At 43.1% G+C, this 176,956-nt stretch carries 135 protein-coding genes and 1 riboswitch (1 of these 136 running past the window's edge); of the genes, 35 read left to right on the top strand and 100 right to left on the bottom strand.

The window, feature by feature from the left end; genetic code table 11:
• From AC1DO4_RS12090 to AC1DO4_RS12120, 7 genes are all read right to left on the bottom strand, one after another.
• Nucleotides 1–272: the beginning of a hypothetical protein gene (locus tag AC1DO4_RS12090; protein ID WP_477416065.1), read on the bottom strand. It extends 466 nt beyond the left edge of the window; only the first 272 of its 738 coding nucleotides appear in the window; it begins with the start codon at nt 270–272; its stop codon lies off the left edge, out of view.
• Nucleotides 269–661: a GntR family transcriptional regulator gene (locus tag AC1DO4_RS12095; RefSeq protein WP_477416067.1), complete on the bottom strand. Its 393-nt coding sequence runs from the start codon at nt 659–661 to the stop codon at nt 269–271. Before AC1DO4_RS12095 ends, AC1DO4_RS12090 begins: the two co-directional genes overlap by 4 nt.
• 12 nt (nt 662–673) lie before the next feature.
• A complete protein-coding gene (locus tag AC1DO4_RS12100) occupies nt 674–1,462 on the bottom strand; it encodes a hypothetical protein (protein ID WP_477416069.1) in 789 nt (262 codons plus the stop codon).
• The gene (locus tag AC1DO4_RS12105) at nt 1,455–2,300 is read right to left on the bottom strand and encodes an ABC transporter ATP-binding protein (protein ID WP_477416071.1); all 846 of its coding nucleotides are present in this window, start codon (nt 2,298–2,300) and stop codon (nt 1,455–1,457) included. Before AC1DO4_RS12105 ends, AC1DO4_RS12100 begins: the two co-directional genes overlap by 8 nt.
• A gap of 391 nt (nt 2,301–2,691) precedes the next feature.
• Nucleotides 2,692–3,297, bottom strand: a complete 606-nt coding sequence (locus AC1DO4_RS12110; RefSeq protein WP_477416073.1) for a DJ-1/PfpI family protein — start codon at nt 3,295–3,297, stop codon at nt 2,692–2,694.
• A 40-nt stretch (nt 3,298–3,337) separates the two neighbouring features.
• Entirely contained in the window at nt 3,338–3,502 is a 165-nt protein-coding gene (locus tag AC1DO4_RS12115; protein ID WP_477416075.1) for a hypothetical protein, read from the bottom strand.
• 125 nt (nt 3,503–3,627) lie between these two features.
• Nucleotides 3,628–5,001, bottom strand: a complete 1,374-nt coding sequence (locus AC1DO4_RS12120) for an OmpA family protein (protein ID WP_477416077.1) — start codon at nt 4,999–5,001, stop codon at nt 3,628–3,630.
• A gap of 425 nt (nt 5,002–5,426) precedes the next feature.
• Here AC1DO4_RS12120 and AC1DO4_RS12125 point away from each other — a divergent pair, with 425 nt between their 5' ends.
• A complete protein-coding gene (locus AC1DO4_RS12125; protein ID WP_477416079.1) occupies nt 5,427–9,512 on the top strand; it encodes a hybrid sensor histidine kinase/response regulator in 4,086 nt (1,361 codons plus the stop codon).
• A 90-nt stretch (nt 9,513–9,602) separates the two neighbouring features.
• Here AC1DO4_RS12125 and AC1DO4_RS12130 read toward each other — a convergent pair whose 3' ends face one another.
• On the bottom strand, nt 9,603–11,198 hold the full coding sequence (locus AC1DO4_RS12130) for a tetratricopeptide repeat protein (protein WP_477416081.1): 1,596 nt from the start codon (nt 11,196–11,198) through the stop codon (nt 9,603–9,605).
• Nucleotides 11,199–11,484: 286 nt separating this feature from the next.
• Between AC1DO4_RS12130 and AC1DO4_RS12135 the strand changes: the two genes are divergently transcribed.
• The gene (locus tag AC1DO4_RS12135) at nt 11,485–11,943 is read left to right on the top strand and encodes a DUF1569 domain-containing protein (protein ID WP_477416083.1); all 459 of its coding nucleotides are present in this window, start codon (nt 11,485–11,487) and stop codon (nt 11,941–11,943) included.
• Nucleotides 11,944–12,432: 489 nt separating this feature from the next.
• Nucleotides 12,433–12,954, top strand: a complete 522-nt coding sequence (locus AC1DO4_RS12140; RefSeq protein ID WP_477416085.1) for a YceI family protein — start codon at nt 12,433–12,435, stop codon at nt 12,952–12,954.
• 620 nt (nt 12,955–13,574) lie between these two features.
• On the opposite strand, the gene AC1DO4_RS12145 is transcribed toward AC1DO4_RS12140, so the two are convergent.
• The gene (locus AC1DO4_RS12145) at nt 13,575–14,117 is read right to left on the bottom strand and encodes a hypothetical protein (RefSeq protein ID WP_477416087.1); all 543 of its coding nucleotides are present in this window, start codon (nt 14,115–14,117) and stop codon (nt 13,575–13,577) included.
• Between the two features lie 261 nt (nt 14,118–14,378).
• Here AC1DO4_RS12145 and AC1DO4_RS12150 point away from each other — a divergent pair, with 261 nt between their 5' ends.
• From AC1DO4_RS12150 to AC1DO4_RS12195, 10 genes are all read left to right on the top strand, one after another.
• Complete coding sequence (locus AC1DO4_RS12150; RefSeq protein WP_477416089.1) at nt 14,379–15,218, top strand: phosphatidylinositol-specific phospholipase C/glycerophosphodiester phosphodiesterase family protein; 840 nt, start codon at nt 14,379–14,381, stop codon at nt 15,216–15,218.
• A 146-nt stretch (nt 15,219–15,364) separates the two neighbouring features.
• A complete protein-coding gene (locus AC1DO4_RS12155; protein WP_477416091.1) occupies nt 15,365–16,429 on the top strand; it encodes a hypothetical protein in 1,065 nt (354 codons plus the stop codon).
• 14 nt (nt 16,430–16,443) lie between these two features.
• Nucleotides 16,444–17,280: a cytidylyltransferase domain-containing protein gene (locus AC1DO4_RS12160; protein WP_477416093.1), complete on the top strand. Its 837-nt coding sequence runs from the start codon at nt 16,444–16,446 to the stop codon at nt 17,278–17,280.
• Between the two features lie 10 nt (nt 17,281–17,290).
• Nucleotides 17,291–18,148: a transketolase gene (locus AC1DO4_RS12165; RefSeq protein ID WP_477402290.1), complete on the top strand. Its 858-nt coding sequence runs from the start codon at nt 17,291–17,293 to the stop codon at nt 18,146–18,148.
• A gap of 1 nt (nt 18,149) precedes the next feature.
• Nucleotides 18,150–19,088, top strand: coding sequence for a transketolase family protein (locus AC1DO4_RS12170; protein WP_477416095.1), 939 nt, complete (start codon nt 18,150–18,152; stop codon nt 19,086–19,088).
• Between the two features lie 13 nt (nt 19,089–19,101).
• Entirely contained in the window at nt 19,102–20,448 is a 1,347-nt protein-coding gene (locus AC1DO4_RS12175; RefSeq protein WP_477416097.1) for an aminotransferase class III-fold pyridoxal phosphate-dependent enzyme, read from the top strand.
• Complete coding sequence (locus AC1DO4_RS12180) at nt 20,448–21,254, top strand: SDR family oxidoreductase (RefSeq protein WP_477416099.1); 807 nt, start codon at nt 20,448–20,450, stop codon at nt 21,252–21,254. Before AC1DO4_RS12175 ends, AC1DO4_RS12180 begins: the two co-directional genes overlap by 1 nt.
• Before the next feature lie 13 nt (nt 21,255–21,267).
• On the top strand, nt 21,268–22,704 hold the full coding sequence (locus AC1DO4_RS12185; RefSeq protein ID WP_477416101.1) for an N-acetylneuraminate synthase family protein: 1,437 nt from the start codon (nt 21,268–21,270) through the stop codon (nt 22,702–22,704).
• Between the two features lie 2 nt (nt 22,705–22,706).
• A complete protein-coding gene (locus AC1DO4_RS12190; RefSeq protein ID WP_477416103.1) occupies nt 22,707–23,657 on the top strand; it encodes a sterol desaturase family protein in 951 nt (316 codons plus the stop codon).
• An 11-nt stretch (nt 23,658–23,668) separates the two neighbouring features.
• Nucleotides 23,669–24,046, top strand: a complete 378-nt coding sequence (locus AC1DO4_RS12195; RefSeq protein WP_477416105.1) for a DMT family transporter — start codon at nt 23,669–23,671, stop codon at nt 24,044–24,046.
• A gap of 165 nt (nt 24,047–24,211) precedes the next feature.
• Here the strand turns inward: AC1DO4_RS12195 and AC1DO4_RS12200 are convergent, their stop codons facing one another.
• The 7 genes from AC1DO4_RS12200 to AC1DO4_RS12230 all read right to left on the bottom strand — a co-directional run bounded on the left by AC1DO4_RS12200 (nt 24,212) and on the right by AC1DO4_RS12230 (nt 35,275).
• Nucleotides 24,212–25,672, bottom strand: coding sequence for a rubredoxin (locus AC1DO4_RS12200; protein ID WP_477416107.1), 1,461 nt, complete (start codon nt 25,670–25,672; stop codon nt 24,212–24,214).
• Between the two features lie 4 nt (nt 25,673–25,676).
• Nucleotides 25,677–29,195, bottom strand: coding sequence for a molybdopterin-dependent oxidoreductase (locus AC1DO4_RS12205; protein WP_477416109.1), 3,519 nt, complete (start codon nt 29,193–29,195; stop codon nt 25,677–25,679).
• 115 nt (nt 29,196–29,310) lie between these two features.
• Entirely contained in the window at nt 29,311–30,612 is a 1,302-nt protein-coding gene (locus AC1DO4_RS12210; RefSeq protein ID WP_477402304.1) for an MFS transporter, read from the bottom strand.
• Nucleotides 30,613–30,646: 34 nt separating this feature from the next.
• Entirely contained in the window at nt 30,647–31,525 is an 879-nt protein-coding gene (locus tag AC1DO4_RS12215) for an ABC transporter ATP-binding protein (RefSeq protein ID WP_477416111.1), read from the bottom strand.
• A 33-nt stretch (nt 31,526–31,558) separates the two neighbouring features.
• The gene (locus tag AC1DO4_RS12220; protein WP_477416113.1) at nt 31,559–32,344 is read right to left on the bottom strand and encodes an ABC transporter permease; all 786 of its coding nucleotides are present in this window, start codon (nt 32,342–32,344) and stop codon (nt 31,559–31,561) included.
• Nucleotides 32,345–32,421: 77 nt separating this feature from the next.
• Entirely contained in the window at nt 32,422–33,639 is a 1,218-nt protein-coding gene (locus AC1DO4_RS12225) for a CmpA/NrtA family ABC transporter substrate-binding protein (protein WP_477416115.1), read from the bottom strand.
• Nucleotides 33,640–33,667: 28 nt separating this feature from the next.
• On the bottom strand, nt 33,668–35,275 hold the full coding sequence (locus AC1DO4_RS12230) for an alginate export family protein (protein ID WP_477416117.1): 1,608 nt from the start codon (nt 35,273–35,275) through the stop codon (nt 33,668–33,670).
• Between the two features lie 440 nt (nt 35,276–35,715).
• Here AC1DO4_RS12230 and AC1DO4_RS12235 point away from each other — a divergent pair, with 440 nt between their 5' ends.
• Nucleotides 35,716–36,411 carry a Crp/Fnr family transcriptional regulator gene (locus AC1DO4_RS12235; RefSeq protein ID WP_477416119.1) on the top strand — a complete coding sequence of 232 codons (696 nt, stop codon included), beginning with the start codon at nt 35,716–35,718 and terminating at the stop codon, nt 36,409–36,411.
• Nucleotides 36,412–36,518: 107 nt separating this feature from the next.
• Here the strand turns inward: AC1DO4_RS12235 and nirD are convergent, their stop codons facing one another.
• Together nirD and nirB are read right to left on the bottom strand one after the other, a co-directional pair.
• Nucleotides 36,519–36,869, bottom strand: coding sequence for a nitrite reductase small subunit NirD (gene nirD, locus AC1DO4_RS12240; RefSeq protein ID WP_477406928.1), 351 nt, complete (start codon nt 36,867–36,869; stop codon nt 36,519–36,521).
• An 85-nt stretch (nt 36,870–36,954) separates the two neighbouring features.
• Nucleotides 36,955–39,450: a nitrite reductase large subunit NirB gene (nirB, locus tag AC1DO4_RS12245; protein ID WP_477416121.1), complete on the bottom strand. Its 2,496-nt coding sequence runs from the start codon at nt 39,448–39,450 to the stop codon at nt 36,955–36,957.
• Between the two features lie 288 nt (nt 39,451–39,738).
• Here nirB and cobA point away from each other — a divergent pair, with 288 nt between their 5' ends.
• Complete coding sequence (cobA, locus tag AC1DO4_RS12250) at nt 39,739–40,467, top strand: uroporphyrinogen-III C-methyltransferase (RefSeq protein WP_477416123.1); 729 nt, start codon at nt 39,739–39,741, stop codon at nt 40,465–40,467.
• Nucleotides 40,468–40,475: 8 nt separating this feature from the next.
• Nucleotides 40,476–40,832 (top strand): DUF7009 family protein, encoded by a 357-nt coding sequence (locus AC1DO4_RS12255; RefSeq protein WP_477416125.1) that lies wholly within the window; start codon nt 40,476–40,478, stop codon nt 40,830–40,832.
• A gap of 33 nt (nt 40,833–40,865) precedes the next feature.
• On the opposite strand, the gene AC1DO4_RS12260 is transcribed toward AC1DO4_RS12255, so the two are convergent.
• From AC1DO4_RS12260 to AC1DO4_RS12325, 14 genes are all read right to left on the bottom strand, one after another.
• On the bottom strand, nt 40,866–41,279 hold the full coding sequence (locus AC1DO4_RS12260; protein ID WP_477406920.1) for a nuclear transport factor 2 family protein: 414 nt from the start codon (nt 41,277–41,279) through the stop codon (nt 40,866–40,868).
• An 82-nt stretch (nt 41,280–41,361) separates the two neighbouring features.
• A complete protein-coding gene (locus AC1DO4_RS12265) occupies nt 41,362–43,008 on the bottom strand; it encodes a hypothetical protein (protein WP_477416127.1) in 1,647 nt (548 codons plus the stop codon).
• Between the two features lies 1 nt (nt 43,009).
• Nucleotides 43,010–45,880 carry an endo-acting ulvan lysase-like protein gene (locus AC1DO4_RS12270; protein ID WP_477416129.1) on the bottom strand — a complete coding sequence of 957 codons (2,871 nt, stop codon included), beginning with the start codon at nt 45,878–45,880 and terminating at the stop codon, nt 43,010–43,012.
• Between the two features lie 127 nt (nt 45,881–46,007).
• Nucleotides 46,008–47,693: a glycoside hydrolase family 43 protein gene (locus tag AC1DO4_RS12275; RefSeq protein ID WP_477416131.1), complete on the bottom strand. Its 1,686-nt coding sequence runs from the start codon at nt 47,691–47,693 to the stop codon at nt 46,008–46,010.
• Between the two features lie 9 nt (nt 47,694–47,702).
• Nucleotides 47,703–48,797 (bottom strand): serine hydrolase domain-containing protein, encoded by a 1,095-nt coding sequence (locus tag AC1DO4_RS12280; protein ID WP_477416133.1) that lies wholly within the window; start codon nt 48,795–48,797, stop codon nt 47,703–47,705.
• Complete coding sequence (gene fucP, locus AC1DO4_RS12285) at nt 48,797–50,026, bottom strand: L-fucose:H+ symporter permease (RefSeq protein ID WP_477416135.1); 1,230 nt, start codon at nt 50,024–50,026, stop codon at nt 48,797–48,799. The genes AC1DO4_RS12280 and fucP overlap by 1 nt, the downstream gene beginning before the upstream one ends.
• A 131-nt stretch (nt 50,027–50,157) precedes the next feature.
• Nucleotides 50,158–52,065: a glycoside hydrolase family 97 protein gene (locus tag AC1DO4_RS12290; RefSeq protein ID WP_477416137.1), complete on the bottom strand. Its 1,908-nt coding sequence runs from the start codon at nt 52,063–52,065 to the stop codon at nt 50,158–50,160.
• A 22-nt stretch (nt 52,066–52,087) separates the two neighbouring features.
• Nucleotides 52,088–53,302: a glycoside hydrolase family 88 protein gene (locus AC1DO4_RS12295; protein WP_477416139.1), complete on the bottom strand. Its 1,215-nt coding sequence runs from the start codon at nt 53,300–53,302 to the stop codon at nt 52,088–52,090.
• Between the two features lie 300 nt (nt 53,303–53,602).
• Nucleotides 53,603–54,637, bottom strand: a complete 1,035-nt coding sequence (locus AC1DO4_RS12300; protein WP_477416141.1) for a LacI family DNA-binding transcriptional regulator — start codon at nt 54,635–54,637, stop codon at nt 53,603–53,605.
• A 38-nt stretch (nt 54,638–54,675) separates the two neighbouring features.
• On the bottom strand, nt 54,676–55,476 hold the full coding sequence (locus AC1DO4_RS12305; protein ID WP_477416143.1) for a DUF4350 domain-containing protein: 801 nt from the start codon (nt 55,474–55,476) through the stop codon (nt 54,676–54,678).
• Between the two features lie 682 nt (nt 55,477–56,158).
• The gene (locus AC1DO4_RS12310) at nt 56,159–57,196 is read right to left on the bottom strand and encodes a LacI family DNA-binding transcriptional regulator (RefSeq protein WP_477416145.1); all 1,038 of its coding nucleotides are present in this window, start codon (nt 57,194–57,196) and stop codon (nt 56,159–56,161) included.
• A gap of 114 nt (nt 57,197–57,310) precedes the next feature.
• Nucleotides 57,311–58,126 (bottom strand): SDR family oxidoreductase, encoded by an 816-nt coding sequence (locus tag AC1DO4_RS12315; protein ID WP_477416147.1) that lies wholly within the window; start codon nt 58,124–58,126, stop codon nt 57,311–57,313.
• A gap of 38 nt (nt 58,127–58,164) precedes the next feature.
• Nucleotides 58,165–58,995 (bottom strand): 5-dehydro-4-deoxy-D-glucuronate isomerase, encoded by an 831-nt coding sequence (gene kduI / locus AC1DO4_RS12320; protein ID WP_477416149.1) that lies wholly within the window; start codon nt 58,993–58,995, stop codon nt 58,165–58,167.
• A gap of 360 nt (nt 58,996–59,355) precedes the next feature.
• Nucleotides 59,356–60,516, bottom strand: coding sequence for a DUF1015 family protein (locus AC1DO4_RS12325; RefSeq protein ID WP_477416151.1), 1,161 nt, complete (start codon nt 60,514–60,516; stop codon nt 59,356–59,358).
• Between the two features lie 333 nt (nt 60,517–60,849).
• Here AC1DO4_RS12325 and AC1DO4_RS12330 point away from each other — a divergent pair, with 333 nt between their 5' ends.
• Complete coding sequence (locus AC1DO4_RS12330) at nt 60,850–63,876, top strand: glycosyl hydrolase 115 family protein (RefSeq protein ID WP_477416153.1); 3,027 nt, start codon at nt 60,850–60,852, stop codon at nt 63,874–63,876.
• A gap of 280 nt (nt 63,877–64,156) precedes the next feature.
• Here the strand turns inward: AC1DO4_RS12330 and AC1DO4_RS12335 are convergent, their stop codons facing one another.
• On the bottom strand, nt 64,157–64,288 hold the full coding sequence (locus AC1DO4_RS12335) for a hypothetical protein (protein WP_477416155.1): 132 nt from the start codon (nt 64,286–64,288) through the stop codon (nt 64,157–64,159).
• A 97-nt stretch (nt 64,289–64,385) separates the two neighbouring features.
• A complete protein-coding gene (locus AC1DO4_RS12340; protein WP_295713909.1) occupies nt 64,386–64,865 on the bottom strand; it encodes a Dps family protein in 480 nt (159 codons plus the stop codon).
• A gap of 258 nt (nt 64,866–65,123) precedes the next feature.
• Here AC1DO4_RS12340 and AC1DO4_RS12345 point away from each other — a divergent pair, with 258 nt between their 5' ends.
• Genes AC1DO4_RS12345 through AC1DO4_RS12355 form a run of 3 tightly spaced genes read left to right on the top strand, consistent with a single transcriptional unit; the run spans nt 65,124 to nt 67,584 of the window.
• Nucleotides 65,124–65,888, top strand: a complete 765-nt coding sequence (locus AC1DO4_RS12345; RefSeq protein WP_477416157.1) for a DUF4905 domain-containing protein — start codon at nt 65,124–65,126, stop codon at nt 65,886–65,888.
• Between the two features lie 21 nt (nt 65,889–65,909).
• Nucleotides 65,910–66,959, top strand: a complete 1,050-nt coding sequence (locus AC1DO4_RS12350; protein ID WP_477416159.1) for a DPBB and LysM peptidoglycan-binding domain-containing protein — start codon at nt 65,910–65,912, stop codon at nt 66,957–66,959.
• A complete protein-coding gene (locus AC1DO4_RS12355; protein ID WP_477416161.1) occupies nt 66,952–67,584 on the top strand; it encodes a uridine kinase family protein in 633 nt (210 codons plus the stop codon). The genes AC1DO4_RS12350 and AC1DO4_RS12355 overlap by 8 nt, the downstream gene beginning before the upstream one ends.
• A gap of 88 nt (nt 67,585–67,672) precedes the next feature.
• On the opposite strand, the gene AC1DO4_RS12360 is transcribed toward AC1DO4_RS12355, so the two are convergent.
• From AC1DO4_RS12360 to AC1DO4_RS12370, 3 genes are all read right to left on the bottom strand, one after another.
• Entirely contained in the window at nt 67,673–68,008 is a 336-nt protein-coding gene (locus AC1DO4_RS12360) for a superinfection immunity protein (RefSeq protein WP_477416163.1), read from the bottom strand.
• A 94-nt stretch (nt 68,009–68,102) separates the two neighbouring features.
• On the bottom strand, nt 68,103–68,759 hold the full coding sequence (locus AC1DO4_RS12365) for a 3-oxoacid CoA-transferase subunit B (RefSeq protein ID WP_477416165.1): 657 nt from the start codon (nt 68,757–68,759) through the stop codon (nt 68,103–68,105).
• Nucleotides 68,760–69,022: 263 nt separating this feature from the next.
• Complete coding sequence (locus AC1DO4_RS12370; RefSeq protein WP_477416167.1) at nt 69,023–69,721, bottom strand: CoA transferase subunit A; 699 nt, start codon at nt 69,719–69,721, stop codon at nt 69,023–69,025.
• Between the two features lie 187 nt (nt 69,722–69,908).
• Between AC1DO4_RS12370 and AC1DO4_RS12375 the strand changes: the two genes are divergently transcribed.
• Nucleotides 69,909–70,391: a hypothetical protein gene (locus AC1DO4_RS12375; RefSeq protein WP_477416169.1), complete on the top strand. Its 483-nt coding sequence runs from the start codon at nt 69,909–69,911 to the stop codon at nt 70,389–70,391.
• A 69-nt stretch (nt 70,392–70,460) separates the two neighbouring features.
• Here the strand turns inward: AC1DO4_RS12375 and AC1DO4_RS12380 are convergent, their stop codons facing one another.
• The 4 genes from AC1DO4_RS12380 to AC1DO4_RS12395 form a co-directional block, all read right to left on the bottom strand.
• On the bottom strand, nt 70,461–71,546 hold the full coding sequence (locus AC1DO4_RS12380; RefSeq protein WP_477416171.1) for an SGNH/GDSL hydrolase family protein: 1,086 nt from the start codon (nt 71,544–71,546) through the stop codon (nt 70,461–70,463).
• Nucleotides 71,547–71,727: 181 nt separating this feature from the next.
• Complete coding sequence (locus AC1DO4_RS12385) at nt 71,728–72,090, bottom strand: VOC family protein (protein WP_477400994.1); 363 nt, start codon at nt 72,088–72,090, stop codon at nt 71,728–71,730.
• A gap of 14 nt (nt 72,091–72,104) precedes the next feature.
• On the bottom strand, nt 72,105–74,471 hold the full coding sequence (locus AC1DO4_RS12390; RefSeq protein WP_477416173.1) for an endonuclease MutS2: 2,367 nt from the start codon (nt 74,469–74,471) through the stop codon (nt 72,105–72,107).
• The gene (locus tag AC1DO4_RS12395) at nt 74,452–74,997 is read right to left on the bottom strand and encodes a DUF4296 domain-containing protein (protein WP_477416175.1); all 546 of its coding nucleotides are present in this window, start codon (nt 74,995–74,997) and stop codon (nt 74,452–74,454) included. Before AC1DO4_RS12395 ends, AC1DO4_RS12390 begins: the two co-directional genes overlap by 20 nt.
• A gap of 43 nt (nt 74,998–75,040) precedes the next feature.
• Here AC1DO4_RS12395 and AC1DO4_RS12400 point away from each other — a divergent pair, with 43 nt between their 5' ends.
• The 4 genes from AC1DO4_RS12400 to AC1DO4_RS12415 all read left to right on the top strand — a co-directional run bounded on the left by AC1DO4_RS12400 (nt 75,041) and on the right by AC1DO4_RS12415 (nt 78,818).
• Nucleotides 75,041–75,730, top strand: coding sequence for a YggS family pyridoxal phosphate-dependent enzyme (locus tag AC1DO4_RS12400; RefSeq protein WP_477416177.1), 690 nt, complete (start codon nt 75,041–75,043; stop codon nt 75,728–75,730).
• A 173-nt stretch (nt 75,731–75,903) separates the two neighbouring features.
• Nucleotides 75,904–76,323 (top strand): N-acetyltransferase family protein, encoded by a 420-nt coding sequence (locus tag AC1DO4_RS12405; protein WP_477416314.1) that lies wholly within the window; start codon nt 75,904–75,906, stop codon nt 76,321–76,323.
• 431 nt (nt 76,324–76,754) lie between these two features.
• Nucleotides 76,755–77,561 (top strand): DUF3298 and DUF4163 domain-containing protein, encoded by an 807-nt coding sequence (locus AC1DO4_RS12410; RefSeq protein ID WP_477416179.1) that lies wholly within the window; start codon nt 76,755–76,757, stop codon nt 77,559–77,561.
• Entirely contained in the window at nt 77,562–78,818 is a 1,257-nt protein-coding gene (locus tag AC1DO4_RS12415) for an aspartate kinase (RefSeq protein ID WP_477416181.1), read from the top strand.
• A gap of 97 nt (nt 78,819–78,915) precedes the next feature.
• Here the strand turns inward: AC1DO4_RS12415 and aqpZ are convergent, their stop codons facing one another.
• Both aqpZ and AC1DO4_RS12425 read right to left on the bottom strand, forming a co-directional pair.
• The gene (gene aqpZ / locus AC1DO4_RS12420; protein ID WP_477416183.1) at nt 78,916–79,635 is read right to left on the bottom strand and encodes an aquaporin Z; all 720 of its coding nucleotides are present in this window, start codon (nt 79,633–79,635) and stop codon (nt 78,916–78,918) included.
• A 364-nt stretch (nt 79,636–79,999) separates the two neighbouring features.
• Nucleotides 80,000–80,473 (bottom strand): DUF4920 domain-containing protein, encoded by a 474-nt coding sequence (locus AC1DO4_RS12425; RefSeq protein WP_477416185.1) that lies wholly within the window; start codon nt 80,471–80,473, stop codon nt 80,000–80,002.
• Between the two features lie 125 nt (nt 80,474–80,598).
• Between AC1DO4_RS12425 and AC1DO4_RS12430 the strand changes: the two genes are divergently transcribed.
• Nucleotides 80,599–81,450, top strand: a complete 852-nt coding sequence (locus AC1DO4_RS12430; RefSeq protein WP_477416187.1) for a YitT family protein — start codon at nt 80,599–80,601, stop codon at nt 81,448–81,450.
• 11 nt (nt 81,451–81,461) lie between these two features.
• Entirely contained in the window at nt 81,462–81,890 is a 429-nt protein-coding gene (locus AC1DO4_RS12435; protein WP_477416189.1) for a VOC family protein, read from the top strand.
• Here the strand turns inward: AC1DO4_RS12435 and AC1DO4_RS12440 are convergent, their stop codons facing one another.
• From AC1DO4_RS12440 to metE, 5 genes are all read right to left on the bottom strand, one after another.
• A complete protein-coding gene (locus tag AC1DO4_RS12440; RefSeq protein ID WP_477416191.1) occupies nt 81,891–82,664 on the bottom strand; it encodes an SGNH/GDSL hydrolase family protein in 774 nt (257 codons plus the stop codon). It lies immediately after the preceding gene.
• A 56-nt stretch (nt 82,665–82,720) separates the two neighbouring features.
• Nucleotides 82,721–85,189: a glycoside hydrolase family 95 protein gene (locus AC1DO4_RS12445; protein WP_477416193.1), complete on the bottom strand. Its 2,469-nt coding sequence runs from the start codon at nt 85,187–85,189 to the stop codon at nt 82,721–82,723.
• 96 nt (nt 85,190–85,285) lie between these two features.
• The gene (locus AC1DO4_RS12450; protein WP_477416195.1) at nt 85,286–85,672 is read right to left on the bottom strand and encodes an acyl-CoA thioesterase; all 387 of its coding nucleotides are present in this window, start codon (nt 85,670–85,672) and stop codon (nt 85,286–85,288) included.
• A gap of 140 nt (nt 85,673–85,812) precedes the next feature.
• Nucleotides 85,813–86,817, bottom strand: coding sequence for a beta-ketoacyl-ACP synthase III (locus tag AC1DO4_RS12455; protein ID WP_477416197.1), 1,005 nt, complete (start codon nt 86,815–86,817; stop codon nt 85,813–85,815).
• 57 nt (nt 86,818–86,874) lie between these two features.
• Complete coding sequence (metE, locus tag AC1DO4_RS12460; RefSeq protein ID WP_477416316.1) at nt 86,875–89,181, bottom strand: 5-methyltetrahydropteroyltriglutamate--homocysteine S-methyltransferase; 2,307 nt, start codon at nt 89,179–89,181, stop codon at nt 86,875–86,877.
• Between the two features lie 169 nt (nt 89,182–89,350).
• A riboswitch (cobalamin riboswitch) is annotated at nt 89,351–89,552 on the bottom strand.
• A 300-nt stretch (nt 89,553–89,852) separates the two neighbouring features.
• Between metE and AC1DO4_RS12465 the strand changes: the two genes are divergently transcribed.
• The 3 genes from AC1DO4_RS12465 to AC1DO4_RS12475 all read left to right on the top strand — a co-directional run bounded on the left by AC1DO4_RS12465 (nt 89,853) and on the right by AC1DO4_RS12475 (nt 91,895).
• Nucleotides 89,853–90,596: a dioxygenase family protein gene (locus AC1DO4_RS12465; protein WP_477416199.1), complete on the top strand. Its 744-nt coding sequence runs from the start codon at nt 89,853–89,855 to the stop codon at nt 90,594–90,596.
• An 83-nt stretch (nt 90,597–90,679) separates the two neighbouring features.
• Entirely contained in the window at nt 90,680–91,192 is a 513-nt protein-coding gene (locus AC1DO4_RS12470) for a hypothetical protein (RefSeq protein ID WP_477416201.1), read from the top strand.
• A gap of 1 nt (nt 91,193) precedes the next feature.
• A complete protein-coding gene (locus AC1DO4_RS12475; RefSeq protein ID WP_477416203.1) occupies nt 91,194–91,895 on the top strand; it encodes a pirin family protein in 702 nt (233 codons plus the stop codon).
• Between the two features lie 62 nt (nt 91,896–91,957).
• Here AC1DO4_RS12475 and tatA read toward each other — a convergent pair whose 3' ends face one another.
• The 3 genes from tatA to AC1DO4_RS12490 all read right to left on the bottom strand — a co-directional run bounded on the left by tatA (nt 91,958) and on the right by AC1DO4_RS12490 (nt 94,163).
• Entirely contained in the window at nt 91,958–92,116 is a 159-nt protein-coding gene (gene tatA / locus AC1DO4_RS12480; RefSeq protein WP_477400970.1) for a twin-arginine translocase TatA/TatE family subunit, read from the bottom strand.
• Nucleotides 92,117–92,430: 314 nt separating this feature from the next.
• Nucleotides 92,431–93,696, bottom strand: coding sequence for an MFS transporter (locus tag AC1DO4_RS12485; RefSeq protein ID WP_477416205.1), 1,266 nt, complete (start codon nt 93,694–93,696; stop codon nt 92,431–92,433).
• A gap of 29 nt (nt 93,697–93,725) precedes the next feature.
• Nucleotides 93,726–94,163: a MarR family winged helix-turn-helix transcriptional regulator gene (locus AC1DO4_RS12490; protein ID WP_477400967.1), complete on the bottom strand. Its 438-nt coding sequence runs from the start codon at nt 94,161–94,163 to the stop codon at nt 93,726–93,728.
• Nucleotides 94,164–94,374: 211 nt separating this feature from the next.
• On the opposite strand from AC1DO4_RS12490, the gene AC1DO4_RS12495 reads away from it, so the two are divergent.
• On the top strand, nt 94,375–94,767 hold the full coding sequence (locus tag AC1DO4_RS12495; protein ID WP_477416207.1) for a group III truncated hemoglobin: 393 nt from the start codon (nt 94,375–94,377) through the stop codon (nt 94,765–94,767).
• A 49-nt stretch (nt 94,768–94,816) separates the two neighbouring features.
• Complete coding sequence (locus tag AC1DO4_RS12500) at nt 94,817–95,692, top strand: glycoside hydrolase family 25 protein (RefSeq protein ID WP_477416209.1); 876 nt, start codon at nt 94,817–94,819, stop codon at nt 95,690–95,692.
• Between the two features lie 253 nt (nt 95,693–95,945).
• Here AC1DO4_RS12500 and AC1DO4_RS12505 read toward each other — a convergent pair whose 3' ends face one another.
• The 14 genes from AC1DO4_RS12505 to AC1DO4_RS12570 all read right to left on the bottom strand — a co-directional run bounded on the left by AC1DO4_RS12505 (nt 95,946) and on the right by AC1DO4_RS12570 (nt 121,786).
• On the bottom strand, nt 95,946–96,617 hold the full coding sequence (locus AC1DO4_RS12505) for a basic secretory protein-like protein (protein WP_477416211.1): 672 nt from the start codon (nt 96,615–96,617) through the stop codon (nt 95,946–95,948).
• 30 nt (nt 96,618–96,647) lie between these two features.
• Nucleotides 96,648–97,679 carry a LacI family DNA-binding transcriptional regulator gene (locus tag AC1DO4_RS12510; protein WP_477416213.1) on the bottom strand — a complete coding sequence of 344 codons (1,032 nt, stop codon included), beginning with the start codon at nt 97,677–97,679 and terminating at the stop codon, nt 96,648–96,650.
• A 286-nt stretch (nt 97,680–97,965) separates the two neighbouring features.
• Nucleotides 97,966–99,057 carry a phosphatidylinositol-specific phospholipase C1-like protein gene (locus tag AC1DO4_RS12515; protein ID WP_477416215.1) on the bottom strand — a complete coding sequence of 364 codons (1,092 nt, stop codon included), beginning with the start codon at nt 99,055–99,057 and terminating at the stop codon, nt 97,966–97,968.
• A gap of 84 nt (nt 99,058–99,141) precedes the next feature.
• Nucleotides 99,142–100,728 (bottom strand): RagB/SusD family nutrient uptake outer membrane protein, encoded by a 1,587-nt coding sequence (locus AC1DO4_RS12520; RefSeq protein ID WP_477416217.1) that lies wholly within the window; start codon nt 100,726–100,728, stop codon nt 99,142–99,144.
• Nucleotides 100,729–100,751: 23 nt separating this feature from the next.
• Entirely contained in the window at nt 100,752–103,748 is a 2,997-nt protein-coding gene (locus tag AC1DO4_RS12525) for a SusC/RagA family TonB-linked outer membrane protein (RefSeq protein WP_477416219.1), read from the bottom strand.
• Between the two features lie 629 nt (nt 103,749–104,377).
• Nucleotides 104,378–105,022: an alpha/beta hydrolase gene (locus AC1DO4_RS12530; RefSeq protein ID WP_477416221.1), complete on the bottom strand. Its 645-nt coding sequence runs from the start codon at nt 105,020–105,022 to the stop codon at nt 104,378–104,380.
• A 2-nt stretch (nt 105,023–105,024) separates the two neighbouring features.
• Entirely contained in the window at nt 105,025–105,960 is a 936-nt protein-coding gene (locus AC1DO4_RS12535) for a ring-cleaving dioxygenase (RefSeq protein ID WP_477416223.1), read from the bottom strand.
• A 168-nt stretch (nt 105,961–106,128) separates the two neighbouring features.
• On the bottom strand, nt 106,129–106,611 hold the full coding sequence (locus AC1DO4_RS12540) for a hypothetical protein (protein WP_477416225.1): 483 nt from the start codon (nt 106,609–106,611) through the stop codon (nt 106,129–106,131).
• 324 nt (nt 106,612–106,935) lie between these two features.
• Nucleotides 106,936–109,041 (bottom strand): discoidin domain-containing protein, encoded by a 2,106-nt coding sequence (locus AC1DO4_RS12545; protein WP_477416227.1) that lies wholly within the window; start codon nt 109,039–109,041, stop codon nt 106,936–106,938.
• 29 nt (nt 109,042–109,070) lie between these two features.
• Nucleotides 109,071–111,362 (bottom strand): GH92 family glycosyl hydrolase, encoded by a 2,292-nt coding sequence (locus AC1DO4_RS12550; RefSeq protein ID WP_477416229.1) that lies wholly within the window; start codon nt 111,360–111,362, stop codon nt 109,071–109,073.
• A gap of 18 nt (nt 111,363–111,380) precedes the next feature.
• Complete coding sequence (lacZ, locus tag AC1DO4_RS12555) at nt 111,381–114,569, bottom strand: beta-galactosidase, LacZ type (protein WP_477416231.1); 3,189 nt, start codon at nt 114,567–114,569, stop codon at nt 111,381–111,383.
• Nucleotides 114,570–114,726: 157 nt separating this feature from the next.
• A complete protein-coding gene (locus AC1DO4_RS12560; RefSeq protein ID WP_477416233.1) occupies nt 114,727–116,343 on the bottom strand; it encodes a GxGYxYP domain-containing protein in 1,617 nt (538 codons plus the stop codon).
• Nucleotides 116,343–118,370 (bottom strand): hypothetical protein, encoded by a 2,028-nt coding sequence (locus tag AC1DO4_RS12565; RefSeq protein WP_477416235.1) that lies wholly within the window; start codon nt 118,368–118,370, stop codon nt 116,343–116,345. The genes AC1DO4_RS12560 and AC1DO4_RS12565 overlap by 1 nt, the downstream gene beginning before the upstream one ends.
• An 86-nt stretch (nt 118,371–118,456) precedes the next feature.
• Nucleotides 118,457–121,786 carry a VCBS repeat-containing protein gene (locus AC1DO4_RS12570; protein ID WP_477416237.1) on the bottom strand — a complete coding sequence of 1,110 codons (3,330 nt, stop codon included), beginning with the start codon at nt 121,784–121,786 and terminating at the stop codon, nt 118,457–118,459.
• Between AC1DO4_RS12570 and AC1DO4_RS12575 the strand changes: the two genes are divergently transcribed.
• Nucleotides 121,777–121,965, top strand: a complete 189-nt coding sequence (locus tag AC1DO4_RS12575) for a hypothetical protein (protein ID WP_477416239.1) — start codon at nt 121,777–121,779, stop codon at nt 121,963–121,965. The two genes, AC1DO4_RS12570 and AC1DO4_RS12575, sit on opposite strands and share 10 nt — an antisense overlap.
• Before the next feature lie 55 nt (nt 121,966–122,020).
• Here AC1DO4_RS12575 and AC1DO4_RS12580 read toward each other — a convergent pair whose 3' ends face one another.
• The 4 genes from AC1DO4_RS12580 to AC1DO4_RS12595 form a co-directional block, all read right to left on the bottom strand.
• The gene (locus tag AC1DO4_RS12580; protein ID WP_477416241.1) at nt 122,021–122,995 is read right to left on the bottom strand and encodes a BT_3987 domain-containing protein; all 975 of its coding nucleotides are present in this window, start codon (nt 122,993–122,995) and stop codon (nt 122,021–122,023) included.
• A 104-nt stretch (nt 122,996–123,099) separates the two neighbouring features.
• Nucleotides 123,100–124,863 (bottom strand): RagB/SusD family nutrient uptake outer membrane protein, encoded by a 1,764-nt coding sequence (locus AC1DO4_RS12585; protein WP_477416243.1) that lies wholly within the window; start codon nt 124,861–124,863, stop codon nt 123,100–123,102.
• Nucleotides 124,864–124,891: 28 nt separating this feature from the next.
• Nucleotides 124,892–128,242 carry a TonB-dependent receptor gene (locus AC1DO4_RS12590; RefSeq protein ID WP_477416245.1) on the bottom strand — a complete coding sequence of 1,117 codons (3,351 nt, stop codon included), beginning with the start codon at nt 128,240–128,242 and terminating at the stop codon, nt 124,892–124,894.
• Between the two features lie 208 nt (nt 128,243–128,450).
• Nucleotides 128,451–129,611, bottom strand: a complete 1,161-nt coding sequence (locus tag AC1DO4_RS12595) for a FecR family protein (RefSeq protein WP_477416247.1) — start codon at nt 129,609–129,611, stop codon at nt 128,451–128,453.
• Nucleotides 129,612–129,793: 182 nt separating this feature from the next.
• Here AC1DO4_RS12595 and AC1DO4_RS12600 point away from each other — a divergent pair, with 182 nt between their 5' ends.
• A complete protein-coding gene (locus tag AC1DO4_RS12600; RefSeq protein WP_477416249.1) occupies nt 129,794–130,384 on the top strand; it encodes an RNA polymerase sigma-70 factor in 591 nt (196 codons plus the stop codon).
• A gap of 39 nt (nt 130,385–130,423) precedes the next feature.
• Here the strand turns inward: AC1DO4_RS12600 and AC1DO4_RS12605 are convergent, their stop codons facing one another.
• The 19 genes from AC1DO4_RS12605 to rhaM all read right to left on the bottom strand — a co-directional run bounded on the left by AC1DO4_RS12605 (nt 130,424) and on the right by rhaM (nt 161,323).
• Nucleotides 130,424–131,602 (bottom strand): formylglycine-generating enzyme family protein, encoded by a 1,179-nt coding sequence (locus AC1DO4_RS12605; RefSeq protein ID WP_477416251.1) that lies wholly within the window; start codon nt 131,600–131,602, stop codon nt 130,424–130,426.
• 46 nt (nt 131,603–131,648) lie between these two features.
• Nucleotides 131,649–133,274 (bottom strand): arylsulfatase, encoded by a 1,626-nt coding sequence (locus AC1DO4_RS12610; protein WP_477416253.1) that lies wholly within the window; start codon nt 133,272–133,274, stop codon nt 131,649–131,651.
• Nucleotides 133,275–133,341: 67 nt separating this feature from the next.
• Nucleotides 133,342–133,611, bottom strand: coding sequence for a hypothetical protein (locus AC1DO4_RS12615; RefSeq protein ID WP_477416255.1), 270 nt, complete (start codon nt 133,609–133,611; stop codon nt 133,342–133,344).
• 609 nt (nt 133,612–134,220) lie between these two features.
• Nucleotides 134,221–135,828 (bottom strand): arylsulfatase, encoded by a 1,608-nt coding sequence (locus tag AC1DO4_RS12620; RefSeq protein WP_477416257.1) that lies wholly within the window; start codon nt 135,826–135,828, stop codon nt 134,221–134,223.
• A gap of 388 nt (nt 135,829–136,216) precedes the next feature.
• On the bottom strand, nt 136,217–137,149 hold the full coding sequence (locus tag AC1DO4_RS12625) for a glycoside hydrolase family 43 protein (RefSeq protein ID WP_477416259.1): 933 nt from the start codon (nt 137,147–137,149) through the stop codon (nt 136,217–136,219).
• Between the two features lie 36 nt (nt 137,150–137,185).
• Nucleotides 137,186–139,648, bottom strand: coding sequence for a glycoside hydrolase family 31 protein (locus AC1DO4_RS12630; protein ID WP_477416261.1), 2,463 nt, complete (start codon nt 139,646–139,648; stop codon nt 137,186–137,188).
• Nucleotides 139,648–140,793 carry a glycoside hydrolase family 88/105 protein gene (locus AC1DO4_RS12635; RefSeq protein ID WP_477416263.1) on the bottom strand — a complete coding sequence of 382 codons (1,146 nt, stop codon included), beginning with the start codon at nt 140,791–140,793 and terminating at the stop codon, nt 139,648–139,650. Before AC1DO4_RS12635 ends, AC1DO4_RS12630 begins: the two co-directional genes overlap by 1 nt.
• 59 nt (nt 140,794–140,852) lie before the next feature.
• The gene (locus AC1DO4_RS12640; protein ID WP_477416265.1) at nt 140,853–142,994 is read right to left on the bottom strand and encodes a hypothetical protein; all 2,142 of its coding nucleotides are present in this window, start codon (nt 142,992–142,994) and stop codon (nt 140,853–140,855) included.
• 10 nt (nt 142,995–143,004) lie between these two features.
• Nucleotides 143,005–144,075 (bottom strand): glycoside hydrolase family protein, encoded by a 1,071-nt coding sequence (locus AC1DO4_RS12645; RefSeq protein ID WP_477416267.1) that lies wholly within the window; start codon nt 144,073–144,075, stop codon nt 143,005–143,007.
• A 31-nt stretch (nt 144,076–144,106) separates the two neighbouring features.
• Nucleotides 144,107–144,913, bottom strand: a complete 807-nt coding sequence (locus tag AC1DO4_RS12650; RefSeq protein ID WP_477416269.1) for a rhamnogalacturonan acetylesterase — start codon at nt 144,911–144,913, stop codon at nt 144,107–144,109.
• Between the two features lie 13 nt (nt 144,914–144,926).
• Nucleotides 144,927–145,697 carry a rhamnogalacturonan acetylesterase gene (locus AC1DO4_RS12655; protein ID WP_477416271.1) on the bottom strand — a complete coding sequence of 257 codons (771 nt, stop codon included), beginning with the start codon at nt 145,695–145,697 and terminating at the stop codon, nt 144,927–144,929.
• A gap of 9 nt (nt 145,698–145,706) precedes the next feature.
• Nucleotides 145,707–148,637, bottom strand: a complete 2,931-nt coding sequence (locus AC1DO4_RS12660; RefSeq protein ID WP_477416273.1) for an exo-beta-1,4-galactosidase — start codon at nt 148,635–148,637, stop codon at nt 145,707–145,709.
• Nucleotides 148,624–150,033 carry a glycoside hydrolase family 28 protein gene (locus AC1DO4_RS12665; protein ID WP_477416275.1) on the bottom strand — a complete coding sequence of 470 codons (1,410 nt, stop codon included), beginning with the start codon at nt 150,031–150,033 and terminating at the stop codon, nt 148,624–148,626. The genes AC1DO4_RS12660 and AC1DO4_RS12665 overlap by 14 nt, the downstream gene beginning before the upstream one ends.
• A 98-nt stretch (nt 150,034–150,131) precedes the next feature.
• Nucleotides 150,132–151,652: a RagB/SusD family nutrient uptake outer membrane protein gene (locus AC1DO4_RS12670; RefSeq protein WP_477416277.1), complete on the bottom strand. Its 1,521-nt coding sequence runs from the start codon at nt 151,650–151,652 to the stop codon at nt 150,132–150,134.
• A gap of 20 nt (nt 151,653–151,672) precedes the next feature.
• Complete coding sequence (locus AC1DO4_RS12675; protein ID WP_477416279.1) at nt 151,673–154,888, bottom strand: SusC/RagA family TonB-linked outer membrane protein; 3,216 nt, start codon at nt 154,886–154,888, stop codon at nt 151,673–151,675.
• Nucleotides 154,889–155,057: 169 nt separating this feature from the next.
• Nucleotides 155,058–157,916 carry a glycosyl hydrolase gene (locus tag AC1DO4_RS12680; RefSeq protein WP_477416281.1) on the bottom strand — a complete coding sequence of 953 codons (2,859 nt, stop codon included), beginning with the start codon at nt 157,914–157,916 and terminating at the stop codon, nt 155,058–155,060.
• Between the two features lie 10 nt (nt 157,917–157,926).
• Nucleotides 157,927–159,156 (bottom strand): oligogalacturonate lyase family protein, encoded by a 1,230-nt coding sequence (locus AC1DO4_RS12685; protein WP_477416283.1) that lies wholly within the window; start codon nt 159,154–159,156, stop codon nt 157,927–157,929.
• A gap of 15 nt (nt 159,157–159,171) precedes the next feature.
• On the bottom strand, nt 159,172–160,518 hold the full coding sequence (locus tag AC1DO4_RS12690; protein ID WP_477416285.1) for a rhamnogalacturonan acetylesterase: 1,347 nt from the start codon (nt 160,516–160,518) through the stop codon (nt 159,172–159,174).
• A 490-nt stretch (nt 160,519–161,008) separates the two neighbouring features.
• Nucleotides 161,009–161,323 (bottom strand): L-rhamnose mutarotase, encoded by a 315-nt coding sequence (rhaM, locus tag AC1DO4_RS12695; RefSeq protein WP_477416287.1) that lies wholly within the window; start codon nt 161,321–161,323, stop codon nt 161,009–161,011.
• A 223-nt stretch (nt 161,324–161,546) separates the two neighbouring features.
• Here rhaM and AC1DO4_RS12700 point away from each other — a divergent pair, with 223 nt between their 5' ends.
• Nucleotides 161,547–162,578: a GntR family transcriptional regulator gene (locus tag AC1DO4_RS12700; RefSeq protein WP_477416289.1), complete on the top strand. Its 1,032-nt coding sequence runs from the start codon at nt 161,547–161,549 to the stop codon at nt 162,576–162,578.
• A 126-nt stretch (nt 162,579–162,704) separates the two neighbouring features.
• Here the strand turns inward: AC1DO4_RS12700 and AC1DO4_RS12705 are convergent, their stop codons facing one another.
• The 12 genes from AC1DO4_RS12705 to AC1DO4_RS12760 all read right to left on the bottom strand — a co-directional run.
• Nucleotides 162,705–164,288: an arylsulfatase gene (locus AC1DO4_RS12705; RefSeq protein WP_477416291.1), complete on the bottom strand. Its 1,584-nt coding sequence runs from the start codon at nt 164,286–164,288 to the stop codon at nt 162,705–162,707.
• A 9-nt stretch (nt 164,289–164,297) separates the two neighbouring features.
• The gene (locus AC1DO4_RS12710) at nt 164,298–165,029 is read right to left on the bottom strand and encodes a thioredoxin domain-containing protein (protein ID WP_477416293.1); all 732 of its coding nucleotides are present in this window, start codon (nt 165,027–165,029) and stop codon (nt 164,298–164,300) included.
• 4 nt (nt 165,030–165,033) lie between these two features.
• Nucleotides 165,034–166,905: an arylsulfatase gene (locus tag AC1DO4_RS12715; RefSeq protein WP_477416295.1), complete on the bottom strand. Its 1,872-nt coding sequence runs from the start codon at nt 166,903–166,905 to the stop codon at nt 165,034–165,036.
• Between the two features lie 18 nt (nt 166,906–166,923).
• Nucleotides 166,924–168,807: an arylsulfatase gene (locus AC1DO4_RS12720; RefSeq protein WP_477416298.1), complete on the bottom strand. Its 1,884-nt coding sequence runs from the start codon at nt 168,805–168,807 to the stop codon at nt 166,924–166,926.
• Nucleotides 168,808–168,819: 12 nt separating this feature from the next.
• A complete protein-coding gene (locus AC1DO4_RS12725) occupies nt 168,820–169,239 on the bottom strand; it encodes a rhodanese-like domain-containing protein (RefSeq protein ID WP_477416300.1) in 420 nt (139 codons plus the stop codon).
• A gap of 85 nt (nt 169,240–169,324) precedes the next feature.
• A complete protein-coding gene (locus AC1DO4_RS12730; protein ID WP_477416302.1) occupies nt 169,325–170,881 on the bottom strand; it encodes a RagB/SusD family nutrient uptake outer membrane protein in 1,557 nt (518 codons plus the stop codon).
• Nucleotides 170,882–170,906: 25 nt separating this feature from the next.
• On the bottom strand, nt 170,907–173,996 hold the full coding sequence (locus tag AC1DO4_RS12735; RefSeq protein WP_477416304.1) for a SusC/RagA family TonB-linked outer membrane protein: 3,090 nt from the start codon (nt 173,994–173,996) through the stop codon (nt 170,907–170,909).
• Nucleotides 173,993–174,169 (bottom strand): hypothetical protein, encoded by a 177-nt coding sequence (locus AC1DO4_RS12740; RefSeq protein WP_477416306.1) that lies wholly within the window; start codon nt 174,167–174,169, stop codon nt 173,993–173,995. Before AC1DO4_RS12740 ends, AC1DO4_RS12735 begins: the two co-directional genes overlap by 4 nt.
• A 349-nt stretch (nt 174,170–174,518) precedes the next feature.
• A complete protein-coding gene (locus AC1DO4_RS12745; RefSeq protein WP_477416308.1) occupies nt 174,519–175,484 on the bottom strand; it encodes a sterol desaturase family protein in 966 nt (321 codons plus the stop codon).
• Entirely contained in the window at nt 175,477–175,677 is a 201-nt protein-coding gene (locus AC1DO4_RS12750) for a hypothetical protein (protein WP_477400673.1), read from the bottom strand. Before AC1DO4_RS12750 ends, AC1DO4_RS12745 begins: the two co-directional genes overlap by 8 nt.
• Nucleotides 175,674–175,847, bottom strand: coding sequence for a hypothetical protein (locus AC1DO4_RS12755; RefSeq protein ID WP_477416310.1), 174 nt, complete (start codon nt 175,845–175,847; stop codon nt 175,674–175,676). Before AC1DO4_RS12755 ends, AC1DO4_RS12750 begins: the two co-directional genes overlap by 4 nt.
• A 722-nt stretch (nt 175,848–176,569) precedes the next feature.
• The coding region (locus tag AC1DO4_RS12760; protein ID WP_477416312.1) for a glycoside hydrolase family 97 C-terminal domain-containing protein at nt 176,570–176,956 on the bottom strand (387 nt) is incomplete at its 5' end.

Genomic DNA, 176,956 nt, shown 5'->3' on the forward strand with positions numbered 1-176,956 from the left:
AAACGCTCACCTGTTTGTTTAATAGTTGTATATCCACGGGCGTCCGGGTCCATTTTTACGCTAAACGGCCCCTGTACCAGTTTTACATTGGCTATTTGCGATGCATTAATATCAAGCGTATTAAAGTTTTTAAATTTAAGAGGGATGTAATAGGAATATACATCTTTATACCTGCCGGTATTAAATTCCTTTTTCAACAAATAATCATATCCCAGTATACACAGCACCAGGAACACTAAAGCAGCTATAAATATTTTTGAACTCGTCTTCATTTGTTTGGGTCTGTTTTTGGTTGATTAATGTCCGATATGTATTTTTCATACATCGCCTCTATATCCTTAATATCAATATCCAGCAGGTAAATATTCCTGAAAAAATCGGGCATTTGTTGCTGTATGAAACGCTCCTTACGGTAAGCTTTAACCTTTTGAGGCCCGTCGGCAGCTACAAACAATCCTAATCCCCTTTTATTGATCACTACTTCCTGCGCCTGCAGAAACTCGTACGACCGGATAACGGTGTTAGGGTTAACTTCCAGTTCAACGGCCAGGTCTCTTGTTGAGGGGATCTTTTGCTCTGGCAGCCACTTACCTAATAATATATTTTCGCTCACATAGGCTGCTATCTGCAGGTATATGGCATCCTTATCTTTAAACTCCATAATTGATCAGCATCATACCTGTGTTTCTTTTAAGCGGAAATAAGCAGCAATCCAAAAAATAAAGGCCATTCCAATAAATACTACCGCCCCTATCCACACAAAATTTGAAACATTAACAGAATACATGATTCCTTTTTCCATAAACCCTAAATTGGCAAAGGGCATTACCTGTATTAGATCCCTGTTCAGCAGCTGGCGCATCAGGATATTGTTACCAATGATCAAAATACCTATTGTTAAAAAAAACAATAGCGCTGTTTTTACAAAATGCATTTTTTTAAAATATATAGCACCGCAAAAAGCAACAGCGTGCAACAAACTATACAGGGTAAGCACCACAAAAAACACACTGGTACCTAAACCATTCACATTTTGAAACAGCTGGAATACCTCTTGCTGCTCCCCCGGAAAATGCCTGATATTCAATAAAAACAACATCACCAGGTAAAAGGCGGCAATAACCAATACCAGGAATACCACGAAAGAATAAAGCCAGGCCACCAGGTATTTTTCAAAATGTGAGGCAGGCAGCGTTAGGCTTACTATGGCTTTTTCATTATTGCTTATATCGGCAAATATGGTACTGGTAAATACCGTGCCTCCAAACAATATCACCCATATCAGCAGCAATAACTGCAGGTTTACTTCCATACGTACGTCCATCAGGAAAACCATAAAGGTGCCGCCAAGTATCAATACCCCCATCAGCACCATTAGCGACATGAGGTAGCCTTTATAATGCTCTGTAGTGAATTTCATAAACAGCATACCAAAACGCTTAAGTTTAAAAGTATTATTCATTGCCTGGTGCTTTTAAGGTTTGTAAAACAGGTTGATTACCACTGATGATGGCATTAAAAAGTATTTCCAAATCTACTTTGCTGTAATCGCCGGTGGTATTTTTGAGGATGGCATTTTTACCGCGTGGCCCGTTTTCCTGGTACAAAACTGGTAGCCCCTCTGTATCATGAAAACTACCGAAGGTTATTTTTTCAACCACATCATCAACAGACTGGTTGATCAGGATCTCGCCGTTATGTAAAATAAGCAAGGTATCTATCAGGCTATCGAGGTCGCGCACCTGGTGGGTGGATATTACAATACAACGCTCTTCTGTTAATACCGAAGCGATGAGTTTTCTGAACTGGATTTTGGATGGGATATCCAGCCCGTTGGTAGGCTCATCCATAATGATAAGACTGGTGTTGGTAGCCAGGCCAAAAGCTATCATAGCCTTTTTACGCTGCCCATAGGATTGCTTATCCATAACAGCATCAATATCCACATCCAAAACGTTTAAATATTGATAAAAATCGGCTTTGCTAAAGTTGGGATAAAAATATGCCGTGTTGGCCACAAACTGGGCAGGAGTAAGATCGGGCACAAACAGCTCCTCGGCCAGGAAATAAATATCTTCTAACACGGTAACCGGTCTGCCCGAAACGTTGATACCATTAAACAGGCAGCTGCCCTTCACCGGGAAAGCAAGGCCCGCTATATTTTTTAACAAGGTTGATTTACCTGCCCCGTTTTTTCCTAACAGGCCATAAATGTGGCCCTTAGCCAGCCTAAGGTTAAGCCCCTTAAAAAGCGGCTTGCCTTTTTGATAACCGAAATGAAGATTTTGAATTTCTATCATAAACAAGTGCTATAGTTAGATAGTGCACTACAAATGTACGTAACTTTATTTTTAAATTCCAAATGATTGGTAAATTTTTTTATGGGCGGTATTAACCAACCTGCAAACCGGGCCGGTTGATAATAGCTACCAGACATGGGCAGAAGGAAAGAGTGGGAAATTAATCAAAAAAGACATCTGCAATAACCTGATGCTGCGCTATTGCCATAAGCCCGCCAATAATGCCCAGGTTGATTCTGATAATTTTCGGCAGTTTATGAAAAAAGATTTATGGGGGATTATCATGGCTTAAAACAGGTGTGCAGGTGTTCCACCGGGATCAATCTGATAAGAATTCAATTGCTCTATTTTGACAGACTGGCGTAACTTGTCGATATAAAATGCAAGGGACCTAAACGGTAGGGAGATTTTTATAAAAGGGGTCCTCGTGCTTATTTTCCTGCCAGGTAAATTCAATTTGATTGGCTACGTCACGGGCAAATTCCAATCCTTTCAAATCGGCTAAAAATCCAAGCGTCATATCCATCCCGGCGCTTACGCCCGATGATGTGTAGTATTTATCATCTGTGGTCCACCGGGCTTTTTTTATCCAGTTTACGTTTGGTCCCTGTGCCATAGCCCAGTTTAAGGCCCTTTTATTTGAGGTGGCCTGCCTGCCATCTAACAACCCGGTTTTTGCCAATAAGGCACTCCCGGTACAAACAGTGAGCACAAAATTACTCGCCTGCGAAATTTGTTTTATGGTTTCGATAAATAAAGGGTTATCAACTTCCTTCCTTGTTCCGTACCCGCCCGGGATAAGGAAAATATCTGTGCCGTTTTTAATGCTATTAATGTTCTGGCTGTCCACGGCCACACCATGATTGTTTTTTACCATCCCGCCCGTTAGCGAATAAAATTCGACGTCGAAGTGGTCTTTTAGTCTGCCAAATAGCTCAACCGGACCAAACACATCAAGTGTTTCAAAATCTTCAAAAAGCAGTACTGCTACTATCATGGAGCCAATTTAATATCTCTTCATCAAAAACAGCCACAATTTATTTACTGATATATGGTTTATGAGATATTGAAGCCTTATTCATGGTTTGCTGTACCTTAAACAAGCGGGTAGCCATTTCAAAACGTTCTTTATAGCTTCGCTTTAAACCTTCTTTTAAAAGGGCTAATTCGGTTTCGTTAAATATTTGCTTCGCTTTTTCCATTTATTAGCTTTACCATATCAAATTTACATTTTTTCACACAATACTATATCCCAAACGCAAAAAGCCCTCCCGGCTTAACCGGGGAGGGCTCATAATATAACCTGCGTTTGCAGGATAATTTGCTATTAATATAAAGTAAACTCAACCCTGCGGTTGGCCTGGCGGCCGGCAGCAGTTTTGTTGGTGGCAATTGGCTGTGTTTCGCCATAACCGGTAGCTTCAATACGTGATGCATTTGCACCTTTACTTACCAGGTAAGCTTTGATTGATTCGGCACGATCTTTTGATAAACGCATGTTCAACTCGTCTGATCCTGTGTTATCTGTATGTCCGGCTAACTTCAGGCTGAAGTTTTTGTCAACCAATAATTGGGCAACCCTATCAAGGCTTGGCAATGAGTGAGCACGGATGGTAGCTTTACCCAAATCAAATTCAAGATTTTTGATTGCATCCTTAACAACTTTTTTATCTTCTTCGGTAACGTAAACAACCGGTTTTGCAAGCGGGCAGCCAGAACCATCTACCTTTGTGCCGGCAGGTGTATTGGGACATTTGTCGTTTACATCCACCACGCCGTCGCCGTCGCTATCAGTAGTTAATTTAGCAAGGTTTGCGTTTGTAGTGTTCAGGTCATTTCTTAATTCGTCGTTTTTAGCTTTTTCTGCATCAATTTGTTTTTGCAAAGCAGTTTTGGTTTGTTCATTTTCCCATAAGTACTCGGTGCGCATAGATGATACCGGGTTATGGGTTGCCATTTGCGGTTTCTTTTTACTACCCAAAGCAAACTCTAAACCAATGTGGGCATACGAGAATCTGTCATTCGTAGTTCCATATTTGTAGCCATCAAAATTATCAGAATTTACAAAGTTAACCTGGTAACCTAAATCAAGATTTATACCCGGTGCAAGGTCGAATTTTAAGCCAAGACCTACCGGAATAAACACCTCGTTAATTGAGCCGTTGCCAGTAGTTTTATAATTAGTTTGCTGACCACCTGCCGGGGTAATTTTAGGTGTATAATTCATGTTTCCGGCACCTACTGTTAAATACGGCTGAATAAATGGTTTTTCATGACGCCAGTTAATATTGGCCAATGTAATATTGGCACTTAAACTTGCCGACCAGTTAATGTTAGTTTCGTACTGTGAGTAAGTAGCATCGCCCAGTGCATTAGGCTGGCCGCTGGTACCTTTAACTTTACCGCGCAGGAAATCGGCCTGCAGGCCAAAAGAGGGCAATATTTGTTTTTTAATATAAGCGCCATAACCTATTTGCTCCTGCGGATGGCTAAAATCCTGCCTGTTGTTACTACCAAAAATGGTAAATGGGGTTAATAATCCGCCATTAACACCTATTGACCAGGTACGCAACTGATCGCCACCTGAAAAGGGCTTAACATAGTCTTTTGCAGCTGAAGTATCGGGAGTTTGTGCGAATAATCTACCGCCTACCATAATTCCCGTAAGGAGTAGTGTGGCTTTTTTTAAATTTGTTTTCATATATTACGTTTAATTACAAGTTTACTTTTCAGTAAATCATAACAACATGTTTTCAATAGTAATGCCGTGGGAAATTATTCCGGATCTCCGGGATATATTAATCACCTAAATCACAACAAACCAAACAATTGACTAAGTCGGTAAAAATTTATTTAACTTTTTGTACAAAAGGGTTAATGGGTCAAAAACAGTACAATTCTGTATCATGGGTAATACTAAATGAGCCTAATAACTGTTTAATCCTTAAAGAACCTAATTAATAATAACCACGCACACAATCCATTATAATTTTACTGTTTCGGCAGTATTTTAAACTACGTTCCATGCCCAGGTTGTTTTATTACTGTAAACTAATTATTTGCACCTTATTTTTAATTTGCACTATAATTCCGTTTGGGTATGCACAAAACGAAAATCTTAAGTTTTTGCATATAGGGACTTCCGAAGGCCTGTCACAGATCAATGTCAACCGCATTTTCCAGGATAGCCGGGGATTTATGTGGATAGCAACCCGCAATGGTTTAAACCGGTACGATGGTTACCGCTTTATAACTTACAGGTACAATGATAAAGACAGCACATCCTTAAGCCACAACACAATAACCGATATTGCCGAAGATAACAATGGCAATATGTGGCTCGCTACATCAAGCGGCTTAAACATGTACCAAAGAAGCACCGGCCGCTTTACCAGGTATTTACATAACGATCAAAACCCTAAAAGCCTCAGCAATAACATTATTAACCGGATACTTTTTGATAATGGCAGCTTGTGGATAGCCACCCAAAACGGCGGGCTCGACCATTATGACCTGAAACATAATACATTTGAACATCATCAGCATTCAGATAAAGATGCCGGCAGCATTGGCGACAATAACGTGCGTACCGTTTATAAAGATTCTCAACACAATTTATGGGTAGGAACCGGGAATGGGGGATTAAACCTTTATAACAGTAAAAGCAATACATTTTCAAAATTCCTGTACTACAACCCGGTAACAAAAACAACCCAGGGCAAAACCGTTGTGTGCATTTTTGAGGATAAATTTCATAAGCTATGGTTAGGTACACAGGTTGACGGCCTTTTTTTGTTTGACCGTACTACTAAAACGTTTAAGGCTTTTCAGCATGACAAGAATGATGCAAGCAGTATTTCAACCAATACCGTTTACAGCTTAAATAACGATGAGGAAGGAAACCTATGGGTTGGCACCGAAAATGGCGGTTTATGTGTTTTAAATAGAGGGTCGGATAAATTCAGGATCTATCAACATGATGAAGTTGATAATAACAGTATCAACGGTAATTCGGTATATGCTATTTGCAAAGACCGCTCGGGAAATATGTGGGTTGGCACGTTTGGCGGTGGTATTAATCTATCAAAAAAAACCTCTGCAAGCTTCAACTTGTACCGGCACAACAGCCGCCAGGAAAGCCTATCCAATAATTATGTACTTGATTTGGCCGAAGACAAAGATCATAAAATATGGATAGGAACCGACGGAGGTGGTTTAAACAAATTTGACCCCGTTAATAATACATTTACCAGTTACAAAAAACAACCTGATGGTAAAAACAGTATTACAGGCAATTATGTGCTTACTGTAAAACCCGACTACGAAGGCAAACTATGGATAGGCACCTGGGCAGATGGCTTAAGCATATTTGACCCTAAAACCCAGATTTTCACCAATTTTAAGTATGATCCGGCCAAGCCGCAGGGAATTGGCGGTAACAATATTTATTACCTTTTACATACCCGCGATAAAAAGACATGGCTAAGCACTTTTAGGGACGGGCTGGATTGTTATGATGAAAAAACAAAAATATTTACCCATTATAAGTTTAATGCTAATGACCCTAAAAGTTTAAGCAGCGACAGGCCTTACGTAATGTTTGAAGATAGCAAAAACAACCTCTGGATTGGAACATCTGACGGTGGTTTAGACTTGCTTGATCGCAAAACCGGGACCTTTAAGCGCTTTATGCATGATGAAAAAACAAACAGCATCAGTAATGACGGGATAGCTGATATTTGGGAAGATACAAAGGGCAGGCTATGGCTGGCTACACTATCTGGCCTTGATCTTTTTGATCCGGTAAAAAATCATTTCACAACTTTTACAAAAAAGGACGGTCTGCCCAGTGACATTATTTATGCTATAAGAGAAGACGATGCCGGCAAACTCTGGATAAGCAGCAATGGAGGGGTATCAAAGTTAGATCCTGAAAATAAAACTTTTTACAATTACACCGTTGAGGATGGCCTGCAAGGCGATGAATATAAACCGCATTCGGCACTAAAAGCGCATGACGGGAAGATCTATTTTGGCGGTATTAACGGGTTTAATGAATTTACTCCCAAAAACGTATTAAAACAGCCTGGGTTTGCACCATTAGTTATTACGTCCTTTTTGCTATTTAATAAACCGCTCACCATTGCCGCGAGCCCGCTGGACCCATCACCTTTAAAAAATGATATAGCTGATACCCGGAAACTTACACTCTCCTATAAACAATCTGTTTTTTCTTTTGAGTTTGCCGCATTGGATTATGCATTGGCCGACAGAAAACAATATGCTTATTATTTAGATGGCTTTGATAAAGAGTGGAATTATATAGGCAGCCATAATTCGGCCTTATATACCAATCTTTCGCCGGGCACCTACCATGTATGGTTAAAATACAGGAATAGCCAGGGTTTTTGGTCGCCGGTAACCACACCGCTGCAAATTACCATTGTGCCCCCGTTTTGGTTAACCTGGTGGTTTGTGTTGCTGGTTGTTTTATTGGTTGTGGCTGCTATTTATGGCCTGTTTAAATACCGGATGCGTACTATAAGGCGGCAAAAAGAACAGCTTGAACTGTTGGTGAAAGAACGTACAGAAAATATTACCCAGCTCACTATTGAAGAAAGAAGATCGCGGGAAGCGGCAGAAAAAGCGCGTGAGGAAGCCGAAAATGCCAACATGGCCAAAAGCATATTTTTGGCCACCATGAGCCATGAAATTCGCACACCGATGAACGGGGTTATAGGTATGGCTACGTTATTGGCCAATACCGATCTTACAGAAGAGCAGGCTGAGTATACCGAAACCATTAAACACTCTGGCGATGCGCTGCTAACGGTGATCAATGATATTCTTGATTTTTCCAAGATCGAATCGGGTAATATGGAGCTGGAAGAGCATGATTTTAATATAAGGGATTGCGTGGAAAGTGTTCTTGATCTTTTTGCCGAAAAAGCATCAAAACTTAATATCGACCTTATTTACCAGATAGAACCCGGCGTACCTGAGCACATCATTGCCGATTCGATGCGCTTACGACAGATTTTAATAAATTTGGTAGGTAATGCCATAAAGTTTACCCACAAGGGCGAAATATTTATTGGTGTAAAACAAAAAGCTTTAAACAATGGTGAACTCGACTTGTTGTTCACCGTTCGCGACACAGGGATTGGCATCCCCGAAGATAAACTATCCCGGCTTTTTAAAGCATTTTCACAGGTAGACTCCAGCACAACCCGCAAATATGGCGGTACCGGCCTTGGTTTGGTTATCAGCGAAAAACTAATTTATTTAATGGGCGGCGAAATTAAGGTAGCGAGTGAGGTAGGTGCCGGTACATCTTTTAGTTTTAATATTAAAACAAGGGTTGGTATAAAAACCGCTCCAGCCCATGTTAATCTGGATGTAGCGGGACTGGAAAATAAACAAATATTAGTTGTTGATGATAACGCTACCAACCGCAGCATCATGGAAACCCAGCTAAGGCATTGGAAATTTATCCCCCTGGTTGCCCAATCTGGCGCCGAGGCCTTAACAATTTTATCTGCTAACAAGCAGGTTGAACTGGTGATTACCGATATGAATATGCCCAAAATGGATGGTGCCGACCTGGCTCGTAAAATAAAAGCCATTTACCCGTTGATGCCGCTTATTTTACTTAGTTCGGTTGATAGGCAAAGCAAACGTGAGCCTAACTTGTTTAATGCAATACTTACAAAGCCCGCAAAGCATAGTGTTTTGTTGAAACATATTATCGACCAGTTAAAAAACGATAAAAACAGCCTTACAGAACATAAATTTAAAAAAGAGCATTTATCAGCGGACCTGGCAACCCAGTACCCTTTAAACATTTTGATTGCCGAGGATAATTTGATCAATCAAAAAGTAGCCAAACAAATTCTTCAAAAAATGGGGTATCAGCCAGATATTGTCATAAACGGCCTCCAGGTTTTGGACGCAGTGGCAGTAAAGAAGTATGATATCATCCTGATGGACATGCAAATGCCCGAAATGGATGGCCTGGAAGCTACCCGTTGCATCAGGAAACAACTAACCGGCCAGCCAATTATTGTTGCCATGACCGCCAATGCTATGGTTGAAGACAAAGACAGCTGCTTACAGGCAGGCATGGACGATTACATGAGCAAACCCATGAAACTTACCGAGATCATAAGCATTCTGGAAAAATATGGGAAGCGGGTTAATGCCCAGGTATAGGAAAGACATTCCGCGGGAATAACTAATTCTTATTCATAATGATGATAATTTGAGCGGCATAGGAATTGATTTTTAATAACAATTTTTGAGTTAGGGTGTCTCCTTAAAGATGTCTCGTATAATTGTTGAAGCCTGTTCTACGCTTATTTTCTTTTTAATAAGATCTTTAAGATCGGTAACTGCACCGCCGGTCATTTCGTAGTTTTTTTCTTTACATAAGGTATAAAAGTTGAAATACAGCTCCTTTGCTTTTTCATAGTCGCCCTTACATAAAGTGGCCAAGGCAATGTTAAACATTGCGTAAGTAGCTTTTTCATTATATTTAAGAGCCTTGTATGAAAACTTAATGCAGTCGTCAAATTTTCCCACACAATAGTATCCCCAACCAAGATTACCTAAAGCAGTATCATAGGTACTATCAATACTAATGGCTTTTTTACAAGCCTCGATACCCAATTCATACTTACCAATTTTGTTATAACATAAATCGAGGCTAACATATGCGTACTTATAATCGGGGTCAATGCGCAATGCCTTTTGGTGATAATAGACAGATTTATCATATTGTTCTTTTTTGTAATAGCAATCACCAATCCTTTCATTCAGGTAAGCGTTCTTCTTTTTAAGGTTCGCCGCTTTTTCAAAATCCGCCAGCGCGGTATCAACCTTCTCCCAATAATAATAGGCGTCGCCCCTATCTTCATAATTATCGGCATTATCTGGCTGTAATTTAATGGCCTGCGTATACCATTCAACGGCGGTAGGGTAATCATCATTTGCATAATATATATCCCCTTTAAGATTATAGCCATCACCATCATCGGGGTATTGCCTGTTATTTAGGTTAGCATAATATAAAGCACTATCGGGCATATCAATTGCCTTATAACAACGGGCCAGGTAGTAATTTGTGAAAAGGTATTGCGGCTTTAATTTTTCTATTCTTCTATAAACATAAGCTGCGTCCCGGTATTTATCAAGATCATACAGGGCCGAACTTTTATTATAAAACGCATCTACATAATTAGGAAAAAGTTTAATCGCCTCTTCTTCAATAGTTATCTCCTTTTCGGGTTGCCGCATACGTCCGTAACACTGTCCTTTTAAGTTATAGGCAAAAGCGTAGGTGGGCGATATCACAAGTGCTTTATCACAATAACTAATACTTTCTGCGTATTTTCCCCTGTCGTAAAGTAACTGTGCTTTTAGTATATTATATGCAAGCAATTCCGGCTGTTGTTTAAGCAAATCATTAAGCAAAGTTTCAAGTTTTCCCTCATGATCTTCATTGGATTGCACTAACACCCTTAACCTCTTTACAAATAGCGTGTTTGGAGCCGATTTAAAATATACTGCCATATTCAGCGGCGTAGGGCCGCTCTTTTCAGTGAATACTATCCTGAAAAATTGTTGCCCCAGTTTTTTTTCTCCGGGCAATAGCTTACCATTATCCAATAACTCCGCAATGTTATAAAGCTCCTGTTCTACAAAATTAGTTACACGTTCTATTTTTATAAGTGTCCTTGCCTTCTGTAATCCCGAAAAGATAAGATGTACTCCCTTGTCAATGCTGTCTGCACGTATTGCTAAGGCCCCTTCATCAATATCGTTTATAAAACCAAACTGGTTAAAATTTGCGGTACTGGTTACGGTTCCAATTTTTCTTGACGTGGTATCTAAGGGCATTGCAACACTTGATCTCAAAAATGAAAACAAGACAAATAAGAGTAATAAGATTCGGAAATGATAAGGCATCCGGTAAATATAATAAGTGAAAATGAAGTGTTAAAATTAATATTGCTACTATTTACCGTATTGCCGGCATTTTTCACATCAAAACTCAGCCGTTGTTTAAATATATTTTTTATCATAATTAATTCATCCTCCCAAAAACGCACAATCTTTTGCCCTATATTGAATCTCCGGATCGTCATAGCGTTTTAATTCAATAAATTTGTAAAAAATAACCGCTATGGCCTTACCTAACATCTTCACCAAACCAGTTGCTGATGGTATTATTCAAAGAATTAATAACCTCAAGCCAACAACCACTCCGCAATGGGGAAAAATGACCGTAGCACAAATGCTGGCGCATTGCTGTGTATCCTACGAGATGACTTATGAAGATAAGCACCCCAAACCCAATGGGTTTATGAAGCTTATACTTAAACTGCTTGTAAAAAATAAGGTAGTAAGCGAAATACCCTATAAACATAATGGCCCTACCGCCCCGGCATTTATCATCACAACCGAAAAAGATTTTGAAACAGAAAAAGACCGGCTGATAGCTTACATCAAAAAAACACAGCAACTGGGCGAAAAAGAATTCGATGGCCGGATGTCGCACTCTTTTGGGCCTTTAAGTAGAACAGAATGGAACAATATGTTTTATAAACACCTTGACCATCACCTTAGCCAGTTTGGATATTAATCGTTTCAAGCCGATAAAAACACAAAGTTTTCTAAGCTCCGTTGGGAGCTCAAAACGGGCACTTTTAATACACCGTTGATGTACCGTTGATACATCCTCATATCACCCTTTTTGGCACCTTTCACACACTTTCGAATACCTTATGGCACCCGCCCAACAATTATTAATACACTAATAATAAGTAAGTTATAACACTATAACGAATTTTAGTCTTCTTTATTCTAAACCAAACAGGGCAATTATCTTATAGAGGTAATTGCCCTGTTTGCTTACATACAAATTTACAAAAAATTCAAAAAACAAACAAGCAAAAAATCCATTTCACACCCTAATTTCCATAAAAGCAAACCAGGGGGTTTCGGTTTAATTGCAGCCAAATACTATAAGTTTAGCCGGTAAGGCAACCCCATGAATATGGCAAACGTATTTTATGTAGATACCTCTTAATTATAATGAGGTTATAACGATAACATTAAAAAATAAATCTCTATGAAAAAGATCACCTTCCCCCTGATTGCATTGTTTATAATCAGCATTTCGGCATTTGCTATTACGCTAACTACCTACAAAGTTAAAACTCCCTACGAAGTAAAATTTTCGGGTGGTAAGATCCATGGCATATTTGAAACACTAAGGGCCAATATCCAGTTTGACAAGACTAACCCCGAGCAATCAAAAATTTCTGCGAGTATTGATGCTGAAAGCCTTGCAACCGGTTTTTTTCTAAAAAACAGCCACGCCAGGGCCGCGATAGATGCTGATACTTATCCAACCATTACATTTGTATCTACCTCGGTTACTAAAAGTGGCAGTGCTTTCCAGGCTACCGGTAATCTGAAGCTGAAAGGTGTTACAAAACCAGTCACCATCCATTTCACATTTGATGAAAAAGGCAATGAGGGTGTTTTTAAAGGCAGCTTTAAAATAGCACCCAAAGAATTTACCATCACCCGCAGTGGTACGCCCGATGAACTTACCATTAGCCTTACTGTGCCGGTTACCAAAGCCTGATCTTAACCTTAGATAAAATACTGTAAAAGAGCTTATGAGCGATAAAAAAAGGGCAAATGATGCAATGATCATTTGCCCTTTTTAAGTTTAACTCGATATTGTTTTGGCATTGTGGAGGGCTTCCCACGCTGCGCTTATCATCACGTGTTTGTAAATTACTGATTATCAGGACTATTTTTTAATATAATTTATGTCATTGCGAGGCACCACCAGCCGAGCTGGGAAAAAACAGTAATGACATGTATGGATACCACAATCACCTCGTGATCGTCATTGCGAGGAGGTACGACGAAGATAACCGACCGCAGGGAGCTCATGAATACCTATAAAAACAAAAACACAACATAAATAATCCCCAAAATGCAGATCGGATTTGCACAGCTACTCTGTAAATCGGGGATTGCTTCGTTCCTCGCAATGACGGGTAAGAGGTTTACGTGTAAAAAAAATACACACTGATAATCAATAATTTACAATCCATGTCATTGCAAGAAACGAAGCAATCGCATACTAGTTTATCCATTTTAAAACAGCTTCTCATATTTAAAAAAACCTATAAATTAAAAAAGGGCAAATGATACAATGATCATTTGCCCTTTTTAAGTTTAAAAGGATTTGTTTTATAATCCAATACCATAAGCTAAGCGCAGGCCAACCAAACCTGTATGATAATCTTTCATATAAAAGTCTTCGTACCTAACACCAATATCCCAGTGTTTGGTGGCATACCCTACTCCTCCGGAGAGGTCACGCCTGTGAAATGGCGCCCAGCCCTGGCCATCTTCTAATTTTTCCCACGCAAGTCCGCCTTCTGCAGCAACATATATGTTTGGCATAAAAAATTCCTTTACACCAATTTTAATTGGGATCTCCCCGTAGCTGCCGTACCTTTTATTGGTGGCCGGGTTTATTTTAGGGAAAAAGTGATAGCCACCGGTTGTAAATGTAAGGGCAAAATTGTTGCTAACACCATATTGCAAACGGCCGGTAGCGCCTAAGGTAAAAGTTGAGCCTAAACGTGAAACACCTGTAGGTATACCAACTTCGGCACCTAAACCTAAATTAAATTGGTTTTTGGCCGTAGTTTGCGCTTTTAAATTTGTTGTAAAAAATATAGCTGAAGCAATGAATGAAACAGCTATTAATTTTGATGTAAATTTCATTTGTGTGGTTTTAGTAATTAATCGTTTATAGATATTACAGTCTCTTTCACAAATACGTTGCCTCTGGTATCAATTTTTTTTTATCCGCATTACAGCCGGTGGCGGGCATTGCATAAAATAAGTATTAACAAAACATTAAAAAAAGGCATATACCACTTAGCTGCAGGAAAAGTTTACCTGAATTATAAAACTTAACATCACAATAAGCTAATAATTAAAGAACATTAGACAGGTATCTTCGGGCAAACAAAAAAATGATCGATGCGAACAGCAATTTTTTGCCCTAAGCACCTTAAATTCTTGTTCCTCATTCTGCTGATCCACCTCGGTTGTAACTCCTACTCTCAAAATTTAACGCTTGCAAACGGCTTCGCCCATAATGATTACTGGCATAAACGGCCTTTGTATGATGCCCTGGACAACGGATTTACCCATATTGAAGCTGATATATATTTAAGAAGGAACAAACTTATTGTAGCGCACATCCTACCCTTTTTTAAAAAGCAAAAAACACTGGAGCGCCTTTATTTTAAACCACTGCTGGAATGCATTGAGGGTAACAATAAAGAAATTAAATGCCCGGCCTACCCGCTTACATTAATGATCGACATAAAATCGGATGCCGGCAAAACTTACCAGGCGCTTGAAATTCTACTTAAAAAATACCGGTCAATATTATCAGGATATGATAACGGGGTTTATACGCAAAGGCAGGTAACCATAGTTATTACCGGTCATAAACCCTATGAAATAATTAAATCTCAACAAAACCGGCTGGTATTTATTGATGAGGACCTGATGCAGTTAAAGCAGGATACCATTTCAAAAAATTTATATCAAACTGCAAGCTGCAAGTATTCCAGCGTATTGAAATGGGATGGTAAAGGCAGCTTTTCCATAATTGAAAAACAACGCCTTTGCAATTTGGTGCATTTGGCACACAAATTTGGTAAAAAGGTAAGGCTCTGGGCCTCACCCGAAAATGAAGCCGTATGGAAGGAGCTTTTGGATTCTGGTGTAGACCTCATTAACACCGATAAACTGGTCGAGCTTAAAAACTTCCTGCTTGCCGGTCCTAAAAGCTATGCCAATGTTGATTAATGCTCAATTGTTAAAAAAAATACTCACCTAAGTTATCTCTTAATAATTTGATAACGCTGGCTTCTCTTTATTTAAAACTGGCCGGGTTACTTTTATCAAATTATAAAGCTTTGCAACAGCAACCCAATATAATTGAAAGAGAAGGAATGAAGAAAATATTATTCATTACAGGTTCAATTAACCAAACAACGCAGATGCACCAGATTGCAAATGAGTTGCCCGGATATGATTGCTGGTTTAGCCAGTTGTTTACAGACAATGTACCGCTTAAATACCTGTTAAGCAAAACCCCAATATTTAACGGCACTGTGCTCTCGCGCAAATTCAGGCTAAAGTCTGAAAGATACCTGTATCAAAACTCGCTGCAAATTGATTTCGGGGCCCAAAAAAATCAATACGACCTGGTAGTTTATTGTACAGATATGATCATTCCTAAACGGATGAGGCAATACAAAACCATTTGGGTACAAGAAGGCATGATTGACCGGTATACAACATGGAGTAAAATAGTACGCACACTTAGGTTACCATCTACCTTTTGCGGCAATACCTCCTTAAACGGCGCATCAAATATCTGCGATGTTTACTGCGCTGCCTCCGAAGGTTACAAACAACAATTTACCGGTAAAGGTACGGAGCACGGTAAAATAGTGGTCACCGGCATTCCAAATTATGATAACCAGCAACAACACCTTGATAATGATTTCCCACATCATAATTATGTATTGGTAGCCACTACCGATATGCGGGAAACCTTTCGCCTGGAAAACAGGGTGGCATTTATAAAAAAAGCGGTAAAAATAGCCAAGGGAAGGCAACTGTTGTTTAAACTCCACCCCAACGAAAATTTTAAAAGAGCCGAAAAAGAGATCATCAGCAATACGCCAAAGGGGACCCTGGTATACAAGCAGGGCAACACCAGCCATATGATAGCCAATTGCTGCGAGCTGATAACGCAGTACTCCACTGTAGTATACACGGGCATAGCTTTAGGCAAGAAGGTACACTCCTGGTTTAATATTAATGAGCTTAAAAGGCTTGCCCCGGTACAAAATGGAGGCACATCTGCCAAAACAATTGCAACGCTGTGCCGCAGTTATTTAAACCACAGGGGCGATAAAAAAAGTTTTGATCCGCAATTGGCCCTGGCCGAATACCATGATAGCGTATCGTTGCCCGAGCTAAGCGATGAACTAATAGCAAACTGGTAATAAAATTTAATACCATGACAGAAAAAATTGTAATTATAGTACAGGCCCGCATGGCATCAAGCCGTTTACCCGGCAAAGTAATGTTGCCAATATTAGGCAAAAGCCTGCTGGCCAGGATGATTGAGCGGCTAAAAATGATTCAGCACAAGGCTGATATCATAATTGCCACATCAGAAAACCAGGAAGACGACATTATAGTAAAGGAAGCTTCGGATATGAATATTCCTTATTACCGCGGAAGCCTGGGCAATGTGCTTGACAGGCATTACCAGGCGGCGAAACTGTTTAAGGCCGATATTGTACTTAAAATACCTTCCGATTGCCCGTTAATTGATCCGCGCATTATTGATTATGTACTGGAATACTTTTTTGCCAGCAGGGGCAGGTATGATTATGTGARCAATTTGCACCCGGCTACCTGGCCCGATGGAAACGATGTGGAAGTAATGACCATGGCCTGCTTAAAACAGGCCTGGGAAAACGCGGGCAGACCAATGGAGCTGGAGCATACCACGCCTTATATCTGGGAAAACCCGCTGATATTCAACGTAGGTAATGTAACCTGGCCAACCGGCATGGATTTCTCCATGTCGTACCGGTTTACCATTGATTACCCCGAGGATTATTATTTTATTGAAAAGGTATTTAGCGAGCTATATCCCATATGTAACCAATTCTCCTGCCAGGATATCCTTAACCTGCTTAACCGCAAACCGGAGATCTATCAGCTTAATGAACAATACGCCGGTGTAAACTGGTACAGGCATCATTTGGATGAATTAAAAACCGTAATACCCGCGCAAACTAAAAAAGCGCCAAAAGAAAATTTACAGGAATTACAACAAAACTAAAATATCACGAGTGGGAAATATAAATCAGCAGGAGCTTAAGGCTATCGCCTTAAAAGTAAGGGAGCATATTGTTCGCATGTCTACAGATGGCGGTTGTTTTACAGGAGCATCGTTATCGGCGGTCGATCTGATCGTTTACTTATATACCAGTTTTTTAAACATCAATAAGCACAATCTTACCCACCCCGACCGCGATTACCTGTTCCTTTCAAAAGGCCATGATGTGCCAGCCTTGTACGGCACCTTTGCCGAGCTGGGCCTGCTTGAAAAAGAGCGCCTTAAAAATCACCTTTCCATTAACGACCATATTTACTGGCACCCCAATACACAGATCCCCGGTATCGAATTTCATTCGGGTTCTTTAGGGCATTTACCATCGGTAGCTATAGGCGTTGCTATGGACCTAAAAATAAGCGGCAGTAATAACAGGGTTGTTTGCATTTTGGGCGATGGCGAACTCAACGAGGGCACTTGCTGGGAGGCGGTTTTGGTTGCGAATGCTTATAAGCTTGATAACCTGCTTTTTGTGGTTGACCGTAACCAGTTTCAGGCCAATGTACGTACGGAAGACCTGATACCGCTGGAACCGCTTGCCGACAAATTTGAGGCTTTTGGGGCTGCTGTAAAACGGATAGACGGACATGACTTCGATGCCCTGCACCAGGCATTCAGCGCTTACCCGTTCCAGGCAGGTAAACTCAATGTAGTTATTGCCGATACGGTAAGGGGGAAAGGATTACCAAGCATTGAGGAAAGAGCCGATCGATGGTTCTGCAATTTTTCTGCCGGTGAAATTGACCAGCTATTGCTTGAACTGCATGGCGAACATGGTACCCTATTAACATCCGAAACTTTAGTAGTAAGATAATATGACCTACGAAGAATTATTAACAGAGATGGCCGTAGCCAATGAACAGGTCATCGTTATGACGGCAGAAAACCGTGCGCTGGTGCGCAACCTGCCGGGTATATTGGGCAATCGTTTTATTGATACCGGTATTACCGAGCAAACCATGATAGGCGCTGCGGCTGGCCTTGCATTACGCGGCAGAATACCTGTTATACATGCCCTGGCAGCGTTTTTAACCATGCGCGCTTTTGAGTTTGTGCGTACCGATGTTGGTATAGCCAACCTGCCGGTTAAACTGAGCGGCTTTATTCCGGGCTTTTTATCTGATGGTAATGGCCCCACCCACCAGGCTATTGAGGATATATCCATCATGCGCGGGATTCCTAATGTAACTGTATTTGCCCCGGCAGATGAGGATGACCTGGTAAAAATGCTGCCGCAGATCTGGCAGTCAAAGCAGCCTGCTTATACACGCATCAATACCCGTAAAACCGGGTTCAATCATGAACCTTTTATTGCAGGCAAAGCAGAGGTTGTAGCCCAGGGCACCGATATTACCATTTTAACATACGGTTTGTTATTTGAGCAGGCGCTTATTGCAGTTGATATGCTGCAAAGTGAAGGTTTATCTGTTGGACTGATCAACATGCGCAGCCTTAAACCGGTTGATGAACAAGCTATTTTAAAAGTATCGGCCCAAAGCAAGCTTGTGGTAACGCTCGAAGATCATTTTTTAACAGGTGGTTTATACACCATAGTGGCCGAAGTATTATTAAAACACCAAACCACCGCAAATGTATTGCCCATCGCTTTAAACCAAAAGTGGTTTAAGCCCGCATTGCTGCCCGATGTTTTGCAGCATGAAGGTTTTACAGGCAAACAAATTGCCGAGAGGATACTGGGTTATAAAACTACCCATCATCAGCCACAAATTTTAACACCCGAGTTTTCAGAATAAAAACAGCATTCAAATGGCTAACAAAATAGCATTTAACAATAATTTTCCCGATATCAGCGAGTCTGATAATATATATAACCGCGCTTTAAATGCACAAAAGCCGGTTACGCAAACATTAGCTAAAGGACCAGGCCAATTTACCAAAGGCGTGGCCCCCAAATATATTGTAAAAGGCAAAGGCTCGCATGTGTGGGATGTCGATGGCAACGAATATATCGACCTTAATTCGGCCATTGGCCCTATATCTTTAGGCTACGCCTACCCCGCGGTTGACGACGCCATCCGCAGGCAACTGAACGATGGTATTACGTTTTCACTGATGCACCCTTTGGAGGTTGAACTTGCAGAACTGGTACAGGAAGTTGTCCCTAATGCCGAAGCCGTAAAGATTTCAAAAACCGGGGCTGATGTATGCTCGGCTGCCATACGCGTTGCCCGTGCTTTTACCGGCAGGGATAAAATATTTTGCTGCGGCTACCATGGCTGGCATGATTGGTATATAGGCATTACCAGCCGTAACGCAGGTGTACCAGAAGCTATTCAGGATTTAACCTACACTTTTGAATATAACGATATTGAATCGGTAAAAGCAGCACTGGATGAAACCGTTGCAGCCGTAATCCTTGAGCCTTTTATTTTTGAAGCTCCAAAGCCGGGTTATTTACAGGAACTGGCCCGGGTATGCAAAGCAAACGGTACCCTGCTGATATTTGACGAAATGTGGACAGGTTTCCGCGTAGCCCTTGGCGGCGCCCAGGAATACTTTGATGTTAAGGCAGATCTGGCTGTATTTTCAAAAGCCTGCGCAAATGGGATGCCTATAGCTTTATTAACCGGGCGTGCCGATGTAATGGAGCTTTTTAACTCCGAAGTATTTAGCTATACCACTTTTGGCGGCGAAGCCTTATCACTAGCCGCCTGTATAGCAACCATAAATGAATTACGCGACAAAAACGTGCCGCAATACCTTAATGAAAATGGCGCCTTGTTAAAAGATGGTTATAACCTTATAGCCATTGAAAACGGGATGGATAAATACACCCGTTGCGTTGGCTACAACTGCCGCAGCATGGTAACTTTTACCCCTGAAGCAGGTAACGCACTGGAAGTAAAAACCCTGATGCAACAGGAAATGATAAAACGCGGTGTGCTTTGGGCAGGTTTCCATAATATGTGCTACAGCCATACCTCCGAAGATATCGATTACATTTTGTTAGCATACCGCGATGTATTGCCCTTAATAAAAGAAGCAATTGAAAGCGGAGATATCAAAAATTACTTAAAGGGCGAGGTACTGGAGGCTGTTTTCCGCAAGGTAAGCAACTACAACATTAAACCTAAAAGCATCATAGCGGACTAATGATGAACCTTTTTTCATTACATCAAAAAACCGCGGTAGTTACCGGCGCGCTTGGGCTTATTGGCAAAAAGCATTGCGAAGCGCTGGCAGCAGCAGGCGCCAACGTAATAGTTGCGGATATTAATATTGAAGAAGCGCAGCAATTTGCAGAGCAATTGGGTGTTAACCATTTAGGGTTAGGGGTAGATGTTACCAGCAAGCAATCGCTGATAGATGCGCTTAATACCATCCTGGATAAATACGATTCGCTTGATATACTGGTGAACAACGCGGCCATCAACGATAAGTTTGAAAACCCTGCCATGGCCAAAGAGCTATCGGCCTTTGAAAACTATCCCCTGGAAGCTTTTCAGCGATCATTGAATGTAAATATAACCGGGGTGTTTTTAAGCTCGCAGATACTGGGCACACACATGGCATTGCAGGGCAGCGGCAGCATCATCAATATTGCTTCAACTTATGGCATGGTTGGTCCGGACCAATCCATATACCGCAACTCAAAAGGCGAGCAAACTTTTTACAAATCGGCTGCCTACCCTGTAACCAAGGGTGCTATAATAAACTTTACCCGCTTTTTGGCCGCCTACTGGGGCCATACCGGGGTACGGGTTAACACTTTATCGCCAGGCGGGGTCGAGAACGGACAAACAGAAGATTTTGTAGGCAATTACTCGGCAAAAACATTATTGGGCCGTATGGCCAAAGCATCAGATTACCAGGGCGCACTTGTATTTCTTGCCAGTGAGGCATCGGCTTACATGACGGGCGCTAACCTGGTGGTAGATGGAGGATGGACAGCAATTTAATTCACACATAATTATGAATGAGATTTTAAAACAAAAAGCGGCAGGCATCAAACTTCTGCTAACCGACAACGATGGGGTATTAACAGATGCCGGTGTTTATTATAACACTGATGGCGAACTGCTAAAAAAATTCAACATGCGCGATGGCATGGGTGTGGAACGCTTGCGGAGATTAGCCGGCGTAGATACCGGTATCATCACCGGCGAACACTCGCCTTCCCTGATTAAAAGGGCTGCCAAATTGCAGATTGCCGAACTTCATTTAGGCATTAAGGACAAGGCTGCCGTTTTAAAAGAAATCTGCAGCCGTTTTAACTTATCATTAAACGAAGTTGCCTACATAGGCGATGACTATAATGACCTGGAAGTTATAAAGCTTGCCGGCTTAACCGCCTGCCCTGCAGATGCTTTACCATTGGTTAAAGCACAAGCTGATTTTGTAAGTTCATTAAACGGCGGCGAAGGCTGTTTCCGCGAATTTGCAGAGTTTATTATCGAATCAAAAAGCACCACTGCTACGCCGGGTACCCGCAATGGCACTATTACTTTGCAAAATGGCCGGGTAATTGGCAAAGGCCAGCCAAGCTATATTATTGCCGAAATTGGTATTAACCATAACGGATCACTTGAAACCTGCAAAAAACTGATTGATGAGGCTGTTGCAGCTAAAGCCGACGCGGTTAAGTTTCAGAAACGCACACCCGAAATTTGTGTACCAAAAGACCAATGGGAAATAATGCGCGATACCCCCTGGGGCCGCATCACTTATATAGATTACAAGCGCAAAACTGAGTTTGGTATTGCCGAATATGCCACTATCGATCACTATTGCAAAAAACTTGGTATCGATTGGTTTGTTTCTGCATGGGATGTTCCATCGGTTGATTTTATGGAAAGGTTTGATACTATATTGTACAAACTGGCATCGGCTTCGTTAACAGATTTTGATTTGATACAACGCATCCTGGAAACGGGTAAGCCTTTAATGCTGTCCACAGGCATGTCAACCATGAAAGAGATTGAAGCAACCATGGCCTTTGTAAATGCGTTTGATGAAAACTACCCATTGTTCATTGCGCATTCAACCTCTGCCTATCCATGTAACCCTCATGAGCTTAACCTTAAAATGATCCAAACGCTGGAAGCCAAATATCCGGGCATCCCAATTGGTTATTCTGGTCATGAAACCGGGCTGGCAACTACTGTAGCTGCGGTAAGCCTGGGCGCTACTTTTATTGAGCGTCATTTTACACTTGACCGTGCCATGTGGGGATCAGATCATGCCGCATCTGTTGAGCCGCAGGGTTTACAACGTTTGGTACGCGACATCAGGGACGTAGAAACCGCTACCGGCGATGGCCATAAAAGGGTTTATGAATCTGAACTGGCGCCCATGAAAAGGTTAAGGGTAAACATTAGCGATGAGTATAAAGAAAAGCCTTTAGTTTAGTAATGCCACCGGGAAACGTACTTACCATAACATCAATTATCCTTGCCTGCTGGGTTGTTTTCATCATAGCATGGGAGCGGATTTCGCCCTATCGAAAAGGTTTAGCCTTTTTTAGGGAAGGTTTTTGGGTTGACCTGGTATGGTACACGCTGATACAGAGCTATTTTTTGAAGATCCTGATTTTCGATTATATCATTGTGCCCCTTCAAAGGCATTTTGATCTGTCGCATCTGCAACTCATCAATCATTGGCCGTTGGCTTTGCAGGTATTGTTTTTTGTGGTTACACATGATCTTTATATCTACCTGTTCCATCGCTTTCAGCATTCCAGTAAGTTTTTCTGGCGCATCCATGAAGCGCACCATTCTGGTAAAGAGGTTGATTTTTTAGCCGGATCACGGTCGCATATCATGGAGATCGTCATTAACCAAACAATCGAGTTTGCTCCTATTATACTTTTAGGAGCAAACCCGGTTGTTGTACCTATAAAAGCATTGATAGATGCCATGTTCGGGATGTTCATCCATGCCAATGTTAAGGTAAAAATGGGTAAATTTAAATATATCCTGAACTCGCCCGAATTGCATTTATGGCACCATGCCAACTACCAGGAAGTTTTCCATGCCAATTTTTCAACCAAGTTTTCGGTATGGGACTACTTGTTTGGCACAGTGTACGATCCAGGTCATGCGCCTGGCAATAAGCCGGAAAACTGGGGACTTTATTATGATTATCCTAAAGATTACTTTTTACAGCATGCCTTTTCGGTAAAGCGTTTTGATGAAAAAAGCTTGTTGAAATATCCATGGTTTAAATGGTATTATACTTTAAGATCAAGGATTATGGATCATTTTAAAAAATCATTACCTGTAAAATCCCAGGAACCTAAAATTCATTTTCGGCCTTCGATATCAATAAAACAAATACCCGAAGAAGATAAAATATTACAATAAAACTTAAAAATTTGGCCTGGATATACCTCATCATAGCCGCTGCCTTTGAAGCCGCCTGGACATTCTCACTTAAGCTGATGAAATTCAGCGATCTGAAAGCATTACGGTGGAACTCGGCCCTCAGCATACAACAGGGCTTACCGGTATGGCTGCCCTTTGCGGGATATGTTCTTTTTGGTATTGGCAATATCTACTTCTTTTCGTTAGCCATAAAACTGGTGTCCCCAGCCGTTGCCTATGCCGTTTGGACAGCCATAACTTTGATATTAATAAAGGCATGCGAAATGACTTTATTTGATCAGAAACTATCATGGCAGGAGTTTTTCTGTATGCTACTGATCATGACCGGTATTATGGGATTAAATTTTTATGGAAGAGAAATAAAATAATCAGCAGAGGCTGTTTAAAAATGTTTTATTAATGTTTTTATACTTTCCAGGTGTAAAGGCCTGTCAGTCTGAGCCTGTCGAAGACTCGTGCGGAGAGGCCTTTGCCCGCTATGCTTCGACAGGCTCAGCATGACAACGCTTTAGTAACGCCATTCTCTCTTTCTTCTAAGATTTTAGCTGGTATTTATCACCTGCCACTTCCTTAAAATCCTCTTTACCTGCACCGCATGTTGGGCATTCATAATTTTTTAAAGCGGCAAATGGTGTACCGGGCGAAATTCCGCTTTGTTCATCGCCGTAAGCCTCATCGTAAATGGTAAAGCAATTGATGCATTGATGAACATAGGTTTCGCTTATAAGCTCCACATCCTCTTTAATAACAGCTACAGGAGCCTGCCGGGCGGTACTTTGCATTTCATAAAATGCATCACAAAGCGCTATAAGGTGCCTGCTCAGGTCGGCCTTTGATACGTTCTGTTTATAAGTGATAAATTCGCGGGTATTATGATTAAAATCCCGGGTATGCACAATATCAAATTTCTCAGGCTTACGCTCACGGATCACGATGGAAGCGTAGATACCCGATTGTGGCGTCCTTTTAATGGCAAAGCTTAAGCGGTAAGTACGCAGGTCAGCCTCTTCAAACTCGCGAACCAATTGCTGCTTAAGTTCAAGACACTGGCGGCACAGGTCCTCTACCTGCCAGTTGAGCTCGTTTGAGGCATGCCTGATGTTAACCCGGTGTTTATTTAGCAGGTTGCCCCATAAAGGCCGGTGTTTGGCCTCAATATTTTTTACCAATAATGATTTCCAGGGACTGATGTACAGCTGTCCTACCCTGGTTTGCATACAAAGGTTGCAGATCTCCTTTAAAAACTCAATATCAAATAGCTCGTTGCGCCTGTATATACCCAACCAGTGTTTATCCCCCTGTTTATTAAAACCCTCGTAATAGGGCAAATGAAATTCTGGGATTTGCAATGGCTGCTCTATTGGCTGTATAACAAACTGGTTGCCTGCCGTAACAAGCTGATGTAACAAATCCGGGTTAGGCACCTCGGCCTGGTTATAAAATAATTGCTTGTTGGCAAAAATCACGTCCTGTATTACTTTGCTTATCGCCGGGATATCATCCGAGTAGATCAGTACGGGCCAGCAATACAGGATATTGGTTTTTGGAAACCTTACATACAAATACCAGTAATTACTCACCGGCGATGCGATAAAATTAAGGTTCCCGGTAAAAAACGGGACAAAAGTTTGATTGATATCAACCAAATTTATTTTAAGCAATGGCCTGTGATCAAACAGGTCGAAAATATCTTTATAAACCCCCTCTTTAAGCCAGTTCTCCTGGTTAAAAATACCATCTGCAATGTACGAGCTGGTGATGTTAGGATTAATATCGGCATCAATTTCATAGTCGATACCTGCACCCAGCATATCAAACTCCAGGTCTTCTAAATATTCCGGATCGGTTTCAAAATACAGTTGCTGCCTGTTACCAAAACGAACATGCGTTGCACCAGCATTTTGCGCAATGATGAGCATCTCGTAAAAATCGCCCGCAGATGCTACCCCTCCCGGTAAGTTTATCTTAATCAGTTGTTTGTTAGCGTCCTTCATCTTTTTAAGCATTCATTAATTGTTGCTGTAAAACCTCCTCCAGCAAACGTTTAACCTCGGGCCGGCATGAGCCGCAACCTGTACCTGCACCTGTTGAATTGCAAACGTCGGCCAGCTGGGTACAACCCGAAGCTACTTTATTGCGGATATTATCGGCCCCAACATTATTGCAGCTGCATACCAGTTTACCTAAAACAGGTTCGGCGGTTTTACCGCTGCGTAATAGTTTAAGGCGCTTGTCGCTCAGCTCGGTTTTGTTGGCTATCAGTTCCTTAAATTCCTGGAACTCGCCCTTATCACCTATTAAAATGGTGCCCACCAGCCTATCCTGGTGAATAATACATTTTTTGTAATAGCGTTTGGCCTTATCAATAAATACTATTTCTTCAAAATCCTTATCATCCGGGCATTCAGATAGGCCTATGCTGCACAGGTCAAACCCATGAATCTTGATGATGTTCATGAACAGGCTGCCTTTATAATAGCTGGCTATATCGCCGTTCATGTAACCGGCTACCACGGCGGCCTGCTGTTCTGCCGCGGCAGTTATACCGTACAGGGTACCATTAAACTCGGCAATTTCGCCAATGGCGTATATAGATGGATCACTGGTGAGCAGGCGTTCGTTCACCAGCACACCGCGTTTGCAATCCAATCCGCTCTCTTTGGCAATTTCCAAATTGGGCGTTGTGCCAATAGCCAGGATCATGGCATCGCAATCAATTTTACGACCACTTTTTAAGCCGATACCGGTTAATTTAGACCGGCCATAAAACAGCTGTACCTCATCATCATAAAAAATATCGCAACCCTGGTCGGCCATTTCCTCGTGCAGCAAACGGCTTCCCAACTCATCCAGCTGGCGGTTCAAAAACCTTGATGTACGCTGAATAATGGTGATGGTGATGCCCATTTCGCGCAGGGAAGCAGCCATTTCAAGGCCCAGCAATCCTCCCCCAACAATAACCACATGGCCGTTTTTAGGCATGTGTTTTTTAAAGTTATCAGCATCGTTGCGACTGCGCATACTAAAAATACCCTGCAATGCAGGTACATTTTTAGGTATAGCTGCCCTGCTGCCGGTAGCCAGTAATAAAACATCATAATAGGTTTTTACACCCCTGCTATCCAGCACATATTTATTGGCACGGTCAATCTTCTCTATGCTTACACCGCGCAACAAGCGAATCTTAAATTCTGGTTCCTCCTCGTCGGTCATTTTTACCAGCTGTTCCCAGCTTTGCTCGCCGCTAATGTAATCGGGCAGCATTACGCGGTTATAAAACGGGTAATCCTCCTTGCTAAAAATGGTGATCTCATCATCCTTGTTCAGTTCCCGGTATGAACGAACAAAGCCATGCGCACCCGCTCCCGCACCCACAACTACTATCCGCTGAAAAGGCTTCTTATATTTTTGAACGCTTACCGCGCAGTATTTAAAATCGGGTTCTTTTGATATCGGGTCAAGTATATCATTGGTAACATTATTAACCCGGTGCATATCGTTATTTAAAATTTTTCCCCAGTGCATCGGCACAAAAACAACACCTTGCTTTATTTCGGGGGAAATTTTGGCTTTAACCTGCACCTCGCCCCTCCGGGATTTGATGATGGTAACATCGCCGTCCTGTATATTTAACGCAACAGCATCCAGCGGGTTTATCTCCATAAACGATTGCTTAATATGCTGGTTAAGCTTGTTCACCTTCCCGGTTTTGCTCATGGTATGCCACTGATCGCGGATGCGGCCGGTAGTAAGGATAAAAGGATAATCATCATTGGGCATTTCGCTGGTAAGCTTATCGGGCACAGCACTGATAAGCGCATTGCCGCTTTGGGTATAAAATTGCTTATCAGTAAATAAACGTTGAGTGCCCACAACAGCATTTCGTTTTTTATAAGGCCATTGTACCGATCCCTGTTGCTTGATGATATCATAGCTCAACCCGCTGATATCTATATTGGTTTTAGCGGTGAGTTTGGCATGTTCGGCATAAATTTCGGCAGCATTTTTAAAATCAAAGCCTTTGTAACCCATCTTTTGAGCAAACTTGCAAATGATCTCGCTGTCGGGCATTGCCTCACCGGGGGCATCCAATACTTTATTGAGGTAACTGATGCGCCGCTCGGAATTGGTCATGGTGCCTTCTTTTTCGGCCCAGGCAGCAGCAGGTAGTATCACATCGGCATAAGCCAGGGTTTCCGGCTTATTGCTGATTTCCTGCACTACTACAAACTTCGCTTTTTTCAAAGCTTCCTCGGCCAGGCGCACATTAGGCAAACTGGTTAGCGGGTTGGTGCACATAATCCAGATGGCCTTTAAGCGTCCATCATTCAGGGCCTCAAACATTTCGGTGGCCGTTAGGCCTGGCTTTGCGGCTATTTCCGTTCCGCCCCAAAACTTTTGTACCTCGGCACGGTGCAGTGGATTTGCCAAATTGCGATGGGCCGGCAACAGGTTGGCCAAACCGCCTACTTCGCGCCCGCCCATAGCATTTGGCTGCCCGGTTAATGATAGCGGGCCCGAGCCCGGCTTACCAATATGACCGGTTATTAAATTGAGGTTTATAAGACTTAAATTTTTGTTTACCCCTATCGAGCTTTGGTTAAGCCCCATCGTCCACATTGAGATAAATCCTTTGGCTTCGCCAATGTATTTTGCCGCAAGGCGAATGTCGTTTTCATTTAGCCCGCAAATCTCAGCAGATTCAGCAAGGGTCCTTTCAAATACAAGCTGGCTGTATTGCTCAAAGCCATCGGCATGGTTGGTTATAAAATCAATATCGATGTCGCCATTTTCTATCAAGATCCTGCCAATAGCATGATTAAGCGTAATATCAGTACCGGGATTTATTTGCAGGTGCAAATCGGCAATGCTGCAGGTATCAGTAGCCCGGGGATCAACCACTATAATTTTAACATCGGGATTTGCTGCTTTGTGGGCCTCAACCCTTCGCCATAAAATAGGATGGCACCATGCCGGGTTGGCGCCGGTAACATAAAAGCAATCGGCCAGTTCAATATCGTCATAACAAACCGGTACACTATCTTCTCCCAGCGCTACTTTGTAAGCCACTACTGCGCTGCTCATACACAGGCGCGAATTGGTATCAATATTATTACTGCCTATAAAACCCTTCATCAGCTTGTTTACCACGTAATACTCCTCGGTAAGGCATTGCCCTGAAGCATAAAACGCCACCGACTCCGGTCCGTATTTGTTGATGAAAGTTTTAAAAACGGCGGCTGTACGCTCCAGTGCATCATCCCAGCTTACCCTTTGCATGGGCATGCTTTTGTTATAGCGCATTTGCGGATACAATAGCCTGTCGGTTTTATCATTGGCAGTATAGTGCAGGTTAAGCCCTTTACTACATAGCATCCCCTTATTTACAGGATAATCTTTATCCCCCTCTAAAGTGATGCTGCCATTTTTCTCTTTATTAATAACAACGCCGCAACCTACCCCGCAGTAGCAGCAGGTACTTTTCAATGTATTAACAGAGCGTTTATTTATCGACATCTTTTTTAGTGCTGAAAGCAGAAGGCTTAAGGCCAAAGGCTTTAAGCGATTCTGCTTTTATTTGTAAATGAAGCTAAAAAAGCTTTTGGCCTTTAGCTTTCTGCTTTTAGCTTAATTAAGCTACCGCTACAAGCGGCTCTTCAACTTCTTTTGATACTATTTGTTTTTGGAAACGGGTGATCAATACAATTACAGATACTACCATAACACCAACGCCGATGTAGGTAAACGCCTGCACATAAGTAATGGTAGATGATTTGAATAAAAAGCCAAACAGCATACCACCCAGGTTACCACCCGCACCAACTATACCGCTCACCATACCTACATTTTTACTGTTAATAAATGGCACAATACCATAAGTAGCACCATTTGACATTTTAAGGAACAGAGCGAATGAAAGCATAGAAATAATAGCAGCAGTAAGGTTGCCAGAGTTGGCAAACAAAATAAGCCCTGCACCTTCTAATAACAATACACCCGCAAGCAATAAGCCCTTACCGCGCATGCCGAATTTACCGCCAACCTTATCAGATACGATACCACCCAACGCACGGGCAAAAATGTTCATGAAGCCAAAAATACCAGCCCAAAAACCAGCAGAGCTTTGCGACAAATGAAACGTATCAACAAAGTGCAGCGAGGCTACGTTATCAAACGTGATTTCCATTCCAAAGCACATGGCGTATGATAAGGTTAAGGCCCAAACGCGCCAGTCGGCCAAAATAGACCAATCCGTTTTTGAAGAACTGGTTTTAGTATGCCCTATTTCGTCATAGTTACCGTTGGGCGTATCCTTGGTATATTTATTATATATAAATGCCATAATCAGCATCAATACGCCCGGTACTATCATGGCGTAACGCCATGCTTCGGCTTTGGTAAAACCTGCACCAACAATGGCTGCAAATATTAACGGCATTACCATATTAGTTATACCACCACCCAGGTTACCCCAGCCACCTGTTACGGCATTGGCTGTACCCTTTATATTAGGTGCAAACATCATAGATGTATGAAACTGTGTAATCACAAATGACGAACCTATTACGCCAATAGCAAGGCGGAACAACAGGAACGAAGTGTAATCATGCGCCAAACCCACTAAAAAAACGGGCAATGAACCTATAAGCAATAATCTTACTGCAGTTTTGCGTGGTCCCCAGGTATCACAAAGCTTACCAATAATAAGGCGTGCTATAATAGTAGCAGCTACAGATGCTATAATGGTATTACCTACCTGCCCTTTGCTTAAGTGCAGTTCGGCACGGATGGTTGGCATCAAAGGGGCCAGGCCAAACCAGCCAAAAAAGCACACAAAAAACATGAGCCAGGTGGTGTGGAAGGTGCGCATTTGCACGCCCTTTAATGAAAATATATTCAGTTTAGTAAGTTGTTTTGCTGTTGTGTTATTCATGCTATCGTTTTTTATTTTGTGGGATGGTATATTATTAGTCTTCATCATCTATAGAGAACTTTTCAATCAATAAATTCAATAAGCGGTCGTGAATTTCCATATACATGGGGTCGTGTACTATAAATTTTTTATTACGCGGCCTTGCCAACGGAACATCCACAATTTCTTTTATTGTAGCTGCAGGGCCATTATTCATAACCACTACCTTATCTGCCAAAAAAATCGCCTCTTCAATGTCATGCGTAACCATCACAATGGTTTTTTCGCGATGATCAAGGTTCCATAGTTTCAGGAGCTCAACATGCATTGCACTTTTGGTTAAGGCATCAAGCGCACCAAAAGGCTCATCAAGCAATAATATTTTTGGATTAATAGCAAAAGCGCGGGCTATAGCCACCCGTTGCTTCATTCCTCCCGAGAGCTGACCAGGCAATTTATCCTTATGCTCCCAAAGATTTACCATCCTTAAATTAGATTCTACTAATTTAACCCGCTCTGCCGCGGACAATTCTTTTAGGGCGGCGCCAACCGCTACCTCAATATTTTTATAAACTGTAAGCCACGGAAGCAGGGAATAATTTTGAAATACAATTCCTCTATCGGGTCCGGGCGAGTTTACTTTTTTACCATTTGCATATACCTCGCCGCTTGTAGGTTTAACCATGCCGCTTATGGTGCTCATAAGAGTTGATTTACCACAGCCGGAATGGCCTATCAGTGCAACTATTTCGCCTTTTCTTACTGTCAGATCAATTTCCTTAACAGCGGTATATATTCCTTTAGGCGTTTTAAAACTAACTGTTACATTATTTACCTGGATGCTTACCGGCGCATTAGCGCCTTGTTCCAAAATAATTTCGGCAGTTGCAGTAATGTCATCCGCAGGTGGTGCAATTATTGACACGTTACTCATAAAATTAAATTTTTAATAAATGATGATTAATTTTTAAACCGCGTACGAGAATTTTTGCTGTAACCAGGTAAAACACCTATCCAGCAATGAGCCTACTACTCCTATTATAATAATAGCTACTAAAATTTTTGCTACGCTGCCCCCGTTAAATCCCTCTTCCCAAACAAAGTTGCCCAGGCCAATTCCTCCCGAAAGCATTTCGCCGGCAACAATTACCATCCAGGCAATACCGATAGATAACCTTAGGCCGGTAATAATATGAGGCAAACTAAATGGCAATAATATTTTGGTAACGTATTTCCACTTTGAAAAACCGAAGGCCTTGCTCACATTTTTATGATCCTGCGGAATATGCGAAGCGCCGAAAGCCGCATTGATTAAAGTGGGCCACAAACAGCATATAAAAATCATGAAAATGCTGGCCTTTGGCGAGTCCTGGAAAATGGCCAGTCCTAATGGAAACCAGGCCAAGGGCGAAACAGGTTTTAAAATTTGCACCATTGGGTTAATAACCCGCATAGCTATTTTGCTGCTCCCCATAATTAAGCCAATGGGTATTGCAAATAAACTGCCCAAACCAAAACCAATGCTTACCCGGCTAAGCGAGCTCAGCAGTTTGGTGCCTATCCCTTTCTGGTCGGCATCGTTTTGAAATGGGTGCTGTATTACCTCCTTAAAAACAGTCCAGGTAGCCGATGGTGCAGGAATCTCGTTTTTAGTGAGCTTAGCTATTAAAGCCCATATACCGCCCATAATGATCATGCCTGCCAGGAAATAGACTACCGACATGGCCGTTTTTACTGAAAATAATTGCTTCATATCATTTTAATGTTTTGGTAAACCTGCCGGGCCATATAAGCCTGGCAGGCTTTTTCCATGTTAATTAACTATTCAACCTATTTTTTTGAACCGGCTATATATGGTGCCGGGTTTTTCGGATCAAAAAATATAGTTTCCAGGTTTGTTTTAAAAGGTTTCATATCCTCCTGCACAGGTACTCCCATGCTTTTGGCAACCTCGCTATATAAATCATCCATGATTAATTTTTGCGCTACCGCAGAATAATCCGGCGCAGTGCTGATCATCCCAAAACGCATGTACTGGGCCATAAACCAAATACCGTATGATAGTTTTGGCGTATTTACCGCGCCATTGTTGTAAAACAACATGTAATCATCCTTGTATTTTTGAACGCCCAAGTCGCAGCCAATTTCTGTTGAACCCATTAACCGGGCCTCAATAACCTGTACCGGAGCATTCACATAATTTGGCTTGCTAAGTAACAGCGCGGCTTTTTTGCGGTTGCTCATTACATCAAGCCATTTACAGGCTTCAATAATGGCTTTCATTACATTTTTAAGATCTTCTTTATCGGTTTCGGCAAAAGCCTTGTTGGCTACCAGCGCTTTTTCGGGATGGTTTTTCCAGATGTCCTGGCTGGATATTTGGGTAAACCCAATTCCCTGTGTTGCAGCAACGCCATTCCAGGGTTCGCCTACGCTAAAGCCTTCCATATTATCCACTTTCATGTTGGCTACCATTTGCGGCGGCGGGATGGTAATAATACCCACCGATTTAGAATTTACACCGCAGGCTGCCAGCCAGTTGCGCAGCCATATATCATGCGTGCCGCCCGGAAACGTCATGGCAAAGGTTACTTCCTTACGGGCCTTTACAGCTTTAATGGCGCCGGCCACTTTTTTAAGATCCCTGAAACCAACCAATCCGCAAAAATCTTTCGACAAGGTTATAGCCTGGCCATTATTACTAAGGATCATGGCTATCTTCATTTCGGACCCGGCTTTACCGCCAATACCTGTGTACACCGAAAATGGCATAGAGAAAAGACAATGCGCGGCATCCAGCTCGCCATTTAATATTTTATCGCGGATTACCGCCCATGATGCTTCTTTTGATAGTTGCACATCAACACCATATTTGGCAAAAAAGCCCATTTCTTTTGCAATTACCAGCGGGGCACAGTCTGTTAACGGGATAAAACCCAGCTTAACTACTTTTTTGGGTGGGTTGGCAGCAGCGCCGCTTATCATAAGTAAAGCGCACAAACACCATGATAGTATGGGCTTGTAATATTTTTGTATATATATATTCATTGCAGGCATTTTAAGTTTTATGATTTAGTTATTGTTTGATAGCTACCGGTTTACTGTAAAAAAAGTCGGGTGTAAATTTCAACATTACATAAGCCCAGGTACCTGTTTTATTAAAGGTTGCGGCAGTAGCATCGTTTACGGCTTGTGCTTTAGCAAACGGCATACTGTCTGTAGCCTTCATCAACGAGTAAGCCAATTCAATATTGGTAAACTTGTTCATGTTATAGCTTAACTGCAGATCGGCCTCTTTACCCAGGTTTCTTTTAATAATTGTGCCATCTGCTTTTTTCATATCCTGGTTCAGTGAAAAGGAATGCAGATCCAGACCTAATGCAAAGGTGTTGGCCGTATATTTAAATTTAACATAAGGGTTACTTAAACCGCCTTTAGGCGATCCGGTGCCTGCATAAAAATAATCCATATAGCCCCAAAACTTGTGAGGTGTGCCATACAACGGATCAAATGAGTTGTTTTTACCTAAGGCTATATCGGAAGTTTTAGTACCCGAAAGCACATCATAACCAGGGGTTATGCTAAAGAGGTCTTTTTGATAAGTTGCAGCGATAGTATAATGAAACGCGCTCATCTTTTTACCATCCCTGTCGTTACCCGATTGGCGGTAGTAGGCACCCTGTATAGCTATTTTGCCAAAGCCCGAGGCATTGCCAATAGTGGGGTTAAGCATTAAACCATAGGTATAACGTTTGTTAATCCCATAGTCATAAGTATCGGTGGCGCTGCTTGGCACAAAACGCCTGCCGTAAACATATCCGGCGGTTGCGCTGCCTACTGAATCGAGGCGGTATTTACCAAAATTATCATTCAACAATAATATAGAAAGCTTAGTTTGATTAAACTTTTTACTGATATACAAACTGGTGAACGATTTGTAGTTTTGTGTTGCACCATTAGTACCGGCTGGGTTACTATATAAAGGTGTACCTGTTTTTGAACTGTTGTTTGCTGCGCTTCCTGCTGCAGTTAACGGAACAATACCAGCCGGAAGCGGTACCAGCGTACCTAAACTATTTTTAATGTATGCAGGTAAATTACCTGGTAAATAATTGGTGTTGGTTACACCATTGGCATCGGTGTTTTGATTATAAGCAAAGCCAAGATCAACCTGCCAGCCGTGGTGCACGGCTTTTAATAATGCCATATCATGCTGGCGTGCCTGTTGTAGCCAATCGAGGTTACCAATAAGCCGCGAATCATCATAAATTAATTCCTGCCGTCCTATTTTAAAGGTAAGCAGATCTAATAACTTAAACCGTACGTTGGTATCGGCTTTATTGGCCAGGGTTAACTCGGCCCAGCCTTCATGTAACATAAGGCGGTTGCCATCAGCCGCCGATATGGTTGAAGCATCAGCTCCCCATACTCTTATATCCTGCACACTTACTCCAAATGTTAAAAGATCCCATTTATAACCAAAATTTAAACGGGTGCGCTGCGAAATAAAGTCGGCACTTTTTGCGCCCTTTGGTACAAGGTTGCCATAGCCGTCACGGGCTTCTCCCCGTATCCGTAATTGCCCTGCCAGGCTGAACTGAGCCCTTACTGTGTTAAATTGAAAACTGCCTAAAATTAAAAATACGGCAAATACTATGAATTTATAGCGTACATTTTTATACATTTGAATTGGTTTTTTATTTGTTAAAGCGATTAAAAACTGTTTGGCCCTGCCTGGGAATGCGACCTCCCGACAGGGCTTTTTTATTATATTTTTTTTGTTTTCACATAGGCGACATCGTTTTTTTTAATAATTCTGAATTTAATTTAATAAATATATCGTATTTAATGAATAAATGCAAATATTTGCAGCGCAAAGTTAATTTTTATGATTAAAATCATGTAATTATTGATTTTTTATCAAAATTTTAAATTTCATGGGTTTAAAAATTACGAAAATATGTTTTTGATAATTTTTTACTTGGCAAAAATTGAAAAATTGGCAATTAAATTCGATAAAAATCAATATTTATCAACTTAAACTACTTAAACACTTCAAAATTTACCAAACAACTCAATTTTTATCGCTATTTTTAATAAAAAACAAGAGAAATTACTTACTAAATGAAAAAGAACATTCAATGCGACAACCAAACTTGTACTTTATGCAAAAGCTGTATAAAAGAATGGTTGCCAGCCATTGCCGCAAACAGAAAAAACTTCAAAGTTAAGAAAGGACAGGTTATTTTTAGCGAAGGCGACCCGGTTACCGGAATCTATTTTGTGTACCAGGGAAATGTGAAAGTTCACAAAAAATGGGGCTCAGATAAGGAACTCATCATCCGTTTTGCCAACAAAGGAGCCATTTTTGGGCACAGGGTGTTAGGAAAACACGCAACTCATTACCCTATTTCGGCAACAGCGCTTGAAAATGGTATTATATGTTACGTTGATATGGAATTTTTTGAGGCAACTTTAAAAGTAAACCCTCAATATACCTACCAACTGATGTTATTTTTTGCCGATGAATTACAGGAAGCAGAAAAAAAGATGCGCAACCTGGCACATATGCCTGTTAAAGGCCGCGTTGCCCATGCTTTGGTATCACTAAAAGATCAGTTTGGCATTAACGAAGATGGCCATATTGATATTGAGCTTACCCGCCAGGACCTGGCCTCTTATGCCGGTGCAACTTATGAAACAGTTTTCAGGGTGGTGAACGAGCTGACCCAGGAAGAAATCATCAGCACCAACGGCAAAAAGATCAGCATTGTTAACCAGGAAAAATTATTTGTTTTAACACAGGATACCAATCAGTAGCATACGCAAACCCAGGGACGGGTTGCACGTTTGCGTATAAAAAAAACAGGCGTTGACTCTATTGGAGTCCCGCCTGTTTTAATCTTAATTATTTGTAGGTATTTGCCTTAAGCGATACCCACAAATACCTTACCGTCTGCAACTTTTACAGGATAGGTTTTAATAACCAGTTCCTCTTCGCCAATACATTCGCCAGTAAGTAATGAGAATGCTTTTTTATGAAAAGGACAAGCTACTTTTGGCTCGCAACTTTCGCCGGCACTGCCTATCATTCCCCGCGAAATAGCCATTTGCTGTTTATGCGGACAAAGATTTTGAGTTGCATACCACTCACCCCTGCGGGTAAAATTAAAAATAGCTATCTGCTCATCGCCATGCTTTACGCACGATCCGCCATTTTCGGGCACATCATCTACATAACATGCCAGTATCCATTGTGTTGCTATTGTTGTTTCCATTGTGTTATATTTTTATCAGCCCAGCACGTCCTTTCTAAAACATGCCGCCTTCTTTTTTTGACTTTTTGAATTTTAACTTAAAAACCTACCACTCTTTAGCCCGCACCTGCTCGCGCATTGGTTCAAACTGTGCATGTGGATCTTTTTCTTCGGGAGCGTTTATAAAGTGGGCAAAACGTTTGCGCATTCCAGGACTTTCAATCACCTCTTTCCACTCGCAGTGATAGGTATCTACCAGCGCCTGCATTTCTTCTTCCAGTTGTTCGGCCAGACCAAGACTATCGTTTACAATCACATTTTTAAGATAGCTCATTCCGCCATCCAACTTGTTAAGCCAGGTTGCAGTACGGGTTAGCGGGTCAGCGGTTTTGATATAAAACATCAGGAACCTATCAAGGTATTTGATACAGGTTGCACTATCAATATCGGTAGCCAGCAATTGGGCATGTTGTGGTTTAGATCCACCATTACCGCATATGTAAAGGTTCCAGCCCTTTTCGGTAGCTATAATTCCAAAATCTTTTGACTGTGCTTCGGCACATTCACGTACGCAGCCACTTACGCCACCTTTAAGTTTGTGCGGCGCACGGATACCTTTATACCTATCTTCAATCTCAATAGCGAAAGTTACACTATCATGCAAACCAAACCGGCACCAGGTACTGCCTACGCAACTTTTTACGGTACGCAAAGCTTTGCCATAAGCATGACCGCTTTCGAAACCAGCATCTATCAGCTCTTCCCATATCAATGGCAGATCGCTCAAATGCGCCCCGAACATATCAATACGCTGCCCTCCGGTTATTTTGGTATAAAGCCCGTATCTTTTAGCTACCTGCCCAATCACAATTAATTTATCCGGAGTTATCTCGCCACCAGGTATGCGCGGCACTACAGAATAAGTACCGCCTTTTTGAATATTTGCTAAAAACCTGTCGTTACTATCCTGTATAACTTCCTGTTTTACTATTACATCATTCCAAAGGCTTGATAATATACTGGCAACAACAGGCTTGCAAACTTCACAGCCATCGCCTTTACCATAATGATCAAGCACCAGGTCGTAATTTTTCAGTCCGTTTATTTTTACAAGATCAAAAAGCTCCTGCCTTGAATAATCAAAATGCTCACAGATCACATTTTTAATATACTGCCCGTTGGCCTTCATGGTTCCTGCAATCAGGTCTTTTACCATTGGCACACAGCCACCGCAGCCGGTACCGGCTTTGGTGCATTTTTTCATCCCATCAATACCGGTAACGCCACCTTCATTTACCGCCGAGCAGATTGCCGATTTGGTTACCGCCTCGCACGAGCAGATAAGCGCATCATCGGGCAGGCTCATTACACCGGCTCCCTCACTTGCAGCGCCACCTCTTGACCCCAGGATAAGATCCTCAGGATCGGGAGGAAGAACGATTTTATTATTTACCGTTTGCAGCAACATATTATAGGCATCAGCATCACCTATTAATATACCACCCAAAAGCTGTTTACCATCATTGGAGATATTAATACGTTTGTAAATACCCTTGTGCGTATCTTCAAACAAAATGGTACGACAATCCGGCTCAGTTATAAAAGCATCACCAAAGCTGGCTACATCAACACCAATCAGCTTTAGTTTGGTGCTCATATCGTATCCGTAGAAAGATTTATCCACCTCGGTTAAATGAGCAGCCACAATATCAGCCATCTCATAACCGGGCGCAACCAAACCGTATATCATTCCTTCATACAAAGCACATTCGCCAATGGCATAAATGCTTGCATCGCTGGTTTGCATTTTTTCGTTCACAATGATACCACCACGGGTGCCAACATGTAAACCGGCAAGTTTTGCCAGCTCATCGCGCGGACGGATACCGGCAGAAATTACCAGCATATCAACCGCAAGCTGACTATCATCATTAAAGCGAAGTGACTCGATCTTTTTTTCGCCAACAATAGCAGCGGTACTTTTATTTAAATGAATATGCAAACCCAGCTGGCTAAGCTTCAACTGCAGCATACTGCTACCGGCCGAATCTATTTGCCTTGGCATTAACCGCGGGGCAAATTCAATTACATGTGTTTCTTCAATACCCAGGTCAATCAGGGCTTTGGCAGCTTCAAGTCCAAGCAACCCGCCACCCATTACCGCTCCGCATTTTGCATTAGCGGCACAGGCTTTTATCAACTCAAGATCTTCAATAGTACGGTAAACAAATACCCCCTCTTTTTCGATCCCCGGAATATCGGGCACAAAAGCAGATGAACCGGTAGCTAAAACCAGGTAATCATATTTTAAGGTAACACCTTTTAATGAGTGGATTGTTTTTTCGGTACGGTTGATCTCCTGGATAGGATCGTCAAGATGAAGCGCGATGTTATTATCGGCATACCACGATAAAGTGGAAAGCGACAGATCATCGGCAGTTTTGCCATTAAAATATTCGCTCAGGTGCACCCTGTCATAAGCGTGACGGGGCTCTTCGCCAAAAACAATTATTTGGAACTGGGTTGATCTGGCTAAAAGTTTTTCACAAAACTTGTAACCCACCATACCGTTGCCAACAACAATGATGGTTGGTTTTGACATATCGAAATTTTTTAAATGTTAAAGCAATTTTCAAACCTAAATGCATCCAATTACGACCTTGATTACATTTACACTACAATTATAACTCAAAAAAACGTCAAATAAAAATTTAAATTCATTTTTTTATTAAATAAATCATGTTTATTGACATTTTAATTCATAATTTAGAGGTATTAATATATTTTACATCATCAATAAAGATTATTTTATTGATAAATTTAAGACTTTGGCAAAATCACTCAAATAAAATCAGTCATTATCTGATTTTTTAGCCACAAATTTGAAAATATGCAAAATAAAATACAAAAACCCGAACTATTTGTGATTGGAGCCGGTCCGGGGGACCCAGAATTGATAACAATGAAGGGATATAAGCTACTTCAACAAGCAAAAGTTATTTTATATGATAACCTTGCTAATAAAGAATTGCTGGATATAAGCCCGGAGGATTGCGAAAAGGTATATGTTGGCAAACAACCTTACGGCGATTATACTCCACAGGAAACCATTCATGAGCTTATAAAACATTACGCTTTTACCAAAGGCAGCGTGGTACGGTTAAAAGGTGGCGATCCGTTTATATTTGGCAGGGGGTTTGAAGAGATCATTTACGCCCGCGCGCATGGTATTACAACGCATTATATACCGGGCATTACCAGTATGCAGGCATCGGGTTGTGAGGATATCCCGCTCACCCATCGTTCGGTAAGTGAAAGTGTATGGATGGTTACCGGCACAAAAAAGGACGGACGGCTATCTGCCGACCTTAACCTGGCGATGCAAAGCAACGCTACCGTAGTTATATATATGGGTATGAAAAAGCTGGAAGAAATTGCAGCAGCTTATATAGCTGCAGGCCGTGGCGATACCCCCGCAGCTATTATACAGCATGCATCGCTGCCAAAACAAAAATCGGCAAAGGGGGTGGTTAAAGACCTGGTAACAATTGCTGCAGAACACCAACTTACGTACCCGGCCATCATTATTATTGGCGATGTAGTTAATGTTAAAAATTAAGAATTGATATGAAGATCAGGATAAAAGGAAACTCCCTGCGGTACAGACTTACCAAAACCGATGTTGAACAATTTGACAGGGATGGGTATATTGAGGAAACAACCACTTTTGGTACACACGTATTTAAATATGCACTACAACGGTCCATTACCGAAGTTTTAACAGCAAGCTTTAATAACAATACCATAACCATGTACATGCCGGCGGCAATGGCCAACAATTGGACGGGTTCTGATCGTGTTGGGTGTGAAAGCAACAGCAGCTCTTTATATCTGCTGGTTGAAAAAGATTTTAAGTGTTTGGATAATGTAGCTGAAGACCAGAGCGACAATTACCCAAACCCACTGGCATTTCAAGTCAGATAACCCCGAATTGGAAAAGCCCTGATCAATTGCGGATCAGGGAACTTTAACGGCTTGCCGGGCCAGTAAATGCCATCCGGATTTGTTTTTTACCCATACCAGCAATATTCCAATTTTAACCGTACCCGGGCCTTTACCTGCATCATTGGTAGCGGCAGATAAAATATGCCTTACTATGGCCGTATTCCCTGATATGGTGATTTTTTGGTCAGACAGATCGATGGTAACAAAGTCTGAAGCGCCGCTGGTTATACTATGTATAAATTCATTTTTAGTTTGCAACATTCCACCCGAATGACCATAACTGAGGCTATCTGCTGTTAATTCATCCAATGCCAGACTGTCGGCATCAACCATGGCTTTACGCAGACTTTCTACTGCTGTTGCAACCTCTTTAACTGATTTTTTTGACTGGGCCTTTACCAGCTCCGGCGTTACGCTGTTTATCATAATCAAGCAAAACAAAAATTTAATTCCTGAACTAATTTTCATGACTTTATAATTGGTTAATTGCATATTTTTTAACAATATATCATTTTTTGATCAAAAACGTTTGCACTACCGGCACCGCCGTTTGCAGTTTTGGCTCATTGCTGTTACCATACTGCCAGGCTACTACCGTAACCTTTACAGGGAAACGGCTACGTGGCGGGATTGCTGTAAGGTTTACCCTGTTCCCGGTTATTTCAGCAGGGCCGTCCTGGATATAAAAGTACACAGGAACGCAGGCATCTGAGACAGCTTGCAGCATTATATTTTTAGCTCCGGATGCCTGATCTGGAATTGGAGAAAATGTAATATGTTGTTCTTTTCCTTGTGTATTACGCGGGGGCACTACCATTTGCGATTGTTGTACAGCAGGTTTATATTCTGCATCACCGGGATGGGTAGCTGCAAACCATAATTCGTAACTGTGCGGATTTTCCCAGTATCCTAATTGAGGATGCAACCGGAAAGTGGTATCATTAAGCTTAATAACCGGGCCGGTTATCCGGTCGATGCGGATGGATTTGCCTGATAACGGATGACCAATTTTACTACCAACAGGCATATCTGCCCAAACGGGTAACCTGGGGCTACCGCCTGGTACGGTATCATAAAACGCTGCCTTTAATTTAAAGGTGATACCATCGGGTTCGGGCTCAAATTTAAGATTAACCTGCTGGTGGGTATTCCGCTGTTCAACCATTTTACCATGCTGAACATAACCTATCAGTTGCGGCTTTTGGTTGCGGGGTTTAGCTTCATAGTTTACAGTTGCTTTAGCAGTCTCTTCATCAAAATACCAGAAAGCCTGCCCCTGATCGCCTTTATATTCATTTACCCGGGCAGGTTTGGCCACGGGCAATTGGTTGTAGCGCCATTTATCAGCCAGCCAACCCTGTTTTGTGGGGTCAATTTTTATCAAAACAGGAGCCTCGCCCACCGGGGTATTTTTAGGTAACCGGTATTGAACTGCCTTTTTTATGTAAAAAGCTATGTATGCAATCTTTTCTTCGGTGGCGGCAAAATGCCCCTGGGCCGGACTGGCCAGCATGCTCAGCGGCATCAAAGGATGCTCCCGGCGTTCTTTCAACCCTTCATCCGACCATGTATTTGCCGCCTCGTACTCTCCCATAGTTTCCAAACATGGTATATAATCAATATTTTGATCCTTGCTCCAGATATCCGGTAAAAACTGGTTGCGTACATAAGGCCATTGCCCGCTTACGGAGATACAAACCAGTGTACGCCCGGGGTTCCAGGCGGCAAAATAGTATGGAACGCTTGCCATGGCGGAGTGGCCCATAGGTATTACCGGCGCTAATTTTAGTTCATCGTAGCCCGATGCTAATGCCAGATCGTCCATTATTTTGTTGAACTGTTCCCCGGCGCCTTCGTTAAATAAAAACTTTCCGTTAAATGCCGGGCTTACCCATATCTCGGCAATGCCCAGCTTACCCATTTTTGCCCTGAAATTTTCACTTTCCAGTATAGATTGTTCCTCCATGTTATTCTGTGCAAAAACAACAGCCTTTACACTTTCACACTTCGGCGGAATCCATAAAAACGCCCTTGCCTGCCCCGGGTTTTCCTTAGCATCCCTTACCCGTACAGACCATTGCCATACCTGGCCTTTAACCGAAGGAACGAAAAGAGCAATCAATATTAAAACTATGATATACCTGGCTGTTTTCACATTATTCGGGCTTAATAGCTATTTTAGTTAAGGGGATTACCGGCATATCAAACTTAACGCTATGTTGGTTTCCGGTTATTACCTTTTTGCCGGTTATGGTTACAGGCTTACCGCTAATACTATAATTCAGGACAACGTTCTTTCCGGGGGCATAATCATCCGGAACTGTTAAAACAACTTCCTGGTCGGCTGTAAAATAAAGCTGGTTATTGTTGAAACTTAATGCGGCTGAGGACGGGACATTTGATTGTAAACCATAACCACCTTTTTGCAAACTATAACCATTACCTAAAAACAGGAATTCGTTTTTTGCTGCTTTTAGCCTCACCACACTGTACATGCCCTTAAAACTTATATCCTTATAGGTAGTTGTCGCGGTACCCGCATCTGCCATAATATAGTCGCTTATTCCATTTTTGCTTTCAACCCGCAAGCCGGTAAACGTGCTATCTGCACCAGCGGCAGTAAAAGAAGATATCTTATTAATGGTGCTTCCTGCTACTCCCGCCGATGGCTCATATATTGCCGCAAATGGCTTGTTCCAGGCTTCGCCGTTTTGGCGCACTACAACAGTTGGCAATGGCATATTGGCAATACTATCCGGTATCATCTCATTACCGCGCCATGAGCGGGATGGCGGGGCTTTAACGCTGAATATTTCCCTGCCGGGGTAACCTTTCATCCACATATTCATAGCCACCGGCTGTCTGCCCGATATTTGCAGGTCAAATTTGGCCTTAAAATCATTTGAGGAGGTGATAGATTTTTTATCCCACCAATAATCATAGCCCATTAGTTCCACATTCGCAAAGGTGAGTTTATCCGTAGTTTTCAGCTCTAAGCCCTGGCCCAAACTATCTGACAGGGTAACCTGCTGACCCAGGTTATGATAAATATAATCATGGTATTTATCTCCGCCAAGTTTCTTCTTTGAGCGAAAAATATCAACGTAGTAGCCGGAGCTATCTCCTGTCCGTATAATACTCATCAGCCTGTTTTGATCGGCATTTGTTTCCGGTTCCAGGAAGCTTACATCAGAAAATGTTACATCAGGGAAATAACCATCAACCCTCCCCGACTGCGGGTAACAGGCCATTAATTGCAAGGGGTGATTACTCTTCATGGTTGGGTACGATGAAATACCATCAACCACTACGGTGTTATGCGCCGGAAACTGGGAATAATATTCGGCATAGTCCGTTTGGAAATAACTACCGCCTATACCGCCTTCGGGAGCCATTATAAGCCCTTTTCCATAAAGCTCCATGGCGATGCCGTTGGCGTGCGCATGATTGCCTGATGAGCCCGCCTGCGATATCATTAACCCGTTATTTACATCCAAACCATTACGCAACACCATCCAGCTTACATTAGGCGACCAAAATGTGGCGGTTAAGTAATCGCCGGGTTTACCGGCGGGTATTTTTTCGGAAAGGGTTAAAGGCGGGCTGGCAAACAACGCGTTAAAGCCGCCTCGTTTGGGAGCTTCCTTTTGCGTGTTTTCAACGCCTATTTGCTGAATGGTTTTCAGCATCCTGGTATAAGTGGCCTCCTGCCCTGTTTTATGATATAACCGCGCATTCCTGATCATATCTTCAATGCCGCGGGTGGGTAAATGACCATAGTGAGTATCGCCAAAACCAACAATATAACCATTGGGATAAAGGTACTGCGCCTGCGCCAATACTGCTTTTGGTAAAACAGGCATCTGTGGTAAGAAATCAATTTTTAAAGTGCGGTCAAAAAAGCCAACAAAACCCGTAAAATCACCCAGAACGTTAACAGAGTAGCCAGGGCACTCGGACCAGATTGCAGTATTAGGGTCATACCCTTTTCTTAACAAATCCATAAGCGCCCATTGGCGGGTATTGGTTTTATTAAGTACCTGGTCAAGGTAGTACTGGCAGCCTTTCCCATCGGTATACTGATCATTATCATCAAGTACCAGGGCTATATTGGCTACAAACCGGGCTTCAATCAAATCCCAGTTATTAAACGGGACGCCATTTTTAACGATGATATCGGCCCATTTTTTTAAAGCGCCCGCGTATAGTGTTTTTTTATCATTATGCTTTTTATCGATGTAATTATATAACAAGTCATAACATGCGGTAAGCGGTTCAACTATATCCTCATGAATTACTTCAAATGCAGATAAACCCACCAGCGTTTGATCGTGTCCGCGGTTTAAGTCTACTGGTTCGTTACGGTAATAAATGCCGGTTACGTAAGTATTGAAAATATCATAGGCAAACCTGGCATACTTTTCATCGCCGGTGTACCAGTATATCATAGCAGCATCGCGGGCTTTATTCATGATATCAATGTTGATAGATTCAATAATACGGCCGGTTTTTGATTGATCTACCCATTCCCATGGTTTACCAGGAGCTGTTTTATTTTGAAGGTAAATTTTACCATCCTGATCCATATATGGCTTAATATCGTCCAAAGCCGGGTGCGAATATGCTGTTGCCACATCCCTTGTACCCGTAAAACGAACTGTAGGTACAGGCGCTTTTCCCGATGCATAAGCATAAACGCCGTTCTTGATGTAAACATCGGTTGAGTGTTCCTTCCAGTACATTTGAAGGCGGGAAACTATCCATGTGCTATCAGTTTGATGGCGGATAACATAGGGCTTCACTCCGTTATCAATACTTTGGTAAGTGGTTTTAGCCCAAGCTTCTTTTTCAATCAGTTTTTTCAGCTGATCTTTCCCTGTCCGTGCATCAGTAACCAGCCCTGGACGGAATGGACTGATATGAGCAGGTATTGCTATATTTTGAGCCCGAAGGTGAGCAGGGCTGAGTATTACAGCCCACAGCATAACCATACTAAAAAAACCTATTTTAATACTTTTCAATCGCATATCTTTAGTCACTTATTATAACCTTGAATTGACGTTAGCCTTTAGTCGAAAGTCTTAAGTTCGAAGTCAAAAAGAATAAATCCGACTTACAACTTACGACTTAGTGCTATTGACTTAACACAGTTTCCTATTTTGCATCTACCCTGAACCAATCAAAATCGGCATATCCGCCTAAACGTACACCAGGGTTGCTTGTACAAAACAGCCCAACCTTTGCCCCTATCCATTTATCCTGCTTAGCATAAAAATCCTGACCTATTGATTTAAAATTTAGACCGTCCTCGCTGTAACTGAAAGCACAGCGTGCACCGGGGGCTATCACGCTTACCTTTAAATACGCAACGGATGTGCTTATTCTTTTTTCGTCGATTATTTCTTCGGCACCGCCGTTCAGCGCGTTTTTGCAGATCACCTGGCTTATTTTATATCCTTTTTCATCTTTGGCGATGGATAAATAGGCATAATCATTACCCGTAATTATCAATCCTGCTTTTTTACCCTGCCAAACATCCCACTCAACTTTATAATCAACTTTGGTAACAGCAGTAAAATTTGGAGCCGGGAATTTTTGCAGCAGTAAATTTGGAACCGGCCAAAGGTTAACAGCGTCCTTATCATGCGGAATAGCAAACAATCTTAAATAACCACTTCCGGGTATTTGGGCGCTCCACTGTAGTTTGGGGTTGGCATGCCATTGCCATTGCAAACCTGGTGATTCGCTGTTAAACTCGTCACTTTCTGCCGGCGTTTCTATAGGATATACTTTACCAACGTCGGGCTTTTTAAAGGTGAGCACAGGTTCTCCTTTACCATCCCCATCTATATCATTCCCTATTACGGGCCAGTCATTCACCCATTTTACAGGCTCCAGGTAAACTATACGTCCGTAAGGACCTTTATCCTGAAAATGAATAAACCAGGGCTGCCCGGTTTGGGTTTCTACCAATGCCCCCTGATGCGGCCCGTTTACATCGGTTTTACCCTGATCCAGAACTACTTTATTTTCATACGGGCCATAAATGCTTTTCGCCCTTAATACCAGCTGCCAGCCGGTTGCTACCCCACCAGCAGGGGCAAAAATGTAGTAATAACCGTTTTGCTTATATAATTTAGGGCCTTCAATAGTATGGTTTTTACCATGCCCGTCAAAAACATGTTTACCCTCATCGGTAACTTTGGTTCCATCAGCATCCATTTTAAAAATAGTGATCAGACTGTTTACGCCCGCGCGACTACCTGCCCAGGCAACAGCGAGGTAAGCTTTGTCGTTATCATCCCATAACGGTGCAGGGTCTATGATCCCTTTTCCGGGTAAAACCAACACTGGTTTTTCCCAATCACCTGCCGGGTTTTTAGTTTTGATCATGAAAACACCGTAATCGGGATCGGGGTAGTAAATATAAAATTCATCATTATGATGCCTTATGCAGGGTGCCCAAACACCTTTACCATGCTGCGGTAGATCATATACAGCCTCGGGTTCCTGTTTTTTTAAGGCGTAGTTGATCACTTTCCAGTTTACCAGGTCTTTAGAGTGTAAAATGGGTAAGCCCGGCGTACAGTTAAAACTCGATGCAACCATATAATAATCGCTCCCAACCCTGATAGCATCCGGGTCCGAATAATCGGCATATAAAATGGGGTTCTTGTATTTTCCATTACCGAGGTCGGCAACCCACACTTTTGATAGAGCGGCGTTTTGCGCGCAGGCTAATGATGACAATACGGATAATATTATGATTAAAACCGGCATTTTATATATGCCGGCATTTCCAACATTCAGATCAAACTTAATTTTTGTGCAGCTCTGCATATTTCTGAATTACTTAGCGTTACGGGCCAACATATCCCTGACCATTAAAGGCAAAACCGGGCTGGCATAAAAAGAATTAAAACCATTTTTCATTTGAAAAACACGGGCCAGGAAAAAGCCATATACCTTGTTTTTTTTATCGATCCAGGGATACGCTCCGGCCCAGCTTGGGCTGCTAATCAGTGTTGCCTTACCATTGGTGTCAACTTCTTCACGCCATTCTCCTAAACCGTAAATATCATTACGATTGCTGCCACGGGTTTTCATGATATATTGTTCGGTAAACGGCGCACCATGTACCTGGTCTGCCTGCATTTGTTCAATACCCTTTACAGACAATATTCTTTTGCCATTATACTCGCCATTATTCATAATCATGCTCAAAAAATTTCCATAATCACCAAGACTGGTTCTTGCGCCGCCACCCAGCATAGGGCTTTGCCCGCCAACATCGCTAACCGGGGTAAAATGTGTGGCTGCCATGTGCAAAGGGATGGCTATATTTTCCTGGAAAATGGTTTCCCAATCTTTACCCGTTGCCAGCTCGGCCATCCGGCCGGCCACCTGCATGGCCAGGCCGCCATATTTAAATTTGGTTCCGGACAGGGTATCTGCAGGCAGATCAACTATATGTGCAACCGATTCCTTTAATGTTTGATAATTATCGGCATGATTACCTGGCGGCTGATAATCAGGATAACCCGCTGTATGCGATAAAAGCTGGCGCAATGTTGCCTGGCCTTTAACATCTTTAAACTCCGGCAGCCATTTACTTACTTTATCATCCCATGAAAGCTCTCCCTGGTCAACAACTGCAGCTATGGTTGCAGCGGCAAGCCATTTCCCTGCAGAAGCAATATATGCTACCGATGCAGGGGTATAATCACCAAAATATTTTTCATGGATAGGTTGATTGTCCTTCGCAATAAGGATAGATGCTCCCTTATAGTAACCACTATCTATCCAGCCGTTGATCTTACTATCGATAACAGAGAAATCATAGGCTGTTTTTTTTGTGTGAGATTGCGCGGATACGGTAACTGCATTCGCCAATAAACAGCAAAGCAACAAATTACCCATAAAATACCTTCTCAATGACCTCATTAGTGTTTAACCTTGTAATACTTTGAAGCAAACAGGAAAATAACCACGTAGCAAATAATGGGTAAATAATATGCCTTTGCCACATCATGATTGGCAACCTGCCCCATAATGAACGGGAAGAACGCGCCACCAACTACGCCCATTGATATAAAGGATGAGGCCTGCTGGGTATGGCTCCCTAAATTTTTTAAGCCAAGACTGAAAATGGTTGGGAACATAATGCTGAAAAAGAAGTTGATCATCATTAAAGCAATGTAGGAGGGCCAGCCAAAACCCTGTGCAACAATTAAACACATAATGATATTACAGATAGCGAAAATGGCAAGCAATTTATTTGGTGCTATAAACCGCATCAGATAAGTGCCAACAATACGGCCCGCAGCCATCATAGCCATAAATATACTCATGTAGTTTACCGCGGTCTGGCTACTCAGTTTCATTACTTCATGCCCGTAATTAATAAAAAAAGCCCAGGTACCGCCTTGTGCGGCGACATTAAAAAACTGGGCAGCTACCGCCCATACAAAATGTTTGTGCTCATATAGTTTTTTATTGGGTTCAATATCTATGTTAGTCGCATCAGGGTCTGTTGCTACCTTGGTATGCGGATCGATCAATACGGGGATTCTTAAAAACAGGAAAGCGACTGCTATCAATATAATTACACATCCTATACCGATGTATAATGATTTTACCGATGTAAAATCCGTACTATGCTCGGTTGTTGAGCGGAAAAGAAAATAAGAGCCGATAGCAGGCCCAATAATGGTACCTACCGCGTTGAAGGATTGTGAAAAATTAAGGCGCTGATCACTGGTACGCTGATCACCAAGGGCGGCTGCAAAGGGGTGTGCCACAGTTTCAAGCGTTGCCATACCACATCCCAAAACAAACAAAGCAACCCTGAAAAAGTTAAATGAGGCGGCATTGGCAGCAGGCACAAATAAAAATGTGCCGGCGGCAAATAATAATAAGCCAAGCAGCACACCTGGTTTATAGCCAAACTTCTTTAAAAAATATCCGGCAGGGACACTCATAATAAAATATGCCCCAAAAACAGAAAACTGAATGAGACCCGATTGCGATTTGGAAAGGCTGAGCACATTTTGAAAATGCTTATTGAGTACATCGCTCATGGATAGTAGTAAACCCCACATTAAAAATAATGAGGTGACAAAAATCAAGGGGACGATGAATCTCTTCTCGGTAAATGCGGGTTTTGAGGTCATAAAATATTGGTTTGATTAAAACAATGATTGTATTTAGATTTAAGCATAGGTAAAAACACAGCGGTAGCTTTGGTTATATTATCGCAAATTACCAACACTTCTGTACATACAAATTGAATAGACATCGCGTATTAATTAATTTGTTCAAGACTGATAGCCTCGCCGCCCGAAGGCAACAGGCTGATATTTAAAACCGTTTTGCTTGTAACCGTTTGCATACTCACCTTAACATGGGTTGCTGTATTAACCGATGAATCATCGCTGTATATTTTGGCTTTATATTTTTTGCCTGGTTCAAGAAACTTCAATTCAAGCTTAACCTGGCGTGCATCATTGTTGGTGATGGTACCCACAAACCAATCAGTTCCCCTACGCCTGGCGGTAGTAATGTACTGGCCGGGCGTACCCTGTATCACTTTTGTTTCATCCCAGGTGGTTGGTATTTTGTCCCAAAACTCCAACTCTGGTTCGTTATGTTCTGCCGATGGCTTATCATACCAATACAGCGTTTGCAACGGACTGTAATAAATGGCGGCCAGCGCCAGCTGGTGGGCATGCGTGGTTTTTATACGTTTATCAAAATAGCATATGGTGTAATCGGCAGCGCCGGCAATGTAGCGGGTAAATGGTAAAATGGTATTGTGGGTTGCATCCGGCATTTCTTCGTTACCACGAATGCCCTCTGCCGATACCAGGTTTGGCCAGGTGCGTTGTTCGCCGGTAGGTCGCCAATCATCGTGTATATTAACCATGATGTTGCTGGCGGCAGCCTGTTGAATGGCCTTTTCCACCCAGGTTGTCCACCGGTGCGAGCCAACCTGTACAAAACCAAACTTTACGCCTTTTACACCCCATTTATTATAAACAGCAAACAGGCTATCGCTTTGTGCATACAATGCCTGCTGGTTTACATACAACCAGATGCCTACGCCTTTTTCCTTACCGTATTGGATAATGCCGGGCAGGTCAAAATCAGGAATGGCAACTTTTGTTGCATCGGAACTAAAACTAAAGGCCGGCCCATACCATTTCCAGTCGAATAGAATATATTGCAGGTGATGTTTTACCGCAAAATCTATATTTGTTTTGGCATCGGCTGTGCTTTGGCTCATTACCCGCATAATTTTGCCGGGTTTTATCCAACTGCTATTGGTTATTTTACCGGGTTCATTAAGGTTTAGCAACATATAATTATGCTCAACCAGGTCGCCAGGTTTTTCGGCTATCATGATAGCGCGCCATGGAGTACCAACCGGCGATACCAGCTGTGCGCTACCAAACATGGATGTTACCAATGTTGAAGTTTTGCTGTCGCTTAGCTTAAACTTAGTACGTGCATAATCCACCAGCTGTGCTTCGCCAAGGGCGACAAAAAGGCCGTTGGGAAGCTCAAGTGTTAACGGGCGTTCGCTTTCGCCGGGCCAGTTAGTTAGGGGCAATTTTAAGCAGGGAGCCTGGGCCCAGTTGGCAAACCAGGCTTGTGTACCTTGCGGCAAACTGAATTCAGTATTTTCGGCTGTGATATTATAATATGTTCCTTTGGGGTTTTCGGGTAAATAGTAACGGATGGCCGCCCCCTCGTTATAAACCCGTACCTGTACCTGCAGCACATAATCAGGGTTATCGTCCTTTACCAGGGTAATATCGGTTTCGTTGTAAAGGTCTCTCACCTGGCTAACTTCACCTAAAACCGGCAACCAGGTTGTATCATGGGTGGAGGTTTTAATACTTTTTATTTCGAGGTTTTCGCACCAGTTTTTATGTTGATCAACCTTTAGCGCCATGGCTTTCTCTGATAATTGGTTATCCATCTGTATATCCAGCGCAGATTCGGTTATAACGGGCTTATCTTTAAAATTTACCAGGTAATACATAGTGCGTTTGCCCGTGTTATTTTTTTGATAAAAACTGAATGTTATATTTTTATCGGGCGATTGAATTGTAATTTCGGATCCTTTTATAATATCCTGGCAATACCCTAACGAGGCACACCACGTTGTAAGAAAGCACAATACTGTTAGCCTGGCTGTAATTATCATCTTATATAAATAAATTGGCTTGTTAGTTTTTAAGTTTACCTTTTTGTAAATTTTCAAGTCTCAGCAATGCCTCAATGTAGTAATAATCAGCGTAAATGATAGAGGCATCAATTTCAGTTCCGTTGGGTTTATGCCCTGTTGAATGTAACAGGAAAGCCGGGTTAGTACCCCTGCTTTGATAACTTGCTGATGAAAGTGCCACCAGCATTTTTTCGGCATAGTGCCTGTATAATTTGGCCTTCGCTTTATCTTTTACAAACGTGGAAAGCTCAAGCAGCCCCGAAGCAGTAACGGCCGCGGCGGATGCATCTTTAGGTGCGTTTGGAATATCAGGTGCATTAAAATCCCAGTAAGGGATCAAATCTGCAGGTAATTTCTTTAAGTACACATCTGCAACCTTTTGTGCAAAATCCAAAAACTCAGCTTTATGGGTTTCGCGGTAGCACATGGTAAAGCCGTAAATAGCCCATGACTGGCCCCGGGCCCACATGCTGCTATCGGCGTATCCCTGGTGTGTAATTCCTTTAATTTTTTTGCCGTTTACGGTATCGTAAACTACTACATGATAAGCTGAATAATCTGGCCTGAAATGATTATGCATGGTGGTTTCCGCATGTTTAACCGCAATATTATACAGGTGATGGCTACCTCCGTTTTTTGAAGCCCAGAATAACAATTCCAGGTTTATCATATTATCAATAATGGTATTGTGTGGCCAGCCCATCTTTTTTACCATAGCCGGCCATGATAATATAGTGCCCACTTTAGGATTAAAAAGGGTAGCCAGCGAATCGGCCGATTCAAGGATCACCTTTTTGTATGCCGGATTTTTGGTAAGGCGATAGCCGTTGCCAAAGCTATTGTTGATCTGGAAACCCAGGTCGTGATCAAAACCACTGTGGTTGGAGAGGGGCGTTAATTCGCGCGTATATTTATCGGCAGCAACTTTCCATTTTGCATCATGTGTCCCCTGGTATAAATACCATAGCACCCCCGGCCAAAAACCGCTGCACCAATCATGGTAACTTACAAATTTCCAGGCAGTATTGTCGTTTGCAATATTGCGTGGCAAATTTGCCGCCGAATCGGCAGAGACCTCTTTTAATGTTTTAGCTGCCTGCTTTGCACAGTACAAGATCTCTTTTCCGGGCGAAAACCTGCTTTGGGCAAATGCTAAACCGGCAAATGACCAAATCAGTATACTTAAACCTGCCTTTTTTAAATTATTATTAATCATTTTTTTTAATCAATACTGTTCTTTTTCGCATTTCATATACCTGGTTATTTAGGCAGGAGATATTGGGATTTAGTTTTTACTACCGGCATTTAAAGCATCAGTAAATACACTTCCTGGTGTCAATTGGCAATTCAAACATAATGCAATCTAAAACGTTTTAAGTTGGTTTTAATCATAAATATTTACTCCAACGTTGTAGTTTATTAAGGGGACACTTAAGTCGGGAATAATCGATATCAGATCAAGAAAAAGAGTAGAAAAAACGAGAAAAAGATTAGAAAAATCGAGAAAAATGCAGGCTCAAATAAAAACCTTATTTTGATCAGTAGTAGAACTCCGGATATGCAGAATTGCGGGAACAACGATTTGCTTTTTTGCCCGTTCCTCAACTTTGTTATCAATTTGTTCAAGCAGTAAGTTCACCAGCTCCTCGGACATTTTGGCCACCGGTTGAGCTACGGCGGTTATGCCAGGAGTAAACAATTTAAAAACCTCATGGTCATCAAATGAAACCACCCCTATATCCCGCGGGACAGACATGCCCATCTCCTTAAGTACCTCCAGGCCTTTAAGGGTAAGGTAACTTGTGCCAAAAAATAAAGCATCTATCTGCGGGTTGCTTTTTATCAGCGCCGCTATTTCATGAACGGCATCCTGTTCAACTTTGGCGTAAACTATTTTTGTAACGCAGGGAGCCAGGCCGCTTTCCTGTAAGGCATCCAGGTAACCCGTTAACCGGTCGGACATTTGGGTTTGATCCGATTCAAGGGTTATAAAGGCAATGTTCTTGTATTGCTGATCTATCAGCAGTTTAACGGCCTGGTATGTACTATTCAGGTTATCAATAACAACCTGGTCTGTTTCAATGGTTTTGTAATAACGGTCGAACAAAACCAGTGGGATATTGTCACTTAAAAGGCTCTTTATATCGCTTTCAAGTCCGCCGGAGGGAGCAATTATAAAGCCATCAACGTGACGGTCTTTAAACAGGCCGATAAGCTCGCGGGTTTTGTCCTGGTCATTTTTGGTACTGCCATAAATTATTTTGTAACCACGCAGATTAGCAAGCTCTTCAACAAAACCCGCTATGGATGAAAAAAAGGGGTCGGCAATATTTTCAATCAGCAAACAAATGATCTTGGTTTTGCCCGTTCGTAAACTTTTCGCCAACAGGTTTGGCTTATACCCTATTTCGTCTACATATTTCAGTACTTTTTCGGTTAGTACCGCGCTTAACCCGACATCCTTTGATTTTCCGTTTAAGACGAGAGAAACCGTTGTAATAGAGATGTTTAAATGCGACGCAATATCTTTTATTGAAACCTTTTTTTTCATTTAATTGAAATTACGCGATACATGCTAACCAAAGCTTATCATTGTTTTTTGCCGGCCGGAACCTGCTTTAAAAGCCAGGCCGAAATATCATTGGCTGCCTTATCATTCTCATATCCGGCAGGTAAACGCCCGTTTGTGTATTCATTGTAAAGCCATGGATCGCCAATGGCTAATACCGTTCCTTTACCAAACTTAGCCCTGGCAATTATTGTTTGCCCGTTTTTAGTTAAAGCCGCTTCTGCGGGGGATTGGGTGCTAATGGAACAAACATCCTTCATAAATATTTTTTGCGCCGTTTTAAATAACGGATTACCGGTGGTATTAATGGCGCCATCTTCAAAGTGGTTATCATCAATCACATGATTTTGAAGATCGTTATTAAAATGCATCCCAAATTTTGCGGCCAGCAGGTTAAAATGAGGCAGCTCTACATTTGCGCTGTCGTTAGCCAGCATTACCAGCACACCACCGCCTTTTACCCATGAGGCCACGGCTTCGGCATCTGCCTGGGTTATATAATTGGGTTTAGGACTTTCTTTTTTCGTATCCGGATCAACAATAATATATATGGCCGTTCCTTTTAAATTGGCTTTGGTTGGCGCGGTAACCAGGGAATCTAAAGTTGCGCCGTATTTTTTAAATGCATCGCCCCAAATGGAATAACCTGTATTTTGTTTTTCTTCCCACAGGTAATGGAAACGCTGCGGTTGCCCGGCAACCGTATGAACCTCGCGGTTATAGTAATAATCCAGTTTAACAACCTGTGACTTTGCTTCATATACTCCCTGGCCTAACAGCAGTATACATATCAACCTTTTTGCAAGCATCCTGTAATTCATATATAATTAAAGCGTTATCGTTGTTTATTAATACTATTATAATTGGTTACCAAATGTATTGCCGAATGCTCTTTTTTATGCCATAAGGGCAAAAATTATTTACTACATCGATTGAGTGCAAAATAAGCAGCATGCCATAGTAAGCGTATGAACCTTGAATTTAGGTTAGCCTTAAGTTCGAAGTCAAAAAAATAAATTCGGCTTATAGCTTATCAGTTAGAAGCCTGTTTAAAAATAAAAAAACAGACCGTCATTGCGAGGCACGAAGCAATCCCCGACTACACAGATCGAATTTGCAAAGCTACCCTGTAAGGCGGGGATTGCTTCGTGCTACCCATGACGTATTCGACTGTCAAGGTGTAAAGGCCTGTCAGTCTGAGTAATCTTTATTTGGTTCCAAATAATCGCATTGAAAATGACATTTTTTCAATGCTGATAATCAGTAAGTTATAGACTTGTCATTGGCAGCCTGTCGAAGACTCGTGCGGAGAGGCCTTTGCCCGCTATGCTTCGACAGGCTCAGCATGACAGCCCTTTTAGCAACGTCATTTCCCCTTCAGAGTTTCGCAAAATTTTACCACTTATAATGACGCGTGGATATGTGCTTCATTAGAAGTATAATAACATTAATAAATTAAATTTAAACAGCTTCTTAGTACTGCAGGCTTAACAATAGCAGGCGCTATTGGTTAACCGGGGTTGATGAATTGCGTATAAAAACCTGGGTAGGCAATACAACCGTTTCAAACTCGGTTACCGGCCTTTTGCTTTCAATCAGGTTAATCAGCATTTCGGTGGCCTTTTTGCCCATTTCATAACCTGGCTGGTAAACCGTGCTTAATGAAGGATTTAAAACATCGGCTAATTGTGTATTGGTAAAACCAAGCAGGGCAATGTCTTCGGGGATTCTAAACTCCAGTTTATGCAAAAGCGATAAAGTTGTTGTGGTGATCCTGTCCGAGGCTGTAAAAATAGCATCCGGACGATCTGGTGAAAGTAAAAGTTCGTTAAGCGCTTTTTCTATTTCACCAAGATCTTTACCGCCATGAAGGCAATATTTTATATGCCGCTCATTTGGTTTAATATTGTTTTGCTCCAATGCCAACAGGTAACCTTTCAACCTTTCGGCTGTGATTGACACATTTACAGAACTTGTTATATGTGCTATTTTTCTGTATCCGGCTTTAATTAAGGCATTTGTTGCCTCATAGGCCCCCATAAAATTGTCGGCAATAACTTTATGGGTTTCAATTTCGTCGCTCACCCTGTCGAAAAAAACAATAGGTAAGCCCTTCTCGTGCAGCTTTTTTAGATGCGCTACATCCTTGGTTTCTGTGGATAGGGATATCAGCAGCCCATCAATAGAGCGATAGATTAAATGGTTCACATTCAACATTTCAAGCTCATAGGATTCATGGGTTTGGGTAATAAATACGTTATAGCCTTTGCTGTGCGCAATAAATTCTATGCCATTAATAACCTGCGAAAAAAAATGGTTATCAATGGTAGATACAACTATTCCTAAGGATTTGCTGTTTCCCTGCTTTAAACTCTGGGCCATGGGGTTAGGCTGGTAATTGAGCCTTTTAGCACATTCCAGGACCAGTTTTTTGGTTTTCTCCCCTATTTCATGACTATCCTTTAGCGCTTTAGATACAGCTGAAGTAGAAATCCCTAATTCCTTAGCAATATCTTTTATCGTAACTACCCCGAAATTCATACTTTATAAAATTTACCCAGTTATTTAGCTACAGCCAATAAACTAATCTGTAGTAAACATAAGTAAATTAATGAAAATATAAATTCAGTATTAACCAGGAATTAAGCAAACTGGTTAAACGCCGCCAAAAATCGAAAAACCGCCATCTACACAGATCATAGATCCGGTAACAAATTTTGATGCATCGCTTAACAGCCATACCAAAGCACCAATTAATTCATCGGGATGGCCAAAACGCTTAAAGGGGGTTTGTTTAATTACCAGTTGCCCTCTTTCTGTATATCCACCCTCGGGTTTGGTTAGCAGGTTACGGTTTTGCTCGGTAAGAAAAAAGCCCGGCGCCAACGCATTCATCCTGATGGCATCGCCATAACGGTTAGCCAGCTCCACCGCAAACCATTGATTATAACAATCAACCGCCGCCTTACCAATATTGTAGCCCAATACCTTGGTAATAGCCCGTTTGGAGTTCATAGACGAAATGTTGACGATGCTGCCTTTACCGGTTTGCGCTATGGCCTCGCCAAATACCTGTGTGGGGATAATGGTGCCCCAGGTGTTCAAATCCATCACGGTTTTCATACCGGCGATGTTCATTTTAAAAATATCTTCGTCGGGTTGTAAAACGCCTTGCGGCATATTGCCCCCTGCCCCATTCACCAGGCCATCCAAACGACCGAAGGTATCCAGCAGTTTGGTTTTAGCCGTCTGCAATTCTGCTTCGTTTAAAACATCGGCAGCTAAAGCAACTGCTTTCCCACCATTTTTATTAATAGCCGCTGCGCGTTCTTCGGCTATTTCGGCGTTTCTGCCTAATATACCTACTGCACCACCTGCTTCCACAATACCATTTATAAACGAGTTGCCTAATATGCCTGTACCGCCTGTAACTACAATTACTTTACCGGCCAATGAGAAGTTATTTTCCAATGTATTTGAATCTTTTTAATTTTAGTTAAAGATAATTATTATCTGATGTCGGGAATGGCAATCGGGTCCATATCGGTATAGTCGAGGTTTTCGCCGGCCATGCCCCAAATAAAGCTGTAGCTTGCCGTACCGCTGCCCGAATGGATACTCCAGGGTGGTGATACCACCGCATCGTAGTTATTCATGGTGATATGCCGGGTTTCCTGTCCCTCGCCCATATAATGAAAAATCTTTTGTCCTTGTGGTACGTCAAAATAAAAATAGGCTTCCATACGGCGGTCATGTACATGCGACGGCATGGTGTTCCATACACTGCCATCATGCAAAATGGTTAAGCCCATTACCAGCTGGCAGCTTTTTGTGCCTTCCAGGTGAATATATTTATTGATGGTACGATGGTTGGCTGTTGATGCCGAACCAAGCGTAACCTTTACCGCATCGGCCTGGGTTAACAGCGTTGTTGGATATTGGGCATGTGCCGGTGCCGAAAGCATATAGAATACAGCAGGTTCGGCCGCGTTTTTACTGGCAAAATGAACTCTTTTAGTACCCTTGCCAATGTACAGGCAATCCAGTTTTTTAAGGTCGAAAGATTGGCCGTCGGCTATTACCACACCATCGCCGGCAACATTAATGATGCCTATTTCCCGGCGTTCCAAAAAATATTCAGCCCTAAGGTTGGGGTAGTTCGGCAGCAATAGTTGGGTATTTACAGGGTTGGCAAAACCAACTATCATCCTGTCGTAATGGGTATAGGTACAATTGATCTCGCCGGGCTGTACCTGATTATCTATAAGGAAACGCTCGCGGATAAGCGCGGTTTGATAACTTTTAAAATCTTCGGGATGTACACTTTGTAATACTTTCAAGGTGATATGTTTTTATTTAAATCTTTGCAATTCTACAACCCAAACTACTAATTAAAAAGATATAGCAAGCATATTTTTACTTCATCGTTGTAGTTAATAAGCAAACATGCATAGGATAAAACTTCAAAAACCGTCCGTGAAACACTCATTCAGCCTTCATTGCGAGGCACCCACCAGCCTCTGGCTGGAAAAAACAGTAATGACATGTACGGATACCACAATCACCTCGTGATCGTCATTGCGAGGAGGTACGACGAAGCAATCCCCAAAATACAGATCGGATTTGCACAGTTACTCTGTAGGTCGGGGATTGCTTCGTACCTCGCAATGACGATCTATTTATCTATTTTTAAACAGCCTCTAACTCCTCAGCGCCATTACCAACCCATACGGTGCTTTGGGTGTCATCCAGGTTGATTTGGGCGGCAACCTATCACCCCGCGTTGCTGCTTCCATCACCTGGTCAATTGTTAACGGATAAACCGTAAAGCCAACGGCGTCTACGTTCGCCTCGCAAAAATCCACCAGTTTATCAAGTCCGCCCGGGCCGCCGGCATAATGTAAACGTCCGTCGGTCATGGGATCAACAATCCCAAAAACCGGCGCCAAAATATACTGCTGCAATAATATTACTCCAGGCCCCTGCCGTTTAGCAAACAAATGGTACCAACGCCCACCCGCCAGCATCCCCATCCGACCCGGTGTACCCGGCGCGTAAGGCAGGTTATCTGCAGAAAGCTCAACTACGAAATCCTTTTCCAAACAAAACAATAATTCTTCTAAAGATAAAGCCAGCCGGGGCAGCACCATCCTATGAAAAGGTGCCACTTCAAACTGGTCGGCAGCCATCAGCAGCGAACTGATATACCGGTCGTTCGTACTTGCTGCCGCCGCTATCCGATGATGGCCATCAGCAATAAATGCATGTTCAACTTCCGAAAACAGCAAGGTGAGCAAATGTAATGTCTCTGCATCCTGAACCCGCCATAACAAATGGCTCGCCCCCTTATAACTCAACTTATCAGGAGATGCGTTAGCTTTAACCGCAGCAATCAAACGGCCAATTGCCCCATCCGGCGGGTAAGCCAGCAACACCGGCTGGCCTTCCAACCCCACTGCCAACCTGTATTCGCGGTGTCGCAACACCTTTTCTGCCAGCGTAAGCTCATGTGCCAGCACACTTCCTTCCCGGTAACTATCCAGCGCCATTAAAGTCCAAACCCCGGTTGATGCCTTTCCATCACGCCAAACCTCGTAGATATACATACAAGGCTCCACATCCTGCAGCAGCAGCTTATTAGCCAACAGATCCTGAAATACCTCCTTTATTTCGGAATAAACGCTATCCAGAGCACCCGCGTCCAGGTCGCTTTTCCTCGAGCCACTCTCCAGTAACAACTTCAAAGCAGGCACAACGGCACCCACCAGGTGCTCGCCCGACATATCAATCCCCGTAAAAAGGAACTGCTCCGCGTAAAAAGGATGCGGCCTCACTGCACGAAAAGGACTAATCCCAATCATATCATCACTTTTTCAAATACTGTAAATTATTAAAAGCTGTTTAAATTTATTAATGTTTTATACTTCTAATGAAGCGCATATCCATGCGTCATTGCGAGGTCTATTTATTTTTAAACAGTCTCTAATAACTTAACCAAATCTATATATTTATTGTTGTAATAAACACCAAAAAAAAGCCGGCATCACCGGCAGTTTCCGCAAAACAATCCTCAATTACAATTATTATCAGTATGGCACAGGATGGTATTAAATAATTTATTCTTTAATATTGACGCTGCAATCTAAATTATTCAAAAGGATACAGCTTCCTTTTCAGCAATAACTAACAACCAATTGGAAAATTTGAAAGAAACCAGTTTGCGGCTTCCTGATGGGGGTCAAAAAGCTTTTGATCACTCTTTTAAAAAACACTACGCTTCGTTAGGTAATACCTGTAGCACTCCTCCCAAATACTTAAAATTTCTTTTTATTGCCTTTATGGTATTAGCTGGGGCAAATAAAACTTTAGCTGTGCAATTTGACTTGGTAACGCCGCAAAATAAGGTCGTTATTTATTATGATAAAAATGAGTGCCGGTTAGATTCCATTGTGGCCGGCCTCCTGGCATCAGATATTGAACGCGTAAGTGGCTATAAGCCGGCAGTATCTGCAGATATTTCAAAAGCGCGTGGTAATATCATCGTAATCGGCAGCATCAACTCAAAACTGATAGCGGGTTTAAACACCGGCGCAATGGCCGCCAGTTTAAAAGGTAAATGGGAGAGTTATGGATTGAAGCGTATTGCGGCCCCGTTTGGCAATGTAAAAAATGCATTGATTATAACCGGCAGCGATTTTAGAGGAACGGCTTACGGCGTGTTCGATATTTCTGCACGCATCGGGGTTACACCCTGGTATTGGTGGGCCGACGCCACGCCGGCAAAAAAGAAAGCCCTGGCTCTAAACATTCCCGATTTTATTTCGGCAGCGCCATCTGTAAAATTCAGGGGAATATTTATCAATGATGAAGACTGGGGGCTGCAGCCCTGGGCAGCCAAAACGCTGGAACCCGAAACCGGCGATATCGGCCCAAAAACTTATGCTAAAGTGTTTGAGCTGCTGTTGCGGCTGAAAGCCAATTTGATATGGCCGGCCATGCACCCCTGCACAAAAGCTTTTTATCATTATCCAGGTAACATCCGGGTAGCGGGTGATTACCAGATCATTATAGGATCATCACATGCCGAGCCTATGCTGCGGAATAACGTGGGCGAGTGGAACGAAAAAACCATGGGTGCATTCAATTATATCACCAATAAACAAAAGGTAGCTGATTACTGGGAATCACGCATAAAAGAGAGCAGCCACATTAACGGCATGTATACTATTGGGATGCGTGGGGTGCACGATAGTGGTATAGAAGGCGTAAAAAACCTTGCCGAAACAGTACCCCTGCTTGAACGTATTTTTGCCGACCAGCGCGATATGCTGAAAAAATATATCGACCCCGATATTACCAGGGTGCCGCAGGTTTTTACCGCTTATAAAGAGGTATTGGATGTGTATGATGCCGGCCTGAAAGTACCCGATGATGTTACCCTGGTTTGGCCCGACGATAACTACGGCTATATACAAAGGCTAAACGACGGGAAGGAAAGCAGGCGCGCGGGAGGATCAGGGGTGTATTACCATGTATCCTACTGGGGTCGTCCGCATGATTATACCTGGCTATGCTCTACCAGTCCGGGATTGATCCGGGAGGAAATGACCAAAGCTTATGAGCTGAACAACCGCAACCTTTGGGTGGTAAATGCAGGTGATATTAAGCCGGCCGAGTACGACATCCAGCTTTTTATGGATATGGCCTATCATATCCGGCCATTTTATAGTAATGCCTATACTAAAGCACATTTAAAGAACTGGATAAGTAACAACATGGGAACAATTAACGCCGCTGCCATCACCGATGTGCTGTGGAGATATTATCAGCTGGCCTTTGAGCGCAAACCAGAGTTTATGGGCTGGAGCCAGACTGAACCCACTACACCGGTTAGCTTTACCGCTTACAACCATCCATATTACGGAGACCAGGCACAAAGGCGGATTGACGATTACGAGCAATTAGTGCAAGCCGCAAAAAAAATAAGAACGGGCGTAAGCGCCGATAAGCTGGATTGCTTTTATCAGCTGGTATACTACCCGGTAGTTGCTGCTTCGTTAATCAATAAGAAATTTTTGTATCGCGATAAAGCCTACCAGTATGCACAGCAAGGCAGGTTGAGCGCATCGCATTATGACTCGCTTGCGAAAGTTGCTTACCAGGACATCATCAGCGAAACTGATTATTATAATACTAAACTGGCGGGAGGTAAATGGGCGTACATGATGTCTATGCACCCACGTGACCTGCCGGTTTACCAGGCGCCCCAATTAAATTATAAAATAACCAAACGCGCCGAAAGATGGCTGGCTCTGCCAGAGGGCGCTGCCGATACCGCAGGTGCAGTTACCAACCTTTCACTTCCTGAATTTAACAGCACCGGCCAAAAGCACTTCATCGATGTGTTTTTAACCCAGGATGCACCGGTAAAATATGTTGTTAACACCTCTGCATCATGGATTAGGGTTTCGCGGCGGGCGGGCAGCCTGTTGGCAACGGGCGGCAAGAGCCAGAGCCGTTTATGGGTATCTGTAGACCTGGCCAAAGCGCCTGCAGCGAGGGAATTAAACGGTACTATAACCATTCAGGGTGCAAATAAGTCCGTCAGCATAGCCGTAAAAGCAGGTAAACAAAATCTGCCTGCACTTAAAGGCTACAATGGTTTTATTGAAAACAACGGCTACGTTTCTATTTACGCTAAAAATTACCACGATAAGACAGACAAGGGAGCCGACCATTGGGGAGAGGTGAGCGGCCTGGGGGCCACGGAAATAAGCATGGAAGCTTTACCTTTACGGATGAGCCCTTCGGCAAAAGAAGATCTATCTGACGCCGGTATCAAGCAAAAACCGGTTCTATCTTATAACTTTTACACGTTCAGCGTTTCGCCGGCCGGGGTTAATATCTACACCATACCTACCTATCCCTTAAACCGGAATTTTGAGATGCGCTACGCGGTTAGCATAGATGACGGCCCGGCCACAGTTTTAAACTTTAAAACATTCGGCCGCAGCGAGGAATGGAAACAGGCTGTATTAAGCAATTCGATTATGCGCAATGTTAAAACGCCATCGCTACCTGCGGGCAGGCACGTACTGCACGTGTACCTTATCGATCCGGGGGTGATACTGGATAGGATACTGATAGATCTCGGCGGTCTCAGGCCGCTATATGGTCTGATACCCGAAACTAAAACAAGGTTATTGCAATCTACTAAATAGCAGGCTTTACAAATAAGCAATACCTTGGGGGCCAGGGTAAGTAGCTGATTTTATGTACCAAATCTCCAACAGGTTAGAAACAAAAAAAGCGAACAAAAAGACTAAAATTCATCTTTTGTTCGCCCGGGGTTTTCCTACATGGACTCGAACCACGATTGTCTGAACCAGAATCAGAAGTGCTACCATTACACCATAGGAAAAAACATTGTAACAACACCTCGCATGCTGTTACAATGCAAATATAGCACGTAAAGCTTTATTTAACAAAAAATAGTTTCTGCTACCTTTCCCATTTTATGCCTTTTATGCCTGCCTGGTGCAGGCGTTCGGTAAGTTGTCCAACGTGATGCTGCAGATGGCGGATGTTATATAAATGTAATTGCAGCCGGTTCATCGGGAAATCCAAAAGCATTTTTAAAGCAGCTTAATGACGGTCGTTTATTCATTTATTTTACTAAAAAAGCCGCCTGTAAAACAAGCGGCTTCCTAATTTTATAAGCTGGTACTGTTTAATCCTCGTTTACAAACGAGCGCAGCATCCAGGTATTTTTTTCGTTAAACTGCATAAAGCGGTTTACCATATCGTTGGTACCATCGTCGCCTGCTTCGGCGGTAATGTCCAGTATTTCTCTTTCTTTAGCAATTAAAGCAGCCAGGTCTTCAATAATGGCCTTAACCATCAGGGTATCTTTTAAACCTATTGTTTGTATTTCTTTAATCTGCGATGTTGTTATATAATCTTTAAAAGTGCTATAAGGTGGCTTACCTAACGACAGGATCCGCTCGGCCAGCTCATCAATAGTAAGCAACGCGGCAGTGTACAACTCTTCAAACTTAATGTGCAGGGTAAAAAAGCTTGGGCCCTTAACATTCCAATGGCAGCCACGCAGTTTTTGATAATGAATATGGTAGTTGGCCAACAGGTCGTTAAGATGGTCAACAACAGGTTTTACTTTTACTTCTTCTAAGCTTATTTCTTCGGCGTTCATATGAATAGTGATTTTAGTTTTTTTAACACAGGATTGATAGCATTGTTTGGTCAGGGAAATCGCTTTTTAAATTAAATTAAAACTTTCACCATAGCGATGGGTTTCAAACCCATCGCTATTTGCCAATATGCCGTGCTAAACAGTTCCATTTAATAGATTTTTCCGGCGATTGACCCTTTAAATATTTCAAAAGCGATTTCCCTGATTGTTTGGTAAAATTAAACAGTTTGAATATAATAAATCATATTTGTAAACTTTATGACAAAGCTGCTACCATTCATTCAACACCAATGCAAATACGCCATATGGCGCATGGAAATTGATGAAATAAGCAATATTATATTCCTGGAAGTACGCAGCAGCGAAGATAAAAAAGTGACCTTCACCTCGATAGACCTCACCAGCGAAGCCGTGAACTTTACAGACCTCAGCACACCCGAAAGATGGCTCACCGGCATCGAGGCGGCTTTTAATGGCGTACTGCTCATCCACAATTATCAATCAGAAAACGGGCCTTCGCATAAAGGCCTGGTGGCCATTGATGGTGTTAACGGACAAACACGATGGAGCAATTATACCCTGGCTTTTGACCGCCTTACGGTAAACGGACCGGTAGTTTACAACGCACAAATTCAGCCTAAGAAATTATTGCTGGCCGATATAAAAACCGGGACTGCTTTAAGGGCTTATCAGCCTATTATTGATACAGAATTGGATAACCATATTGTAAGCGCGCAAATACTCCCTGCCAAATTTTTAAAACATGTTGTTTTGCCCGCAGATCCTTTCGGAAATACGGTACATTACATGGAGCACAATAATTATAGAATTGTATCTTTGCACACATTTTTGGCCGAACAAATGGAGCAGCATCTTTATATTTTTAATGATGAAAACGCTGTTGTTTACCACGATTTGTTGCAAACCAATATACAAAAATTGCAACCCGAGGCGTTTGTAGTACATAAGAATAAACTGATCTACCTTAAAAACAGGTCAGCGTTAATAGTTTTAAATTTATAAAACACTGTATTGTAACTTATTATGAAATTAAAGATCCTTTTATTGATCGCCCCCTTACTAACATTTTCTATATCGCTTTTTGCAAATACCGCTGTTGATTCTATCGGCGTTGAAAACCAGAACGGCAAAAAAGTTATTATTCACAAACTTGATCCAAAAGACAACTATTACTCTATTGGCAGGCGCTACAATGTAAGCCCCAAAACCATTATACAGTTTAATAACAATGCCCCGCTAAGAATTGGAAGTACTATTAAGGTGCCCACCGAGCAGCCATTTGCCGAAACAACCGCGCAAACAGCGGCACCTGTACAACAAACCAAACCGACCGTTCAACCGCCAGTTGTACAGCAAAAACCACAGGTACAACCGCCTGTTACCAAGCCACAGGTACAACAACCCGTAACACAACAACCGGTAACACAGCAACCGGTTGCCCAACAGGCATCACCTGTGGTACAACAACCCGTAACCACTACACCAAAACCAACTACACCTGCTCCTCAGCAAACTGCTGAGGTTAATCAGGATAATGTTCAGCAGTATAAAGTATCGGCCGGAGAAACGTTATTTTCAATAGCCAAGCGCTTTAATACTTCGGTTGAAGATATCAGGAATCTTAACAGCTTAAGCACCGATGATCTTAAACCCAACCAGATCATTAAAGTGCGCAGCGGCATGCCTCCCGAAGACAGGACAGTAGCCAAGCAGGATGCGCTAAAAACCGATTCATCAACCATGGCTATTGATAGCGCTGATGCCAAATTTAAAGCCAACCGTTTTGGTTTGTATGAAAAAAACGAAAAGGGTGTAGCTACATGGAATGATGATACCAGCCTTGACCCTAAAAAAGAATTGGTTTTACACCGTACTGCTCCTATTGGTACCGTTATTAAAATCACTAACCCCATGAACAACCATACCACCTATGCAAAAGTAGTTGGCAGGTTTACCGATAACGAAGTCAACAAAAATGTGCTTATTGTAATGACCAAGAACACTGCCGATGCTTTAGGTGCTTTGGATAAACGTATAAATGTAACCATCAGCTACGGCAGCCCTAATGAATAAACCTTATATTATTGGAATTGCCGGTGGAAGTGGCTCTGGCAAAACCTTTTTTTTGAAGTGTTTCCTGGAGCATTTTACACCCGATGAGGTATGCCTGGTATCACAGGATGATTATTATATCCCTGTGGCCCATAACATGACCAAAGAGGAGAACAAACTGTATAACTTTGATTTGCCGGATACCATTGATCATCAGCATTTCCAGGAGGATATCAGTAAGCTTTTAAATAAGGAAGCCATTTTTAAGCACGAATATACTTTTAATAACCCCGACGCCATTCCCAGGGTACTTGAAATTAAACCCGCACCTATTTTAATAGTAGAAGGCCTGTTCATTCTGCATTTTAAGGAGATCTCTGAACTGCTGGATATGAAGGTATTTATTGATGCCGATGAAGATATAGCCCTCCAGCGCCGCCTTAAGCGCGACCTGATAGAACGGGGTTATTCGCATGACGATGTGATGTATAAATGGCTGAACCATGTAGTACCCGCATATAAAGAATACTTATTGCCCTACAAGGATGAATGTGACCAGATAATCACCAATAACAACCATGTTGCCGATGATATTATAAGTGTAACAGAGGAGATATCTGCAAAATTGAGAACGAAGTTATTTTGATTTGAAAATTTGGTAATTTGAAGATTTGAAAATGCTTTTCTGCTTTAATTTTCAAATCGGCACATATTCAAATTTTCAAATTCATTAATTAATTACCTATAATTTTCCGGGTTTGGTCATAGTAGTCGGCTTTGGTAATTACACCGGCGTTAAACAGGTTTTGTAGTTTGAGCAATTCAGCTTCTACTTTAGGGCAGCAATCAGATGTACCTAACCTATAACTTTTTAAAGGGTCTTTTACCGTTTTAAGTCCCCATATCAGCGACACTATCCAACCGATGATGGTCCATCCCAAAAAGATGTTGAGTAACAATACCGACCTGTAATTACATTTTTCGCAAGCTAATATCGACGGCAGAAAATATATGGGTGTTGCAATTACTAAAAATATAAAAAGCAGTATTAGTTCGGGAAGACCTATCATATAATTTAATTAAACTAAGAACTTATACGCAATATAACAATTAAATGACGCATATATTATAAAAAAAACATCAGAATTTTCATTTTTTTTGATATTAGAGCGTAATCTCTGGTATTTCTCCTTCCACAATCAGCTTCCCGGATGTTGCCTTTATTATTTCCTCTACGGTTACGCCGGGAGCGCGTTCCAATAGTTTAAAGCCACCTTCGGGCAACACATCAAAAACGCCCAGTTCAGTCACAATTTTTTTTACGCAATGAACACCTGTTAAAGGCAAACTACATTGAGCCAGTAGTTTGGACTCCCCTGCTTTGTTTACGTGCTGCATAGCTACAATGATGTTTTCGGCCGATGCCACCAGGTCCATTGCGCCGCCCATACCTTTTACCATTTTACCTGGAATTTTCCAGTTGGCTATATCGCCATTTTCGGATACCTCCATTGCGCCCAGGATGGTGAGGTTAACCTTCCGCGCCCTGATCATCCCAAAACTCATGGCCGAATCAAAAGTGGCCGATCCGGGCAGCATGGTGATGGTTTGCTTACCCGCGTTGATCAAATCCGCATCTTCCTCACCTTCAAAAGGGAATGGCCCCATCCCCAGTAAACCATTTTCTGATTGTAATACCACATCCATGGTCTCGGGTATGTAATTGGCCACCAGTGTAGGGATCCCTATCCCCAGGTTAACATAATAGCCATCTTTTATTTCTTTAGCAATCCGTTTTGCTATTCCTTGTTTGTCTAACATCTACTTGATTTGAAAATTTGATGATTTGAAAATTTCTCAACCCGTCATTGCGAGGTACGAAGCAATCCCCGACTTACAGGGTAGCTGTGCAAATCCGCTTTGTATTTTGGGGATTGCTTCGTCGTACCGCCTCGCAATGACGATCACGAGGTGATTGTGGTACCTATACATGTCATTATTGTTTTTTCAAGCCCGGCTGGTCGGTACTCGCAATGACGGGCATTTATGGTTTCTTTTATCCTTGTTCCTTCATCCTTCAATCCTTATTCCTTTGATCTCACTGTCCTGTGCTCTATCCTTTTCTCATAATCTTTCCCCTGGAAAATCCGGTGTACGTAAATTCCGGGGGTGTGGATATGATCTGGCTCTAACTCACCCGGCTCAACAAGTTCCTCTACTTCGGCTATGGTTATTTTACCGGCCATGGCCATTACAGGGTTAAAGTTGCGTGCGGTTGATTTGTAAACAAGATTGCCCATGGTATCTCCCTTCCAGGCCTTAACAATAGCGAAATCGGCATCAAAGGCCATTTCCATCAGGTAGTCCTTGCCATTAAAATTACGCACTTCTTTACCTATAGCCACTTCGGTACCTACCCCGGCCGGTGTAAAAACAGCGGGCATGCCATAACCGGCAGCCATACAACGGGTAGCCAGGGTACCTTGCGGTATCAGGTCTACCTCAAGCTCGCCGCTCAGCAACTGGCGTTCAAATTCGGCGTTTTCGCCTACGTAGGATGAGATCATTTTTTTTACCTGCCTTTGCTTCAGCATCAGGCCGATGCCAAAATCATCAACCCCGGCATTGTTGGATATACAGGTGAGTTGCTTTACCCCTTTTTTAACAAGAGCTGCTATACAATTCTCGGGCAAACCGCACAAACCAAAGCCACCCAGCATCAGGGTCATGCCATCCTCAATATCGCGGATGGCCTCGTCGGCACCACTAACTACTTTATTCATGTTCAATAATTGGTTACTCAAAACTACTAATAAGAAAGATAAAAGTTGGAAGGATAAAAGATAAAAGACGAATTGAGTATTGGCTTTTTTAATGCAGTTGAGTTCGGTCTATTCTTTAAATAAACTAAATATTCTAAAACAATTGGAAAAATAAGGTATTATATTGTATATCAACTTATAAAAACCTATGGTACTAAACGACAAAGGGTTTTTGGATGAAGATAAAAACCATTCGGAACCACAGGAAAACAACGAGCCCAATGCTTACCGCGTAGACGATGATAATTTAACGGAGGACGACCTGCAACATGGCTTCCCTGCATCAAAAAACGATATGAAAAAACAGGATGCCCCCGGAATGGAAGGCCATGGCATGGGCGGGCAAAACTTTGAAGAGAACAGCCTCACTCCTTCTGGCGATGATGAGGCAAATCCATTGCTAAACATCGCGTATATCAATGCTCATTTTAAACAAACCCAACCGGTTGAAGAGCACCTGGAGAATAGCCATTTTAAAGATCCGGACCAGCCGGATCAATCAAACTATGACGCCGCTGCAATTGCGTTAGCAAACAGACGACCTGATGAAGGCAGCGATGGCACTACAAACATCTGCCGGCAACCTTACAAGGAAAGCCCTGCCGATAATGATGGCAATAATAATGGGTGAAAAATTGGGATAAGACAATGGGATAAGCAGATAAAAATTCTGTCCTTCTTGTATAATCCTTAAATCGTGTTACCACTTCACCGTTTTATCCATGAAAGCTATCAGATCATCGGCCATAACCTGTTGCTCTTTAGCGCTTGGGTGGCCGCCGGTATTTTTGTAGGGGATCATATGGGTATAAATAGCTTTATCATTTAAGCCGGCAACAGCCTTTTCAATATATCCCGGCCAGGGCGATCCTTCTTTGGTGGCATCCATACTCCCTAGGATACAAAGAATCTGCGCTTTGGGATATTTTTTACGGATATTTTTTACCATTTCGCGATAGGCTTTCACAATTTGCTCTTCCTCTGGCTTTTTTGTACCAAAACGTTCTTTAAACTGTGGGTTATCGGGCAGTTTCACTATCCACGAATCATTTTGAAACAGGTTGATCACTACCACATCCGGCGTGTACCTGGTAAAATCCCATAAACTCGTCGGATCGGTTGGGTCTAAACGGTTATACATCTCTGGCATAATGAGCGGGAACCAGCTTACCAGTACGCCTATGCCACTTTTAGCGGTGCAAACATACGAGGCATCATAATGGCGCGCGGTTATGGCTGCATAGCTTATATAACCATTTTCATAAGGTGCGCTCCCCCTATCCTGCCCGGTGGTATCCTCTACGGCGTAACCGCAGGTAATGGAGTTACCAAAAAATTCGATCTTACGTTTTTTAACCGGCGGCGCAGCCAATACAGAAGCACCTTTATCTAATGCAAACTGGTAAAAAGTGGTTTTACCCATCTCCCATTCGGTACGTTTAAATATCTCCAGGCTATGCGGACCGGCAGGTAATCCCTGGGCCAGCGTATAGGTTTTCTTTACATTTTCAAGGTGAATTGTACTGCTTACTTTACCATCCAATACAACGGTAAAATAATTATCACCGCGTTCGTCTTGTAAAATAACAGATGCCCCGGTGCCATCAAAATTAATCTTCGCTGACGAACCTGTCCAGTAAAATTCGGCAGCCTCATCGGTCATGTTGATACGGCCGGTATAGCGGATGTGTGCATCCTTACTTTTGAGTACTAAACTTTGGGCGGTACAGGTAGAAAACGCTCCTGCAGAAAGCAGGAACAAAACAACAATGTATAATTTACGCATTTTAAAAACGGGTTTATCCCTCTAAATTTATGAAACTTAATACCACAAAACAAATCACCTGTAACATCCCCGCGAACCACCCATAACATCCTTGCCGACTACCAATGATATCCCTCCGAACCACCTATAACAATCCTCAAATAGCTAATGACACCTCAGCGAAATGACCAATGACTAATGACTAATCAACCGGTGTACCGAATTGCAGCAGGTAACCATTATAATCGTAAACAGCAAATTCGCGCATGCCATAATTAAAGGTTTTGATAGGATAGCAAACTACGGCGTGGTCTTTTAGCTCTTTCCAGATCTCATCAACCTTGTCTGTACGGATGTACAACGACCCGGTGAATTTTGGCATACCAAATGGCTCATGTTCATTTGGCAAAGCAAACATAAGCTCCACATCATCGCGACTTACGGTTGCCCAGCCCCAGTTATCATCATATCCCACACAGGTAAAACCAAAGCTGTTAATATAAAAATCAACACTTTCCCTAACCTGCCGGGTATATAACATTGGCGTAATGCTTTTTAAAGCCATATGAAAATATTTTTTTATTTTAAATATACATAAGTTATTCCATCTCCGCCTCTATCGGCATGCTCATCCTCCATGCGGTCAACCTGATCGTACTTTTTAAGGTATTGCCTTATCATTTTGCGTAAAATCCCATCACCCTTGCCATGAATTATCTTCAGGCTATTAAAACCCATCATCAGGGCGCGGTCAAACAGCTTTTCAATGGCGTGCAGGGCATCTTCGGTACGCTGGCCGCGTACATCAATCTCCGGACTAAAATTAGCAAAGTCGCTGGTATGCGAATTCATGGTGCGCCTCACCTCTTTAGGCACTGATGATTTGCTCACTTTTTCCACTCGCTTCTTTTTGGCCACCGTACGCAAATCACCAATGGCAATTACCACGTTATCCTTTATCAGTTCAATCACCTGGCCTGTGGTTTCAGAATCAATTAGTTTTACCCAATCGCCGGGCTTCAGTTCCTCTTCAACAGTTGCCGGGTTTGGTTTTGCAGGCTCAACTTTAACGGTATTCTTTTTAAGTTCTATATTCAGGTTCTCGCGCAGGTTGCGGGTGGTTTCCTTATCGGCATTGCTGCTTTTTATTTCGGATATGGTATTTTCAACCAGCTTATTGGCATTCAGGATTATATTTTTAGCCTGGTCTTTTGCATCCCTTATTAACGCTTTTTTATTTTCTTCAAGATAGCTTTTCAGCTTTTCATTCTCGGCCTGCAGCTCGCTTACGCGGCGTTGCTGTTTATCCAGCTTTTGTTTGGTCTCAAATATCTCGCGTTTTTCGCGTTCAAGGTCAACCAGCAGGGTATCAACCTTTTTCTGTCCCTCGCTTATTTTGTTTTTGGCAAGGTTAAGCACATTTGCGGGCAAGCCAATCTTTTGGGCTATCTCAAAGGCGTATGAGCTGCCGGGCTTACCAACCTCAAGCCGGTAAAGCGGCTTCATCTCCACATTGTTAAACAGCATCGATGCATTCTCAATCCCTTCGGTATTGCTGGCAAATATTTTAAGGTTGGAGTAGTGGGTGGTTACCATACCCTTCACCTTTTTATGGTTGAGCGATTCCAGCACAGCTTCGGCAATCGGGCCGCCAAATTGCGGGTCGGTACCGGTACCAAACTCATCTATCAGCACCAGGGTTTTACCATTAGCCTGCTCCACAAAATTTTTCATTTTAGATAGATGGGCGCTGTAAGTGCTCAGGTCACTTTCAATTGACTGGTCATCGCCAATATCAACAAACAACTGCTTAAACACACCTACCACGCTGGCTTCGGCTGCGGGGATCAATAAGCCCGCCTGTACCATCATTTGCAACAGGCCAACCGTTTTCATACAAACAGATTTACCACCCGCGTTGGGACCCGATACTACAATAATACGGGTACCCTCATCAATTTGTACATTTAGCGGCACAACTACTTTTTGCTCCTTTTTAAAGTTGAGGAACAGCAACGGATGCCGGGCATTAAATAATTTAAGCCTGGGCTCGTTCACCACTTGCGGCATTTCGCCCTCTACATCAATGGCAAACAAGGCCTTGGCGCGCACAAAATCAAGTTTGGTTAACAGGCTGTGGTATGATAATAATAACGGCGCATAAGGCCGCAATTCGGTTGTTAAGGCGGTTAATATTTTTACTATCTCGCGGCGACGTTCAAATTCAAGGTCGCGCACACGATTATTAAGGGTAAACACCTCTTCGGGCTCCATGTAAACCGTTTGGCCCGATGCAGACTCATCATGAATAAAGCCTTTGAGCTTGCGCTTGTTTTCGGCCAGCAACGGGATACACAATCTGCCATCTCGTACAGTTAGCGAGCCATCCGCCGTCCACCCGCTGGATGAGGCATTTTTAAAAATCTGGTCAATCTTTTTACGTGCTTCCTGCTCGGCTTTGGCAATGCCCGATGTTATTTCTAACAGATCGCGGGATGCATTAGGCCTTATTTTTCCCTTGGCATCAATAACTAAATCTATCTTTTTAAGAATGGCTTTTTCTATAGGCAGGTGCTCAAACAGCGCCTCCAGGTTGGGGTATAATCCTTCGCGTTCGCTAAAATAAGCAATAACGGCAAACACCGTTTGCAGCGAGGCCTGCACCTGGTAAAATTCCTCCTCGCTTAAAAAAACACCCTCAATACGGGCTTTATTGGCGAGCGACTTGATATCGAAAAAATGATGAATAGGCAGGGCGGCATCATTTACCAGGATATTTTTAAACTCGTTTGCCTGGCTTAAAAATTTGGCTATCTGGTCAAAATTGCTCATCACCTGGATCTTATCGACCATTTGCCGGCCCATATCACTCAGGCAATGTGCTTTTATTAATTCCTTAACTTCGGTAAACCCAAGCTTATCAACACTATTTAATGGGTACAGCATTAGGTTTTGGTCTATGTTTTAACTTTTTAAAAGAATCTATTTTTAATAGGATCCGCTGTTTTGCTTTTGCGTCTTTAACTGAATCGGCCTTTTGAATAGCAGTTTTTGGTTTTAGATTCGCTTTCCTGGCAGAATCGCTCTTTAATGAATCGGCTTTGCGAACGGCAGCGTTCTTTTGGGTTTGAACCCGGTTTACCGAATCGCTAAGGGCTTTAATCTGCAGATCAACCTTATCATATATGGCCATTAACTTATCAGGCTCTTCGCTGTAATAATCCATACTTTTCCTGAACTGTGCCGAATCGGTACCGAATTTTTTAAATACAGCCAGGTATTTGCCCATGCCATATTTATACAAACTATCTGGCACTTGTGTGTTATTGTATAATGAGCCATCTACCACGTGAATTTGCACCAGCAAACGTGCCATAACATTGGGCTGAATAAATTTATTGGGGACACTATCGCTTTTACAACCGCACCAAAAAAGCGTAACTGAAAAAAACAAGATTAAATATTTATGCATTCTGTAATTTAGCGGCTGATTAATTAAGCAAATTTACGGATAAATGAGCATTGCAGATAACATCAAAAGCTTAAAAAAAGAAACGGAGGCCAACAAGGTTATATTGTTAGCTGTATCAAAAACAAAACCAGCCGCCGACCTGCAGCAAGCCTACGACGCCGGGCAGCGTTTATTTGGCGAAAACCAGGTACAGGAACTGGTTGAAAAACACGAGCAATTACCTAAAGATATTGAATGGCACCTGATAGGGCACCTGCAAAGCAACAAGGTAAAGTACATTGCCCCATTTGTGAGCATGATACAGTCTGTTGATAGCATTAAGCTGCTCCAGGAAATAAACAAGCATGCCCTAAAGGCAAACCGGGTAATTGATTGCCTGCTGCAAATTTACATTGCCGATGAAGAAACCAAGTTTGGGCTGGGTTTTGATGAAGCCATCGAACTGCTGAGATCAGAAGAATTTGCCACCTTCAAAAACATCCGCATCCGCGGTTTAATGGGCATTGCCACCAATACTGATAATGAAAAGCAGGTAAAAGACGAATATTACGAACTGAAGACCTTTTTCGACGGAATTAAGGTGAGCTATTTCAGAAAAGATGATAGTTTTAACATTTTATCGATGGGCATGTCGGCCGATTATAAACTTGCCATTGAACAGGGCAGCAACATGGTGCGCCTGGGCAGCACAATTTTTGGTACCCGGGTGATAAAGCATTGGAAGAATAACTGAGTGGTGAGTAGTGAGTGGTGAATAGTGCATAGTGCATCGTGATTAACAGAATTAAGAAATTTACAGAATTGGAAAACGATCAAATAACAAACCAAACCAATCAAAAGCTCCCCCTTCAGGGGGCGGGGGGGGCTGAACTTCGCGTTGCCACTATTGAAGATTGCCCGCGCCTGATGGAACTGGTAAATGAGCTGGCTCTGTATGAAAAGGCGCCGGAGGAGGTTACCGTTACTTTAGATGAATTTATAAATGCCGGTTTTGGCGATAACCCGGTATGGAAGGCTTTTGTCGCCGAGGTCGACGGGGTAATTGTAGGCTTCGCGGTTTATTATATCCGCTACTCTACCTGGAAAGGTAATCGCATGTACCTGGAAGACCTGGTTGTGACCGAGGAATATCGTGGCAAAAAAATCGGCAGGCTATTGTTTGATCGTTTGATCCGGGAAGCCAAAGAACTGGGCTTTAGCGGCATGGTTTGGCAGGTTTTGGACTGGAACGAACCGGCTATTAACTTTTACAACAAGTACGGAGCTACTATTGAAGCCGGATGGCTTAACGCATCGTTATCAAAAGAACAGCTTCAGAATTTTTAGTTGTTTGAAATGGCGAAAGACTTACGAAGTTTAACAAACTTCGTAAGTCTGGGATTCTACAACACGTCATTATAAGAGCTAAAATCCCGGAACTCCGAAGGAGGGAATGACGTTTTTGCATGGCGGATAGTCGACTCACCCCGACATCGCTGCGCTCGTCTGCCCCTCTCTCCGCTTCGCGCATAGAGGGGCTAAAAAATTTCTCAACCCTCTTTCCAACGAAGTTGAAGAGAGGGTCGGCCAGCGTAGCGTAGCTGGGGTGAGTCGTTGCGAGTATACAGAGGCGATGCCAGGCATAAACCTAACACGTCATTGCGAGGTACGAAGCAATCTCAGACTATGCAGATCGCATTTGCATAGTTACTCTGTAAGGCGGGGATTGCTTCGTACCTCGCAATGACGTGGGTTATTTAAATTTAAACAGCTTATACATGAAAAATATCATTAGGCCCTGTTTTATTTTTGTTGTTTTTGCATTTGCATCGTGCCAGTGGGGTGTTCCGCCAAAAAAAATGGATGAAACGGTAAAGGATACGCTTACCTACACCTACAAAATCATTCATGAGCGTGCGGCAGATTGCGGCAGCAAGCCCGATAATGGTTGTACCATAGTGAAAATCAGTTACCCGGTTTTTGATAGTGCCAAAACATTAAATAATTTAATTACCATCAACCTTGCCAACTTATTTCCTGTAGATAAGAAGGCCGACAGCTCTATTGAGCAAATGACCAAAAATTTCCTGCGGTCATATACTGATTTCAGGAACAGCGACCCAAAGTCGGCCATGTTTTACACGCTGAATAGTTATGCAAAAGTAATTTACCAGGATTCGAGCCTTACAACGCTTGAAATTGGTGGTTATATTTTCCAGGGCGGCGCGCACGGCAGTTCGTTAACCACCTTTGTAAACTGGGATATTAAGGCCAAAAAGAAGCTTACGCTTGATGATATTTTTGCTGCCGGTTATGATGATGAGCTTAATGCTGTTGCCGAAAAGATCTTCAGGAAGAATGAAAAACTCAGCGATACAGCATCGCTGGCCCGCGATTATTTTTTTAAAGATGGCAAATTCGCGCTCAATAATAATTTTTCGGTTACACCTATAGGTATCAGGTTCTTATACAACCAGTACGAGATTAAACCTTATGCTGCAGGTATCACCGGCCTGTTTATCCCCTACTCATCCATTAAACATTTACTACGGCCAAATACCGTAATTAGTCAATATATTAAATAAATGCTTGTATTTAAATTCGGAGGGGCATCGGTTAAGGATGCCGATGGTATCATTAATTTGGCCAGTGTTGTTAAAAAATATGAAGGCGAGCAATTGCTCATTGTGGTATCAGCTATGGGCAAAACCACCAACGCGCTCGAAAAGCTTACCAAAGCCTATATAGAACATGCTGATGATATGCATGAAATTTTTGATGATATCAAACAATACCATTTTGATATTTTACACAGTTTGTTTGAAGCCGGTCACCCGGTATTTGATGATATCGCCAATACTTTTGTGGAGATTGATTGGGCCATTGAAGACGAACCGCAAGATAGCTATGATTTTATTTACGACCAGATTGTATCCATAGGCGAGTTGGTATCTACCCGCATTGTTACCGCGTATTTAAATAAGGCCGGCATAAAAAGCCAGTGGCTTGATGTACGCAGTTATATCCATACCGATAATACCTACCGAGAAGGCATAGTGCAATGGGATAAAACCCGGGCAAGCATCAGCGCTGATATCCCTTCCATGCTGACTAAAGGCATCGTGGTAACGCAGGGCTTTTTAGGTGGCACATCCGAAAACTTCACCACCACTTTAGGTAGGGAGGGATCTGACTATACCGCATCCATATTTGCGGCGTGTTTGAGCGCCGAATCGGTAACCACCTGGAAAGACGTGCCCGGTATCCTCAATGCCGACCCCAAATATTTCCCCGATACCGTAAAATTTGATGAATTATCTTACACCGAAGCCATCGAAATGACCTATTACGGCGCAAGCGTTATCCACCCTAAAACTATCAAACCGCTGCAAAACGCCAATATACCACTGCTGGTAAAACCCTTTACCGACCCCGGCGCTCCCGGAACGGTGATTAAAGAAGATGGTGTAAATAGGTTTGAAAAGCCAGTCATCATACTAAAACAAAACCAGGTACTTTTGTCTGTCTCAACAAAGGATTATTCCTTTATTACCGAAGACCATTTGAGCGAGATCTTTCGCCTGTTTGCCCAAAGCCAGGTAAAAGTGAATGTAATGCAAACATCGGCCCTTAGCTTTTCGGTTTGTTTTGATTTTTATGAAGAACGCTTCGAAAAGCTATTAACCAACCTGCAACAGGAGTTTAAAGTAAAATATAACAGCGGCTTAACATTAATCACCATAAGGCATTACAACCAAAATTCGTTGAAAGAATTAATAGCCGGTAAAACGGTGTTACTGGAGCAACTAAGCAGGAATACGGCGCAGATGGTGGTGAAGTAGGAAAGTTTTTGCTAAAAATAACGTATAGAAACTTACGAAGCTTTTAAAGCTTCGCAAGTTTAGTCCTGATAATCCCCCTGTATAAGCTATACACTCATCAGGCTTTTAAATCATCTGTTTTTTCGACAAAATACCGCCAAACAACTGCGGCTATTATGCTTCCTAAAATCGGGGCAGCTATAAAAAGCCATAATTGCGAAATTGCAACTCCGCCTGCAAATATTGCCGGCCCTATACTTCTGGCAGGATTAACAGAAACCCCTGTTACAGGTATACCAACTATGTGAATTAATACCAGGCTTAAGCCTATAGCCAAACCGGCAAAACCACCATGAATGTTTTTTGTTGAGGTGGAGCCAAAAATCACCAGCAGGAATATGGCTGTAAAAACCGTTTCGGCAATAAAACCCGATAGCAGTGAGTATTTTTGCGGCGATGCCATATCATAGCCGTTTTGGCCCAACCCGTTTGCAATATCAAAACCCGGCTTACCACTTGCAATAAGGAATAAAATACCCGCACCTGCTATGGCTCCTAAAACCTGGGCAATAATGTAACCAAAGCTTTCTTTGGCTTTCATTCTTCCGGCCACTACCATACCAATAGTTATTGCCGGGTTAATATGACAGCCAGAAATGTGACCTATAGCATAGGCCATAGCCACTACCGATAACCCGAAAGCAAAAGAAATACCCAAAAGCCCAACTCCGGTTGTTCCGTTGGCCCCCGCTATTACGGCGCTGCCGCAACCCATTAAAACAAGCACCATTGTTCCAATAAATTCTGCTAAGAATTTGTGATAGTTATTATTTTCCATGTTTTGATATTTTTAATAAAAATGCCTTAAAATATTCGTAAAGCATAAAAAAAATAAAGATATTTTCCTTAAAATTAGATTATTAATCGTTTTCGGATTAAATTGATCAGCAGGAATGCTGCGTGGATGGTAATAGCCTTTGCCCCTATGCTTCGGTAGGCTACCGATAACGTATTCAATTTTCAAGGCGAAGGCCTGTCAGTCTGTCGAAGACTCGTGCGGAGAGGCCTTTGCCCGCTATGCTTCGACAGGCTCAGCATGACAACCCTTTTAGCAACGCGATTTCTCCTTCAGAGCCTCCTTGGATTTTACAACTCAATGGAGTTGTGGACGTTGTTGGGTTAATTGAATAAACATAGCATCCTTAATCCACCACCAAAACCCCGTCAGCCATAATTTCGATATCCTTTTTTGGCAGGGTGATCTTTGCTATCTCGTTTTTGCTTTTGCCTGCATCAGCAGCGTAGTGCTGCAGTTTGGCTACCGATGTTTCATTCACATTGGCCTTACCTTCAACAACCACCGTTTTGCCAACAATATTTTGTGGCATAAAGTAGGCATAGTCTGTAAACCTTACCATTATTGGGTTGCCGGTTTGGCGGGCAATTTTCATAAAGCACCCTTTTTTGGTGCAAACCTCAACCACCTTGCCAGTCACCCTTCCATTATAAACAGAATCTGTGGTTAAAGCAGCATTAAGGGTGGTAACATCTATAGCTTCATCGGCAGTGATAGCTTTGCCATAAGTTACGCCGGGTGCCGCCGGGGTAATTTTTGTTTGGGCAAAACTTATAACAGAGATGAATAATGCGGCTGTTAAAAGGGTGAGTGCTTTCATGGTTTTAATGTAATAAATTAAGTGATAGTTACAAAAATAACAAACAAAACGGCCTTTTGCCTGCATCCGGCGGGATTTATATGCCCGTTTTTAGCCGGGATAAATTATATTTGGGCATGAAGGCAATGAAGATCATCAAAGACTCAACAACTATCGGGATAGGAATTTTATCGGCCGGGTTTGGCCTCAAAGGCTTTTTATTATCCAGCCATTTTATTGATGGCGGGGTAACAGGTGTATCTATGCTTATCGCCGATTTGTCGCCGATCCCTATTTCGGCACTTATTTTTGTTATCAATGTTCCTTTTTTATGGCTGGGTTATAAAAAACTGGGGTTCCAGTTTGCCTTAAAAAGCACATTGGCTATTGGCTTATTGGCTATTTGCCTCGCGGTCATCAAATTTCCGGATGTTACGCACGATAAGTTACTTACCGCCATATTTGGCGGGGTATTTATAGGCACCGGCAGCGGCCTGGCCATACGCAGCGGAGCTGTACTTGATGGTACCGAAGTGGCGGCTGTGCTGGTGAGTAAAAAAACACAGTTACTTAAGGTGAGTGATTTTATTTTGCTGCTCAATGTATTAATTTTTGGCCTGGCGGCATCTTTCCTGGGTGTTGAACGTGCCATGTACTCCATACTAACCTATATGGCTGCCGCCAAAATGATAGATTTTATATTGAATGGTATTGAGCAATACTCGGGCATTACGGTTATATCTACCCATAGCGAGGCTATCCGCCGGGCTATTACCATTACTCTTGGCCGTGGTGTAACTATTTACCAGGGCAAAAGCGGTTACGGTAAAGATGGCCATGTGAATGATCCGCGCGATATTGTTTTCACCGTAGCTACCCGTTTAGAGATCCCTTCATTAAAACAAACCATCCTGCGCATTGATCCTAAAGCATTCATTGTTCAGCAAAGTGTGGAAGATACCACCGGCGGATTACTAAAACGCAAAGGGCTTCATTAATATTGATCCATATGAGCAAACTAACCCCTTTTCATGTTGCAGTACCGGTTTATGACCTGGAAGAAGCACGCAAATTCTATTGTGAAGTGTTGGGCTGCAGCGAAGGACGAAGCGATACCAACTGGACCGACTTTAACTTATACGGCCACCAGTTTGTGATCCACCTGAAACCTAAACCGGCAACAGCGGCTAAACACCATTTTAACCCTGTAGACGGGCATGATGTACCTGTGCCGCACTTTGGCGTTGTACTGGAATGGGACGACTGGACCAGCCTGGAAACCAGGCTAAAAAAGCATAACGTTAAATTTGTAATTGAGCCCTACATCCGCTTTAAAGGCCTGCCCGGCGAACAAGCTACCATGTTTCTTCTTGATCCTTCGGGAAACGCGCTGGAGTTTAAGGCTTTTAAAGATATGGGGCAATTGTTTGCGGTATAATTATCCGGGAAAGCCGTAATTCTTTTTCACAGCTTTAATCCATTCCCTGGCTATCAATTCGTGCCCGGCAGGCATTGGATGTACACCGTCCCAGGTCCAGGACACGGCGGGTGCTTTTTTGAGCGCCGCATTAAAGATGGCCTGCAAAGGAACAAAAACGGCATTGTATTTTTGCGCCAGTTGTTTAGCCACCAACTGTCGCGGAGTTATTTCATCCTGCCAGCGTTTTAAATTGCTATTCACCTGGCCAACAGGCAAAATAAACGGCTCGCAAATCACAAGTTTAATATCGGGTAGCGCTGCTTTAGTTTGATTAAGCAGGGCATCGTAGTCGTCCCTAAACTGATCAACGGTAGTTGCATTGTTGTTGTGGATTACGTGGTGCACATCGTTTACACCGATCAGTATGCTCAGAAAGTCAGGCTTTAAATCTAACGTGTCTTTTTGCCAGCGGGCTTGCAAATCCCGTACAGTATGGCCGCTGATGCCGCGATTTAAGAACATCATTTGCTGATCGGGATGATCAAACCAAAGCCTGGCTGATATGAGGTATGGAAAACTTTGGCCCATAATATGGTTCCAATCCTTGTCATATGACCGCCCGCCATCGGTTATCGAATCGCCCTGGAAAAGGATGGTTTTGATACTGCTGCCATCTTTAAACACGTTTGATAAAGGCGCCGCAAAAACATGAGGCACGGCAATGGTGCTTAATGCGGTTAAGGCAGCCTTTTTTATAAAGTCGCGTCGTTGGTTCGTTTTATTTTGGGTCATTCCGCAGTATGTTTCAGTGGTAAGTAAGTTGCCGTTTCTGGTTTCGATAAAGCTGATTAAATTTTTGAGCCTGTTATTTTATACAACATCCCTTTTTTAGTATTAAAACTGGTTAAATAGCCGTTAGCTGTTTTAACCGACCGGGCTTGTAGCCCGATAATTTTTACCGGTACGTGCGTGCGCAGTTTACATGTGCCACCGGTTACCGATAAAACCGACGCGGTAACTATCTGCTTGTTTTTCCAGTTCATGGCTATCTCGAAATTGCCACGTGCTTTTAAGCCCGAGATATTTCCTTCGGCCCAGGCATCGGGGATGGCGGGTAGCAGGCTAATCTCGCCCGATTGGCTTTGAACCAGCATTTCGCACATGCCAGATAATGCCCCAAAGTTGCCATCTATCTGGAACGGCGGGTGGGCATCAAAAAGGTTAGCATATGAACCGCCGCCATTGGCATAATTGGTTTTTGACGACCCGGTGAGTTTTAACAGGTAATGTATCATTTTATAGGCATGGTTGCCATCCAGCAATCGTGCCCAAAAGTTAATTTTCCAGGCCAGGCTCCACCCCGTGCCGGCATCTCCCCTAAGCTCCAAAGTTTTTTTTGCCGCTGCCGCCAGTTCCGGGGTCTCGATAGGAGAGATCTCGTGGCCGGGAAATACGGTGAATAAATGTGATACGTGCCTATGGTGCGGATCTGTATCTTCCCAATCCTTATACCATTCCTGCAGGTTTCCTTTTTTACCAATGTGTAAGGGGTACAATTGCTGGCGATAGGCAACCACCGAATCGCGAAAAGCCTTATCGGTGCCTAACTCACCTGCGGCATCTATAACGTTGGTAAACAAATCCCAGATGATAGCTATATCCATGGTAGTGGCTACAGATACGGTGCCTTGTTTGCCTTTATCGTCAATAAAACTATTTTCTGGCGATAGCGAAGGAGCTGTTACCAGGTACCCTTTGTAAGGAACTAAAAAATCCATGCAAAAATGAGTGGCGCCCTTCATGAGCGGATAAGCAGTATTCCTGAGATAGGCCTTATCTTTTGTAAACTGGTAATGCCACCATAAATGCTGCGATAGCCATGGCGATCCCATTGTCCAGTTGGCCCACATCGGGTCGCCGTGCCCTAAATCGCCAACCGGGTTTGATAAGGCCCAGATATCGCTGTTATGGTGCACCGCCCAGCCCCGGGTATGGTAAAATTCTTTGGCTGTAACCTGACCCGTAACTGCGGCGTTTTTTATAAAGTTTATAAAAGGTAATTGCATTTCCGACAGATTGGCCGCCTCGGCGGGCCAATAATTCATTTGCACATTGATATTAGTGGTGTAATTTGAGCTCCATGGCGGTCGGATCTCCTTATTCCAGATGCCCTGCAAATTGGCCGCCGGTCCGCCCGGGCGGGAGCATGAAATCAGCAAATACCTGCCGAACTGAAAGTACAATGTTTCAAATAAAGGGTCTTTAACCCCTTCCGAATAGTTAAACAGGCGCTCATCTGTTGGTACTAATGCGCTTTTGTCACCGGCAGGGGCTGCAAGGTTAAATGATACCCGGTTAAAATATTTATGGTAATCGGCATAATGATGTTGCAATAACTCCGGCCAGTTATATTTTATGGCTTTATCTAAATAATCCGCTGCTAATTTGTGCTCGTCTTTACCTTCGCTATCCGGGCATTTATCAAAGCCGTTAAAGCTGGTTGCCGCCGATAAAAAAATAGTTACATCAGTAGCGTTCTTCACCGTAATGCCGTTAATATCGGCGCTTACTTTTCCGTCTTTATTAACCGCTTTCACCTGTAATTCATAGCGCATTCCACGGCAACCGGGTTTGTCATTGAGGGCAAGCGTATCTTTCAAGTTGACATAACTGGGCTGCAGGTGTGATGGGGCTTGCCCTTTCATTAAAATTTGGTTGTTGGATACAACAACGTTCTGATATTTTAACTCATTACCGGTACCTAAGGTGAAATTTAGCCGGCCTGTTTTACTTGCCGTAAAACGGATAATGATTACCTGGTCGGGTGCCGAGCTAATGATCTGCCTGGTATATTCTACACCATCGATTGTGTAACGGGTTGTGGCAATGGCGTTCCTGATATCCAAATCGCGATAGTAGGTTGTCGGGATAGTATCTTTCAGCTGCTGGGTGATAGTAAGATTGCCCAACGGCAGATAGGATTCTGAGAAATAGCCCTGCATTTTTTTCGCATACTCATTGGCCTGGGCATAATCTTCGTTTTTTAGCAGTGCTTCCCTTGCCAGCAGCAAATTGTCATAAGCTTTAGGGTTTACGTTGGTACGCACAGGGCCGCCGGTCCATAGGGTGGCCTCGTTTAGTTGGATCAGTTCGCGGCCTACGCGGCCAAATACCATAGCACCCAGTCGTCCGTTGCCTAATGGCAGGGCCTCTGTCCAAACTTTTGCGGGTTGCTTATACCAAAGTTTTAAGTTTTGCTGGCAAAAGGCCGTCAGGGGTGCCAGCGCAATCAATAAGGTTGCTAATTTTTTATCCATAAAGCCGATGTATAGGTTTATAGCAGCTAAATTATAAAACTTAATTGGCTTTAAATATGCAATGTTATAAGCGTTATTAACTAAAGGCTTACCCTGTTAATCCACAACTTTTACCGGGTGCTTATGCTCATCAATAGCTACAAAGGTAAATGTGCCTGTGATGGCCTTCTCGCGTACAAAGGAGTACATCTCTTCAATAAAGATCTCTACCAGTACTTTCATACTGGTATTACCAATGTGCGATACAGTGCCTACCAGTTCGATGATGGTTCCTGAGGGGATGGGTTTGTTAAAATCTATCCTGTCGGATGATACGGTTACCATTCTTTTACGGGTAAAACGGGTAGCGGTTATAAAAGCCACTTCATCCATCATAGCCATTGCCGAGCCGCCAAAAAGCGTATCGTAATGGTTGGTATTATTAGGGAATACGGTTTTAAAGATCCGCGTTTCTGATGCTTTGATTCTTTCTTCTGTAGTCATGATAATGGTGTTGAAGGCTTAAGCCTAACAAAAACCGTCATTGCGAGGTACGAAGCAATCCCAAATTGGCAGAGCCGCTCTGTAAGCAGGGGATTGCTTCGTAATCTCGCAATGACGGTAATTTAATATTTTCTGGTTGCTTACGCTGTTCTTAACTTACCCCATTTTAACAGGGTAGCGCCCCATGAAAAGCCTGCCCCAAAGGCGGTAAATATCATGTTATCGTTGTATTTAAAGTCGTCTTTAAAATCCCAAAGGCAAAGCGGTATGGTGGCAGCAGTGGTGTTTCCGTATCTATCGATATTTACTTTAACGCGATCTTCTGATAGGCCCAGGTTTTCGCCTACGGCATGGATGATCCTGTAGTTGGCCTGGTGCGGTATCAGCCAGTCAACATCATTTATTGTCATGTCGTTGCGTTTCAATACCTCGGTACAGGTTTCTGTCATTCCTTTTATAGCAGCTTTAAATACTACCCTACCCTCCTGGCGAATGAAATGCTGATTTTGTGCAACAGACTCGGCTGTAGCCGGAATTTTTGAGCCGCCACCCGGAACCAGCAGGTATTCCCTGCCATGTCCATCGGTTTTAAAAACACTATCTACCAAACCAACATCTTCGGTAGTTGGTTCAAGCAAAACGGCCCCGGCCCCATCACCAAACAGAATACAGGTATTGCGGTCCTTATAGTTGATGATAGCACTGTTTTGATCGGCACCCACCACAATCACTTTGTTGTACCGGTTGCTTTCAACCAAACTGGCGCCCATGGTATAGGCATATAAAAAGCCGCTGCAGGCAGCGTTAACATCAGTAGCCCAGGCATTGGTTAAACCCAGCTTATCGCAAACAATGCTGGCAGTTGATAAAAGTATATGATCGGGGGTTGAAGTAGCAATTATTAAGCAGTCAATTTCTCCTGGTTCCAGACCTGCATTTTCTAATAAGTTTTTTACGGCATAGGTAGCCATATCTGAGGTAGCAAGCAACGGATCGTTTAAAATCCTCCTTTCCTTTATTCCTGTTCTTGATACTATCCACTCACTGTTAGTATCAACCATATTTTCTAAATCACTATTACTCAATATATTATCAGGAACAAAACCACCAACACCTGTTATAACCGCGTTACTTTTTAATCTCATAAATGCAAAAAATCTGAAAAAACAGGCAATTATACACAAATTGCCTGTTTTAACGGGTCAGGATACTATTGTTTCTACAACTAACTGACGAAGTTGTTTCGCTGCCTGTACCATATTTATGAGTGCGGTCTGTGTTTCGGGCCATTTCCGGGTCTTCAATCCGCAGTCGGGGTTAACCCATAAATTACCGGCCGGCAGTAATTCTGATGCTTTCTCCAGCAGGCTTACCATCTCGCCAACCGTGGGTACCCGCGGCGAATGGATATCATACACTCCCGGACCAATCTCGTTTGGATATTTAAAATCGGAAAAGGCCGCTAACAGCTCCATTTGCGAGCGCGAGGTTTCTATCGTGATCACATCCGCATCCATATCGGCAATGTTGCCAATAATATCGTTAAACTCGCTATAGCACATATGCGTATGGATCTGGGTTTCGTCCTTTACCCCGCTGGCCGAGATGCGGAATGCGCGTACTGCCCAGTTGAGGTAATTTTGCCAGTCCTTTTTACGCAAAGGCAAGCCTTCCCTTATGGCAGGCTCATCTATCTGAATCACTTTGATGCCGGCCGCTTCCAGCGCCACAACTTCATCCCTGATGGCCAATGCTATCTGGTTAGTGGTTTCGGACCGTGGCTGATCATCGCGTACAAACGACCATTGTAATATAGTTACAGGGCCTGTAAGCATGCCCTTCATTAGTTTTTGGGTGTTTTGCTGCGCAAAACTGCTCCACCTAACGGTCATATCCGCCGGGCGGCTCACATCGCCATAAATAACCGGTGGCTTTACACAGCGGCTGCCGTAGCTTTGTACCCATCCGTTTTTGGTGAACAGGAAACCATCCAAACGTTCGCCAAAATATTCCACCATATCGTTGCGCTCAAACTCGCCGTGTACCAATACATCAAGGCCTATCTCTTCCTGCCACCGGATCGCTTCAATGGTTGCTTTCTCTATTTCGGCATCATATTGCGCGATGGTTAATTCACCTTTTTTTAACCTTGCCCTCAATGAGCGGATATCATCAGTTTGCGGGAACGATCCTATGGTAGTTGTAGGGTACAGTGGTAATTTAAAGCGTTGCTGCTGTATTTTCTGGCGGGTGATGAATCCGCTTCCACGCCGTGCATTAGCATCGGTAATGCCAGCAACACGTTGTTTTATTTCCTGCTTATGAATAAGTTTGGAAATATTGCGGCTGGAGGTAGCACGCAAGTTATTGTGCAGCAATTCGTTATCGCCGTCAATAATAAGGGCCAGCTCATTAACTTCATTCAGTTTCTGTTTGGCAAAGGCCATCCAGTTTTTTATTTCGGGAATGATGGCGGTTTCCAGGTCAAGATCAAATGGTGTATGCAGTAACGAAGAGCTTGGCGCTATCATCACCCTATCTTTCCCCAATACGGCAATTGCTTTTTTAATATGCGTTAGTGAGCGCACATAGTCGTTTTTCCAGATGTTGCGGCCATCTACAACACCCAACGAAAGGCTAAGCTTATCGGGTATCAGCGAAAGCACTTTGTACAGCTGATCCGGCGCACGCACCAAATCAACATGAATGGCGCTTACCGGCAAAGTTACAGCCAGTTCGGTATTCTCGTGCAGGCTTTCAAAATAGGTAGTAAGCAGCACTTTAATATCCGGGCAGTTTTTGCTGATCTCCATATAAGCATAGGCATAAGCTTCTTTTTCTTTTGGGCTGAGATCAAGCGCCAGGAAAGGCTCATCTATCTGTACCCATTCGGCGCCATAGCTTTTCAGCCTTTTTAATACCTCGATGTAAACAGGCACCAGTTTTTTAACCAGGTCGATCTTATCAAAACCGGGTTGTTTTTCTTTACCTAATAAAAGATAGGATACCGGGCCGATCAATACCGGTTTTGGTATGTTGCGGGTATGTTGTTTGGCAAGTATAAACTCATCAAACACCTTTTCGCTAAAGAGCCTGAATTGCTGGTTCTGTACAAACTCCGGTACAATGTAATGGTAATTGGTATCAAACCATTTGGTCATTTCCATGGCGGTAACATCAAGGCCATCTTTTTGATAACCGCGGGCCATGGCAAAATACAGGTCGATCTCGGTATTGGCTTTGTTTTGGGTTAAAACCGGGGTATAACGCTCGGGGATATTGCCCAGCATCAGCGAGGTATCCAGCACCTGGTCATAAAAGCTGAAATCGTTGCAGGGGATAAGGTCGATACCGGTATCAACCTGGGTTTGCCAGTTTTGCAAACGGAGCGTGCGGGCAACGGCAAAAAGATCATCACGGCTGATTTTACCTGCCCAGTACTGTTCACTGGCCTTTTTGAGTTCACGGTGGGCACCTACACGAGGATACCCTAAATTGTTTTTGAGCATACGCATAAAACTTTTTTGGTTAAACATTAATTTGAATTAATGCTCCTTACGGTTTTCGGTATGCTTTCGGAGGAAATGGTAATAAAAGGCAAAAGCGTAACGTACAGGCATACGAGGGCCATGTAGGTCATTCTTTTTTCTTTGACTACTGCTTCATTACGCGAAAGCATTGTCTTTATACATTGGGGCAAGTATCCTGGCTTGTAACATTGTTGCCGTCCTTCTCAACCGTCAACCGACGATCAATGGACATTGTTAAAGGCAACAACCTTTTATGTTACTTACAGTTGCGCGACAGCCCGTGATTTACACACGGTTCCTTATTAATCCCTGTGCTTTAAACACCGGGAACCACTCTGCAGAAAAAAAGTAAAGAACTTTATTGGGCGTAAAGATGGGAATAAATGTGCAGATTTCAGATTACAAATGCGCAGATGATGTTTTTGATTTGAAAATTTGGGGATTTGAAAATTTGAAAATGGTTTATGATTTCTTATTTCAATCACAGGACGATTAACCAGCCACGATATTTACGTTTATCCAGAAAGAATAACTCATTCATCGACACAATCACACCACTAACCGACACTTCATAAGTTTCCTTAACCGCTACAATTACTTTTGATCAACAATCAACAGAACTTATATCATACCCCTAAATAAATAAAATCATGGAACGCAAAAACTTTTTAAAAAGCCTGATGATAGGCGCGGTATCAACATCAGTATTGGTTGAGGCCTGCAAAAAGGAATCTACAACTACTACAACCAGCAGCACATCCGGCACAAGTTCATCATCAAGCAGTTCATCCGGGTCAAGCTCCAGCTCAGGCACTTGCAGCGTTATTGAAAGTGAAACCGAAGGTCCGTTTCCTACCAAAAGCCCGGCATCATATGTTCGCAGCGATATTACCAGCGACCGTACCGGTTATAAGATGACTGTTAAAATTACCATCAACAATAGTAATAACAGCTGTAATGCGCTTTCTGGTGCTTTGGTTGATATATGGCACTGCGATAAAGAGGGCAATTACTCTGAATACGGTGGCAGCGGAATGCAAACCACAGACTACACTGCAGTTCACTTTTTACGCGGCAGACAAACTACCGATTCAAACGGGCTGGTAACATTTACTTCAATTTTCCCGGGATGGTATTCGGGCAGGGCCACGCATATCCATGTGCATGTTTACAACTCGGCAGGCACGTCATTAAAAGTAACCCAGATAGCTTTCCCCGAAGGTACCGGTACCGCGCTGGCAGCTGTTGCAGGTTATAGTAAAGGAATGAGCGGCTACACCTATAATGCAAGCGACAATGTGTTTAGTGATGGTTATACGCTTGAGACGGCTGCCGTAACCGGTAACACCACCGATGGCTTTGTGCTTTCAATTAGCATGAGCGTACCTGCATAATACAATTGTTCTTTTTCACCCCTATTAGTTCTATCGTATAACCAAAGGCGCTATTTTATTTAGCGTCTTTATTTTTTACAAATATGAGTAGCCGTATCATCACCCTGTGTTACCGAAAGATTATTGATGCAAACTCTGCTAAACAGTGGGATAAGCTGGTATTTGAAGCATCCTACCTGGAATTTAAAATGCAGGCCCAGAATTACAGCATAGGAACATCATTTACCACCTACGCCGAGCTGCTAAGGCATGTTCCAAACGCCCAGCAGCTTGCCGGCATGGTTACACCAGCTGTAACCGGGTATGTACAACAATTAGCAGGCATAGTGCCCGAGATACTGAACAATGTGGGCAAACGTTTTTTGAAATTTAATAAATTTCAGCTCGAGATCATCAACTCCGATATCAACGATAAAGCAAAACATCAGCTGGCTATAAATTTTTATACCGAACCACTCCTCTGGCACGACACTGTGGAGAGCTTTTTGCTTGTATCTGACTATAAACCAGAACAAGCAGAAAATGAAGAAACCCTTACCAACCTGTTCCAGGTGCAACCATATGTAAATATATACTCACTCAAAAATCAATACTAAAATGGAAAAGATCTCACCCGGTCAAATTTACCTTGCCGACCAGCGGGGTGTAACCGAAACCAACGTTTTTAGAAGATGCTGTAGTTTTAATTACGGCGATCATTTTAATGAACACCGCGAAGCTTTTGGCAGCCTAAAAGTATTTAACGATGAGATCCTGGCAGCTAATAAGTCGGTTACCCTGACTGTTGCCCATACTTGTTATTTTGTAATTGTACCCATAACGGGCGAATTACTTGTTAAAGATACGGAAGGTAAAAGCAGTATAATAGATGTGGGTGAGGTACATATAAACTATACAAACGCAGGCGGTATTTTAGAATTGATTAACATTTACCAGGAAAATTGGGTGAACTTTTTGTACCTGCAAATAAACGCCGACGGTGATGAATTCCCTATTTTAAATGAGACGTTTGGTTTTGATTTTGCTGACAGGCAAAATGAACTGATAGCGATAATTCCGGCTGATCGTAAATTGCCGTTTAAGTTAAGTATTGGTCAGTTTACAGGGCGAAAGGATGCGCTTTATCATTTAAAAAATATCAATTCTTTGCTTTTCGCCTTTAATATAACTGGGGCGTTTGAGCTGCAGGGCCGCTTAATGCATGAGCGTGACGGACTGGCTTTATGGAACCTGGAGGAAGCCGATATGGAAGCCCTAAGCAATAATGCGGTGATATTGATATTAGAGATGACCGACTAAATTTTAAACTATATATACAATAAAAAAAGGCTCGCGGGTTGTCCATCCCGGGAGCCTGTTTTTTATTCTTTAACGGCTGGTTCGTTGTTAACCTTACCGTCGTTAAATGCTTTTATCCCCTGGCCCATACCGCGCATTAACTCTGGGATTTTTTTGCCGCCAAACAATAACAGTACTGCAATAATGATGAGTATTAACTCAGGTGCTCCTAATCCGCCCATAAATTTTTATTTTAAATGAATGTTATAAATAATAAATCCTTTATATCATCAAAAATATAAAAGCAGAACCTGCAATTTGATATAGTATCGGTGAACCGGTAATTTGTGTCGATTAGTCCCCCTTACTGTCTCCGGTTGTTAAACCCAGGAATCGTGTAGAAAGAATAATTATTCGTTTAGATCATAGAAATCGAAGTTTTAAAACCTTCGCAATTTTCTGTGCAACTATTCAATTCGTGTAATTCCGGCCTCAATTCGTGAATTAGCATCCGTTCAATTTGTGTAATTCGCACCCCCTTCAATTCACATTCAAGCTAATTAGATGCGAGTGCGTTTACCGGAGGTTGCTGAAGTGTTTGTTCTGTAGCTTTTTTGAGTTTTATTTTCCTGATGTAGCGGATTTGCAATAAGCCCATTATTACCGCTACAAGCCCCTGTCCTAAAACGGTATCGGGTACGCCTATTTTTTGAGATATGCCCCCTACCAGCAAACCACCAAGCGGCTGCATCCCAAAAAAAGCCATCGCATAAAAACTAATCACCCGGCCGCGCATAGCCGGGTTAACAGTGGTTTGAATTAATGTGTTACTCATGGTAATCTGGGCCATCATACCAAAGCCGATAACTGCGGCAAACAGCAACGCTAAAGGATAGTTATGTATATGCGAAAAAGCCGCCAGCCCTGCACCAAAAACCAGCGTGCTAAAAGCCAGTACTTTTTTAAGGTTAAGCCCCGGTTTTAGCGATGCCAGGAAGATAGCCCCTGAAAGTGCGCCCAGGCCAATTATGCTATCTATTACCCCGAATGTGGAAGCCGTACCTTTAAAAATATCCTTGGCATAAACCGGGATAAGCGTACTAAAAGGCAGCACCATAAGGCTGGTCATGGCCAGTATCAGCAGCACAAACCTGATGGATGGCGTATTTTTGATATAAGTAAACCCTTCTTTTAATTCGAAGAAGATATTCTGCCTATGCGATTTTGGTTCGGATTTTGGCAGCTTCATCAACATTAAAGAACCAATTACGGCTATAAAGCTGGCCGCATTGGCCCCAAAACATATAGTTTCGCCAAATTTTTCCAAAATCAAACCCGCCAGTCCCGGACCAATTAATCTGGATAGATTCATTATGGACGAGTTAAGCGCAAGTGCATTCGGCAGGTCGGCTTTGTTGTCTACCATCTCGTAAACAAGCGCTTGCCGGGCAGGTACATCAAAAGCATTGATAATGCCCAGCACGGCACTCAGGGCAATGATCTCCCATACAAAATAATGCCCGAAGAACACCAGCGCGGTCAGTAACAAAGCCTGGATCATGGATGCGGCCTGGGTAACAAATAATAATTTATAACGATTATACCTGTCAGATACCACGCCACCCAAAAACGAGAATAAAAACGACGGAAACAAACTGGCAAAAAGAGTAACTCCCAATAAAAATTTAGAGTGTGTTTGCGAATAAATCAACCAGCTTACGGCTGTTTTCTGCATCCAGGTACCTATTAATGATATGGATTGCCCGGTAAAATAAAGTCGGTAATTGCGGCTCTTAAATGCGTTAAACGTATTAATATTCATTACTTACCCTGTCCCCTCTCCCAAAGGAGTTATTCAAAATCAACAATTTTAGTTAAAGGCCCTATCGCCTTTTTAAGTAGTTCCTGTTCCTCCGCGGTACATGTAGCCTCAATAGCATCGTAAAGCCAGACATTACGCTCGGCCCGAACTTGCTCCAGCACAGACCGGCCAAGATCAGACAGACTGATTATAGCCTTGCGTTTATCTGTTTCGGAAATGCGCCTGTTGATCAACCCACGCTGTTGCAGGTTACCAAGTATTTGGGACATGCTTTGCGTGGTTATTTTTTCCATCGCGGCCAGTTCATTCGGCAGTAATTCGTTATGCTGATAGATCAGCGCCATGGTCGATCTTTCGGTTAATGATAACTTATCGGCAGTTATAGAATGTTTACGCAATACCTTAATCAACCGGCCTACAACCGTACGGAGATCTGCAGCCAGCTGGATATCTTTTTGCTCAGTCATTTTATTATTAAGTAAACTTGTAAGTTTACCTTACAAAGGTAAACTATTTTATCTTTTATATGTCATAATGAAAATAAGATCATGATTGAAGCACCTGCATTGGCACTGCTACAGGGCAAAACAATGATCTGTATCATTTATTACCCCTTAATCATTTTGTAATTTTGTTTTGGATCCGGCAAAAATCCTACTTTACTTTAAATATACGGGCATGAACCCAAAACACGATATAACATCATTAGAGGACATTAAATTGTTGGTTGATACCTTTTACAACAAAGTTGCCGAAGACGCATTGTTAGCCCCTGTTTTTAATGAACGGCTGGGCGACAGGTGGTTGCCGCATCTTGAAAAAATGTACACCTTTTGGCAAACCTTATTGTTGCAGGAGCAAACCTACAGCGGCGCACCTTTTCCGCCGCATGCAAAACTACCGGTTGATGAAACCCACTTTGATGAATGGCTGCAGCTGTTTACCCTAACTGTAGACAATCTTTTCAGCGGTGAAAAAGCAGATGAAGCTAAATGGAGGGCGGGCAAAATGGCCGAAATGTTTCAGTTTAAAATAGCTTACCTTAAAAATAACCCACTGAATATATTGTAGGTGCAAATTAGTACGGAGAATATGCAGGCCATTTTCGTAAATTCGCCCTGTGCCTCCTCCTGTAAAAAAAACTCCTGCTAAAAGCCAGTCAACGGTAAAAAGGAAACCTGTTGCCAAAAAGAAAACAACAACAGGTTTAGCAGCCGGATGGAAGGTGGCTTTTGCTGGTTTACTGCTTATCCTGCTTTCGCCTTTTTATTATGGTTATATTTTAAAAAGCGTGACTGCTACCTGGCGATGGATCCTTGATGCGGGGCAAAATACCAGTTACCGTACCTATAAAAGTTTCAATGTGCGTATCCCCAACAATTATACCGTTCATGGCATTGATGTATCATCGTACCAGGGTAAAATAAACTGGGCAAAAGTAAAGGCCATGAACGAGGATGGCGTACATATCAAATTCGCTTTTATTAAAGCTACCGAAGGTGTTTTAATGACCGATCCTTATTTTCAACGCAACTGGCGCGAAGCGCCAAAAGCCGGTATCATTTGTGGGGCATACCATTATTTTTTACCGCAGAAAAGCGGCCTATGGCAGGCGAGATTTTTTTTACAAACCGTAAAAATTGAAAAGGGCGACCTGCCCCTGGTAGTTGACGTAGAAAGACTATACCGCACCACACCCGAAAAAATGCGTGCCCAGCTCACTTTATTTATTAACCAGGTAGAAACAAAAACCGGTGTAAAACCCATCATTTACACCAACATCAGCTTTTACCAGGACTACCTGCGGGGCTATTTTGACGATTATACGTTATGGATTGCTCACTATTACCAACCCGAATTAAAGATAAGCAGTAAAACCAACTGGCAGTTTTGGCAACACTCGGATAAGGCCCGTATTAACGGCATTAACCAAAAAGTAGATATGAGCATTTTTAAGGGCGATAGTACGGATTTAGAAAAAATGCTGGTGAAATAGCAAATTCTCATAACCTGGGCTTAGAAATATAACAACTTATGGCCGAATATAAAATATCATAAGCGGCCACAAGTGTATTAAAAAACATAGTTATGGCCGCCTATCGCCTGTTTTTTTGTTTTCAACTGTGCTCAAAGGAGTCGTCTCTTTAAGAATTTAAGGATAGCAAAAATTAGCAAAGCATGATTCTGTTAACTCTGAGAATCCGGTTCAGCTAAAATCAATCTGCACATTTGAAATCTGCATATCTCTTCTAAACAGTTGGATTAGCAGCGTAAGCAGCCCAAAGTTCATCTACTGTTTTACCGGTTTCATTTTTCCAGCTATCATTTGTAAAAGTGTGGGCACGTAACCGTTCATCAAATTTCTTTACCAGGTTTGGTTTTACATTTTTTTCCACCCAAACTAAAAAGCGCGCCGTAACACGATAGGCATTATCATAGTTTTGGGTTGACTTATAAGCAGGTAGCGCCCATTTCGCGCCCTCATTATCCACACCAAATTTAAAGCGGGCAAAATCGGCAATGCCTTCGGTTAGCCAGCCAGGATCATTACTATCGCCATAGTCCTGCACAATATGCATTACCTCGTGGGTAACTACATCAATATCTTTAGGATGCTTTGTCATGTATTTTGAGCTGAACACCACCCTGGCATCGGCGGTTGCCGCAACCCCATCATAGGTGGTATCAATAACAAAGGTTACATTCCTGGTAACCTTTTTGTTGTACTCTTTTTCGAGCTTTGGGTATACTTCAAAAAATGTTTCTACCAGTTTATTTATAACAGTTTTATCAAATGTTGCATCCTGGTTTATAAGCGTTAGTTTATATCCCTTTTTATTAATTACCTCGGTTGACTGGGCATGGCCGACGGCACAAAATGCAAAAAGCCCAATCAGGCTCAGAAAAAATGTTCTCTTCATTGTTTTATGTATATAGTTAGTTGTTTAGCGCTAAAAATCTTGTTTTACAGTCACGGTAGACCCCCGCTCCACCAGCGTTGCGGGTATTTGAAGCTTGGTTTTGGAAATATCGCACTTTTCGGGGCTCATTTGCGACAATAACATATCAATTGCCGATTTGGCAATTTCATAAGTAGGCTGCCTTACGGTGGTAATGCCCGGAGGATATAAATTAAAGATCTCGTTATCATCAAAACTAACTATCGCCAGCTCGCCGGGAACATTTAGCTTAAGTTCACTGATACTCTGCAGGCCCATTATACCCAGGTAGTTGGTGGTAAAAAAAACAGCATTCATTTGCTGCTGCTTTATAAACGTTTTAATAGCATGTACAGATTCTTCCGTATCGGCATCAAAAGGCAATTTAAAAATGTTTTTTTTGTTTTCCTTAATCCCATTTTTCTTTAAAGCATCCTTATATCCCAGCATCCTATCCTGTAACTGGATGAGGTCAAGATCGGCCGTTACAAAACCAATATTACGATACCCTGAATTGATGAGGAACTGAATAGCATTGTAAGAACTGTTGTAATTATCAACCAGCACATGCGGAATATCTAGACCAGGGAAATAACCATCTATTAACACCACTGGTTTTTCGTTAGCCACAAGGTTTTGTATCTCTTTCTCCAACCCTTTCATGGGTGTTATAATATACCCATCAACCAATTGCTGCGAAAGCATTTTGATCACATCCTTTCCTTTTTGAATATTATTATTGGTGCTACAGTAAATAACACCATAGCCCGCTTTTTCGGCCTCCTCCTCAATTACTTTAGCCATAGCTCCAAAAAATGGCCCGCCAATGGTTTCCACAATTAACCCGATAACCTTTGATACACCTGTGCGCAAGCCAACAGCCATCCTGTTGGGCTCATAACCATTTTTATGAGCCACATCCAATATTTTTTCACTGATCTCTTTACTTATACGCCCCTTTCCGTTTAAAACAAACGACACCGTGGTTATTGAAGTATTGGTAAGTTTTGCAATATCCTTTATTGATATCTTCTTATTGATCATGCTGCTTTAAATTTCCGATAACCCGCTACACATTAACGCGGGTACTGCTGTTCATCTCCAAAATTATAAATTAATAGTACAGTAAGATCATTATCCTCTCCGCTTAAACCCGGTTAACAATATTTAACATTTTTTAAAAAGTTAATCAGCACCTTTTGGATGATTTAAAACAAGCTTTGGCAAATGTTCAATAGTAAAAAAACCGGTCTGTTGCCAGGCCGGTTTTCATATGGGTATCACCTATTCTTTTTATAAGATGCAGGCTAAATGCAAGAAGACAATCAAATTATTTTGTTGCCATTACATTGGTATTTTTAAACAAAGGGTTTACTTTAAAATAAGTTCCGCCGGTAAAACTGATCATGTAAGCAGATTTAAAGTGAGTACTTTTCTGGTAATAATCGGTACTTATAATTTGCGCTCCGGATTTTTGGGCAGCTTCAAATGATCGTTTATCATCATTACGCGCCTCTTCGGTATCAGAGTCGGCCCGGGTACGGATAATGTAACCCTTTTTTACCAACCTTTTTATTGCTGCCAGGTCCTTTTTAGCATTATTCATAATATGGATAGCTGCCTCAGGAGTTCCGGGCAGTGCATCGGCAAATAATACACGGCCTTTAAGGGATGGATGGCCGGCAATGTAGGCTGCTCTTTTAGCTCCTTTTTCGTCGAGTATAAAAATAAATTTACCTTTTGCAGCTTTCAGAGTTGGCCAATTGTTGTGCAATACGGCCGTTTCAAGGGTTTTATACTTTCCGCGAACATCATCGGGTGTTATTACATATTGTTTGCCCAGGTTATCTAATATAGCTTTATCAAGTTGGGCAAATGTTTTTGATGTAAATTTTTCGGGAATTGTAAAACCAGGTTTCTTCATTGGCTCATCCTTGGCGTTCATGGTAATGAAAATAGGATTATGATCGGGATGAGCGTCGCTCCAGGCTTTTAGTTCCTGCAGGCAAAGTTTAAAAGTTAAACAATTACTGCGATAATCAATATCCTGTATATGAAAAACCTTAAAGCCCGGCTCTTTCATTACACCTTGTGTATCATAAGGAGGTTGTCCGGGTACCCAGTCAAGCCCTTTTGGGTGTGCATATTTGCCGCCTTTGGCATCGGCATAAACATCTATCTCCAGTGCGTTTAAGCCCAGGCTAAGCTGATCTGAAAGGCCAATGTGGTTATAATCAATTTTACTCATCCCGATAGAATCGCTTTTTTGCAAAAACCGGAATAGTTTAGGATCAATAGATTGTTTGTAACTGTTATGCGATCCTATTACCTGGATCTTATTTATAGTTATATCGTCGGGCTCATTTTTAAAAAATGAAAGAGGAAGTAAAAAACTGATCAGGAATCCGCTAATGATTTTCATTTTATATTTGTTTTGCTATCAGTTAAAAGCATAATAAGCGCAAAAGCCAAAACTTTTGCGCTTATTGTTTATTATCAACACAAATTAGTAACCGGGGTTTTGAACTAATTTGGGGTTAAGTTTAATTTCGGTTGATGGTATAGGATACAACCTGCGGGTAACATCTTTATTCATGCTCAGTACATCATTTGGCAGCGGGTACTCCACTTCAAATTTACCGTAACGGATAAGATCATTACGGCGCCATGCTTCCCATGAAAACTCGCGGGCACGCTCATCCAGTAAATCATCCAGCGTAAAGCCTGCTCCTGTAGGCGCATTTGCACGTGTACGGATCTTGTTTATCAAAACATCCGCGGTTTGCAGTTCGCCGTTAACGGTTGTAGCTGTTGCGCCGCGCAAAATAGCTTCGGCTTTCATCAGCATTACATCGGCCAAACGCAAAACAGGTACATCGTTACCATTTAGACGGGTGGCCTGGATAATGGCAGGATCGGGATAATATTTAAGGGAACGTACACCTTCTGATTGACTTGCGATGGTATTACCTAAATCCATAGGTTTGCCCGGTACCAGGGTTAGTTTAGGCTCAATATAAATTTGAGTTGTGGTACCAGGGTAGTAAACCGGTTGTGTAGTAAAGCCCCCTGCGCCATCCGGTGCAAACTGCGGCCCGGCCAGCCATGTTTTTGAACGAACATCATTAGGCAGGTTAAAGCGGTTGTAAAACTCGGGCGTGGTGCTCATGGCAATACTTAAGCCCACGTTAAACCCATAAGCCTGTACCAGGTAGTAAAAAAAGCCGAACCTGGTAAACTGGTTACCCGGAATTTGCTGATCGTAAGGGATAGCAAATATTGTTTCGTTTATCTGCGGACCGTTATTTGGCAAAAATATATCCCTGTATTTTAAATCAAGGCTATAGTTGTTATTCTTTAAAATACTATCGGCCATGGCAACAGCGCCGGTATAATTTGCAGTACCGGTATAAACCTGCGCATTAAGGTACATTTTCTCTAACAAGGCAAAAACCATGGCTTTGGTAGGCCTACCATAATACAAGGTTGCGTTACTGCCTGTTTTAGCCGGCAGCAGTGGCAACGCGCTTAACAATTCGCTTTCGATGAACTGGTATACTTTGGCCCGCGATTGCGTAGCAGGCTGTACTGTTACCGGGAAATCCGTAATAATAGGCACGTTACCGTACAAATCCATCATGAAGTAATTATACAAGGCACGCATGGCTTTAACTTCGGCAGATGAGGTTGCCTTTTTTTCTGCCGGCGACGACGAGGCATTAATAGTGCCAAGTATCCGGTTACATGTGTTTACACCTCCAAAACCCCACTGCCATATACCTATTACATTGGGGTGATCAAATGTCCAGGAGTGGTAATGTAATTGCCTGTACTGGCCACCGTCATCAAAGTTACCATCGCGTGCCGGCAGTATAGCCTCATCTGTGGATAGCTCCTGCATACGCCAGTACGGCACTGCAAATTGCGACGAAAGGTTTGAATAAATAGTACCCAGCAGCGCGTTATAATCTGCATCGGTAACCGGAAAATTTGATTTTACGTACTGCGACTCGACAGGTACATCTAATTTTGTGCATGAGGATGTACCCAGGATGGCAATCGCTGCGGCACATAATATTAATATCTTTTTCATCTGTATATCTTTAGCTGAATTTTTTAAAATGATGCATTTACACCTAAACTGAATGTGCGGGTTTTAGGATAAAAATCCTTGTTATCAATACCAGGGGTTAAACCGCCAATATTTACTTCGGGATCAACACCCTTGTATTTGGTTATGATAAAAATGTTATTGCCCGATGCATAAAAACGCAGGCTCTTGATAGCCTGGATATGTGGTTTAATGGTATAACCCAGGGTAGCATTATCCAAACGCAGGTACGAGCCGCTTTCCAGGAAACGATCTGACACCAGGTAACCATTAATATCTTTAAACGATTCGCCAAGGGTATATCTCGGGATGTTCTGGAATTTTGAATCGGCCGGGTTATTTAAAGATGCAAGCGTAGCATTCAGGATCTGGCTGCCATAAACACCACGGAACAGGAAGTTAAGATCGAAGTTTTTGTAAAAGAAACTGTTGTTCCAGCCATAAATAAGCTTAGGCTGCGCGCTGCCTGTTATACGCTGATCTGTAGTAAGCGGCTGCGATGCGGTGGTTGAACCATCTGCCTTTTGATAAGTACTTACGCCATTTTCATTTTTACCCAAATAGTGCCACAGGTAATAGGTGCCAAGTGCATAACCTGGCTGTATAATCTGGCTGCTTAAAAATGACTGGCCTTTACCACCTAATTGCGCGGTTAAAATATTGTTAATGGTAAATTGATTGTTTGACAAGCTTACCACCTCGTTTTTATTGTGCGATACGTTAAACGATGTACGCCAGGTAAAGCTCTTGGTTTTTACCGGGATGGCATTCAGCACAACCTCGATACCACTGTTTTTTATTTTACCAACATTGGCTGTTAATACCGGGTAAGGATACTGGGTTGATGATACTGAATAATCGGTGATCAGATCGGATGTTGTTTTGATATAATAGTCAACCGAGCCGGTAATCCGGTTTTGCAGCAATCCAAAATCCAGACCGAAATTTGTGGTTGCTGTCCTTTCCCATTTAAGGTTTGTATTTTCATTACGTACGGGGCCAATAGAGTTGGTGATTACACCATTGCTTAAAAATTTACCCCCGTTGCCGTATATTAACCGGGCGGTAAAAGCATCAAAGCCCAGGCTGTTTCCTGATACACCGTAACCAACTCTTAATTTCAGATCGCTGATTACCGGCATACTTTCCATGAATTTTTCGCTGATGATCTTCCATCCGGCAGAAACCGCAGGGAAATAACCGTGGCGCTTGTCTAAACCAAATCCCGATGAACCATCTTCCCTTAACGAAGCCTGCAACAGGTATTTATCTGCATACTGATAATTTACACGCCCGTAATATGATATCAATCTTAAAGTTGAGATAACGTCCGGGGTAAAACTAATTTGCGACAGGCTTGTAGGGTTTGATAACGACAAGTTATTGTACGTTAAATTATCATTTGAAAAACCCTGGGTTTGTACGCCAAAACCATCATTGGTACGCAATTGCTGGTATGAATAGCCCGCCAATGCTTTAATAGCGTGCTTACCAAAAACCTTATCGTAGTTAAAATAGGCCTCTACAACATTGCTGGTATTGGTGTAAGTGGTTCGTTTAGCTACCCCATTTGCACCAACCGCAATGCCCGATTTGCTGTTATAGTAGGTATTTAAATTGTTTTGATCTTTTTGGGTCGATCCCGTCAGCGTAAACTTTAAACCAGTTAAAATGTCGACCTGGGCCAAACCATTTATCAAGGTTTTATTATTTTCGGTTTTAATCAAGTTATTATCGATTAACGATAACGGGTTTAAAGTGCCACTGCCTGTACGGGCAAAGTTTTCTTTGTAAGTTCCATCGGGGTTAAACGGACTTACCGTAGGCAGGTAAAATAAAATACCTGATAGTACCTGGCTTTGTAAAATATCGTTGTTTTTGGTAACGCTGTTGGTTAAAGTTAACCCTAACTTAAGTCTGTCATCAAAAAAACGCTGGTTGATATAGCCTTTGTAAATGGTACGCTCTAAACTGGTATTTTTAAGGATACCATTATTTTTCAAATAGTTTACGCTTACACCATACTCCGAATTGGTACCTGCACCACCATATGAAAGATTGTGATTTTGCGAATAGCCAGTACGCTCGGCAAGTTTTTGCCAATTGGTATTGGAGCCGTCATCATCTAATGGCTGTTTCAATGGTACCACACCATTATCGGCCAGGTATTTGCGCAGCTCATCGCCGGTAAGCACATCAATATTTTTTGATACTTTTTCCATGGCGCCGTAGGCGCTATAGGTTAACCTGGTTTGGCCGGCCTTTACTTTGCGGGTGGTGACGATAATTACCCCGTTTGCGGCACGTGAGCCGTAAATCGCGGTTGATGATGCATCTTTTAACACGTCGATACTTTCAATGTCGGCTGGTGCCAAAAGATCGATAGATGCACCCGGAACACCGTCAATTACATAAAATGGCTCTTGTGCCGCCCCTGTGCGTAAAGTTGAAGGACCTCTTAAAATAGTTGCCGGCTGTTTGTTTGGGTCGCCGCTTTTGGTGATGTTTAAGCCTGCTACCTTACCCTGCAAAAGCTCGGCCGGGGTAGTAAATACACCCTGGTTAAAATCTTCGGCTTTTACTGAAGTAATTGCGCCGGTTACATCTTTACGGCTTGATGTGCCGTAACCAACAACTACAACATCTTTTAACTGTTTAACATCTGCTACCAGGGTAACGTTAATGATTTTTTTGTCGCCTACGGTTACTTGTTTGGGTAACGAACCTAAGAAGGAAAATTTTATTACGTCATCGGCTCCGCTTACAGTAACCTGGTATGCGCCGTTGCCATTTGTTGATGTAGCTTTTCCCGAACTTTTAACAGTTACAACTACACCTGGCAGTGGTGCATTGTACTCGTCGGTAACAGTTCCTTTTATTGTTTTATCCTGCTGAAAAGCAAATGCACTTGCTGAACCAATCAGCATGTACAGCAAAAGCATAGCTGCCTTTGGCTTAAAATCATAAAACAACCTTAAAATAAGTCTGTAGTTTTTTTTCATAAGTTTTAGTTAAATTTTTAAACCCCTTTTTGCATGTAAGAAAACTGCCTGCTAAAGAATATTAGCAAGGCGATATTTGCTGCAAAAAAAAGCTTATGGTGTTAGCTGGAAATAAATTGTGTATTAACTTATTCGCAAGTAAAAATTAATAATTAGGTTAGATATAATTGGCCTTAAAGCTAATAATTAAATTATATTGAAGAAAATTTTATAAGAAAGTAAAACATGTTAATCATAGATTAACATGTTTTTAACATACTACTGTAATTCCGAGGTTAATATTATGGGGAAATGACCGCAAAGAGGGCGGCTTAAATTTTATTTATGAACATTTTATACTTCAAAATGAACCATTTATCCGCGACATTGCCTTTGTAAGATTTTGCGGAACCTGAAGGGGAAATAGCGTTTAAAAAGATTTGTGATCCTGAACGCAGTGAAGGATGATAAAAAAAGTTTTTTTTGCAAAAAACGTTACAGATAGTGATAAAATCCTGGAGATTCCGGAGGGGAGAATGACAAACCGGCGAAAGACTTACGAAGTAATTAAAACTTCGTAAGTCTGGGATTCTGCAACTTGCTATAGGTAAGTACGAAGCAAGACGATCTATTTTAAACACTTTGCAAGATTACACTTCTGTAGATATCATATTGTCAAATACCAATTGATTTGCAAGATCAATCTCCTGTTGGGTAATAGTATGAGGGCGGCCTTTGTATACTTTGACGGTAACCGCGGCATTAAGCGCTTTCATAACGCCGACACTTTCCTCTACCCTTGTTAATGGCACATGCGGGTCTGGGTCGCCTGTGGTTACCAGTACCGGTGTATTTTTAAAATCACCTTTATAGTTCTTTAAGCTAAGCTCTTCGCCTATCAGGCCGCCTGTAAAAGCTACAGCTCCTCCATATTGTTTGGCATTCCGGCTTATATATTCAAGTGTAAGACATGCGCCCTGCGAAAACCCGAGGAAGTAAATTTTTTCTTCGGGGATGCCATCTGCTACTACTTGCTGTACCAGGTCGCCTATTACCTCAAGGGCAGAATCCAAAGCAGGCTGATTTTGTACATCGGGTGCCATAAAACTATATGGATACCAGCTATTGTTGGCGGCCTGGGGAGCGTAGATGGTCGTATTTTTTAAATTTAGATCACCAGCCAAACCAATGATGTTTTGAGCGGTGCCACCTCGTCCGTGGATCATTATTAATGCAGCCCCGGCATCTTTTACCGGGGTACCTGCTGTTATATATTTTTTTTGATGTGTGTACATGATCAATATAATTGGGGCAATGTTTTTTCGAGCGTGCTGCGAAACTGTTCGTGCTGTGCTGGTAATTTCAAGTGAGTACCTAATTCTTCCACCGGTTCATCAACCGAAAAACCCGGATTATCTGTAGCCAGTTCAAACAATACACCACCTGGTTCGCGGAAGTACAATGAATAGAAATAGTTCCTGTCGATCTTATCTGTAATATGCAAACCAAGGGCTGCTATTTTTTCCCGGTACTGCATTAATACCTCTTCGTTTTTTACCCGGAAGGCAACGTGATGTACAGATCCGCCGGCTACGTGTCCGGCAACTTCGCCGGCAACCTCAACAAGGTCAACTATTGCTGCATTTTCAACCGCGTCTGTAATAAAGCGATAGCGGTTTACATGCTGCTCCAATAAGCGGTAACCAAATACACCGGTTAAAATATCGGCAGTTGGCTGCATTTTATTAGTGCTTATAGTGATGCTATGAAAACCTTTGGTAGCATTGTCGGCCTTAACCTCTTCGGTTTCCCATGGCAGCCGGGTATCAGTATTTTTTGCGGCTATTAATTCCAGTTTTAAACCATCGGGATCTAAAAATGTAAGGTATGGTTCGCCAAATTTTTCGGCTACTTTATTGTAAATTACATTGTTTGCTTCAAAACGTTTAAGCCAGAAATCAAAGCTGCCTTCGGGTACAGAGTAACCAATTTCTGTAGCCTGGCGTGCGCCCCTGCGGCCCGGCGAAATATTTTCCCAGGGAAAAAAAGTAAGTATAGTACCGGGCGTGCCTTCTTTATCGCCGTAGTATAAATGGTAAGTTTCCGGGTCATCAAAATTCACGGTTTTTTTAACCAGCCTAAGGCCAAGTACTTTGGTATAAAAATCATAATTACGTTTGGCATTGCCTGCTATTGCTGTAATGTGGTGGATGCCGTTAATTGTATTTTCCATAATGATATTTTGTAAGTGTTTGTTTTATTTACATCAAAAATACCGTGTATTCTGCCCGGAAAACTTGACCTACAACAAGAAATTTCAAGATTGTGAGATTTTGTGTTGATATCAAATGGCACAAAAAAGGCCACCCTTAGGCAGCCTTCAAAATATTAGTGAATATTGCTACATCCCCCCTTCACCCGAGTATTGCAGCATTAAGTCAATTTTACCGTCCTTATTAAATCCCCATACTTCATGCGTACGCGATTTAACTTGCTTCCCATCTTTATCAGTAAATTCTTCTGTTCCCCAAATACAAACCACATTTCCGTTCTTGTCTGTACTTTTTAGGCTCACCCAGGCATCTAAGGTAACCTTATAATTCTTTATTGAATTTCTGTATGCCTTTACGCTGGCAAGGTTTTCTGCTTTTCCTTTTATCATTTTCCCGGTTGACATCATCATGTTTACCGTATCGGCAAACCATTCGATATGCTTATCCAGGGTATTATTTTCAAAATCTTTCCAAAGCGTCAGGATCTTCTCTGAATAAGCCTGGTCTGCTATTGCAAAACTTGACGAATAGCTGGCGGTATAACCGCTGTGTGCCTGGCTCATTGCCGCAAATGGCATTGCCAGTAAAAAGAATACAATAAACTTTTTCATGATTTGAATATTTAGTGTTTGTAACTGGTTAGTTACATTAAAGCTATGACTTAAATATCTAATAATCAAAAATTTATAATAATTATTTAGATAAATATTTCGATTTTTTGACAGGATAATTTCGTATAAGCTTAAATACAGAAACCTTACGGTTTAACTAAAAGTCAACAGCCGGATACAAGAAATGGGACAAAAATCATTTAAATGACCTTGTCCCATATGGGGTGAGTAACAGGTTATGTATATAAGCTGTTTAAGAAGGAATAACCTGCCTTTTGAGGATTTTCGTTATACTTTAATTATGGGCAGATAACGGACTCGTTTTTATTTTATAATAATCCCTAATTCGGCAACCGAAACCCCTTTTCCATGATTGGTATGTAATGCCGTAAATTTGAAATAACGGGCCTTTACCGGCTCTTTAAGTATTATCAATTGCTGAACGGGGTTAGCTTCCATATTTGAAAATACGCCGTCGCGGGCTATTCTCCAATCCTTGCCATTATCACTAATATAAAAGGCATACCCATCAATAATCCCCTCTACTTGATGATCCTGCCTTGGCAAATAGGTAAAGGCATTTATTTGTTGCACTTTACCCATATCCACCGCAACCTCCTGTGGGAAAGGCAAACCGGCGTTTAGCGTGTTCCAGTTTGTACCCTCGTCCTCGTCAATTGCGTATTCGGCATTGGTACCGGCTGGAGCCTGTATAACATTCCAGCCCTTTTTACTTGCGCCAAATACCTGCGTACTGATATCGCCTGCATGTTTTTCGCCGTTAAAGCACCTGGCCTTAACCGTACCGCCATCGGGCAGCGCAAATGGCTGGCTATAAAGCGGCGAACTTAAAACTGGATCGGTTCCGTTCAGGGTATAACGTATAGCCAATTTGCTGTCCCCGGATTTAATTTGAACCATGCCCGATTTTTCCCTGCTGATCGCCGGAGCTTTTAAATGAACCGGCTCTTTAAACAAACCAAAATCGCTTAAGGCAATACAAACCGGAGAACCGGTGATGCGCAGTCGCACTTTACTTGCTGTGATATTATTGGGCAACCTGATGAGCCTGTTGGCGCCTATACTGGTAGCTGTTGCAATTTCTTTCCACTCCCCGCTTAGCATGGCATCTACCGCTACAGATTCAATGCGCTGGCCCAGTTTTATATTCTCGCGCAAACGGATCACATTAAAAGTTTTTACGCCGCTTAAATCCAGGGTTAGTTCGGGTTGTGTTATTTTATCATCGGTAGCCCAGTAGGTATACCTGTCATTATCAAACAAAAATTGAGGCCCAAATTTGGCGCTGTTGTTTCCGCGTATATTGCTTGCTTTTAGTTTGGCGCCCTTTGCAAGGTTAACGGCAAATGTTTGTTTTACAAGATCGCCGAAACCTTTTAATGAGTTTACATCTGCCTGGTCAAGCAGTCCTTTTTGATTGGGGGAAAGACCAAGGTCAAGATCGGCGCCACGGCCTACGCTTTCGTAATACAGATCAAGCAACTCAGATGGCTTTTTTACCTGCGGATTTTGTGAAGCATGATAAAACCAGCCCGGTCTTAAGGGTACATCACACTCTGCCGGCATCCAGTATTTACTATTACGCGTACCCTCGGTGGCTTCTTCGGATATAACATACCCGTTTGCCGGTTTTTTACCTTCATCCGGCGCATGCGGTGTGTAGGTTGCCCAGCAGGTTTCGCCCGCGTGACCAAACTCATTACCTACCCAGCGGGCATCGGGCCCTACATCTCCAAAAATAAACGCGCCCGGCTGCATTTTACGGGTAATAGCCCAGGTATTTTCCCAGTCATAATAAGTGGTGCGGTCAATACTCCGGGTTCCCTTTGCCCCGCCGTAATAACCATCGCCCCCGTTTGCGCCATCATGCCACGAGGCAAATAATGGCCCGTAATTGCTATAAAGCTCCTTTAACTGCGCGCGATAAATTTGCAGGTACTCCGGTTTGCCATAATGAGGATTATTCCTGTCCCAGGGAGAGCAATAAACACCTAACTTCATACCCAACTGACTGCAGGCTATTTGATATTCTTTCAAAATATCGCCTTTGCCCCCTTTCCAGTTACTTTGCGAAATGTTATGGCTGGTTGTTTTGGTGGGCCAAAGGCATAAGCCATCATGGTGTTTGGCTACTATAATTATCCCCTTAAAACCACCTGCTTTGGCAGCCCCAACAATTTGTTTGGCGTTAAACTGCGTTGGGTTGATCAATTTTGGATCTTCATCCCCATACCCCCACTCATGATCTAAATAGGTATTGGCGCCAAAATGTATCAGGCAGTACATCTCCATTTCGTGCCATCTTAGTTGTCTTGTAGCTGGCAGTGCGCCGTAAGGTTTTGGCGCCTGCTGCCCAAATGTAGCCGCCGATACAGCCAGTAAACACAAGAGTGCCAATATTCTTTTCATGGTCATATATTTAATTTAGGATGTTTGGTTTATTTTTCATTGCTTAAAGAATACGGAAAATCAGCTTCATTAATACCTCTTTGTTTATTGGGAACAGCCGACATATTAAAATCAATAACCGCGCCTTGTAACAACGCCTTATGGCTTAACCAGTTTTTATCATACATATTTCCGTTGAACTTTAAGCTGTTTACATATTTTTGCTGTTCGCTGTTCCCAGGGGCGTTAATAGTTACCACTTTTCCATTCTCCAGGCTTAAGGTAACCTTTTTAAATAACGGGGCACCCAATACATACTGATCGCTTGCCGGGCATACCGGGTAAAAACCCATAGCCGAAAACACATACCATGCAGATGTTTGCCCATTGTCTTCATCGCCACAATAACCATCGGGTGTGGCCTTGTATAGTTTGTTCATTACATCGCGTACATGGTATTGGGTTTTCCAGGGTTCGCCTGCATAATTGTACAGGTAGGTCATGTGTTGTATGGGTTGATTGCCATGTGCGTACTGCCCCATACCTGCTATCTGCATTTCGCGGATCTCGTGAATGGTTTGGCCATAATAGCTGTTATCAAAAATTGGCGGCAGGGTAAATACAGAATCAAGTTTAGTGGTAAACTGTTTTTTGCCGCCCATCAGGTTGATGAGCCCCTGGATATCATGCAGCGATGCCCAGCTGTAGTGCCAGCTATTACCTTCGGTAAAGGCGCCGCCCCATTTAAAGGAATTAAAGGGTGACTGGAACGAACCATCCTTATTCTTGCCGCGCATTAAACCTACCGAGGGATCAAACAGGTTACGGTAATTCAGGCTTCGTTTTTTATAAATACCGGTTTCTGCTGCCGGGCGACCGAGGGCTTTACCTAATTGATAAATGGCAAAATCGTCATAGGCGTATTCAAGCGTACGGGCCGCATTTTCATTGATGTTTACATCATAAGGTACGTAGCCCAGCTCATTATAATATTTAACTCCTTTACGGCCAATAGCTTCAAGCGGCCCTTCATTATTAGCGCCATGCAATAATGCTGTATACAAAATGTTTATATCATAGCCGCGCAATCCCTTCAGATATGCCTCGGCGACAACCGAGGCTGAGTTATTGCCTATCATGCTTTGCGCATAACCCGGGCTCGACCATTCGGGCAGCCAGCCGCCCTCTTTATAATCATTGATCAGGCCTTCCTGCATTTCTTTGTTCATGGATGGATAAACAAGGTTCAGGAAAGGATATAAAGCCCTGAAGGTATCCCAGAAACCGGTACCGGCAAACATATATCCCGGCAATATTTTACCGTTATTAGGACTGTAATGTATGATCTGCCCTTTAGCATCCTTCTCGTACATCCTGTTAGGGAAAAACAACATCCGGTACAGGCAGGAATAAAAGGTGCGGGTTTGGTCAATTGTGCCACCCTCAACAGATAATCGGCTTAATGTTTTGTTCCATACCGCTTTGGCTTTTTGTTTGGTCGCGGCAAAACTATCATTCCCTATTTCGCTCTTCAGGTTTTGTTCTGCCTGCTCAATGCTGATAAATGATGAGGCCACCTTTAAATGCACCTGCTCGTTATTTGTTGTGCTGAAGCTGATAACAGCGCCAACATGATCGTCTTTAAGCTCAAGCACATCATCATCTGCTTTATTGTTGTGCCAGGCCGATGCTACTTTGAATGGCTTATCAATATAAATCACAAAGTAATCTTTAAAGTTAGCGGGTACAGCATCGCTGTTTTTGGTACTATAGCCTATGATCTTTTGCTCACCGGGAATTATTTTGATATAGGATCCTTTATCAAAAGCATCAATTACAATATGGGCGCTATCGGTTTTAGGAAAGGTAAACCTGAAACTGGCGGCACGTTCCGTTGGTGTAATTTCGGTTGTTACATTATAATCGGCCAGGTAAACGCTGTAATAATAGGGTTTGGCAATTTCGGCCTTGTGCGAAAACCAGCTGGCGCGCTTATTTTCATCAAGTTCAGGCTTACCGGTCTCGGGTAGTATCGAAAACACGCCGTAGTCGTTCATCCAGGGCGAGGGCTGATGGGTTTGCTTAAAGCCGCGGATCTTATCGGCATCATAGCGGTATTGCCAGCCATCTCCCATTTTGCCCGTTTGCGGCGTCCAGAAATTCATGCCCCAGGGCAAAGCTATAGCCGGGTATGTATTCCCGTTTGATAGTTCGGGTTTTGACAGCGTGCCCATTAAAGGATTGATATATTCCACAGGATCGGTAAGTGGACGACCGGTTTGAGCACTTGCCCCTGCTGAAAGTGCAAGTAACAGCAATAATGAAAAAATATTTTTATTCATCGTGTTTGACTTTAACGTTTATTTTATTGCCGACCTGGCATATTCGTCCCCATCGCCAACAACAGGGCTATACGGGCGGATGCTAAATGAGATGCCGGCCGGAACGGCTGGTATATAATACTGGGGTAATGCTATCGGCCCGCAACTGGCATTACCAATCCCCAACTGTTGGTAATCAAGGCTCAATACGGTTTCTTTGCGTGGCTTTAACTGGTACAAATGATCGGCCTTTTGCAGGTCCTGGTCGGTGTAATGCAAGGTGGTGAAGTTTAGTTTACCATTTGCAACTATCTCTATACCATTATTCTCCTCATCGGTTATTTTTAGCCAGTGTACATCTTCCCGGTTGGCCATGCCCTGCGGCCGTTCATAAGGTTCCAGCATCTGATTTACCATTTTTTGGTACTGGCCAAAAGCAGCCGATTCCTTCCGGTCCGAATAATTTTCATGAGGTCCGCGGCCATACCACTCCACATTTTCAAGCCCCTCCTTTAAAAACATCCGCAAACCTAACCGCGGAATATCCAGGTCGTTTTTACCGGGACTGAACTGAGCTTCCACATTGATAAAACCATTCCCATAAACGGTATAGCTAACGGTAGTTGTAACTTTAAAACCCGAACCTGTTACGGCATCAGTTACTGTTGTTATGGTTGCCTGTTTATTGTTGATTTTATTTAGGGTGAAACTTTTAAGCGTATACTTCAAACTGTCATAACCTGCTTTCATCCATTCTATGTAAGGACCACGCTCTTTGGTTCGGTCATTATCCATCCGGGCGCGATAAAGGTTAAACATGGGGCCGTTTTGCGCATTGTTAATAATAGCCCTGTTGCCGTAGTTTAGGGATGCAATAGTTCCGGTTGTTTTATCAAATACCACACTAAATGATTTACCCAAAATGCTCACCCGGCTATCATCCTGTTTCAAATCCATATCAGCTGCATTTGCTGTATTTATTACCGGTGCGGCCAGTGTTTCAAAAGGTACAGCCATCTGTTCCCAGGCCACTGTATGCCCCTGCTTTGCCCACAAATTATCCTCACGCAGCTTAAATGATACAGTAAGCCAGTATTGCGCACCGGCCAGCAGCACAGGTTTGGTGAATGGAATTTGTACTGTGGCCGTTTGCCCTCCCGGCAGGTTTAACGGAGCAATTATGCCCGACTGGATCACCTTGCCATTGGCAGCCAGCGACCAGGTAAGGTCAAACTGGTTAAGGTTAATAAAAGCGTATTTATTGGTAACGCTTATTTTACCCTGTAATATATCTCCTGCTTTTATACCAATGTACTGGTAAACTTTTTTTACTTCTTCAATTTCGGGTTTTATTTGTCGGTCCGAGGTTATCAGTCCCTTAATGCTGAATGTTCCGTCATTTGGTTTATCGCCAAAATCGCCGCCATAGGCAAAAAAAGTTTTGCCGGATGTATCGCCGGGGATGGCCTTGTTAACACCCTGGTCAACCCATTCCCAGATACAGCCGCCAATCAGTCGTTTATGCGATTCAATGGCATCCCAGTATTCTTTCAGGTCGCCAATGGCATTACCCATGGCATGTGCGTATTCGCACATGAAAAATGGTTTTGCTGAGTCTTTTTCACCCTCTTTGGTCAGGTCGCCGATAGATGGGTACATGCTCGATTCTATATCAGCTATTTCATTCTGTCCTTCATAATGGATAGGGCGCGATTGATCAAGGTTCAGGATGGCTGCTTTACCCGATACAAAATTCTCTCCACCCCATGATTCGTTCCCCATCGACCAGATGATTACCGAGGGATGGTTTTTATCCCGTTCTACCAGTCGTACTTCCCGGTCAACATAAGCACCTTTCCATTTGGGGTCTTTCGTTAGCTTATCTTCCATCCCATGGGTTTCCAGGTTGGCTTCATCAATCACATATAAACCATATTCGTCGCACAGTTTATACCAGGCCGGGTCATCCGGGTAGTGACAGGTACGTACGGTGTTGATATTGTATTGCTTCATCAATTTGATGTCGGCAATCATGGTTTCAAGCGGAATGGTTTTGCCATATTTTGGATGTACTTCGTGGCGGTTAACACCTTTTAGCAATATAGCTTTACCATTTACAAAAAGCCTGCTGTCTTTGATCTCTACCTTACGGAAGCCAAACTCCGAGGCTGTTACTTCCTGTATATTGCCTTTTTTATCCTTCAGGGCGAATACCACCTTATAAAGGTTTGGCATTTCTGCCGACCATAAAAGCGGATGGCTGATATTACCTGCCAGGTGATAGCTTTTTTCTGATTCAGCATTAATTGACGCCAGATCTTGCGTAATAAAGGCAGATCCGTTTAATAGTTTACCATCCGGCTGGTATATATTTACTTCCAGTGTAACCCCAGCAGATTTTTTAACATCACTATTCTTTATAGCCGCTTTAACCGAGAATTTGGCTGATGAAAAATCTGCCGACAGATCCGACTGGATAAAATAGTCCCTCAGATGCAGTTTGGGAGTGGCAAATACAAATATGCTCCTGAAAATACCGCTAAACCTGAACATATCCTGGTCTTCCAGGTAGCTGCCATCGCTGTATTTATATACTTCTACCGCTATATTATTTCTGCCGGGCTTTACATATTTGGTTATATCAAATTCGGCAGGGCTCATGCTGTTTTCACTATAACCAACTTTTTGGCCGTTCACCCAGATATAAAATGCGCTCTGGACACCGTTAAAATGCACAAATACTTCTTTGCCGTTCCAGCCTGCGGGCATATCAAAGCTGCGCCGGTATGAGCCTACGGGATTAGGCTCCTTGCTCACTGTCCAATCGGGTGGCGACTGGCTGATTACTTTTGGTGGTACAGGCCGAAATGGATAAATAAAGTTGGTGTAAATTGGTGCTCCATAGCCCTGCATTTCCATGTTACTGGGTACAGGGATTGTTTTCCAACCGCTGTCGTTAAAATCATTGCGGTAAAAATCCTGCGGCCTTTCTGAGGGTTGCTTTACCCAGTTGAATTTCCATTGCCCGTCGAGGCTGAAATAATAAGGTGAGGTTTCGGCTATATCCTTTATGGCCTGTTGCATATTGGCATAAGGTATATAGGTTACGTGTGTAACCTCCTTATTGATACCATAAACCTGCTCGTTCTCCCAATCGGGCGTTTGGCTGTAGGCCTGGCTTAAACTGATGAAAGAGAAAAAAAAGGGTACTATTTTTTTAAAATTCATTTGGTAAATAATATTGATAATTTAATTGTGATTCATGTTTAAGCAACCCTGAGCCATCACCTATATAAAGACACAATCATGGCCGAAATTCGTAAAGCTTTTTAAATTAATTTTAAATCCTAAAAACCCTACGTAGGATTGTTGTCACTTTATGCTCTTATTTAAGGTTGGCCTTAATTAATTTAACAAACGCATCCGGGGTTACTACCCTCACATTGGAGTTAAGCCCCTTAACCACCGTTTGTATGTTGGATAGGTCTTTGGTCCAGATGTGTACAAATACCAGTGTATAACCATCGGCGCTATGCGGATTTGCCGGGCGGGAATTTATGTTATTAATAACCGTTGATTCCTCTTCCAGACCTTGCCAAAGGTTGTCCCTTTCTTCTATTATTGGTTTTCCGTTGGCCGAAAATCGAATTGAACCATTTGGAGATTCGCCATAACCGGTATAAATAAGCGCGTCGATATTTGGCTGGGCAAGGTATTTATTCCAGATATCCATGTTGCCAGCCAGGTTTTGATCTAATATGTTACATATATTAAGCCCGGCGGCTCCCATGTAGGTATTTAAAACCGAAAGGTAGGCATCCAGTTTGCCCGCCGGCATCTGGCTTGGAAAAGTATATCCGCTGCCGCTGGGGCCGGCTACAAAAAAGTCTTTGTGGCTCCTATTGGCTGCATTTGCATAATACCAGCTGAGCACAGAAGGGGCCAGGTCGACCATGGAGGGACTAATTGTGTATCCCATATCAAATGATCCGCGTACCGGATTATTAAAATAGTTATTCAGTTGCCAGGTATCAACAGAAAGGTTATCGCCATCGCTCACTAAAAAAGTAACATAATGAACATGCTCTTCGGTTTTTGGGGTAGCAAACGTTTTTTGACGTAGCCCGGAAGTATCATATACACTGCTTAGCGGCGCAAGGTTAGCCGCCAGGTCCGTAGGCAGCATTGGGATACCTTGCAAGGCGGCATTTTTCACCATGTTAAACTCATCCTGGCCATAACCAAAACAAAAGGCCCCGGTATTTAAACCCTGAAGAACACTGGTACGAAAGGATGAATTACCATCATAAAACGCAAATGCATTGGTTAGCGTTATATAGTCGCGCAGGTGGTGATTAATATCCGGGTTTTGCTCAGCGGCAAGCTGCTTACTAAAAACCTGCTGATAGTTGGTGTATACCCACTTTTCGTCCCTGTTTTGTACGTCTGCTTTTATTTTTGTGATGCCGAGCGCCTTAACTGCTTTTTCCAGGCTGGCATCTACGGCAATGGCATTCATAGGGCCGCAAAGCGAGTTTGCCGCGGTAAGCGAGCGGGGATTTTTTGCCCGGTTATATAAAACATAACCTGCGATCTTATTTTTAAAGTGAGTTGCCAGGTCGGTCCAGGAGGTATAATTGTTAAGGGTTATGCCGTATTTACTTTTAAGATAAGCCGTCCATACACCGGAAGGACCGCCTTCATCAATGTAAATTTGTTCGGAGGATGTTTTTGCTACCAATCCCTGCAATGTGGAAACCAATACTTTTTGTTCGGCAGAAAGACTGCTACCCAAAATAATATCCAGCGATGCCAGCTTTACACCCTTTGGGTGAACTATGCCTTTGTTTAATGATTGCCCGCTTTTAAGCGTATCCGTACCGCCCTGGATAACGGTGGTGGGCGGAACAATATTCCCGGTTTTTGAGCCTTTTTTACATGCAATGCAAAACGTAGTTGCAATGATTAATGCCAGCTGAAGTATTTTACCTGATTTTATCATTATTTTGATTGGTTAGTATCTGTGGAATTAATGGATAGGTTATCAAAGCAGGCATTGATCCATGGGCTAACACCCAAACCAATCTGCCCGCCCGATGAATGGCTGTCGGTTAACGAAGCCACTTGTTTTTGATCAACAAAAACCTTTATCCGGCCCTTGAAAAAGCTCAGCTTAATTTTATGCCAGCTGTTTAAACCAAGGGGTACCCGGCCCGAAGCAAGCACCGTGTTTAGCGGCGGCATATTAATGGCGGTATCTTTAGGATCTGGATTTTGGTAATATAAAGACCATGCTCCCGAACTGTTTAACCGCAAGTGGTATCCCTGTACACTTACAAATCTCCAGTTCATCGGTTGTTTTTGTACCCGGCCATACAGTTCAATATATCCGGGTTTATCCATCAATACATCAATGGCAGCGCTGTAGTTTTTCCAATCCGGATCTCCCATTATGGTAAACGGCGCCATGGGCTTATTAAGCCATGATATAGGCGCCTGCGAAACCTGCTGGCGCAAATACTTTCCTGCCCGCGCGCCGTGGTTACCGGCTACTTCAAAGGCTCCCTCAAGGGTGGAAAAGTACCTGGGAATATTATCGGTGCTGTATGCTTCGAAATTATCTGTATAAGGCAACCGCAAAGCTGATCGGGCGGGTGGCCGGGCCTCTCCTTTTGATTGCCCGGTAGTTGTGGTAAAACTATAAACACAACCTGGTTTTAATAAAACAGAAAATGAATTATTAACCGGCGAAACATCGTTTTGCTTCACAAAATAATCTTTTTCGTCGGCCGAATTCAGGTTGGTTTGCCAAACATGTACAGTTGCACCAGGAAAATCATTGGCGAGTTTAATATTGATCTGCTGGCTGTTGTTAGCATCCATGGTTTCGGCAATAATGCTGTAGTCTTTACCACTTTTAAGCGTTACATAGGTACCATTACCTTTTAAAAAGCCGCATGCACTATCAACATACTGCCATCCCGGTTTAACAAATTGCGCGGTATGCGCTATAGCCCATATGCTTTTTCCCACCTTATAATTACCAGACCATGGCTGATCGGCAAGCATCAGGCCCTCACCTGCATGCGGCAATGTTGCATACCAGGCCGCAATAAGGGCCCAGTTGAGGTAGGCTGTCATTTTACCTTCTATGTAACCCCTGTTGTAACTCCTGGCAATAGCAGCGGCGCCCAGGTCATAATTATTGGTTCCGTGTTCGCTGGCCCAAAGTGGCTTGTTCAGCGCCTGGGCTTCGGTACTGCTTGCACAGCCGATACCTTTTCCGTTATCGCTGCAGGGGTAATGCTGCCCAACAATAGATACTGCTGAACGAAACGCCGAATCGGCAGACATATCTTTGGCAACACTCCAGCCACCGCCATCATCTGCCACTATTTTTGTTTGCAACCCGTTTTTATCAAGCGCGGCTTTCAGCTTTTGATACCATGGTTTGTTATAACCGCGTTCGTTCCAGCCGCCTATATAGTCGATGGTTAAATCATGGTCGGCTTTGGCGTGTTTAAGCCAGTTAATAATGTAACTGATATTATCATCAGACCAAAACCCATCTTTAAACCAGCCGGGGGCACCCCATTCAAGCGCGTATAATTTAATCCGGGGGTTCCGCAATTTGGCCTGTTTCATTAACCACCATTCATATCCCCTGTTATAATTCTGGTCACCGGGCGTACGCATGTGGCTGGCTTCGGCTCCGTTGGTTGTATTTACATCACCACCAATTTCTACCTTCAGTATATGAAGCGATGCGCCATAGCCCGGCTTAAAAAGGTAATCTAAAATTTCGTTTTGCTGCTTGGCAGGATAATCAATAAGTAAGCGCGAGGTACCGCCACCGCCGCTTACTCCCCCTATGCCATCAAATATTCTTCCGGCGCCATTATTTACCAAAACATCTGTTACCTGGATTTGCGCGCTGGTATTTAATACGTTTAAAAAAGTAAAACAGATCAACACCAAGGAAACCATCCCTAATTTGTTTACCCTATTACTTACTGCATTTATTTTCATATCAAAGTTTTATATTATTTAGTCGGCTCAATTTCTATTTTACTCATTACCCGGTTACCTGCACCTGTACCGTGTTTATCTTTTATTTATGGCATCCTATAGGCCTTTATTTCCTGCTGGTTTAAACCAAACAGGAGGGTTTGGTTGATTGATATCACGCTCCGTACGTCGCCCCGTAAATTAAAGCCGGATAATTGCTGGGGCATATAATTAAAGTGGCCTTTACCATCTCCTTTCAGCAAAACGCCATAGTTGGCATCGTATTTACCAAAGCGTAAACGGGCGCGGTTAATATTGCCGCACAGTAACAGGTCATCCTTACCATCGTGGTCATAATCAAGCCGGGTTATGGTGTATACCGGCGAAAACTGTACCTCTGCTGGCAGTGCCTGGTCATGTAACCGGCCATCGGCGCCGCTTTCAAAACAGGCTGTTTTCAAGTAATTGGCCTGTAAATGACCTGCCGATTTCAGCATGTCTTTAGTGAAAATGTCGTTTATGGTGACATCTGCGTAACTTTTATAGTCGGGAAACCGGGGACGCATTACGCTAATCTGGTCAAGCAGCTCGTCGCGGGTTACATAGGGATAACTTTTATGCTGGATATAAAAACATAATATCGGGTCAATAGCGCCGTTGTCATCAAAATCGTTATAATACATTTCGGCAGGCTCGCTGTCGCTGGCTTTACACTGGCTATTCAGTCCCAGGTTTCCTGCCACCAAATCGGGTTTGCCGTCATTATTAAAGTCGGCTACCAGCAGCTTATTCCACCAGCCACTGTAATTTTTATCAAAATATGCCCTCGTTTTATTAACGAGTTTGCCTGTTGTATTAATCATAACTGTTATGGGCAGCCACTCACCAACAATAACCAGGTCGGGTATTTTGTCGCTATTCATATCAACCCAGGCCGCATCGGTTACCATGCCAATAAACTGTAATTGCGGTGCAATCCGCAGGGTTTCATCCGTAAAATGTCCCTTACCATCGTTAATGAGAATGTAGCTTTGCGGGGGTTCGGGATAGCGCCCGGGTACTACCCTGCCGCCTACAAAAAGATCGGGATAACCATCTCCATTTATATCGGCAACCCTTACACAGCTTTTACTGCTTAACATTTTGGGCAATGCATTGGCCGATTTTATAAAATTCCCCTTGCCATCATTTAAATATAACCTATCCTGTAACCGGGCATCATTTGGCGCATAATTATCATAACCGCCAGCGCATACATACAAATCGGGTTTGGCATCGCCGTTGGCATCAAAAAAAACAGCATCGGCATCGGTACTTTGTTGGCCAGCCTCAAAAGCAGGTTCAACTTTCGGTATAAAACTGCCGTTCTTTTGCTGGATATAAATCACGCCCGCTTTGCCATTTCCGCCACCGGCATAAACATCGTCTAAACCATCTCCGTTAGCATCTCCCTTCACCAGGCATGGCCCCGAAAACGACATCGGATTAACCATTAAAGGCTGACGCTTAAAATCATTCACAGGCAGTACCAGCGGTTTATAGTTTATGGGCGATTTTACCGCTGCAAAAAGTGCTGCTTTACGTTCCGGCTTTTTGTACTGGCTTTTGGCATCCTTTTCCTGTAAAGTAAGTTCCCGGTCGGCCCCTATATTTTTAATAATTTCGGTGTTGCCCTGTTGCCATACTATTCTGAGCGAATCCACCCGTTTTTCTTTACCCAGGCCAAAGTTTAACACGGGTGATATGCTGGATTGGTAGCCCCTGGCGGGCATTTGTTGCTGGTATTGCTTTTTACCTTTTACGTAGATAGTTACCCTGGCCCCTATGCCCTGGGTGTTCATCCCGGCGCTATTTAACTTAATTTTAAGATAATGATTGCGGCTTTGTTTATTAGCCTGGTTCTGGTAAATAAAAGCGGGTTGATTTATATTGTTTACCACCAGGTCAACATCGCCATCGTTGTCAAGATCGGCATAGGCTGCCCCATTGCTATTGGCTGGCTGCGTGATGCCCCAGCCGGCACTGCTATCAGCGAACGTAAGATTACCCTGATTTTTAAAAAAGTAACTTTTTACAGCCGATGATGGCATTTGTTGTACCAGGTTTAACAGGTCTTTTCGCCATACTTTTCTATCCCTCAAATAATCACCTGCATATTTTACAAAATCCATGTTGGTGTAATCGCGGGTGAACCCGTTGCTCACAAACAGGTCTTTCCAGCCATCATTATCATAATCGGCAAACAAAGGCGACCAGCTCCAGTCGGTATTTGAAATACCGGCCAGTTGCCCTATTTCGCTGAATGAATTATCTCCATTATTTATATGCAGCATGTTGCGCATATACTGGTACCCAAAACCTGCACGCAGATTTAAATTAAATGCTTCATAATTATCGGGCGCAAACAGTAATTTTTGCCGATGGTTATCGGCCGGCAGCATATCTAAAGTAAAAATATCAGGTAAGCCATCGTTATTTATATCGGTAACATCATTGCCCATGGAGTAATAAGAAGTATGCCCAAGGCGCTGCTGCAGCTTATCGGTAAACTTGCCGTTGCCGTTATTTATGTATAAACAATCGGGCTCTATATAATCATTTGATATATAAATATCCGGCCAGCCATCACCATCTATATCAGCAATGCCTGCGCTTAACGCATGTGTTAAAGCCGTACTTTTTAAACCAGCCTGTTCTGTTATATCATTAAAATGCCCCTTATCATTCCGGTATAGTTTTATGCCTATCAGCGTATCCCTGCTTTTCAGCAATTCTTTTATTGCTGCATCATCCAGGTTATTCAGCTTTTTAGGATTATGGTTCAACAACAGCATATCAAGATCGCCGTCGCGGTCATAATCAAAAAACAGGGCATGGATGCTAAAGGATGAATCGGCTAAGCCATACTGCGCCGCCATTTCCTGAAAACGGGGCACCCCGTCCTGGTTATTTCCCTGGTTAATGAACAACTGATTGACCCTTTTATCGCCCGATAATTTGCCGGAGTAGCACACATAGATATCCAATTTACCATCGCCGTTCACGTCGGCCATACTTACACCTGTTTTCCAGGGGCCCGGCCGGCCGGCAACACCTGCTGTGTTTGTTATATCCCGAAACTGCATGTGCCCTTTGTTGAGGTACAGTTTATTATCGGTCATATTTGCCGTAAAATAAAGATCATCTAACCCATCGCCGTTCAAATCGCCAATTGCTACGCCTCCCCCATTATAGAAATACTCATACATCAGTATGTTGGTATTCAGGCCTTCGGTTAGGTTATTGCTAAAATCGACGTGGCTTTTTTGCGGGGGAAGCAAAGTAAACAAAGCAGGCCCCGTTGCCCCGGAGTTTTCATGGCTGCGATGACAGGCAACTGATGTAAAACTTACTACAGCTAAAAACACGTAAACCAGCCTGGATGATAATGGATACAATAGTTTCTATTTATATAATAAAAAAACAAAGACATTTACACACGCTTCCTGGTGCAGCAATAGCTTTTAAAACCTTCACCATAGCGATGGGTTTAAAACCCATCGCTATTTGCCAATATGCTGTGCCAAACAGGTTGATTTCCCTGCCGGTTACTGATGGTTTATCAGTACCCAGGTAATGGTATATTAAAGAGTACAGGCTTCCACCTGCACCTTTTAATTACATGTTGTTAATTACATGGCATATATCTCTGCAATGTTGGTACTGTTGGTAGCCCAAACATCGGTAACCGTTATCCTGAAATACCTTGCATCTTTAAACGTTGGCAGAAAAAACCTGATCAGCGCCTGCGGCTCAACTATAGGCACCTGGAAATTCCCGTCATCAGTCCAATTTACTCCGTCTGTACTTAATGAAACCGTCATGGCCTTTGGCTGGCCGTGACCATATGTTGCCCAGTCGCCGCTAAAATCCCGGTCAACAACGGCAACGGCATGAATTGTTTTTATTTCGCCCATATCAATAGTGATATAGTGCGGCGGCCCCGGCTCACCACCAGACCATTTTGATTGCCAGTAAGTACCCTCATCATCATCTATCGCGGTTTTTGCCAACCCATTCCCTCCGCCTTCGGCAGGCTCGTCGGTTGATTTGCCTGCTATCGACCATTTACTCCTGTCGTAAGGTACCAGGTTGTTTAATGAGGGTGAGCGGGTTACCACAAAATAGGTAAAAGTTTGGGTGTTGTTTATTGTTCCGCCGCTTACCTGTTCAATACCTACCGGGAGTAAATAGCTTGAAAAAGCGTTCAGCTTATCGCCATTTTTAATGATCAGTTTTAGCGGGGCGGTAGCCGGCTGGCCTTTTGAAATGGTGCCCGATGTTTCATAGGTATAATTATCAGTAGGCAGAATAGTGTACGAAGTATTGTTTTCTGCATTGAAAGCCTTTATAAGGGCCGGATCAACTTTAAATGTTACATTAATGTTATTTGCAGCAACGGTTGATACGGTAGGATAATCGGCGCCTACTAAACTCGCGCTGTAGTTGATGGTATCTGCAATATCAAATGTTTGATTTACGATAGCCCTGCCTGTTGGCATATAAACCGTTGTACTATTGGATTTATCTTTTTTACAACCAGCTATTAAAGTGCCCGCCATAATTAGGCACAGCGTTATATAATGGTTAATTTTTGTTTTCATCATCAGTTTATTTAATAGAAATTAAAATTCCTGTATAAATCATTTTGTAGTTGTTAAAGCATCCTGGTTATTGGTATAACCGGATGCTTTAAAATTAATGCTGGCTATTAATAGCCCGGATTTTGGCCATTTACCCAATTGTCCGGACCGCCGCTTTGTGCTTTTATTTTTGGGTTTTTATCAATAGCTATCTGTGGCACGGGCATATAATACATTTTATTGTTCCATTGCTTGTTTGTTACCACTGCGGTAGGATCGTAATTCCAAACGCCGTTCTTTTTAGTGATAAGCATACCGTGTATAGAGCCATTCAAAACTGTTGAAGCTATTTTCCAGCGTAAAACATCCCACCAGCGTTTATCTTCAAATGCAAACTCCACCCGGCGCTCCCGGTGGATGATCTGCCTCATCTGGGCCTGGCTTACACTGCCATAGGTGGCCTCAACTGTTGGCATATTGCCACCACGGGTGCGTACCTGGTTAACTGCAGTCAACACAGAGGCATCCGGACCTACAGCTTCATTTTGTGCTTCGGCATATCCCAATAGTACTTCGGCATAACGGAAAAACATATAATTTTCCAGTCCGCAGCTGCAATTAAGGTTATCGTTACCTTTAATGCTCTCATCCAATGTTTTGCGTGCATAATAGCCGGTATTGGTTACATCTCCCCTGGTTGAATTTAAGTCGATCTCATTGGGGCTGCCAATGCCAACCCTGGTATAAATTGTATCGCCCTGCCATGGTGCACCATCATACACAATGCTTTGATAAAACCTTTTCTCACGGTGGTCATACGGCTTTTGAGCGTTGTAACCAGATCCGGCTTCGTTAATGGCCTTACCATTATCCATTGAAAAATCATCAACCAATTCCTGGGTAGGTTCAAAGTTGCCCCATGTTTCTACAGCGCCGTGTACAACAACGGGTCCGTAAAGGCCTTCCCTTCTTCCTCCCCCGCTTTGGGCATTGGTCATTTGCATGGCAAATATTGATTCCTTGCTGTTGTTATTAGCCGGTAGCCATACCGTGCCAAAGTCGGGTAACAGGTCATATGCCCCTAAATTCATTACCTGCTTATAGGTGGCAGCGGCCTGTACCCATTTGCCGGCATCGCCAACAACATTTGCCGTACCCGAGTTATGTAGCGGGCTTGCGGCATAAAGCTCAACCCACGCTTTTAAGGTTAAAGCAGCTCCCTGTGTTGCCCGCCCGTAATCGGATGTAGTTACCGGCAAATCGGCAGCAGCGGCGGCCAGTTCAGTTACTATAAACTTTTCGGTTTCATCAGCCGTGTTCCGGGGGCGATAAATGGCATCGCCCTGGGTAGTATTATTTAAAACATCTGTTATAATTGGAACACCGCCATAGGCAATGTACAGGTACTGATAAAAGAACGCGCGAAGAAAACGAACCTCGGCTATTCTCTTTTTCTTATAATCGGCAGAAAAATTTGAGGCAGTTACCTTTTGAATATACAGGTTACACGCCCTTATAAATTCATAATTTCCGGCCCCGTCATTATTTGAATTTGTTCCGCGCGACCAGCGCCACATTCCCCATGGACCAACGGGCATTAAATTGGGCGATACCGCGCCAGTGTATATCATCTGGCGGGCATCAAACCATTCGGCCCCTACATATGAATTGTCAGAAAACTGGTCAAGCAATTCTGTTTCATTATTCAGGTGTGGCAAATCTGTATAAATATTATTCAGGAAAATATCGGCGTTCCCTTCCGATTCAAAAACGGTTTGATCCGAGAGCCTGTCTTTAGGTGTTACATCCAATAAATCTTTTTTACAGGAAAATAAACCTAATAAAAGCAGTACAATAAAACTGTACCCGTAAATTTTGTTTATGTTGATCATTTTTTTACTTTTTAAGAGGTTGTTTTTTTTAGAATGTTATGTTCGTTCCAAATGATACTACCTGTTGCTGAAAATAATACTGTCCGTTAGTTGAGGAAGCCTCCGGGTCAATCACTTCTTTCATATAAGGCGTCCAGGTCCAAAGGTTTTGGGCAGCTATATAAAACCGTGCGGATTTGATACCAACGTGTTTGATTAGTTTAGAAGAAAGTGTATATCCTATCTGGGCGTTTTTTAGCCTGATATAAGTATCATTGCGCATAAACCATGTAGAATACTGCTGGTTGTTTGGCACAGGAGCGCTTGTTAACCTTGGATACGTGGCATTGGTATTAGCAGGTGTCCAATGGTCCTGGAACTGAAGCTGTGTTGCAGATGAGGCAATATCAAAAGGATAAGCTATAGTGCCGCCTATTTGTATGTTGCTTAGGGTAGCTCCCTGGAACAGCAGGTCGACATCAAAGCCTTTCCATGCAAAATTTGGCCTGAGGCTAAATTGCATTTGCGGTGTTGATGAATGGCCTATCACTTTTTTATCACTGTTGTCGGTACTTATTTTACCATCGCCATTTATATCGGCATACCTGATATCGCCGGGGTGTACAGTACCCCAGGGTTGTGCAGGGATGCCTGCCTTTAAGCTTCCATCTGAATTAAAATCACCAGCCTGGAAATAGCCTAATGCTACATAACCAAACGGTGTACCTAAAGCCCTGCCGGTTTGGCGTGTATTGATATTGTTATAACTATCGGCAAGCTCATCAACCCTTAACAATTTACTTTTAGCGTAACTAACTATCGCTGTTACTCCCCACCGCATGCCGTTGGCATAATGCTGTTCGGTACCCACGGTAAGATCAAAACCCTGGTTACTCATGATACCGTAGTTTTCCTGCGAAAGACTTATTCCATATTCAGAGGGAGCAGTAATCTGGCGGGTAAGCAGCATATTATTTCTTTTTTGATGGAAATAATCTACCTCAAAAGATAATTTACCTTTCCACAATGTGCCTTCGATACCGGCGTCGAACTGGTTTTGGCGCTCCCAGGTAATATTGGGATTAGGCTGCTGACTTTCATATACACCCTGGGTAGCTGTAGGCGTACCATTTGTTGTAAAAACAGCCCCCGACCCTAACTGGTAAGCACTTAAGTATTGAAAAGAGCCCCCGGCCAGGTTTCCGGATTGCCCGTAAGATGTTCTGAGTTTCAGCGCATCAATCCAGGGATAATTATTTTTTATAAAATTTTCTTCAGAGGCATTCCATGATAAGCCAAAAGTTGGGAAAAACCCGTACCTGTGTCCCGGAGCAAAGTAATAATGCCCATCGTAACGGCCTATGGCTTCGGCCACATACTTGCCGTTATAGGTATAGTTGGCCCTGTAAACATAACCCACCTGCTTTTGCGCGCTGGAAGAGCCGCTATTTTTAGTATCAGTACTTAAAGCGCTTCCCGCATCCAGTTCGTCAATATCCAGGTTATAGTTATCCCTTTCATCCCGTTGTGAACGGTATTTTTGGTTACGGTACTCGGCAACGCCCAAAAAGGTAACACTGCTTTTGCCAAAAGTATTATGGTAATTAAGATAACCCTGGTACGTAAAAGCCTTATTTAAAGAGTTATTGATAATTAAAAGTGGTTTGGACTGGCCATCTGTTGCTTTTGAAAATATATAAGGTGTGGATGATGTGTTTACTGAATAATAAGTAGCAGGGGTTTGCCAGTTTTTTGCATACTCAGAATATGGATCATAACTTGCAACTCCCTTTATGCTCAATCCTTTTAAAAAGGGTAATTGCTGCTCAATACTCAGGTTAGTCATAATCTGGGTATTCTCTTCATTATTATAACCGCTATCATATGCCTCGCCCAATAAACTCCTGTTCTGGTATCCGCCATAATAGCCGTTTGAATATTTGATAGCATAAACCGGCGGATTACGGAATGCCTGGTACATGATGGCGCCGGCAGACCTGCCCGGATAATAGTGATCCTCGACCCAGCCGCTTACCGATACTGATACGTTGGTTGTTTTTGTAGCCTTTGCATCAATTTTTGCTAACAAATTATACCTGTTTAGCGAAGTTGATGACCATTGCCCCTGCTGGTAGGTATAACCTAAGGACGTATAATATTTTACATTATCGGTTCCTCCCGAAAGTTCAATATTATGGGTTGTTAATACCCGGTTTTTCAGGATCAGGTCTTTTAAACCGTTACTGCTTGGATATTTATCAATATCGGCATCTGCCACCTTATTTGCTGATTTCAGATAGCCCTGCAGATCAGCAGCAGAATACGGCACAGTTGCGCTGTTTTCGTTAAACGCGGCTTCGTTCTGCATCAGCGCATACTGGTATGAATTAACCATTTGGGTTAATCTTGTTGGGTTTTGGAAACCTACATAACTATTATAGGATAAGCTTGGTGCACCGGATTTACCTTTTTTAGTAGTAACTAATATTACACCATTGGCACCCGCCAAACCATAGGGGGCTACAGCCGCAGCATCTTTTAAAACCGTAAATGATTCGATAGAATTAGGATCTAAATGGGCAAAGTCACGATAAATACCATCTACTACTATGAGCGGGGAGTTGTTACCTGTGGTACCTATACCGCGTATGTGGATATCTGCCCCATCATAACCGGGCTCACCGGTTCCCTGTGTAATAATTACCCCCGCCACGCGGCCTGTTAAACTGTTGCTTAAGTTAGCAACCGGCGCATTGGCAACAAGCTCGCCTTTTAAAGTGGATACAGCAGCAGTGGTTGAAGCCTTTTTTTGTGTTCCGTAACCCACCACAACTATCTCGTTAAGCTTAGATGTTTGTTCCTTTAAAAGAATGTCTATTGTATTGTTATTACCAACTTGTTTTTCCTGGATTTCAAAACCTATAAATGAAAAAACAAGAACGGCGTTTTGATCGGGAACCGAAATTGAGTATCTCCCGTCGCTATCAGAAACTACCCCGTTTTGGGTTCCCTTAACCACAATACTTACACCCGGTAAAGGCTGATTATTCGCGTCGGTAACTCTACCCGAAACCTTAATAGCCTGCTGAACCGGGGGTGGAATAGCCGCTGCCCTCCTGATAACTATGGTATTGAGGTTAATGGTATAGGTGAGCATCTGGCCTTCCAGGCAGCGGTTCAGTACTTCTTCAAGGGATGCGTTTTTTAAAGATATATTAACAGGCTTAGCGGCCTTAACCATTTTGGAGTCGTATACAACAGTATAATTGCTTTGCTGTTCAATTACCTCAAAAATTTCTTTTAAAGAAGCACCCTTTTTAATGACCGATATTGTTTGAGCATACGTAGCAGCCCTTACCTGTAGAAAAGTTGCTATCACTAAAACAAACGTAAGTTTCATGGTTAACAATAATTTAAATGGCACGCAGAATTCTCTCCTGCGTTTATATGCAGTATAAATTTTATACATTTGAATGTTAGGTTAATTAATAATTGGTTGATACAAGAAATTGGTTTTTAGTTACCTGGCAGCTTGGTAAAAAGCTAAGCAAAACCAGGGGCGCAGCAACGCTCCTGGTTTATTTGGTAAAAATGTTTGGCAGGTATAACTATTGCATAACAGTTACCCTCCTTCCCTCTACTTTAAAATGAATAGTCCTGGTTAGCTCCAGCGTTTTTAGCAGGTCGCTGATGTTATTATAGCGTGAAATTTTTCCGCCAAATTCTTTTCCTTCCATATTTCCCTGGTATTGTACATCAACATCATACCACCTGGCCACCTTCCTCATGATACTTTGTATATTTTCATCCTGGAATATAAAAAAGCCATTTCTCCATGCCATGGTTTCTTTCACATTGGCCGGTTGTACAATAATGTTTTTGGAGTTGTTTGTTGCTATTGCCTGTTGCCCGGGTTTTAATAATACTGCCGAGCCATTCTTCCTGAATTTAACCGAACCTTCCAGCAGGGTGGTTTTCAGCTCTGGTTCATCTCCGTAGGCCATAACATCAAAATGGGTTCCCAGCACCTCTATTTCGGCACCGTTTGAAAGCACTTTAAAAGGCATGTTTTTATTCCTGGCAACTTCAAAATATACCTCACCTGTAATTTCAACACTCCGTACTTTACCCTGGAACGCCGTAGGGAATTTTAAGGAGGATGCGGCATTTAGCCATGCTTTTGTCCCATCGGATAAAACAACCTGGTATTCTCCGCCCCTGGGTGTGCTTACCGTATTATATACCACCGGTAAATTTGAAGATGGGTTATGTGCGTGAGTGGCATTATAAACCACTTCGCCATTTTTTGTTTTATTTATGGCGGCATTACCCTGTTTGGTTACGATACCATTTTTTGCACTATCCAGGATAATCTCTGATCCGTCGGCCAGGGTAAGTAAGGCTTTGTTGCCACCCGGTAAAATACCATTTTTAAGCGGCAAGGATTTATGCTGAACAAGCGATATTTTTTTGTCGTGGCGATTCGCAACGTATAAACCGGCGCTAAATGCAACCAACAAAATGGAAGCAGCTACAGACATCCATTTTATTTTAATTTTTCTTAATATAAATGGATTTTTCTCTACCCGATCGCTTATTTTATTAAATATTTTCTGCTCAAATTCTTCCCTTTTTCCAATTTTTTCGTCCCAGGGAATATCTTTCAAATCAAACTCATCCAGGTAATCATCCAAAAGTTTTCGTTCCTCTGGCGTACATTTACCGGATAGGTATTTCTCATACAATTCAATGTAATCTTGCTGGTTCATGAATTCATATTAGGTTCTAAGTGTATAGGCACTTTTTTAGGGGTGTACACACATACAATTGGGGTAATAATTAAATAAAAATCATAAGCAACTCATTATCAGTTATTAATATTTTAAAAAAAAGCATAAATTGTACCGGCATTATTTTAATTAAATAACATAATTTTAACCAGCCAATTATTATGTTGAATAATCACTTAACAGATGCACAGTTGTGGGAAGCCATCATTAATGATGATTTCCGTGCTTTTAATGCATTATTCAAGCGTTACTGGCAAAAATTATTCATGAATGCTTATACCCAGATAAAGGATAGAGATGCCTGTGAAGAGATTGTGCAGGATATTTTTATTTATTTGTGGAATAAGAGAAAGCAGTTAGAAATAGAGTCGTTCCCAAAGTACCTTACTGCCTCAATCAGGTATAAGGTTTTAAATCATTTAAGGTCGGCAAAATTATCCCAACTATCTTATATAGAAGATCTTAACAATATACGTGATCATGTTTGCGCCAATGAGGGTGATGAAAATATTGAGCAAACAGAATTAATTCAACAACTCCATGCGTATCTCGACCACCTTCCAAATCGCTGTAAGGAGATTTTTGTAATGAGCAGACTGGAACATTTATCAAACGAGGAGATTGCCGCACATTTAAACATATCTAAACGAACCGTTGAAAACCAGGTTACTAATGCTTTAAAGCTATTAAGGCTGTCTTTAAAGGATTCGGCCTTTGTATTTTTGCTTTTGGCTATTATTTCAAGACGGTAATTTCCTGGCATCTCTGCTCCAATGCCAGGAATCATTAAATTATTTGTCGGCCACGCAGCGAAAACCGAGGTGTTCCATACCGCTATCCTCTGTACTTTTCATCCGGCGTGATACCCGGTAACCCGAGCAGTAACTGTCATTGCACAGAAATGAGCCGCCCCTGATCACCCGCTTAATGGCATAAGGCTCATCCGGGTCGAAGCTTTTAGCCGGTCCCGCTGGATTCTTGATTCCTCCAGGCTGGCTGATAGTTTTATAATAATCATTATTATAAAAATCTGCGCACCACTCCCATACATTGCCGGCCATATCATATAAGCCATAACCATTTGCCGCAAAGCTTGATACCGGCGCCAACCCATAAAATTTATCCTTCACTGTATTTTTATCGGGGAAGTGGCCCTGCCAGGTATTGGCTTTGGCTTTACCCTGGTCAACAGGCTCGTTACCCCATGGATAAACGTTACGCTCCAATCCACCACGGGCAGCCCACTCCCACTCCGCTTCGGTGGGTAAACGTTTACCGGCCCATTTACAATAAGCAACGGCATCGTACCAGGAAATATGCACAACAGGGTAATTCTCTTTTCCTTTAATACTGCTGCCAGGACCATGCGGGTGTTTCCAATCGGCGCCTTGTTTCCAGGTCCACCACTGGCTGTAATCATTCAGGTTAACAGGATGCGTTGGCGCACTAAAAACCAGCGATGCGGGCACCAGAAGGCTCTCGTCGGGCTTTTCGGTTCCGGGAGGCAATTGTTTTTTTAGTTCGTTCCAATCGGGTTTCTTCTCGGCGGTGGTCACATAATGCGTGGCCTTTACAAACCTGCTAAATTCGGCATTGGTTACTTCGGTAGCATCAATCCAAAAACCATTAACCGTTACCTTATGCTTCGGATATTCATCCGGGGAGGCCTGTTTATTATCGGCACCCATCAGGAAGGTACCAGTCTTTATAAAAACCATACCCTCATGCCCTTTGCTTGCTCCCGGTTTCTCCAATAACACTGCCTCGCGGTTGGCTAATGATGGAAAACGAGCCGGGATGTTCGATTCACAGCAAATAGCTTTTTTTGCCGGCAATGCAGGTTTTACTATAATGCCTGCAGCAGCTGGTTTGGGTTTACACGATGAAAAAGACAAGGCGACGCCTATCATTGCAATGCCACAACCTATGCCAAATAATTGCTTACTTCTGCTTATAAATAATTCCTTCATCACCGGCTAAATGTTTTGTTTTTAATATTATATCTTACTTATATTCTTAATTCGCTTTAATATCAAGTATAGCTTTAGGTTTTATTAAATTGAAATCTAAAACTACATTGTTTGCGTTTACCCATTGCAGGTATTCCAATGAAAGCTTTTTGACAACATCAGGATTTTTTGCTGCCAGGTTGTTGGTTTCCCCGCGATCGCTTTCTATATCATACAGTTCCCATTGATTTACCGGGAATACCGATACCAGTTTCCATTTACCTTCGCGGATGGCCCTGTTGCCCCATAATTCCCAAAACAGCGGTTTATCGCGGTTAAGGTCCTCGCCCTTAAAAAACAGCCCCGTAAGGCTTTTGCCAATTAATGGATTGGTTTTAGTTCCATTGAAAGCTGCAGGGTATTTAGCGCCCGCCACATCGTAAAATGTAGGTGCCAGGTCTACCAGGTGTGCAGTTCCCTTTGCAATGGTATTGGCTTTTATCTTACCGGGGAACCAGGCGATCAATGGTGAGCTCATACCGCCTTCATATAATGCCCCTTTAAAAGAACGCAGCGGCGAGTTGGAAACAAACGACCAGTTTTTCCCCTGGGCTTCAAATGAGCCAGCGGTGCCTACAGGCCCCAAATTGCGCGCGGCATGTACTTTACCATGAGCTACATCTTCGGCAGGCGCCCCGTTATCCGATATGAACACGATCAAAGTATTATCATCCTTTTTTAGCTGCTTTAGTTTATCAAGCACCTTGCCTACGTTCTGGTCCATACGGTCAACCATGGCGGCGTAAACTTCCATCTTGGCCTTCCATAATTGCTGCTCATCATAGGTGAGGTTATCCCAATTGGGCACTTCCGCATCTCTTAATGCCACAGGTTGATTAGGGTCACGTAAACCTAATTGTACCTGGCGGGCCAGGCGTTCTTTACGTAACGAATCCCACCCGATGTTGTACCGGCCCTTGTATTTGGCAATATCCTGTGGCAATGCCTGTAGTGGCCAATGAGGCGCGTTAAAGGTTAAGTATAAAAAGAAAGGCTTATTGGTTTTACTTTGGTCATCCAAAAATTTGGTGGCATGATCGCCTATCTCATCCGTCATATAATAACTGTCATCCGGCTTGTGCCAGCGCTTGTTATCTTCTTCAATGACCACAGGATACTTATTACCCACCAAAGGCATATAACCTGTATTAAAATAGTTTGCCGCGCCACCGATAATCCCGAAGAAATGATCAAAACCCCGCTGGTTTGGCCAACTGGCACTATCGTTACCTACATGCCACTTGCCCGACATTAAGGTACTGTAGCCATTTTGCTTTAAAACTTCGGCCAACGTTAGCGACTCCTTATTCAAATAACCCTGGTATGCTGGTAAACCCAGGTTTTGATCAAAATAACCTATACCCGCCTTATGCTGATCCTGGCCCGTTAAAATAGATGCCCTGGTTGGCGCGCAGATGGCATTGTTGTAAAACTCCTTTAAGCGCAGGCCCTGTGAGGCCAGTATATCCAGGTTGGGCGTATGAATCTCGGAGCCATACGAGCCGAGGTCTGAATAGCCCATATCATCAACTACAATGAGGATAATATTAGGCTTTTTACTTTGGGCCCGAACCTGTTGTAAACCGGTGCCTGCTATTAAAAGCGCGGCGCAGGCAATACTTAATTTTTTCATTTATTTTTTTGATTTGGGTGATGGCGTATCTGTCATTGATAGTAGGCAGCAGATCGTTCACATGACTTTATTGCGTTCTGATACCGCCTTTATCCTTTATTCCCTTTGGGTAAAAAACAATCAATGGGTTGCGCGTGCCGCCTTCTGAATTGGCATCCTGTTTCCAGTACTTAAATGGCGTATTTGCAGCCTGCGCCCAACCCAGCGGGTAGTTTACCTCGGTACCTTTTGGAGTACCAATATCGTCTATTTTGCTGAGATTATATTTAATAGTTTCCTCCTCCGAACGACCATTAGTAAGTATAGAACGATCGACATCGCCATTCTGATCTGCCATCCAGATCACCGGCAAGGCTCCCTTGCCGGTGTAATTTGCGCTAATGCGTAACGGTTATTTCATCTTAATATGATTTAAAGTACCGGAATAAATAGTTGTATTATTTTGTGCTGACAGCATAAATAACCCGTCCTTCAGCCGTTAACGGAAATAATAGAAAACCTGCAGGAAAAGATGATTTTTAGCAACAACAGCAACGACAGCTTTTTAGCTGTGCTGGTGTAGCCGGGGAGAATGTATTTAAACCTGGAGCAGGATTTAAAAAAGTGTTCATTGTTTTAATTTTACGGAGGCAAATATAGAATTATTTTCATAAACTACTAATTCTATAGGAATTATATTTTTTTTTGATTAAGAATACCTTTTGCGGCCCGTTTTTGTTAGTGGATTACAATAATTGATACTACGGCATGTAGCAAAATTTCGCGAAATTCTAAGGTTTGTCATCCTGAACGGAGTGAAGGATCTATTCGCAGACTGTACAGGGCGAAGAGGTATGGCGAATAATAGATGCTTCACTGCGTTCAGCATGACAAAAGACCTTTTTTTGCAAACACGTCATAGGTGGTTATAAAATCCTGCATCCTGTTCCATTCTGCCTCTTAAAAATTACTCCCCTTTTGATTTTCCTAATTTATCAAACTCAACCACACCCGCCCTGGTAGCCCAGGAATTATACATCGCAGTGAGCTCAGCAATCTTTTGCGGATACCTGGCGCTCAGATCGTTTAACTCAGAGCGATCAGTGCTGATGTTATAAAGCTCCCATTTATTGGCCGGCCATTGGGATACCAGTTTCCAATTACCCTGCCTTACCGCCCGGTTGCCTTCATGTTCAAAAAACAGCCCGTTATGCCCTTCCCATTTTTGCCCCTTAAATACCGGAACCAGGCTGATGCCTTCGGTTGGTGTTATGGTATTGCCGTGGTAAACTTTAGGGTACGATGCTCCGGCCAGGTCAAGGCATGTGGCCATCAGATCAATAATATGCGCCGGTTTGCTAACTATGGAACCCGGCTGAATTACACCCGGATAGTAAGCTATAAAAGGTGTGGCTGTTCCGCCTTCGTACTCCCAGTGCTTAAATAAACGGAATGGCGTATTGCTCACATTAGCCCCCAATGTTTCGTATGCTGTAAATGATGTGGAGTCACTTGCCGGTTTATTGTTTGCAGCCAGTACTTCGGGTGTAAAACCAGCGCCTTTAATACTTTCATTACTGGCCCCGTTATCTGATAAAAACATGATCACTGTATTTTCGTCCTCGCCCAAATCCTTCAATTTTTTTCGGATGAGGCCTATGTTTTGGTCCATACGATCAACCATGGCGGCATATACCGCCATTTTGGCATCAAAACGTTCTTTTTCTTCCACGGTCAAACTATCCCATTCGGGTACATTTTTATCCCTGGGCGAAAGCTGCTCGTCTTTACCGACAATGCCCATTTGTTTTTGGCGTGCAAGCCGCTCCTCCCTAAGCTTATCCCATCCCTTCATATACCTGCCCTTGTATTTGGCAATATCCTCTGGCAGCGCCTGGATTGGCCAATGCGGACTGGTAAAAGCCATGTATAAAAAGAAAGGTTTGTTGGTTTGTTTATTATCGTCAATAAATTTAATGGCATAATCGGCATAGGCATTTGTTGAATACCAATTTGGTCCGGGTGTATACTCCTTATCATCCAAAGCGATGGTTAATTTTTGATTTGGGCGATATGGCATAGTTGGATTAAAATAACTGCTTGCCCCATCAATCAAACCAAAATAATGATCAAAACCGCGCTTAACCGGCCAGCGCGAAGGATCCGTACCCACATGCCATTTGCCTGCCATCAGGGTATTGTAACCTCCTTCTTTAAGGGCCTCGGCAATAGTTACACAATTTTGATTAAGATAGCCCTGGTAAGCAGGTACATCACGATGATTTACCATATCGCCAACACCTGCCTGGTGCTGGTAAAGCCCCGTAAGTAACGATGCACGGGTTGGGCAGCAGCGCGATGCATTATAAAACTGGGTCATACGCAATCCGCCTTTTGCCAGGGCATCAAGATTTGGGGTTTGAGTTTCGGCCCCAAAGCAGCCAATATCAGAATAACCCATATCATCCGCCAGGATAATAATGATATTTGGCCGTTTTGAAGCCGGCTTATTTTGGCCGAATAAAAAATTACTTATTACTGTAAACAGAATTATTATACCGATTACTTTTTTCATAGGATAGCCATAAAATGGTTTTATAACGTTTTGTTTGGGTGAATTTATTAAACCCCCAAGGCCTCCCCTATGGATTGTTACAAAGTGTAAACAATCCCCAGGGGCCATGCCTCTTTTATCTTTATTTTAAATAGGGCCAGCGGCCCGGATCATTTTGTAACAACGGGTTTTAACCCGTTGAAAAAAGAAATGATATGTCAAGAACCGTAGGTTCGGCACATATAAACCGTAAAATTTGTCGTTCCTACGGAACTCTTAACAGGAGCTTTAATTGTCAACGGGTTAAAACCCGTTGTTACAATATAATTCGTCCGCTATGCGGACTATATAAAATAGCTTACCAATAAAAACCGTCGTAGAGCCATAAAATTGGATAAACAGCGCAAGCTTATTTTCCTGTTAACTTAGCAAACTCCGCCTCGGTAATTTTAAAAACGGTACCATGCCTGATACCTTTTGGCATTTTAATCTGACCGGATATATCCGTCCATTGCTTCAGATTGGTTGATGTGATGGCGCCGTATTGATGATCACGGTATTTATCAAAATAAATAATCCATTGATTGCCAATGTGCAACGTTGTTGGTCCTTCTGCCCAATAATTACCTGTTATTGGTCCACCGGGTTTTGAGTATGGTCCCATCAGTTTATCGGCATAAGCTATTTTGATATTTTTTTGTACCGGATGCAGGGTTTCATCTTTAAAAACCATCATAAAGCGTTTACCATAAGGAACTATAGTAGCATCGATACTGTTAAAACCCGGATCAAATAGCAAACGTGTTGAACTGTAAGTTTTAAAATCTTTAGTGGTAATGTAATAGATCCGGTGATTGTATTTACTCTCGGCAACGCTATCAACCAGCGGGAAACGCCCATCAATAGTAGTGGCCCAATAGATCATGTATGATTTTGATGATCCATCATACGTAATTTCGGGCGCCCAGCAGTTACGGGCTCCCGACTCATGTGCCATAACGGGTAATTGCTGCTGCTCCGACCAATGCAGCAGATCGGGCGAGCTGGCGTAACCTATACCTTTATCTGTCCAGCTATCCGTCCAAACCATGTGGAACAAACCATCAGCTCCGCGGATGATACATGGATCACGCATCAGCTTGTCATTTGAAACCATCGGCGTTAAAAAAGAACTGTCGCCTTTTAAGGCCGTCCATTGCAACCCATCATTACTATAAGCCAGGTGTAAACCATCCTGCCCGTTATCTCTAAAGTAGGAGAACATATATACTTCTTTGGCCTGGGCCTGGGCATCTGTTTTCCATGCGGATAACAACAATAACAGGAATATTAGTTTTTTCATAGGGCAATGTTTACCGGCAATCTTGTTCATTTCTTATTATTTTATATCAATGGAAATATCTTCGCGATTGTTGCGCGCAGTTTTAACCCAAAGTAAATGATTTGTTTTATCATAATACCATCCGGCAGCATTGTTTAATGCGTCGGCACTGCTCACAATTTTTACAGCCTCCTTATTTTCAGCTACCATGGATGGCTCCTTATCGCCACTCCAATGTATTTTAGCCAGGTAACCATGTGGTGTCGGGTTGTAACTGCCGGCAGGCTTTTTAATACGTAACGCCCAGCCCCCGGTAACATTTGCTACGGTAATTTGGGTAATCGCTTTTTCGCCTTGCCGATATTTCAGGCTAATGCCATCATCCTCATACAGTTTAAATTCAGATGCCTGGTACGGGAAAATATCCAGCGTAATCACATCCACCGGTTTTTCATCCATATATTTCATAGCCGGTTGCATAGGGATAATACTGCCTGCTTTTACAAAAAGCGGCAACTGGTCATGGGGTGTTAATATATGAATATATTGTTTTCCGTCATACTTTTTACCCGTCCAATAGTTAAACCAAACACCGGCTGGTAAATACACCGTACGGGTTTGGGCTCCTTTTACAGTTACGGGGCAAACCATCATGTTATCACCAAATAAATATTGATCGGCTATGTTATACGTATTCGGATCATCCTGGTATTCCAGTACCAGGGCACGCATCAGCGGTATGCCTGTTTGGTATTGTTTATAGGCGTTGCTATAAATATAAGGGATCAGCCGGTAACGCAGGTCGTCGTATTTTTTAAAGTTGGCCAATGCTTCTGTGCCATAATTCCATGGTTCTTTATATCCCGGGTGGTCCATGCCAAATACCATGGCAACCGGGCTAAACATACCAAACTGCACCCAACGCATATACAACTCCGGATCGGCAGGATGTTCAAAACCGCCCATACAATGCGCCCAATACCCTACGCCCGACAGGCCAGTATTTAACCCTGCTTTAATAACCGGTGCAAAATACTGCCATTCGCTGGGCCAGTCGCCGGCAAAAATGTATGGATAACGCTGTATGCCCGAGTAGCCCTCCCGGGTTTGGTTCAGGCCGCGAATGCCATTATATTCCTGGAACTTTAAATAAGGAGCTTTGGCATAAGCTATGGGGAAAACATTATGTAGTTGCGCAACCTCTTTACCTGTAGGCCCAACCTTTTCACTTTCATTTGCTAATGAACCAAAGGCGCTGCCTTCATCGGTTTTCAGGAATTTTGCGCCTATGGAAGCCACTTTCATTACCCCGTTATCCCACCACCAGTTGGTAGCCTGCTGATCAAAAAAGTTCACAAACTCGCCCGGTTTGCCGTTTTCGGGGTAGGTAAAACCTTTGGCCTTTGCCTGGTCAAGCAGATTCAGATTTTTGGCATTATCAAACCGCGGGCGAATGTGCAAGCCCACCATTTTAAAGTTCATGGCATACAGGCTATCGAACATGGCTTTGGGGTTTTTAAATGTTTCGCGCCATTCAAAGGTTGTAGCACCCTTGCCCCCGTTTTTACCAAACAACCGCCAGGTAGAATCCAGGAACAAAATATCAACCGGGATCCCCATTTCGCGCATCTTGCGTGCAAGCTCAATCACATATTTATCAGATGTAAGTTCTTCATGCCCCCAGGTACCGCCGCTATAAGTACCCATGTGCAACCCGAAGGCAAAGCGCGGCAATAAAGGCGATTTGCCGGTTATTGACAGATAGCTGTTTAATATGACCGGAAAAGTTGGGCCATAAATAAAATAATAATCCAGCTCACCATCATTGGCTTTAAAGCTGTATTCATCATCGCTTTTGCTACCCATGTCCCATGCTGTGGCCGATGAATTATGCAGATAAATGCCATATCCCCGGGTGCTCATAAAAAACGGCACCGGGCAATAGTTAGCTTCGTTGACGTTATAAGCGCCCAGCAAATTATCTTTGTTTTTGCCCCGGCCCACATTTAATTTTACCAGTTTGTTACGCTGATCTACAAAATCCATACGCTCACCAAAACCAAAAAAGTGTTCATTGGGCATCAATTGTTTGGTACACATCACCGTATCGCCCATGTGATGCAGACCACCATTTTTCGGTACATATTCAGATGATAACATCACGCCCTTGGTATCAGATATATTGATGATGAATGGGGATTTAATAACCGTAATAATTAATGCTGATGTTTGAATAACGTAAGCAGATTTTGAATCGGTTACCTTATAATTTACCGCGGGCCAGTTATAGTTTTCCTGCATTAAATGCTCATCGGCCAAAAAATTACGGCTCCAGCTTGCCCTTACCCGGAACATGGAGGGCGAACAAAACTCAATTTGAACATCGCCGTTAACATTTTTAAAATATAGCGTATTGCCTTGTTTTTTATATCCCGACTTATTACTGCCAATACCCGTTTGCGCAAATGCATTTACGGTAAACATTAAAACAAGCGCAAGAAACAGCGTAACCTTCCTCATTATTTACTCAATTTATAAACTTCGCTGCCTGCCAGCAGGAAACAACCTAAACCATAATCTTCAAAATCGGGCACACTGTTATAAGTTACCGGCTGCCCGTCTTGAGGTTGCTTGCCGGTTCCCTGCACAAAACCCAGCATACCATCTGTATGTAAACTCCCGGCCGACATGGCATTCCAGGCTTTGGTAACTATAGGTAAATAGGTTTTCTTTTTGAGGATGCCATGGTTGATGCCCCAGGCCATACCATAAGCAAACAGCGCGGTACCTGTTAGTTCCTTGCCTCCAAAATTGGTGGAATCTTTTAAGCTCACGTTCCAGTAGCCATCCGCACGTTGCAGCGGTACCAAAGCTTCAATCATTTCTTTATAAACATTTAAATATTCATCACGATGCGGTGCTTTTTTTGGCATTACCTCCAAAACCCGCAACAAGGCTGCTAACACCCAGCCATTACCGCGCGACCAGTAACAATCGGCCCCGTTAGGCTCTTTGTAAGGAGTTACAAAATCCTTATCCCGCCACCAAAGATGATCGGCGGTGTTGTACAAGCCTTTGCCGCCATGAACGGTTTTGGTATAGTTATAAATGGCGAACATCTTTTCATAATACTTATCGTCCTTGTAAACCTCGCCAAGTCTGGCATATACCGGCATAGCCATTTGCAACGCATCAACCCAGCTCCAGTCGTCCTGTTTTTCGCTATTGACCATCAGGTCAATGCTTTGCTTTATTTTCTCTATACGTTCCGGCTTTTTATCTATCAGGTACAGGTCTATATATGTCTGTCCGCAGCATTGGTTATCGGCGTTCCGGGTGTCAACGGCACCGCGTGGCCCCCATTGGTGTTTTTCGCCCCAATCAACCGCGTAATCATAATATTTTTTTTGCGGATCAATTTTGTACATCCCCATCAAGCCTTCGTAATAAACCGCTCTCGTCCACAGGTTACTGGTTCTCGTATTACCTTTTACGGTAACAGGGGCGCCTGCATCCGGCCATTTTTGCATAAAATAGTTGTTAGCCAAAGTCATATCGGCCAATACTTTACTTTTTGATGGCAGCTGGGCGTGTACAGCGCCCGCCGTAATCATGATTGCACCCGCGCACAGTATCATTTTCAGTTTTGCAAATAGTTTATTCATATTGTAGGTTTTGATGTATTTCTATTTAGTTAATTCACAGGTTATTATCTCCGGCTTTTTTAAGGCATCTTTTTAAGTCCTTCCCATCTTACTTTCCATTTTCCGTCTTTTGGAAAACCTGGATTAGCAACGGTTGAACCATCCCAGCCGGCACACATCATGGCTACAGCAGCCAGCAATCCGCCATTGCCCGGCAGGTAGAGGCGTAAGCGACCATCCTGGTAATTATGGCCGTTGGGCAGGTAGGTATTGGTTTTTATGGGCATAAATAAAGCCTCAATGGCTTTTTCGGGCATATTTAAGCGGGCAGCGGTCATGGCTGTCATCGGGAAATCCCAGCCCCAGGTATCTTTCCAGTCCCATACATTCCATACCAGGTCAAAAGTTTTCTTCATAACCAGGGTATCCAGCTTATTATTGTAAGGCAGCATACCATAGGCTGCCAATACCGCCGGATGATCTGTTTTCAACTTTGGATTGGTATAAGCATCGGGCGAGCTTTCCGCGGCAAGGTAAACGCCATTCTTTTGGGGTAGCTCCGCCAGTTTTTTCAGGATGAGCGCATATTTTTTATCGGGTTGCATACCCAAACGCGCACGCCATTCCTGGGCGGTTGTAAGCGCCCAGCGCCAGTATTGCAACTCATAAGTTGGGTTAAACGTTTCTTCGGGTTTATAGCGTTCCTGTGCCAGGATAATGCCCTTGCCTAAATTATAACGATCGTGCTCTTTATCGTAAGTTGGGAACGAGGCCATAAAATCGGCATCGGCTAATACCAGGTCTTTGTATTTATTCAGGGTCTGTTTATTGGGATGTGCGCGGTAATCCAACTCGGCAAAATAAATAAAATGCGGCTGCTGCCAGATCAGGAAGGCTCCTACCGATGACGGACTTTCATTACCATCAGGGTCGGTCATTTTTTGCCAGCGAACGCCATCGTAGCCTTGCCTTTTAGCTATGGCCCGGGCATTGGCTTTAACATGATGGTACCAGGTCATGCTGTTTTCCAGCAGTTGCTCCCTTCCCCAAAGTGCAAAGTGAATACCATGCCACCAGTGCATTTCCAGGTGGGGTTTACCATACCAGCTGTTATAGGTGAGCCCGGTTTCCTGCGGCGGTTGATGGCCGGTACATTGTATTTTGGTAAGATATTGGGATAGCACCACCCGCCGTTCCAGTTCATTGGCCCGCGGGTCTGTACTGCCGCTAAAATCAACCGCGCCGCCGCTTTGCCAAAAAGCCCTCCATTGCTGTATGCTGTTTGCCTGCGTTTGAGCAAAGCCTGGTAAAACCGCGGCAGTTTTGCGTGGGGTAAACAAACAGGTAAACGTTAACAGATCTGTTTTGCCCTGCGGGGATAACACAAACTGATGAGCGGCGGTATTTTTAATGGCTGCAGAACCTTGCCAATCCAGGCGCACAAAATATTGGTTAGTATCTAAACGATGAATAATTGTAGCCTGCTGCCGACCGGATGAAATGATAGCCGAAGAATGTTTCTCAGGATTTTTCCAGTTATCGCCATAATCAGTAAATTGATTGGTAGGAAACGGAAAACGCAGCCTTACTTTTAACCTGCCCTGGCTCAATAATTTAGATTGCACTTTTACTGACACCAAATCCTGCGCCTGGTGGGCATAGGTTTGTACACTTACAGCTTCGCCGTCAAAAGTAAAATAACTGTTGATGGCGCCCGTCCAAAGATCGAGTTCCTGGCGAATATTTTGAATCTCACTGATATTTCCCTCGGTTCCATTCTTATGCAATAGTATAAATCCAAGATTGCCCAGTTGTAAACGGTGCACATTTTCGCGGAACCAGTTGGCTGCATCTCTATTACGCCCAGGCTGGTTCCATTGCACCGCGTAGGTAACCTTACGGCCGTTGAGTGTATAGGTTTTAAATGTTTCATCAAACTTATAACCCATGGTATCTTTGAAGCTGTGCCAGCCCCACTCTGATTGTGTACCCAGCGGAATGCCTTTATCATAATGTTCGGGAAAAGTTTGCAGGCCGGTAGCATCAACCGTAAAAGCAAAACGACCATTACCAACCGACAGGGATGATAAGGTATCTGTACCCTTATTGATCACATTATGCCTTTGCACCAATGCCTTGCGGTTTATCGGGATTTGCGCCTTTATAATAACCGGCCAGGCACAGGTAAAAATTGCAAAATATACAGGCAGTAGTTTCTTCATCTTCCGGTTATTATGATTCTATTTTAAATATAAAAGGCGAAGCCGTCATGTATTTACCCCCTTGCGATGTGGTGAACATGTATGTAGGTTTACCGTTTTGAAACAATAGCTGCGGCCTTTCAAAGCGACCATATTTGTTTAAATATTTTGGAGGGGCCGGCTGGTTGATATGATAATATTCAGCATTAAAATAGCCTATTTCAGGTTCGTTCCACTTCTTGCCGTTTTTCGACTCCATGTACAAACCATACTGGTGGTTAAACACGCCCATATCCCGGGCCAGCATTTTAAAGCGGCCCTTATCCAGCCAAACAAAGGCATCTTCCAGTTGGGCATTATTGCCGCGTGCCGAAAAATCTATTACCGGGTTTGCCTCATACTTTACATAAGGCCCTTCCAGCTTATCGGAAATTGCCAGGCCATATTTGCGGTTTCCCTTTACCAGCGGATCGGTTGAGGTTTCATATTCTTTGGTGTTCCACGATTTATAGAATAACCAGTATTGCCCGTTGGGATGTTTGATGAATGCCGGGTTGGTGGTACAATGATCATCCCATGCTCCGATCGCTCCTGGCAATAATAAAGGTTCGTCCGGGCGTGTCCATGGGCCATCGGGCGAATCGGCAGTTGCCAGCCCGATACGCTTGGTATTGGTTTTGCCGTTGGAATTACCCATAAAAAACAGGCAATATTTGCCATCCACTATTTTGATCGACGGATTATGGCAGGTGGTTGCATCCCAATAGCCAGGCCCGCGTGGGGCAAGGATGGTTCCCGTAAACTTAAATTCGCTTTCGGGGGTATCGGCCACAGCATGGCATATTTCGGAACCATTAATCCATCCACCCATTTTTTTTGTTGCCACCCACCGGGAAAAAAACACATGAATTCTGCCGTCCGGCCCTTCAATGGGACTATTGCACCAAACGTAGTAGCCTTCCATTTCCAACGCACGACCAACCGGTTTCAGTTTTTTGGCAAAAGAAGAAACATGGCCTTCCGGTGCGCCAAATGCCAGGCCAGGCAGTAATGCCATTGCCGAAGCCAAACCTAAGTGCTCAATAAAGTCTCTTCTTTTCATGGTTTAAATTTCCCTTGCTGAACCCTTGCCATTACTTTAAATATTTATTCAAGGCCAGTTTATTGAATGACCTGATCCCCTGGATCACAAATTTTGCATTTAACTGCGCGCCCGGCTCAAGCGTGTGGGTAGCATCCGTACCAAAATAGGCCGATTTTACTTTTGCCTCACCCTCCGCATCATAATCATCCGCTATCATTTTATTCAGATCGACGAAATAAGTACCGGTTTCCTCGCCTAACTCCCTGGCCCATTGCCCGTAACTGTTCTGGTTGTTGCGGCCGGCAGATTTACCATCCTTCCAAACATTGCGCGGTATTGGCGAACAAATAATGGGCGTTCCGCCCTTGGCCTTTATATCCGCAATATATTTACGGATGTACCAGCCGTAGGTATGTACCACTTCCTGTATTTTCCTTATCGGGTTGTATATTTCCTGCTGCTCGTTGCCAATACCCTTAATGGTTCCGCGCGCGCGGGCGGTATCATCCAATGCCCCGGCATCGTTATGGCCAAATTGCATAATTACAAAGTCGCCGGGTTTTACTTTTGTCAGTACCTTATCCCATAACCCCAGCGTTTGAAATGTACGGCTGCTGGTTCCGCCCAGGGCATCGTTTTCAACTGAGATCCGGGTTGTATCAAAATAAGGGGCTATATAGTTGCCCCATCCCCACAAACCACCATCACCCTTACCCTTACCATTTTTTACGGTTGAATCGCCAATGAGGTAAAATGTTGGTTTATCAGCAGGTTTCATCAGCATAAAAGACGATAGCATGATCACCACTATCAGCAATAAGCTTAAACCTGCATTTTTACGCATAAAATTTTTCATAACAGCTTACCAATTAGTTTTTAAGATATTTATTTAAAGGATTCTTCGGATCGGCCCGGATGCCTTCGGCGACAGATTCAGCATTTACAGTAGCGCCTGCTTTATTGGTATGGGTATGATCCCCGGGAAAGAATTTCTTTACCGAATCGGGTCCCCATTGGTCATACTTATCAGCGGTGAGCCGGTTCATGTCAATAAAGATCGCCCCTTCCTGCTGCGCTACTTCCCGCGCCCATTTACCATAATCATTATCAGCACGGATCACTTTACCCTCGCGAAACTCATTGCGGGGAATCATTGACAAAACCATTGGCGTAGCGCCTTTAGCTTTGGTTTCCCTTATAAATTTGCGAAAATACCATCCGTAGGTGTGTCCGGTTTCTTTAAGCCCATTAGGCCAGGTAAGCTCTACTGTTTCCTCGCCCGTACCTTTTAATACACCGCGGTATCCTTTTTTTGTAGTATCGGGTTGGCTGCCTTCATTATGGCCAAATACCATCATCACATAATCGCCGGGCTTTAACAGGGAATCTACTTTGTTCCACCTGCCTTCTTTTATAAAAGTACGCGTGCTGCGGCCGGCCATTGCATGATTCTCGATATTGATCTTCGACAGGTTAAAATAGTTTGGAATGATACTGCCCCAACCCCATGTTTCCTTATCGCTGTTGTGGGTTGTGGAATCTCCGATGAGGTACAGTGTTGGCTTTTGCTGATTAACAAACGCCAGGCCCGCGAAAGCTACAATTAACAGGATAAAAATGGATTTTAATGGTTTTATCATGATATAGTTTTACTTTTTCTTAATATTTTTAGGTTTTAACTCATCGGGCGCGCCGTTTGTATAAGAAATAAACACCTCCTTGGATCCCGACTTAAGAACGTCTTCGATAGTGTTTATATCAATAACCCCGGCAGGCTTAAACTGCACCGACGACATATATTTGAGGATACTGTAGTACAATTGACAGGCTGCCGGCCTTTCCTTATCTATTGCCGGCGACAGATCCGCACTACTCACTATAATGCTTCCTTTACCCACCTTTGCTTCAAACAGGAAAGCCAGGCGGCGGTTCATGAACCAGGTGTCAATGGGCTGTATAACAGGCCGGAATGTAGTTGGAAAATCCTCCAGGTGCATAACCTGTGCGTTTAATAATACGTCCCACCATTGAATTTCGCTATATGATGCCGTTGGAAAATCATTAAATATGGGATGCCGGGGATCACACACAAATCCAAGCGTATGCGGCGGACGCATTTTAAACCAGGAGGTGTTCCAGAAAACCTGTGTAAAGGCCTGCACAATCTCCTTACCCTTAACTACCTTGCCTGCAACGTTCAAAAACACCTTGCCCCCATCATTAAGTACCTTTTTAGCTTTATCATCCAGCGATGTTGTATAATATACATCTGGTTTAATTTCGGGTAATGTTGCCGGGTATACCCAAAAATCCCAGTCGTTTATATAGGGAGAGTTTGGTACAGATACCTCCAGGTTCAGTTTTTCCGGCGATCTGATCCCTGATAATGGTACATTGATCTCGCCCGACTGCTGGCAATTGCCCATAACATAACTCTTTTTATTAAGCACACCCTGGCTAATCACCGTATGTTGTGCATCGGTTAGCTTCCAGTTCAATGCGGCAGTTATTGGCTTGCTGTAATTAAACAGCTCAACTGACGCCTTTAAGGTTTCATTATTATGGTATACAAATTTTTCGGTGCGGATAAGCGGCACAGTGGCATTGCAAAAACGGGCAAACTGCTTAGCCGTGATATAGCCTTTATTATCCCAAAAGGCATTAAGCACGCCAACCAGGGCGGTACCCTGCCCCGGATAATCATTCAAAGACAGTAATTGAAAGCCCGAGTAACCAGGTGTGCGCATAGCCTTTTCAATTTCATGTTTGTAGCATAGAGCCTGCAATTTACCCGAGGCGATCAGGAATTTTTCTGCTTCATCGGCCATACCGTGGTCTTTCAGATCTTCCTCAAAAAGTTCAAAATTTTTGGCTTTATAAATGCCGGTATATTTTTTAATCTCTTTAAAATCAGGAAACGCGCAGTACTGCCCCATTTCATGGGCTACAAAAGGTACATTAAACTGTGCAATCTGTTTGCTGTAGTCCGAATAACTTTCGGGCCGCTGGCTCCATGCCAGTCCCCGTGCGCCGGCACGGGCCATATACTCGTTGTTGGGTATTACCGGCCAGCTACCGCCTACAGCCGCCCCGGTATAAAGCCTGCGGGTATCTTTGGCTTTCCAATAGTCAACAAACTTAGTCAGGTATTCTACTTGTTTGCCGCTGGGCTCGTTGCCATAGGCCATCATACAAAACGATGGGTGGTTACCATACCATTTGGCTATACGGTTTGTTTCATCATAAATATACTGATCAATGGGACGGCCCAGCCCCAGGCCGCTGCCGTGATTAGCCCATGATGGCCCTTCCACATGTAAATAAAACCCTGCTTTATCTGCTGCCGCAAAGGCCGCTTCGGGTGGGCACCAGGAGTGAAAACGCATATGATTTAAGCCATATGCCCTGCATATTTTAAATATCCGGTCCCATTCAACTTCGGTTGTAGGTGGATAGCCGGTTAACGGAAATTCGCAGTTGTTCACCGTGCCGCGTAAAAAAACAGGCTTTCCATTAATAGTAAAAGTTTTTGCATCAGCCTTAAATTCACGCATACCAAAGGCAATCTGTTTGGTATCTGTGTCGCCTTTACCGGTAGTTAATGTAGCTGTAAGCTGATACAAAGCAGGGCTAAATTCATCCCAGATTTGCATTTTGGTGCCCATTGGCAAATCAATAGTTATTTCACTTGTACTATCCTTGATGGTAACAGACTTACTTACAGCCGGTATAAGCTGCGAATGCGCGGTATTAAATGCTTTGGCCGATAGGGTGATCCTGCCTGTAGTTTCACTACCTTCACTTTTAACCAATATTTTAATATGCGCTATTTTTTGTTTCAGATCGGGGTAAACCTGTACGTCTTCTAACCAGGTGGTTGCCCCGGCAAGGAGTTCCATTTTACCAATTACACCATTCCAGTTGCCTTGTGTATGATCGGTGATGCTATGGGAATCCGGACCAACATTAATGGCTTTTACCCGGTTATCAATACAAAGTGTTATGCTATGCTTTCCCGGCGATATTTTGCTGCCCAGATCAAACTGGTGCGGGGCTACCAGGCTGTTTTGCAGGCCAATCTCCACACTATCTACCCAAAGGCGGGTTTCTGTATGGACTCTTTCCAGGAAAAGCACTATGCGTTTGTTTTTCCAGCCTGATGGAATATCTACTTCCTTTTTATACCATGCTGCCCCCGTATAATGCTTAGGCGGTGTAAGCCAGAAGGGTATCTTCAAATTACCCGGCTGCCGGTATTTGGTCATGTGCGGATTATAAAACCATGAGCTGTCATAAATACTGCCTGTCCATTTTGTTTTTAGGGTGATATCGTCGCCTTTTAAATTCCCTGTCATAGAACCAGGCAGGTGAATGGTATCGGTAAGGGGTTTTAGAAACCATTTTTCTTCAATACCCTTACCGGCAGAATCTATCCGGAACTGCCACCGGCCAGCCAGTGAAATAATATTGCCCATCTTTTTTGCATCAGGGACAGACCAGGCACAAAAGAGTACACCCAGGATCGCGGTTATGCAGATCAGGAGGTATTTTATGCCTTTATATTTATTATTTATCTGCATTTATATCAATTAAATCGAGTTTTGTACCATCTTTAGTAATGATCTGAGATTTTTTCCATTCCCACCCCTGTGCAAACTTTACATCACCGGCGGTAGCTGCGTCAATATTGACATTATTGAAATGAAAATGCTGCATGGCCGACTCCTCCAGGCCGATGGCGTTAATGGCTTTTTTGGCACCCGTCACTTTAACATTGGAAATATAGATATCTTTAAAATGCGGCATCCCCTTTTCGGCCGGTTCTACCTGGTGCAGTATTTTTTTCCAATGCTCAGGTATACTATCTATATTATAACCATTGGGCAATTTGGAGTAACTGTAGCTGGGGTTCCAGTTCATGGTGATCTGGAAAGCCGTGCCTACACCATTCATGGTGATATTGGTGAAATGGATATCCTCCACCGTACCGCCCCTGGTAATGGCCGATTTAATATTGAGTCCATTGCTGGTGCCGTTGCCGGTAAGTTCGGTAGCCAGCACATGCCTGATGCCGCCTGATGTTTCGCTGCCGCAGGTGAGCAAGCCTGCACCAGCCCTTGAAATACATTTGCGGATCACCACATACTCGGTAGGCCGGTTCACCCTTAAACCATCCCAATCGCGGCCGGCCTTAAGGCAAAAATCATCATCATTGCAATCAATATCGCAGTTTTGTACCAGGATCCAGCTTGATGAATCTATATCAATCCCATCAGTTGATGGCCCGTGACCATCAACGTTGTTACGGATCGTTATTCCATCAACCGTAACCCGTGTGGAATACAGCAACTGAACAGTCCAGAAACCCGCCTGCTGCAGGGTAATATCCTTAATGGTAATATCTGTAGCGTTGGCAACCAGCAATGTACGGGGGCGTTTAGCATCATAATCAACAATCCAGCGCAGGCCTTTGGGATCATACTCCGCGCGCATTTTTCGGTAAATATCCCTTAATGGTTTGCCCTGCGCATTCACCAAACCCTTGCCGCTAATAGCCGCATTACTTTGCCCGATGATATTGATCAAAGCGGCGGGCCATTTCATTTCGATACCGGCAACACGGGTATCAATTTCGGGATAATCTTTCAGGTCCTGGCTGCCCAGCAATTCCACACCAGCATCAATATTGAGGCAAACGTTTTTCTTAATAAATATAGATCCCGTTAAATATTTACCCGGCTTAAACGAAACTATACCACCGCCTTTTGCCGAACACTGATTTATGGTTTTTTGTATGGCAGTGGTGTTTAATGTTTTGCCATCATTAAACGCACCGTTATTATTCACGTACCATACTGTTGTTTTCCCCGGATAATGTTTGGCCCCTACCTTTTTTGCCCAATCCAGGTTAGTTTGCGCGTTTACGGCATTTGCGGTCATAAATAATAGTAAAACAGAATAGTGCAGTAGTTTCATAGGTAAATTGTTCTTTTAATGGCTTACCCACCGAAATGCCGGAGGATAAGCCAGTCTTTTTATGATGTCCAGGACAATTCTTTCTTCACTCTTCCTTATCAATAGCCCGGGTTTTGTGCATACAATCCCGGAGCCGCATCTAATTGTGTTTGCGGTACCGGGTAGATCACATAATTTGCTACAACCGGTTTTATGCTTTTCTGTGCATCTTCCTTAGCAATCCAGGCGTTCATGATAGTTAACAGGTCGCCGCTTCTTTGAAGGTCGAACCAGCGCGAACCTTCGTCAGCAAACTCCCTGCGGCGCTCATCAAATAATTGAGGAAGCGTTACACCAGCTATTGATGGCAGCCCGGCCCTTGCCCTCACCTGGTTAACAATAGCATCAACATCGCCTTGCGAACCCGCGGCGCCATGTAGTATACACTCGGCCTTTAGCATTAAAATATCCGTGTACCTGATAGCAATAAAGTTAATTCCCCAGTCGAAACGGCTGGCAGCCGGAATTTTGGTGATATCAAGCCATTTTTTAAAGAATGGACGATTTTCAGTGGTACCGGCATTAGTGTAGCCTGCAGTATATAAGTTAAATCCCTTACGTACATCAGCAGCATCGTAGCTGTTCACCAAGTCGTTTGATACTGGAATTATCTCCAGGCTTCCGTTTGATTTGGCATCCTTAATCGACGAAAAATAGGTATTTGGAGCAAGTACCCACGGAAATGAAGCGCCATAAAGATCGCTGGTACCGCTTATACCAGTGGTGTACATAACATCAAAGACGGCTTCCTTATTGGTAACAGGACTTTGATTGCTATATGAAAACACATTGGTATAGTCTGTATTGAAAGTAAACTGACCGCTGCTGATGATATCCTGCAACAATGGCAAGGCCAGGTCCCATTCATTTGATCCTGTCCCCGGCCCCTCTATGCCATAGCTTGGTGCAGATTTAGCCATGTAAACCTGGGCCAGTACAGCTTCTGCGGCATATTTGGTAGCACGGCCAACATCAACCCCGGTATAGGTTGCTGGTAAATTGGCAATGGCCGATTGCAGATCGGCAATAATGAGTTTATAAACATCGACTACCGGGCTGCGGTTTATAACGTTGGCTTCGGGTGCAATAACCGGACGATCAATAATAGGAAGTTTACCAAAATACCTAACCAGGTCAAAATAATAAAACGCACGTAAAAACTTAGCTTCGGCTTGTAACCTCGTAGCCAATGACGCTGAACCTATATAACTGCCATTTTTGGCAACCTGGTCAAGCAGGGTATTAGCTCTGAAGATGCCATTAAAATCGGTACCCCATGCTTCGGTAACATAGGCGTTTGCTGCCAATGATGGTGAAAAATCATTCACCGGATCCCAGTCGCGTACGGTAACCGAAACACCGTAAATATTGTCTGAACGTATTTCGGACAGGTTAGCCAGCCTTACGGGATAGTTATGCAAATCGGCATAAATTGCGTTTGTAGCTTGTACGAAATCACTTGGCGACTTGTAAAAAGTTGCTGTTGTTGAATTGGATATTGGTACCTGGTTTAATTCCTTATTACAGGAAGCCATCATAAAAACAGCCGATATGGTTGATAGAAAAAATATCTTTTTCATTTTGATAATGTTGAGAATAATTAAAAAGTGACATTTACTCCGAAGATCAGTGATTTAGCCAATGGCAAACCTCCATAGTCACCGGCTTCCGGGTAATTACTGTCAGAACTAATAGCTGTATTTTGTGCTTCCGGGTTGAAACCACCATAATATTTATCATGTCCAAAGAAGTTTTCGGCAGTGACATAAATTCGCGCTGCACCTAAAGCTTTTGTTTTAAAAATACTTTTCAGATCGTAACCCAAAGTGATATTTCTAACCCGTACATAGTTTGATGAATATAACCAGTCGGTGTTGGCCACAAAACCAAATGTTGAATAAGCTTTACTAACGCGTCCATCGCCCTGGTTGTCTGGCGATCGCCAGCGGTTGGCATAAAACGCAGGAGCATTATCGGTAAAGCCCTGTCCTGTGCGTGTTATAGCCCTGCCTAATAAAGAATAAATCGAACCACCGTTTTGACCCTGCACCAAAACACTCAGGTCAAACCCTTTGTAGCGTACAGTATTGGTGATACCCCAGGTATAATTGGGGTTTGGGTGGCCAACAATTTGTTTATCAGCTTCGGTTATTACACCATCGCCGTTCAGATCCTGGTATTTGGGATCGCCTACGGTTTCGCCCGTACCATATGTTGCCGCGTGGTTATCTATATCGGCCTGTGATAAGAAACCTATTTGTCTTACAACATAAATACTGTTCAGCGGCTGCCCTACACGTAAAATAGCGTCAGAAACATCAAACGAATTTGGAATGATGATCTGTTTTTGGTTGCCATACAGTGATACAATTTTATTGGTATTATGGCTAATATTAATTGACGTGTTCCATTGAAATTTACCAACCAGGTTATGGCTGGTTAATTCCAGTTCCTGGCCAATGTTACGTACCGAACCCGCATTGCGTAACTGGCTGCTAAAGCCTGTTGATTGCAGGATAGGTACATTGAGCAATAATTCGGTATTTAATTTATTATAGTAGTCAAATGAGCCGGTTAAACGGTTGCTGAAAAATCCAAAATCGACACCCAGGTCATAGGTTTGTGATTTTTCCCACTGAATATCGGGATTTGGTAAGTTACTTGGGGCCTGGCCAATAGCCGAAGCCTGGGGTGCACCCAAAACATATCCGTATGAACCTATTTGCGAAATACTTCCATAATCGGCAATACTATTGTTACCGTTTACACCATAGCTAAAGCGCAGTTTCAAATCGCTTATAACGGGAACGCTTTTCATGAAATCTTCCTGGATAACCCGCCATCCTATAGATGCCGACGGGAATATGCCATACTTTGTATTTGGCCCGAACCGTGAAGATCCGTCTTCACGCAAGCTTGCCGATAAAAGATACTTGTCTTTATATCCGTACTGCACACGACTAAAGTAGGATACCAAAACACTTTTAGTACCAGATGTGTTGCCCGTTACCGTAGCTGCTGCATTTAAGGTTTGAATTACACTGCTGGTATACCCCCCAACTGATGATAGCGTTGATTGGTCTAAACGATCGGTATTATAGGATTGCCCCACCAAAACATTCAGACTATGGACTGAATTAAATGTGGTGTTATAGGTAAGTGTATTCTCGTTAACAAATGTTTGTCTTTTAAAAGTACTGTATGAACCTGTAGTATTGGCTGTTAAATTAGGGTTTTTAGCTGCATCAAACGTCCTGGTAGCCAGTGTACCCGCAATAGTGTACGGCGTATAGCTGTTTGAAGCATTATCAACATTATCCAGGTTTACCGAACTCCTTAATGTTAAACCTTTAATAATCTCGTATTCGGCAAATATGGTGGCCAGCGTACGGTATTTTTTTGTTTGCCCAACTTTGTTTTCCAATTTGGCTATGGGGCTATTGGCCGAATTACCCCAGGTATATTGAGCGTTTTTAAAAGCATTTGGGTATAAACCTACAGTATCCTCCTGTATAGGGCTGTAGCTAATAGCCTGGTGAAAAATATTATCCTTACCCTCCACGCCCGGATCCTGGGTGATGGAATAAGTAGGCGCTATATTTAAACCTATTTTTAATTTTTTGGTGGCATGTACTTCCACATTAGCCCTGGCAGAATAGGCTTTATACCCCAGCCCCTTTACAAAACCATCCTGGTTGGCATAATTTCCTGAAATAAAATAGTTCACAAACTCATTACCGCCGCTGGCGCTTAACGCCTGGTTTTGCATAACACCATTTTGCTCTATGGCTTTCTCCCAGTTAACATATTGTAAGCCCGGGTGACCAGGCATAGCCCACCTCGGATCAAGCATATAGGCCGAACTGAAGGCCCCTCCGTTTAACGACTGGCGTTTAGCATTATCATCACTGGCTGTTGCTCCCTGGGTGCCAAATTTAAGCACATAAGCCGCGTTAATCATTTCAGTAGCACGGTCTATCCACTGGTCGCCGTTAAGCATAGGCAAATATTTGCTGGCCGCATTATATCCGTAATAACCGTTATAAGTGATTTTAGCCTTACCCGATTTGCCCTTTTTGGTTGTAATTAAAACAACCCCGTTTGATGCTCTTGATCCGTAAATGGCAGCGGCAGCGGCGTCTTTTAAAACCTGGATATCTTCAATATCATTTGGATTAATATTATCCAGCGGGTTGCCTGCTCCAAAGCTGCCGCCGCTACCTATTGGTGATACCGACAGCGGAAAGCCATCTATTACATACAATGGTTCGTTGCCGGCACTTATAGAACCACTGCCCCGTACATTAACGCTAAAAGCCTTGCCCGGTACACCTGTAGTTTGTTTTACACTAACGCCGGCCATTTGACCTACAAGCGCCTGGTCAACACGGGTTATGGCACGCTCATCCAGGTTATCTGCCTTAAAGGTAGCCACCGCACCGGTAACATTCGCCCGTTTTTGGGCGCCGTAACCTATAACCACAACTTCATTTAACTGCGATTCGGTTTCGGTTAAACTTATATTAATGACGTTGTTTGTGCCTACGGTAACTTCCTTAGTTTCAAATCCAACCGATTTAAACACTAACACTTGTCCGGCGGCAGCTTTTATAGCGTACTTGCCATCCACATCGGCAGTTGTGCCTGCTTTTGTGCCTTTTAGCTGCACAGAAGCAGCAGGAACGGGAAGATGTTTACTATCCGTAACCGTACCCGTGATACTTAGTTGCTGTGCAAAAGCACTATAGATGCCTGTCGCATTAAAAAAAAGCAACAGCAACAGCACTTTACAAGAATGAATAAAGATTCTTTTCATAAAATTAATTTTAGGGGTTTAACTGTTTGGTCAGTTAGGTTATAATGTAAAACGAACATAAAAGTTAATTCCAACAGCACCATCCTGTAGCATCCTGCTTACGGAGTATGGGGGCACAAAAAAAGGCGGTTAAAACAACCGCCTTTTCTCTTAAAAAAAACTTTATTAACTATTTAATAAGCAAATATTTAACTGGCCTAAGGGTAACCGGCCCAACCAAACCAGATGGCTTTGGCTGCCAGTTTATTGCGGTAAAAAGGCCATCCGGGCCTTTGGATCCGGGGCTATGTGACTGAAAATTAGTATTATAGAAGATCCTGTAGGGGATGTTCTTTTTATCCATATCTAGAATGCGGTTCACCATCAGGTTAGCTACTTTTACCTGTAACTGATTGACCGGCCTTAACTGTGCTGAAGGTATAGTAACCGTGTATTGCGGACCTATAAGTGTAACTAACTTTTTACCGTTGAGATAAACTTCGGCACTTTCATGCACCTTACCCAGATCCAGCTGCCAGGCCACCGCATTTAGGGTTGGCTTTTTAAAACTGATTGAATAGCTGCCTGTTCCGGAGAACGCTTTAAATTCATCGCCTCCTAATGCTGTCCATGATTTAAGGTCAGCGGTTTTTATTGGTTGCGGGAGGGTTGGACCGCCCTGGGTAAATGTAAGCGCCCATATACCATTTATAGCTACCGGTTTACCTGCAAGCTGGTAATATTTATAATTTACGATATTAACTTTTGTAGGTAATGTTTGCAAAATGCAGCTTTGCCCGGGCTGTAGTTGCAGGTAAACACCGGTTTGACCTTTGCCTTGTTTCCGGCTCCTGGCCAAGCCGTAATTTTTTGTCATCGGATCAAATACCACTACCGATGCTGCATTAACGGATAAGCCTACCCAGCCATCTACCGCTTTATCGCTATTATTGGCGATAAAATAGCTATTGCCATTTTTGTAGGTTCTGCGTACAAATTGAAGGCCATCATCGGTCATTCGCTCCCTGTTTATTCCAGCGGCATCCAGCAAGGGCATTATTTCATCAGCAATTAAAAACCGGCCTTTGCCTATCGCCGCCGTTTTAACCCCATCGGGCCCCGAGGTAAAGTTTAACCCGGCCAGTAAATCCTTAAATTCTTTTTCCCGCTCATTTAAACGGGCATATCCGGGCACATCTGATGGCAGTTTTTTATACACTACTACTGTTGCTCCTGACTTTGCTATATCCATTATTTTATGGAATGTTTCCAGCGGGATATACCTGCAATCGGGCAGCAAAATGGTTTTGTAACTGATTCCACCGGTGGCTATGCGGGCGCTTGTGGCTTGCAAGGTCATTATCTGCTTATCTGATATAAAATCAAAAGTGTAGCCCTTTTTTAGCATCTCCTGGGTTGAGTTTTCAAAACCGGTGCCGCTAAAATCGGGTTTCATGGCATCATAATGCTTAAGTAAACCTTTTTCGCCACGTTCCGAAAAACTATCGAACAAAGGATAATAAACCAGCACATCATTATCCGGCTTGCCCTGTTGCAGAAATGACTGGCAATTGGTTATATATTCATTAAGGGTTGAAAAATCGTTCCAGAATGGATTGGTTTGGTTAAAATGTACTTCGGCATAAAACAACCAACCCGGCCAGGGGGCATCCTTTGGTGAATAGCTGATACCATGATAAAAAATATGGTTAACACCGCCTACAAAATATTTATCAATAGCCTGTTTAACATCGCCTAATGACGTCAAAAAGTGATCGTTTAGCCAGGTTGCCGACTCTGACGAAGCCAGCGGCTTACCGGTAACGTGTGCCGCCGAGGTAGCAAACTTGAATCGCAAAATATCATTTCCCTCGGTTTCAGGAATGTCAATAGCCGCGTACAGATCCAGTATATTGGATGGCGAACCGTGCGATTGATTACGGATTAAAGCGCCTTTTGATTTACCCCATTCATGCCAGGGTTTGGTAAAATTGTCAAGCAACAGATCGGATATAGTTTGGCGGTAATCGCACAATATCCTGTTATTGTTTTCTTTATCATCATTACCAAACAGGGCCGGTAAATGATCCCGAAGATCGTAGCCCCGGCGCTTAATAAACTCATCAAAAAACTGTGGGGTAAAATTTGATTGCCCGCGGGCGTCATCTACTTCGTACGAGTCGTTAAAAAACGCGCGGATAGCACTTACATCCTGGCCTTTGAATGCCTGGTTAAACCTATCCAGGTAATGATCCAGTGCTGGTTTCGAAAAATGGTCAATCACATAGCCTTCACCACCAGGGGCCGCCCGCTCCACCATTTTACCATGCCATCCCATAAAAAGCGCATATAACTTCCAGTTACCGGCAGGTGCGGTCCAGTTCAGTTTGCCATCGGCCTCAACTTTACCGGTGAGGTTCAGGGCCTGCCCTTTGCCATCGTAGGCCATTAAAACAGTGAGTGGTATACGTTTATCAAACCGCACCTGGTCAAGTGCTATCAGTTGCAGGTTTTTATTACTGCTGATGGGTTCAACCAGGTCGGTGATCTTTGGCGCCTGGCCGTCTGCCCGTACCAGGGGTTGTTGTACAAACACAACAGGTTCATTTAATTTATCCCCACCCTTCAGATCATAATTTTTCCAAAAGAGTTCCTTACTCGCATCCTGATCAGTTACCCAGGGGCCGCCGAAAGGCCAGCCTGTGGCATTGGCCAGGTCAATACCCATATCCAACCGCTTAGCCTCCTGTAGTGTATATTTGAGCATATCAACCCATTGTGGCGACAAATAGGGTATAAACTCGCTTTCGTGCCCTTTTACACCGTAAATGGGTGTTATTTCCATTCCGCCTAAACCGGCGTCATGGTAGCTTTGCATATTCCAGGCCAGGTCCTTTTTGTTTACGGCGCTGCCCTCCCACCACCAGCGGGCCCAGGGTTTGGTTTGCCTGGTAATAACAGGCCATGTTACCTGGGCGGTTGCAGCCTCAGCACTTATTAAAAGCACTAAAGCTGCGGCTATTTTGAAGTTTTTGTTGAATACCGACATGTAGATTTTTTTATTTGTATTTGGCAATTTCGACCGCGTAAACGCCTTCATGACCTTCAAAATTGGCTCTGAAGATAATCCATTTTTCATCGGGCGAAAAATGCACATTAGGTTCAAGGTGATAGTTGTGATTTTTCATATTAACCAGTTTCTCCGATTTAAAATGATCCCCATCGGGTTTAAAAAGGTAGATCCACATGCCATCGGGCGCTTTTGCTACCTGCCCGGCATTACCGCCATCGCCTGCAAATGTTTGCTCATCCCTGGTAACATTGAAATGGATTGACCATTCGTTGCGGTCCATCTGGTAAACGCGATCTTCCTTACCTGTTTTCATGTTGATGCCTGCCAGAAAAAATGTTTGACCTTTAGGTTTCTGCAGATCAAACCACTCGGTATTACCAAGCGGCGAAAAAAACTCATGGCCTGCAATTTCATTTACCATGGTACGCTTATGCAATAGTTTATTTTGGCCGGTTTTTATATTGATATTCCACATCCTGTCCACCTTTTCCCATGGCCCTTCATGACAGTACGACAAATTATAGGGATCCGTGGGCGAGAAAAGCAGGTGGTTAGTCCATTCGTTCTCCTGGTGTATTTGTTTTAATAATTTGTGTTTAACATCAAGCACATATAGGGTGTGCTGAATATGCGCATCATAGATCCGGTTAAAAAAATCATGTTTTTCGGGATATTTGGCCAGTATCTGGCGCTCTTGCTCGCCGGTAGCTTTAACACATGCCATGAAAGTTCCATCGGCATTTACGGTGCCTACCCTGCCTTTAAAGTCGGGGGCAAAAGCGTAAATAAACCTGGTTTTATGGGTATTTACATTTACAGCAAATATACTGTCGCCGCTTTGGTAAAATGCCTCACGGGTTTTAGCGCAAACCATCTCTCCCGATACCTTTTCGCGGCTGGTTAACTGTTCAGTCTTTAGGGTTTTCAGATTAACAGTGAACAGTTGCGAACCCTTATCCGTTTTGCCGTAAAACACCATCAAATCACCCTCGCCCTTTTCCTGGGGAACAAAAGGATTGTTGTTAAAATAAAAACTCCCGTTATCGTTTTCACGGTTTACCAGCCGAACAACCTTATGGCCGGTTTCTTTATCAATCCACCGGGCAGGCATGGGTTTTATGCCTCCTGTTTCTAATAAATCCTGGGCTTTTACGGTAAAAAAGCTCATACTTAAAAGGGCGAAAGTCATCAAAGCCAGTTTTTTGCTTATCATCATTATTAAGGTTTTTAATTAATTTCCGTCGGGTTTTATGGTGCTGTTTTTAGGGCTGACGGGCAGGTTGAAAGTATCGGCAGGGTCAGGATGCGATGGATCAAAAGGCGGTGCATCAATAATATACTTCTCAATACCCAGGTGATTGCTGCGGATTCCCTCAATAATACATTTGGCAATTTCGTAAGCTCCATAACTGTTAAAGTGGGTATTATCAGCCAGGTCTTTAGGCTGGTTGGGGAACGAGTTGGCCGGATACCACACAAAAGCTTTTTTGGAGCCTTCATTACCAAGGGCCTCATAAAGTTTCGTCGTCATGGTATTAAGATCTATCAGCGGTACATTTTGCTCTTGGGCAACTTTCCTTGCAGCATCCGGGTAATCGCCCAGCGTATTCACCACTTTATCGCTATCATTAAAAGCGCGGCGGCTGGTGGAAGTCACAATAACCGGGATGGCATTTTTATTGCGTATTTTACTGATGAACAGCTTAAGGCGATCTGTATATGATTTATAGGCCCCATCTTCAGGACCTTTTTCTTTCTGATCATTATGCCCAAACTCGATAAAAAGATAATCACCCGGCTTAATGATACTTAATATTTTATCCAAACGGTGACTATTTAAAAAGCTGCCCAGGGTAATGCCTGATTCGGCATGATCGGCAATGGCTATTCCCGGTTTAAAAAAACGGGTGATCATTTGCCCCCATGAGCACCAGGGCTCATCATCCTGGTCAACCACAGTGGAGTTTCCCGCCAGGTAAACAGTTACCTGGTCATCCATCTTTTCTATTTCAAGCGCATCAATACATGGCAGGGTATCATTAAATTCAAGGCTGAGCTTATCATCCCAATCATATTTTCCAAATTCGCGGGGTTTAAGGGATACCTTACCGCCCGTGCCGATATCCGGCTTGCGTATATTTACTATAAAGCTTACTCTTTTTATAGTGCTTTTACCTGTTTTTACTTTCTCCAGCATCAGCCTGCGCGACTCGGCACGTACGGTTATATTGCTGTTGCCCTTAATGTCGCCCAATACCAGTGTTACTTTATAATTGCCTTCGGGTACGTTTACCGAAAAATAGAAAGGTTTATCGCTGGTGACGTAATCACCGGTAAGTAATTTCCGGGGATTGCGCACCACTGTTGTTACTTTTGAGTCAAAATCAAACCCATAACCTTTATTGTTATCAAACTTATCATCCGGGCCTACCTTTTGATAACCTTTGGCCGCCTTGCCGCTTCCAAAATCAAACTTAAAACTGGTTTTAGCTGCCTGTGCCAAAAGGGTTGCAGGTAAGACAAGCCACAATAAAAAACAAAAACAGGGCAATAAGATCTTGTACCGCAATTTGATCATGATGAATACTAATTTACCTGATTATCTGGCTGCCAAAATTGGGGCATGGTTTATAATAGATAAAGTTATACCATGTTTATTCGGGCAGCATCCTGCACTATCCTGAATGAAGACCTTCTTCGTGTAACAAATTCATCACCATAAAAAGTTATATGTGCCGAACCTATGGTTCTCCATTTTTATCGTTTGGGTTCAACGGGTTGAAACCCGTTGTTACAAAATGTTTCGGGGCTCCGCCCCTGGGGAATGGTAAGCGTAAAGATGATAAATTAAGGGTAAACGGCTGGCAATGTGCATTAAATTCTAAGTCAATAAAAAGCTTCTTATCTTACAATAAGATATTTTGTACCGATAACATAGTCCGCATAGCGGACGGATCATCTATTAGCCACGGGTTTTAACCCGTGGACAAGGAACCATTACCCATTCAAAGTTCCATAGGAACGGCTCATTTACCGTTATATATTACCGAACCCATGATGTTAAACAACTATGGCAAATAAAAAACCTCTTTTAGCGGGATACTAACCGGTGAGTTATCAGGATTGCTTTCCATAATATCGCCCATGTAGGCCCACCATTTTTGCATAATGGCGTTTGCCGGCAAAGTATCCAGTAAGGCCTTGTCGGCTACTTTCAAAACACCCATCAGGCTGTTGGTTTCCTCATCCAGGAAGATAGCATAATCGCTTATTCCCGTATCTTTTAGCAGCGCTGATAATTCGGGCCATATTTCATCATGGCGTTTTTTGTACTCCTGTTCAAAGCCGGGAAAAAGCTTCATTTTAAATGCTACGCGATCCATAGGTAAATATTAAAAGGTTAAATATGGCCATTGGTTATTGATATACACTTCGTCCAAAAATCGCTTATATATTTAAACCAACCTGTATGTTTTGCCAAAGTAACATTTCTTTTCTCAGTTAACAATCCTGTGACATCATGATTAACTGGCAAAAAGCTTTAACTTTAGCTCGCTTAAACTTGCTTTTAAGTTTATAGCCAGGCATAGGATTTAATGATGAGGTATGAAATCTTCGCGATTATTAGAATACATATATATTGACTATTATTCATCCACACCCAAATATATACAATTAGCCAACTCGATTATTAAAAGTGTGCGCGAAGGGAAACTGGTTATTAATGAAACACTCCCCTCCATTAACGAGTTGAACCTCAATTTTGAAATATCACGGGATACTGCCGAAAAAGCCTATAAACACTTAAAATCAATTGGCCTGCTTGGTTCTGTACCGGGTAAGGGATACTATATCAAAAACACGGAGGCAGGCCAGCAATTTAAAGTGTTTTTAATATTTAATAAGCTAAGCACCCATAAAAAATTGGTATATGACGCCATTGTTAATGGCCTTGGGCATGAGGCTGCGATTGATTTTTACATTTATAACAATGATTTCGAGTTTTTTAAAAAGCTGATCCAAAACAACAGTAACGATTACACGCACTACGTAATTTTACCGCATTTTATGGATGGCGGCGAAAATGTGCACGATATCATCAATACACTACCCAAAGACAAATTGATAATACTCGACAAACTGGTACCCGGTGTAAAAGGCGATTTTGCAGCTGTATATGAAAATTTTGAAAAAGATATTTTTCATGCCCTGGAGCAGGCCCTGCCGCAGCTAAGCAAGTACCATACACTAAAGATCATATTTCCCGAATACACCTATTTCCCCGGTGAGATACTGAAAGGTTTCTTTAGTTTTTGTATCCAATATGCCTTTACCTATAAAGTTGTTCATGATATACACAAAGAGCCTATAAACGAAGGTGAGGTTTTTATCAACCTGATGGAAAATGACCTGGTTGTTTTGATTGAACGAATCCTGTCGACAAAATTGCAGATAGGTAAAGACGTGGGTGTAATATCCTATAACGAAACCCCGCTTAAAAAAATCATACTAAACGGTTTAACCACCATATCAACAGATTTTGAAAAAATGGGAGAAATGACTGCTGCAATTATTAAAAACGGTACAACCGCCCGCTACGAAGTACCTTTTTATTTAACTTTAAGATCATCTTTGTAGGCTGCCAACCACAATAGGTATCATAGCGATTTCCTGGTAATAATCTTAAATCCAATTTTATAAACAGCGGCGTTTCGCTTGTATACTATTTGCTTAGATACAACAGCACACGGATAAATACAAAGCTTAAAAATTTTTTATCGTATCCCAATCAACCACCCCTACCCTTTTCGCCCAGGCCGAATATTCGTTTTCAAGATTTTTGACCTTAGCCGGATATTTGATGGCCAGGTCCTTTATTTCAGATCGATCAGCATTAAGATCATATAACTCCCATGGCCGGCCAGGTTCGGCCACCAGTTTCCATTTGCCTTGCCTGATAGCCCTGCTGCCTTCATGTTCCCAAAATAGTGTTTTATTACCGGTGTAAGGCTTACGCTTAAATGCATCAACCAAACTAACACCTGCCAAGGGTGTAAGCTGCCTGTTTTTAAATTGAGTTGGATATTTTACGCCTGCAAGATCAAGACAGGTGGGCATCAGATCTATCAGGTGACCGGGACTGCTATTGATGCTGCCTGCTTTGATTTGCCCGGGATACCAGGCTATCAGTGGTGTTGCTATGCCACCTTCATGTGTATTGCGTTTAAACAGTTTAAACGGCGTATTACTTACGTTGGCCCAAGGTATCTCGTAACTGTCTATAGAATTTACTGAGCCCGGCAAGCCAGATTTTTGGATAACCGTGGGCAGGCTTTTTACTTCATCGGCACTGCCGCCGTTGTCTGAGGCGAAAAGAATAATTGTGTTTTTATCCTTTCCCAACTGTTTTAGCTTGGCTATGATCTCACCGATACAAGCATCCATCCGGTAAACCATCGCTGCGTAGATGGCCATGCGGGTGTCCCATTTATCTTTTTCTTTGGGAGACAGGGAATCCCAGGCTGGTGCTCGCTCATCACGGGCAGATAATTGCCATTGTTTTTTGATGATGCCTGCGGCCACCTGTTTTTCATAGCGTTGTTTTCGCAAAACATCCCACCCTTTAAGGTATTGGCCTTTATATTTTGCAATATCCTGGGGCAAGGCCTGGATAGGCCAGTGCGGGGCATTGTAGGCTACATACAGAAAGAAAGGTTTTTGCTGTTCTTTGATCTCATCTAAAGATTTGACAGCAAAATCTGTAATGGCCTGCGTAAGGTATTTTGAGGTATCATTCCGGGTTACTTCTTTATCATTAAGCATAAAAGTGATCTTGCTGCCATCATTATACAGCGGCGCCGAATTAAAGTAGCTGCTGCCGTTGTTCAACATCGTAAACGACTTGTCGAACCCGCGGTTATATGCCAGTGCAGATTGCTGCAAACCTACATGCCATTTTCCCGAAACAATGGTATTATAACCTGCTTCATTCTTTAACAATTCGGCAATGGTAGCGCTATTTTCATTTAAAAATCCCTGGTATGCGGGTGAGCCTTTGTATTTTACCATATCGCCAACACCTGCCTGGTGCGGGTACAAACCAGTTAACAGTGCTGCGCGTGATGGGCAGCATCTGCCGGCATTATAAAACTGGGTCATTTTAAGGCCTTCGCGGGCAAGCCTGTCGATATTGGGGGTGCTGATTTCCGAGCCAAAACAGCCGATATCAGAAAAGCCCATATCGTCGGCCAAAATGACAACGATATTGGGCTTCTGTTTAGGGGCCTGCCCAAATGCAGGTCCCATATACAACATAATGATAAGTAAGTAACAGATTCGTTTTAGCATAGCTGTGCTTTATTTACCGCTGGCAGCCAGTCCGGTTTTAACTTGTTCGGTAGCGGCCTTAATTTGAGTGGTTGATGAAAAGCCCTGCTTTTTCCAAACTTCCTTGCCGTTTTTATATAGTACCAATGTTGGCAGCACGTTTACCTTAAGCTCTTTGGCGAGGGCGGTATTGTCATAAACTTCAATGCTGATCACCCTGGGTGCAAAGGCGGCATTAGCTTTCAAAGAGTCGAGCACGGGCACCAGCTTTTTGCAGGCTCCGCAATACCGCGATCCAAAATCAACCAAAACCAATGGCGATGAAGCCGCGAGTTCGGTAAACTGTGCTTTGGAAAGCGACACGCCTTTTTTAGTTGTTGAAACGATAGAATAACCCGAGCCAATCCAGTTGGCCAAACCGCCGGGGAGCTCTTCCACATCATTAAAGCCTTTGGCCCGCAGCTCGCGCGAAAGTACAGCGCTGCGGCCGTTGGCTATCGAATAAACAAATGTTGGTTTATCCTTATCCAGGCCATCAAGTTTTTGCTGATAATCAGCGGCTTTGGCATCAACATTTATAGCATCTTTAATATGGTTTTGCACAAACTCCTCGGCAGAACGAGCATCAAGTACCTGCGGATCTTTGGCCTGTTTTAATTTGGCTGCAAAAGCTTCAATTGATAACAGCGCAGGCGATTGTGCTTTTACTTCGCCGGTGAAAACTACCAGCAGGGCCAGTAAAATGGTTTTTAAGTTTTTCATAAGCTTAATTGTTGTTTTCGAGGTGATGGATTCTTTTGTTGTTAATATCATCCCTATCTATGAATGGATAGATGTGGTTCTTCTTAGCTTCGGCATCAAACAAGTCTTTCAATTCCTTCAGCTTTTCGGGGTATTTTTTGGCCAGGTCAACACGCTCATTAAAATCCTCGTTCAGGTTATATAATTTCCAAACATCCTTGTCATAGTTACGTTCAGGAATTACCTTGTCCTGCGGAAAGTTTAGCAAATCCACGTTATCCGGGCGGTGTGCCGCCTCAGCCTTCCAACCATCTTTATAGATAGATCGTGAGGTAAAAATGTAATAGTATTGTTGGGTATGCGGTGATTTTGCCTGGGCGTTATTAAACGAGCTGAACAACGATTTGCCCTGCAAGGTATCTTGTTTAATGCTTTTGATATAACCAGGTATTTTTAAACCCGCAGCCTCAATGGTTGTGGGAAAGATATCCGAAACGTGGCCGTATTGTGTACGGATGCCTCCTTTTTCGGTGATGCCTTTTGGATAATAAACAATCAGCGGGTTGTGGGTACCTCCCTCGGCATCTGCATCCGATTTCCAATATTTAAATGGCGTATTAGCGGCTTGCGCCCAGCCTAAAGGATAATTGGTTGAGGCTTCGGGTGTACCGATGGTTTCGTAATCGCTTTCGTTCTTTTTAATATAATCAGCCTCGGGGGTAGTAAGGGCGGAGTTTTTTGGATTGATGACACCGTGAACAGTTCCCTCCTTGCTTGCACCGTTATCGCCTATCATCACAAAAACCAATGTATTATCAAACTGGCCCGATGCTTTCAGGTAGCTGATCACCCGGCCAACCTGGTTGTCGATATAGGTAAGGTATCCCGCATAAACCTCCATAAAACGGGCGTACAATTTTTGTTGATCAGCCGGCAGGCTATTCCAGGCCTGGATACGCTCGTTACGCTCGGGTAATTTGGCATAAGCAGGGATATAGCCGGCCTTCTTTTGGTTGTCAAAAACCCTTTGGCGGTATACATCCCAGCCCTCATCAAACTTACCTTTATACAAATCGCTCCACTCCTTGCTTACCTGGTGCGGGGCATGGGTGGCGCCGGGGGCATAATACAAAAAGAAAGGCTGATCGGGCGCTGCCTTGTGCGCAGCATCGATATAGGCTATGGCTTTGTCGGTAATCTGTTCATTCAGGTTACGGCCATCCGGTTTGATATGGAAGTTATCCTCCACCAAATGTGGCGGGTTATACTGGTCGGTTGCCGATTCCAGGAAACCGAAATGATGGTCGAAACCCTTGCCGGTAGGCCAGCGGTCAAACGGGCCAACGGCGGTTGTATCTTCATCGGGCGTTACGCCCCACTTACCCACAGCAAAGGTGCTGTATCCGTTTGCACGTAATACTTCGGCAATAGTGCCCTTATCAGGCGGGATGCGGCCATCATAGCCAGGGAAACCGGCGGCAGTTGAGGCATGGGCAAAGTTACCCATATGTACGTAATGATGGTTGCGCCCGGTAAGTAACGACGACCGTGTTGGCGCGCAAATACCCGCGGTATGGAAGTTGGTATACCGCAAGCCATTGTTGGCAAGCGTATCAAAATTTGGTGTACTGATGAGGCCGCCAAAAGTTCCCGATGCGCCAAAGCCTACATCGTCCAACAAAATCCAAACAACGTTTGGCGCGCCTTTAGGGGCTTTTAGTGGTTTTGCCCACCATTCTTTTGATTCGGCAAGGGTTTTGCCCTCAACTCCTTTATAAGTAGCCGGGTCAGATGGCGGAATGTTTGCGGCCCCTACTTTTGAGGTTTGCGCCATTGCCGGGATGCCGCCCAGCGCAAAAGCTATAACAGCTAATGATATTCTATAAGCGTTTTTCATAATGAAAAATTTACGGGGTTATTTTTTATAGTTTTGGTGGATGCGCTGGTGATAAACATCGTACCAGTCGATAAATGGATACAGGTTGTTCTTTTTGGCCTGCTCTTCAAAAACCGCTTTGAGCTCCTTTAGCTTTTCGGGGTATTTTTTTGCAAGATCAACACGCTCGTTAAAATCCTGGTTCAGATTGTACAGTTCCCATGTATCCTCATCAAAGCTCCTATCCGGCACGTTCTGCCCTACTTTAAAATCACCCAGTTCCACATTATCCGGGTGGTGTGCCGCCTCTGCTTTCCAGCCATCGCTGTAAACCGACCGTGAGCCAAAAATGTAATAATGCTGTAAAACGTGGCGGGCGGGCGCTTCGGGATGATCGAATGAGTAAACCAGCGAAGTGCCTTGTAAGGTATCCTGCTTAATACCCCTGATATACCCGGGCAGTTTGATCCCGGTAAACTCAAGCGTGGTAGGCAGCACATCAATTACATGGCCGTATTGTGTACGGATGGTCCCTTTATCTTTAATGCCTTTTGGATAATACACAATAAGCGGATTGCGTGTGCCGCCTTCTGAATTGGCATCCTGCTTCCAGTATTTAAATGGTGTATTGGCTGCCTGCGCCCAGCCCAGGGGGTAGTTGGTACTTGCCTGTGGTGTGCCTATATCGGTAATATCCTCAATATTGGTTTTCAGGTAAGTATCTTCTGCAACAAGTTTGGCCGAGTTCTTTTTAGGGTTGATAACACCGTGAACCGTACCTTCCTTGCTGGCCCCGTTATCGCCAATGATTACAAATACCAACGTATTATCCAGCTGACCGCTTTGTTTTAAATGGTTAATAAGCCTGCCAACTTCATGATCGGTATAGGTTAGGTAACCTGCGTATACTTCCATAAAGCGGGCGTACAGTTTTTTCTCGGCATCGGGTAATGATTTCCAGGCCGGGATGCGGGGGTTGCGCTCGGGTAGTTTGGCATAAGCGGGGATAATGCCCAATTGCTTTTGCCTGGCTATTACTTTCTCCCTGAAATCGTCCCAGCCGCCGTCAAATTGGCCCTTATATAGGTCACTCCACTCGGCCCCTACCTGGTGGGGCGAATGGGTGGCACCCGGTGCGTAGTATAAAAAGAATGGTTTATCGGGCGCTGCTTTATGCTGGCGGGTTAAATAGAATATAGCTTTATCGGTTATCTGGTCGGTAAGGTGGCGGCCGTCTGGTGTTACATGGGCGTTATCCTCTACCAAATCTGGCTTGTACTGGTCGGTGGCCGATCCTAAAAATCCGAAGAAATGATCAAAACCTTTACCTGTGGGCCAACGGTCGAACGGACCGGCATCGGTAGCATCCTCATCGGGCGTAAGTCCGTATTTGCCCACTGCAAAAGTGTTATAGCCATTCTCCCTCAATATTTCGGCAATTGTTCCCTTGTCAGATGGGATGCGACCGTCGTAACCCGGAAAACCGGCCGACAGGGTAACATGCGAAAACCCGCCTTCATGAACATAATGGTGATTGCGACCGGTAAGCAAGGCCGAGCGTGTAGGCGCGCAAATACCAGCCGTGTGAAAGTTGGTATAACGCAAGCCGTTATTAGCCAGCGTATCAAAATTGGGGGTTTTGATGATGCCGCCAAAAGTGCTTGATGCGCCGAAGCCAACGTCATCTAAAATAATCCACAATACATTTGGCGCGCCGGTGGGTGCTTTACGAGGCTCGGGCCACCACTCCTTTGAATCATCAAGCGTTTTGCCCACCACGCCGCCATAAGGTTGATTATTTTGGGCCTTTGCACTTTGCAACCCAATTAAACCGATGACCATTGTAAGAGGCCATATTTTTTTTAAATAACCGGTTTCGGAATTTCCCGGCAGTTTTTGAATGAATTTGTTTAATATCCTCATGATATGTTTATGCTATGGTTTAAATTGAAACTGTTGAGCAGGGAAACCAACCTTTGTTAAGCTATCAATACCGCCAATATTATAGCCCAAACTATACCCCAGCGTTGCCAGGGAATCTGCAGCTTTACCGCTCCGGTTACCAGAATGGCAATACAGGTATATGGGCTTTGTTTTGTCTAATTTTTTGATCTGGTCAGCAAAATCAGCACCCTTGATATTGATATTAGCAGCATACTTTAAATGCTCTTTGCTATATTCATCCGGGCTGCGTACATCTACCAGGTAGGCTTTGCCCTGCTGTACTTCGGCAAGCAGTTTTTTACTTACTTCGGGTGTTACTATAATTTTAGCCGATCTTTTTTGTACGTAAGTTTGAGCCTGTATACCTGTAACCGCCAGGAGCAGCAGAATAATGATGTTTAGTTTTTTCATAATATTTAATTTAATCTTGATATTATTCGGCATAGCTTGATCTGAATTTTATTCCCCATTTGCCGTTCTCTTTGGTATTGTGCTTTTATTGCCAGCCAGGGTTTTGGGTGAGTTTGCCGTTGCTGTTATCTATTTCCTGCTGAGGTACGGGGAACAGGTAAAATTTACCCGCCGCACCTTTGGTTACGTTGGTTTTACCAACTTTAAGCAAGCTTGCCTCAAGAATGCCCTTGCCCGATGCATCCCGCTCGCGGATCAAATCAAACCAGCGTTGGTACTCAAAAACAAATTCCAGTCTTCGTTCTAAATAAACCGCATCACGGAAAGCAGCCTGGTCAAGCCCCGAAAGGTCGTCAAGACCGGCACGTTTCCTTACCCGGTTGATAGATGCGTAAGCTTTAGCCGTTGGCCCGTTCAGTTCATTCTCGGCTTCAGCATGGATCAACAGCACATCCGAAAAACGGATGATATGCACATTAGCACCCGATTCGGCTTCATTAGCTGCAACGCCCGGGTCAAAGTATTTATTAAAGAAAGGGATCGAGTCGTTAGCGATAGTGGCATCATTCAGCTTGCCATAATACAGGTTGGTTGTGGGGCTTTGGAAACGGGTTACAAAGCTTACCCGTTTGCGCTTATCATTAGCCGGATACAGTTTATAGATGCTGAAAAACTTATCTACGCCACCCGGTTTGGTAGCATCAGGTACCGTGTAAAACACCACCTGGTCGGCATAACTGCCTACCATGCCAGGTATGCCGTTTAGCACCGAGCGAGGTGCCTGGTTATTGCCCTGCCCCTGTGAGTTTGATTTAAACTGGGCCGAGAAAATATGTTCTTTACCATTTTCGGTTGCAGGCAAAAACACATCGGCATAGTTGGCAAATAAGTCGTACCCGTATGGACCATTGATCACTGCTTCGGCCTGGGTTACGGCTTTGTCCCATTTACGCTCGGTAAGATAAACCTTGGCCAGCAATGAATAAGCGGCGCCCGCAGTAGCCCTGCCAACATCTGCGCCGGTATAATTATTCGGCAAATCGACAGCGGCCGCGGTCAGGTCGGTCTCTATCTGGTTATAAACCGTAGCAGTGGCCGTTCTCGGAACCTGCAGATCAGAAAGGTTAATGGACGTTTGATCGTGAAGTACCAAAGGCACATCGCCATACAAACGAACCAAATTAAAATAGTACAATGCCCTTAAAAACTTTGCTTCGGCAACAAGCCTTTTGTTTAGCGTTGCATCAAATTTGATATTGGGTATGGTATCAATGGCAATATTGGCTTTTTTGATAGCCGCGTAGTGCTGCTGCCAGATCTGCAAAATACGTAAGCCCGATGCCGAATGCCCAAGTACAGCCTGTGAACGCACATCGGCGTTTGTAGCGCCGGGACCTGGACCTTCATCATCGCCCATAAAATTCATACCAGTATTAAAAAGGGTATTATATGGCGTTTGTACACCATTTGCACCGGCGTTCAATAACGAATAAGCAGCTGTAACCGTAGCCACGGCATCGGCCTGGGTTTTATAAAACTGGTTTGCCGGTATAAATGACCGGGGATCTTCATTGAGCTTAGCGCATGAAACAGCACCAAGCGCTATCAGTAAGATCAGGTATTTAATATTTTTAGTTTTCATGTTTTAAAAAATCAAAAGTTAACCGCTACAGGGTGATCCCTATACCTACAATAAACGACTTGTTGTTTGGATACGCCCCGTTATCAACACCCGAGGTAATGGCCGACTGCTCATTACTGCTCACCTCCGGATCGTACCCGGTATACTTAGTCCAGGTAGCCAGGTTCTGCGCGTTTGCGTAGATCCTGATTTTCTTGATTGGCGATTTGGAAAATACCGATTGCGGGAAAGTATATCCTAAACTGAGGCTTTTGAGGCGCAGGTACGAGCCATTCTCCACAAACCTGTCGGATATGGTTGCCGCCGGATCCTGGAAAGCGCTGTGTACATCGGTATTGGTGTTAGTTGGTGTCCAGCGGTTAAGCAAAGTGGTGGTAGCATTGGTGTAACCTGTACCCAATTCCAATACATTACGTTGCTGGTTATAGATCTTATTACCGTATGAACCCTGCAGGAATATGCTCAGGTCGATGCCTTTATAGGAAAAAGTATTGGTAATACCACCTGTAAATTTAGGTTGTGCGTTACCAAGAATCACCCTATCGGCCACCTGTGTTATTTTGCCATCTCCGTTGATATCCTGGTAGTTTTGGGCACCGGGCGATGTGTTGGCCGCCGGGGTAAGTACCGGCCCGCCCGCCTGGATTAAACCATTGGTTTTGTAACCAATGAATGAACCGATAGGCTCACCAACTTTAATGATAGAAGGCAGAGACGAATCTGGAATGAACCGGCTAACGCCATTGCCGCCAAGACTTAATACTTTGTTCCGGTTAACGGCGAATACAATGTTGGTACTCCATACAAAATCACCGGTTAGGTTATGCGAGTTTATACCGATCTCGAACCCTTTATTTTGCACAGAGCCCACATTTTCGTACTGCTGCGGGTTGGTGATTGAAGTATTGGTGATAACGGTTAAACCACTTGTTGCAGGCAGCGGCAGGTAAAGCAACAGGTTAGTCGTTTTTTTGTAGTATACATCCGCCGTTATGTTAATCCGGTCTCTAAATAAACCCAGGTCGAAACCCAGATCATATTGAGCGGTTTTTTCCCAGGTAAGATTAGGATTATACAGGCTGTTAGGCGCAAAACCGGCAACAGTGGTATTGCCGAAGTTGTAACGGTAATAGCCTAATTGCGAATATGATTGATATGCCGGGATATCGCTGTTACCGGTTTGACCGGCGCTCAGGCGTAGCTTTAGCTGGCTAATGGCTGTGGCGTTTTTAAGAAAATTTTCGCTCGAAGCATTCCATGCTACGGCAGCCGAAGGGAACGACGCCCATTGATGGCCCGGTGCAAATTTCGATGAACCATCGGCACGCAAAGTTAGTGTTAGCAGGTATTTGCTGTTAAATCCATAGTTCACGCGGCCGAGATATGATTTCAAAGCCCAGGTGTTTGACGATGTAGATGGGGCTATGGCAAAGCCGCTTCCAGATATAGAGGGAATACTACCCGAGCCAAGGTTATTATAAGTATCATAATCGCTAACAAAACCCGATGCTCCGTTGATTGAGCCTTCGGCCTTGAATTGCTGCTGGGTAAAACCAGCCAGTACATTCAATGAGTGCCTGCCAAATTTTTTATTGTAGGTAAGCGTGTTTTCATTAAGCCAGTTGAATGAGTTAAGCGTTCCTGTTTCGCCAAGACCTGAATAACCCGAGCCCTCGTATACCGAAGCAGGCAGGTAGCGGTTTTGTTTATTGTCGATGATATCGATACCCGCTAATACCCTTGCGGTAAGGTTTTCGGTGATCCTATAATCGCCGGAGATATTGCCCAAAACACGACTTGTTGTAGTGTTGTTGATCTGGTTATACAGCGTGTTGATGGGGTTACCGTAAGTACCTTCAAATATATTTTTGATAAAGAAAGATCCGTCAGCATTATAAATAGGCGTAGTGGGTGTCATCAGCAAAATGGCTGGTACTACTCCGGCTGGGGCTATCTGGGCTCTGGTGCGGCTGCCTGTAATAAATGACGAGATCTTGAACTTATCGTTATAATCATGCTCAACATTTACACGACCTGCATAACGCTCAAAGTTGGTATTTTGCAGGATCCCATCCTGTTTAAAATAGTTACCCGAAAAAGCCAGGCGAGTTCTTTCGGTACCCGAAAATATAGAAAGGCTGTGGTTTTGCGAGCTCCCTTTGCGGAAAGCTGCGTTTTGCCAGTCGGTATTGGCATTATAAGGGTTAAGCTGTGCCTCGGTCTGAGTGGTTTTCCCGCTGTTTGCCAGCGCGTCGTTACGCAAGGCCTCCCATTGCGGCGTGTTAAGCAGTGATAGGGTTTTGATCACTTCCTGTTTACCGTAGCTGCCATCGTAATTAATGGATGATACACCGGCCTTACCTTTTTTTGTGGTGATGATGATAACACCATTTGCACCCCGTGTACCATAAATAGCCGTAGCCGAAGCATCCTTCAAAACCTCGATGCTTTCGATATCCGAGGTATTGATAGATGCCAATGGATTGATTTTAGGACCATTGGTTACACCCGCATCGGTTAACGAATTGCTGTTTGATGTTGGGAAACCATCTATTACATACAAAGGTTCGGCAACGGCATTAATGGAGTTTACACCGCGCACCTGTACAGTAACGCCTGCTCCGGGTTGCCCGGTGGCCTGCGTAACCTGTATGCCCGAAACTGAGCCCTGCAAGGCCCTGTCGAGCGAGGGAACGGGCTGTTTTAAGGCAAGTGCAGGGACGGAAGCAACCGAGCCGGTAATATCCTTACGCTTTTGCGAGCCATAACCTACTACCACCACCTGGTTTAACTGGGTTTGGGCATCCTTTAAGCGGATCTCTACCGGGCTGCCATCGGCAATAAACTCCTGTTTTTCGTAGCCGGTAAAAGTAATAATGAGTTTATATGGGAATTTTTGCCCGGTTACGAAGCTAAATTTGCCTTCAATATCAGTTGTTACCGCGTGGGTGGTGCCCTCGATACGTACCACTGCACCGGGCAGGGGCTCTTTGGTGGCACCGTCAATAACACGGCCAATTAGTCTTGAATTGATAATAGGTTGCGTTTGCTGTGCAAACGTTACCAGCGGGAACGCAATAAGTACTAAGAGCGTAATTAATAAAAGTTTTCTCATGTCGACAGGTTTTTAAAGGATGAAAAACCGGACGACTGCTCAATAACCGTATAAAACGGGAGGTACAATTGCTGTGGACGAAAGGCGTCCTCAATTATTTGCAGCGTAAAAGACGCCGCAGGCCGGGGAAAAGGCAAGGCATAGCCTTTCCCTGCTTTTGCAATATTTTGCATAGATTTGAATAGTTAAAATGACACAATTGAAACAGGCTCAACGCCAATCGATCCCTGTTTCGTTGTTTTAATGACCGGGGAAAAGCTTGCTTTTCCCCTATTTGCAGTAAGTAATTATTTTATTTTTTCATGTTCCTTTCTCATTATGCCTGTTAAGCAGGCAGATCAATTATTTATTTCGGGGTATTGTTTTAATTATTCGCCTATCCAACACCGGGATAGCCCATACCATTAATTAATGCTGCAATTTGATGGCACCAATGTCCTTGAGGCCGGCATTACCATCCATACCAACCCCGCATGGCTGGTATGGATGTCGCCTGTATCAGTATAAATACTATCTTATTCGTTAAGCTTTCACAGGCAGTAACCTAAATGGTGCTTCAGCGTGCTCTGTTTCCGGCTCGGCCAAAGGATCGGGCCTATATAACTGGTGTGGCTGCAAAGGAACATCCGCTTTAATCACAGGGCCATCGGCAGCAAGCTCACTTCCGGGCACTTTTGATTTAAATATAGGCCAGGCCAGCTGCGCATACCATTGATCGCCTTCATAATGTGATATGCCATAGGCTTTCGGGTACTTGCGCGAAATATGTGCTGTACCAAAAATGATATCCCACAAAAAAAACATATTGCCAAAATTGCCTTTGTAGTAGCCAACCCCATCATCAGTAGTAGCTGCGTGGTGTGCATGGTGCGTTGCCGGGGTTGATATGGTGCGTTCAAGTACCCAGGCCAGCGGATGTAATATTTTGTATTGATAAAACGGCTTGTCCCATGGAATACTTGAATGGGCCAGTGTGGTAATGGTGCCCTTAATTCCTTTAACAATAACAGCAGGGATACCCAAACCAAGATAAACCAACGCGGTTGTTAAATAGGTTTGCGAAAAGAAAATAGTATAAATGATATTTTGCCTGCTGGCCATTGCCATACCCATGTATGATGCCGAATGGTGCGTACGATGGAAACGCCACAACCACGGCACTTCGTGGTGTAAACGGTGGTACCAGTATTGGGTAAGATCGTCGGCAACTGCTATGATAATAAATCCCCAGAAAAACGGCACCCAATTAAAGGTGTCTTTAAAACCTGGCAGTATGGCGGGCAGTACCTTAAGCCCGTAATAAGCAACCAAAGGTTTTACCACAAGTTTGGGAACCGTAAAGCAGGCAATATCCACCCACTTTTCGTTTTTGTTCCAACGTTTTTTATAAAGGCCAAATGAAAACTCGAGCACGCCGAGCACCAATACCAAAACGGAAAAACCATAACCATTAAGGTTTTCTATTAGTTGTTTTATTTGTTCAATCATTGCTTTGTGGTTGTGTGTTTACAGTTTTGTTCTTTATGGTATTCTGTTCTTTATGCACCTGTTTCTTTTCCCAGGGGCGTTCACCGGTTATATAAAATGTGGCAAACATGAGCACAATGGGCAGCGTGTAAAGCAGCAGGCTCAACAAGGCGTTTTTAATTATCCGTGTTTTAGTAGCTTGTTCCAGTTTCATGATAGGTTGTTTTGAGGTTGAACAATTAATGCTATTTTGGTTTTGGAGTTTCGCTCCAGCAGTTTACGGGTAAGCCACAGGCCGCCGAAAATGATAATGAAAGGTATCAGTGTTACAATGATGCCAACCAATATCTTTTTTCCAAGCAGGGAAACGTCGTTAATGGTCATAATGAGCAGTATTAAGTGATGAATAGTATAGATACCGCATGACGATCCGCATACCGGCACAGGCACCTGTTAGTTAAAAAATAAAATTCTAAAGATCAGCAGAACGGCGCAATGAATAGCGGGTTCAGGAGGAAGGAATAAATCCTTATTGTGCTATATCAACAGCAACAACAAGGCATACAACAGCAGGCAAAAGCAATAGCTGTCGACTGGTAATTAGCAAGGCCGTATTTAGGTAAAAGTTCGGGTTGCATGGTGGTTGCTTTTAAATGATTTAATTGTTGTGATTTAATTACAGGGGCAAATGTAAAAAAAGATTTTATAAATACTACTACTTCTATAGAAATTATAGAAATATTTGATATTTTCTTTGCCACAAATTATAAAAACCTCTTAATCAAACCAAAATCTCCATTTTTTTGATTAAATATTAGCAAAAATTGAAAAATACAGGGCTATTGAAGAAGCAACTGATTCAGTCTTAGGGCACCCGTTAAACAAAAAAACAGTCGTTTGGACTGCTTTTAAAATTGGGTGGATAACGGTGCAGAATCCCCACCGTTTTATCGACGAATTGATTGAAATAGGCGGTTTTTCAAAAATTATCGATTATGATCTTAAAAAAGAATAAGCCTCTAAGTAGATCTTAATTGGGGAAGTAAAGAAACGAATGAGCATGAAAACCCTTGATATTCTTACCATCTGTATTGTAACAATATCGGCTAAAGCGTGGTTAAGTCTTTCTCACCCACTACTCCTGCGAAGCCGCCTCTGGGCAGGCATTTAATCTGCAATGTATTTGTTTTTTTTATCTTCCCGGTTTCGCTTTTGATGGATTTTGTATCTATTCCGTCTTTGAATATTTGGAAAGAATAGTTCGAGCTGCCTAAAAAGTTTAAATTAAGATGGAGTGTTTGCGGAGTATCTTTCCCGTTAAGCCCGGCAACATACCAGAGCTTGCCTTTTCTTCGGGCTATAACAACCATTTCGCCCGGGTAGCCGTTGATTAGCTTCGTTTCATCCCAGGTTGTGGGAAATCCCATTAGGAATTTACGGGGACCTTCAGCCAAATCATAATAAGCAGAAGGCCTGTCTGCAAAATGCTGCAA

The organism is Mucilaginibacter sp. P5_A6, assembly GCF_056400585.1.

Excerpts from the sequence above, each read along its gene's own strand:
- AC1DO4_RS12340 (WP_295713909.1), bottom strand. The coding sequence starts at position 64,865 with ATGAACGCCGAAGAAATAAGCTTAGAAGAAGTAAAAGTAAAACCTGTT.
- AC1DO4_RS12375 (WP_477416169.1), top strand. The coding sequence starts at position 69,909 with ATGGTACTAAACGACAAAGGGTTTTTGGATGAAGATAAAAACCATTCG.
- AC1DO4_RS12200 (WP_477416107.1), bottom strand. The coding sequence starts at position 25,672 with ATGAAGGACGCTAACAAACAACTGATTAAGATAAACTTACCGGGAGGG.
- AC1DO4_RS12590 (WP_477416245.1), bottom strand. The coding sequence starts at position 128,242 with ATGAAACTTACGTTTGTTTTAGTGATAGCAACTTTTCTACAGGTAAGG.
- fucP (WP_477416135.1), bottom strand. The coding sequence starts at position 50,026 with ATGACCTCAAAACCCGCATTTACCGAGAAGAGATTCATCGTCCCCTTG.
- AC1DO4_RS12210 (WP_477402304.1), bottom strand. The coding sequence starts at position 30,612 with ATGAATAACACAACAGCAAAACAACTTACTAAACTGAATATATTTTCA.
- AC1DO4_RS12305 (WP_477416143.1), bottom strand. The coding sequence starts at position 55,476 with ATGAATTACAGGATGCTTGCAAAAAGGTTGATATGTATACTGCTGTTA.
- AC1DO4_RS12560 (WP_477416233.1), bottom strand. The coding sequence starts at position 116,343 with ATGATAAAATCAGGTAAAATACTTCAGCTGGCATTAATCATTGCAACT.
- AC1DO4_RS12465 (WP_477416199.1), top strand. The coding sequence starts at position 89,853 with ATGGAACGCAAAAACTTTTTAAAAAGCCTGATGATAGGCGCGGTATCA.
- AC1DO4_RS12705 (WP_477416291.1), bottom strand. The coding sequence starts at position 164,288 with ATGCTAAAACGAATCTGTTACTTACTTATCATTATGTTGTATATGGGA.
- AC1DO4_RS12630 (WP_477416261.1), bottom strand. The coding sequence starts at position 139,648 with ATGAGGAAGGTTACGCTGTTTCTTGCGCTTGTTTTAATGTTTACCGTA.
- AC1DO4_RS12270 (WP_477416129.1), bottom strand. The coding sequence starts at position 45,880 with ATGCGATTGAAAAGTATTAAAATAGGTTTTTTTAGTATGGTTATGCTG.
- lacZ (WP_477416231.1), bottom strand. The coding sequence starts at position 114,569 with ATGAATTTTAAAAAAATAGTACCCTTTTTTTTCTCTTTCATCAGTTTA.
- AC1DO4_RS12255 (WP_477416125.1), top strand. The coding sequence starts at position 40,476 with ATGAAGATCAGGATAAAAGGAAACTCCCTGCGGTACAGACTTACCAAA.
- tatA (WP_477400970.1), bottom strand. The coding sequence starts at position 92,116 with ATGGGCGGATTAGGAGCACCTGAGTTAATACTCATCATTATTGCAGTA.
- AC1DO4_RS12150 (WP_477416089.1), top strand. The coding sequence starts at position 14,379 with ATGCGAACAGCAATTTTTTGCCCTAAGCACCTTAAATTCTTGTTCCTC.
- AC1DO4_RS12370 (WP_477416167.1), bottom strand. The coding sequence starts at position 69,721 with ATGAATAAAGTAGTTAGTGGTGCCGACGAGGCCATCCGCGATATTGAG.
- AC1DO4_RS12185 (WP_477416101.1), top strand. The coding sequence starts at position 21,268 with ATGAATGAGATTTTAAAACAAAAAGCGGCAGGCATCAAACTTCTGCTA.
- AC1DO4_RS12355 (WP_477416161.1), top strand. The coding sequence starts at position 66,952 with ATGAATAAACCTTATATTATTGGAATTGCCGGTGGAAGTGGCTCTGGC.
- AC1DO4_RS12310 (WP_477416145.1), bottom strand. The coding sequence starts at position 57,196 with ATGAATTTCGGGGTAGTTACGATAAAAGATATTGCTAAGGAATTAGGG.
- AC1DO4_RS12345 (WP_477416157.1), top strand. The coding sequence starts at position 65,124 with ATGACAAAGCTGCTACCATTCATTCAACACCAATGCAAATACGCCATA.
- AC1DO4_RS12685 (WP_477416283.1), bottom strand. The coding sequence starts at position 159,156 with ATGATGATAAGCAAAAAACTGGCTTTGATGACTTTCGCCCTTTTAAGT.
- AC1DO4_RS12365 (WP_477416165.1), bottom strand. The coding sequence starts at position 68,759 with ATGTTAGACAAACAAGGAATAGCAAAACGGATTGCTAAAGAAATAAAA.
- AC1DO4_RS12530 (WP_477416221.1), bottom strand. The coding sequence starts at position 105,022 with ATGTACACACATCAAAAAAAATATATAACAGCAGGTACCCCGGTAAAA.
- AC1DO4_RS12220 (WP_477416113.1), bottom strand. The coding sequence starts at position 32,344 with ATGAAGCAATTATTTTCAGTAAAAACGGCCATGTCGGTAGTCTATTTC.
- AC1DO4_RS12120 (WP_477416077.1), bottom strand. The coding sequence starts at position 5,001 with ATGAAAACAAATTTAAAAAAAGCCACACTACTCCTTACGGGAATTATG.
- AC1DO4_RS12755 (WP_477416310.1), bottom strand. The coding sequence starts at position 175,847 with ATGACCATTAACGACGTTTCCCTGCTTGGAAAAAAGATATTGGTTGGC.
- AC1DO4_RS12130 (WP_477416081.1), bottom strand. The coding sequence starts at position 11,198 with ATGCCCTTAGATACCACGTCAAGAAAAATTGGAACCGTAACCAGTACC.
- AC1DO4_RS12575 (WP_477416239.1), top strand. The coding sequence starts at position 121,777 with ATGGATACAATAGTTTCTATTTATATAATAAAAAAACAAAGACATTTA.
- AC1DO4_RS12110 (WP_477416073.1), bottom strand. The coding sequence starts at position 3,297 with ATGATAGTAGCAGTACTGCTTTTTGAAGATTTTGAAACACTTGATGTG.
- AC1DO4_RS12475 (WP_477416203.1), top strand. The coding sequence starts at position 91,194 with ATGGAAAAGATCTCACCCGGTCAAATTTACCTTGCCGACCAGCGGGGT.
- AC1DO4_RS12275 (WP_477416131.1), bottom strand. The coding sequence starts at position 47,693 with ATGCAGAGCTGCACAAAAATTAAGTTTGATCTGAATGTTGGAAATGCC.
- metE (WP_477416316.1), bottom strand. The coding sequence starts at position 89,181 with ATGCTCAAAAACAATTTAGGGTATCCTCGTGTAGGTGCCCACCGTGAA.
- AC1DO4_RS12595 (WP_477416247.1), bottom strand. The coding sequence starts at position 129,611 with ATGAACCAGCAAGATTACATTGAATTGTATGAGAAATACCTATCCGGT.
- rhaM (WP_477416287.1), bottom strand. The coding sequence starts at position 161,323 with ATGGATCGCGTAGCATTTAAAATGAAGCTTTTTCCCGGCTTTGAACAG.
- AC1DO4_RS12445 (WP_477416193.1), bottom strand. The coding sequence starts at position 85,189 with ATGGATAAAAAATTAGCAACCTTATTGATTGCGCTGGCACCCCTGACG.
- AC1DO4_RS12715 (WP_477416295.1), bottom strand. The coding sequence starts at position 166,905 with ATGAAAAACGCTTATAGAATATCATTAGCTGTTATAGCTTTTGCGCTG.
- AC1DO4_RS12585 (WP_477416243.1), bottom strand. The coding sequence starts at position 124,863 with ATGATCAACATAAACAAAATTTACGGGTACAGTTTTATTGTACTGCTT.
- AC1DO4_RS12140 (WP_477416085.1), top strand. The coding sequence starts at position 12,433 with ATGAAAAAGATCACCTTCCCCCTGATTGCATTGTTTATAATCAGCATT.
- AC1DO4_RS12700 (WP_477416289.1), top strand. The coding sequence starts at position 161,547 with ATGAAATCTTCGCGATTATTAGAATACATATATATTGACTATTATTCA.
- AC1DO4_RS12565 (WP_477416235.1), bottom strand. The coding sequence starts at position 118,370 with ATGAAAATAAATGCAGTAAGTAATAGGGTAAACAAATTAGGGATGGTT.
- AC1DO4_RS12325 (WP_477416151.1), bottom strand. The coding sequence starts at position 60,516 with ATGATTGGGATTAGTCCTTTTCGTGCAGTGAGGCCGCATCCTTTTTAC.
- AC1DO4_RS12430 (WP_477416187.1), top strand. The coding sequence starts at position 80,599 with ATGAAGATCATCAAAGACTCAACAACTATCGGGATAGGAATTTTATCG.
- AC1DO4_RS12720 (WP_477416298.1), bottom strand. The coding sequence starts at position 168,807 with ATGAGGATATTAAACAAATTCATTCAAAAACTGCCGGGAAATTCCGAA.
- AC1DO4_RS12535 (WP_477416223.1), bottom strand. The coding sequence starts at position 105,960 with ATGGAAAATACAATTAACGGCATCCACCACATTACAGCAATAGCAGGC.
- AC1DO4_RS12580 (WP_477416241.1), bottom strand. The coding sequence starts at position 122,995 with ATGATGAAAACAAAAATTAACCATTATATAACGCTGTGCCTAATTATG.
- AC1DO4_RS12550 (WP_477416229.1), bottom strand. The coding sequence starts at position 111,362 with ATGAATAAAAATATTTTTTCATTATTGCTGTTACTTGCACTTTCAGCA.
- AC1DO4_RS12350 (WP_477416159.1), top strand. The coding sequence starts at position 65,910 with ATGAAATTAAAGATCCTTTTATTGATCGCCCCCTTACTAACATTTTCT.
- AC1DO4_RS12675 (WP_477416279.1), bottom strand. The coding sequence starts at position 154,888 with ATGAAAAGAATCTTTATTCATTCTTGTAAAGTGCTGTTGCTGTTGCTT.
- AC1DO4_RS12510 (WP_477416213.1), bottom strand. The coding sequence starts at position 97,679 with ATGATCAATAAGAAGATATCAATAAAGGATATTGCAAAACTTACCAAT.
- AC1DO4_RS12745 (WP_477416308.1), bottom strand. The coding sequence starts at position 175,484 with ATGATTGAACAAATAAAACAACTAATAGAAAACCTTAATGGTTATGGT.
- AC1DO4_RS12390 (WP_477416173.1), bottom strand. The coding sequence starts at position 74,471 with ATGCTGTACCCATTAAATAGTGTTGATAAGCTTGGGTTTACCGAAGTT.
- AC1DO4_RS12730 (WP_477416302.1), bottom strand. The coding sequence starts at position 170,881 with ATGAAAACTAAAAATATTAAATACCTGATCTTACTGATAGCGCTTGGT.
- AC1DO4_RS12380 (WP_477416171.1), bottom strand. The coding sequence starts at position 71,546 with ATGCGTAAATTATACATTGTTGTTTTGTTCCTGCTTTCTGCAGGAGCG.
- AC1DO4_RS12295 (WP_477416139.1), bottom strand. The coding sequence starts at position 53,302 with ATGATTAATAATAATTTAAAAAAGGCAGGTTTAAGTATACTGATTTGG.
- AC1DO4_RS12105 (WP_477416071.1), bottom strand. The coding sequence starts at position 2,300 with ATGATAGAAATTCAAAATCTTCATTTCGGTTATCAAAAAGGCAAGCCG.
- AC1DO4_RS12175 (WP_477416097.1), top strand. The coding sequence starts at position 19,102 with ATGGCTAACAAAATAGCATTTAACAATAATTTTCCCGATATCAGCGAG.
- AC1DO4_RS12635 (WP_477416263.1), bottom strand. The coding sequence starts at position 140,793 with ATGAATAAACTATTTGCAAAACTGAAAATGATACTGTGCGCGGGTGCA.
- AC1DO4_RS12225 (WP_477416115.1), bottom strand. The coding sequence starts at position 33,639 with ATGAATATATATATACAAAAATATTACAAGCCCATACTATCATGGTGT.
- AC1DO4_RS12515 (WP_477416215.1), bottom strand. The coding sequence starts at position 99,057 with ATGAAAATCATTAGCGGATTCCTGATCAGTTTTTTACTTCCTCTTTCA.
- AC1DO4_RS12690 (WP_477416285.1), bottom strand. The coding sequence starts at position 160,518 with ATGATCAAATTGCGGTACAAGATCTTATTGCCCTGTTTTTGTTTTTTA.
- AC1DO4_RS12145 (WP_477416087.1), bottom strand. The coding sequence starts at position 14,117 with ATGAAATTTACATCAAAATTAATAGCTGTTTCATTCATTGCTTCAGCT.
- AC1DO4_RS12495 (WP_477416207.1), top strand. The coding sequence starts at position 94,375 with ATGAACCCAAAACACGATATAACATCATTAGAGGACATTAAATTGTTG.
- nirD (WP_477406928.1), bottom strand. The coding sequence starts at position 36,869 with ATGGAAACAACAATAGCAACACAATGGATACTGGCATGTTATGTAGAT.
- AC1DO4_RS12385 (WP_477400994.1), bottom strand. The coding sequence starts at position 72,090 with ATGGCTTTAAAAAGCATTACGCCAATGTTATATACCCGGCAGGTTAGG.
- AC1DO4_RS12440 (WP_477416191.1), bottom strand. The coding sequence starts at position 82,664 with ATGACCCAAAATAAAACGAACCAACGACGCGACTTTATAAAAAAGGCT.
- AC1DO4_RS12300 (WP_477416141.1), bottom strand. The coding sequence starts at position 54,637 with ATGAAAAAAAAGGTTTCAATAAAAGATATTGCGTCGCATTTAAACATC.
- AC1DO4_RS12190 (WP_477416103.1), top strand. The coding sequence starts at position 22,707 with ATGCCACCGGGAAACGTACTTACCATAACATCAATTATCCTTGCCTGC.
- cobA (WP_477416123.1), top strand. The coding sequence starts at position 39,739 with ATGCAAAATAAAATACAAAAACCCGAACTATTTGTGATTGGAGCCGGT.
- AC1DO4_RS12680 (WP_477416281.1), bottom strand. The coding sequence starts at position 157,916 with ATGTCGGTATTCAACAAAAACTTCAAAATAGCCGCAGCTTTAGTGCTT.
- AC1DO4_RS12665 (WP_477416275.1), bottom strand. The coding sequence starts at position 150,033 with ATGAAACTACTGCACTATTCTGTTTTACTATTATTTATGACCGCAAAT.
- AC1DO4_RS12470 (WP_477416201.1), top strand. The coding sequence starts at position 90,680 with ATGAGTAGCCGTATCATCACCCTGTGTTACCGAAAGATTATTGATGCA.
- AC1DO4_RS12260 (WP_477406920.1), bottom strand. The coding sequence starts at position 41,279 with ATGATAAACAGCGTAACGCCGGAGCTGGTAAAGGCCCAGTCAAAAAAA.
- AC1DO4_RS12710 (WP_477416293.1), bottom strand. The coding sequence starts at position 165,029 with ATGAAAAACTTAAAAACCATTTTACTGGCCCTGCTGGTAGTTTTCACC.
- AC1DO4_RS12645 (WP_477416267.1), bottom strand. The coding sequence starts at position 144,075 with ATGAAAAGAAGAGACTTTATTGAGCACTTAGGTTTGGCTTCGGCAATG.
- AC1DO4_RS12280 (WP_477416133.1), bottom strand. The coding sequence starts at position 48,797 with ATGAGGTCATTGAGAAGGTATTTTATGGGTAATTTGTTGCTTTGCTGT.
- AC1DO4_RS12540 (WP_477416225.1), bottom strand. The coding sequence starts at position 106,611 with ATGAAAAAGTTTATTGTATTCTTTTTACTGGCAATGCCATTTGCGGCA.
- AC1DO4_RS12740 (WP_477416306.1), bottom strand. The coding sequence starts at position 174,169 with ATGCAAAATATTGCAAAAGCAGGGAAAGGCTATGCCTTGCCTTTTCCC.
- AC1DO4_RS12360 (WP_477416163.1), bottom strand. The coding sequence starts at position 68,008 with ATGATAGGTCTTCCCGAACTAATACTGCTTTTTATATTTTTAGTAATT.
- AC1DO4_RS12100 (WP_477416069.1), bottom strand. The coding sequence starts at position 1,462 with ATGAATAATACTTTTAAACTTAAGCGTTTTGGTATGCTGTTTATGAAA.
- AC1DO4_RS12605 (WP_477416251.1), bottom strand. The coding sequence starts at position 131,602 with ATGAAGGAATTATTTATAAGCAGAAGTAAGCAATTATTTGGCATAGGT.
- AC1DO4_RS12155 (WP_477416091.1), top strand. The coding sequence starts at position 15,365 with ATGAAGAAAATATTATTCATTACAGGTTCAATTAACCAAACAACGCAG.
- AC1DO4_RS12135 (WP_477416083.1), top strand. The coding sequence starts at position 11,485 with ATGGCCTTACCTAACATCTTCACCAAACCAGTTGCTGATGGTATTATT.
- AC1DO4_RS12620 (WP_477416257.1), bottom strand. The coding sequence starts at position 135,828 with ATGAAAAAAGTAATCGGTATAATAATTCTGTTTACAGTAATAAGTAAT.
- AC1DO4_RS12750 (WP_477400673.1), bottom strand. The coding sequence starts at position 175,677 with ATGAAACTGGAACAAGCTACTAAAACACGGATAATTAAAAACGCCTTG.
- AC1DO4_RS12660 (WP_477416273.1), bottom strand. The coding sequence starts at position 148,637 with ATGCAGATAAATAATAAATATAAAGGCATAAAATACCTCCTGATCTGC.
- AC1DO4_RS12235 (WP_477416119.1), top strand. The coding sequence starts at position 35,716 with ATGAAAAAGAACATTCAATGCGACAACCAAACTTGTACTTTATGCAAA.
- AC1DO4_RS12610 (WP_477416253.1), bottom strand. The coding sequence starts at position 133,274 with ATGAAAAAATTAAGTATTGCCTGCGCCGCGCTTTTAATAGCAGGCACC.
- AC1DO4_RS12735 (WP_477416304.1), bottom strand. The coding sequence starts at position 173,996 with ATGAGAAAACTTTTATTAATTACGCTCTTAGTACTTATTGCGTTCCCG.
- AC1DO4_RS12435 (WP_477416189.1), top strand. The coding sequence starts at position 81,462 with ATGAGCAAACTAACCCCTTTTCATGTTGCAGTACCGGTTTATGACCTG.
- aqpZ (WP_477416183.1), bottom strand. The coding sequence starts at position 79,635 with ATGGAAAATAATAACTATCACAAATTCTTAGCAGAATTTATTGGAACA.
- AC1DO4_RS12400 (WP_477416177.1), top strand. The coding sequence starts at position 75,041 with ATGAGCATTGCAGATAACATCAAAAGCTTAAAAAAAGAAACGGAGGCC.
- AC1DO4_RS12455 (WP_477416197.1), bottom strand. The coding sequence starts at position 86,817 with ATGAGATTAAAAAGTAACGCGGTTATAACAGGTGTTGGTGGTTTTGTT.
- AC1DO4_RS12205 (WP_477416109.1), bottom strand. The coding sequence starts at position 29,195 with ATGTCGATAAATAAACGCTCTGTTAATACATTGAAAAGTACCTGCTGC.
- AC1DO4_RS12170 (WP_477416095.1), top strand. The coding sequence starts at position 18,150 with ATGACCTACGAAGAATTATTAACAGAGATGGCCGTAGCCAATGAACAG.
- AC1DO4_RS12520 (WP_477416217.1), bottom strand. The coding sequence starts at position 100,728 with ATGAAAAAGATATTAATATTATGTGCCGCAGCGATTGCCATCCTGGGT.
- AC1DO4_RS12545 (WP_477416227.1), bottom strand. The coding sequence starts at position 109,041 with ATGAAAAGAATATTGGCACTCTTGTGTTTACTGGCTGTATCGGCGGCT.
- AC1DO4_RS12290 (WP_477416137.1), bottom strand. The coding sequence starts at position 52,065 with ATGATAATTACAGCCAGGCTAACAGTATTGTGCTTTCTTACAACGTGG.
- AC1DO4_RS12415 (WP_477416181.1), top strand. The coding sequence starts at position 77,562 with ATGCTTGTATTTAAATTCGGAGGGGCATCGGTTAAGGATGCCGATGGT.
- AC1DO4_RS12450 (WP_477416195.1), bottom strand. The coding sequence starts at position 85,672 with ATGACTACAGAAGAAAGAATCAAAGCATCAGAAACGCGGATCTTTAAA.
- AC1DO4_RS12640 (WP_477416265.1), bottom strand. The coding sequence starts at position 142,994 with ATGAAGAAACTACTGCCTGTATATTTTGCAATTTTTACCTGTGCCTGG.
- AC1DO4_RS12670 (WP_477416277.1), bottom strand. The coding sequence starts at position 151,652 with ATGAAAAAGATATTTTTTCTATCAACCATATCGGCTGTTTTTATGATG.
- AC1DO4_RS12615 (WP_477416255.1), bottom strand. The coding sequence starts at position 133,611 with ATGGCAGATCAGAATGGCGATGTCGATCGTTCTATACTTACTAATGGT.
- AC1DO4_RS12230 (WP_477416117.1), bottom strand. The coding sequence starts at position 35,275 with ATGTATAAAAATGTACGCTATAAATTCATAGTATTTGCCGTATTTTTA.
- AC1DO4_RS12410 (WP_477416179.1), top strand. The coding sequence starts at position 76,755 with ATGAAAAATATCATTAGGCCCTGTTTTATTTTTGTTGTTTTTGCATTT.
- AC1DO4_RS12600 (WP_477416249.1), top strand. The coding sequence starts at position 129,794 with ATGTTGAATAATCACTTAACAGATGCACAGTTGTGGGAAGCCATCATT.
- AC1DO4_RS12485 (WP_477416205.1), bottom strand. The coding sequence starts at position 93,696 with ATGAATATTAATACGTTTAACGCATTTAAGAGCCGCAATTACCGACTT.
- nirB (WP_477416121.1), bottom strand. The coding sequence starts at position 39,450 with ATGTCAAAACCAACCATCATTGTTGTTGGCAACGGTATGGTGGGTTAC.
- AC1DO4_RS12180 (WP_477416099.1), top strand. The coding sequence starts at position 20,448 with ATGATGAACCTTTTTTCATTACATCAAAAAACCGCGGTAGTTACCGGC.
- AC1DO4_RS12525 (WP_477416219.1), bottom strand. The coding sequence starts at position 103,748 with ATGAAAAAAAACTACAGACTTATTTTAAGGTTGTTTTATGATTTTAAG.
- AC1DO4_RS12625 (WP_477416259.1), bottom strand. The coding sequence starts at position 137,149 with ATGAAAAAACTAATATTCCTGTTATTGTTGTTATCCGCATGGAAAACA.
- AC1DO4_RS12335 (WP_477416155.1), bottom strand. The coding sequence starts at position 64,288 with ATGCTTTTGGATTTCCCGATGAACCGGCTGCAATTACATTTATATAAC.
- AC1DO4_RS12095 (WP_477416067.1), bottom strand. The coding sequence starts at position 661 with ATGGAGTTTAAAGATAAGGATGCCATATACCTGCAGATAGCAGCCTAT.
- AC1DO4_RS12725 (WP_477416300.1), bottom strand. The coding sequence starts at position 169,239 with ATGAAAAAACTAAACATCATTATTCTGCTGCTCCTGGCGGTTACAGGT.
- AC1DO4_RS12655 (WP_477416271.1), bottom strand. The coding sequence starts at position 145,697 with ATGATAAAACCATTAAAATCCATTTTTATCCTGTTAATTGTAGCTTTC.
- AC1DO4_RS12405 (WP_477416314.1), top strand. The coding sequence starts at position 75,904 with ATGGAACTGGTAAATGAGCTGGCTCTGTATGAAAAGGCGCCGGAGGAG.
- AC1DO4_RS12490 (WP_477400967.1), bottom strand. The coding sequence starts at position 94,163 with ATGACTGAGCAAAAAGATATCCAGCTGGCTGCAGATCTCCGTACGGTT.
- AC1DO4_RS12115 (WP_477416075.1), bottom strand. The coding sequence starts at position 3,502 with ATGGAAAAAGCGAAGCAAATATTTAACGAAACCGAATTAGCCCTTTTA.
- AC1DO4_RS12215 (WP_477416111.1), bottom strand. The coding sequence starts at position 31,525 with ATGAGTAACGTGTCAATAATTGCACCACCTGCGGATGACATTACTGCA.
- AC1DO4_RS12395 (WP_477416175.1), bottom strand. The coding sequence starts at position 74,997 with ATGCATAAATATTTAATCTTGTTTTTTTCAGTTACGCTTTTTTGGTGC.
- AC1DO4_RS12505 (WP_477416211.1), bottom strand. The coding sequence starts at position 96,617 with ATGAAGAGAACATTTTTTCTGAGCCTGATTGGGCTTTTTGCATTTTGT.
- AC1DO4_RS12650 (WP_477416269.1), bottom strand. The coding sequence starts at position 144,913 with ATGAAAAATTTTATGCGTAAAAATGCAGGTTTAAGCTTATTGCTGATA.
- AC1DO4_RS12425 (WP_477416185.1), bottom strand. The coding sequence starts at position 80,473 with ATGAAAGCACTCACCCTTTTAACAGCCGCATTATTCATCTCTGTTATA.